Source organism: Acidovorax soli, from assembly GCF_014207955.1.
Classification (GTDB): domain Bacteria; phylum Pseudomonadota; class Gammaproteobacteria; order Burkholderiales; family Burkholderiaceae_C; genus Acidovorax; species Acidovorax soli_A.
Map to the genome: position 1 here is coordinate 225587 of NZ_JACHLK010000003.1, position 230686 is coordinate 456272.

The 230686-nt window shown below is 66.2% G+C and carries 194 protein-coding genes and 5 pseudogenes (2 of these 199 cut by a window edge); 108 read left to right on the top strand and 91 right to left on the bottom strand.

The window, feature by feature from the left end; all coding sequences use genetic code 11:
• From HNP48_RS09785 to HNP48_RS09810, 6 genes and pseudogenes are all read left to right on the top strand, one after another.
• Positions 1 to 556, top strand: partial view of an aspartate aminotransferase family protein gene (locus HNP48_RS09785; protein WP_184856729.1) — the 3' portion only. Its footprint begins 845 nt before the window's first position; only the last 556 of its 1401 coding nucleotides appear in the window; the start codon falls outside the window, past its left edge; it ends in the stop codon at positions 554 to 556.
• An 85-nt stretch (positions 557 to 641) separates the two neighbouring features.
• Positions 642 to 1137 (top strand): annotated as a pseudogene (locus tag HNP48_RS09790) (Lrp/AsnC family transcriptional regulator).
• Between the two features lie 338 nt (positions 1138 to 1475).
• Complete coding sequence (locus tag HNP48_RS09795; protein WP_184857089.1) at positions 1476 to 2801, top strand: FAD-binding oxidoreductase; 1326 nt, start codon at positions 1476 to 1478, stop codon at positions 2799 to 2801.
• Between the two features lie 213 nt (positions 2802 to 3014).
• Complete coding sequence (locus tag HNP48_RS09800; protein WP_260420178.1) at positions 3015 to 5090, top strand: TonB-dependent siderophore receptor; 2076 nt, start codon at positions 3015 to 3017, stop codon at positions 5088 to 5090.
• A gap of 931 nt (positions 5091 to 6021) precedes the next feature.
• Positions 6022 to 7257: an amidohydrolase gene (locus tag HNP48_RS09805; RefSeq protein ID WP_184856730.1), complete on the top strand. Its 1236-nt coding sequence runs from the start codon at positions 6022 to 6024 to the stop codon at positions 7255 to 7257.
• A gap of 56 nt (positions 7258 to 7313) precedes the next feature.
• Positions 7314 to 7581 (top strand): annotated as a pseudogene (locus HNP48_RS09810) (transposase); the annotation flags it as partial.
• Positions 7582 to 7768: 187 nt separating this feature from the next.
• On the opposite strand, the gene HNP48_RS09815 reads toward HNP48_RS09810, so the two are convergent.
• The 10 genes from HNP48_RS09815 to HNP48_RS09860 form a co-directional block, all read right to left on the bottom strand.
• Complete coding sequence (locus HNP48_RS09815; RefSeq protein ID WP_184856731.1) at positions 7769 to 8818, bottom strand: branched-chain amino acid ABC transporter permease; 1050 nt, start codon at positions 8816 to 8818, stop codon at positions 7769 to 7771.
• Positions 8819 to 8826: 8 nt separating this feature from the next.
• The gene (locus HNP48_RS09820) at positions 8827 to 9726 is read right to left on the bottom strand and encodes a branched-chain amino acid ABC transporter permease (protein WP_184856732.1); all 900 of its coding nucleotides are present in this window, start codon (positions 9724 to 9726) and stop codon (positions 8827 to 8829) included.
• The gene (locus HNP48_RS09825) at positions 9723 to 10472 is read right to left on the bottom strand and encodes an ABC transporter ATP-binding protein (RefSeq protein ID WP_260420179.1); all 750 of its coding nucleotides are present in this window, start codon (positions 10470 to 10472) and stop codon (positions 9723 to 9725) included. The genes HNP48_RS09820 and HNP48_RS09825 overlap by 4 nt, the downstream gene beginning before the upstream one ends.
• 23 nt (positions 10473 to 10495) lie before the next feature.
• Positions 10496 to 11248, bottom strand: a complete 753-nt coding sequence (locus HNP48_RS09830) for an ABC transporter ATP-binding protein (RefSeq protein WP_184856734.1) — start codon at positions 11246 to 11248, stop codon at positions 10496 to 10498.
• Between the two features lie 6 nt (positions 11249 to 11254).
• Positions 11255 to 12598 (bottom strand): ABC transporter substrate-binding protein, encoded by a 1344-nt coding sequence (locus tag HNP48_RS09835; RefSeq protein WP_221480160.1) that lies wholly within the window; start codon positions 12596 to 12598, stop codon positions 11255 to 11257.
• 31 nt (positions 12599 to 12629) lie between these two features.
• Positions 12630 to 13538: a transporter gene (locus HNP48_RS09840; RefSeq protein WP_184856735.1), complete on the bottom strand. Its 909-nt coding sequence runs from the start codon at positions 13536 to 13538 to the stop codon at positions 12630 to 12632.
• Positions 13539 to 13627: 89 nt separating this feature from the next.
• Positions 13628 to 14875 carry an ABC transporter substrate-binding protein gene (locus HNP48_RS09845; RefSeq protein WP_184856736.1) on the bottom strand — a complete coding sequence of 416 codons (1248 nt, stop codon included), beginning with the start codon at positions 14873 to 14875 and terminating at the stop codon, positions 13628 to 13630.
• Between the two features lie 36 nt (positions 14876 to 14911).
• A complete protein-coding gene (locus HNP48_RS09850; protein ID WP_260420180.1) occupies positions 14912 to 15715 on the bottom strand; it encodes an alpha/beta hydrolase in 804 nt (267 codons plus the stop codon).
• A gap of 126 nt (positions 15716 to 15841) precedes the next feature.
• Positions 15842 to 16609, bottom strand: coding sequence for a coniferyl-alcohol dehydrogenase (locus tag HNP48_RS09855; protein WP_184856738.1), 768 nt, complete (start codon positions 16607 to 16609; stop codon positions 15842 to 15844).
• A 69-nt stretch (positions 16610 to 16678) separates the two neighbouring features.
• Entirely contained in the window at positions 16679 to 18154 is a 1476-nt protein-coding gene (locus tag HNP48_RS09860) for a benzaldehyde dehydrogenase (RefSeq protein WP_184856739.1), read from the bottom strand.
• Between the two features lie 278 nt (positions 18155 to 18432).
• On the opposite strand from HNP48_RS09860, the gene HNP48_RS09865 reads away from it, so the two are divergent.
• Positions 18433 to 20325 carry a sigma-54-dependent Fis family transcriptional regulator gene (locus HNP48_RS09865; RefSeq protein ID WP_184856740.1) on the top strand — a complete coding sequence of 631 codons (1893 nt, stop codon included), beginning with the start codon at positions 18433 to 18435 and terminating at the stop codon, positions 20323 to 20325.
• 338 nt (positions 20326 to 20663) lie between these two features.
• On the opposite strand, the gene HNP48_RS09870 is transcribed toward HNP48_RS09865, so the two are convergent.
• From HNP48_RS09870 to HNP48_RS09900, 7 genes are all read right to left on the bottom strand, one after another.
• Entirely contained in the window at positions 20664 to 21485 is an 822-nt protein-coding gene (locus HNP48_RS09870) for an SDR family oxidoreductase (RefSeq protein WP_184856741.1), read from the bottom strand.
• A gap of 29 nt (positions 21486 to 21514) precedes the next feature.
• A complete protein-coding gene (locus HNP48_RS09875; RefSeq protein ID WP_184856742.1) occupies positions 21515 to 22471 on the bottom strand; it encodes an ABC transporter permease in 957 nt (318 codons plus the stop codon).
• An 8-nt stretch (positions 22472 to 22479) separates the two neighbouring features.
• On the bottom strand, positions 22480 to 23406 hold the full coding sequence (locus tag HNP48_RS09880) for an ABC transporter permease (RefSeq protein ID WP_184856743.1): 927 nt from the start codon (positions 23404 to 23406) through the stop codon (positions 22480 to 22482).
• Positions 23403 to 24917 carry a sugar ABC transporter ATP-binding protein gene (locus HNP48_RS09885; protein ID WP_184856744.1) on the bottom strand — a complete coding sequence of 505 codons (1515 nt, stop codon included), beginning with the start codon at positions 24915 to 24917 and terminating at the stop codon, positions 23403 to 23405. Before HNP48_RS09885 ends, HNP48_RS09880 begins: the two co-directional genes overlap by 4 nt.
• A gap of 3 nt (positions 24918 to 24920) precedes the next feature.
• Positions 24921 to 26003, bottom strand: coding sequence for an ABC transporter substrate-binding protein (locus tag HNP48_RS09890; protein ID WP_184856745.1), 1083 nt, complete (start codon positions 26001 to 26003; stop codon positions 24921 to 24923).
• Between the two features lie 134 nt (positions 26004 to 26137).
• Entirely contained in the window at positions 26138 to 27016 is an 879-nt protein-coding gene (locus HNP48_RS09895) for an alpha/beta fold hydrolase (RefSeq protein WP_184856746.1), read from the bottom strand.
• A 207-nt stretch (positions 27017 to 27223) separates the two neighbouring features.
• Positions 27224 to 28366 carry an ABC transporter substrate-binding protein gene (locus HNP48_RS09900; RefSeq protein WP_184856747.1) on the bottom strand — a complete coding sequence of 381 codons (1143 nt, stop codon included), beginning with the start codon at positions 28364 to 28366 and terminating at the stop codon, positions 27224 to 27226.
• A gap of 207 nt (positions 28367 to 28573) precedes the next feature.
• Between HNP48_RS09900 and HNP48_RS09905 the strand changes: the two genes are divergently transcribed.
• The 6 genes and pseudogenes from HNP48_RS09905 to HNP48_RS35345 all read left to right on the top strand — a co-directional run.
• Positions 28574 to 30232 (top strand): long-chain-fatty-acid--CoA ligase, encoded by a 1659-nt coding sequence (locus HNP48_RS09905; RefSeq protein WP_311773820.1) that lies wholly within the window; start codon positions 28574 to 28576, stop codon positions 30230 to 30232.
• A gap of 133 nt (positions 30233 to 30365) precedes the next feature.
• Complete coding sequence (locus tag HNP48_RS09910) at positions 30366 to 31322, top strand: porin (protein ID WP_184856748.1); 957 nt, start codon at positions 30366 to 30368, stop codon at positions 31320 to 31322.
• Positions 31323 to 31371: 49 nt separating this feature from the next.
• Positions 31372 to 32871: a methyl-accepting chemotaxis protein gene (locus tag HNP48_RS09915; RefSeq protein WP_221480161.1), complete on the top strand. Its 1500-nt coding sequence runs from the start codon at positions 31372 to 31374 to the stop codon at positions 32869 to 32871.
• 54 nt (positions 32872 to 32925) lie between these two features.
• A complete protein-coding gene (locus tag HNP48_RS09920; protein WP_184856750.1) occupies positions 32926 to 33981 on the top strand; it encodes a PAS domain-containing sensor histidine kinase in 1056 nt (351 codons plus the stop codon).
• A complete protein-coding gene (locus HNP48_RS09925; RefSeq protein ID WP_184856751.1) occupies positions 33978 to 34616 on the top strand; it encodes a response regulator transcription factor in 639 nt (212 codons plus the stop codon). Before HNP48_RS09920 ends, HNP48_RS09925 begins: the two co-directional genes overlap by 4 nt.
• 60 nt (positions 34617 to 34676) lie before the next feature.
• Positions 34677 to 34890 (top strand): annotated as a pseudogene (locus HNP48_RS35345) (NAD-dependent dehydratase); the annotation flags it as partial.
• Here the strand turns inward: HNP48_RS35345 and HNP48_RS09930 are convergent.
• A complete protein-coding gene (locus HNP48_RS09930) occupies positions 34815 to 35105 on the bottom strand; it encodes a hypothetical protein (protein WP_184856752.1) in 291 nt (96 codons plus the stop codon). The pseudogene HNP48_RS35345 and the gene HNP48_RS09930 overlap by 76 nt on opposite strands.
• Positions 35106 to 35374: 269 nt before the next feature.
• Between HNP48_RS09930 and HNP48_RS09935 the strand changes: the two genes are divergently transcribed.
• On the top strand, positions 35375 to 38116 hold the full coding sequence (locus tag HNP48_RS09935; RefSeq protein ID WP_184856753.1) for an EAL domain-containing protein: 2742 nt from the start codon (positions 35375 to 35377) through the stop codon (positions 38114 to 38116).
• Between the two features lie 47 nt (positions 38117 to 38163).
• Here HNP48_RS09935 and HNP48_RS09940 read toward each other — a convergent pair whose 3' ends face one another.
• The 3 genes from HNP48_RS09940 to HNP48_RS09950 form a co-directional block, all read right to left on the bottom strand.
• Positions 38164 to 38523 carry a hypothetical protein gene (locus HNP48_RS09940; RefSeq protein ID WP_184856754.1) on the bottom strand — a complete coding sequence of 120 codons (360 nt, stop codon included), beginning with the start codon at positions 38521 to 38523 and terminating at the stop codon, positions 38164 to 38166.
• A gap of 882 nt (positions 38524 to 39405) precedes the next feature.
• Positions 39406 to 39663, bottom strand: coding sequence for a hypothetical protein (locus HNP48_RS09945; RefSeq protein WP_184856755.1), 258 nt, complete (start codon positions 39661 to 39663; stop codon positions 39406 to 39408).
• Between the two features lie 280 nt (positions 39664 to 39943).
• Positions 39944 to 40204, bottom strand: a complete 261-nt coding sequence (locus tag HNP48_RS09950) for a hypothetical protein (protein ID WP_184856756.1) — start codon at positions 40202 to 40204, stop codon at positions 39944 to 39946.
• Between the two features lie 161 nt (positions 40205 to 40365).
• On the opposite strand from HNP48_RS09950, the gene HNP48_RS09955 reads away from it, so the two are divergent.
• The 3 genes from HNP48_RS09955 to HNP48_RS09965 all read left to right on the top strand — a co-directional run bounded on the left by HNP48_RS09955 (position 40366) and on the right by HNP48_RS09965 (position 41376).
• Positions 40366 to 40647 (top strand): hypothetical protein, encoded by a 282-nt coding sequence (locus HNP48_RS09955; RefSeq protein ID WP_184856757.1) that lies wholly within the window; start codon positions 40366 to 40368, stop codon positions 40645 to 40647.
• A complete protein-coding gene (locus HNP48_RS09960) occupies positions 40644 to 40853 on the top strand; it encodes a hypothetical protein (protein ID WP_184856758.1) in 210 nt (69 codons plus the stop codon). The genes HNP48_RS09955 and HNP48_RS09960 overlap by 4 nt, the downstream gene beginning before the upstream one ends.
• Before the next feature lie 316 nt (positions 40854 to 41169).
• Positions 41170 to 41376, top strand: a complete 207-nt coding sequence (locus tag HNP48_RS09965) for a hypothetical protein (protein WP_184856759.1) — start codon at positions 41170 to 41172, stop codon at positions 41374 to 41376.
• A 172-nt stretch (positions 41377 to 41548) separates the two neighbouring features.
• Here the strand turns inward: HNP48_RS09965 and HNP48_RS09970 are convergent, their stop codons facing one another.
• A complete protein-coding gene (locus HNP48_RS09970; RefSeq protein ID WP_184857093.1) occupies positions 41549 to 42319 on the bottom strand; it encodes a YoaK family protein in 771 nt (256 codons plus the stop codon).
• A gap of 201 nt (positions 42320 to 42520) precedes the next feature.
• Here HNP48_RS09970 and HNP48_RS09975 point away from each other — a divergent pair, with 201 nt between their 5' ends.
• Both HNP48_RS09975 and HNP48_RS09980 read left to right on the top strand, forming a co-directional pair.
• Complete coding sequence (locus HNP48_RS09975) at positions 42521 to 43153, top strand: response regulator transcription factor (RefSeq protein ID WP_184856760.1); 633 nt, start codon at positions 42521 to 42523, stop codon at positions 43151 to 43153.
• Positions 43154 to 43293: 140 nt separating this feature from the next.
• Positions 43294 to 43743 (top strand): helix-turn-helix transcriptional regulator, encoded by a 450-nt coding sequence (locus HNP48_RS09980; RefSeq protein WP_184856761.1) that lies wholly within the window; start codon positions 43294 to 43296, stop codon positions 43741 to 43743.
• Between the two features lie 26 nt (positions 43744 to 43769).
• Here the strand turns inward: HNP48_RS09980 and HNP48_RS09985 are convergent, their stop codons facing one another.
• From HNP48_RS09985 to HNP48_RS09995, 3 genes are read right to left on the bottom strand one after another with little or no spacing between them, the layout of a single operon-like run.
• Positions 43770 to 47261 (bottom strand): YhaN family protein, encoded by a 3492-nt coding sequence (locus HNP48_RS09985; protein ID WP_184856762.1) that lies wholly within the window; start codon positions 47259 to 47261, stop codon positions 43770 to 43772.
• 23 nt (positions 47262 to 47284) lie between these two features.
• Complete coding sequence (locus HNP48_RS09990; RefSeq protein WP_184856763.1) at positions 47285 to 48565, bottom strand: DNA repair exonuclease; 1281 nt, start codon at positions 48563 to 48565, stop codon at positions 47285 to 47287.
• 46 nt (positions 48566 to 48611) lie between these two features.
• Entirely contained in the window at positions 48612 to 48884 is a 273-nt protein-coding gene (locus HNP48_RS09995; RefSeq protein ID WP_057268018.1) for a hypothetical protein, read from the bottom strand.
• A gap of 233 nt (positions 48885 to 49117) precedes the next feature.
• On the opposite strand from HNP48_RS09995, the gene HNP48_RS10000 reads away from it, so the two are divergent.
• From HNP48_RS10000 to tnpC, 4 genes and pseudogenes are all read left to right on the top strand, one after another.
• Complete coding sequence (locus HNP48_RS10000) at positions 49118 to 53044, top strand: AAA family ATPase (protein WP_184856764.1); 3927 nt, start codon at positions 49118 to 49120, stop codon at positions 53042 to 53044.
• A 270-nt stretch (positions 53045 to 53314) separates the two neighbouring features.
• Positions 53315 to 53686: a transposase gene (locus HNP48_RS10005; protein ID WP_184856765.1), complete on the top strand. Its 372-nt coding sequence runs from the start codon at positions 53315 to 53317 to the stop codon at positions 53684 to 53686.
• Positions 53683 to 54015 carry an IS66 family insertion sequence element accessory protein TnpB gene (tnpB, locus tag HNP48_RS10010; protein ID WP_184856766.1) on the top strand — a complete coding sequence of 111 codons (333 nt, stop codon included), beginning with the start codon at positions 53683 to 53685 and terminating at the stop codon, positions 54013 to 54015. The genes HNP48_RS10005 and tnpB overlap by 4 nt, the downstream gene beginning before the upstream one ends.
• 63 nt (positions 54016 to 54078) lie before the next feature.
• Positions 54079 to 55677, top strand: a pseudogene (tnpC, locus tag HNP48_RS10015) (IS66 family transposase).
• A gap of 88 nt (positions 55678 to 55765) precedes the next feature.
• Here the strand turns inward: tnpC and HNP48_RS10020 are convergent.
• Entirely contained in the window at positions 55766 to 56389 is a 624-nt protein-coding gene (locus tag HNP48_RS10020; RefSeq protein ID WP_184856767.1) for a LysE/ArgO family amino acid transporter, read from the bottom strand.
• A 312-nt stretch (positions 56390 to 56701) separates the two neighbouring features.
• Between HNP48_RS10020 and HNP48_RS10025 the strand changes: the two genes are divergently transcribed.
• Complete coding sequence (locus HNP48_RS10025) at positions 56702 to 57553, top strand: hypothetical protein (RefSeq protein WP_184856768.1); 852 nt, start codon at positions 56702 to 56704, stop codon at positions 57551 to 57553.
• A gap of 48 nt (positions 57554 to 57601) precedes the next feature.
• Here the strand turns inward: HNP48_RS10025 and HNP48_RS35175 are convergent, their stop codons facing one another.
• From HNP48_RS35175 to HNP48_RS10040, 4 genes are all read right to left on the bottom strand, one after another.
• Positions 57602 to 57961 (bottom strand): hypothetical protein, encoded by a 360-nt coding sequence (locus HNP48_RS35175; RefSeq protein WP_260420183.1) that lies wholly within the window; start codon positions 57959 to 57961, stop codon positions 57602 to 57604.
• A 413-nt stretch (positions 57962 to 58374) separates the two neighbouring features.
• Entirely contained in the window at positions 58375 to 63747 is a 5373-nt protein-coding gene (locus HNP48_RS10030) for an AAA family ATPase (protein WP_184856769.1), read from the bottom strand.
• A 117-nt stretch (positions 63748 to 63864) separates the two neighbouring features.
• Entirely contained in the window at positions 63865 to 64938 is a 1074-nt protein-coding gene (locus tag HNP48_RS10035) for a hypothetical protein (RefSeq protein WP_184856770.1), read from the bottom strand.
• Between the two features lie 1209 nt (positions 64939 to 66147).
• Positions 66148 to 66789 (bottom strand): NAD(P)-dependent oxidoreductase, encoded by a 642-nt coding sequence (locus HNP48_RS10040; protein WP_184856771.1) that lies wholly within the window; start codon positions 66787 to 66789, stop codon positions 66148 to 66150.
• 109 nt (positions 66790 to 66898) lie between these two features.
• On the opposite strand from HNP48_RS10040, the gene HNP48_RS10045 reads away from it, so the two are divergent.
• From HNP48_RS10045 to HNP48_RS10085, 9 genes are all read left to right on the top strand, one after another.
• The gene (locus HNP48_RS10045) at positions 66899 to 67801 is read left to right on the top strand and encodes a LysR family transcriptional regulator (RefSeq protein ID WP_184856772.1); all 903 of its coding nucleotides are present in this window, start codon (positions 66899 to 66901) and stop codon (positions 67799 to 67801) included.
• A gap of 121 nt (positions 67802 to 67922) precedes the next feature.
• Positions 67923 to 68324, top strand: a complete 402-nt coding sequence (locus HNP48_RS10050; RefSeq protein ID WP_184856773.1) for a hypothetical protein — start codon at positions 67923 to 67925, stop codon at positions 68322 to 68324.
• Between the two features lie 183 nt (positions 68325 to 68507).
• On the top strand, positions 68508 to 69368 hold the full coding sequence (locus HNP48_RS10055; RefSeq protein ID WP_184856774.1) for a LysR family transcriptional regulator: 861 nt from the start codon (positions 68508 to 68510) through the stop codon (positions 69366 to 69368).
• Positions 69369 to 69694: 326 nt separating this feature from the next.
• Positions 69695 to 69991 (top strand): antibiotic biosynthesis monooxygenase, encoded by a 297-nt coding sequence (locus HNP48_RS10060; protein ID WP_184856775.1) that lies wholly within the window; start codon positions 69695 to 69697, stop codon positions 69989 to 69991.
• Between the two features lie 196 nt (positions 69992 to 70187).
• Positions 70188 to 71147 (top strand): chemotaxis protein, encoded by a 960-nt coding sequence (locus HNP48_RS10065; protein ID WP_184856776.1) that lies wholly within the window; start codon positions 70188 to 70190, stop codon positions 71145 to 71147.
• A gap of 260 nt (positions 71148 to 71407) precedes the next feature.
• Positions 71408 to 71920 (top strand): hypothetical protein, encoded by a 513-nt coding sequence (locus HNP48_RS10070; protein WP_184856777.1) that lies wholly within the window; start codon positions 71408 to 71410, stop codon positions 71918 to 71920.
• A complete protein-coding gene (locus tag HNP48_RS10075) occupies positions 71907 to 72812 on the top strand; it encodes a DUF4124 domain-containing protein (RefSeq protein WP_184856778.1) in 906 nt (301 codons plus the stop codon). The genes HNP48_RS10070 and HNP48_RS10075 overlap by 14 nt, the downstream gene beginning before the upstream one ends.
• A 21-nt stretch (positions 72813 to 72833) precedes the next feature.
• Positions 72834 to 73580, top strand: a complete 747-nt coding sequence (locus HNP48_RS10080) for a DUF4124 domain-containing protein (protein ID WP_184856779.1) — start codon at positions 72834 to 72836, stop codon at positions 73578 to 73580.
• Positions 73581 to 73770: 190 nt separating this feature from the next.
• On the top strand, positions 73771 to 74787 hold the full coding sequence (locus tag HNP48_RS10085) for a hypothetical protein (RefSeq protein ID WP_184856780.1): 1017 nt from the start codon (positions 73771 to 73773) through the stop codon (positions 74785 to 74787).
• A gap of 9 nt (positions 74788 to 74796) precedes the next feature.
• On the opposite strand, the gene HNP48_RS10090 is transcribed toward HNP48_RS10085, so the two are convergent.
• Positions 74797 to 75738, bottom strand: a complete 942-nt coding sequence (locus HNP48_RS10090) for an SDR family oxidoreductase (protein ID WP_184856781.1) — start codon at positions 75736 to 75738, stop codon at positions 74797 to 74799.
• 49 nt (positions 75739 to 75787) lie between these two features.
• Here HNP48_RS10090 and HNP48_RS10095 point away from each other — a divergent pair, with 49 nt between their 5' ends.
• Positions 75788 to 76849, top strand: a complete 1062-nt coding sequence (locus HNP48_RS10095) for a CDP-6-deoxy-delta-3,4-glucoseen reductase (protein WP_184856782.1) — start codon at positions 75788 to 75790, stop codon at positions 76847 to 76849.
• A 91-nt stretch (positions 76850 to 76940) separates the two neighbouring features.
• Complete coding sequence (locus tag HNP48_RS10100; protein ID WP_184856783.1) at positions 76941 to 77924, top strand: tripartite tricarboxylate transporter substrate binding protein; 984 nt, start codon at positions 76941 to 76943, stop codon at positions 77922 to 77924.
• A 43-nt stretch (positions 77925 to 77967) separates the two neighbouring features.
• Here HNP48_RS10100 and HNP48_RS10105 read toward each other — a convergent pair whose 3' ends face one another.
• The gene (locus HNP48_RS10105; protein ID WP_184856784.1) at positions 77968 to 79281 is read right to left on the bottom strand and encodes an aspartate aminotransferase family protein; all 1314 of its coding nucleotides are present in this window, start codon (positions 79279 to 79281) and stop codon (positions 77968 to 77970) included.
• A 117-nt stretch (positions 79282 to 79398) separates the two neighbouring features.
• Here HNP48_RS10105 and HNP48_RS10110 point away from each other — a divergent pair, with 117 nt between their 5' ends.
• Positions 79399 to 80133, top strand: a complete 735-nt coding sequence (locus HNP48_RS10110; protein WP_184856785.1) for a TetR/AcrR family transcriptional regulator — start codon at positions 79399 to 79401, stop codon at positions 80131 to 80133.
• On the opposite strand, the gene folK is transcribed toward HNP48_RS10110, so the two are convergent.
• The 4 genes from folK to hda are packed head-to-tail and all read right to left on the bottom strand — an operon-like array spanning position 80134 to position 83732.
• The gene (gene folK, locus HNP48_RS10115; RefSeq protein WP_184857094.1) at positions 80134 to 80628 is read right to left on the bottom strand and encodes a 2-amino-4-hydroxy-6-hydroxymethyldihydropteridine diphosphokinase; all 495 of its coding nucleotides are present in this window, start codon (positions 80626 to 80628) and stop codon (positions 80134 to 80136) included.
• 14 nt (positions 80629 to 80642) lie between these two features.
• Positions 80643 to 82286, bottom strand: coding sequence for a polynucleotide adenylyltransferase PcnB (gene pcnB, locus HNP48_RS10120; protein ID WP_184856786.1), 1644 nt, complete (start codon positions 82284 to 82286; stop codon positions 80643 to 80645).
• A complete protein-coding gene (locus tag HNP48_RS10125) occupies positions 82283 to 82987 on the bottom strand; it encodes an HAD family phosphatase (protein ID WP_184856787.1) in 705 nt (234 codons plus the stop codon). Before HNP48_RS10125 ends, pcnB begins: the two co-directional genes overlap by 4 nt.
• Positions 82988 to 83033: 46 nt before the next feature.
• A complete protein-coding gene (gene hda / locus HNP48_RS10130; RefSeq protein ID WP_184856788.1) occupies positions 83034 to 83732 on the bottom strand; it encodes a DnaA regulatory inactivator Hda in 699 nt (232 codons plus the stop codon).
• A gap of 274 nt (positions 83733 to 84006) precedes the next feature.
• Between hda and HNP48_RS10135 the strand changes: the two genes are divergently transcribed.
• The 3 genes from HNP48_RS10135 to HNP48_RS10145 all read left to right on the top strand — a co-directional run bounded on the left by HNP48_RS10135 (position 84007) and on the right by HNP48_RS10145 (position 87503).
• Entirely contained in the window at positions 84007 to 85224 is a 1218-nt protein-coding gene (locus tag HNP48_RS10135) for an MFS transporter (protein WP_184856789.1), read from the top strand.
• 75 nt (positions 85225 to 85299) lie between these two features.
• Positions 85300 to 86343: a phosphoribosylformylglycinamidine cyclo-ligase gene (purM, locus tag HNP48_RS10140; RefSeq protein ID WP_184856790.1), complete on the top strand. Its 1044-nt coding sequence runs from the start codon at positions 85300 to 85302 to the stop codon at positions 86341 to 86343.
• Between the two features lie 14 nt (positions 86344 to 86357).
• A complete protein-coding gene (locus HNP48_RS10145) occupies positions 86358 to 87503 on the top strand; it encodes an AI-2E family transporter (RefSeq protein WP_260420184.1) in 1146 nt (381 codons plus the stop codon).
• A gap of 251 nt (positions 87504 to 87754) precedes the next feature.
• Here the strand turns inward: HNP48_RS10145 and HNP48_RS10150 are convergent, their stop codons facing one another.
• Entirely contained in the window at positions 87755 to 88858 is a 1104-nt protein-coding gene (locus HNP48_RS10150) for a PHB depolymerase family esterase (protein ID WP_184856791.1), read from the bottom strand.
• 282 nt (positions 88859 to 89140) lie between these two features.
• Here HNP48_RS10150 and HNP48_RS10155 point away from each other — a divergent pair, with 282 nt between their 5' ends.
• From HNP48_RS10155 to HNP48_RS10180, 6 genes are all read left to right on the top strand, one after another.
• Positions 89141 to 89707, top strand: coding sequence for an isochorismatase family protein (locus HNP48_RS10155; RefSeq protein WP_184856792.1), 567 nt, complete (start codon positions 89141 to 89143; stop codon positions 89705 to 89707).
• Positions 89708 to 89720: 13 nt separating this feature from the next.
• Positions 89721 to 90503 carry a carbon-nitrogen hydrolase family protein gene (locus HNP48_RS10160; protein ID WP_184856793.1) on the top strand — a complete coding sequence of 261 codons (783 nt, stop codon included), beginning with the start codon at positions 89721 to 89723 and terminating at the stop codon, positions 90501 to 90503.
• A 36-nt stretch (positions 90504 to 90539) separates the two neighbouring features.
• Positions 90540 to 91169, top strand: coding sequence for a DJ-1/PfpI family protein (locus HNP48_RS10165; protein ID WP_184856794.1), 630 nt, complete (start codon positions 90540 to 90542; stop codon positions 91167 to 91169).
• Entirely contained in the window at positions 91151 to 92158 is a 1008-nt protein-coding gene (locus HNP48_RS10170) for a GlxA family transcriptional regulator (RefSeq protein WP_184856795.1), read from the top strand. Before HNP48_RS10165 ends, HNP48_RS10170 begins: the two co-directional genes overlap by 19 nt.
• An 86-nt stretch (positions 92159 to 92244) precedes the next feature.
• Positions 92245 to 92775 (top strand): GAF domain-containing protein, encoded by a 531-nt coding sequence (locus tag HNP48_RS10175; protein WP_184856796.1) that lies wholly within the window; start codon positions 92245 to 92247, stop codon positions 92773 to 92775.
• Positions 92772 to 93149 (top strand): histidine kinase, encoded by a 378-nt coding sequence (locus HNP48_RS10180; protein ID WP_184856797.1) that lies wholly within the window; start codon positions 92772 to 92774, stop codon positions 93147 to 93149. The genes HNP48_RS10175 and HNP48_RS10180 overlap by 4 nt, the downstream gene beginning before the upstream one ends.
• Positions 93150 to 93392: 243 nt before the next feature.
• On the opposite strand, the gene ppk2 is transcribed toward HNP48_RS10180, so the two are convergent.
• Positions 93393 to 94307: a polyphosphate kinase 2 gene (gene ppk2, locus HNP48_RS10185; protein WP_184856798.1), complete on the bottom strand. Its 915-nt coding sequence runs from the start codon at positions 94305 to 94307 to the stop codon at positions 93393 to 93395.
• 168 nt (positions 94308 to 94475) lie between these two features.
• Between ppk2 and HNP48_RS10190 the strand changes: the two genes are divergently transcribed.
• Both HNP48_RS10190 and HNP48_RS10195 read left to right on the top strand, forming a co-directional pair.
• Positions 94476 to 95552: a transporter gene (locus HNP48_RS10190; RefSeq protein WP_184856799.1), complete on the top strand. Its 1077-nt coding sequence runs from the start codon at positions 94476 to 94478 to the stop codon at positions 95550 to 95552.
• 68 nt (positions 95553 to 95620) lie between these two features.
• Entirely contained in the window at positions 95621 to 96469 is an 849-nt protein-coding gene (locus tag HNP48_RS10195; RefSeq protein ID WP_184856800.1) for a plasmid replication/partition related protein, read from the top strand.
• Positions 96470 to 96510: 41 nt separating this feature from the next.
• On the opposite strand, the gene HNP48_RS10200 is transcribed toward HNP48_RS10195, so the two are convergent.
• Together HNP48_RS10200 and murJ are read right to left on the bottom strand one after the other, a co-directional pair.
• Positions 96511 to 97362 carry a SirB1 family protein gene (locus HNP48_RS10200; protein ID WP_184856801.1) on the bottom strand — a complete coding sequence of 284 codons (852 nt, stop codon included), beginning with the start codon at positions 97360 to 97362 and terminating at the stop codon, positions 96511 to 96513.
• A gap of 86 nt (positions 97363 to 97448) precedes the next feature.
• On the bottom strand, positions 97449 to 99014 hold the full coding sequence (gene murJ, locus HNP48_RS10205) for a murein biosynthesis integral membrane protein MurJ (RefSeq protein ID WP_184856802.1): 1566 nt from the start codon (positions 99012 to 99014) through the stop codon (positions 97449 to 97451).
• Positions 99015 to 99259: 245 nt separating this feature from the next.
• On the opposite strand from murJ, the gene rpsT reads away from it, so the two are divergent.
• Positions 99260 to 99559, top strand: a complete 300-nt coding sequence (rpsT, locus tag HNP48_RS10210; RefSeq protein ID WP_184856803.1) for a 30S ribosomal protein S20 — start codon at positions 99260 to 99262, stop codon at positions 99557 to 99559.
• Positions 99560 to 99742: 183 nt separating this feature from the next.
• Here the strand turns inward: rpsT and HNP48_RS10215 are convergent, their stop codons facing one another.
• Positions 99743 to 100078, bottom strand: a complete 336-nt coding sequence (locus tag HNP48_RS10215; protein WP_184856804.1) for a DUF3579 domain-containing protein — start codon at positions 100076 to 100078, stop codon at positions 99743 to 99745.
• A 244-nt stretch (positions 100079 to 100322) separates the two neighbouring features.
• Between HNP48_RS10215 and HNP48_RS10220 the strand changes: the two genes are divergently transcribed.
• The 8 genes from HNP48_RS10220 to HNP48_RS10255 all read left to right on the top strand — a co-directional run bounded on the left by HNP48_RS10220 (position 100323) and on the right by HNP48_RS10255 (position 107956).
• Entirely contained in the window at positions 100323 to 101519 is a 1197-nt protein-coding gene (locus tag HNP48_RS10220; protein WP_184856805.1) for an aspartate aminotransferase family protein, read from the top strand.
• A gap of 37 nt (positions 101520 to 101556) precedes the next feature.
• Positions 101557 to 102465 (top strand): ornithine carbamoyltransferase, encoded by a 909-nt coding sequence (argF, locus tag HNP48_RS10225; RefSeq protein WP_184856806.1) that lies wholly within the window; start codon positions 101557 to 101559, stop codon positions 102463 to 102465.
• Between the two features lie 13 nt (positions 102466 to 102478).
• A complete protein-coding gene (locus HNP48_RS10230; protein WP_184856807.1) occupies positions 102479 to 103159 on the top strand; it encodes a hypothetical protein in 681 nt (226 codons plus the stop codon).
• A 78-nt stretch (positions 103160 to 103237) separates the two neighbouring features.
• Positions 103238 to 103570, top strand: a complete 333-nt coding sequence (locus HNP48_RS10235) for a YkgJ family cysteine cluster protein (RefSeq protein ID WP_184856808.1) — start codon at positions 103238 to 103240, stop codon at positions 103568 to 103570.
• An 86-nt stretch (positions 103571 to 103656) separates the two neighbouring features.
• Entirely contained in the window at positions 103657 to 104313 is a 657-nt protein-coding gene (gene kynB, locus HNP48_RS10240) for an arylformamidase (RefSeq protein WP_184856809.1), read from the top strand.
• Between the two features lie 84 nt (positions 104314 to 104397).
• Positions 104398 to 105705: a kynureninase gene (kynU, locus tag HNP48_RS10245; protein WP_184856810.1), complete on the top strand. Its 1308-nt coding sequence runs from the start codon at positions 104398 to 104400 to the stop codon at positions 105703 to 105705.
• Between the two features lie 3 nt (positions 105706 to 105708).
• Positions 105709 to 106602: a tryptophan 2,3-dioxygenase gene (gene kynA / locus HNP48_RS10250; RefSeq protein ID WP_184856811.1), complete on the top strand. Its 894-nt coding sequence runs from the start codon at positions 105709 to 105711 to the stop codon at positions 106600 to 106602.
• A 97-nt stretch (positions 106603 to 106699) separates the two neighbouring features.
• Complete coding sequence (locus tag HNP48_RS10255; RefSeq protein WP_184856812.1) at positions 106700 to 107956, top strand: nitrate/nitrite transporter; 1257 nt, start codon at positions 106700 to 106702, stop codon at positions 107954 to 107956.
• On the opposite strand, the gene HNP48_RS10260 is transcribed toward HNP48_RS10255, so the two are convergent.
• Positions 107925 to 108389: a hypothetical protein gene (locus tag HNP48_RS10260; protein ID WP_184856813.1), complete on the bottom strand. Its 465-nt coding sequence runs from the start codon at positions 108387 to 108389 to the stop codon at positions 107925 to 107927. The two genes, HNP48_RS10255 and HNP48_RS10260, sit on opposite strands and share 32 nt — an antisense overlap.
• Positions 108390 to 108495: 106 nt before the next feature.
• On the opposite strand from HNP48_RS10260, the gene HNP48_RS10265 reads away from it, so the two are divergent.
• Together HNP48_RS10265 and HNP48_RS10270 are read left to right on the top strand one after the other, a co-directional pair.
• Positions 108496 to 109335 carry an ornithine carbamoyltransferase gene (locus tag HNP48_RS10265; RefSeq protein ID WP_184856814.1) on the top strand — a complete coding sequence of 280 codons (840 nt, stop codon included), beginning with the start codon at positions 108496 to 108498 and terminating at the stop codon, positions 109333 to 109335.
• Complete coding sequence (locus HNP48_RS10270; RefSeq protein ID WP_184856815.1) at positions 109322 to 109675, top strand: MerR family DNA-binding protein; 354 nt, start codon at positions 109322 to 109324, stop codon at positions 109673 to 109675. The genes HNP48_RS10265 and HNP48_RS10270 overlap by 14 nt, the downstream gene beginning before the upstream one ends.
• A gap of 272 nt (positions 109676 to 109947) precedes the next feature.
• Here the strand turns inward: HNP48_RS10270 and HNP48_RS10275 are convergent, their stop codons facing one another.
• The 5 genes from HNP48_RS10275 to HNP48_RS10295 form a co-directional block, all read right to left on the bottom strand.
• A complete protein-coding gene (locus tag HNP48_RS10275) occupies positions 109948 to 111186 on the bottom strand; it encodes an FAD-dependent monooxygenase (protein ID WP_184856816.1) in 1239 nt (412 codons plus the stop codon).
• 37 nt (positions 111187 to 111223) lie between these two features.
• Complete coding sequence (locus tag HNP48_RS10280; RefSeq protein ID WP_184856817.1) at positions 111224 to 113785, bottom strand: bifunctional diguanylate cyclase/phosphodiesterase; 2562 nt, start codon at positions 113783 to 113785, stop codon at positions 111224 to 111226.
• Positions 113782 to 117093, bottom strand: a complete 3312-nt coding sequence (locus tag HNP48_RS10285; protein WP_260420186.1) for an EAL domain-containing protein — start codon at positions 117091 to 117093, stop codon at positions 113782 to 113784. The genes HNP48_RS10280 and HNP48_RS10285 overlap by 4 nt, the downstream gene beginning before the upstream one ends.
• Before the next feature lie 160 nt (positions 117094 to 117253).
• On the bottom strand, positions 117254 to 120154 hold the full coding sequence (locus tag HNP48_RS10290; RefSeq protein WP_184856818.1) for an aconitate hydratase: 2901 nt from the start codon (positions 120152 to 120154) through the stop codon (positions 117254 to 117256).
• Between the two features lie 175 nt (positions 120155 to 120329).
• Positions 120330 to 120734: a hypothetical protein gene (locus HNP48_RS10295; RefSeq protein WP_184856819.1), complete on the bottom strand. Its 405-nt coding sequence runs from the start codon at positions 120732 to 120734 to the stop codon at positions 120330 to 120332.
• Positions 120735 to 120851: 117 nt separating this feature from the next.
• Between HNP48_RS10295 and HNP48_RS10300 the strand changes: the two genes are divergently transcribed.
• A complete protein-coding gene (locus HNP48_RS10300) occupies positions 120852 to 121724 on the top strand; it encodes a helix-turn-helix domain-containing protein (RefSeq protein WP_184856820.1) in 873 nt (290 codons plus the stop codon).
• Positions 121725 to 121919: 195 nt separating this feature from the next.
• On the opposite strand, the gene HNP48_RS10305 is transcribed toward HNP48_RS10300, so the two are convergent.
• Positions 121920 to 122210 (bottom strand): H-NS family nucleoid-associated regulatory protein, encoded by a 291-nt coding sequence (locus HNP48_RS10305; protein WP_184856821.1) that lies wholly within the window; start codon positions 122208 to 122210, stop codon positions 121920 to 121922.
• Positions 122211 to 122348: 138 nt separating this feature from the next.
• Positions 122349 to 123653: a hemolysin family protein gene (locus HNP48_RS10310; RefSeq protein ID WP_184856822.1), complete on the bottom strand. Its 1305-nt coding sequence runs from the start codon at positions 123651 to 123653 to the stop codon at positions 122349 to 122351.
• Positions 123654 to 123674: 21 nt separating this feature from the next.
• On the opposite strand from HNP48_RS10310, the gene HNP48_RS10315 reads away from it, so the two are divergent.
• The gene (locus tag HNP48_RS10315; RefSeq protein WP_184856823.1) at positions 123675 to 124517 is read left to right on the top strand and encodes a symmetrical bis(5'-nucleosyl)-tetraphosphatase; all 843 of its coding nucleotides are present in this window, start codon (positions 123675 to 123677) and stop codon (positions 124515 to 124517) included.
• Between the two features lie 46 nt (positions 124518 to 124563).
• On the opposite strand, the gene HNP48_RS10320 is transcribed toward HNP48_RS10315, so the two are convergent.
• The 3 genes from HNP48_RS10320 to HNP48_RS10330 all read right to left on the bottom strand — a co-directional run bounded on the left by HNP48_RS10320 (position 124564) and on the right by HNP48_RS10330 (position 129290).
• Positions 124564 to 126051, bottom strand: coding sequence for a DEAD/DEAH box helicase (locus HNP48_RS10320; protein WP_184856824.1), 1488 nt, complete (start codon positions 126049 to 126051; stop codon positions 124564 to 124566).
• A gap of 180 nt (positions 126052 to 126231) precedes the next feature.
• Entirely contained in the window at positions 126232 to 128403 is a 2172-nt protein-coding gene (locus HNP48_RS10325; RefSeq protein WP_184856825.1) for a SulP family inorganic anion transporter, read from the bottom strand.
• The gene (locus tag HNP48_RS10330; protein ID WP_184856826.1) at positions 128403 to 129290 is read right to left on the bottom strand and encodes a neutral zinc metallopeptidase; all 888 of its coding nucleotides are present in this window, start codon (positions 129288 to 129290) and stop codon (positions 128403 to 128405) included. Before HNP48_RS10330 ends, HNP48_RS10325 begins: the two co-directional genes overlap by 1 nt.
• A 148-nt stretch (positions 129291 to 129438) precedes the next feature.
• Between HNP48_RS10330 and pcp the strand changes: the two genes are divergently transcribed.
• Together pcp and HNP48_RS10340 are read left to right on the top strand one after the other, a co-directional pair.
• Positions 129439 to 130113, top strand: a complete 675-nt coding sequence (gene pcp / locus HNP48_RS10335; protein ID WP_260420187.1) for a pyroglutamyl-peptidase I — start codon at positions 129439 to 129441, stop codon at positions 130111 to 130113.
• Between the two features lie 103 nt (positions 130114 to 130216).
• Positions 130217 to 131935, top strand: a complete 1719-nt coding sequence (locus HNP48_RS10340; RefSeq protein ID WP_184856828.1) for a sensor domain-containing diguanylate cyclase — start codon at positions 130217 to 130219, stop codon at positions 131933 to 131935.
• On the opposite strand, the gene HNP48_RS10345 is transcribed toward HNP48_RS10340, so the two are convergent.
• From HNP48_RS10345 to HNP48_RS10430, 18 genes are all read right to left on the bottom strand, one after another.
• Positions 131866 to 132201: a hypothetical protein gene (locus HNP48_RS10345; protein WP_184856829.1), complete on the bottom strand. Its 336-nt coding sequence runs from the start codon at positions 132199 to 132201 to the stop codon at positions 131866 to 131868. The genes HNP48_RS10340 and HNP48_RS10345 overlap by 70 nt on opposite strands.
• Before the next feature lie 374 nt (positions 132202 to 132575).
• A complete protein-coding gene (gene dcd, locus HNP48_RS10350; protein WP_184856830.1) occupies positions 132576 to 133148 on the bottom strand; it encodes a dCTP deaminase in 573 nt (190 codons plus the stop codon).
• Between the two features lie 61 nt (positions 133149 to 133209).
• Positions 133210 to 133515, bottom strand: a complete 306-nt coding sequence (locus HNP48_RS10355; protein WP_184856831.1) for a hypothetical protein — start codon at positions 133513 to 133515, stop codon at positions 133210 to 133212.
• 16 nt (positions 133516 to 133531) lie between these two features.
• Positions 133532 to 134839, bottom strand: coding sequence for a guanine deaminase (gene guaD / locus HNP48_RS10360; RefSeq protein WP_184856832.1), 1308 nt, complete (start codon positions 134837 to 134839; stop codon positions 133532 to 133534).
• 250 nt (positions 134840 to 135089) lie between these two features.
• Positions 135090 to 136199, bottom strand: coding sequence for a BMP family ABC transporter substrate-binding protein (locus HNP48_RS10365; RefSeq protein ID WP_184856833.1), 1110 nt, complete (start codon positions 136197 to 136199; stop codon positions 135090 to 135092).
• A 116-nt stretch (positions 136200 to 136315) separates the two neighbouring features.
• On the bottom strand, positions 136316 to 138754 hold the full coding sequence (locus HNP48_RS10370) for a penicillin acylase family protein (RefSeq protein ID WP_184856834.1): 2439 nt from the start codon (positions 138752 to 138754) through the stop codon (positions 136316 to 136318).
• 481 nt (positions 138755 to 139235) lie between these two features.
• Positions 139236 to 140045: a helix-turn-helix transcriptional regulator gene (locus HNP48_RS10375; RefSeq protein WP_184856835.1), complete on the bottom strand. Its 810-nt coding sequence runs from the start codon at positions 140043 to 140045 to the stop codon at positions 139236 to 139238.
• Between the two features lie 111 nt (positions 140046 to 140156).
• Complete coding sequence (locus tag HNP48_RS10380) at positions 140157 to 141734, bottom strand: methyl-accepting chemotaxis protein (RefSeq protein ID WP_184856836.1); 1578 nt, start codon at positions 141732 to 141734, stop codon at positions 140157 to 140159.
• Between the two features lie 173 nt (positions 141735 to 141907).
• Positions 141908 to 142960 carry an adenosine deaminase gene (locus HNP48_RS10385; protein ID WP_184856837.1) on the bottom strand — a complete coding sequence of 351 codons (1053 nt, stop codon included), beginning with the start codon at positions 142958 to 142960 and terminating at the stop codon, positions 141908 to 141910.
• Complete coding sequence (locus tag HNP48_RS10390) at positions 142960 to 143937, bottom strand: aromatic ring-hydroxylating dioxygenase subunit alpha (RefSeq protein ID WP_184856838.1); 978 nt, start codon at positions 143935 to 143937, stop codon at positions 142960 to 142962. Before HNP48_RS10390 ends, HNP48_RS10385 begins: the two co-directional genes overlap by 1 nt.
• Before the next feature lie 143 nt (positions 143938 to 144080).
• Positions 144081 to 145253, bottom strand: a complete 1173-nt coding sequence (locus tag HNP48_RS10395; protein WP_184856839.1) for a BMP family ABC transporter substrate-binding protein — start codon at positions 145251 to 145253, stop codon at positions 144081 to 144083.
• A 180-nt stretch (positions 145254 to 145433) separates the two neighbouring features.
• Positions 145434 to 146354: an ABC transporter permease gene (locus tag HNP48_RS10400; protein ID WP_184856840.1), complete on the bottom strand. Its 921-nt coding sequence runs from the start codon at positions 146352 to 146354 to the stop codon at positions 145434 to 145436.
• A 50-nt stretch (positions 146355 to 146404) separates the two neighbouring features.
• Positions 146405 to 147478 (bottom strand): ABC transporter permease, encoded by a 1074-nt coding sequence (locus HNP48_RS10405; RefSeq protein WP_184856841.1) that lies wholly within the window; start codon positions 147476 to 147478, stop codon positions 146405 to 146407.
• A complete protein-coding gene (locus HNP48_RS10410; RefSeq protein WP_184856842.1) occupies positions 147471 to 149063 on the bottom strand; it encodes an ABC transporter ATP-binding protein in 1593 nt (530 codons plus the stop codon). Before HNP48_RS10410 ends, HNP48_RS10405 begins: the two co-directional genes overlap by 8 nt.
• A gap of 80 nt (positions 149064 to 149143) precedes the next feature.
• Entirely contained in the window at positions 149144 to 150076 is a 933-nt protein-coding gene (locus HNP48_RS10415) for a LysR family transcriptional regulator (RefSeq protein ID WP_184856843.1), read from the bottom strand.
• Positions 150077 to 150260: 184 nt separating this feature from the next.
• Positions 150261 to 150731, bottom strand: coding sequence for a nucleoside deaminase (locus tag HNP48_RS10420; protein WP_184856844.1), 471 nt, complete (start codon positions 150729 to 150731; stop codon positions 150261 to 150263).
• Positions 150732 to 150736: 5 nt separating this feature from the next.
• Positions 150737 to 151372 (bottom strand): flavin reductase family protein, encoded by a 636-nt coding sequence (locus HNP48_RS10425; protein ID WP_184856845.1) that lies wholly within the window; start codon positions 151370 to 151372, stop codon positions 150737 to 150739.
• Positions 151373 to 151454: 82 nt separating this feature from the next.
• The gene (locus HNP48_RS10430; protein WP_184856846.1) at positions 151455 to 152153 is read right to left on the bottom strand and encodes a GntR family transcriptional regulator; all 699 of its coding nucleotides are present in this window, start codon (positions 152151 to 152153) and stop codon (positions 151455 to 151457) included.
• Positions 152154 to 152342: 189 nt separating this feature from the next.
• Between HNP48_RS10430 and xdhA the strand changes: the two genes are divergently transcribed.
• Together xdhA and xdhB are read left to right on the top strand one after the other, a co-directional pair.
• Positions 152343 to 153839: a xanthine dehydrogenase small subunit gene (xdhA, locus tag HNP48_RS10435; protein WP_409362550.1), complete on the top strand. Its 1497-nt coding sequence runs from the start codon at positions 152343 to 152345 to the stop codon at positions 153837 to 153839.
• Entirely contained in the window at positions 153836 to 156256 is a 2421-nt protein-coding gene (xdhB, locus tag HNP48_RS10440) for a xanthine dehydrogenase molybdopterin binding subunit (protein ID WP_184856848.1), read from the top strand. The genes xdhA and xdhB overlap by 4 nt, the downstream gene beginning before the upstream one ends.
• Before the next feature lie 5 nt (positions 156257 to 156261).
• Here xdhB and HNP48_RS10445 read toward each other — a convergent pair whose 3' ends face one another.
• Positions 156262 to 158367, bottom strand: a complete 2106-nt coding sequence (locus HNP48_RS10445; RefSeq protein WP_184856849.1) for a diguanylate cyclase domain-containing protein — start codon at positions 158365 to 158367, stop codon at positions 156262 to 156264.
• Between the two features lie 304 nt (positions 158368 to 158671).
• Positions 158672 to 159295, bottom strand: a complete 624-nt coding sequence (locus tag HNP48_RS10450) for a Crp/Fnr family transcriptional regulator (protein WP_184856850.1) — start codon at positions 159293 to 159295, stop codon at positions 158672 to 158674.
• Positions 159296 to 159528: 233 nt separating this feature from the next.
• Between HNP48_RS10450 and HNP48_RS10455 the strand changes: the two genes are divergently transcribed.
• A complete protein-coding gene (locus HNP48_RS10455) occupies positions 159529 to 160566 on the top strand; it encodes a porin (protein ID WP_184856851.1) in 1038 nt (345 codons plus the stop codon).
• Positions 160567 to 160718: 152 nt separating this feature from the next.
• On the opposite strand, the gene HNP48_RS10460 is transcribed toward HNP48_RS10455, so the two are convergent.
• The gene (locus HNP48_RS10460; RefSeq protein WP_409362541.1) at positions 160719 to 162062 is read right to left on the bottom strand and encodes a glycerate kinase; all 1344 of its coding nucleotides are present in this window, start codon (positions 162060 to 162062) and stop codon (positions 160719 to 160721) included.
• Positions 162063 to 162174: 112 nt separating this feature from the next.
• Here HNP48_RS10460 and HNP48_RS10465 point away from each other — a divergent pair, with 112 nt between their 5' ends.
• A complete protein-coding gene (locus HNP48_RS10465) occupies positions 162175 to 164037 on the top strand; it encodes a phosphodiesterase (protein WP_260420188.1) in 1863 nt (620 codons plus the stop codon).
• A gap of 34 nt (positions 164038 to 164071) precedes the next feature.
• Here HNP48_RS10465 and HNP48_RS10470 read toward each other — a convergent pair whose 3' ends face one another.
• The gene (locus HNP48_RS10470) at positions 164072 to 165382 is read right to left on the bottom strand and encodes a urate hydroxylase PuuD (RefSeq protein WP_184856853.1); all 1311 of its coding nucleotides are present in this window, start codon (positions 165380 to 165382) and stop codon (positions 164072 to 164074) included.
• Between the two features lie 218 nt (positions 165383 to 165600).
• Entirely contained in the window at positions 165601 to 166488 is an 888-nt protein-coding gene (xdhC, locus tag HNP48_RS10475) for a xanthine dehydrogenase accessory protein XdhC (RefSeq protein WP_184856854.1), read from the bottom strand.
• On the opposite strand from xdhC, the gene HNP48_RS10480 reads away from it, so the two are divergent.
• Positions 166487 to 167029, top strand: a complete 543-nt coding sequence (locus HNP48_RS10480) for a hypothetical protein (RefSeq protein WP_184856855.1) — start codon at positions 166487 to 166489, stop codon at positions 167027 to 167029. The genes xdhC and HNP48_RS10480 overlap by 2 nt on opposite strands.
• A 154-nt stretch (positions 167030 to 167183) precedes the next feature.
• Here the strand turns inward: HNP48_RS10480 and uraH are convergent, their stop codons facing one another.
• Entirely contained in the window at positions 167184 to 167534 is a 351-nt protein-coding gene (gene uraH, locus HNP48_RS10485) for a hydroxyisourate hydrolase (RefSeq protein ID WP_184856856.1), read from the bottom strand.
• A gap of 90 nt (positions 167535 to 167624) precedes the next feature.
• Between uraH and HNP48_RS10490 the strand changes: the two genes are divergently transcribed.
• The 5 genes from HNP48_RS10490 to ggt all read left to right on the top strand — a co-directional run bounded on the left by HNP48_RS10490 (position 167625) and on the right by ggt (position 174592).
• Positions 167625 to 168308 (top strand): GntR family transcriptional regulator, encoded by a 684-nt coding sequence (locus HNP48_RS10490; protein WP_184856857.1) that lies wholly within the window; start codon positions 167625 to 167627, stop codon positions 168306 to 168308.
• Between the two features lie 11 nt (positions 168309 to 168319).
• Positions 168320 to 169291, top strand: coding sequence for an allantoinase PuuE (gene puuE, locus HNP48_RS10495; RefSeq protein WP_184857098.1), 972 nt, complete (start codon positions 168320 to 168322; stop codon positions 169289 to 169291).
• Positions 169292 to 169296: 5 nt separating this feature from the next.
• Positions 169297 to 171081, top strand: coding sequence for a 2-oxo-4-hydroxy-4-carboxy-5-ureidoimidazoline decarboxylase (uraD, locus tag HNP48_RS10500; RefSeq protein ID WP_184856858.1), 1785 nt, complete (start codon positions 169297 to 169299; stop codon positions 171079 to 171081).
• The gene (locus tag HNP48_RS10505) at positions 171078 to 172328 is read left to right on the top strand and encodes an ArgE/DapE family deacylase (protein WP_184856859.1); all 1251 of its coding nucleotides are present in this window, start codon (positions 171078 to 171080) and stop codon (positions 172326 to 172328) included. The genes uraD and HNP48_RS10505 overlap by 4 nt, the downstream gene beginning before the upstream one ends.
• A gap of 455 nt (positions 172329 to 172783) precedes the next feature.
• A complete protein-coding gene (ggt, locus tag HNP48_RS10510) occupies positions 172784 to 174592 on the top strand; it encodes a gamma-glutamyltransferase (RefSeq protein WP_184856860.1) in 1809 nt (602 codons plus the stop codon).
• Between the two features lie 126 nt (positions 174593 to 174718).
• Here ggt and HNP48_RS10515 read toward each other — a convergent pair whose 3' ends face one another.
• Positions 174719 to 174937, bottom strand: a complete 219-nt coding sequence (locus HNP48_RS10515) for a hypothetical protein (RefSeq protein WP_184856861.1) — start codon at positions 174935 to 174937, stop codon at positions 174719 to 174721.
• Positions 174938 to 175124: 187 nt separating this feature from the next.
• Between HNP48_RS10515 and HNP48_RS10520 the strand changes: the two genes are divergently transcribed.
• Positions 175125 to 176750, top strand: a complete 1626-nt coding sequence (locus HNP48_RS10520) for a sensor domain-containing diguanylate cyclase (protein WP_184856862.1) — start codon at positions 175125 to 175127, stop codon at positions 176748 to 176750.
• A 98-nt stretch (positions 176751 to 176848) separates the two neighbouring features.
• Positions 176849 to 177067 (top strand): annotated as a pseudogene (locus HNP48_RS10525) (gamma-glutamyltransferase); the annotation flags it as partial.
• 103 nt (positions 177068 to 177170) lie between these two features.
• On the opposite strand, the gene HNP48_RS10530 reads toward HNP48_RS10525, so the two are convergent.
• Entirely contained in the window at positions 177171 to 177734 is a 564-nt protein-coding gene (locus HNP48_RS10530) for a hypothetical protein (protein WP_184856863.1), read from the bottom strand.
• Between the two features lie 325 nt (positions 177735 to 178059).
• Complete coding sequence (locus HNP48_RS10535; RefSeq protein ID WP_184856864.1) at positions 178060 to 178890, bottom strand: hypothetical protein; 831 nt, start codon at positions 178888 to 178890, stop codon at positions 178060 to 178062.
• 300 nt (positions 178891 to 179190) lie between these two features.
• Between HNP48_RS10535 and HNP48_RS10540 the strand changes: the two genes are divergently transcribed.
• The 16 genes from HNP48_RS10540 to HNP48_RS10615 all read left to right on the top strand — a co-directional run bounded on the left by HNP48_RS10540 (position 179191) and on the right by HNP48_RS10615 (position 197787).
• Entirely contained in the window at positions 179191 to 180516 is a 1326-nt protein-coding gene (locus tag HNP48_RS10540) for a C4-dicarboxylate transporter DctA (protein WP_184856865.1), read from the top strand.
• Positions 180513 to 181226 (top strand): GntR family transcriptional regulator, encoded by a 714-nt coding sequence (locus HNP48_RS10545; protein ID WP_184856866.1) that lies wholly within the window; start codon positions 180513 to 180515, stop codon positions 181224 to 181226. Before HNP48_RS10540 ends, HNP48_RS10545 begins: the two co-directional genes overlap by 4 nt.
• A gap of 183 nt (positions 181227 to 181409) precedes the next feature.
• Positions 181410 to 182942 carry an NCS1 family nucleobase:cation symporter-1 gene (locus HNP48_RS10550; RefSeq protein WP_221480162.1) on the top strand — a complete coding sequence of 511 codons (1533 nt, stop codon included), beginning with the start codon at positions 181410 to 181412 and terminating at the stop codon, positions 182940 to 182942.
• 28 nt (positions 182943 to 182970) lie between these two features.
• Positions 182971 to 183747, top strand: a complete 777-nt coding sequence (locus HNP48_RS10555) for an aspartate/glutamate racemase family protein (protein WP_184856867.1) — start codon at positions 182971 to 182973, stop codon at positions 183745 to 183747.
• Between the two features lie 45 nt (positions 183748 to 183792).
• Positions 183793 to 184557, top strand: coding sequence for a GntR family transcriptional regulator (locus HNP48_RS10560; protein WP_184856868.1), 765 nt, complete (start codon positions 183793 to 183795; stop codon positions 184555 to 184557).
• A gap of 173 nt (positions 184558 to 184730) precedes the next feature.
• Entirely contained in the window at positions 184731 to 186218 is a 1488-nt protein-coding gene (locus tag HNP48_RS10565; protein ID WP_184856869.1) for a nucleobase:cation symporter-2 family protein, read from the top strand.
• 242 nt (positions 186219 to 186460) lie between these two features.
• Entirely contained in the window at positions 186461 to 187162 is a 702-nt protein-coding gene (locus tag HNP48_RS10570) for a hypothetical protein (protein ID WP_184856870.1), read from the top strand.
• A 17-nt stretch (positions 187163 to 187179) separates the two neighbouring features.
• A complete protein-coding gene (locus HNP48_RS10575; RefSeq protein ID WP_184856871.1) occupies positions 187180 to 188889 on the top strand; it encodes a phosphate ABC transporter substrate-binding/OmpA family protein in 1710 nt (569 codons plus the stop codon).
• 13 nt (positions 188890 to 188902) lie between these two features.
• Positions 188903 to 189706, top strand: a complete 804-nt coding sequence (locus tag HNP48_RS10580; RefSeq protein WP_184856872.1) for an ABC transporter permease — start codon at positions 188903 to 188905, stop codon at positions 189704 to 189706.
• A gap of 31 nt (positions 189707 to 189737) precedes the next feature.
• A complete protein-coding gene (locus tag HNP48_RS10585; RefSeq protein WP_184856873.1) occupies positions 189738 to 190574 on the top strand; it encodes an ABC transporter ATP-binding protein in 837 nt (278 codons plus the stop codon).
• The gene (locus HNP48_RS10590; RefSeq protein ID WP_184856874.1) at positions 190571 to 191464 is read left to right on the top strand and encodes a hypothetical protein; all 894 of its coding nucleotides are present in this window, start codon (positions 190571 to 190573) and stop codon (positions 191462 to 191464) included. Before HNP48_RS10585 ends, HNP48_RS10590 begins: the two co-directional genes overlap by 4 nt.
• 7 nt (positions 191465 to 191471) lie before the next feature.
• On the top strand, positions 191472 to 192323 hold the full coding sequence (locus HNP48_RS10595; RefSeq protein ID WP_184856875.1) for a hypothetical protein: 852 nt from the start codon (positions 191472 to 191474) through the stop codon (positions 192321 to 192323).
• Between the two features lie 22 nt (positions 192324 to 192345).
• Positions 192346 to 193050 carry a PspA/IM30 family protein gene (locus HNP48_RS10600; RefSeq protein ID WP_184856876.1) on the top strand — a complete coding sequence of 235 codons (705 nt, stop codon included), beginning with the start codon at positions 192346 to 192348 and terminating at the stop codon, positions 193048 to 193050.
• Between the two features lie 39 nt (positions 193051 to 193089).
• Positions 193090 to 194919, top strand: a complete 1830-nt coding sequence (locus HNP48_RS35650; RefSeq protein ID WP_184856877.1) for an AAA family ATPase — start codon at positions 193090 to 193092, stop codon at positions 194917 to 194919.
• 4 nt (positions 194920 to 194923) lie between these two features.
• The gene (locus tag HNP48_RS10610) at positions 194924 to 195244 is read left to right on the top strand and encodes a DUF6471 domain-containing protein (RefSeq protein ID WP_184856878.1); all 321 of its coding nucleotides are present in this window, start codon (positions 194924 to 194926) and stop codon (positions 195242 to 195244) included.
• 236 nt (positions 195245 to 195480) lie between these two features.
• Complete coding sequence (locus tag HNP48_RS10615; protein ID WP_184856879.1) at positions 195481 to 197787, top strand: NADP-dependent malic enzyme; 2307 nt, start codon at positions 195481 to 195483, stop codon at positions 197785 to 197787.
• Positions 197788 to 198002: 215 nt separating this feature from the next.
• Here the strand turns inward: HNP48_RS10615 and HNP48_RS10620 are convergent, their stop codons facing one another.
• Complete coding sequence (locus tag HNP48_RS10620; RefSeq protein WP_184856880.1) at positions 198003 to 198821, bottom strand: HDOD domain-containing protein; 819 nt, start codon at positions 198819 to 198821, stop codon at positions 198003 to 198005.
• 314 nt (positions 198822 to 199135) lie between these two features.
• Here HNP48_RS10620 and HNP48_RS10625 point away from each other — a divergent pair, with 314 nt between their 5' ends.
• The 5 genes from HNP48_RS10625 to HNP48_RS10645 all read left to right on the top strand — a co-directional run bounded on the left by HNP48_RS10625 (position 199136) and on the right by HNP48_RS10645 (position 203531).
• Positions 199136 to 200170 carry an ABC transporter substrate-binding protein gene (locus tag HNP48_RS10625; RefSeq protein ID WP_184856881.1) on the top strand — a complete coding sequence of 345 codons (1035 nt, stop codon included), beginning with the start codon at positions 199136 to 199138 and terminating at the stop codon, positions 200168 to 200170.
• A gap of 134 nt (positions 200171 to 200304) precedes the next feature.
• Entirely contained in the window at positions 200305 to 201129 is an 825-nt protein-coding gene (locus HNP48_RS10630; RefSeq protein ID WP_184856882.1) for an ABC transporter ATP-binding protein, read from the top strand.
• 19 nt (positions 201130 to 201148) lie between these two features.
• A complete protein-coding gene (locus HNP48_RS10635) occupies positions 201149 to 201916 on the top strand; it encodes an ABC transporter permease (protein ID WP_184856883.1) in 768 nt (255 codons plus the stop codon).
• 10 nt (positions 201917 to 201926) lie between these two features.
• Positions 201927 to 202397: a nucleoside deaminase gene (locus HNP48_RS10640; RefSeq protein WP_221480163.1), complete on the top strand. Its 471-nt coding sequence runs from the start codon at positions 201927 to 201929 to the stop codon at positions 202395 to 202397.
• 87 nt (positions 202398 to 202484) lie between these two features.
• Complete coding sequence (locus HNP48_RS10645; protein ID WP_184856885.1) at positions 202485 to 203531, top strand: patatin-like phospholipase family protein; 1047 nt, start codon at positions 202485 to 202487, stop codon at positions 203529 to 203531.
• 291 nt (positions 203532 to 203822) lie between these two features.
• On the opposite strand, the gene HNP48_RS10650 is transcribed toward HNP48_RS10645, so the two are convergent.
• From HNP48_RS10650 to HNP48_RS10695, 10 genes are all read right to left on the bottom strand, one after another.
• On the bottom strand, positions 203823 to 205352 hold the full coding sequence (locus HNP48_RS10650; protein ID WP_184856886.1) for a hypothetical protein: 1530 nt from the start codon (positions 205350 to 205352) through the stop codon (positions 203823 to 203825).
• Entirely contained in the window at positions 205349 to 210193 is a 4845-nt protein-coding gene (locus tag HNP48_RS10655; RefSeq protein ID WP_184856887.1) for an ATP-binding protein, read from the bottom strand. The genes HNP48_RS10650 and HNP48_RS10655 overlap by 4 nt, the downstream gene beginning before the upstream one ends.
• 768 nt (positions 210194 to 210961) lie before the next feature.
• Complete coding sequence (locus HNP48_RS10660) at positions 210962 to 211915, bottom strand: sugar kinase (RefSeq protein ID WP_184856888.1); 954 nt, start codon at positions 211913 to 211915, stop codon at positions 210962 to 210964.
• 5 nt (positions 211916 to 211920) lie between these two features.
• Positions 211921 to 213462, bottom strand: a complete 1542-nt coding sequence (locus tag HNP48_RS10665) for a UxaA family hydrolase (protein ID WP_184856889.1) — start codon at positions 213460 to 213462, stop codon at positions 211921 to 211923.
• 44 nt (positions 213463 to 213506) lie between these two features.
• Positions 213507 to 214649, bottom strand: coding sequence for a mannitol dehydrogenase family protein (locus tag HNP48_RS10670; RefSeq protein WP_184856890.1), 1143 nt, complete (start codon positions 214647 to 214649; stop codon positions 213507 to 213509).
• 7 nt (positions 214650 to 214656) lie between these two features.
• Positions 214657 to 215667 (bottom strand): zinc-binding alcohol dehydrogenase family protein, encoded by a 1011-nt coding sequence (locus HNP48_RS10675; protein WP_184856891.1) that lies wholly within the window; start codon positions 215665 to 215667, stop codon positions 214657 to 214659.
• Between the two features lie 169 nt (positions 215668 to 215836).
• Positions 215837 to 216607, bottom strand: coding sequence for a transporter substrate-binding domain-containing protein (locus tag HNP48_RS10680; protein WP_184856892.1), 771 nt, complete (start codon positions 216605 to 216607; stop codon positions 215837 to 215839).
• A gap of 40 nt (positions 216608 to 216647) precedes the next feature.
• Positions 216648 to 217376, bottom strand: coding sequence for an amino acid ABC transporter ATP-binding protein (locus HNP48_RS10685; protein WP_184856893.1), 729 nt, complete (start codon positions 217374 to 217376; stop codon positions 216648 to 216650).
• On the bottom strand, positions 217360 to 218010 hold the full coding sequence (locus HNP48_RS10690; RefSeq protein ID WP_184856894.1) for an amino acid ABC transporter permease: 651 nt from the start codon (positions 218008 to 218010) through the stop codon (positions 217360 to 217362). Before HNP48_RS10690 ends, HNP48_RS10685 begins: the two co-directional genes overlap by 17 nt.
• Positions 218011 to 218023: 13 nt before the next feature.
• A complete protein-coding gene (locus HNP48_RS10695; RefSeq protein WP_184856895.1) occupies positions 218024 to 218707 on the bottom strand; it encodes an amino acid ABC transporter permease in 684 nt (227 codons plus the stop codon).
• A gap of 266 nt (positions 218708 to 218973) precedes the next feature.
• Here HNP48_RS10695 and HNP48_RS10700 point away from each other — a divergent pair, with 266 nt between their 5' ends.
• The 5 genes from HNP48_RS10700 (at position 218974) to HNP48_RS10720 (ending at position 223067) form a co-directional block, all read left to right on the top strand.
• The gene (locus tag HNP48_RS10700) at positions 218974 to 219669 is read left to right on the top strand and encodes a FadR/GntR family transcriptional regulator (RefSeq protein ID WP_184856896.1); all 696 of its coding nucleotides are present in this window, start codon (positions 218974 to 218976) and stop codon (positions 219667 to 219669) included.
• 410 nt (positions 219670 to 220079) lie between these two features.
• Positions 220080 to 221114 (top strand): ABC transporter substrate-binding protein, encoded by a 1035-nt coding sequence (locus HNP48_RS10705; protein WP_260420190.1) that lies wholly within the window; start codon positions 220080 to 220082, stop codon positions 221112 to 221114.
• Between the two features lie 13 nt (positions 221115 to 221127).
• Complete coding sequence (locus HNP48_RS10710) at positions 221128 to 222105, top strand: isopenicillin N synthase family oxygenase (RefSeq protein ID WP_184856897.1); 978 nt, start codon at positions 221128 to 221130, stop codon at positions 222103 to 222105.
• Positions 222102 to 222500, top strand: coding sequence for a VOC family protein (locus tag HNP48_RS10715; protein WP_184856898.1), 399 nt, complete (start codon positions 222102 to 222104; stop codon positions 222498 to 222500). The genes HNP48_RS10710 and HNP48_RS10715 overlap by 4 nt, the downstream gene beginning before the upstream one ends.
• 99 nt (positions 222501 to 222599) lie before the next feature.
• A complete protein-coding gene (locus HNP48_RS10720) occupies positions 222600 to 223067 on the top strand; it encodes a ribosomal protein L7/L12 (RefSeq protein ID WP_184856899.1) in 468 nt (155 codons plus the stop codon).
• 22 nt (positions 223068 to 223089) lie between these two features.
• Here HNP48_RS10720 and HNP48_RS10725 read toward each other — a convergent pair whose 3' ends face one another.
• Positions 223090 to 224124: an isopenicillin N synthase family dioxygenase gene (locus tag HNP48_RS10725; RefSeq protein ID WP_409362542.1), complete on the bottom strand. Its 1035-nt coding sequence runs from the start codon at positions 224122 to 224124 to the stop codon at positions 223090 to 223092.
• A gap of 931 nt (positions 224125 to 225055) precedes the next feature.
• Here HNP48_RS10725 and HNP48_RS10730 point away from each other — a divergent pair.
• The 8 genes from HNP48_RS10730 to HNP48_RS10765 form a co-directional block, all read left to right on the top strand.
• Entirely contained in the window at positions 225056 to 226084 is a 1029-nt protein-coding gene (locus HNP48_RS10730) for an ABC transporter substrate-binding protein (RefSeq protein WP_184857102.1), read from the top strand.
• Positions 226081 to 226602 (top strand): nucleoside deaminase, encoded by a 522-nt coding sequence (locus tag HNP48_RS10735; RefSeq protein ID WP_184856900.1) that lies wholly within the window; start codon positions 226081 to 226083, stop codon positions 226600 to 226602. Before HNP48_RS10730 ends, HNP48_RS10735 begins: the two co-directional genes overlap by 4 nt.
• A 102-nt stretch (positions 226603 to 226704) precedes the next feature.
• The gene (locus HNP48_RS10740; RefSeq protein WP_184856901.1) at positions 226705 to 227235 is read left to right on the top strand and encodes a nucleoside deaminase; all 531 of its coding nucleotides are present in this window, start codon (positions 226705 to 226707) and stop codon (positions 227233 to 227235) included.
• A 29-nt stretch (positions 227236 to 227264) separates the two neighbouring features.
• Positions 227265 to 227960 carry a TetR/AcrR family transcriptional regulator gene (locus tag HNP48_RS10745; protein WP_260420191.1) on the top strand — a complete coding sequence of 232 codons (696 nt, stop codon included), beginning with the start codon at positions 227265 to 227267 and terminating at the stop codon, positions 227958 to 227960.
• A gap of 138 nt (positions 227961 to 228098) precedes the next feature.
• Complete coding sequence (locus HNP48_RS10750) at positions 228099 to 228401, top strand: 2Fe-2S iron-sulfur cluster binding domain-containing protein (RefSeq protein ID WP_184856902.1); 303 nt, start codon at positions 228099 to 228101, stop codon at positions 228399 to 228401.
• A gap of 25 nt (positions 228402 to 228426) precedes the next feature.
• Positions 228427 to 229014, top strand: coding sequence for an NAD(P)H-dependent oxidoreductase (locus HNP48_RS10755; protein ID WP_184856903.1), 588 nt, complete (start codon positions 228427 to 228429; stop codon positions 229012 to 229014).
• Between the two features lie 12 nt (positions 229015 to 229026).
• Complete coding sequence (locus HNP48_RS10760) at positions 229027 to 230358, top strand: amidohydrolase family protein (RefSeq protein WP_184856904.1); 1332 nt, start codon at positions 229027 to 229029, stop codon at positions 230356 to 230358.
• Positions 230355 to 230686: the 5' portion of a RidA family protein gene (locus HNP48_RS10765; RefSeq protein ID WP_184856905.1), read on the top strand. The gene runs 142 nt beyond the window's last position; 332 of the gene's 474 nt are visible here — the first part of the coding sequence; the start codon lies at positions 230355 to 230357; its stop codon lies beyond the right edge, outside the window. Before HNP48_RS10760 ends, HNP48_RS10765 begins: the two co-directional genes overlap by 4 nt.

A 230686-nucleotide genomic window follows, 5' to 3' on the forward strand; every position in this document is an offset into this window, starting at 1 on the left:
GGATCCCGACCTGATGACCGTGGCCAAGGGCTTGACTTCTGGGTACGTTCCCATGGGTGCCACGCTGATGAGCGACAAGGTCTATGCTGCCATAGCTGATGGTGCACCCAAAGGCGCCCCAATTGGCCACGGCGCTACTTACTCAGCTCACCCAGTGAGCGCTGCCGTGGCGCTGGAGGTACTTCGTCTGTACGAAGAAGGCGTGCTGGTAAATGGGCAGAGCGTGGCTCCGGTGTTTGCGCAGGGCTTGGACGACCTCATGGCTCACCCATTGGTGGGCGACTCGCGCCACCGTGGCCTGTTGGGCGCGCTGGAACTGGTCAGCAACAAGGCCAGCAAAGCAGGCTTCGATGCTGCGCTGGACCTGCCCGGCCGCATGGCGGCCACCAGCTACCGCAACGGCATCGTTTTCCGCGCTTTTGGAGACAACATCCTTGGTTTTGCCCCAGCGTTGACGTTCACTGAGTCCGATTTCGGCTTGATGTTTGAGCGCTTGAAGAGAACTTTGGATGACGTGCTCGCAGCCCCTGAGGTGCGAGCCGCCCTGAAAGACTGAAGCGGTGTAACCCCCACTCCAGCATACGCTGATACCGAAGCAGAATGTCTGTCACCTCTTCTTCTCTGTGCCTCTGGAGACCATGATGACTGAAGCCTTCAAAATTGACCGTCTAGACCTGCGCATACTCGCCCAGCTACAGAAGAATGGGCGCATGACGAATGTCGATTTGGCTGACGCAGTGGGCCTGTCGCCCAGTCCATGCCTCATCCGCGTCAAGCGTCTGGAGCATGCAGGATACATCGCCGGTTATGGCGCCCAACTGCGACTGGAGAAGCTGGGCGACACGCTGACCGTATTCACTGAGGTGACCCTCTCCGATCATCGCCGAGAAGACTTTTCCCGCTTTGAGGCAGCGATACGTGAAGTGGACGAAGTTCTCGAGTGTCACTTGGTTAGCGGAGGCTATGACTACCCTGTTGCGCTTTCTGACCCGCGGGGTAAACCACTACCAGGAGGTGATTGAGGGCCTGCTCGAGCGCAATTTGGGTATCTCCAAATACTTCAGCTACATCGTCATCAAGTCGCCATTCATCAAAACACATTGTCCGATCGAGCGCCTGTTTCCGCACCAACATTAGAAATTTGGGTTGGTGGAGACGTGCGATTGTTTGTCGGATGCGCATAGCGATGAAAGAGCAAATAGATAGCGCCATACCAGTCATGCTTCCCGACTCGTTGGACACCGATCTAAAGGTGAGCAGGAGGTTGCGCACGCCGCCTGTAATTAGCCTCACGCCCGCCGACCGGTTGGGAGACATTCGAAAGACCGCTTTCGGCGCTCCAACAAAGGTATGAGTCATCGCCAACCTCATGCCATTGGGCACCCCATCCAATTGCCATATCTACCACCCATTACATGAGCTGGCCTATGACAACTCTCTACCAAACTAACACTGAAGCTGTGGACCGAACCGCCATTCACCAACCCTTGCGGCTCATCGAGAGTTTGCGGCAAATGCCGACACACGCAGATGCTGTCGTCATCGGCGGCGGGATCATAGGGGTATTCGCTGCCTACTACATGGCCCGACGAGGCCTCTCTGTCGTGGTGCTCGAAAAGGGCCGCATCGGTGCCGAACAATCCAGTCGCAATTGGGGCTGGTGCCGCCAGCAGAATCGCGACGCGCGAGAACTACCCATGGCTACCAAGAGTCTGGAACTCTGGGAGCGATTCGCCGCAGACACTGGTGAAGACACTGGATTCAACCGCTGTGGCCTGTTTTACCTCAGCAACGACGAGGAAGAGATTGCGCGCTGGGCTCGGTGGCGTGACTTTGCAAAAACTGCGGGCGTAACGACCCACATGCTCAGCGGCCGCGAGGCCAGCGAGCGCGGCCGTGTCACAGGCCGTATTTGGAAAGGGGGCGTGTTCTCGCCCAGTGACGGTACTGCTGACCCTGGCAAAGCAGCGCCGGCTGTAGCTGCGGCCTTTCTGAAGCTTGGTGGCACGGTCCTTCAGAACTGCGCGGCGCGCGGAATTGAGCGAGAGGCAGGGCATGTCAGTGGGGTAGTTACTGAAGTCGGTACGATCAAAACCAACACTGTTGTCTATGCTGGTGGCGCTTGGGCCTCGTCGTTCTGCCGGCAGCTAGGCATACGCTTCCCGCAAGCAACGGTCCGCCAGACCATCGTGCGCGTCTCACGCGCTGCCGAACGCCTGCCGGACGCGCTGCACACGGCGCGCGTATCCGTCACGCGCCGCGGTGATGGCAGCTATAACCTAGCCATCAGTGGGCGGGGACGGGTAGACCCCACGCCGCAACTGCTGCGCTTTGCACCACAGTTTCTGCCCATGTTTGCCAAACGTTGGCGCAACGTTTTCCCTGGCGGCCTGGAGGGGCTGCTTAGTGGGCATGAAACGCTCGCGAAGTGGCAACTGGACGCCCCTACTCCGATGGAACGGATGCGGATACTAAACCCTCGGCCAGATGCCTCTGCAGTGCGCCAGACATACGATCGTGCCATCGATCTGTTGCCAGCTCTCAGCAAGACTGGTGTTGCCAGTGCCTGGGCAGGCTTTGTCGACAATACCCCCGATGGCGTACCCGGTATCGGCGAAGTGGCGGAGCTGCCTGGTTTCATTCTCGCTGCCGGCTTCTCTGGCCACGGCTTCGGGATTGGCCCCGGTGCCGGACACCTTATCGCCGATCTGGTCACAGGTGCGGAGCCAATCTTCGATCCCCGCCCCTACGATCCAGCGCGTTTTCGGCATTCAGCATGGGGGAAGGTTGCGGATTTCTAGTGTGCTGTCCTGCAGAGCGCATTAGTGAACGCGGATACGGCATTTCTGCGCACATCCTCCGCTACGCCTTCAGACGTCATCCTCAATCCCTACTTTTGACGATCCGAGTTTAGTCCCACGCCTGTCATGTCCCTCTCGATTCCCCAGTCTACCCGGCACACCGTTCTGACACGTGCAACCTTTGCGCTTTGCGTCTTCATTCCAACCGCCGCCATGGCCCAGGGCACCCCGCCGGGGACGTCGATTCCAGCGACCGGCGGCACCGCCTCGAGCCCCGTGCTGTCAGAAGTCCAAGTGCGGGAACGCAGTGCTACCACGGGCTACCAAGGTGCGCAGCGCAACACTGGCGCCACGCGCACCGACACCCCGCTGATCGAAACCCCGCAGTCCGTGCGCGTGGTGCCCCGGCAGCTGATGGAAGACCTGGGCGCCACCCGCCTGGCCGACACGGTGGACTTCGTGAGCGGCATCACCCGCCTGAACGACTTCGGCGGCACGTGGGACAACTTTGCCATCCGCGGCTTCAGCAACACCGACGGCGGCCAGCTGCTCAACGGCTTTGCGTCCAACCGAGGCTACGGCCCGCAGCGCGACGTGAGTTCCGTCGAACGCATCGAGTTCCTGAAGGGCCCGGCGGCCGCGCTGTACGGCAGCAGCGAGCCCGGCGGCACGCTCAACGTAGTCACCAAGAAACCGCAGTTCACCGCCGCCCACAAGGCCGGCGTGCAGGTGGGCGGGCTGGGCTATCGCCGTGCCACGCTCGACACCACCGGGCCGCTCGGCACGGACGTCGCGTACCGCCTGAACGTGGCAGCCGAAGACGGCGCCAGCCGCACTGCGCTGGTGGACAACCGCAAGCTGGTGGTGGCCCCGTCCATCACCTGGAACCTGGGCGCCAACACGGTGCTGAACTACGAGGCCGAATTCATCCGCATCCGCACCCCGCTGGACCGGGGCATCGTGCAGGTGCGCGGCAACGTGGGCGCGCTGCCATCCGACCGCTACCTGGGCGACCCCAGCCGCCCCAACCTGCATGTGAACGGCGACACCCACCAGGTGACGCTGGACCACGACCTGGGCCAGGGCTGGCGCACCCGCGTGGGCGCGTCGTACCGCGAGACGGACCTGTCTGGTGCCGCCGTGGACCTGACCGGCACCGTGGCCGCAGACGGCCGCACCCTCACGCGCCGCGACAGCTGGCGCAGCCTGCCGGCACGCGATGCATCGCTGCAGGCCGAGGTCGAAGGCAAGCTGCGCACCGGCAGCCTGGCCCACACGGTGCTGGCGGGCGTGGAGACCTGGCGCCTCACGGCGGCGCAAGACATCCGCTACTCCAGCCTGGCTAGCCAGCCGTTCGCCATCGACATCTACAACCCTGAGTACAACCAGCCCGTGGGCAACCTCACGCCAGGCTTCGACTTGGTGGACCGCACCCGCGCCACCGGCCTGTTCGTGCAGGACCAGATCGACCTGACCGACCAATGGAAGCTGCTGGCGGGCGTGCGCTTCGACCGATTCCACCAAGACAGCGAAAACCGCCTGGCCGCCACGCGCCAGGTGCAGTACCACTCGGCCGCCACGCCGCGCATCGGCGTCACCTACCTGATTGATCCAAACACCTCGGTCTATGCCTCGGCAGGGCGCTCGTTCCGGCCCAACGCAGGCACCGACGAGAGCAGCCGCGCGTTTGACCCCCAAAAGGGCCAGGCCTTGGAGTTGGGCGCGAAGTGGCAGTCGACCGACCGGCGCCTGAACGCGAGCGTGGCGCTGTTTGACATCCGCAAGACCAACGTGCTCACCCGCAGCCCCTCCAACGCCAACTTCAGTATCGCCGCCGGCGAGGTGCAAAGCCGCGGCCTGGAGTTGGACGTGGCCGGCCAGATCGACGCCCACTGGCGCATGACTGCCAACCTAGCCTTTACCCACACCGAGGTGACCCGCGACAACAACCCGGCCCTGCTGGGCAAGCGCCTGCTGAACGTCCCCTGCCTGAGCGCCGGCCTATTCGCCATCCGCGAAGACCTGGCCCCCTGGGGCGGCCGTTACGGCGTGGGCGGCGGCCTGGTGCACGTGGGTGAACGCACGGGCACCGCTACCGACACCTACCGCCTGCCCGCCTACACCACGGCACGCCTTACGGGCTACTGGCAGATAGACAAGCGAACGCGCCTGACGCTGGACGTGCACAACCTTTTCAACAAAGCCTACTACACCGCCTCTTGGGGGGCGCTCACGGTGATCCCGGGCCAGCAGCGGCAGCTGGTAGCGGGGGTGCAAGTAGCTTTCTGAGCCAAAACGTGCAGCTGAAAGTGACCAACACGACTTCTCCAAGGATCGCGAGCGGATGATGGCTGTGGCCAATTTCAGTGGCGCCTGGAGGTTGTTCAGTCGCCGCGCAAAGCGAATGCCCAGCTTTCCAGAGCCTGAAAACCATGCATGGGTTGAAAACGCGCTTCGGCACAAGGCCGCCTACCTATTAATGGTGAAGGATCCTGGCGAGTACTTGCATGGGTAAACCGGAGCTGCCCGCAGCGCCACGACCGCAACGACTTGCAATGTGACGAGAAGGTTGCCTTTGAGGATAAGTACCTGCAGACCGTGGTGGGCACTTTCGTGCGCGTCAACATCCGCACCGCCACCACAGACCCGGGCGACATTACCCATTGGCGTGTCGGTTTTGCCTTGCTAGGGCAAGTCCTTGACGTTTGAACACCAATCGTGACTCCCGTCAGGAGGGTGTTGAGGCAACGTTTGATTTGATCAAGACGCCCTGAGCTTTCGCTGTGCAGTCTGGTACTGAAGTGCGGCGGCGCATGTGCACCGTACATCCTTGGGGTGGGTTGACTTCCATGCAAACCTGCCCCGACCAATTCGCAGTTGTTTAGTTCTGCGTGGAAACAATATGCGTCCAAGGACCGCACGAACAAAACTTGCTGCTGTTTAGCGCTCGCAAATTAGCGCCCGCGAGAGCGCCCGCGCTTCTAAGCTTGATCACATTTTTGTAAGGCTGGTCGCGGCTCTCGGGCCAGCTGCAATCTGATGGATTTGAGGTGGTGAGGAGCGGGCTCTGGCTGGATGGTGTTTCAGCGGGCTAAGTCTTGACGAAAAATTGCTCAGCCACCTCGCGGTCCTTCTTCGAGCATTTTTGAGCATCTACTCGACGAGCACTGAGCAACATGTTTCTGCAGTCTCAGCAAACTTTTTCCGTGAATCCAAGAACATGAATTCCTCTTCCGTAAACTGCGATCTTTCAGCTATCGCTGCACCAGTGGACGACCTTTTGCCGGACTTAGTGATGCTGCGCCACGACCTGCACGCTCATCCCGAGTTGGCCTTCGAAGAGCTACGCACGGCGGGCATTGTCGCCAAGGCGCTGAGTCTTTTGGGTCTTGAGGTACACGAAGGCGTCGGTGGAACCGGTGTGGTGGGCACGCTTTGCTGCGGCGAAGCGCAGGAAAGTAGCGCGTTGAGCGTAGGTCTTCGGGCAGACATGGATGCGCTGCCCATGGTAGAGCTGGGCCAACGCTCCTATGCAAGCTGCTCACCGGGCAAGCATCACGGCTGCGGTCACGATGGTCATACCAGCATGCTGCTCGGTGCCGCGCAGCAGTTGGTGCGTACGCACAAGGCGCTTGGACTGAGTGGCACGGTTCATTTCATCTTTCAGCCCGCTGAAGAGGGCAAAGGTGGTGCGGCTCGCATGATCGAAGATGGCTTGTTTGAGCGCTTTCCTTGTGACCGCGTGTTTGCGCTGCACAACTGGCCCGATTTGCCGCTGGGCAAGGTACAGACGCGCCCTGGACCCATCATGGCTGCCGCAGACCGGTTCGATATCAGCGTACGCGGCAAGGGCGGCCATGCAGCACAGCCGCACCACACGCCGGACGCTATTCTGGCAGCCAGCCAACTGGTCGCGCAACTTAACACAATCGTCGCGCGGCGCATTGACCCTGGTGAGTCGGCCGTTTTGTCCGTCACCCGGATTGAGGGCGGCCGCAGCCACAACGTACTGCCCGCCGAAGTGCAAATCACGGGCACGGTGCGCAGCTTTGACACAGCATCGCAGGACCGCATTGAGGCTGCATTGCGCGCCGCAGCGAATGGAGTGTCGCTGGCCAGTGGCGCCGAGATTGAGGTGAAGTACCTGCGCTACTACCCAGCCACTGTGAACACTGCTGCCGAAGCCGCGCTGGCCCTGGACGCTGCGCATGCTGTTGGCCTGCACGCCGAGGTTGCACCGCGCGCCGCCTTCACGTCGGAAGATTTTGCCTTTATGTTGCAGCGCAAGCCAGGCGCCTACTTGTGGCTAGGCCAGGGCCGAGCAGACCCCGGGCAGGACGGCGAACGTGCGTTGCACCACCCCTGCTACGACTTTAACGACGATGCATTGCCACTGGGAGTACGCTGGTTCTGCGAGGTAGCCAAACGGTCGTTGGCAGCTGGCGTCCCAGGCTAAAGTTTCTGTGGCGGGTTTGCTGCGGAAGGTTTAGCAGGTACGCTTGACGGTTTGCGTCCCGACGCCCCGTTCGCAAAGATCCGTGGAAACAGCCCCTCCCCCTGATTCCCGCCTTCAGCCAAGGTCGGCCCACGTAGCCCCAAGGTCAGCGACAAAGCTGCCTTCAACGGCATCCTGCTCGTGCTGGAAACAGGCATTCCCTGGGAAAGCCTTCCTCAATCATTGGGGTGGGGCAGCGGCATGACCTGCTGGTGACGGCTCAGGGATTGGAGTGCTGCAGGCGTATTAGCCAAGTTGCACCAGGCAATGCTTGTGCGTCTGCGCCACCAGATTGAATGTGGCAATGAGAACCTGTGTGCTCGAGCCACCACCTGGGCTATCCGCACGGAGCGGACACGCCCCTGCACAGCACAGCCAGCGCAGTGGAACCCGCGGCGAGACGGTGCTGACCGAAGACGGTCCGTTGCAGATTGACGTTCCCCATGACCGGGATGCCAGAGACTACTCAGGGTTATCTATGACGCTCCCTCTCGCCTTTTGGCTCGTCAATCGCCTCAATGCGATAGCCCACCGACAGAAGCTGCACATCCCAGCGTTGCCGCACTTCTCCCCAAATCCCCTTGGGCAGAAACAGCGCGAACAGCAGGGCGATGGCACCCAGGCCGATGAGGTAGAGCACGCCCTGTCCGCCCCAGAAGGTCTCCACGGCAAAGAAAAGCAGCGCGCCGAGGATGGGGCCTTCCATGGTGCCTATCCCCCCCACCAGCACCATGAAGATCATGTAGGCCGTCCACTGCACGCTGAAATAGGTCTTGGGCTGAAAGCTGATCGACGTGGCCAGCCACAGTCCGCCCGCCAAGGCGCAGCCGAATGCCGACAGCACGAACACCAGCCGCTTGATGGCCATCACGCGCACGCCGATGGAGATGGCTGCCATCTCGTTGTCGCGAATGGCCTGGGCCGCCGTGCCCACCTTGCTGCGCAGGAGCAGGAACACGGCCCAGCACAGCCCGGCCATGGCGGCCAGCGCGGCCCAGTAGGTGTAGGCGCGACGATCGCCGGCTGCGTATTGCTGTAGCGCAATCATCGAAGTGCCGGTCTCCCCCTGCACCAGGCTGTCCAGGTTCACGCACAGGTGGGCGAGCGCGGCCAGCACCCACATACCGATGGCGAACTCGCCGCCCTGCAGGCGCAGCATGAACACCGCCAGCGGCACCGCGGCCAGGGCCACCAGTGCGGCACCCACCAGCAGCGCCGGGTACGGCCCCAGGCCCGCATCGGCCAGCCGGACCATCGCGTAGGCCCCGAGGCCAAAGAACGCCTGGTGGCCAATCGATACCAGCCCGGCGTAACCTGCCAACGCATTCCACATCACCGCCAGGATGACGTAGATGAAGAGCGTAGTGAGCCGGTCCACCGTGCCCGCCTGCAGCCACAGCGGCCCCAGAAACAGAATGGCCAGCAGTGGGATGGTCGCGCCCACAAAGACTCCCGATGCGCGGGTCCAGCGTTGGACAGTCCAGCTGGGGCCGAACGAATTCGAGGAAGATTCAAAACTCATGGGGGTACTCATGGTGTGACCTTGCGGCGGGCAGATAACAGCTTGCGCAGCGCGCCGCTCGCGTAGAGCCGCGCCAGCAGGATGGCGAGGAAGGTGGCGTGCCCGGCGATCAGGAAGCCCTGGGGATGCACCTGTGCCCCCAGGTTCTGCGCCACACCCAGCACCACGCCACCGAGGAGGGTGCCCCACAGCGATCCCGCGCCACCGATGATCACGGCTTCGAACGCGAAGATCAGCTGCTGTGGGCCCGAGAACGGATCGAAGGTAGCGCGCATGGCCAGCGAGGCCCCGGCGAGGGTGACCGTGACCATGGTGATGGCCGAAGCCGCCGCAAACACCGCGCCGGTGCGCACCCCCACCAGGCGCGCGGTGTCGGCGTCTTCGGATGCTGCGCGGATCTGCCGCCCGAGTGCCGTGTGCGCCAGCATCGCGTGCAACCCGCCCAGCAGGACTACAGCCAGCAGGAGCACCATCGCAGGCAACTGCCCCACGTACAAACCGCCGGGCAGCTCCCAGCTGTCGTACGCGAGCGTGCCGATGGACGTGGCCAGCGAACGCGTGTCGGCGCCGAAATGCTGGAACAGCCCGTTGTCGATCACACTGGCCAGGCCAAAGGTGGCCAGCAGGGGCACCAAGGCCCCCAGGCGCGCGCTGCGCTCCAGCACCAGGTAGTGCAGCACCCAACCCAGCAGCGCCATGGCCAGCAACACGGGCAGCAGGGCCAGCAACGGGTGCCAACCCATCGGCTCGGCCAACAGCCACAGCAGGTAGGCGGCCACCACGGCCAAGCTGCCGTGGGCCAGGTTGATGATGCGCATCACGCCATACATGAACGACAGCCCGCAAGCCAGCAAGGCGTAGTAGCCGCCGAGCAGCAGTCCCTGGATGATCTGGTTGAGAAGGTTCATGCGGCCTCCTGTTGGGCATGGCGGGGGGTGTTGGCTGCGGCGCTGTGCGTGCCGGGGGCACTCTCGGGCCGCTGTGCGCCAAAGTAATGCGCGGTGATCTGCGCTCGGGTGAGTTGGTCGGCGGGCGCATCGGTCACCACGCGGCCCTCCAGCATGCAGACGATGCGGCTCGCCACGCTCTGCACGCGCTGCAGGTCCTGCTCCACCAGCACCAGCGTCGTGCCTTGGCCCATCACGCCCCGCAGCGCGTCGTACACGCCCTGCACGGCCAGGGGCGACAGACCCAGCGACACCTCGTCGAGCAGCAGCAGGCGAGGGTTGGTCATGAGCGCGCGGCCGATCGCCACGGCCTGCTGCTGCCCGCCCGAGAGATCGCCGGCGCGCGCATCCAGCTTGGGGCGCAGTTGGGGGAAGGCGTCGAGCACCGTGTCAAGGCCCCACTGCCCGCGCCGCCCTGCCGCGCGTGCCACCAGCAGGTTCTCGCGCACTGTCATGCTGGCGAACAGGCGCCGCCCCTCGGGCACCAGCGCCAGACCCCGGGACACGCGTTGGTGGGCGGGCGCGCCGGTGATGTCTTCGCCGTCCCACCACACGGTGCCGCCGCTGGCGCGGTGAGCGCCGGCCAGCGTGCGCAACAACGTGGTCTTGCCCGCGCCGTTGGCTCCCACCAGGGCCAGGATTTCGCCCTGGTGCACGTGCAGCGACACATTACGCACGGCAGGCAGCTGCCCATGATGGGCATTCAAAGCCCCAATGCTCAACAGCGCACTCATGCAGCAACCCCACCCAGATACGCCTCGACCACGGTGGCGTCGGACAGCACCTCGTGGGGATCACCGCTGGCGATGACCCGGCCGCCGTCCATGCACACTAGGCGCGCGGCCACCTGCAGCAGCACATGCACAAGGTGCTCGATCCAGACGATGGCGATCTGCCGGCTGCGGATGGTGCGCACCATATCCACCAATTCGCTCGCCTCGGCATCGGTCAAGCCACCGCCAATCTCATCGAGCAGCAGCACGGTGGGCCCGGTGGCCAGCGCTCGCACCAGCTCCAGCCGCTTGCGGCCCAGCAGGCCCAGCGTTTCCGCGCGGCGGTTGACCAGCGCCTCCATGCCGCACAGGCGCAGCGCGTGCATGGCGCGGTCGCCCGCGTCGCGGGTATGCATGCCAGCGCCGTGCGTGGCTGCGGTCAGCACGTTCTCGAACACCGTCATGCCCAGAAAGGGGCGCGGCACCTGGTGGGTTCGCGCGATGCCTGAACGGCAGCGGTCCGCTGCGTTCCAGGCGCTAACATCCACACCCCGGAACCACACAGTCCCCTGGCTGGGAGCGTGCGCGCCGGCCAGCACGTTCAGCAGCGTGGTTTTTCCCGCGCCGTTGGGCCCGACGATGCCCACGGCCTCATTGGCGCCGACAGAAAAGTCCAGTTGGTCCAGCACCTTCAGGGCACCAAAGCGCATCTCGATGCCCTGAACCTGCAGCAGCGGCAGGGGCGGGCTTACTGGTTGTGGATGTGCCATGGTCGATCAGCTGTAGGACTTCAGGGCCGCCGCCACCGGGATGTTGCGGTCGTCCGCGTTCTCGGTGATGACGATGTCGAGCTTGAACTTGCTGCCTGGTGCGGGCTTGACCCACTGCGCGCCCACCACAGGCGTCACTGACACGTTGGGCACGGGGCCCTTGGCAAAGTCCACCGGCCCTTGCATGGTGGTGGCCTTGAGCGTGCTGATGGCGCGCGCCAGGGCCGCTTTGTCGCGCGGATTGGCGCTGGCCTTCAGCGCCTCGGTGCCCGCGTCGAACAGCGACATGGTGGAGCCCAGCATCTGCGTCCACTGCTTGCCGGTGCTGGCCTCGTAGGCATCGGCCAGCTGCACGCCCGTGAGCCCTGTGAGCGCCGAGGCGTAGGGGAAGCTTTTGTGCCAGAAGCACCCAGCCCCCAAGTTCAGCGCCAGCGGGCCTAGGGCCTCGACCTGCGAGGGCACAAGGCCGGTCTTGGCGATCTGCGCGATCTTCACCATGCGTGTGTAGCCCTGCTGGGCCGCCTGGCGCCAGAAGGTGGCGAAATCCGGCGGGATGGGGAAGGTGTTGAAGATCTCACAGCGCTCGGCCTTGAACTTGGCGATCTGGGCGGAATAGTCGGTGGTGCCGTTCTCATAGGGCCCCGCATCCACCACGGTGAACCCCGCCTTCGTCAGCTCGGGCGCCAGTGAGGCGCGGATGGCGTTGCCGTCGGCGTCGTTGGGGTAGAGCACGCCGATCTTCTTGTTGGTGGGCAGCAGGGAGAACTGAGACATGTAGGACTTGGCGAACCCGCCGCCACCGAACGAGAAGTGGTAGGTCCACTTAAAGGGCGACGGTGCGCCGGGCTTGGCGCCTCGGCCGAAGTACCAGGCCTCCCACGGCATCACGGTGGACAGGCAGGGCACGCCTGCAGCCTCGCACGCATCCGACACCGGGTTCACCGTTTCAGGCGTGGTGGTGGTGAGCATGAGGTCGATCTTGTCGTTGTTGATCAACGCCTTGGCGAGCTGGCTGGCGCGGGCGGGGTCTGACTGGGTGTCACGGTCCAGGATTTCCACGGCGTATTTCACGCCGCCGATGCTCAGGCCGGCCGCCAGGGCCTTGCGCACCTGGGCCAGGATGAAGGTGTCGGTCTCACCCAACGCGCCCAGCGGGCCGGTGCGGGGGCTGATGAAGCCCACCCTGAGAACGAGCGCGGCGGCCGCAGCCTGGGCCCACAGCGGGCCGGCGCCCAGCGCAAGGCTGCTGGCACCCGCGGCCGCGATCAGGCCACGGCGTGAGATGGGGAGGGCCGCCGACTGTTCGACTTCTGCGGTGGCCACGGTGGATTCAGGGGTGTTGGTTTTCATGATGGATGCTTCTGGTGATCGATCGCGGGGTTCAGAAAGGGATGGTGGTCTTGAGCCAGAACTGCGAACCCTGTGCGCGGTTGCGCACGCCGAACTCCTTCTCGACCTTGGCGGTGATGAGCCAGCCCTTGCCGTTGGCATAGCGCACCGAAGGTCCGATGGACTGGCTGCGCCCACGCGATCCCGCTACCGCCACGCCGCCCACCTGGTCGTCGCTCCACTGGCGGTAGACATAGCCGCCCACGCCCACGACCCAGCCGTTGCCCAGGCCCCAGCCGGCGGCGTAGTCCACGATGAATTCGCGGCCCGAGCGGTAGTTGGTATCGCTGTTGGTGCGGTTGAAGTTGAGTGTGGCCTTCACGTCGCCATTGAAGCCGCTCGGGTCCATCCAGGTCAGTACGCCCAGGGGCTGCAGCGACAGGTAGTTGCGGCCGATGTTGGCCTGGCGCGTGCGGTCGTACGCCCCGGTGGGCAGCACGGCATCGAGGCCCACCACGCTGTGCAGCTGCGGCGAGTGGTGCCATGCAATGGCGCCGCCCACGGTCACGTCGCCCAGGCCGGTGCGCGAATCGCTCGCGCCGCCGGCACGCACCGACAGGTCCACCAGAGGGAGGATGGCGTGCGCGGTCACGTGGCCGCCCAGCGCCTCCTGGGGCGTGACCCAGATCAGGCGCGTGGCCGCGGCCGCCGCACGCACCTTGAAGCCGGGGATGGGCAGTGCGTTGCCCGCGCCATCGTTCACACGGGTGGTGGTGTAGTAGTTCAGGTACTCCAGCACGTACAGCCCGGGTGGCGGCGCTGCGCCAGCCGTGAAGTTCTCGGTGCCCAGCGGGTAGGTGGAGCCTCCGCCTTCGGTGGCAAAAGCCGCCGTGGACAGGGCGCCGGCCAGGGCCAGCACTGCCAGGCGGGAAGCTGTCTTTGTTTTCTGTGGTGTCGTCATGTTGTCTCCTTGTTGAGGTTGGTTTTTTTCGGTTGCAGGTTTCGGGTTTCAGGGAAATCGACCATGGCGTCGGGCCAACGGTCCATGGCTTACGGCGCCATGAGCTCGGGCACCTCGATCCAGGTGGGGGTGGCGATGTACCAGTGGCCTTGCTGCAGCTTGAGTGGCAAGGCCGTGCGGTTGGGGTTGTGGGTGCGGCGCTCGCCGATCTCGAAAGGCATCCCCAGCAGGGGATGGCTGGTGGGCGGCATCTGCTGGAGCGCGCGCGTCACCGTCTCCCGGTTGATGGGGCTCTCGATCTGGCGCATGGCGCGCACCAGCATCTGGGCGGCCACATAGCCACCTTGTGACAGCGAACTCAGGGGCAGCCGGGCCTCCTGCATCAACCGCCGCCAGTCCTGCGAGGGCAGCGAGCGGCTCTTCCACGGCTCGAACTCGGCCATCACGTAAACGCTGCCTCCATCGCGCGTCGCCAGCGCACGCGCCACGCGGTCGGTGTAGGCCGGTGTCAGGTAGATCCAAGTCATGCCATGCACGCCCTGGGCTAGCGCAGCTTCGCTCCATCGCAGCACAGCAGCTTCGTGCCCCGTAAAGATCACTGCGTCGCATCCCTGTGCCTTCACCGACTGCAACAGCGGTGCGGGATCCTGCTCAGGCCCCAGGGTCTGCAGCGGCGGCACCTCTATCGCCTTGATCTTGGCCAGGCGGTCTAGGGCTTGGCGGTAGCCCTCCACCATGCCCGGCAGGTCGAGCACCACGGCGCACAGACGGCTGCTGCGCAGCGTGTGGCGGGCGAACAGCACCGCACTGGCCAGGCCCACATAGGGCCCGTTGTTGAGGGGTACCACGTGCGATGCGGTAAAGCAGGACGGAGAGACCGAGGCGCCTTGCAGCGACATCAGCCTGCCCGCCTCATAACGGGCCGCATTGACCGCACAGTCCATCAGCCCCGAGCTCCCCGCCAGCGCCACCACCTCGGGATCGTTGATGAGCTTGCCTGCGGCAGCAGCAGCAGCGGCAGACGAGCTCCCCTCGTCGAGCGAGAAGTACTCGATGCGCCGCCCCCGGATGCCGCCGGTGGCATTGACCGCGTCCAGGTAGGCCTTGGCAGCCTGCGAGGACTCTGGGAAGGTGTAAGGCCCGCTCAGAGCGCTCACCGCGCCCACTTTGATGGGCTTGTTGGCACCCGGTTGTGCATGGGCCACTGGCAAAGACAGCAGGAGTAGCGGCAAAAGCTGCAGCACACGCCGCAGGGCGTGGAAGCGCCACGGCGGTACCCTGCTCCCTACGGCGCGCAGGCTCGCGCCCCGGCCTGCGCCGGCGGGTTGTGGTGTCATGGGGTCAGTCCTTGGGGATGCTGAGGCGACGCGACCTCAGGCCGTGCTGCTGCGCTGGCGCGCCGCGATGAAACGTGCAGCCTGTTCCAGCGACGCCAGGGCTTCATCGAGCGCAGGAGCAAACAGCTGCCAGCAGTGCACCATTCCCTCCCACACGGTGCATTCGGTCTCCACGCCCGCCGCTTTCAGGCGCGCGGCCATGGACCCCGCGTCGTCGCGCAACCGCTCCCAGCCACCCACCTGCAGTTGCACGGGTGGCAGTCCCTGCAGGTCGGCGCCGTAAAACGGGGTGACCAGAGGCGAACGCACGTCGCCGCCTGGCACGTACATCGCGTTGAAGAACCCCATCAGTTCGCGCGTGATGAACGGATCGTCCACTGTGTGGTGAGACTCACCTTCGGATGCCAGGTCCAGTGCCGGCGACAAGGCCACGATGGCTGCGGGCAGGGGTAGCCCCTGGTCGCGCGCGCGCACGGCTGTGGAAAGGGCCAGGTTGCCACCCGCAGAGTCGCCCATCAACGCTATGGCCGACGCAGCGTAGCCGTTGGCCAGCGCCCACTGGTAGGCGGCCAACGCATCGTCGTGCGCGGCGGGCGCCGGGTGTTCCGGTGCCAGGCGATAGTCGACGTTGAGCACCTGCGCCCCGCTGAACTGCGCCAGGTATGAGCACAGTGCCCGGTGCGAGGCCAGCGAGCCAAACACAAAGCCGCCTGCGTGGTAGTAGATGATGAGCCGATCCGGGTCGGCCTGCGGCGTGCTCAGCAACTCCGCCGCCATGGTGCCGCCCGCCCCGTTGGGGATGTGCAGCGTCTGGATGGGAAGTCCCTGGGCCAGCGGCATCTGTGAATTGCCTGCGTCAAACCACGCGCGCAATTGCGCGGGGCTGCCTCCCGCTGGAGGAGGATTCTGGGCGGCCATTTGCAAGATGGCCTGGAGTTGCTGGGCGGACATGTGCAAGTCCCCCACTCAGATATAGGTCGATGCCAGCCCGCCGTCCACGGGCAGGTTGATGCCGCTCACCCAGCGCGCGGCGTCGCTGCACAGGAAGGCGATCACCGGCGCCACCTCGTCGCTGAAGGCCGGACGCTTCATGCGGTGCGCATCCTTCTCCACGCGCTCCTGGCCCAGCATCTGCACGAAGTCGCCCAGGATGGGGGTGAACACAGGCCCGGGGGCCACGCAGTTCATGCGCACGCCGCGCTCCAGGAAGATCTTTTGCGACTGGGTGGCGGTCCAGACGATCAGTGCCTCCTTGAAGTACTGGTAGCAGGTCTCCTGCGCCACGGGGTGGGCGGCCAGCCACTTCGCGCCCTCATCGAAGCTGGTCGTGGCGCCCAGATCGCGGTGTGGCTCCAGCCGCGCAGGCCATTCGGCCCCGAGGATGGATGCGATGTTGACGATGGAGCCGCCCTCGGGCATGCGCTCCAGCACGCGCTGCGTGAAGTGGCGCAGTCCCAGGTAGTTCACGCGGCCCACCAGCTCGGCGGGTGCGGTGCCAGGCACGCCTGCGATGTTGGCCAGGGCATCCACCTGCGGGGGGAGCTGCGCCACGGCCGCGTCGATGGCGGCGGGGTCACCCAGGTCCACCTGCACAAAGCCGTCCAGGGTGAGCGTGGGGGCGTTACGGTCCACGCCGATCACGCGGGCGCCCTGCAGGCGCGCCAGTTTGGCAAAGTCTGCGCCGATGCCCGAGCAGCAGCCGGTGACGACGATGGTCTTGTTATGCAGTGTCATGAAAGTTGTCTCCTGATTTTTTGTGGGTACAAGCCTCGGTGCGGCCAAGCCGCACGAGGGCTTGCGAGTTCAGAACGGAAATGCGGGCGGCGCGTCTTTGACCGTGATCCATTGCCACTGCGTGTACTCGTCGATGTCCGCAGGACCGCCCACACTGCCCCCGTTGCCGCCTACGCCGGGGCCGCCAAAGGGGTTGGTGCATTCGTCGTTCACCGTCTGGTCATTGATGTGGACCATGCCCGCGCGCAGTCGCTGGCCGATGGCCATCGCGCGGCCCACGCTGGGGCTGATGACGGCCGCAGCCAGGCCCCCCTGGCTGGTGTTGGCCAGTTGCACTGCCTCGTCATCGGTGCGGAAGGTGACGAGGTTGGCCACCGGGCCAAAGGGCTCTTCGTCAAACGAACGAATGCCGGGCTTGACGCCCGAGAGCACCGTGGGCTTGTAGCAAAGGCCGTCGTAGGAGCCACCTGCTTCGAGCTTGGCGCCCTGCGCCACGCTGTCCTGGATCACCTTGTCAAAACGCTGCAGCTGCTTGGCGTCGATCATCGGCCCCATGGCCACCTGGCCGCTGGCGCCATCGCCCACCGGCAGGTGCGTGGCCTTGCCCACCAGGCGCTGCAGGATGGCATCGGCAATCGACTCGTGCACCAGGATGCGGTTGGCGGCCATGCAGATCTGGCCCTGGTGGAACCAGGCGCCAAAGGCGGCGGCGCTGGCTGCCGCATCCGGGTCGGCGTCCTCCAGGATGATGAGGTTGTTGGCTCCGCCCAGCTCCAGCGATACTTTCTTGAGATGCTGTCCTGCGAGCGCGCCAATGCGGCGGCCCACGACGGGCGAGCCGGTGAAGGCGATCATGGGAACACGTTCGTCTACCACCAGTGCTTCGCCCGCCTCGGCATCGCCCGGCAGCACCTGCAGCAGGCCCTTGGGAAGGCCTGCCTCTTCGAACACCCGGGCCATGATGAAGCCGCCGCTGACCGGGGTGCGTGTATCGGGCTTGAGAACCACCGCATTGCCCAGCGCCAGCGCCGGGGCCACCGAGCGCAGGCCCAGGATGAGCGGGAAGTTGAACGGCGAGATCACGCCCACCACGCCGTGCGGCACGCGCCGGGCGATGGACAAGCGGCCGGGCGTGCTGGGCAGCACCTGGCCTTGTGCCTGCATGGGGAGGGCTGCGGCCAGGTGGCACAAGGTGACGGCCTCGCGCACCTCGTGCTGGCCCTTGGGCACGATGCCGCCGGTTTCGCGGGCAATGGCCAAGGCCAGTTCATCGAAGTGTTGCTCGAAGATGCTGGCCGCACGGTGGAAGACCGCCGCACGCTCGCGGGGACCCAGCGCAGCCCAGGCGGCCTGCGCCTGCTGCGCCCGGCCAACGGCGGCCTGCATGTCGGCAGCACTGGCAATGCCCACACGGCTAAACAACTGACCCGTGGCGGGCTCGGCCACATCGCGCGCCGTGCTGAGCGCGGTAGACCACGCGCCATCAAAGGCCTTGCCCGCCCACAGGCGGTTGTCCAGCAGGCCTGGTTTTTCTGAAACACCCATTGCATTGCTCCTTGGTTGAAATCAAACCCACCGCATCGCAGCGGCGGTGTGACCTGAAATTGCAACGGGCGTACCAGCCCCACCGTCCAGCACGCCGGAAAACGCCGTAATCGGGGGCTTTTTGAGAGAGAGCGCTACGGACTTTCCCTAGGCCAAAACATGGCTGGCATGGGCGACTTTTAGCAGGCAAATAGTTACCATTAATAAGCAATTTGCACGCGGCAAATTGCTCAAATGATCACTTTTTGATGAATATCAGATCAAACGCGAGGATCACCATGCCCAGACAGCGCGTCTCCCTGGCCGACCTGAACCGCACCGCCACCCGCCAGGCTGGCATGCCGGGCCTTGCCGCTGAACCTGAGGCGCTAGGAGGGTTCGACACTGTGGGCGTGAGCCAGCACGCCCACCCCACGGTGGCCGATATCAGCGAATGCCTATTCTTCTCGCCCGGCGACGGTCGCATCTGGATGCAGGACCAGCGCATGATCTTGCTGCACTCCGAGGCCCTGGGATCGCTGCGGCGCGAGCTGATCGACAGCATCGGCCTGGACAAGGCACGAGGTCTGCTCACGCGCGCGGGCTACGTGAGCGGTGCGCGCGACGCACGCTTGGTTCGCCAGCAGTGGCCAAACGCCGAACCGACGGCCGCCGCCATCGCCGGCACTCGGTTGCACGCCCTGGAGGGCGTGGTGCAAGTGGAGGTAGTGCATGCCCGCTACAACGCTGACACCGGCGCGTACGAGGGCGAATTCCTGTGGCACAACTCCAGCGAGGACGACGAGCACATCGCGGCCTACGGCGTAGGCGGATCGCCAGCGTGCTGGATGCAGGTGGGCTATGCCACCGGCTACGTGAGCACCTTGTTCGGCCGCATGATCGTGTTCCGCGAGGTGGAATGCCGCTCGTCCGGCGCCGCTCACTGCCGCGTGGTGGGCAAGTCGGCAGAACTGTGGGAAGACCCCGAGCAGGACCTGTTCTTTCTGAACGCACAGGACTTTGTGGGCGCGCCCCCCGCGTCGCTCGTCGATGGGGTCCAAGGCAAGGCACGCACCAGTTACTTGGGTGTACCCCCAGGTAAAAAGGCTCTGCACACCACTGCCCAGGTCGCCGAGCCTACGGCGCACGCCACCATGGTCGGCGCTTCATCGGCCTTCAACGCCGCCTGTCACATGCTGCAGCGCGTGGCCCCCACCGCGGCCACCGTGCTGTTCACCGGCGAGTCCGGCGTGGGCAAGGAGATGTTCGCCAGCATGCTCCACCGCATCAGCCCACGCAAAGAGCAGCCCTTTGTGGCCATCAACTGCGCGGCCATCCCGGAGACGCTGGTCGAGTCCGAGCTGTTCGGCGTGGAGCGTGGCGCCTATACCGGCGCAGGTACATCGCGCCCTGGTCGGTTCGAGCGCGCGCACGGCGGCACGCTCTTCCTTGATGAAATCGGCACGCTGAGCCTGGTGGCACAGGGGAAGCTGCTGCGCGCGCTGCAAGAGGGTGAGGTGGAGCGCGTGGGCGGCACACGTACCGTGCGCGTGGACGTGCGCCTGGTGGCCGCCACCAACGTGGATCTGCGCCAGGCCGTGCGCGAAGGTACTTTCCGCGAAGACCTGTTCTACCGCCTGAACGTTTTTCCGATCCATCTGCCCCCGCTGCGCGACCGGCGCGACGACATCCCGCTCTTGATGAGCCACTTCCTGGCCCACTACCAGCGCAAACATCAGCGGCAGGTGCCAGGATTCAGTCAGGCGGCGGTGAAGGCGATGTTCCACTACCCATTCCCGGGCAACATCCGCGAGTTGCAGAACCTGATCGAGCGCAGCGTGATTCTGGCGACCGATGGCGAGCCAATTGAGCCACACCACTTGTTTGCGGGGGGCGAGCAGCCCAACTCGGGCGTGATGTCACTTCACCTGAATCCGAACAGCACGGCGACGCTGCATGGGGTGGGGCAAGCGCAGTACAGCCCAGAAGTGAGTGCGCCATTGACGGTAGGATCTTCCCAGGCTCCTGTCACTGCGTTGGCGGTTACACCGCTGCACCAGGCCGAGGAGCAACTGTTGCGGCAAGCGCTGCACAGCGCCGGGGGCAACGTAGCCTCGGCGGCGCGGCTCCTCGGGATCAGCAGGGCGACCATAGCCTATCGACTGCGAAAGCACGGCATCAAGTCTCGATGACGGAATCTCCACTCAAACATCACGACTGAGCATCACCTAAGTTGCACGACAGTTCAGGTTTCACCTCGGTAGGAAATGCACATTCCCAAGCTGCCCATCAAGATGAGCTGATCGCCATCGACACGCGCCCATGTGAATCCTACAAGGTACCCGTTCAGTTGTCTCCCGGATCTAGCTCTGAGCGAGGCCGGAACTGGGGCAGCCTTGTAGCGCCCCAATCTCTAACAGCTCTGAGCTGAATTCAGAGCGGCTAACGCGACCTTTCAACAAACCGCGAGCAGATGATGGCTGCGGCCAGTTTCAGAAACGCGTGGTGTTTTACCCAAAAGGCGTAGTCGTCAGCGATCGCGCAGCGATTCCAGCAGCGCCGCGCCGAATGGCAGCGAGCCCAGGTTGGTCTGCCCGCCGTCGATGGCAATGACGGTGCCATGGATGTAGGGCGCCGCGCCGCTGCACAGGAACAGCGCTAGGTCGGCGATCTCGTCGGCATCGGCCGCGCGCGCCATCGGGATGCCCGCCAGCACGTGCGCCCAGCTCGTGTCGCCTTCGGGCGCCAGGCGCCGCATGCCCTCGGTGTTGGCCACCGGGCCGGGCGCGATGGCGTTGCAGCGCACGCCCCGCGCCGCCCACTCGATGGACAGCGTGCGTACCAGCATGTCGATGCCCGCCTTGGCCGCGCACACGTGCGCCTGCGCGGCCATGGGCATCACAGACTGCACGGCGGAAATCGCCAGCAGGTTGGCGCGTCCCGCGCGCAGCAGTGTCAGCGCCGCGCGGAAGGTGTTCCAGGTGCCCACCAGGTCGATATCCACCACCGTCTTGAAGCCGTTGGAGGAGATGTTCTCGGCCTCGGCCACGAAGTTGCCCGCTGCCCCGGCAACGCAGATGTCCACCGGCCCGAAATTAGCGTGCGCCTGGCCGAACGAGGTGGCCAGCACATCGAAGTCGCGCACGTCCGCCGAAAAGCCGCGCGCCTGCCCGCCCGCGGCGCGGATGGCCTCTGCGGCGCCCTCGGCGCGTTCCAGGCTGCGCCCCACGATGGATACCGCCGCCCCCTGCGCCGCGAAGCGCTCGGCGATGCGCCGGTTGATGCCGCTGCCGCCGCCCGTGATGAGCGCGTGCTGGCCGCGCAGCAAGCCGTCCTTGAATACGTCCGCCATGGTGAAAAAGTCTCCTTGGTTCTGTGAAATCAATGCGCCGCATCCTTGTGGCGCAGGCAATAGGCCAGCGCAGCCGCACCGATGAGGGTGCCCTGCAGCATCAGCTTGCCCGGCTCGCCCAGGCCCAGGCTGGTGAGGAAGTTGAAGAGAAAGACCAGCATGAAAGCCGCCACCGCCGGGCCCAGCATGCCGCCCCGGCCGCTGCCGAAATTGATGCCGCCCAGGATGGACGCAGCCAACGCGTTGAGCGCCAGGTCCGCCCCCAGCTTGACGTTGCCCACGCCCACGAAGCCCAGCAGCATCAGGCCGCTCGCCGCCGACATCACGCCCGACACGACATGCGCGATGAACACCACGCGCAGGTGCGGCAGCCCCGACAGCCCGGCGGCGCGCGGATTGGCGCCCACGGCGTCGAGCACGCGGCCGAACGCGCTGCGGCGCAGCAGCAGGACCACGGGCACCAAGGCGGCGATCCAGAGGATGAGGACCAGTGGTACGCCGGCCACGCGGGCGCGGCCCATCTCGCGCAGGATCTCGGGCGCATCGCCCACCGCATGGAACTGGCTCAAGGCGATCACTGTGCCGGAGAGAATCATCGACACCGCCAGCGTCACAATCACCGCCGAGGCCCGCACGCGCACGATGAGGAAGCCGTTGAACGCGCCCACCAGCGCCCCAAACAGCACGCACAGCAGCAGCGCGAGGGGCCAGGGCAGCGGCATCACGCCGCTGGTCAGCAAGTAGGACACCACGGCGATGACACCGCCCGACGAGAGGTCGAGCGAGCGGCAGCGCATGACCAACGATTGCCCGATGGCCGCGAAGCCCAGCGGCGCCGCCTGGCGCAGGATGAGCAGCAGCAAGAAGGGCGACAGCAGGTTGGGCCGCAGCGCGGCGGCGCTGGCCAGCAGCACGGCAGTGCCCAAGTAGGCGGGCGGTAGCGCCAGCATGAAGGACGCGGCACGGTAAAGAACGGTACGAGACATGGCTTTACTCACATTCCCACGATGCGCCTGCGCTGCAGGCTCACGGCCGCAAGCAGCAGCGCACCGGTCAGCACGCCACGCATGAACGGAGACACGCCAAACAGGTTCAGGCCGTTGGTCATCAGCCCCAGGCTCAGCACCCCGGCCACCACGCCCGCCACGCTGCCGACGCCGCCTGTCAACTGCACGCCGCCCAGCGCCACGGCGGCCACGGACTCCAGCGCGTAGGACGCGCCCAACGCCGGGTCGCCCGCCGACACGCGCGCGGCCAGAAACAGCCCCGCCCACGCCGCTGCCACCGAGCACCACACATAGGCGCCCACCACCACGGCCTGCACGCGCACGCCGTTCAGGTAGGCGCTGCGCGGGTGGCCGCCCACGGCGAACAGGTGCGCGCCAAAGCGCGTGCGGCGCAACACCAGGCTGGCCACCAAAGCCGCCGCCGCGCACCACAGCAGCGGCGCAGGAATGCCCGCCACTTGGCTCGTGGCCGCGGCCCCCAGATGGAGTGCGATGGTGCCGCCCGGAATCGGCAGCACCACGTAGGCCAGTCCCTGCAGGAAGGTGGCCGTGCTCAGCGTCATCACCAGCGGGTGCACGCCCGCCAGCGCCACGCCCAGGCCGTTGACCAAACCCACGGTAACGCCCAGCGACGTGGCCAAGGCCACCGCCGCCAGCGGGTTGGCCTGCGTGGCGGCAATGGCGGAGGCCAGGCTCATCACCGAGCCCACCGACAGGTCGATGCCCGCCACCAGCGTGACGAACAACTGGCCCAGGGCGACGATGAGCAGCGCGCCGATCTGGCCGCTGAAGTTCAGCAGGTTCTGGGGTGAGCGGAAGTCGGCCTGCGTGGCCGCCAGCAGCAGCACCAGCACGATGGGAAGGCCCACGGTGTAGCGCGAGAGGCCCGTGCGGGCCGGTGTATTTGTCTTCATGCGGTGGCCTTGGAAATGGATTCGCTGCGCAGCGCGTGGCCCAGCAATTGTTCTTCGGTCGCGCCATGGGCAGGCAGATCGGCCACGATGGCGCCACCGCGCACGACCAGGATGCGGTCGCACATACCGATGAGTTCAGGCAAGTCGCCCGAGACGGCCAGGATGGCGCCGCCCTCCGCCGTGAAGCGGCGCAGCAGTTCGTAGATCTCGGCTTTGGCGCCCACGTCCACGCCGCGCGTGGGCTGCTCGACCAGCAGCACCTGCACGTCCGCCGCCAGCCAACGGCCCAGCATGGCCTTTTGCTGGTTGCCGCCCGAGAGCGAGCCCACGGGCTGGGCAGGCGGCGTGCGCAGGCCCATGCGCTCAGCCAGGCGGCGCACCAGTGCGGGGTCGCGCGGCGCGCGGCGCCACAGTGCGGTCTGGCGCAGCGGGCCGAGCCAGATGTTGTCCTCGATGGAGAGGTCGAGGTACAGCCCCTCGCCCTTGCGGTCCTCGGGCAGTAGCGCAATGCCATGGCGCACGGCGGCCTCCACGCTACCGGGCGGGATGGCGGCGGTGGCCGCATGCACCTCGCCGCCATCGCGCGGCAGCTCTCCGGCCAGCATGCGTAGGATCTCGCGCTGGCCTTGGCCTTCCAGCCCGGCGATGCCCAGGATTTCGCCCCGGTGCAGCGTGAACGACACGGCGGGGCCGTGCGGCGTGGCCGCAAGGCACTCCACCCGCAGCGCGGGCAGATCGAGGATGCTGGCGGGGCGTTCGGGGAACAGTGCCTCCAGCTCGCGCCCCACCATCAGCGCCACCAGGCCCTCCTGCGTGAGCGCCTCGATAGGCTGCGTGGCCACATGCGCGCCGTCCTTGAGCACGGTGACGGTGTCGCAGAAGCGGAAGATTTCCTCCAGCCGGTGGCTGATGTAGAAGACCAGCTTGCCCTGTCCCTTCAGCGCCCGCAACAGGCCCTCCAATTTATCTACCTCCGTGCGGTTGAGCGGCGCGGTGGGCTCGTCGAAGATGAATACGTCGGCCTCGGAGTGCAGGCCCTTGGCGATCTCCAGCAGCTGCTGCTCGCCCACAGTGAGCGTGCCGCACAGCCGGTCGGGGTCGAGCGCGATGCCGGTGTGCTCCAGCACCTGCACGGCCTCGCGCCGCAGGGCTCGCAGGTCGAGCAGGCCGCCGCGCGTCAGCTCGCGCCCCAGACACAGGTTCTCGGCCACCGTGAGGTTGGGCAGGATGGTGAGTTCCTGGAACACGGTGGAGATGCCCGCGCGGCGCGCCCTGGCGGGCGTACCCAGGGCGGCAGAGCGGCCCTTGAGCAGGATCTCGCCGCCGTCGGGCACGTGCACGCCGGCCAGCAGCTTCATCAGCGTCGATTTACCCGCGCCGTTCTCGCCCGTGACGGCATGGATCGAACCAGGCCAGCCCGCCAGGCTGACCCCCTTGAGCGCGGCGTTCTGGCCGAACGACTTGCTCACGCCCCGCAGTTCCACCAGGGGCTGGCGCTCCTTGCTCGCCATGGCTTACTTGGTACGGTAGGTTTCCACGATCTTCGCCTCCGGCAGCGCGGTCGGCATCCAGTAGGAGTCGTTCAGCTCGGGGCGGTAGAACTTGTCGAGCTGGTCGCGCGCAATCGGCGTGGGCATCGAGAAGTAAGAACGGTACAGCGGCTCGCCCTTGAGCAGCGCGCTGGACGCGCGCACCACCGCCGTGCCCAGGCCCGGCGTGACAATGGGCGCCACGGTCTTGACGCCTGCGTTCTTCCACACGCGCAGGAAGCCGTTGTTGGCCTCACCGGTCATGGGCACCAGGGGCTTGCCGGTCTCCTTGAACACGTCGATGCAGGCGCGCGTCATCTCAGCGCCCGAGAACCAGATGCCATCCCCCTGCTGACCCGAGAGCACGAGGTTCTCGCAAATCTGCTTGGACTTGGCGTAGTTCCAGTCGCCAAACACTTCGTTGGTGATCTTGAGGTTGCTGCCTTCGATGGCTTTCTTCAGCCCGTCGTAGCGCTGCTGCTCTTCATCCACGCCCGCAATGCCGCGAAACACCCACAGGTTGCCCTTGCCGCCCAGTTCCTTGCGCAAGAACTCGCCGCCCTGCTGGCCGAAGATGCGCCCGCCCGCCCAGATCTCGGTGGTGGACGGTACGGTGCGGCCATACGAGCCCAGCGTGACCACGGGGATGCCCGCCTTGGCGGCCTTCTCGATTAGCGGCGCGCCGACTGCCTGCGAGATGGGGCCAATGATGAGCAGGTCCACCTTCTTGGTCATCAGGTCTTCCACGTCGGCCACCTGCTTGGCGGGCTGCCAGTTGGCCTCGGTGAAGAGAAACTCACCGATGTTCTTGTCCTGCGCGGCGGCGTGGCGCATCTCGGCGATGAGCTGCACGATCCAGCTGTTGCCCATGCCCGCCCACGAGACGCCGATGCGCCAGGGGCCCGCCTTCCTGTACTGGCCGGGCTTGGTCTGTTCGGCCGTGGTGGCCGTGAGCAGACCGGCGGGCAGCAGCTCGACGTCGGCGGCGTGCGCGACCTGGGCGCCGGCAAGGCCTGCCAGCGCCAGCATGGCAAAGGTTTTCTTCCAGTGGAATCGGAATGCGGTCATGTTGGTGTCTCCTGTGTTGAGTAAAGAAAAAAAAGGCGAACAGGGGCCGACGCGCGGCCCTTGGGGCAGCTCGGCAGGCAGGGATGGAAAGAGAAAGGGAGCGCCCCGTTCAGGGCGCGGGCAATAGCGCGGCGTCAGCCAACAGCGCGCCGTATCCACACGGCGAGGTTGGCGATCACCTCTTCGCGGTTGGTCTCGTTGAACACCTCGTGGCGCGCGCCGCCATAGACGTGCGTGGACAGGTCGCTGAAACCAGCAGCCCGCAGCCGCTGCACGAGCGGGTCGAACCACGCCAGGTTCGCGTTGACAGGATCATGATCGCCGGTGAAGAGAAATAGAGGCAGGTTCTTGCGCACGGCGGCATACACCGCCGTATCGGCCGTGCAGTTGCCCACTTCGAAGAGGGAGAACAGCGACGGCAGCGTGAGCGGCGTGCCGCACAGAGGGTCGGCGAGGAAGGCCGCGGGCACGGCCGGGTCGCGGCTCAGCCAGTCGGCGGGCGTGGCGGGGTTGGGGCCGGTGCTGGCGTTGGCCGTCTCAGGCGTCCAGCCCGAAGTGCGCACGTCTAGCATCTCCAGCGCCGCAGTTCCCGACAGCGCCAGCGCGTCCAGCAGGGCCGAATGCTCGATCAGATAGACCTGCGCCGCCATGGAGCCCATGCTGTGCGCCACCATGGTCACTGGCAGGCCGGGGTGGCGCTCGCGCAAGGCGCGCGTGACGGTTGCCATGTCGTCAACCAGCGCCGCAAAGCCACGCGTTCCGAAATCGCCCGCCGTGCCCGCATCAAACGCCGACTGACCGTGGCCCCGGTGTTCGCTGCCATACACAGCGTAGCCTTGCACGGCCAACGCCTGGGCTACATGGCGGTAGCGGCGGATGTGCTCGGACATGCCGTGCACCAGTTGCACCACGCCACGCGGCACGGCCGGGGTGGCCCAGGCGTAGCACTCTATGGCGCGACCATCGGCAGCGGAAACGCTGAAGCGCGTTTCGTTGGTGTTCGTTGAGGTCATATGTCTCCTTCGGTTTTTTTCGTTGACCAGCGGATGGATGGTAGATCGCGCCGTTACGCACGGTCAGCCGGAAAATTCTCTCCAGAGCGAGGGAATTTTCTGCATGCCATCAGTTCCTCCCAGCGTACTGAACGCGTGAAAAATGGGCTCCAGTGCTTGATGGCAAAGCGCGATTAGCTATCTTTTTGATGCGATGCTTGGAGCAGCTCAGCGCAATAGCTGTCCTTCGCTGCCGAGCACTGTGAAGTCCACATAGCGAGAGCCCTGGCGCTCGGTTCTGGAGTAGCGCACCACGAAGCCACCCAGGTCCAGCGTTCCCAGCTGCTCCAGTGCAGCAGCTACGCGGCCCGGCGCGCTGCTGTCCGAGCGCCGCAAGGCCTCTATCAGCACCTTGGCACCGATGAAGGCCTCGAACCCCGGATAGCTGGGCGCCGCATCCATCGGGCCGTAGGTGGCCAGCAGGGCGCGGTACTCGCGTACCAGCGGCCTGGAGCCCACGTGCGGAGAAGGAACGACCTGCGCAAAGCCCATGCCGCGCACCACCGCGCTGCCCGCCAGGGCCAGCACCTGCTGGTGGTCGACCCGCGAGAAGGCCAGCAGGTGGGCCGACTCACCGCTGGCGCGCCAGGCCTTGGCGAACCTGGCCACCGCCGACGCGGGCGCCATGAGCACGATGGCCTGCGGCCGGAGGGACCGCAGCAGCTGCATGGCCGGGTCCACCGCCCCGTCCTGCCCGGTCACGGTTTCGGCCGCGCCCGCCAGGGAGAACCGCTTGCGCGCCAGCGCCGCGCGCAGGACCGCGAGCGCATCCCGCCCCTCCGCGCTGGCCGCGTGCAACATGGCGACACGGACCGCGCCCAGTGTGGCCAGGTGCTCCACGAGCTGATCGGCCTCCTCCTCCAGGCCCGCGCGTACATGGAACAGCTGCGGATGCCCGAGACTGCGCAAGGCCCTGTCCCCGGTCACCGCCCCCAGCAGCGGCACGCCCGACGGCGCCAGCAACCTGTGCTCCAGGACTGCCTGCACCCCCTGGGCCTGCGGGTAGCCCATGAGTGCGGACGCCCGCTCGTCCTGCACCAGCTGCCGGGTGTTGCGCACGGTGGCCTGCGGCCCGGGGGCGTCGTCGAGCACCACGTGGCGAATGCGTGCCCCCTGGATGCCGCCCGTGGCGTTCACATGTGCGAATAGCACGTCCGCCCCCAGCCTCAGTTGCCGACCCAACAGCGCGTTCTCGCCTGTGAGCGGTAGTGACTGGCCAACGACGAGCTCCGCCGCGGGGGCCGCGCCTGCGGCCTGGGCCCAGCACAGGCCCAGGGTGAGCGCCCATCGGCGCCAAGGAAATTGCTCCACGGAAGTCTCCTGCATTTTGTCAGGCGCGATCCTGGCCTCGCCTGCCGCCACCGTCTGCGGGATGTTTCCGTCTCGCCTGCCAGATCTTTCCGCCTGACGGGCCAGGCCACGGTGTGGACTTTTCCGGCATGCCGTGCAGAAATTTCCGGCAGGCAAGCCGCCCTCGCGTGCCTACGCTCCAGTCATTCTCAAAAAAAGGAGACAAGCGTGAAGAACACCGATGGCCGCGTGATAGAGCGCACCCCGTCCGCCTACAACTACCCGCTGCTGATCAAGCAGTTGCTGCACACACCGCTGGCCAATGCCCCCGACCAGGAGATCGTCTACCGCGACCTCTCGCGCTACACCTACCGCGGCTTCGCGCAGCGGGTGGCACAGCAGGCCCACATGCTCGCAGCCCTGGGGGTCGAGGCGGGCGATGTAGTGGCGGTCATGGACTGGGACAGCCACCGCTACCTGGAGAGCTATTTCGCCGTGCCCATGATGGGTGCGGCGCTGATGACGGTGAACATCCGCCTGTCCAACGACCAGATCGCCTACGCACTGGACCATAGCGGCGCCAGCACGCTGCTGGTGCATGCGGATTTCCTTCCCGTGCTGGAAGCCATCCATCCACGCCTGACACAGCTCAAGCACATCGTGCTGCTGCAGGATGCGCTGCCCGCGCAGACCCCGCTTGAGGTCGCGGGAGAGTACGAGGCGCTGATGGCGGCGCAGCCCACGGCCTTCGCGTTCCGCGACTTCGACGAGGACACGCTGGCCACCACCTTCTACACCACCGGCACCACGGGCCTGCCCAAGGCGGTGTACTTCAGCCACCGGCAGATCGTGTTGCACACCCTGGCCGCGGCAGCGGGCCTGGGCGCCAGCGCGCAGGACCAGCGCTTTCACCGGGGCGATGTGTACATGCCGCTCACACCGATGTTCCACGTGCACGCCTGGGGCCTGCCCTTCGTGGCCACACTACTCGGCGTCAAGCAGGTCTATCCGGGCCGCTACCGGCCGGAACACATCGTCGATCTGGTGCAGCGCGAAGGCGTGAGCTTCTCTCATGGCGTGCCCACCGTGCTGCAGATGGTGCTGGCCGCTGCCAGGGGGCGCCGGTTCGAGGGCTGGAAGATCGTCTCGGGCGGCTCGGTCATGCCGCCGCACCTGTGCCAGGAAGCGCTTGCGCAGGGCATCGACATCTTCACGGGCTATGGCATGTCGGAAACCTGCCCGCTGCTCACGCTGGCGCAGCGCCCGGCGCACGAAGGGCAGGCGGTTGGCGAGGACTTCCGCCTGGCGGCGGGCTGGAGCATTCCCCTGGTCGATCTGCGCGTGGTGGACGAGTCCCTGCGCGAGCTGCCGCGCGACGGCGCCGCTGTGGGCGAGGTGGTAGCGCGCGCACCCTGGCTCACCCAGGGCTACCGCGGCAACGCCGAGGCCTCCGAAGCCCTGTGGCGCGGCGGCTACCTGCACACCCAGGACATGGGCCGTAGGGACGCCACAGGCTTCCTGCGGCTCGTGGACCGCATCAAGGACGTGATCAAAACCGGCGGAGAGTGGGTTTCCTCGCTGGATCTCGAGCAACTCCTGGCGGCCCACCCCGGAGTGGCCGAAGCGGCCGTCGTGGCCGCGCCCTGCGAGCGCTGGGGCGAACGGCCGATTGCCGTGGTCGTGCGCCGGCCCGGCAACGACAGCGCGACCGAGCAGGTGCTGCGCGGCATGGTGCTGGAGCAGGCCGCCAAGGGCCTGCTGCCCCGGTACGCGGTGCCCGATCGCATCCACTTCGTCGATGCGATCGACAAGACCAGCGTGGGCAAGTTCGACAAGAAGCTGCTGCGCCAGAAATTCGGGGCCGAGCCCGCCAGCGCACTGGCCTGAACACCATTCCTCCGCTGGATCTCCTGCGCCAGCGGAACCACCCAGGGCCTGCGACAGGCAGGCCCTGCAGGCTTCACCACCGTTCTGTTCAAACACAAAAACACATCCCGCCAGGGGAAGGAGACAACACGCCATGATTTCTCGCATCGCACTGCCCGCAGCACTCCTGCTTGCCAGCACCACTGCCTTCGCACAGTCCGGCCTCACGCTCTCGGGCCGTGTCGACCTCAACGTAGGCAAGGATATCGGGGCCGGGCAGAAACGCATGGGCACAGGCTCCATGAGCTACCTGGCATTCGCCGGCACCGAAGACCTGGGCGGTGGCCTGCTGGCCAGCTTCAAGCTCTCCACCCGCATCAACGCCGACAACGGCACCACAAACGCGCCCGGGGCCTTCCTCAACTCGCCCGCCGGCACCTACTGGTCGCAGGAGTCGTCCGTGGGCCTGCGCGGCGGCTGGGGCGCCCTCACACTGGGCCGCCAGATGACGGCGGCGCTGCTGCCGCAGATCCTCGTGGACCCCTGGTTCTGGGACAACACCACCAATGGCTTCACCGCCAGCACGGGGAACATCGGCAACCTCTGGTACAACGACGCGGCGACCTATGCCTATGACGCGGGAGCGTTTTCGCTGGTGGCGCAGATCGCCGCCAAGGACGCCAACCCCGGCTGGTCGGGCACGCCCAGGAAGACGCCGTATTCGTTCGCCCTGGGGTATGCGCCCGGACCATGGCAGCTGCGGTTCGGCTACGAAAAGCCGGCCGACGGGCGCTCCAGACTGGCCACACTGTTCGGTGGCTACAACTTTGGGGCGCTCACGCTCCATGCCATGGTGGCGGGGGGCACGGACCATGCCGACGCCAGCGTGCGCACCTGGGCCGTGTCATCGGTGATCCCCGCAGGGAGCGGTCAGTTCCGCGCCAGTTTCGGGCACTACAAGCGCGCGGACGTGGTGGGCTCGCAAAAGCTGGCGCTGGGCTACCACCATTACCTGTCCAAGCGCACCAGCGTCTACACCACGTTTGCGCACGACAGCAAGGCAGCCGCGCAAAGGAATGGTTACGAGGTCGGCCTGCAGCACACATTCTGACCACAGACATGTGCCAAGCAATGGCTCCCTGCCAGGATCGGAACACCCCATGAAGACGTTCACACACTGGGCCGATCGTGCTGGCTCTGCGCTGCATGCCCTCTCGGCTTTCTCCGTGGTGGGGGGAGTCGCCGCGCTGGCGTGGTTGCCGCAGCCCGAGGCGCAGCAGGGCGCCATGGCCTGCCTTGCCATCGCGGGGGGATGCACTGCGGCCCTGGCCAGCGGGGCCGCGCGCCGCGCGCGCCTGGCGGCGCAGGCCCGCACGCTGGTTCAGCGGCTGGCGGCCGGTGAGCTGGACGCCCCCCGCGATGGCCCCTCCGATGCACCCGCTTCGGACCCGCTGGTCCGGGACCTGATACAGCTGCAGGCGCGCATCGCCGCCATCGTGCACAGCGTGCATGCGGGCACGCTCGCCATCGCCACCTCCTCCGGCCAGGTCGGCAGCGACCACACACGTTTCGCCGCCATGATGGGTACGCTGTCCACGTCCATCGACGACGTGAACAGCTCCATGGGGCAGCTCACGCTGGCGCTGCAGGCCCATGCCGAGGACGCCGCGCGCGGGCACCAGATCGCCCGGGGCGTGCTGGCGCGCGCCGCCGCCGGTGGGCAGGTGATAGAGCGGCTCGTGCAGACCATGGGCAGCATCACCGGCAGCTCGCGCCGGATCGGCGAGATCATCGGTGTGATCGACAACATCGCATTCCAGACCAACATCCTTGCGCTCAACGCCGCCGTCGAGGCAGCCCGCGCGGGCGAGGCCGGCCGGGGCTTTGCCGTGGTGGCCGCCGAGGTGCGCAACCTGGCCACGCGTTCCGCCCAGGCGTCGCGCGAGGTGCGCGCCCTCATCGAGGGGGCAGCCCGCAATGTCGAGGCAGGTGCAGACATGGCCGGGCAGACGGGCCGGACCATGGCCGATCTGCTGGGTGGCGTCCAGCAGGTGGGCCAGATCATCGAAGCCATGGCCACCGCCGTTGGCCAGCAAAGCGTGGGCATCCACGCCATCGGCGCCTCCATTGCGGAAATCGACACGGTGACGCGGCAGAACGCCTCGCTCAGCCGCAACGCGGCCGAACCCGTAGCGGCGCTGCACCAGCAGGCGCTGCAGCTGGTGGGTTCGGTGGCCTCCTTCGACCTGGGCAGCCAGGCCCACGCGAGCGCCGAGGACGCCCAGGCGCTGGTGCAGCGCGCAGTGGCCCTGTTGCGCAACAAAGGCCCCGCGGCGCTGGTTGCGCAGGTCAATGTCCCCAACAACGCGGAGCTGATCGACCGGGACCTGTACTTGGTGCTCTATTCCACCGACGTGCATTGCGTAGCGCACGGAACCAACACCCGGCTGGTGGGGGTGGATGGCCGCAACTTCCAAGACCTTGATGGCAAGCACTTCGTTGCAGAGATCGTCTCCGCCGCGCAGCGCAAGAGCAGTGGCCACATCACCTACCGCTGGCTGCACCCGCTCACGCAGCAGGCCATGGCCAAGTCGGCCTACTTCGAGCGCCACGGCGAACTGGTCATCACCTGCGGCTCCTACGTGGACGCAGCAGCTTGACGCTCGGGCGTCCCTCACTTACCGTCCTGCTTGCCCTGACTCGCCACCTTCTTCATGCAAGCCACGCGCCACGCGCCGGATGACTACACGAGCCTTTCGTTCGAGGCCATCGTCGAGCAGTCCATCACCGGGATCTACGTGATCCAGGACCAGATCTTCGTCTACTCCAACGAGACCTGGGCAAACTTCTTCGGACGCCACCGCAGCGAGGTGGTGGGAATGTCGCTGCGCGATCTCGTCCCGGCATCCTTCATCGACCAGTCGCTGAGCATCTACCGCAAACGCATCGCAGGCGAGATCGACAGCGTTCGCTACATCACCCCCGCCATCCACAAGGACGGGCACATCGTGCAACTGGAGGTGCATGGCTCGCGGATGATGTACCGCGGCCGACCGGCCGTGGTGGGCGTGGGCATCGACGTGACCGAGCGCACCCAGCGCGACGCAGAACTGCGGCAGGCGCGCAGCGACCTCCAGGAGCTTGCGGCCTACATCAACCAGGAGCGCGAGCGCCAGCGCGCCCTGTATGCACGGGAGCTCCACGACGTCCTGGGTGGCCTGCTGGCCTCCATCAAGATGAACACGCAGCGCATCCTGCGCCGCATCGACGACCCCGAGCTCAAGGAGATTTCCGAGGACCTAATGCAGATCACGCGCCAGGCGATCCGGTCGGTGCGTGAGATGTCGGAGGAACTCCGCCCCAGCGGCCTGGACCACCTGGGACTGTCCTCCACCATGCACCGAGAGTTGCGCCAGTTCGGCGCGCGCCATGGCCTGCAATGCCACTGGCAGGTGGTTGGCGAACCGGGAGAACTGGGCATCGACCGTGCGACCAGTGTGTTCCGGATCTTTCAGGAGGCGCTCATCAACATTGCCAAGCATGCCGGCGCGGGCGAAGTGTGGGTGGAACTGCGGCAGGACGAGTCCCATCTGCTGACGTTGGAGATTCGCGATGATGGCGTTGGCTTGTCGCCCGGTCCGTACCGCAATGACGCTCGCGGGGTGCTGGGAATGAAGGAGCGGGCCCGCGATCTCGGCGGCACCCTGGACCTGCAGCCCGAACCGGCTGGCGGCACCCGGCTTTTCCTTACTGTTCCCGTCAGGCCATGATCAAGATACTCGTAGTGGACGACCACACCATCTTCCGCTCGGGACTGCGCAAGCTGCTCTCGGACGAGCCCGACATGCGTGTGGACGACGAGGCGCGCGACGTCGGCGAAATGCTGGCCAAACTGCGCCGCGCGTCTTTCGATGTGGTGCTGCTGGATGTGAGCATGGCCGGGCGCAGCGGGCTGGAGGCCATGCCCTCGGTGCGTGCCGAGTTTCCGAAGCTGCCCGTGCTGTTCTTGTCCATGTACCCGGCGGAGCAGTATGCCGTGGTGGCGCTGCGCGCCGGTGCCAGCGGCTACCTCACGAAGGATGCCGAGTCGGAGGAGCTGATCCTGGCCATCCGCGAGGTGGCTGCGGGCAGGCGCTACCTCAGCAGCACGGCGGCCCAGCGCCTCCTGCTGCAGACCGTGGGGGGCGATGACGACCAGCCCCCCCACCACCGCCTGTCGGCGCGCGAGCACCAGATCATGCTGATGATCGTTCAGGGCATCTCACTGACCGAGATCGGCAAGCAGATGTTCATCAGCGTTAAGACCGTCAGCTCCACCCGTACACGCATCCTTCAGAAGATCGGGGTGGATAACAATGCCGAACTGGTGCTGTACGCGGTGAGACACAGAATCGTGCACGGCTAGCCGCGCCATCGGAATCCCCGGTTGAATTCATATGCGCGCGATTTTGGCTCCCGCCACTGACTGAAGCGTCAATACACAGGCGAGCTGCGGCTGGGCAGCCGCACACCGCGAAAGGTCAACGACACCAACACCTTGGTGCCTGCCAATCTTCTCGATGCTCAGAAGACGCTGGAGGTGGTTCGGAGCAGCAAAAATTGTCTACTTCACTGCGGGCCTCCCGCCCGACACGCAGTTGTGGGAGACGCAATTCGCCACCATGCTCAAGCACGGCCTCCAGTGCCACGATCTCGAGCTGCTGGCCCAGCAGGTCTTGAGGAACTTGAGCGCATGCACGCCGCTGGTGGCGCCCGAGTTCTCGTCCATGGGCTTGTTGGCCATCTGACCGCCATCGACCTTGCTGAAAAAGCCATTGTCAAAGTGCGCCGCCAGCATTGCTGCCTGGCCCTCGGGCTTCACGCGCACGCCATCGGCCCGGGGCTCCCGCGCCACGTCGATCTTATGGCAGCGCCGGTCGCAGGCCTGCACCCTCTTAAGCTTGTCGGCCGGGTACGTTTCGAGCTAGTCTTTGTGACCACCGAACTGCACTAGGTAGCCGCCCCTTACGGCGATGGCCGACCAGTCCTCTACCGGCCGCCATGTCGCACTTACCGTAGCAATGTAGCGCGGCACCCCGGTCTACAACCAGCATCGGCAGCGCCGAAGAGCTATGTGGGCCCGCCCAGCATAGTCATCAGGGAGATCAGCAAGCAACTGAATGTGTGCCCGAAGCTGAACTTTCCTGCGGGAAATCCTTGCGAGAACGTAGCATAGAGCTTCGCAAGCAAATTCTTGCTGAAAAGCCATATGGAGAGAACGGCCCTGACGAATCCACTCGAGTACGCGCCGTGATCGCCTATGACCTGCTGCGTGAGCGAGGCCCTGCTTTGGCGCCGCCATTCTTTTCCGCCTACATGGATTTCGTGGAGAACGGCCTGATGGTCTACGCGAACGGAATCGACTGGGGCGCGGGAGCCACGGCCGATGCCAGCAATGCCGAGTATCCGACCATGCGGGGCGCGGACCCACGCGTCAATCCTGATCGGCGAATCTTCTGGACGCCCGTGTACTTTGATAGCCAAGCCAAGGCATGGATGGTGTCGGTTATTCAGCCTCTGGATTGGCAAGGCCGTTGGGTGGGAACGATTGGCCACGACCTGTCGGTCGAGACCTTGCTCAACGCTGTCGCAGCCACCCGAGACCATGAGGGATTGCAGTTGATCCTCAGTGCAGATGGCAACTTGATATCGCATCCCCAACTGCGCGACCGGATCGCTGCAGCGCAAGGGCAGTTGCAGGTGGCCAATTTGAAGGACCCCGTGCTGGAACAGGTCTACCGCATGGTCTCCACATCAAGGACTGACAGTGGTGCTGGCCGGATTCCGGACGGCAGCCAGTGGGTCGCCTGGTCACGCATCCAGGGACCGGGCTGGTTTCAGATTTACGTCATGCCGCAGTCCCTGGTGAATGGCGTCGTAGCAAAGGGACTTGCGGTGTTGTGCGGCATTGGGCTGCTCAGCTTGGTCCCCGTGATCTGGGCGATGCGCAGGATGGTTCATCGGCATGTGACCCGCCCCTTGTATCGGCTTACTGAGGCAGTAGACCAGGTGGGCCAGGGGCATACGCCTGCGCCTATCGCGATCCAGACGGAAGATGAACTGGGCCGATTGGCAAAAGCATTCGATGGCATGGTGATGGAGCTTGCGCAAAAGCGAGCATCAGAGACCGCGCATGCACAGAGACTGGAGTTCGAGATCGAAGAGCGGCGGCAGTACATGACGAGTATGGAGGAGGAGCGTGCACGCCTGCTGGCGCTTCTGGGGGCGATGAACATGGGCATCCTCTTCGTCACCGCCGAGAACGAAGTTAAGTACTGCAATTCCATGTTCCTGAAGATCTGGCACATGCCGCAGGAGGGAGCATTCTTCGTTGGTCGCTCGGTTCGCGATGTTTTCAATGAAGTCGGCCGGGGCAAAGAGCATTTGGCAGCGCTGGAACGCCACGTGAGAGAGGTTGCTGCTACGCCCCATCAATCCAGTCGATATGAGTTCGACGTGAGTGAAGGCCACACCTTGCTACTGACCTCTCACCCCGTTCATGACAGTGATAAGCGCTACATCGGCAGGCTTTGGATTCATGAGGACGTAACGCGCGAGCGGGAGATTGCGGCTCAGTTGATCTATCTTGCCGAGCGGGACGCACTCACGGGCTTGTACAACCGGCGCAGATTCGAGGATGAGCTCGTTCGATTCTTCAAAGACCACGAACGAAGTGCTCGCCAGGGCGCGCTGATCTTCTTCGATCTGGATGAGTTCAAGGTGATCAATGACACCTTTGGCCATAGCGTCGGCGATACGGTGCTCCTGCGGGTAAGTGGAGAACTGCGTGCCCTTGTGCGCCAAACCGACATTCTCAGCCGGTTGGGGGGCGACGAGTTTGCAGTGCTGATGCCCAACGCAACCGTCGAGGAGGCGCAACTTCTGGCCGAACGTATCGTGCGCGGCGTTTCCAGAACACCTCTCTCTATTCTTGGACAGAGCTTGCGACTGACAACAAGCCTGGGAATCGCCCAAGTCCCCCTGCATGCCAACAATGCTGAAGATCTTGTGGCTCACGCGGATGCAGCCATGTACCAAGCCAAGCAGATGGGCAAGAACTGTTGGTCGGTCTATCGTCCTGACAGAAATGCGTCGCAAGAGATGATCAACCGGCTCGCCTGGAACGATCGGATCTCACGCGCGATTGAACTAGGACTCTTGAGGTTGCATTACCAGGGGGTGTACGAAACAGCGTCTGGAGAACTTGCCCACCTGGAGGCGCTTGTGCGCATGGTCGACGAGGGAAATCCTGAGCGACTGATCCCACCAGGCCAGTTCATTGGGTACGCGGAGAAGAGCGGAAAAATCCTGGAAGTCGATCGCTGGGTTGTGCGCGAGAGCATCTCAGTGCTCTCCAAGACTCCACATCTTCCTGCACTGGCAATCAACATCTCTGCCCGCTCTTTCGATGATCCGAATCTCCCCGCATTCATTGCCGCCCAACTGCAGGAGGCTGGGGTCGATCCGCGCAGGCTGCTGGTGGAGCTGACAGAAACCTCCGCAGTGTCCGATCTGCGCGATGCGGAGCGGTTCATCAACGCACTGCAGCGCACAGGATGCCATGTGTGCCTGGATGACTTTGGGACGGGTTTCGCGTCGTTTGCTTACCTCAAGCATCTGAAGGTTGACATACTGAAGATCGATGGCCTGTTCATACGTAACCTCACCCGAGAGCAAGACAATCAAGTGTTTGTGCGCTCCATCATTGATGTTGCGAGAGGTCTCGGCAAGAAGACTGTCGCCGAGTTCGTCGAGAGCCAGGAAATCCTCTTCATGCTGCAGGCATTCGGCGTTGACATGGTGCAAGGCTACCATCTGGACCAGCCACAAGCTCTGCATCCGGCGCTCGTAGCGCCTCGGCAATGAGATGGTTGACGCGCCACTTTCACGTTGTGCAGAGCCATGCCTATAAGCTACTCCCGGGTGAGGGCTTTCTCAAACTTTTTTAAGTGATAGTCGATTTCGTATTGCAGATCAGCTACCGAATTGGTCCATCGTGCATTGGCAGGGCGAGTATGGGTGGGGCTACGCATAGCGCTGTAGGCCTTGCTCATGGCTGCTTGGAATAGTGCTTCGAACCAGGTTTCCGCTTCATGGCCTTTCAGTCTTTTCTGTATCTTTTTACGCGCTAGAAGGTCTTTCTTCAAAGCACTGTAGGCAGTGGTTGCTTGCTGCTCAAACAGGCCGCTCGATTGAGCCTTCTTTCCAAGCACAGACAGTGCATCAGCCCTAAATTTGAAGTGGCGTAGTTCTGCAGCTCTTTCCGCTAGCATGCTTTCTCCCAACGGGTAATGACACAGATTATGTTGGGGTGGCAGCAAATGCGGAAGTACGAAAGTGCCAACGGTTGTGGGCGCCAATGACAAGTCGATTGACCAGTACGTCGCATGCCCGAGGCGACGGCCGTTTGATCTTGAGCTGCGTCCTCACGATTCAAACTGGCCTTTTTGTGTTTGGGAACTACCCATGTTGTTGCCTCTGACCTGAAGGCGTAAGATGTGCGTGCCGGGGCTCCCTCCGGCACCCTCCCTTATTGCCCGCTTCGTGCGGGCTTTTTTCCTTGCTGCTTCTTTGCCGAGTTGTTTGTCACGAGGCCCTGGCAACTGCTTGAGGGAATCGTGGCGGCTCAACGTCACTACGGCAATGCTCTTGTGGCCAAACATAACTCTCCATCGCATGGATGGACTGCTTCGGGTTCATAGCTTATGTTTGTGAAGAGGCCTGCGTTATAGAGGCTACGCATGTTCAACGCCGCAGATTTCGAAGAAAGGCAAATTGGTGAGTCAGCACGGCGGATGCCGCTATGCATGCGCGAAGAAATTTGCCTCTCAGTAGTGCTGGCCTCCTCTGCTACCACCCAACGCACGTCAGAATCTGAACGCTGCTGTTGAGCAAGGAGATCTATGCTGGCTCGGCCGGATGCCGCCCTATTTACGGCGACGAGTCTGGAGTTTTCGGGTCAGGTGCCTCATTCGGATGAACAGGCTGCTCGGTGCTAGGAGGCAGGTCTCCTGGCGGGCGTGGCAGGTTGTCGGGTACGCGGTGCAGTGGGTGGTCTTTTGGATCGGTGGCCATAGTGCGCTTCTTTTGCAGAACACACATTGGGCTCCGCATCTTGCAGTCGCCTGGTAGGACAGAATGCCGAGCCGGCCGCTCTAACCCAGCTCTTGCGAAGGCGAGTTTAGGATCATGGTCAACTCCAGCATCAGCCGGTGCATCTCCTCAACTTGCGTCTCCGGCAATGGCAGTGCAAGCGCGTCAGCATGCACTCGCTCGGTAGCCTCCTGCATCTTCGCCGCAGCCACCTTCTTGGCGCCTGGGGGCAGCGAAGCCGCGATCATCCATAGCCCCACCTGCAATGCACCAAGGCGGCCGAGCATCAGGTCCAAGCTCTGTTTAAGGTCTTCGTGCACTGCATGTCCCAAGCGTGAAATGGAAAGCCAGGTCCGATATTTGCCGCGCACGAGCAGTGGGCGTGTAGGAGGTTGAGCTCCCTGCAGGTGAAATTTTTTCGACGTGGCTCAAGAATTGGCATTTTGGACGGCAACTACAAATGATCCTAACGGCAAAGTGCCACCTGGTCGGGGTGATTCAGACAGTACAGAACTCAGAGGTGAGGGCAGGAAAAAGCCCGCGCGCGGCGGGCCTGAACGAAGGTAACCTGCAATGGCTGGCACCTCAAAGGTAGTGGGCTCAATCCTTGGTGCCAGGCCTGCCGGTGTAGGGGTTCACATTGCCCTTCTGGGACCAGTTGTCCTTCTTCGTATCGTTGGGATTGGTGGCATGGTGTGGCGGGACATAGGTGCCATTCTTCGTGGTATGACCTTTTACCGAATGGCTGCCGCCGGAGCCGTGCGAGTACGAGCTATGGCTGGAACTGTGCCCTCCCCCGCCTTTCGCCGCGGCGACGCCGCACACAAATAATGTCGCGATCACGATCAGCGTTTTCTTCATGTAGGAATTCCTCTCCACGCCAAAATCGGCGCATCTGCGATGCTGCGCACGGTTGGAGAGCGTAGCAAGAGAATTTTTACCGGGAAATGGGTGTATTTGAGGCAGGTCAAACCAGTTGAGCGCCACCAGAGTGCGATGCTACATTCCGCACAGGAGGCGATATGAAAACCCTGAAGTGCGCTTTCTCCTGGCTGCCTGACGTTGTTCAGTCTAGTGCGCTGAGGACTTCTTTGCCAACCAGGGTGGCTCTTATCCTCCACGAGTGGGGTAAAGGCGGCAGAACTCGTTTCAGCAATTTCGTTGGCGATGGCACTATCCCTGTGAAGGCCACTGTGAAATTTAGGGTTGGCCTCGACACTTCTGCTTGGCAGGACCTGATTGAGATCGCGAAGAAAGAAAGCATCTGCTGTGAACAGATGAAAGAGCCGCCTGCTGCCGCTTGAAGATCTCGCTAGAACTGAGCGCAGGCACGACGCTGGCGCAATTTCTGAAGGACATGGCTGCGGCCGGCGCCATCCGCGTGGATGCCATCCGCGAGGTCACGGTGACTGGCGATGCGGGCAACAACACCATCAGCCCGACCTTGGGCCTGGAGCGCTATGTGGATGGCGGGGCGGGCACCGATACGTCGCAATCCCGGCCACCCTGACTCAGACCATGCACAGCAGAACGCCAATGGATCCTTTTACGCATGCAGCGCATGACCGATGAGGCATGCTGGATGTGACGGGGGTGGAGCGCGCGAGCTTCAGCGATACCAAGCTGGCCTTGGATATCTCGGGCAATGCGGGCCAGACGGCCAAGCTGCTCGGGGCCCTGGCCGGGCCCGGGATTCTGGCCAACAAGGGCATCGTGGGCGAGGTGATCCGGCTGCTCGATGCCGGGGCCACCAGCCAGACCATTGCGGGCCTGGGCTGCCGCTCCTGGAGGGGAGCACCCCCACCCAGACACTGTGGACCAACGTCATGGGCCGGGCGGGGACGAATGGCGAGCTCAAGCTGCTCACCGGCATCATGGCCGGGGACACCAGTGCGGCCGAGCTGGTGGTAATGGCGGCCAATCTGGACCTCAATCCAATCCGCATCAATCTGGTGGGGCTGGCGACGAAGGGCTGGAGTTTGTTTAACCTAGTTGTGTGCGGTCGTCGTGACACCCGAGCACAGGCCGCTTAGCCTTACCAATGACCGATTTGGCGGACGCGCTTTGGAGAAACGGCCGGTCTAATTCTTTGTACTCAAGAAGCGGTCGATGCGATGTGTAGATCCAGTTGTTTGACGCCGTCGAACGAGTCCCACTGGATGGCTTTCCCGAGATCAGCGAGATGAGCGCTCGACCTGTGCGAGCTCAACTTTCTCTTCGGCTAAATGTGTAGGGCAGAGCCGAAAGCCTTTTTTCCCTCACAAGCGGCGGCATGGACAAACCAAGTAGGAGTGCAGCCAATGGCACAACGCAAATGAAGCCGATGCGATTGAAGCCGAAGGCACCTACAAATCCTCCAAAGACAAACATCAAGATCAGCCCTGCAACGCGCTTCATTCGGACTACGTCGCAATGCATCTGTGATGGTTGTGGGCCATGTCGAAAGCCCTTGTAAGCCCACTTGCCCAGCTCCATGCCTAGATCGGTGATGTTGCCGGTCATGTGCGTAGTACGGATGGTGCCGCGTGAGGTCTTGGAGCCGACTGCGTTTTGCAGTCCCATGATGAAGGACAACAGCAGCACGGTCATAGGCACGGCAAATGGGGTGGACCAAGTGAGCATCACCGCGCCTGCAATGCCAAAAACCAGCAAGAGCACCGCTTCAAGAAGCAAGGGCGGGGCATAAATGGCACGCAGCCGGTGTGCGCGCGCCCAACTGACTAGCACCGCGCACGCAGCGGCTCCCGCGACAAAAGCGCATATCGCCCCCAGGGCAGCTAGAAGAAGCGGTCTGTTGCCAGTCACTCCACTGTCGGCAAGCTGCGAGGCAAAGCCTGTCATGTGCGACGTATAGGCATGCAGAACTAGAAATCCGCCTGCATTGACGGCCCCGGCGTTGAATGCCAAAAGCAGTCCAAAGGCGCTGTTCGTCGAACGAGACCGGTGGCGGTAGGTGAGGAATCTGATCCTGCGCATTGCGACAGTATGCGCTTCGCCCCGGGGAAGGCGACCTGACGCACCAGTGGTTGTATTCGCAATCTCGGGAAAAAGGATGACAAACCCGCGCTGCTGTCCTACCGACAATAACGTTGCGCCAGCCATGAGAAATTGCGCAGGCAACCTCTGGCGGACGAATTGCGCCTGTTTCCAAATACCTTTCTCCCGAAAGACAGTTTCATGATTCGCGTAGGAATTGTTGACGACCATCAAATAATCCGATCTGGCCTGCGCCAGTTTTTATCAGAGCACGTCGATATCCGGGTAGTTGGCGAGGCTGCCAACGGCCGTGAGGCGATCGACTTGGTTCGCGCGCACGAGATTGATGTACTGCTCCTTGACCTGTCGATGCCAGGACAAGGCGGCCTAGATGCCATAGACATGCTGCGTGCAAAGGCCCCGGACATGGGTATCCTCATTCTGTCTGGTTACCCAGAAGAGCAATATGCGCTCAACCTCATCCGCAAAGGCGCCAGCGGCTATCTGAACAAGGACTGCGACCCGAACCAGATCCTGGAGGCCATCCGTGTCATCGCGCTGGGAAAACGATTCCTAACTCCAGCAGTTGCCGACCTACTCGCCCAGCAACTCAACCGCCCAGCCGACGTCCCTTTGCACGAGCAGCTTTCGGATCGCGAGATGCAGGTTTTCCTTAAGCTCGCCCGGGGCGATACGGTCAGTGAGATCGGCGAAGCGCTTTCACTTAGTGTCAAGACTGTGAGTACCTACCGAACCCGCTTGATGGAGAAGCTCAATCTTTTCTCAAACAGCGACCTGACGTACTACGCGCTCAAGCAGAACCTGATCGATTGAGCCCTTGACAGTTGATTGCGCTACTTGCCATGGGCAATGCGTACAGAGGGCTTGCAGGTCGAAGGTAGCCGAGCTGTACTGGTTTCCAGGCAATCGTGGCCACCGCTGCATACTGGTGTCTGCTGGTACACAATCCGCCCATGACAACCTTCTCCAATGCATTCCGCTCTGAAGTCGTTCGCATGGCTCGCAAGGAGCTCAAGCCTGAGCTCCAGGGCATGCGCAAATCACTGACCGCCCATCGCTCGGAGATTGCTGCGCTCAAGCGCGAGGTCAAATCCCTCACATCGCAGCTCAAAACCGCCCAGCGCCAAGCCAAGGCACCCGTGAAAGCGGCGGTAGAGGAAGAAGCACCCGCGCGCATAGGCGGTCGCAAATGGGTGTTCAAGCCCGAGGCCTTGGCAGCCAAACGCAAAGAGTTTGGTCTTTCAGCCAAAGAGATGGGCAAGCTGCTTCAGGCAGGTCACCTATCGGTCTACCGTTGGGAGTCCGGCAAGGCATACCCGCGCGCAGCGCAGCTGGAACGGATCCACGAGGTTCTCGGCCTGGGTAAGCGCAAAGCCCTCGCTCTACTCGCCGAGGCCCAGTAGCAGTCTTTGCAACTTTGTCCGGTTGCTCAAAGCGTCATCACATTGAGTTCACCCCCAAGCACCTCCCTGGCCAGCGGCACCAGGTGATCATGGTGGGTCAGGAAGATCACCTGCATCTTCCTCGACAGCGCACCGAGCACCTGCAGCCCGGCCGCTGTGCGCCGGTCATCGAAGTTGATGAACAGGTCATCCGCGATCAGCGGCATGTTCAGGCCCTGCTCGATCTGCAACTCCAGGGCCGACAGGCGCAGTGCCAGGTACAGCTGGTCCCGTGACCCCTCGCTCATCCCTGCAACCTCCACCTGGGCACCGTTGGGACGAATCCCGAAGAGCTTGGGTTTTTCGTCAGCGCCGTCCACGAGCAGGCGCTCGAACGAGCCCATGGTCAGCGTGTTGAACGTCGCCGATGCCTTGGCCAGCATCGGGCCTTGCCGGGTCTCACGGAATTTCTCCATGGACCACCGCAGGAGGCGCGCTGCCGTGTGTAGCTTGAGGTAGCGTTCTGCCGCGTCGGCCATGGACGCGACCGCTTCCTGGCGGCGTGCGTCGGCCCTGGCAGCAGCGTCCGTTCCGTCCAGGGCCTCAAAGGCCTTGCGCTGGGTTCCATGCTGGCCGCTCAACTGGGCGATCTCTTCTACCAGGTGCGCGGACTGCCCGCTCAGACGTTCTATCTCGGCCATCAGCTCGTCGGGAGCAACGCCTTGGGCTTCTTGGCGGAGTTCTTCCAGGCCCAGGCCATCTCCACCGTGTGCCAGGTCCGACTGCACTTCGCTGATCTTGGCATCCAACGCCCGGCGTTGTTCGGACTGCTCTGCTGCGGCAGCCAGCGATTGGATGTCATCGGCGTCAGCGATACCGGCCGTGGCCATCAATGGCGCCAGGCGTGCGCGCTGTGCATCTTGGCGCTGCTGGACTTCGCCGAGATCTGCCTCAACCCGGGCTTGCCTGGTTTTCAGTTCACGCTGGGTTTTCTCGGATTGCTTGGCGGTCGCGAGGCGCGTGCTGAGTTCCTGGGCGATTGCACCAGCATCCTGCCCCACAAGGTCGGGGGCGGCACGTTGTGCCAAAGCTTCAGCAAATGCCTTCAAGTCTTCGAGGTCCATCTGCTTAGGCTCGATGCGCTCGCTGCGAGTACTCCGGATCAGAGTCAGCAGGCGCTCGACCTCCTGGATGGACTCGGACTCCGCTTCAACCTGCCCGGGATCCGTGCCGCTTTCGTAACCTGCGGCTGCCACGGCCGCCTGCCAAGCGGTTTCCCATTCGATCCAGGCGACTCGTGCTTGCTGCACGGCACTTTGCAGTCTGGGAACCATGGTCTGGCCATCGGCCACCTGCTGCTCCAGCGCACTGCGCTGGCCTTGCGCCTGGTCCACCGCGACCAGCAGCTTGCGCGCCCGCTGCAGGCCTTCATGGAGGGCGGGCGTCTCCGTGCTTTCTGCCTCGCCGCCGAGCATCGACCAGATGGCGGCTGCGAGCTCGGCGCCGGCGGCCACCAGGCGCTCGTGCTGTTGGTCGAACTGGACCAGATCGGCGCTGATGTCTAGTACCGCTCTGCGTTGGCGCAGCCATGCTGGCGCCATCTCCAGCGGGAGTTGGGGCAGTCCGCTGGCTTCCGCCATCGTCTGCCATTGGCGCACGCGGGCTGCATTCCGGTCAGTTGCTGCTTGCAGCCTTGCGTGCAGTCCTTGCAGTTCCAGGCGCACATGCTCGATGCGCTCGGCCTTGGAGCGGTAGTTGGCTTCATGCTGGACGCGGTCGAGCCGGGTGTCGGCGAGCACGTCGGCCTTGGTCACCCATTGCTCATAGGCGTTTGCCTTTGCGGACAACTCACCTGGTGTTGCCTTGATCGCCTTCCACTGTTGGTCTCGCGACTGGCGTGCCTCGTCGACCTGTTCCCGGGTCACCGGCTGGAAGTCCTGCACGAATTGCTGCAGCTCCAGTTCCAGTCGCTGGAGTTCTTCGGTCTTCGCAGCTACCGCATCTTGCAGCGCCTGGGCTTCGGCGGAGCCGGTGCGGGTTTCTTCAAGCAGGCTTTGCACGACCGCTTCGTCAGGGACCAGCATGCCGGCGAGGGCCTCGGGGTCCGCCCTCCATTTGCCGAGGCCTGCCAGGGCTGTGGCCAGGGCCGAATTTTGCGCGTCCACTCTCTGGGCCAATTGAGAGACGGCTCCGGCATGGTCGCCAAGCTTCAAGGCTTTCTCGACAGCGCTTGCCAGACCTGGATGCACTTCGCGGGCCACCAGGCGATCCAGGGATTGCTGGGCCTGTTCCATCTGCTGCTCGCGGTCGGCCAATGCGGACTGGGCGCTGCGCAGTTGCTGGTTCAACGTACCCCGCTCTTTGAGCAGGGTCGCCAGGCGGTTGCGCGTGGTCGCGGCCGGCAGGCGCTTGCGCACGGTGTCTTCGGTGTCGTTTGCCCAGCCCAGGCCGCTGGCGAGTTCTTGCACGCGCATCCAATGGGTCTGGATCTCTTCGGTGCGCTTGACGATGTCTGCCCTGTGGCTGCGGTACTGCAATCTGCGTTCGTCGAGGTCGGTGATGTCCGCGGCTACGGTCAGCAGGGTCTGGTCGACCTGGATATCGCTCAGCTGGGATCGCAGCGTCGAGGATTCCTGTTCGAGGCGCTGGCTGTCTGCCTGCGCCAGGGCCATGGCCTGGGAGGCTTCTCGGATGGTGGTGGATGCGTTCTCGGGCAGCAGTGGAATCGCATCGGTGAGGCCGAGTGCTTCTTTCTGGACTTGGGCGGCATCCAGTGCCTGCAGCATGGGGCGGACACGTCGGATGCGCTCCAGCTGGTTCAACTGCAGGCGGGTTTCCCGGTCGCGTTGGCGGGCGTCGGTGAGGGCCTGCTCGGTTGCGATCAGGGCGTCGTGCTGGGTTTTCCACTCCTTGGTTTTGAGCACAGCCTGCTTCAGTTCGGCGGTCGCAGTCTCATGGCTCTGGAGTGCTTGATAGTAGACCCGGGAGCCTGCCTTCTTCGGTCCCCACAAAGCGTCTGCTTCTGCCTCCAGCTTTTGCAAAACACTGGCAAGGCCTTCAATGCCTGCGGCCGACTGGAACAGCAACCGGCCAACGTCGTCCGATGCCTGCAGGATGCCGGCGCCGCCTTCGACGAGCGTGGAGTGGTCCAGGGCATACATGCGCGTGAAGGCCTGCAGTTGCATGCCGCCCAGCCAGGGCTGCAGCACAGCATCCTGCAGCACCGCGTCGTCGGGCGAGCGCACCGTGTTCTTGTTGCCCTTCGTGCGGTCGTAGGCCAGTTGCTGTGGCTCGCCGGTTCCCGAACCCATGCGTTCCAGCACGCCGCCGATCCGCAGTTCTGGCATTGGGTGGAGGAAGGCCAGAGGAGTTTTGACCGGAATGCCGAACAGCCAGTCTCCGATGGCGGAGCGGACGGTGGACTTGCCGGCTTCGTTGGGGCCCACGATGAGGTGAATGTCCCTGGCCTGCTGGGGCAGCGACAGGTGGCGGTCGGTGAATTTGCCGTACCGGATCAGCTTGAGTTCGCGGATGCGCATGGGGGTCGAGCTGGGTAAGTGGGTCAGGCCGCGGTGCTGGCGCCGGCGACGCGGGCCATGAGCACCGGAGTGGCCTGGCGGACCCGGTCGGCGATGAGCGTTGGATCCGCCTGGCGAAGCTCTGCGAGTTCTTGGGAGGCCTGCAGCACGTCGTGAGGAAGCTTTTCCAGCATGGACTGCCAGTCGTCCTGGAGCGACTGAAGAAACTCTGGGTCGGCATGGGCAGAGGCGGCCAGTTCCTGCAGTGCATTGAGCGCGTCCTGGGCTTCGCCCTCCAGGCCACTGGCTTGTGTTGCTGGCGCCGTGGTGGCGACACGCACCTTCTCGATCCAGATGCGGTCGGGGTCCAGCGCCACGGCCTGGGCGATCATCTCCTGGCGCAGTTGCCCCTCGTCGCTGGCCAGGGCCGCGTGGGCGGCAGACTGGCCTGTGAAGTTCACGCGCACCGCCATGGGCAGGCCGCCAGGCGAGCTGGTGAGCAGGTCCTCCATGGCCTGGCCCGCCAACCGAACGGCGCTGCGCAGGTCTACGCAGGTGCTGACATCGACGGCCAAGGCGTGCCAGCGCAGCACGTCGACTTCGATCCGCTCGATCTCGGTGATCTCGCCTTCTTCGGCGCTGACCAGCAGCGCTCCGCGTGGGCCGGTCTCGCGGATGTGGCGGCCCTGCAGGTTGCCCGGGTAGGCGATGGTGGTGTCACCGCGCTCGATTCGTTGCTCATGCACGTGGCCTAAGGCCCAGTACTGGTAGCCCCTGGCCTGGAGCTCGGGCACGGTGCATGGGGCGTACTTGGCATGCTCGGTGAGTCCTTCGAGCGCGGTGTGCAGCACGCCGATGTTGAGCCAGCCGGCCACGGGCATGGGGTAGCCGGGGAGCAGGTTCTCCGTGGTGGCCGCCACCTTGAAGCTGCGGCCGTGCAGGGCGACCTTGAGCGGCTCGATGCGGAAGGTCTCTGCCTTGCGCGAGGCAAAGGCGTGGACGTTGTCGGGGAGCTCCAGGCCCTTGGTCATTTCGCTGTCGGCATCGTGGTTGCCGTAGAGCAGGTACACCGGGATGCCGGCCTGGCGCAGGCGGCCCATCTGGCGCACGAAGAAGAGCCCGGTGTTGAAGTCCTTCCAGTCGCCGTCATAGACGTCGCCGGCGATGACCATGAAGTCCACCTTCTCCTCGATGGCCACGGTGACCAGGCGCTCGAAGGCATCGCGCGTGGCGGTGCGCAGGCGCTCAGCGGGGGCATCGGGATAGGAGGACAGGCCGCGCAAGGGGCTGTCCAGGTGCAGGTCTGCGGTGTGGATGAATTTCACGCGAGAGGCTCCTGTTGATTGCCCACAGCCGGATCGAGCGAAGGCCTCACTTGCGGGGGACGATCTGGATAGTGCCCACCCCAGATGCAGGTGGTGGGGCAATCCAATGGACCCAGACGCCGCGCATCCAGGCGCCCAAGTAGATCACGCTCACGAGGAAGATGCCCCACTGGTCGGCCTTCCATGCGGCGTAGAACCAGGCGGGCTGGCCCAGCATCCCGAAGATGCAGGCCCAGCGCCGCAGTTTCTCGCTGCGGGCCTGAGACAGCCAGGCTGCGAGGGCGCCGAACAGGGCGATGGCGATCTGGTCGAGTTCCATGCGGTGATTGTGCATGACTGGATGGAATTACAGCACTCAAATTCTGGGTGAACCATGCCAATCCACCGCCTGTCCAAAGGGATCCACATTGCAATGTACTCATTGCGCAATTTGGCTGGCACAGCACAATCTCAGACGGTATGAAAGCATCACGTTTAGCGTTGCAAACCCTGAATGCTGCTGCATTTTTATAGGCCAACAGAAATGAAGGCTAGCCATCGGGAGGAGTCATTTTGGACAAGAATTCGAGTGCAAAGTCATTGCATCTTCATTCCGTCGAGTCATTGCTCGCCGAGTTGATAGGTGGCGGTTCCGTTAGCGTGGGTTCGGACGGCGAGGCTTTCTCGCTACCTGATGCCTCCAGCCGCGCGATCTTGAATTGGTATGCGAAGAACCGGCTGAAGTGGGCAAGCAACGTTCAGCAGATCGACATCGACGCAATCGTGGCAAGCCCAAGCCTGGCTCTACCAAAGCCCGTTGCGGTGACTGTGCCCGCATCAGGTCCAAAATCCTCTTACACACTCACCCGTCTGCAAGCACACCGCTTTGCAGGGATTCATGTTTATGGGACAGAAAAGGAAGCGCCAAAAGACTTTGACTTCGAGATTTCGCCAAGCATCACAATCCTTGAGGGGTTTAATGGAGCAGGCAAGACGTCTCTTCTGAATGCAGTTGTGTGGTGCCTTACTGGCATGCTACTCCGCCCGCAGCGTGCCCCAGAAAGAAGTGACCAAGATTTCAGCTTCGAGTTGCTCCATGAAGGGGACAACGAGGTCTCGAACTACAAGTCGTCTCCAGTGACGCCGCTTCCGCCGGCTTCGATGGAAAAACTAGAGCAATCATCAATCCCAATTGACACTTGGGTGGAGCTCACGCTTCGAGAGACTAGCACTGGTAAGTTGCACCAAGTACGGCGCACACAGACCAGGACACCAAGGGGAAAAATTGAGGAGACTCCTCCCAACTTCGCCGCCTTGGGGCTTGATAGCCACGCATTGAGAATCGGCACGGTAATCCCCGCCTTGCTCCCGTTTTCACAACTTGGCTCTCAATCTGAACTTGGCAAAGCGGTAGCGCAATTGACTGGACTCGCACCCTTCACCGACTTGGCCAAACACGTGAAGAAAGTGCGAGAGCGCATTGGCGGTGAGGAGACCAGGGCTCGCAGGAAGGATATTGAAAAAGTCGACGAGCAATTTTCTCGTAGCCTTGAAGACTTGAACGAAATCGCTGCAAAGCATCCCGATTTGGAGATTGCCGCTGACCTACCCTCTCCGACCTTAGGGTCTGCGACAGAAGCAGCCTTGAAGGAAGTTGAGGAGAGGCTCCAACTCAAGAAATCCTCTGCGCTTTTGGCGGCGCAAAGCGTACTTGGCGCTGATTTCGATCCCGAAGCGCAAGGCCAAGCCTTGGAGCATGATGTCATTGAGGCTCGTGTTGCCATTGAGGCGCTCAAGACTTCAGAGTCTGCGCGTCGCCTCTCCTCCCTACGAAAGCTCACAACAGAAGATACATCGAATGCGCGAAGCCTCATCGCCGAAGCCCTGTCCCAAGCACAAGTACTTCTGGAGCTTTCTCAATCATCGGATAAAGCTGCTCGCCATCGAATCTATGCAGCAATTGCGCAATGGTATTCCGATCACGGGATGACAGCTCCGGACCTCGCGACCTGTGTGGTGTGCGGAGGAGACCTAGTTGACGCTATCGACCCTGTAACTGGCCTGTCGGTCCAATCTCACCTCAGCGACGCGCTGGAGAAGGACTTCAATTTTGTCTCTCAAACGCTAGAAAGATGGTCTAACTCAACGGTTGCCCATTTCTCATCGGCACTGGACGAAACATTGGCCGCGGAACTCAAGCGCGACTTGAGCGACATGCCGTTTCAGTTGATTCGCCAGGCACTCGTCGACGAAACATTGAGCAGTTCGGCCTTCCAAGGTCCTTTATTTCCTTTGGTGCAAATTGCCACAGCTGCGTGCGATGCCATGCGAGACATTGCGCCCGGTCTGGAACTCACTACGCTAGAAAACCTGTCTCAAAAACTTCCTGGGATGCCCTCGCTGCAGCGCTCCATCCTTCGACTGGACACAGCCCTTCGCACGTCTGATTGGGCACAAACCAATGGGACGTTGATCCACAACTTTACTAGGGAGGTCGTTGGATTAGTGGCCCAAGGATCTCCTTTAGTCCCGACTTCACTCCGGGGTCGCCTGATGGACTTGGAGAAGCTCATCGAGAGCGTCGAGCCACTGAATGCGGCTCTCCGCGTCTGTGGAAGATTGAAGGCAGACCTAGAAGAACGCCGTGCCCTGGAAGCGCGGTTGGAGGCATACAGCCGTGCAGATGCATCGCTCGCAGAGTGTTTCAAGCTGGGAGCACTTGCGGAGAAGCAGGTTGATAGCCTTCAAAACGAGCTCCACTCCGTGACCGAAAGTTGGCGAAAAACCATCTACCAAGCTGGCTATCCCAATGCCAACCATGATCTGAAAGCAACCAGCATGAAGCCTGATGGTCAGCTGGAGTTTCGTATCGGTAGCGATGGGGCGTCTGCGCCTGCCCAGCATGTGGCCAATGCCTCTGCACTTCGTGCGACCCTAATCGCTTTCTACTTCGCCTACTGGGACTACATGCGCAAAGAGCGAGGCGGTCTGAACCTCGTCGTGCTCGATGACCCACAGGAGTTGCTCGACGGTGAAAACAAGGAAAGACTCGCTGGGGGGTTGGTGAAGCTGGTAGCCCATGGAGCTCAACCTTTCCTCACAACTCACGACAAGAAGTTCGCGGGCCATGTCGTCCGGGAATGTCAGGCCGCACAAGTACTGTTCGAGCACCGTGACGTCCATCCTGCAACTTGGCAGCGACCAACTCTTGCAACGGCACCGAGTGTGCTGGAGGTCGCCCAAGCCAAGAAAAACGCGGTCGACTCCCATTGGACAGTCCCGACGTTGGCGCAGGACTATGCAGCAAAATGCCGAGAGTTCATCGAAGCACGATTGGGTGATTTTTTTGACGACATCGGAAAGCCAGCCTCAGCCTCACACAATCTCAAGCCTACCCTCGGTGATTTTGCCAACGACCTGAAGAGCGCCGTCAAAGCCGGTTCGATCGACCTCTTCAAAACAAAGCATGTGGTGGCACTTTCAAAGGATCCAGCGCTGGACCCGAAGTCCACCACCTGGTCGCTACTGAACAATTCTCACCATCACCTCAAAACATCCATAACGCCCACTCAAGTCTCGACGGAGCTGCAAAACCTGGACCGGCTTTGCGATCTGGTCGAATTGGCACATCAAGACTTTAGGACTTTCTGCAGACGCGAGCCTCTTAAGCATCCGACTCCGAATCTTGAGCCACTCTCTTTGGAGCAGATCCCAAAGTTCAATCTTCCTATTCAACCAAGTTTGAAGGCGTTTGTGCTTGGGAGTGCTTACGGCGGCTCGCAGGAGACCGAACTGGAGACGCTGTCATCAGATTGGTTTGAAGACAAAGCGGCTTTTTTCCTCCGGACAACGAACTTTGGGTTTGCATCCACTGTGCAGAGCGTGGCCATAGTTGAGGCCTCTGCAAGCGAAGTCTCGGATCGAAGCCTTGTAATCGCTAGGCGCGAGAATGTGATTTTTGCAAGGCGTCTTCATCGGTCTAAGCACAGCAGCTATGTCGGGCTTGCAACCGAAACACCGGATCCTCGATCTGGGCGCAACACAGTCACCGTCAATGCCTCTGAGGTAGCTCTTCATCAGGTGAAGGGCATGCTTTTCCACGTGGATGTCAAACCTACACAGCAAGGGAACGGAGAAGCCGAGCAAGTCGACCTGGGCACACTCCTCAAGCGAGTCAAAAGTGCTTATCAAGTGAAGAAGGAAAGTGCGGTGCCACTCGCCTTGGAGGGACAGACTGCGCTCGGTGGTGAGACCCTGGATCTGTCAACCTTCGACCAATGGCTGGATCACTATGTGGCGTTGAAGGTTTCAGATGAGACGATGCTTTTCAAGCGCGTCGGGAAATCACTTCCAGGCGATCTTGGGCATCTCAGGCAATTCGAAACTATCGGTGGGCTGGGCGTCTCCGATGTTTTTTCAGTCGGCAAATCCCATCCGGGATTTGCACAAGTCGAGTCGGCCGTTCTCATCCTTGGAGTCCTATACACCAACGGCTCGTAGCCATCTCGAACAATCAATTCGAGGGAGGTATCCCCATCGCATTCAGCGTCGCAGTGCTCATGGTTCCAGTCTTGGGCAAGCCCTTCAGATCCTAAAAACCTTAATGCCTTCTGGACGCTGGAACTCACCGCCCAGCTCGCCCTCACATGCCGCTACCCTGAGAAAAGCTACTTCACGCTGCCAGAAATCAGTAAGCGTCCGGCCAAGTCATCTTGAAATCGCGATAGGAGCAAAGGATGCTCGTGTCCACCAGAAACTCTTGGCGGACACGTGGACACTATCGAACAGCAGCCCTCGCCAGGCCGTCGGCGCCGACGGCTGCACAGCGACGAATTCAAAGCCGACGCGGTGGCCGCAGCATCGCAGGCCGGCATGTCGATGGCCTCGGTGGCCTTGGCGCGCGGCATCAATGCCAACTTACTGCGCCGCTGGGTACGCGAGGCGGAGTTGCCGCAAGCCGTGGCAACGGTCCAGCCTGCAGCGGCTGCATCGACGTTCGTCCCGGTCCGGATGCCAGAGCCTGCCGCACAGCCGACGGAGATACGCATCGACGTGCGGCGCGGCGCGACGACGATCACGGTGTCCTGGCCGATGGCGGCCGCCGCCGAGTGCGCAGGCTGGATGCGCGAGCTGCTGCGGTGATCCGGATCGAAGCGGTGTGGCTGGCCGTGCAGCCGCTGGACATGCGTGCGGGGACAGAGGCCGCCCTGGCCCGTGTCGTCAACGTGTTCGGCCAGGCGCGCCCGCACCACGCGTACCTGTTCGCCAACCGACGCGCCAACCGCATGAAGGTGCTGGTGCATGACGGCATCGGCGTGTGGCTGGCCGCGCGGCGCCTGAACAGCGGCAAGTTCGTCTGGCCGAAGGAAGGCGCGGCCACGACTGCCCTCAGCCAGGCGCAGTTCGATGCCCTCGTGCTGGGCCTGCCGTGGCAACGCGTTGGCGAGGCCGGTGTCATCCGCGTGCTGTAACGCTGCGCAATTGCCGAATCTGCCGATGGACCGATCCGCCATGGGCCGGCACGATCACGACCTGTGATCGCCCCGCAGCAACTCGACGCCCTGGACCCGCAGCAGATGCGTCAGGCGCTGCTGACGCTGATGGCCGAGGTAGCGGCCAAGGACGAGCTTCTCGCGCGCCATGCGCGCGAAGCCACCTTCAAGCAGGCGCTGATCGACAAGCTCACGCACGAGGTGGCCAACCTGCGGCGGCTGAAGTACGCCGTCACCAGCGAGAAGTTCTGCGCTGGCATGAGCGCCGAGCAAAAGAGCCTGATCGAAGAGACGCTGGACAGCGACATCGCGCAGCTGACGACCGAGCTCGAACAGGCCGATGACGAAGCGCGGGGCGCCAAGGGCAAGAAAGCCAAGCAACACCCCAGGCGCGAGCCGCTGCCGGCGCACCTGCCGCGCCGCGACGTGCACCACGAGCCGCAGAACACAGCTTGCGCCTGCGGTTGCACGATGAAACGCATCGGCCAGGACATCGCAGAGCGGCTGGACTACGAACCCGGCGTGTTCACAGTGGAGCGCCACGTGCGCGGCAAATGGGCCTGCGCGCATTGCCAGAAGCTGGTGCAGGCGCCTGTGCCTGCGCACGTCATCGACAAGGGCATCCCCACCGCCGGGCTGCTGGCCCAGGTGCTGGTGGCCAAGTTCCTCGACCACCTGCCGCTGTACCGACAGGAGCGCATCTTCGAGCGTGCCGGCATGCTGATCGCGCGCTCCACCTTGGCGTAGTGGGTCGGTGAATGCGGCGCGCAACTACAGCCGCTGGTGGACGCGCTGACGAACGAGCTGCTGCGCCACGGTGTGTTGCATGCCGACGAGACACCGGTGGGCATGCTCAAGCCAGGCAACAAGAAGACCCACAAGGCCTACATCTGGACCTACTGCACCACCAGCTTCAACGCCACCCGGGCCGTGGTGTTCAACTTCGCCGAGACCCGTGGCGGGGAGAACGTGCGCGGCTTCCTGCGCCAGGACGGCACCGGCGAGCAGGCTTGGCGCGGCACGCTGGTGACCGACGGATTCTCCGGCTACAAAGCCAGCTTCGAGCGCGGCGTCACCGAGGCTGGATGCGTCGCGCATGCCAGGCGCAAGTTCCACGAGCTGTGGGCCATTCACGCCAGCAAGGTCGGCCAGCAGGCGCTGAGGCACTTCCAGGTGCTCTTTAGGATCGAGGAGGACATCGCCGCAGCCACTGCCGAAGAGCGACGACGGGTTCGACAGCGCAAGTCGCGAAGGGTGGCCGCGGCGCTGCACAAGTGGCTGCTGGCACAGCGTCAACTCGTGCCCGACGGCTCGGCTACCGCCAAGGCCATCGACTACAGCTTGAAGCGGTGGAAGGCGCTGACGCGCTACATCGACGATGGCGATGTGCCCATCTCCAACAACTGGGTCGAAAACCAGATCAGGCCGATTGCACTTGGCAGGTCGAACTGGCTGTTCGCCGGCAGCCTACGCGCGGGCCAGCGGGCCGCTGCGGTCATGAGCCTGGTGCACTCGGCCAAGATCAATGGCCACGATCCGTACGCCTACCTCAAGGACGTACTGGAGCGGCTGCCCACCCTGCCTGCCAGTCGGATCGAGGAACTGCTGCCGCATCGCTGGACGCCCTTGGCTGCTCACTGAGCCTGCTCGGCGGAGTCAAGATGACTTCGCAGGACACTTAGCACCTCGTGCGGTCGGTAGTTGCGCGGTCCAGCGCGCTGAAGGGCAATCAGAGCCGGGCAACTAGATCCGTGGCGAGCCACAGCGCCATGCCTAACATGGCTATCGTCGTCCCCGCATCCACAATCCGCCAGCTCATTGTCGAGGTCAGCCAGTGGCTGGCACCTCTGGCAAGGGAGACCCACGCAGTGAACCACACGATGGAAGCGCATACAGCACCGACGGAGAACGTCACACTGGCCGAGGCGGGGAGCGCAGCGCCCACTGATCCAAGAATGACCACCGTGTCGAGCCACGAGGCAGGATTGCCAAGAGACATCACCAAGACGCGGCGCACCCAACTCCCATCGCCGGCGTTGATCGCAGAGGCAGTGTGTGCGGCAGACCCTCTTGATGCAGAACGCGCCGCGTGCATAGCGTGACCGACGAGCAGGGCAATACCAGCGGCCTGCAAGAGAACTTGAAGCGGGGGGAAGGTCTCGAGCGCCGCGGAGACACCCAGAACGCCCACGGCAATTAGAACAAGGTCGCTGCCGCTACTGATGGCGACAAGCACCGCCCGCGAGCGCCCCAGAAGTGCCTCGCGGAATACCAGGACGTCCTTGGGGCCGGGACAGATGAAAAGCCCAAGGGCAAGCAAGAAGCCTTGCACGGCAGCGGAGAGGTCGAGCATGTCGGAGAAACCGACAACCTCTCAAGCTGAACCGGGTGAGTCAATAGATGCCACATATTTTACCTGCAGCGCCGTTCATGAGAAAGCAACGTCCTCGTCAGTCTTAGAACGGAACAAGGGAGCCAGCGGCGCAAACGTCTCTCCACGTGCCACCTAAATCTCCGACAGCGCGACGGTGGCCAACAAGACGATAAAACCCACAGCGGCTGGAGCTGCCGACTCAGAGCGCAGAACGGGTTTGCAACGTCAAGATGACTTTGCCGAACGCTTACAGAAATCATTGATCGCTGGAGGATTCATGGGTGTACAGATATGGCCACACTGGGTGAGTACGCACGCAGCGGCCAACTGGTCTTCAGCGTGTACATCCGAGACATCGGAAGCCACAAGATCGAAACCGAGCTTCCAGATGGCAAGATCACTCGCACTGTGTCGCAGGTTCGATTTTTATCACCTGAGGCTGCTAAACAGTCCCCTTTACGATTCCTGCGTGCAAGTGATTCCGCTCGAATCTTTGACTCGCTGCCCCATGAAGCGATTCGGGTACCAGGCACCTATACAACGGCCGACCTGCTGCCAAAGAACGGTACGCAACACATGTCGGGCCTGTATTTCAAATTGGAGGACCTTGTACTTTCAAGAGAAGAGCGGGACCGCTTTGAGTTAGAGCATCGATTGACCCCTCCTGGCTCTGCGCCAACCACAAAAGCTGCATTGCGTCAGCTGTTGAAGCTTTGTGACCGCTTCCCCCTGGTGGTTCATGCACATCAGTATCGCCACGCTAGCCGCCAGAAGCAGTTCGACATGAGGGACGAGTACGACATGCAGGACCTCATGAATGGACTTCTTGTCGCTCAATTCGAGGATGTGCGAGACGAGGATGTCGTTCCATACAAAGCAGGGCAGACGTCCAGGATTGACTTTCTCCTCTCCAGTGATGAAATCGGCGTCGAATTGAAGTATGTGCGCGAAAGTATGAGCGACAGAACCTTGGGAACTCAGCTCCTCGAAGATATCAATCGATATCGAGCGCATCCTAGCGTGAAGGCGCTTGTCTTCTTGGTATACGACCCAGATCGCAGAATCAAAAAACCTGAAGCGATGATGAAGGATCTGTCAGGGTCTCACAATGAATGCGAAGTCCACGTCCTCATCAAGAACTGATTGTCCCAAAGCAGACCTGCCTGATGAGGTACGTGGCGCCGACTTGACTCAAGTACTGTGCGCAGGCCACCCCAATCTCAGCCTGATGTTGCGGACGATCCAGGCGGACTGAGGCTCTGAGCACCAGCCTTTCCCAAGCAATGATTGATGAACCGCTTCAAGTGTGGCATCACGATCACCGTGAAACTTGGACAGTTTGCGCTGGCAGTAAGAAGTCAGTTGCTCCACAAGGTCTTCACAGACACTCAGCGCCGCTCGCACTTCTGACGGCGACGTGCCGATGGAATAGTACCGGCCGCCTTCCTCCACCAAGCTAAGCTTGGGCGCGGCGCCAGCGAGCGCCGAGACTGTAGGCGTGATAGGGAAATCGTCAGGCACGCCGGGATAGTCTGACCAATCGAGTGACATACGAAGCTCCTTCCGTCCGCCAGAACGATACGCCTCCAGAGTTACGAGATCAATACTAGCGGAGCAGCACGATCACCTGGGTTTTTGGGGTGGACGCTGATCGCAAAAAGGCTCTCAGGGATGAATCACACCAAGGTGTCGACGCCGACTGACAAGCTGTGGATCGTTGAGGACCTGCGACCAGTTGCCTGCAGTCGAACTACTTGAAGGCCGCCTCGATCTATCAGGCCCGTACAGCTTGGTCGGCGTGCAGGTAAACCGCCGTGGTTTGAACCGAAACGTGTCTCAAGCGTGCTCCCACCACAGTCAGGTAGCCCCTAGGAGCAGATCTCCTGCGGCCATTTTTTTGGGTCTAGGGACTCCGTTTGAGCCGGGAGGCAAGAGTGGGTAGGAAGATCCAGGATCTCAGCCCGTCAACGCGAGACATCCAACCGCACCCCACGAAAAGACTCGCTCTGCTGCAGAGCAGCACTACGACGATCGCCAAGATCAACCAATGCATCAAGCACCCGCAACAGCTTGGTTGCGAGGTCAGCGGGAAGTGGATGCAAACGATCCGCATGCGATTGCACAAGCGCTGCAATGGTGGCGGGCACCTTGGTGACCTTCCATATTTCGGGCAGCTTCCCATCAACAATTTGCACCAGTATCTGATCAGCAAAAATTCCCACCGGGTAAGCAGCTCCAGCGCGTTCGCACAGCGTGACAAACTGCGTTGCGACATAAGGATGCCACCCTGCCGAACGAACAATGGGCTCGATCACAGGCATCATTTTCTCAAGCTCATCCCAACGACCATTTGCGAATCGAACAGAGCCAAAGGCGTTTTCCACGCTCACAAGAAGCAACGTCTTTACCAACTCTTGCAACTCGGAGCCGCCCATCCGACCATCGCTTAAGGGAGAGCGCTGCAATGCCTCAAAGGCTAAAACCCGTTGCACTATTGCCTTCAATAAATGAAGGGTTTCCTCTGTAGTTTCTGCTCCATCGAGTACTTCCTGTGCAACCAGACGAGAAGTGAAGGGCGCAAGAAGTCGCTCGGCAGTTTCGTCCGTTTGCGAAAGAATCGGCTGCAGCAACCGAAGGGAAATGTCTCGGGAAAGATAGGGCACTATGCGTGCCAATGTCCTGCTCAGGTGTCGTATCCAATCATAGATTTGTCCCTCATCGCGCACACGCCCAAAGTGTTGCCCAGATCTCCAATCGGGATCGATTGTGTCCAAGGTCCAGTGAACATACGCCTCAATGGCGTCAACAAATGCAGCACGTCCCTCGCTAACCATGATGACTTCTACTGGAACCCGCTGTAAAGCCGCTGCAGCATGTGAGCTGTCCCAAAGTTCATCTGAGCGTCTCCAGCTCCCATCCTCTCGATACACCTCTTCTTCTGCATCCTCCAAGTTCATCTCGATAGGTTGCCAAGTGGGGCCAGGTCGGACGAGTGCCACGAAAGCCCCAGATGCGGAGTACTCAGCCCACGCGGAAGCAACAGCGGCGGTGCGACGGCTTGAATCAGCTTGCCGCAGCGTAGCTGGATCTAGACGGTAAGAGTCCCTCCTGTGTCCAAGTACGGCCAATCGCAGCCCGAGATTGATCCCGCACCAGGCAAATTTTGGATCCTGATCCCAGCACGAAATCACCCCCTCTAAGGCGACCAGAGAAACGACGTCAAGCGGATGTGCGATGAGGCGATAGAGCGTTTCTCGGTCACGAGCATGCCCGCCTCGGATTCTGATCCGCGCAGCGACTGCACGGGCTACAAATATGCTTGGATGCCATGGAATGATTGCCCCACTGAATTCTCCACCCGGAATTTCTCCTTGGTTGTCGATGTTCCTTTCAATGGTTTCCGTCGCCCATGCCTCATGGGCGTCCGCATCACCGAAGCACAGCAAGACCGCCGCGGTGCCGGCAATCGCGCCTTCAATAAGCCCTACATCGGCCCCAGGCAAAGTTTGGCCTGAAGAGATCGCTTCATCCAATTGCACCGCGATGCCAACGGCGTCATCGACAGAAATATCCTGCGGCAGTTGATCTTGTTCGAAGCTTTTCTGTACCCAGCCCCAAAGCTGCATCCCGCAGATCGACTGGGCGTATCTCTCCCTCTGCTCCACGAGTTCCTGCGTTTCATGCCGCGGGCTACTCATTGCAATTTGGACCATTCCATCACTATCAGGGACGGCCTCAGTGGTGTAGTTGTGGGAGCGCCCAAACTCGGCCCAGAGTTGTGCAGTAGTTCGAAGCTCGCGTAGATAGTCTATGTCTTGCGCGTCCTCAGCATAAGAAAGCTCCAACTTATCAGGAAATTGTTCAAGCGCCGATCGAAACGCATCCCTGAGCTCCACATCGCCATTGAGTGCAAAAAACGGTGATAGGTCTCTAACGTTCCAACGACGTGCCTCCGACCGGTTGCTTTCCGTGATGACTTGTCGATGTGGCGCGTCATCCGTGCTGGAATCGAAACCCATAAGTGCAGCTTGCTGAAGCTGCACTTCTTGCACTGACCGCGCGAGATCCAAGCGCCAAATCCTGATGCTTCCGATCAGCGCAAGTGTCACCCGGGAGATTTTTCTCGCACGCAGAAAGAGCTGAACAGCAATGCCTACAACGCTCAAGCTCGTTTGTCCTTCGAACAACTGTTGCAGCACTTCATCCAAGTCACGCCCTACATCAAGCTGCGCAATACCCCAGCGTTCGAGCGCCATGTGAGCACATTCAACAACCTGCGGTCCGCCTTGGCCTCTGAACCACACATAGCGCCGGTCATCCCCCCAGAACTCCTGTATCCCCCATGGAAACACCAACCGAAGGGGCAATGGTGTTTTACTCCCATGCCAGTGTCCGTGCATCTGACACCAAGCGGTTGTTGCATGATTTGTGATATCTCGGATCAATGCCAACCCTGTTGCTGGATCTGATCTGAGCAATGAGTGGAACGGCTCTCGAAGCGGTGAAGCGGGAAAGAATCCCTGATGATCAGCGCCGATCGACAGCCGCTCCCAGTCATGTCTGGAGAATGAAGGAGGGAAATTTGGTGAGTCAAGAGCGAACGCGTCCATTCTTGATCGACTCTCAGGCGGCATTGCTTGTATAGCTGCACGCCTTTCCGCTTGTTCCCGCATTTCTCGCTCCCAACGAGCCGAACGCTCATCAGGCAACTCTTTCATGAACCAGCGTCGCGCGCACTGTGCAAGCAGGACAGAGTGGGTCTGTGCAAGCAACGCGGAATGTGCCATCAGTTCGCGAAATGAGCCATCAGACCAGCGCTCGATTGACTCAATCTTATTCAGATAGGCTGTGACCACGTCAGGAAAGGCATGGGCAGAACGCAAGATCAAACTGCGCAGCCTTGATTCCAGTGCCATCGGAGGACGAGGTTGATCTGGCGTTGCAGAAAATCCAGGCCGCCTTCCACGCCTATCTACGTGCTCATCTTCGATAGCGTGCAACCAGCTTGCACTCTGCTCCACGATCTTCCGCGACATGGAATCGCGTACATGCATAAATGGTGTCTGCCAGGTCTCAAATAGCGTGAGAACATCGTGCAAAAGAGTGCTGGGAAGCAACTCCACTTGCGGAAGTATCCAAATAAGCAGCCGGCGCCACGCTGCAAAATCCGATGGCCAGCCAAGCGCATCCGCCAGGCGCACGCGCGCGCTCCCATCCATTTCTTCGCCTAACGCGCCAGACAACACCATGGGATTCGGAGTCGTCTTCTCTGCTTGCATCCACAGTAGGAGCTTGCCAAGTAAAAGGTGACTATTTGCGCCCAATGCGGCCTCAAACCGATCAGAATGTTCGGCAAACCGTGGACTAAAAACGGGGGCCATAAGCCACGCTCGAAGCCATTGAGGACGCACCTGTGCCTGCTCAATGACATGAAGTTCGCGCTGCCATTGATCAAAGTCGACATAGGTTGCTTGCGACAGCAACTCCACGACACGGGCAAGGGCAGGAGGCTCACCAGCCTCCGTTAGAGCTTCAATCCAACGCTCATCTCGGTCCAACATCAGATGCAGGAAAGACCATTCGAAAAAAATGTCGTGGCTGAACTGCACAGTGTGACCGGGACGCACCTGCTGCACCAGGCCGTCCTCCTCAAGAGCGGAAAGCTCGCCCAGTGTTGGAGCCGAAAGATCACGGATGCGAATGTGTCTACCCAGATCGGAAGCACTGCGCTGAGCTAGCTCTATCAGAGCACGCTGTCGTGTGAGGGCCTGGGGAAGTTGAGCGTCATATCCTCCACGCGACCACCATGCATCCACCAGATCCACCTCTGATTGAGGTGCAAAGTCTGACGGGTAAGATGAATGCGAGAAGCCTCGGGCAAGCACAGCTGCGAAGAATGGGCGCCGTGCCAGCAATCGCACTCGTTCGTTTCCCCCGGTGAGCAGAGGACGCAAAGCAGGCAGGGACGCCGAAAGCGAATCGGCATCCTCGTCGTCCAAGTTCAAGACATCGACATATCCCACACCAGCATTGGCCAGGAGAGCAGAAGGTACCCAGTTGCGCAGTGGTTCCACACCCGCATCCCGGGCCGTGGCAACAATCCGCCAGTCAGCAAGCGTCGGGTTTGAATGCAACTGGCCCAACAGGTCCGTTACCACTGCGCGTTGTTCCGGTGCGATTCGATCAATGCCATCGATCGCCAACACCGCATGGCCGGTTGCTGATACCTCCACGAGCAAGTCCTCAATGGACGTCGCTCTCAGACCATTGGTCCGGGCATGCTCCAACCAACTTCGCCCGGAAAGCCGGTTAGCGGTAAGCAACAAAGTGGTGCCGTCTGCAGCGAGCCCTTGCAACAGCTCTCGCAAAAGCACAGTCTTGCCCGTGCCAGGCAGACCTTTGATCAACGTCAGGCGGTGAGCAGACATCTGCTGGGTTAGCTTCTCCCTCAAGCCTCGTCGAGCGAGATGGGTACCGCCAATGCTGTTGGCCTGTTGATCAAGCCAGTGACGCGTGTTCTCACGCAGCATTTGGATGTCACGCTCAAAGGCTGGAACTCCTCCAAAACGCCAGCCAGGGAGCGCGCGCAAGATAGAGGCGCGCGTGTGGACCGCGTTGCGACCAGCACCGTCTCGCGCTAGTTGACGCAACAAGTCCCATAGTTCTGCCGCTCGGTCCACGGACTCTGTCGCCAACCCGCGCTGAAGGCTAACAATCGCATCAGCGTCATGTGTCGCGCCTTCGTGGAGAAAGTCAAATCTAATCAAGACCGAATGGGCCAGAAGTCGGTGCAACTGCACATCGGATAGAGCAGGAACCAACTCTTCTACGAGGTCCCTGACTGCCTTGACTATGGCGATATGGGCCCCCGAGGCGCTTCCACCCTCAGCAAAGCGTGCAATGAACGTGTCGGCACTATCAGAGGCTCGTGCCCATTCACACACAGCGTTAAACGCCCGGATAGCCTCTTCCGCGACCGACTGGGAAGCTGCCCCGAAGCGGTCTAGGTTCTCACGAAAATCGGGCTTCTGAAGCGTCGTCCAGCTGCGATGGATGACTTCGCGAAAATCCGTGTTGCTGGCGGCGCTGGAGATGGTGAGAGAACGCTTCACCTGCAGTGAAAGACGCATAGAGGCGCCATCTATCAAGGAAGCTGCATCTACTATGACATCGTCAAGCGGCTCACCGAAATCGCCTTGTTGCTGTGACACGCGCTGCACGATCTTTCCATCGAGCGAAGCAGCTGTAGTGCCCATCAGCATTGCTACACAGTAGTGTGCGGCAACCGCATCTTCGTAGGTAAATCCGGCGCCGCCGGTCAGTTCAGGAGAGGGCATGTGAGGTTGCGAGGCTTTGTCATAGTCGCTATCAACAGCGGTGAACGCATTCTCAAAAAGCAGCCCGTGTTAGTGACGTGAGAGTAATCAAGTCACAAACACTTGGGCTACAGGGCTTCACTTAGAGAGCGAAGCAGACGCGTCCGCCGCTGCCCACTTTTCCATCAGCCGCTTAAAGACAGACGCCATGTCACAACCGTCATACATGTGACGAGCGAACTCCTTGAGGTATCGCGTCCTGCAGTCTTCGTAACCGATCAAATCCAACGGCAGGTGCTGGCAATCAAGGATGTCGTCAATCACCTTCCGGCGCGTGCCACCAGCGCTTCTTCGAAGCAGGCTGCGGTTTTCAAGAAGCCAGCATTTGAACGAACGTTCCCACTGCTTTGACACGATCGAGTGAGGTGTAATGGGCCGATAGAGCACCAAATGTGTTGCTCCGGGGACGTACCAGGACCATTCATCGAGAAACGTCATCGTCCAACCGAGCTGTCCTGCCATAGGCGCAGCCTTCGCCAGCCCCTCTTTCACCGACATTCCATCTTTGTACGGCAGCGAGACCATTGCGCTTTGATAGGTCACGTACTTGCCAGTGGAAAGTGGTAGCTTCTGGCAAAAATTCCATGTGTGGTCGCTTCCAGGGAAGTCGATGAAGCCCCCTCGTTTCGAATTGGCCATCCCTCCCCAGCCTGGAAGACAAACGCTGTGATCCACACCAATCGACCAGCGGCGGATCACGCTCTTGTCTTCGCGATTCTCGATAGCGCCGACTCCGAACGTTTGTGCAAAGTCTTCGGCACAACGCCTGCGAAGTCGCCGAATCGCATCGTAATCTGGTTTCCTTACCCCGACTTCAAGAGCGCGCAGTTGTTCAAGCCATTGCTGGTAATACAAAGGGGGCGCGGGTGGGGCAGGGAGGGGCCCAAGTTGGAGGTCTGGTCCCATTGCATAGCCGAGATTGACCAGACGCTCCCGAAACCTAGCGGCGTCGATGTTTAGGTAGTCAAGGCGCCAATGAGAGCTATCAATCAGTTCTGCACGCATCGAAGCGTTGGTCTTGAATCCAAGCCCAGAAGCAATTGCTTCAGTGAGATGCGATGACTTAATTTGAAAGAAACGCGCCTGCAGGCGGTTCTTGATAGGGCGAAGAGCGAATTCAAGCTCTTGCGAGGCAATAGTCGCGTTGGCCATAACGGCACTCCAGTCTTTGATAGGACCAGCGTTCCTCGACTACGCGCCGGCCCCCGACGGAATGCGGGTGGTGGCAAAAAAAGTCTGTAAAGCCTATTTCAACCGAGGACAGATGCGGCAGGCGGCCTTGGCTAGAGCCTAGCACATCCAAAGCAGAGGTGGAAAGTACTTTTTCCAGATGCAAGTGAACGAACCCAAACAAAGCCAGCCTCGCCAAATTCAGCGGAGCAAACCCTTGCTACACAGCCAGTGCTTTGAAGAATGTCCACTAAGACAGTGGATGAAGCTGTGGATATCTCCGTGGTATGTCTTGCAGAGACTGCATCGGCGCGGGTCCTGACGGAGTGCTCAATTCCTAGGCGGGACTGAACGTGGACGGCAAGACCTGTTTGTTGAAGAGCAGCCAGTGATGCCCATTCGAGGATATCTAGGACCACCTCGGGCGCACGCAGTGCTTTGCGATCCTTCTTGTCCCAGGAAGCACAACGAGCTTCACTTTGTCAACGAGCGTCCGGCGCCAGACGTCCTGTCGTAGCCCGAGGTCCAACTGCATCACTGACGCATCCTGCAGCAGGGCATTGGAACCCTGCACATTGCCGCCCAACTTGATTCGGGGTCGTTGCGTGCCACGCCCTCTCTGCAAGCCATAGACCTGTTCGAAGCAGTAGTCAAAGCGGAGTCGGGAAGGAGCTACCACCGATGGAAGACCAACTGCTTATGTCACTCATGGTGCTGAACGCTGCCTGAGACCTGGTTCTGGTCTCGGGGGATGGAAGTGATGCCATCTGGTCGGCCATCACGACCAGAGATTGGCCCGATGAGAGCGCCGGCTTGCTGCCTTCAGTGCAATAGCACACAGCTCAAGCTGCATGAGCCCGCCGACTCAGGCCCGCAAGACGACAGGAGCATGGCTAAATTCCACAATGCAGGAAACGCCCGACGGACCTTGTTTTCATCCGACGGACTTTATTTGCTGTAGTCACAACGCTGCCCAGTTCACACCAAGAATCAGCACCGTAACGGTATTGGTCAGATTACAGAGTTTGTCGACAATCACTCCCTCATCTCACTTGTGTACCGTGACGCCGCGAGGTTTACGACTTTGCCTATGTCCTTCGCCGCGCGCAAACCCTCATCGGTGCTGGACGCGGGTTTACGACTTTATTTGCGGGTTTACGACTTTAATTACCTGGAATACCTGCGAGCGATTTAGCTCGCCACGGTGAAGCGCTGCTGCACGTGGCGCGGGTTTTCCAGCTCGTCGGCGATGGCCACGGCCAGGTCGGCCACGCTGATGCCGCCGGGGGCTTCACCGTTCATCAGCGGCGCATCGGTGCCCAGGCGGTACTGGCCGGTGCGCTCGCCCGGGGCCAGCAGGATGGGGGGCGACAGGAAGGTCCAGTCCAGCGTGCTCTCATTGCGGACCAGGTTCAGCGCCTCACGCGCCGCCAGGGCGCCGGCCTTGTATTCCGCGGGGAAGCCGGGGGTGTCCACGAGCTGCACGCCGGGGGCCACGTACAGGCTGCCCGCGCCGCCCACCACCAGCAGGCGCTTGACGCCGCCCTGCTTCACGCCCGCGTAGATGGCGCGCGTGCCGATGAGGAACTGGTCGTGGATGTCGGGCACGGTCCAGCCGGGGTTGTAGGCGTTGACCACGGCATCCTGGCCGGCCACGGCCTGGGCGACCTGAGCGGCGTCCTGCGCATCGGCCTGCACCACGGTGAGGCCTTCGCTGGCGGCGATCTTGCCGGGGTTGCGGGCCAGGGCGGTCACCTGGTGCTGGCGGCGCAGCAGTTCTTCGAGCACGGCCGAGCCGACAAATCCGGTGGCACCGATCAGGGCGATTTTCATGTCATTTCCTTGGGGTTGAAGTCGATGCAGTGAGAATATGGGCTTGTCAAACAACCCGGTAGAGGCCAAAAATCGCCTTCACCTTGAAGTACAGCTTCACAAACACCCAATGGATGACCTGAAACGCATGGCCGTGTTCGCCGCCGTGGTGCAGCACGGCTCGATGAGCGGGGCGGCGCGCGCCCTGGGCATGAGCACCTCGGCCGTAAGCCAGCAAGTGCGCAAGCTCGAAAGCGATGGCGGCGTGACCCTGCTGCACCGCTCCACGCGCCAGTTGGCCCTGACCGAGGCCGGCCAGCGCTACCACGCGCGCTGCGCCGCGATGTGGGCGGCGGCCGAGCAGGCGCGGGCCGAGCTGGCGGCCTCGCGCGATGCACCCAGCGGCGAGCTGCGCCTGTCGGCCACGGTGGGCTTTGCGCGCCACATCGCACCGGCCCTGGGCGAGATGCTGGCGGCCCACCCCGCGCTGCGCCTGCGCCTGCTGGTGGACGACGCCCCCATCGACCTGATCAACGCGCGCATCGACCTGGCCGTGCGCTTTGGCCGGCTGCAGGACTCGAGCTGGGCGGCACGCCGCCTGTGCGCGATGAACGTGTACCTGTGCGCCTCGGCCGACTGGGTGGCACGCCATGGCCTGCCGCAGCACCCCGATGCCCTGCTCTCGCACGGCTGGCTGGGCCTGGTGCGCGATGGCGAGGGCATGTTCGCCGAGTTGCGCAACCGCCAGGGCGAGGCCCGCGCGCTGCGGGTGGAGCCGCGCATCGCCAGCAACAACCAGCTGTCGCTGCAGCAGATGTGCGAGGCCGGCCTGGGCGTGGCCATGCTGGGCAGCAGCGACGTGCACGAGGCCCTGCAGTCGGGCCGCCTGGTGCGCCTGCTGCCGCAGTGGGACCTGGGCACGCTCGACGTCTGGGCCGTAACGCCGCAGCGCGACGCCCAGCCGGCCAAGGTGCGCCAGGCGATTGCGGCACTGCATGGCTACCTGCGCCAGGTACCCGGCATGCTCGATTGAGCCCCACCGGGGCCCTTGGACATCCCTCGGTTTTTTATTGCCGCGGGCCATAAATTCCATCGTTGTGCAGGCGCGAGGGCCTGCCTACAGTCGCGGCTTCTTTCACCCAAGGAGCCTTGCCATGACAACGAACCCCGCCACGCCCACCTACCCCATCGACCACGTGATCGCCGCCTTCGCGCGCGGCGACGTGGCCACGCTGCTGGCCCATGTGGCCGATGGCGTGGACCTGCGCATCGACCACTACCAGGACGGCGCGGACACCAGCTGGCAGGTCGCCCGCGACAAGCAGGGCCTGGTCGCCATGCTGCAGCGCCTGGCGGTGGAGGTGTTCCCGCGCGGCACGCAGATCCTGCACACCCACAGCCAGCCGCTGGGCAACGACTGGGTGCTCACGCAGTTCCACCAGCGCTTCTTTTATGCGGTACAACAGCGGGAAGTGGAAAGCCTGACCTGGATCGTGAGCCATTCGCAGAACGGACAGGTGGACTATTTCCGCGAAAACGTCACCACCATCGCATGAGACAACAACCCCCTGAGTCGCTTCGCGCCTTCCCCCTTCTCTCGAATGGCTGCGCCATTCGGGAAGGGGGACACCGCCAGCGCGGCGGGGCGGCCCTTGCGCGGCGGTCGCTGGCCCAGGCCGCGCTCGTTCGACGCATGGCGACCAAGTTCAACGCCGTGGGAAGCAGAGCCTTCCGTCAGCATGCTGTTTGACCTGCGCGCGCTCGGCTACTTCGTGGCGGCCTATGAGGAACGCTCGGTGACAGCGGCCGCGCGGCGCTGCTTCGTTGCACAGCCGTCGATCAGCATGGCCATCAAGGGGCTGGAGGATGCGCTCGGCGCCGTGCTGTTCGAGCGCAGCCGCAATGGCCTGGCACCCACACCCGAGGGCCACCGCCTGTACCCGCGCGCCTGCAGCCTGCTGGCCGAGGCGGGCGCCATGGTGCGCGATTTCCGCGAAGCGCCGCGCGAGACTGTGCGCATCTTCCTGCAGGACGCCCTGCTCGTGGGCCCGGCCGCGCCGCTGCTGGCGCAGCTCGAGCAGCACCTGCCCCAGGCCCTGGTCCGCCTGACCGCCAGCGCAGGCGATGCCCGGCTGCGCCTGGTGGCCGAGCACTGCAAGGCGCCGGGCGACACCTTTTTCCCGCTATGGCGCGAGCCCTATGTGATGCTGGTGCCCGGCGGGCACCCGCTGCGCTTCAAGAAGCGCTTTGGCGTGGCGGACCTTGCGGGCCTGCCGCTGATCGAATGGCCGCATTGCCCGCTGCACCAGTCCTTCATCCGCCTGCTGGCGGAGCAGGGCATTGCACTCACGGTGCGCGCCAGCGCCGAGCGCGAGGAACTGCTGCTGCACATGGTGGACGCCGGCATCGGCCTGGCCGTGGTGCCGCAGTCGCACGCCGCCCATGCGCGCCAAGCGCTGGCGCGGCCGCTGGACGGCGCACTGGCCTTCGACCGGCACATGGGCCTGGCCTGCGATGCCTCCGACGCCCCCATGCTGGCGCTGCTGGGCCTGCTTGCCGCAGGGGCAGCCGCACCGGCCCCACTGCCGAGCGCTGCATAGGGCGTGTCATCGTTCATTTCACCCCCGCGCTGGCCCCGGCATGCGGATGGATGCGCGAAGCGCGGCGCTGCCCATAGTGGACTATGGGCAAGCCGTGCGACAAAGCAGACGCCGCATGCCGGGGCCAGCCCGAAGGGAAAGCCTGCAGCGCGGCACATTGCGGCGTTGCCCTTCGCTTGCGTAGCGGTGCTACGCGGCACTCAGGGCGCCTTGCACTGCACCGCGCTGCAATGAACGATGACACGCCCTAGGAAACCCGCCTGCGCCGAAATCCCGCGGGGAGTCTGGGGTACAACCGGGGCTGCACCCACCCCACAGACCGCCCCATGATCCTGGAAATTGCCCAACTGACCATCCGAGCCGGCCAGGCCAGCGCCTTCGAGCAGGCCTTTGCCAAGGCACAGCGCATCATTGCCTCGATGCCCGGCTACCAGTCGCACGAACTGCAGCACTGCATCGAGCGCCCGGACGACTATGTGCTGCTGGTGCGCTGGGCCACCCTGGAGGACCACGAGGTGGGCTTTCGCCAATCTCCGCAGTACCAGGAATGGAAGGCCTTGCTGCACCATTTCTATGACCCTTTTCCCACCGTGCTGCACTACGGTCCGGTGGCAGGCCTGTAGCACAATGGCCGGGCACGAGGAGCCCGCGCGCGCCGCCCTTCCCGATTTGTAACAGTGGCGCCGGCAGTGTCTCGGCGCCGCGACGTTGGGGGGCGGGCAGACCCCATTCGGGTACGCCCTGACAATTTATCGTGCTGCGCGCACCGTTCTGATCCTAGAATTTGTAAACGCGCGTATCTGCGCAAAGGACACTTCCATGAAAGCAGTGCAGCAGGACATCGACGAGCGGACCAACCTCACCAGCACCAACAAGTTCGAGTTGCTGCTGTTCCGCCTGGGCACCGACACCGCCTTGAACAAGTCCGAGCTTTTCGGCATCAATGTGTTCAAGATCCGCGAGATCGTGGCCATGCCCAGCATCACGCCCATCGCGGGCACCACGCCGCATTCGCTGGGGGTGGTCAACCTGCGCGGCCAGGTGATCCCGGTGCTGGACCTGCCCTCCATCGTGGGCTGCAAGCCCCAGACCGGCCTGAACATCATGCTGGTGACGGAGTACGCGCGCACCACGCAGGCGTTCGCCGTGGAGTCGGTGGAAGACATCGTGCGCCTGGACTGGAAGCAGGTGCTCTCGGCCGAAACCAGCGGCGCCAAGGGCAAGCTCGTCACCAGCATCGCCCGCCTGGATGGCAACACCGACGAATCGCGCCTGGCCCAGGTGCTGGACGTGGAAGCCATCCTGCAGATGGTCTCGCCCTCGGACGGCCATGAAGTCACCGAGGAAAAGGTGGGCGCCAAGCTCAAGCTGCGCCCCGGCTCCATCATCCTCGCGGCCGACGACTCCTTCGTGGCGCGCTCGCTGATCGAGCAGGAGCTCAAGGCCCTCAATGCGCCATTCGAGATGGTCAAGTCGGGCAAGGAAGCCTGGGACCGCCTGAACGCCATTGCCAAGAGCGCCGAGGGCGAAGGCAAGACCGTGCTGGACCGCGTGTCCATGGTGCTGACCGACCTGGAAATGCCCGAGATGGACGGCTTCACGCTGACCCGCAACATCAAGCAGGATGCGCGCTTCCACGGCCTGCCGGTGGTCATCCACTCCTCGCTGTCGGGCTCGGCCAACGAAGACCATGTGCGCAGCGTGGGCGCCGACGGCTACGTGGCCAAGTTCGTGGCCGAAGACCTGGCGGAAACCATCCGCCGCGTGCTGCCCAAGTAATCAGGCAAGCCCCCCGGCGCGAGCGCGCCGGGCGTTGGCGTGAACGATGTCACGCACCTACCCGGCCAAGGGCCTTCGGCCTACCCGCCAGGGCTATCTCTGCGCGCCGGTCTGGGGCAAACTGGTGCCCGGTCAACCAAATGCAGGGCTCAAACGTCAAGTTGCAAGTGGCCCGGAGGATGCAACAACCCCACGGTGTTGTTTTCCTGGCCTTTACCTGCAACGCGGAACGCGCCCATGCGCCGGGAGTCTGAACACCTATGACAAATACCTTCGCCCGCGTTCTCTCCGCCACGGTCCTGGGCGCCGTGCTGACGGGCTGTGCCACGGTACCGGGTGACCCGTACTACGCACCCGCCCCCACCTACTACCCGCCGAGCGGCTCGACGATCATCTACGACGCGCCGCCGGTCTACCGTTCGCCACCGCCCCCGGTGTACGTGGCGCCCCCTCCACCGGTGTATTACGGCAACCGCCGTGACGAGCGTGACTGGGCGCGTGAGCGGGAGCGCGAACGCGCGCAACAGCAATGGCGCGAGCAGGCCGAGCGCGAGCGCCGCGACCGGGAGCGCGACCGCGACCGCGAGAACGCCCGCCGCGACCAGGAGCGCCGCAACCAGGCCGAGCGCGAGCAGGCACGCCGCGACCAGATCGAGCGCGACCGCCGCGCGGCTGCAGAACGGGCCCGTGGCGACAACCGCCAGTACGGCCCCGGCCCGCACCCCAACGACTGGCGCGCCCGCCAGCAGTCGAACAGCCTTGAAAAGCCCTGAGCGGGCTGGTGGCGCCGACCGGCCCGACGCCATGGTGCGCATCCATCTACCCGCCCTCTGCGGCCTGGTTCTGGCCAGTTGGTGCCTGGGCGCGCAGGCCCAGGTGACGCGCTGTACCGATGCACGCACCGGCAAGGTCGCCTACACCGACGGCTTGTGCAACAGTGGCGAGGCCGCACGCGAGGTCACGATACGCCCTGCGCCTGAAGAGGTACTGCGCCACCAGCGGCTCTACGAAGAAGCGCTGGAACGCAGCCGGCAGCAGTTGCGGGCAGGCCATGGCGCCACACAAGCCGATGCGCAGCCCGCATTCACCGACCATGCCCCGCGGCAGTACGACTATGCCCGTTCGCCTGGGTGCGCAGACTCACGGAGTGCCTACAACCTGCTGCGCATCCAGCAGAATCACCGTTCCACACGCGAATATGCCCCCCTCAAGGAAGATGCCGAGCGGCGCATGGACATGGACTGCATGGGCCCGGAGGCCTATGCCGAACGCGAGCGCCAGCGCGAGCAGGACCGGCGCGAGAAGGAGTACCGGGAGGCCGCCCTGCGCCGGGAGAACGACTTGCGCGAACAGTTGGAACGCGACCACCGCTACCACCAGGAACGCGAGCGCGAGCGGGACAAGGAAAGACAGCGCGAGCGGGAGCAGGCCCAGCGCGAGCAGGCCGATCGCGAACGCCGTGAGCGCGAGCGCGAATACGCACGGCGCGAGCAGGAGCAACGCGTGCAGCAGGCACAGCGGGAACGCGAACAGGTACGGCGCGAACAGATGGAGCGCGACCGCCGTGCGGCCGCGGACCGGGCGCGCAACGAGAGCCGGCCGGTCCAGTCCGGCCTTGGCCTGCCACAAAGCGGCTGGCGCGGCAGCTTGCGATCCAGCCCCTGAGTGCTGAGAATGCGAAGTACCATGGCCAGCCTCCTGCGCCCCACTCTCTACGGCCTGTTCCTGGCGGGCCTGTGCCTGGGTGCCCAGGCACAGGTCACCCGCTGTACCGACGCGCGTACCGGCAAGGTGACCTACACCGACGGCGCCTGCAGCAGCGGTGAGGCGGCCCGTGAAGTCGAAGCCCGCCGCACGCCCGAAGAGATCCTGCTGGACCGGCAGCTGTCGGCCGAAGCGCTGGAGCGCAAGCAGCAGCGCCTGCAGGCCGAGAACGAGGCGGCAGAGGCCGAGGCCCGGCGCGCCGAGGACCGCAACCGCGCGCGCGCCGCCAATGCCCCGCTGCCGCAGGACTATGCGCGCTCGCCCGAGTGCGCACGCTCGCGCCGCAGCTACGACATGGTGGCCGGCGATGGCCCCCGCTCCACCCTGGAGCATGGGCAGCGCCTGGAGGCCGCCCAGCGCCAGATGGACCTTGATTGCCTGGGTCCGCAAGCCTATGCCGAGCTGGAGCGCGCACGCGCGGGCCAGCCCAAGGTCGTGGTGGTGCCGCCACGCCATGGCCCCGGCTACCCCGCGCCCTACCCGCCGGCCGTGTTCCCGCAACCCTTTCCCACCACGCCCCAGCAGCCGCCGCCACGCCTCACGCAGTGCTCGGACTACCGCTGCACCGACAACCTGGGCAACACCTATCCACGCAATGGCCCCGGGCGCTTCCCCGGGCAGGGCGGGGTGTGCCGTTCCAACGGCACGGGCGGACAGGCACCCTGCTGAACGGCTGAAAACACCCTCAGCTCCGCCCACGCACAGCCCCCTGCCTGCGCGGCCGGCAGGGGGATGGGATGCCTGCCTTCCTGTGGGCATCGCCTCCCCCAAATGCCGCAGCCGCGGCGTCAACCGCCACCGCCTGCCGCGCGTCAATAGCGGGCACCGCCACGGTTTCGGCGGTTGCCCAAGGAGCTCCATGACCCCTTTGCCCGTGCGCCTGGCCTTGCTGTCACTGTTCGGCGTGGCGTTGACCGCCTGCGGTCCCAGCAGAACCTATCCGACCCGCCCACTCGGCCTGCAGCACGTCAACCTGGCCACCTATCCCTCGCCAGCAGCGCCCTCGCCGGCTCCAGCGGCCCCGGTGGCACCGGCGACGCCTCCCAGCGCCACGGCGGTGCCTGGGCAGGATGCGGCGGTGGCCGCCCCCTTGCCTCTCCCCGCACCGCCCGCCAGCGCGCTGCGGCCATCGGGCCTGCCCGGCCTGCAGCATGTGGACCTGGCCAGCTACCCTTCGCCCATTCCCCCCGGATCCGCCGCGGCAGGCCATACCCACAAGGCCGCGCAGTCCAGGGCGGCAGCCCCGGCGCCCGCGACCGTGCGACCCCATTCGGGCAGCACGCCGCCGGCGATCATGCGCCCCACCTATGCGGAGGCCATGGACCGCATGCGCCGCATCGAGGAAGACGCGCGGCGCGACAGCGAATGGCGCATGGAGGCCATGGCGCGCGAGATGGAGCGCGACCGCCAGGAACGCGAGCGCCAGCGCGAGCAGGACCGGCGGGACCAGGAGTACCGCGAGGCCGCCCTGCGCGACCAGATGGAGCGCGACCGGCGCTACCACCAGGAGCGCGAGTGGGAGCGGGAAAGGGAAAGAGAACGGGAGCGCGACCGGGCACGCGAAGAAGCCCGCCGCGACCAGGAGCGGCGCGACCATGCACGCAACCGCGAGCAGTCGCAGCGAGAGCAGGCCCAGCGCGACCAGGCCGAGCGCGAGCGCCGCGAGCAAGAGCGTGACAACGCCCGGCGCGAGCAAGAACGCCGCGACCAGCAGGTGGAGCGGGAACGCGAGCAGGCACGGCGCGACCAGATCGAGCGCGACCGCAGGGCCGCAGCCGACCGTGCCCGCAACGAGCGCCCCATGCAGTATGGCCCCGGCCCGGCCCCCACCGACTGGCGCGCGCGCCAGCAGTCCAACAGCCTGGAAAGGCCTTAGGAGCAGGCCTTAGGCGCGCAACCCCTCGGCCACGCTGGGGTAACGCAGCCGCAGGCCCAGCTCGTGCAGCATGCGCCCGTTGTCGAGCAGGCGCGACTCGCTCATGAAGCTCAGCAGCACCAGCGGCAACTCGGTCTGCGCCGTGCTGCGCGGCAGCCGCGGCGGGCGCGGCAGGCCGTAGAGGTCGGCCGCCAGGTCGAAGTAGTCGCCCATCTTCAGGTGGCTGTGGTCGCTCACGTTGTAGATGCGCTGGGCGCGGCCCTGCCACAGCGCGCGCAGGCAGGCGCGGGCCAGATCGTCGGCATGGATGTGGTTGGTGTACACGTCGTCCTCGGCCACCAGCACCGGCGTGCCCTTGCGCAGCCGTGCCTCGGGCGTGCCGCCCTCGCGGTCGGGTGCGTAGATGCCAGGGATGCGCAGGATGCTGGCGCGCACGCCCGAGCGCCCCAGGTGGCGCACCGCGCGCTCGGCGTTCACGCGGCGCTGGGCGCGGGGCGTGGCGGGGGCCGGGGCCCGGGTCTCGGGCACCAAGGCGCCCTGGCAGTCGCCGTACACGCCGCTGGTCGAGGCGTACACCAGCGAGGCCGGCGGGCTGCGCAGGCGCAGCGCGCGCGCCAGGGCCACGGTGCGTGGGTCGCGCCACCAGGCCTCTCCGCCATCGCCCGGGGGTGGTGCCAGGTGCACCACCCGGGTGGCCAGGCCCGACAGGCGCCGCAGGCTGGCGGCATGGTCCAGGTTGCCTGCCAGGGGCGTGATGCCCCGCGCCCGCAGGTCTGCCACCCGGCCCGGGCTGGAAGTGAGCGCCATCACCCGCAGGCGCGGGGCCGCGCGGCCGGGCGCCTGCAGCTGGCGCACCACGCGCTGGCCGACATCGCCGCAGCCCACGATCAGCAGGCGTTCACGGCGAAAGCGCGCCGGCAGGGCGCCGAGGGGGTTTTGGTTTGAAGGCAAAATCGGGTCCGCGAAGAAGATAGTAGATCGTCCCAAGGATACCCACAACATGACCAGCGCCGAGGCGGCCCCCACGTCCACGTTCCAGATTTCCGTGCAGCCCAGCGGCCGCGCCTTTGCCGCCCAGGGCGATGAGTCCATCCTGGCTGCGGCCATCCGCAGCGGCGTAGGCCTGCCCTATGGCTGCAAGGACGGCGCCTGCGGCTCCTGCAAGTGCAAGAAGGTGAGCGGCGCGGTGTTCCACGCCAACCACCAGTCCAAGGCCCTGAGCGCCGACGAGGAGGCCGCGGGCTATGTGCTGACCTGCTGTGCCAAGCCCCTGTCGGACGTGGTGCTCGAATCGCGCCAGGTGACGGACGAGAGCGCCTACCCGGTCAAGAAGATGCCGGTGCGCGTCTCCACCCTCACCAAGAAGTCGCACGACGTGATGCAGGTGCGCCTGCAGTTGCCCGCGGCCGACACCTTCCGCTACCACGCGGGGCAGTACATCGAGTTCATCCTGCGCGACGGCGCCCGTCGCGCCTATTCCATGGCCAATGCACCGCACACCCAGGGTGAGGCCCCGGGGGTGGAGCTGCACATCCGCCACATGGCGGGCGGGCGCTTCACCGACCATGTGTTCGGCGCCATGAAGGAAAAGGAGATCCTGCGTGTGGAGGGCCCGTTCGGCAGCTTCTTCCTGCGCGAGGACTCGGACAAGCCCATCGTGCTGCTGGCCTCGGGCACGGGCTTTGCCCCTACCAAGGCGCTGATCGAGCACCTGCAGTTCAAGGGCAGCACCCGGCCCACCGTGCTCTACTGGGGCGGCCGGCGCCCGCAGGACCTGTACATGGCCGACTGGGTACAGGCGCGCGTGGCCGAGATGCCCAACCTGACTTATGTGCCCGTGGTCTCCGACGCCTTGCCGGAAGACGGCTGGACGGGCCGCACCGGTTTTGTGCACCAGGCGGTGCTGGACGATTTTGCCGACCTCTCGGGCCACCAGGTGTATGCCTGTGGCGCGCCCATCGTGGTCGAGTCGGCACGCGACGCCTACAGCGCCCAGCGCGGCCTGCCCCCCGAGGAATTCTTCGCCGATGCCTTCACGTCCGAGGCGGACAAGCACGGCTGAGGCGAAGGCCCCAGCCTTGGCGATGGGGGTATTTCCCGATGCCGGCCCCTCTTTTTTGTAGTGTCCGCTCCATTTTTTGCACAATGGCACCATGAACCGCAGAAATCTCACCACCCTCCTCGCCGGCGCCGCCCTCGTGGCCGCAGCCCTTCCCCACGCAGCGATGGCCCAGGATTCGGGGCAACCGATCCGCCTGATCGTGCCCTACGCACCGGGCGGCCCCATCGACGTGACGGCGCGTGCACTGGCCGAGCGCGTGCGCGACTCGCTGGGCACGGTGATCATCGACAACAAGGGCGGCGCAGGCGGCAACATCGGTGCCGACGCCATCGCCAAGGCCGCGCCGGACGGCCTGACCATCGGTATCTCGGCCACCGCCACGCACGCCGTGAACCCCTGGTTGTACAGCCGCATGCCCTATGACGCCGGCAAGGACTTCGCCGGCATCACGCAGATGGTGCGCGTGCCCAATGTGCTGGTGATCAACGCCGCCAAGGCCGAGCAGCTCAAGATCAACACCCTGGCGGACCTGATCGCCTATGCCAAGGCCAACCCGGCCAAGCTCAACTACGGCAGCGGCGGCAACGGCAGCGCCGGCCACCTGGCGGGCGAGATGTTCAAGCAGCGCGCCGGCATCTTCGCGCTGCACATCCCCTACCGCGGCGCCAACCCGGCGCAGCTGGCCCTGCTGGCTGGCGAGGTGGACTTCAACATCGACAACCTGGCCGCCGCCGCGCCCAACATCCGCGCCGGCAAGCTCAAGGCCCTGGCCGTGACCTCGCTGGCCGCCAGCCCCAACCTGCCGGGCGTGCCCCCGCTGTCGGCCACGTTCAAGGACTTCTCCATCGACACCTGGTGGGGCCTGGTAGCGCCTGCGGCCACGCCCAAGCCGGTGATCGACAAGCTCAACAAGGCGTTTGTCGCGGCCCTCAATGCACCCGAGACCAAGACCCGCTTCGGGCTGCTGCTGGCCGAACCCGTGGCGACCACGCCCGCGCAGTTCGACAGCTTCATGGCCAGCGAACGCGCCAAGTACCAGCAGGTCGTGAAGGCCTCTGGCGCAAAGGTCGACTGAGCCCCAGCCTCGCTATTGCAAGGGCCCCTTCCGGGGCCCTTTTTCATGCCCGCTGCGGCAGCACGGCGCGATGGCGCGCCACCACGGCATCGAGCGCGGCGACCAAGGCATCGCACTCGGCATCACCCACGGGCAGCGAAAGCGCGATCAGCCCGCGACGGGCCATGAACACGCCTTCTTCGAGCAGGCCGAAGAACAGCAGGTCCTTGGCCCGGCCGTCCGTGCCCTGCAGGTCGGCGGGCGAGCGCACCGGGCCTGCGGTGGCGTGCAGGGTCATGAGCGAACCGATGCCGGTGAAGCCCATGTCCACGCCATGCTGCGCAAACACGGCATTGAAGCGCTCGCGCAACTGCTCGCCGCGCGCGTTGAGGGCCTGCACCACCTCGGCCGTGAGCACCTGGCTCAGACCCGCATGGCCCGCGGCCATGGAGAGCACATTGTTGTTGAAGGTGCCGGCATGGGCCAGCGCGTCGGGGCGGCGCGGGTCGAAGCGTTCCATCACGTCGCGCCGGCCACCGAACACGCCGAAGGACATGCCGCCGCCCAGGTACTTGCCGGCCGTGGTGAGGTCCGGGCGGATGGACAGCAGCGCCTGGCGCCCGCCGAAGGACAGGCGCGAGGTCATCACCTCGTCGAACACCAGCATCGCGCCGCATTCGTCGGCCAGGGTGCGCAGCGCCTGCAGGAAGCCCGGCTCGCCGGGGATGCAGCCCCCGGCGCCCAGCATGGGCTCCACCAGGATGGCTGCGATGTCCGGCCCATGTTCCGCCACCAGCGTGCGCACGCTGTCCACATCGTTGTAGCGCGCCAGCACAAAGGCGTGCGGCACGTTCATGGGCGAGCCGCCGCCTGCGAAGGTGAGCACGCCGCCGTGGTAGGCCCCGTCGAACACGATCACCTTGCTGCGCCCGGTGTGGGCCTTGGCGGCGGCCAGGGCCAGCAGGTTGGCCTCGGTGCCCGAATTGGCAAAGCGCAGCAGTTCCATGGACGGGAAACGCCGCCGGATCTCCTGTGCCAGCCTTGCCTCGCGCGCCGTGTGCGACGAGAGGTTGATGCCGCCGGCGAGCGCCTCCTGGATGGCCGCGAGGATCACCGGATGCGAGTGGCCATAGAGCCCCGCCGTGAACTCGCCCAGGGCATCGATGTAGGCGTGCCCGTCGGCATCCCAGACGCGGCAGCCTTCACCACGCGCCATGCTCAAGGGGAAGGGGCCATGGAACAGCACGCTGCGGGTGTTGCCGCCGGGCAGCGATTGCTCGGCCTCGGCCAGCAGGGCGGCGCTGCGTGGGTTGCGCGCGCGGTAGTTTTCCACGGCCCGGAACAGGGCCTGGTCCAGGGGGGTCGGGGTGGCGTTCATGGCATCTCCTGTACAGTGTACAAGAAATTATGAACCGGTCTGGCTGGGCTGGCAAGGGAGGCCTGCTCCGCGATGCCCGACAATCCGCGCTAAGCACCGACCCGCCGCCTTCCTTCCATGCCCCGCGCCGCCAAGCCCTCCCCTGTCCCCGCCACCTCCCAAGACACTCCGGCGCCCCCGCTGTCGCGCGAGCGCGTGCTGGCGGCTGCGCTGGCGCTGATCGACCAGCGCGGGGTGGAGGCTTTCAGCGTGCGCGACCTGGCGCGCACCCTGGGCGTCTACCCCACGGCGCTGTACTGGCATGTGCCCGGGGGCCGCAACGCGCTGATCGCCGGCGCGGTGACCGCGGCGGTGGGCGAGCTGGCGCCGCCCGACCCGGCCGGCAACTGGCAGGCCGAACTGTGCGCGCTCTTTGCGCGCTACCGGCAGGCGGTGCAGCTGCACCCGCGCATCGCACCGGTGCTGGGGGCGCAGCTGGTGTCCAACACCAGCCTGAACCCGCTGCTGCTGGACCGCATCCTGGCACTGCTGGAGTCGGCCGGCTTCACAGGGCAAGGCCTGTTCGATGCCTACAACGTGGTGATTGCCGCCATGGTCAGCTTCGTGACGATGGAGTTGGCGCCCCAGCCCGAAGACGACCCCGCCGGCTGGGCCACCGGCCACCAGGAGCGGCTGGCGCAGATCGACGGCGCGGCCTGCCCCACGCTGGCACGCCACCTGCCGCAGATGGCCAACCGGGCCTTTGTGGTGCGCTGGAGCAGCGGCAGCACACATCCGCTGGATGCTGGGTTCCAGGCCTGGAGCGAGGTCGTGGTGCAGGGTCTGGCGGCCCGCCTCCCGCCCAAGGGCTGATCAACGGCCCGTGACCAGGGGCCAGAGCGTCGGGTCGGCCATGCGCTCGATGCGCTGCCCGGCCACGGCTTCGAGCTGGGCGGGTGCGACACGCCCGGGCGCGATCTCCGACAGGGGCAGCAGCACGAAGGCGCGCTCGCCCATGCGCGGGTGCGGCACGGTCAAGCCGGGCGTGGCGATGCTTGCATCGCCATAGAGCAGGATATCGAGGTCCAGCGTGCGCGGCGCGTTGCGGTACGAGCGCTCCCGGCCCGCCGCCGCCTCGATGGCCTGCAGGGACTGCAGCAGTTCTTCGGGCGGCAGCCCGGTGGCCAGTTCGGCCACGGCGTTCAGGTAGTCGGGGCCGTCGGCATCCACCGGTGCGCTGCGGTAGAGCGAGGACACGCGGCGCACCTGGGTGTGCGGCAGCGCCGCCAGGGAGGCCAGGGCCTGCTGCAGCGCAGCCCCCCGGTCACCGAGGTTGGCCCCCAGGCCGATGAAGGCCGCGACAGCCATGCCGGCGACCGTGCTCACTGGGCTGCAGGCGCGGCCGAACCCTCACCGCCGCCGCCCGTGGGCTTGCGGCGACGGCGGCGGCGCTTCTTGGGGGCGCTGCCATCGGGTGGAACGGCATCGCCGCCGTGCTCGGGCGCGAAGTCGTCACCCTCGTCCTGGGCGCCGTCGGCCGCGGCAGAACGCGGGGCACGCGGCTTTGGCGCTTGCGGGGCCTGGCCCTCGCCGGCAGGCGCCGCCTTGGGCACGCGGCGTGCCGTGGGCTGGCTCACGCGCTGGCGCGCCTTCTGCTCCTCGCGCGCCTGGTCCATCAGGTCCTCGCGGCGGTCGTCGTCGGCGGCCTGGAAGTCTTGCCACCACTCGGCCAGGGCCTCGCCGACCTCGCCCACGTCGGCGCGCAGGCGCAGAAAGTCGAAGCCGGCACGGAAGCGCGGCTGCATGACCATGCCGAAGGGCGTGCTGCCCACGCGCTTTTCAAAGCGCGGCTGCATGACCCAGATCTCGCGCATGTCGGCGGCCAGCTTGCCGCGGCCCGAGACATCGCCGATGCGCTTGTCGAAGACCTCGTCGATGGCCTCCTGCAGGGCGGGCAGCGGGTGCTGGCGCGGGTTCTTCAGGCGCTCTTCCCAGCCGGTGCGCACGTCTTCCCAGAGCACGCAGGCCAAGAGGAAACTCGGTGCCACAGGCTTGCCCTCGCCCACGCGGCGGTCGGTGTCGGCCAGGGCGGCGCTCACGAAGGGCGAGTCGGCGCGCTCCACCGCCACATCGAGCAGCGGGTAGATGCCCTTGGCCATGCCCAGCTTCTTGAGCTGGGCGACGGTGGCGATGGCGTGGCCGGTCTGCAAGAGCTTGAGCATCTCGTCGAACATGCGGCTTTGCGGCACGTCGGCCAGCAGGGCCTGCGACTGCACCAGCGGCTCGGCCGTCTTGGCCTCGATGGTGAAGCCCAGGGCGCTGAGCTTGGCGGCAAAGCGCACGGCGCGGATGATGCGCACCGGGTCTTCGCGGTAGCGCGTGGCCGGGTCGCCGATCATGCGCAGTGTTTTCTTCTTGGCGTCCTGGATGCCCTTGTGGTAGTCCACCACGACCTGGCTCACCGGGTCGTAGTACATGGCGTTGACGGTGAAGTCGCGGCGCGTGGCGTCTTCGTCCTGCGGGCCCCAGACGTTGTCGCGCAGCACACGGCCGCTGGCGTCCACGGCATGCTGCATGTTGGACAGCTGCTGTTTGCTGGTCTTCTCATTGCCACTGACCTGGCCCGCGGCGGCATTGTCCAGGTAGGCGCGGAAGGTGGAGACCTCGATCACCTCGTGCTCGCGGCCCCGGCCATGCACCACGTGCACGATGCGAAAGCGCTTGCCGATGATGAAGGCGCGGCGGAACAGGCCCTTGACCTGCTCGGGCGTGGCATTGGTGGCCACGTCGAAGTCCTTGGGGCGCAGGCCCAGCAGCAGGTCGCGCACGGCGCCGCCGACGATGTAGGCCTCGTAGCCGGCCTGCTTGAGCGTGGCCACGACCTCGGCGGCCCGGCGGTCCACCAGCTCGGGGTTGATGCCGTGCACGGTAGCGGGCACTTCCTCGCGCTTGCCGAAGCGCGGCTTGCCGCGCGTGCTGCCGGGGACGGCCTTGGCCAGCAGTTTGTCGATGAACTTCTTGATCATGGCTGTGCAGTAAACAGGTCCAGTATGCGCCAACCGCGCTCCTGGGCCAGCGCCCGCAGGCGCGGGTCGGGGTTGGTGGCGACGGGGTGGTCGACCTTCTCGAGCAGGGGCACGTCGTTCATCGAGTCGCTGTAGAAGGTGCTCTCGACGTCGGCCCAGGTGAGCTGGCGCTCGGCCAGCCACTGCTCCATGCGCGTGACCTTGCCCTCGCGCATGGTGGGCACGCCCTCGATCTCGCCGGTGTACCAGCCGCCGGCATCGCGCGCCAACTGCACGGAGAGCAGTTGCGGCACGCCCAGGGCCCGGGCGATGGGGGTGGTGACGAACTCGTTGGTGGCCGTGACGATCAGCACCTCGTCGCCCGCATCCTGGTGCTGGCGCAGCAGGGCCAGGGCCTGGGGCTGGATGGCCGGACCGATGACCTCGCGCATGAACTGCTCGTGCGCGGCGGCCGCCGCCTCGGGGCCGCGCAGGCGCACCGCCTCGGTGGCGAAGCGCACGTAGTCGTGCACATTGAGCGTGCCGGCCTGGTAGTGGGCGTAGAACTCGCCGTTGCGGCGCGCGAACTCGACCGGGTCGTTCCAGCCGATGCGGATGGTGAACTCCCCCCACTCGTAATCGGAGTCGAGCGGCAGCAGCGTGTGGTCCAGATCGAACAGCGCGAGCCGGGGGCGGTTCGCCGGGGTAGCAGGAGTGGTCATTCGGTCAGTCGGGCGCCGGCGCGTGCCGGCAGAGGAAGGCGCGGGCTCATTCGGACTCGAGCATCGCCTTGAGCAGCGGAATGGTGATGGCGCGCTGGGCGCGCAGCGCATAGGCGTCGAGCTGGTCAAGCAGCTGCATCAGGCTGCCCAGGTCGCGCGAGAAGCGGTTGAGCATGTAGTCCATGACGTCGTCGCTCAGGAACACGCCGCGCGCATCGGCCTCCTGGCGCAGCACGGCGCGGCGCTCGGGCTCGCCCAGGAGCTGCAGCTGGAACACATGGCCCCAGCCCAGGCGGCTGCGCAGATCGTCGCGCAGCGGCAGGTCGGCGGGCGGCAGCTCGCCCGCGGCCAGCACCCAGCGCTGGCTGCCGCTGGCCGGGCTGATGGCGTTCACGAACCAGTTGAAGGCCATGGCCTGCTGGGCCGTGCTGTACAGGTGCACATCGTCCATCAGCACGGCGGACCAGGCTTCGTCGAACTCGGGGGGCTCGGCCATGGACGGGTCGAGCCAGCCCACATGGCCGCCTTCGTCGCGCAGCGCCTGGCGCACGGCATGGAGCAGGTGCGACTTGCCGCTGCCCGACTCGCCCCAGAGGTAGGTCGGCACGGGCGAGCGGGTGGCCGGATTGCTGCCGACACCGGCGGCAAGGCGCACATGCTGCAGGGCCGCCTCGTTCGGGCCGGCAAAGAAGCGGGAAAGCGTAGGCCCTGTGGCCAGGCCGATGTCGAGTGCCAGTTGCTTCATGCGCGGCACCCGGGCAGCAGGGGCCGGCCCGTGGCGGTGGGTGCAGGAGCGGCGGGCAGGGAAAGGATCAGCAGCGGCATCACAGGTGGCATTGAAAGGGTCCGGCCGTAGGTGACTGCGGCGGGACACGGCGAAAAGGGATGGCAAAGGGCCTGTCGCGCAGTGCCACAGGGCAGGTTGCGAAAAGTCCCGGCAGCGACAATACGGCCGATTTTAGTCTCCTGTCGGCACCATGCCGGCACATCCACCGCACCACAGAGTCCAGGGTCCCGCCATGCCGCCTTCGCCACCCCACCCGCCACGCCTGCCCGCCAGCATCTGGGCCCTGGGATTCGTGAGCCTGCTCATGGACATTTCCTCGGAAATGATCCACAGCCTGCTGCCCGTGTTCATGGTCGCGGCGCTGGGGGTGAGCATGCTCACGGTGGGCATCATCGAGGGGATTGCCGAGGCCACGGCCCAGATCCTCAAGGTGTTTTCGGGGGCGCTGAGCGACTGGTGGGGCAAGCGCAAGCCCCTGGCCGTCTTCGGCTACGGGCTGGGGGCAGTCTCCAAGCCGCTGTTTGCCATCGCCACCACGGTGGAACTGGTGGTGTCGGCCCGGCTCCTGGACCGCATCGGCAAGGGCATCCGCGGTGCGCCACGCGACGCCCTGGTGGCGGACCTGGCACCACCCGGCATGCGCGGCGCCGCTTTCGGGCTGCGCCAGTCGCTCGATACCGTGGGGGCCTTCCTCGGGCCCTTGCTGGCCATCGGCCTGATGTTGCTCTGGGCCAACGATTTCCGGGCCGTGTTCTGGGTGGCCGTGCTGCCTGCCGTGCTCTGCATGGTGCTGCTGGTAGCAGGCGTGCGCGAGCCCGAACGGGCGCCCGGGGCCCCGCGCACCAACCCCATCCGCCGCGAGAACCTGCGCCGCCTGGGCCCGGCCTACTGGGCCGTGGTGGCCCTGGGCGCAGTGTTCACGCTGGCGCGCTTCAGCGAGGCCTTCTTGCTGCTGCGCCTGCAGCAGGACGGGCTGCCGCTGGCCTTCACGCCCTTGGTGCTGGTGCTCATGAACCTGGTGTTCGCGCTGGGCGCCTACCCCCTGGGCAAGCTGTCCGACCGGGTGAGCCACCGCGCGCTGCTGGCCGGGGGGCTGGTGGTGCTGATCGCGGCGGACGCTTTGCTGGCCCATAGCGGCCGGGGCGCCGTGGCATGGCTGGGTGTGGCCCTGTGGGGCCTGCACATGGCCATGACCCAGGGGCTGCTGGCCACCATGGTGGCCGATACGGCCCCCGAAGACCTGCGCGGCACGGCCTTCGGCATGTTCAACCTGGTCAGCGGCGTGGCCCTGCTGCTGGCCAGCGCGCTGGCCGGCCTGCTGTGGGACCAGTGGGGGGCAGGCGCCACCTTCGTGGCCGGCATGCTGTTTGCCGGCCTGGCGCTTGTGGGCGTACTGCTGCAGCCCCGCCGCGGCACGCCCGCCACAAAGCCCCCGTCGCAGCAAGGCTGAGGGTCGCACGCGGGGATGCCCCTTAAAATCCGGGGATTCCAGCCTGCCCTGCGGGCCTACCTGCACACACCCTCCATGAGCTCTTCCGCGACCCCCACCCCCCTTTCCTACAAAGACGCCGGCGTTGACATCGACGCAGGCGACGCGCTGGTCGAACGCATCAAGCCCCTGGCCAAGAAGACCATGCGCGAAGGCGTGCTGGCGGGCATCGGCGGCTTCGGCGCCCTGTTCGAGGTGCCCAAGCGCTACCAGGAACCCGTGCTGGTCTCGGGCACCGATGGCGTGGGCACCAAGCTCAAGCTGGCCTTTGAATGGAACATGCACGACACCGTGGGCATCGACCTGGTGGCCATGAGCGTCAACGACGTGCTGGTGCAGGGCGCCGAGCCGCTGTTCTTCCTCGACTACTTCGCCTGCGGCAAGCTCGATGTGGACACGGCCGCGGCCGTGGTGGGCGGCATTGCCAAGGGCTGCGAGCTGAGCGGCTGCGCGCTGATCGGTGGCGAGACGGCCGAAATGCCCGGAATGTACCCTGCGGGCGAGTACGACCTGGCCGGCTTTGCCGTGGGCGCGGTCGAAAAATCGAAGATCCTCACGGGCCAGAACGTGCAGCCCGGCGACGTGGTGCTGGGCCTGGCCAGCCACGGCGTGCATTCCAACGGTTTCAGCCTGGTGCGCAAGTGCATCGAGCGCGCGGGCGCCGAGACCCCCGCCACGCTGGACGGCAAGCCCTTCAAGCAGGCCATCATGGAGCCCACGCGCCTGTACGTGAAGAACGTGCTGGCCGCCCTGGCCGCCCACCCCATCAAGGCCCTGGCCCACATCACTGGCGGCGGCCTGCTGGAGAACATTCCCCGCGTGCTGCCCGAGGGCACGGCGGCCCACCTGCAAAAGGGCAGCTGGCCCCAGACCGAGCTGTTCGCCTGGCTGCAGAAGACGGCGGGCATCGACGACATCGAGATGAACCGCACCTTCAACAACGGCATCGGCATGGTGGTGGTGGTGGATGCCGCCAACGCCGCCGCCACGGCCGCCACGCTGGCCGCCGCCGGCGAGCAGGTCTATACCATCGGCGCGATCGCACCACGCGGTGACGGTGCGGCCGTGGTCGTGGCCTGAGGCCGCCACGCGCCATGGCGCAGCCACCGCTGGAACCGCCACAAGCGGGATCGAACATCGTCCCGGCCTCCCTGACCGAGACCCCCATCGTTGCGGCTCCCTTGTCCGGGGCCGATGGTCCGTTGCCCTTGGGCCCGCTGCCCCGCGGCGTGGCGCTGGCCAGCTACCTGCTGATGGCCGGCGCGCTGCTGCTGGTGATGTGGCGCAACCTGCTGCCCGGCCTGCTCTGCGTGTGCCTGGGCTTTCTGGCCACGCGCGCGCTGGCACGCTGGCTGGCGCGGCTGGTGCAGCGCCGGGGAGCGCTGCAGCCCACGGTGCTGCCGCGCGTGGCCGAGCTGGCGGCTGCGGCCGTGGTGATGCTCTCGCCCCTGGTGTTGCTGGCCATCGGCGTCACGCATTCGCGCGGCTACCTGGTCGAAGCCCCCCAGCAGTACCGCGAGCTGCTGGACTACATGGCGCGCACGGTGCTCGAGCTGCGCCTGAAGCTGCCGGCCGACATGGCCAGCCACCTGCCCGAAGGTGCGGCCGAGATCCAGCGCATCATCGCCAACTACCTCGGGGCCAAGGCCGGTGCCCTGGCCATGGCCGGCCGTGCCTGGCTGGCCGGCCTGCTGTTCGCCTATGTGGGCCTGCTGATCGGTGCGCTCGCGGCCGTGCGGCCACCGGCACCGCCGCGTGGCCCCCTGGCCGTGGCGCTGCAGCAGCGCATCACGCTGATGGGTGAGGCCTTTCGCCAGATCGTGGCTGCGCAGTTCTGGATCGCCAGCTTCAACACCTTGCTCACGGCACTGTTCCTGCTGTTCGTGCTGCCCATCTGGAAGCTGGAACTGCCCTACACCCCTGTGCTGATCACCTTGACCTTCGTGGCCGGCCTGGTGCCCATCGTGGGCAACCTGCTGTGCAATGCGGTGATCACCATCGTGGGCCTGTCGGTGTCGCCGCTGGCGGCTGCGGCCTGCCTGGGCTTCCTGATCCTGATCCACAAGGCCGAGTACGTGATCAACGCCAAGGTCGTGGGCCGGCGCACGCACATGGGTGTGTGGGAGCTGCTCAGCGTGATGTTCGTGGCCGAGGCGGTGTTCGGCCCCGCCGGCCTGGTGGCCGCGCCGCTGTTCTACGCCTACCTCAAGAAGGAACTGGCCGCAGCCCGACTGGTGTGAAGTGAAACACCCCCTGAGTCGCTTCGCGCCTCGGCACCACCGCCAGAGGCGGTGGCTCTTCGGGCATGTCCAAGCCTGCGCAGGCAGGCTTGGAGCCGCAGCCCTCAGCCCCTCTCTCATATTGCTGCGCAACCTGGGAGGGGGACGCTCCCGGTGCACGCAAGCGAAGCGCCGCCTGGGCGGCTTGGCGGCCCTTGCACGGGAGCACTGGCCTTGGCAGCGCCAATTCCATGCACCGCATGAGTGGCCGCTTACTTTTCTCCAAACTGACGAGCAATGAAGGTCCAGGCCAGGGCCGAGGCATCCGGGCCCGCCGGATCGCTGTAGGCCAGGCCGGCCGTGCCCCCGCTCCAGGCATGGCCCAGGCCGAGGATCTCGCGCACCACCACCACGCTGCGTGAGCGCGCCCGGTATTCCGTCACCCGCATCGCATGGCGCTTGCCGCGCTGCAGGGTGCGCGCCATGCCCTCGCGCGCGCCCAGCGACCCGGCCCACAGCGCGGCCGTGGCCGTGGCATTGCGCAACGAGACCACCTGGTCGGCATCGCCATGCAGGATCATCAGCGGTGGCAGGGGTGGCAGTGGCGTGCCATCGATGCGCACGCCTGGAAACAGCGCACTGGCACCCGGCGGATCGGGCAGGTGGGCCTCGCGCTTGCCATGCATGGCGGCCATGGCCGTGGCGGCCGATTCGGCCGTGCCGGGCGCCACGCCGGAATGCATGACCACGGCGCAAAAACGCTCGGGGTAGGTGGCGCCCAGCAGGGCCGCCATGCTGGCGCCGGCCGACAGGCCGGCCACCGCCACGCGGGCCAGGTCCACCGGGTGGCGGCGCGCCACCTGGTCCACCGCGGCGAGCAGGGTGGCGGCCTCGGCCTGGGCCTTGCCGCTGCGCCGGTCGAACCAGTTCCAGCAGCCATGTGCGTTGGCCACGCGCTCCTGCTCGGGGTAGAGCACCAGAAAGCGCCGGCGCGCGGCCAGCCGGTTCATGCGCGAGCTGGCCGCCAGGTCGCGCCCGGTCTGGCCACAGCCATGCAGCATGACCAGCAGGGGCAGGGTCTCGCCCTTGCGGAGTGCCAGGCCGGGCGGCACATACAGGTGAAAGCGCCGTGCCCCCGCCGGCCCGGGCGCAATGCCGGCCAGCCACTCGCCGGCCACGGGCCTGGGCTTGCGCGGACGGGGTGTCGCCGCCGCCAGGCGCGGCAACTGGGCGGCCTTGGCCATCCGGGGCATGGCCTTGAGCGCCGTGGCGGCCTGCGCGCGCATGGGCTTGGCCGCCTTTTCGAGGGCCTTGAGGTTGCGCTGGTAGGCACGGGTCAGCGCCGAGAGCGAGAACAGGCGGGAGCGGCGGGCCATGGGCAGGGGTCGGGGAGTGCGATCCATCTAGGGAAAACCCTAGCCACCATACCAGCTTCTGGCGTCACCCGCCCTACGCTACAGCATCCGTAGCAACCCAGCCTTCGCCAACAGGCGGTTCAGCAAAAGTCCAGGACAAAAAGCGTGTGTGCAGTGGCCGAGCACCCGCGAAACACCCGATTCATGGCTGAAACTGATCGATAGATGTCCCGGCTCGGCAGGACTTCCCGGCTCTAATTCATGAAGATTGGGTCATTGCAACCCGAATCCCGGTAAAAGCCCATGAAAACCTGTCTGATTGTGATCGATGTCCAGGAATCCTTTCGCCAGCGCCCCTATTTCACGGAGCACGATCTGCCCGCCTACCTGGCGGCACAGAACGCGCTGATCGAAGGCTGCGTGGCGCAGGGTGTGCCGGTGGTGCGCATCTTCCACAGCGAGGGCCCGGCCGAAGTCGGCAATGCCTTCGCGGTCGAATCCGGCCATGTGCGGCCGCTCGAAGGCCTGGCCGCTTTCGAGGCCGCGGCCAGCTTCACCAAGTCGCGCCACAGCGCGCTGGTAGGCACGGGCCTGGAGGTCTGGCTGACCCGCCAGGGCATACAGCGCCTGATCGTGAGCGGCATCCGCACCGAGCAATGCTGCGAGACCACCACGCGCCATGCTTCCGACCTGGGCTGGGAGGTGGACTATGTGGTGGACGCCACGCTGACCTGGGACATGGTGCAGCCCGATGGCCGCCCCTTGCCTGCCGCCGACATCAAGGCCCGCACCTCCACCGTGCTGGCGGGCCGCTTTGCCACCCTGCGCACCGTGGACGAGGCCCTGTCGGCCGCGGCGGCCGCGGGCTGAACGGGGAAACGCCATGCGCGCCACCGTCTGCGAACTGCCCTACCAACCCGCCTTGCTCGAACCGGCCTGGGCGGCCCTGTGCGCCCATGCGCGCAGCGAACGCTCCGAGCTGGTGCTGCTGCCCGAATTCGCCTTCGTGGAGCCGGTCTGGGAATCCACACCGTTCGAGCCGGCGCGCTGGGCCGCCGCCGTCGCCCGGAGCGATGACTGGACGGCGCGGCTGCACGAACTGGGCGCCGCGCGCGTGGTGGGCGCCCGCCCGGTCACCGTGGGCGGGCGGCACTTCAACGAAGGCTTTGCCTGGACCGCACAGGGTGGCTACCAGCCGCTGCGGCGCAAGTTCCATCTGCCCGAAGAGCCCGGTGGCTGGGAGGCCCACTGGTTCGAGCGCGGCGACGCCGAATTCGCGCGCTTTGCCGCCGGCGCCCTGGGCTTTGGCCTGAGCATCTGCACCGAGCTCTGGGCGCTGGAGACCTATGCCGGGTACGCGGCCCTGGGCGTGGAGGCCATCCTCACGCCGCGCGCCACCGCCGCAGCGACCACCGCCAAGTGGCTGGCCGTGGGCACCGTGGCCGCCGTGCGCACCGGCGCCTACAGCCTCTCGTCGAACCGGGTCGACCGCGCTGCCGGCACCTACGGCGGCGCGGGCTGGGCGATCAGCCCCGACGGCGCCCTGCTCGCGCGCACCACCACTGACCAGCCTTTCTGCACGGTGGACGTGGACCCGGCGCTGGCCGCAGCCGCCCGGAGCACCTACCCCCGTTATGTCTTCGCTTCGGCAGCGCCACGGCGCTGAGCCCCCTTCTTTCCCTTGACCGCCACAGCCCCAACCATGAGCACCGCCTCCCCCGACCCACGCCCCCTGCAAGTTGCCATCCTGGTCTTCGACGATGTCGAAGCCCTGGACCTGGGCGGCCCCTACGAGGTCTTCACCACCGCCTGCCGCATGCAGCAGCGCCTGCAGCCCGGAGCCCCCACGCCTTTTGCCGTGCAATGCGTGGCGCGCGACATGGCGCCCGTGCGCGCCCGGGCCGGCCTGCGCGTGCTGCCCGACGCCGACTTCGCCACGGCCGCCGCGCCGGACCTGCTGGTCGTGCCCGGCGGCGTGGTCGATGCGGCCGCCGCCTGCGCCGAAACACGCGCCTGGGTGGCGCGAGCCGCCGCGGGCGCGCAGATCACGGCCTCGGTCTGCACAGGGGCCTTCATCCTCGCAGCGGCCGGGGTGCTGACCGAAGGGCCGGCCACCACGCACTGGGAGGACATCGCTGACCTGCGCGCGCAGTTCCCCGCGCTCGATGTGCGGGAGAATGTGCGCTGGGTGGACCGCGGTGCGCTGGTCACCTCGGCCGGCATCAGCGCCGGCATCGACATGTCGCTGCACCTGGTCACGCGCCTGGCAGGCCGGGCGCTGTCGGAGCGCACTGCCCGCCAGATGGACACGCCATGGAACCCCGAGCCCTGAACGCACCCGCCTCTCCCATCCACGTCTACTTCGCCCTGCTGCCCGGCAGCCTGGTGCTGGACTGGGCCGGCCCGGCCGAGGCGCTGCGCATCGCCAACCAGCTGCTGCGCGCCCAGGGCCTGCCCGAGCGCTTCGTACAGCACTTCACGGCCCCCACGCCGCAGGCGGTGACATCGGTGGGGGCCATGCTGACGGACCTGGAACCCCTGCCCACCCCCCTGCCCCAACCGGCCTGGGTGGTGCTGGTGGGCCTGCCGGGCAAGACCATCGCGGTGGACAACAGCGAGGCGCGCGACCTGCTGCACTGGCTGCGCGGCATGCGCCTGGCCGCAGGCCGGCTGGAGCTGGTCACGATCTGCGCGGGCGCCGTGCTGGCGGCCCATGCCGGCCTGCTGGCCGGCCGGCGCGCCACCACCCACCACCAGCACCTGAACGAGCTGGCCCAGGCCGACCCGCACTGCGATGTGGTGGCCAACCGCGTCTTCGTGCACGACGGGGCCCTGCACAGCAGCGCAGGCGTGACCACCGGCATCGACCTGATGCTCTACCGCATTGCCGATGCCTGCGGCCCGGCCATCGCCGCCCAGGTGGCGCAGACCATGGTGGTGGCGCTGCGCCGCGGCCCGCAGGACCCGGAGCTGTCGCCCTTTCTGCACCACCGCAACCACCTGCACGGGGCCCTGCACCGCGTACAGGACGCCGTGGGCCAGCAGCCCCAGGCCGCCTGGAACGTGGGCGCCATGGCCGAGGTGGCGCACACCTCGCCGCGCCACCTGAACCGGCTGTTTCTGGAGCATGCGGGCATTGCGCCGCTGGAGTACCTGCGCCGCATCCGCCTGGCCGCCGCCGAGGCGGCCCTGCAGTCGGGCCACAACGTGACGCAGGCAGCGGCGCTGGCGGGTTTCAGCTCGGACACCCAGTTGCGCCGCGCCTGGCACCAGTTCGGCCGCCCCGGAACACCAGCACGTGAGGCATCCGTTCGCCATTGAGCGCGGGCCCGGCAATTTCCTTGCCACGCCAGGCCGCAGTCAGTCCCATAATGCCTTTTCGTGCGTTTTGGAATGCCCCGATCGACATGCAAGAACCCGCCCTCCCCGCCAATGAAGACGAGCGCCTGCAGGCCCTGCGCCAGCTGCTGATCCTGGACACGCCGCCCGAGGAGCGCTTTGACCGCATCGTGGCCTTTGCCGCCCAGGAGTTCGACATGCCCATCGCGCTGATCTCGCTGGTCGATGCGCAGCGCCAGTGGTTCAAGGCGCGCGTGGGCCTGGACGCCGAGGAGACGGGGCGCGATGTGTCGTTCTGCGCACACGCCATCCTCACGGACGAGACCATGGTCGTGCCCGACACCGCGCACGACCAGCGCTTTGCCGACAACCCGCTGGTGACCGGCGGCCCGGGCATCCAGTTCTATGCGGGCGCCCCGCTCAAGCTGCCCGACGGCCAGAACATCGGCACCCTGTGCATCATCGACCAGCAGCCGCGCACCCTGGACCGGGTGGACCTGGCCATCCTGGCCTCGCTGCGCGACCTGGCCGTGGAAGAGCTGGTGCGGCGCGAAGCTCACGACACGCCCCCCGAGGACAAGAAAGGAGACACCGCATGAGCGCACGCGACATCCTGCTGGTGGAGCCCAGCATGCTCACGGGCAGCATCATCGTCTCGACCGCACGCCAGCTGTCCCTGCCCGAGGTGCGCCAGGTGGCCAGCGTGCGCACGGCGGAGCAGCATCTGGCCCAGCGCGACTATGCGGGCGTGATCGTCTCGCTCGAAGAGCAGAAGGAGGCCATGGAGCTGCTCGAACAGGTGCGCAGCTCGCGCCTGGCGGTCGCCGCCTCGGTGCCCGTGGCGGTCACCACCGCGCAGGTCGACGCCCAGACCGCCGACCAGATGAAAGCCCTGCGCGTGCGCCGCGTGCTGCTCAAGCCCTTCAAGGTCAAGGACGTGATCACCACCATCGAGCTCCTGAAAAACACCTGAGCCCGTACCCAGGCCGAAGCGCCTGAAGGTGCGCGCTACCGTTCAACTGCGCACGGCCCAGACCAGTGCTCCCGTGCAAGGGCCGCCCCGCCGCACCGGGAGCGTCCCCCTCCCGACTCGCACAGCGAGTCGAGAGAGGGGCTGAGGGCCGCGGCTCCAAGCCTGCCTGCGCAGGCTTGGACGTGCCCGAAGAGCCACCGCCTCTGGCGGTGGTGCCGAGACGCGCAGCGTCTCAGGGGGTGCTTAATAATTATCAGGGACGTACATGCTCGCCGGCACCGGCTGGCGCAGGTACTCGGGGTTGCGCACACGGTCCGGCAGCACCACCGGGGGGTGGGGCACGTCCTGGTAGGGAAACTGCGACAGCAGGTGCGCAATGCAGTTCAGCCGGGCTTTTTTCTTGTCCACGGCCTGCACCACCCACCAGGGGGCTTCGGGAATGTGGGTGCGCTCGAGCATGGTTTCCTTGGCCTTGGTGTAGGCCTCCCAGCGGATGCGGCTTTGCAGGTCCATGGGGCTGAGCTTCCACTGCTTGAGCGGATCGTGGATGCGGCCCAGAAAACGCAGGTGCTGCTCTTCGTCGGTGATGGAAAACCAGTACTTGACCAGCGTGATGCCCGAGCGCACGAGCATCTTCTCGAACTCGGGCACGGTGCGGAAGAACTCCTCGTACTCATCGTCGGAGCAAAAGCCCATGACGCGCTCGACGCCGGCGCGGTTGTACCAGCTGCGGTCGAACAGCACGATCTCGCCCGCGGCCGGCAGGTGCGCCACATAGCGCTGGAAGTACCACTGCGTGCGTTCGCGGTCGTTGGGCGCAGGCAGTGCGGCCACCCGGGCCACGCGCGGGTTCAGGCGCTGGGTGATGCGCTTGATCACGCCGCCCTTGCCGGCCGCGTCGCGGCCCTCGAACAGGATCACCACCTTCTGGCGGCTGTGCTGCACCCAGTCCTGCAGCTTGACGAGCTCGCCCTGCAGGCGGAACAGCTCCTTGAAATACTGCTGGCGCGCGTGCCGGTCGGTGGGCATGGGGTCGCCGATCTCGTCGACGTTGCGGTCCTCGATCTCCAGCTCCAGTTCTTCGTCGTAGCTGTCGATCAGGTCGTTGGCGATGCGCTGCATCAGGTCCTGGGCATCGATGGGGGCGTTCTGGAGCATGGCTTGTGCACGGCAAATGGGATCGATCCATGATGCGCGCGCCCGGTGACAACTGCATGACATGCACATGAAGCGTCACACCACTGTCATCTGGCGGCCGCACCATGGGCTCCATTCCTCGCTGCGGCCGCTTTCTTTCCGCCTCCCCGTGCCACGCTGCCTTTTCCCATGAACACACCCCTTGCCGGCGCGGCCGCCGGCCAGAACTACGGCGGCGATGCCGCGGGCCTGATCTGCGCCTACCGCATGGACGGCACCGGCCCCGCGCAGCCCATCGACTCGGTGCAGGCCGCCGAATGGCTGCTGGCGCATGGACAGGAGGAGGCGGAGGCGCCCGCCACCGCACCGGCGGAGAACGCCGCGCCCCCGCCCTTCCTCTGGCTGCACTTCAACCTGAGCCAGGCGCAGGCCATGCGCTGGATGGAACGCCATGCCGGCTTGCCCGACGCGTTCTTTGAGGCGCTCCGGGAAGGTTCGCACTCCACCCGCATCGAGCGCGATGACGACACCCTCATCGCCGTGCTCAACGACGCGCATTTCGACTTTGCCTTCGAGCCCTTCGACATCGCCACCCTGTGGATCAGCGTGGCGCCGCACCTGGTGGTGACGGCCCGGGCCCACCCGCTGCGCTCGGTAGACGCGCTGCGCACGGCGGTACGCAACGGGCATTCGCCCCGCTCCAGCGTGGCCCTGCTGGAGCAGCTGATGCGCACCCAGGCTGCGGGGCTGGTGGACATCGTGCGCGGCGTCACCCAGCGCATCGACGGCATCGAGGACGAACTGCTGGCCGGCCGGCTGGACCACAAGCGCGCCCGCCTGGGCGTGCTGCGCCGGCTGCTGGTGCGCCTGCAGCGCCTGCTGGCACCCGAGCCGGCCGCCCTGTTCCGCCTGCTGCAGAACCCGCCGGCCTGGATGGGGGCCGAGGACGCGCAGGAGCTGCGCGACTCGACCGAGGAGTTCTCGGTGGTGCTGCGCGACATGCAGGGCCTGCAGGAGCGCATCAAGCTGCTGCAGGAAGAAGTGGCCGCCAACGTGCAGGAGGCCAACAGCCGCAGCCTGTTCGTGCTGACGGTGGTGACGGTGCTGGCCCTGCCCATCAACATCCTGACCGGCCTGCTGGGCATGAACGTGGGCGGCGTGCCGCTGGCGGACAGCCCGCACGGCTTCTGGATCATCGTGGGTCTGCTCGTGGTGTTCATGCCGGTGGCGGCCTGGATCGCCCTGCGCGGGCCCAGGGACCGCTAACCTGCCAAAGGAGGCGGCCCATTACAATGCCGCCCCTTGCCCTGCCGCTCCCGTTTTCCCGCGCCACCATGAACATCGTCGTCAACGAAGAACTCAAAGCCTATATCGATCCCCTGACCCGCGACGAGCACGACGCCCTGGAGCGCAGCCTGCTGGCCGAGGGTTGCCGCGATGCCCTGGTGCTGTGGGGCGATGTGCTGGTGGACGGCCACAACCGCTACGGCATCTGCCAGAAGCATGGCCTGCCCTTCCAGACGGTGCAGAACACGCATTTCCAGAGCATGGAAGACGTGCACCTGTGGATGATCGACCAGCACCTGGGCCGGCGCAGCGTGTCGGACTTCCAGCGCGGCGTGCTGGCGCTGCGCAAGCGCGAGATCGTGGCCGCGCGCAAGGCCCGCGCCGCGGCCACGCCGCCGGAACCTGTGGACGAGGCCGACCTGCCCTGGTCCTCGGACGGCCCGGTGGCTGCGCCGCCGCCGCCCGCCCCGGCGCCGGATGTGCCCTCCGAATCCCTGAGCAGCCGCGAGGCGATTGCCCGCGCGGCACGCCTGAGCAGCAGCCAGGTGGTGGCCATCGAGAAGATCCAGAAACAGGCGGCCCCCGAGCTGGTGGCGGCCGTCAAGTCGGGCACCATCTCGCTGGCCACGGCGGCCACCGTGGCCACCCTGCCTGCCGAGGAGCAGGTGGCCGCGGCCAAGGGGGGCAAGGACGAACTCAAGCAGGCCGCCAAGCGCGTGCGCGACGCCAAGCAGCGCAAGCCGCGGGAGGACAAGGAAGCGGCGGAAGATGCGCCAGGCCAGGAGGCACCGGCAGGCGGCAGCGACGACGAAGTGCGGACCTTGCGGCTGCGCGTGGCCGAACTGACGGCCGAAAACGAGGCGCTGCGCGCCGAACTGGCTCGGCTGCAGGGCTGATACGTCACACCATCCCCCCGGCAGGCCGCCGGAGGGTGCGGCTATTCGTTGGCGCTGCGCAGGGCGCCCAGGCGTTCAGTGATGTGGTCGATGTCCAGGCCGTCCTCCACATGCTGGAGGTAGGTCTCCAGATCGAAGATGGCCTCGGTCAGGTTGCCGCGCTCGGCGTGCGCGAGGCCACGGTCGCGCCATTCGCCCCAGGCCTCGGGCTGCAGCACGATCAGGCGGTCGAGCACGGCGATCAGGCGCTGCCAGTCCTGCTGGGTGCGGTGCACCTCCTTGAGGTTGCGCAGCATGCGCGCGATGATGTCGCGCGGCGTGGCGGCCTGCAGGTACAGGCCCAGCGGCACGTCGTAGTCGTCGATGAGGCCGTTGCGGCGCTTGTAAGGTTCGAGCCGCTCGCCCAGCTCCTCCCGGCTCAGCGACTGGCCGGTGATCGGATCCAGCACCACCTGCCCCTTGGGCAGCAACACCTTGACCATGAAATGCCCCGGGAAAGCGATGCCACGCGCATGCAGGCCCAGGCCCTGGGCCAGCTCCATCCAGAGCACGGCCAGGCTGATGGGAATGCCCCGGCGCGTGCGCAGCACGGCATTGAGGTAGCTGTTCTCGGGGTCGTAGTAGTTGTTGACGTTGCCGCCAAAGCCCATGTCGGCAAAGAAGAACTGGTTGAGCGTGCGCAGGCGCTGCAGCGCGGGGGCATCGGCCGGCAGGCGGCGCTTGATGCGCGCCTGCAGTTGGTCCATGTCGCCCAGCAGCAATTGCACGTCGAATTCGGGGTACTCGTCCTGCGCCAGGCTGGCAGCCGCCTCCAGCAGGGGAAAGTGGTCATCGCTCTGGACCAGCGATGCAAAGTACTCCAGCGAGGTGGGTACGGTCAGACTCAGTGGCATGCCATGGTTGTACGGTGCTGCCCCCGCCGCGTCAAGCGGCAAAAGTCACGATGTACGGGCTTGTTCGGCAAGCGACAAAACCTGCCTCACCGCCTGAGCATCTTGCGCAGCTTGAGCCCCGCCGCCCACAGGGCGCCGAAGTACAGCAGTGCCGAGGCCGCCATGAGCCCTGCCAGCAGGCCGATGCGCTGCCATTTGGCACTGCGCATGGCCACCCAGTCGAAATGGTGCGACGACCAGACCAGCAGCAATGCCAGCAAGGCCGTGGCCGCCACCACCTGCAGGATGAAGCGGCCCCAGCCCGGTTGCGGCTGGTAGCTGCCGCGGCGCAGCAGGCCGATGAGCAGCCACAAGGCGTTGATGAGCGCGCCCAGGCCGATGGACAGGGCCAGGCCGGCATGCGCGATATAAGGCACCAATGCGATGTTGAGCAGTTGCGTGATGACCAGCACCGCAATGGCGATCTTCACGGGGGTGCGCACGTCCTGGCTGGCGTAGTAGCCCGGCGCCAGCACCTTGATGGCCACCAGGCCCAGGAGGCCCGCGCCGTAGCCCGACAGGGCCAGCGCGATCTGGCGCACATCGCCGTCGGCCAGCTTGCCGTAGTGGAACAGCGTGGCCACCAGGGGCTGGGAGAAAGTCAGCAGGGCCACGGCGCAGGGAACGGCCAGCAGCACCACGATGCGCAGGCCCCAATCGAGCATGGCCGAGTACTTTTCGGCGTCGCCCGCGGCCTTGGCGGCCGTGAGCTGCGGCGTGAGCACCACGCCCAGGGCCACGCCCAGCAGCGCGGTGGGGAACTCCATCAGCCGGTCGGCATAGAACAGCCAGGTCACGCTGCCGGGCGCGAGGTAGGAAGCGATCTGGGTGTTGATCATCAGCGAGATCTGCGCCACGCCCACGCCCAGCAAAATGGGCCCCATGAGCGACAGCACCTTGCGCACGCCCGGGTCGGCCCAGGCCGTGCGGATGGCGCGCCAGCCCAGGCCAATGCGCGGCAAGAGGCCCATGCGCGCCAGCACCGGGATCTGCACCGCCAGCTGCAGCACACCGCCCAGCAGCACGCCACCGGCCATGGAGTAGATGGGCTCGATGCCGCGCGCCTCCAGCTGCGGCGCACCCAGCAGGGCTGCACCGATCATGGACAGGTTGAGCAGCACCGGCGAAGCCGCGGGCACGGTGAAGTGCTTCCAGGTGTTGAGGATGCCGGCCGACAGCGCCACCAGCGACATGAAGCCGATGTAGGGGAACATCCAGCGCGTCATGAGCACGGCCGCGTCGTAGGCCTCGGGGCTCTGGCGCATGCCGCTGGCCAGGGCCCAGACCAGCACCGGGGCGCCGACCACGCCGAGCACGCAGGTGAGCAGCAGCACCCAGGCCAGCGCCGTGGCCACATGGGCGATGAGCACGCGCGTGGCGTCTTCGCCCTGCTGCGCCTTGCTGGTGGCCAGCACCGGGATGAAGGCCTGGCTGAAGGCCCCCTCGGCAAAGAAGCGGCGGAACAGGTTGGGAATGCGGAAAGCGACGTTGAAGGCGTCCGTCAGGGCGTTGGCCCCGAAGAACGAGGCCATCAGAAGATCGCGCGCCAGGCCCGTCACGCGGGAGGCCAGGGTCAGCAGGGAGACGGTGGAAGCGGCTTTGAGCAATGACACCGCCGGGAGTGTATGCGCTGGCGGGCGCGGGCCGCGGGCGGCCGCAGCGAGCCGACTGAACCAGGGGGACATCAGGACCATCCTTCGTGCGAAACAGGGTGCCGGGCAGTCTGGGCCGGGCCGGTGAGGCGGGGATGAAGTGCGTGAAGCGGGCGTGAAGCCAGGTCCGGCTAGGCATGGCCAGCCAACTGGGCTATAATCGCGGGCTTTGCTGGCATCATCCACAGACTCCAAGGAATACACACATGGCATCCGCTAAACCTAAGAAGAAGAACCCGCGCCTGGCGTCGGGCCGCAAGCGCGTCCGTCAGGACACCAAGCTCAACGCTGCGAACACCTCGCTGCGCTCCAAATACCGTACCGCCGTGAAGAATGTCGAAAAGGCCGTCGTGGCCGGCGACAAGACCAAGGCGACCGAACTGTTCGCCAAGATGCAAGCCGTGGTTGACTCCGTGGCCGACAAGGGCATCTTCCACAAGAACAAGGCTGCTCGCGACAAGAGCCGTCTGTCTGCCAAGGTGAAAGCCCTGGCCCTGGCCGCCTGACCCTCTTCAGGCAAACAGCCCGGACGGCCCGCGCCGTTCGCCGTTTGTAACGGGTGCGCTGCCAGCAAAAAACGAAAAACCGCCTTCGGGCGGTTTTTTCGTTTCCGAGCATGGAATGCATGTGTTTCGTCCAGGCACAAAAAAAGCCCCGAGGGGCCTTCATGCATAGGGGACAAGGCCCGTTCAGGGCTTGGCAGGCGGCGGCAGCACCGGCGCATCCGGCACCAGGCAGGCTTCGGCCACCTGCAGGTTGTTGTCGCGCGCGAAGTTGACGACGAAATCCCAGGCCATGGGTTCGTGGTCGCGCAGGTCACGGTGCACCACCACGCATTTGATGCCATTGAGGGTGGTGGGAATGCACCAGGGCGAGTAGCTCAAATGGCTGCCCGGGCGTGCTCCGCCAGGGCGGAAACTGCTCATCACCCCCGCCAGACGCTCGGCCCAGTCGCTGGGACGGAAGGTTTTCCCGTCCTGGGTGACGCCTTGGATGAAGATCTCTTTGGAGGTGGGGGAAACCATCGGGTCGAAGTGTAATGGACAGTCTGCAACCGCAGGATCACTGCATGCTGCACTGCAACCATGGATTCTAACTCTTATATAAGAGCTGCCCCTCTAAACCTGACTGGAGGACATGGCATCCAGCCGGCATTGCAGTGATGCGCAATCGTCAATAGCGGGTCATCGCATGGCCCCTAGAATCGTGCTTCGTTTTTCGGGTGGGCCATTCCACCCACTTTTCACCGCACCGCCAGGAGATTTCTGCATGACCGCTTTCATTGAGGCCGCCTCGCCCCACGTGATGAACACCTATGGCCGCGTGCCCATCGCGCTGGCCCGTGGTCAGGGCTGCCGCGTGTGGGACGTGAACGGCAAGGAATACCTCGATGGCCTGGGCGGCATTGCCGTGAACACGCTGGGCCACAACCACCCCGAACTGGTGCCCGCGCTGCAGCACCAGATCAGCCAGATCATGCACTCGTCCAACTACTACCACGTGCCCGGCCAGGAAGCCCTGGCGGCCAAGCTGGTGGAGCTGTCGGGCATGACCAACGTGTTCTTCTGCAACTCGGGCCTGGAAGCCAACGAGGCAGCGCTGAAGATCGCGCGCAAGTTCGGCGTGGACAAGGGCATCGCCAAGCCCGAGATCGTGGTCTACGAAAAGGCCTTCCACGGCCGCTCCATCGCCACCATGTCGGCCACGGGCAACCCCAAGATCCACAACGGCTTCGGCCCGCTGGTGGAGGGCTTCATCCGCGTGCCGCTCAACGACATCGAGGCCATCAAGCAGGCCACCGAGGGCAACCCCAACGTGGTGGCAGTGTTCTTCGAGACCATCCAGGGCGAAGGCGGCATCAACCCGATGCGCATCGAGTACCTGCAGCAGCTGCGCAAGCTGTGCGACGAGCGCGGCTGGCTCATGATGATCGACGAGGTGCAGTGCGGTATGGGCCGCACCGGCAAGTGGTTCGCCCACCAGTGGGCCGGCATCGTGCCGGACGTGATGCCCCTGGCCAAGGGCCTGGGCTCGGGTGTGCCGATCGGCGCCGTGGTGGCCGGCCCCAAGGCCGCCAATGTGCTGCAACCGGGCAACCATGGCACGACGTTTGGTGGCAACCCGCTGGCCATGCGCGCCGGGGTGGAAACCATCCGCATCATGGAGAAGGACGGTCTGCTGCACAATGCGGCTACCGTGGGGGACCACCTGAAGGCGGCACTCGTGCGCGAACTGGGCAGCCTGCCCGGCGTGAAGGAAGTGCGCGGCCAGGGCCTGATGCTGGGCGTGGAACTGGACAAGCCCTGCGGTGTGCTGGTGGCCCGGGCGGCCGAGGCCGGCCTGCTGCTGAGCGTGACGGCCGACAAGGTGATCCGCCTGGTGCCCGCGCTGATCCTGTCCACCGCCGAAGCCGACGAAATCGTCGCCAAGCTGGTCCCGCTGGTCAAAGCCCTGCTGGCCGAATGAAACCCAAGGCGCGCTCAGAGCGCGCCGCCGCAATGCCATGAAACACTACCTGCAGTTCAACGATCTCAGTGCCGACGAGTACAGCTACCTGTTCGAGCGTGCCGCGCTCATCAAGAAGAAGTTCAAGGCCTATGAAAAGCACCACCCCCTGGTGGACCGCACGCTGGCCATGATCTTCGAGAAGGCGAGCACCCGAACGCGCGTGAGCTTCGAAGCCGGCATGTACCAGTTGGGCGGCAGCGTGGTGCACCTGACCACGGGTGATAGCCAGCTCGGCCGCGCCGAGCCCATCGAAGACAGCGCCAAGGTCATCAGCCGCATGGTGGACCTGGTGATGATCCGCACCTACGAGCAGAGCAAGATCGAGGGCTTTGCCGCCAACTCGCGCGTGCCCGTGATCAACGGACTGACCAACGAGTACCACCCCTGCCAGATCCTGGCCGACATCTTCACCTTCATCGAGCACCGCGGCTCGATTGCCGGCAAGACGGTGACCTGGGTGGGCGATGGCAACAACATGGCCAACACCTGGCTGCAGGCAGCAGCGCTGCTGGGCTTCAAGGTGCATGTGAGCACGCCGCGCGGCTACGAGGTGGACCAGAAGCTGGCCGGCGCCACCACCGGCAGCTGCCAGTTCTTCAGCGACCCGCTCGAAGCCTGTAAGGGCGCCGACCTGGTGACCACCGATGTGTGGACCAGCATGGGCTACGAGGCCGAGAACGAGGCGCGCAAGAAGGCCTTTGCTGACTGGTGCGTGGACGCCGAGATGATGGCCGCCGCCAAGCCCGATGCGCTGTTCATGCACTGCCTACCGGCGCACCGGGGTGAGGAAGTCGAGGCGGATGTCATCGATGGCCCTCAGTCTGTGGTCTGGGATGAAGCAGAAAACCGCATGCACGTGCAAAAGGCACTGATGGAATATCTGCTTTTGGGCAAGGTGGCCTGACAGGGCCATCTCTATGCCCTGGCGCCGCCAGCCCGCCCATTGCGCCGAGTTGCTGGCGCACTGGCAGGCCTTGGGCCAGGCCCTGGGCCGCGATACGCCTGCCTGGCGCAGCGAAGGCCGGCGCCTGGTGCTGGCCTGGGCGCGCTGGCCGCGCGCCTACCACGACACCACGCACCTGTGGGCCTGCCTGCGCCACCTGCAGGCAGTGCAAGCCGCCGAGCCCGGCGCGCTGCAGCAGCCGCACGCCGTGGCGCTGGCGCTGTGGTTCCACGACGCGGTCTACCGGCCCTGGGGCCGCCTGAACGAGGAAAAGAGCGCCGACTGGGCCCACCGATTCCTGTCTGCGCAGGGCCTGCCCGCTGATTTCGTGCAGGCCGTGCACCAGTTCATCCTGGACACGCGCCACAACCCCGGCCCCCTCGCTGGCGATGCGCAGTGGGTCGTCGACATCGACCTGGCCGTGCTGGGGCAAAGCGATGCGGTGTACCGCCTGTTCGAGCGCAATGTGCGGCGCGAGTATTTCTTCGTGCGCTGGCCGCGCTATGCGGCGGGCCGCAGTGCGGTGCTGCGGGGCTTTCTGGAACGGCCGCGCATCTACGGCACGGACTGGTTCCATGGCCGGTTCGAGGCGCAGGCCCGCAGCAATCTGACCCATGCGCTGCAAGCGCTGGCACAAGGCAGGATCTACGGCTGAATGGCCTGGCGGGCCGGGTGTGCCTTACCATTCGAGCCCCCCGATCCGTCTCCCAAGCCGAAAAAGGCGCGCCTCCGTATGTCCGACTCCGCCCACCCCTGCCTGACCTGTGGCGCCTGCTGTGCCAGTTTTCGCGTGGACTTTGCCGTCTACGAGATGCAGGAGATGGGCGGCACCGTGCCCAACGGCCTGGCCATGGAGGTCAACGGCAGCACCTGCCGCATGCGCGGCACCGACCACGTGCCCATCCGCTGCGCGGCGCTGACCGGCAAGGTGGGCGAGAAGGTGGCCTGTGGCATCTACGAGTGGCGGCCCTCGCCCTGCCGCGAGTTCGAGGCCGGCGACTACGCCTGCAACAAGGCACGCACGCGCCACGGATTGCCGCCGCTGCCGGAAGGCCTGGTGTTCTGAAATTAGTTTAGGCTTCAACAAAAAATCCGCAAACTGTTGGAAATAACCGACACCACGGGTTTTTCGGGACATGCAAACTTTGTCCCATGCAAGCCAACCCCACCCCTGCCGCGCGCCCGCTCTGGGACATTTCACCGCCCGTGCATGCGGGCAGCCCCGTGTTCCCCGGCGACACGGCCTACAGCCAGCAGTGGTGCGCCACCATCGGGCCCGGCTGCCCGGTGAACGTGAGCGCCATCACCCTCTCGCCCCACGTGGGCGCGCATGCGGATGCGCCGCTGCACTACGACGCCGAGGGTGCCACCATCGGCGACGTCTCGCTGGAGGCCTTCCTGGGGCCCTGCCGCGTGATCCACGCCATCGGGCGCGGCCCGCTGATCGCGTGGGAGCACATTGCCCACGCGGTCGATGCCAGCCTGCCCCAACGCGTGCTGGTGCGCACCTACGAAACCATGCCCGTGGACCGCTGGGACGGGGCGCTGGCCGCCTACGCGCCGGCCACCATCGAGCGCCTGGCCGACCTGGGGGTGCTGCTGGTGGGCATCGACACCGCCAGCATCGACCCCGCCGACAGCAAGACGCTGGACAGCCACCAGGTGATCCGCCGGCGCGGCCTGCGCGTGCTGGAGAACCTGGTGCTCGACGGCGTGCCCGAGGGCGACTACGAGCTGATCGCCCTGCCGCTCAAGCTGACCACGGCCGATGCCTCCCCGGTCCGTGCGGTATTGCGCGCCCTGCCCTGAGAGGCTGAGAGTCTTTCGTCCATGCCCGCTTTGCACGCAAAAAAACTCCCAGCCTCTGATTCCAAGACCTACCCCGCGACTCCCATGACGACACTGCAAGACTGCCGCGCGCTCGACGCGCAAGACCCCCTGGCCCCGCTGCGCGGGCACTTCAGCCTGCCAGACGGCGTGATCTACCTCGATGGCAACTCCCTGGGCGTGCTGCCCAAGGCCGCCGCCGCCCGCGTGGCCGATGTGGTCACGCGCGAATGGGGCACCGACCTCATCCGCTCGTGGAACACGGCCAGCTGGTTCGACCTGCCCCAGCGCCTGGGCAACCAGCTCGCGCCCTTCATCGGCGCCGGCAAGGACGAGGTGGTCTGCACCGACAGCACCTCGGTCAACCTCTACAAGGTGCTGAGCGCCGCCCTGAACATCGCGCGCGAGGACAGCCCCGCGCGCAATCGCGTGGTGAGCGAGCGCAGCAATTTCCCGACCGACCTGTACATCGCCGAAGGCCTGTGCAAGGAGCGCGGCCTGGAGCTGGTGCTGGTGGAGCCCGAGGAGATTGCCGCCGCGCTGACGGCCGACGTGGCGGTGCTGATGCTCACGCATGTGAACTACCGCACCGGCGCCATGCACGACATGGCGGGCATCACGGCGGCCGCGCACGCGGCGGGCATCCTCACCGTGTGGGACCTGGCGCACAGCGCAGGCGCCGTGCCGGTGGACCTGAACGGTGCGGGCGCCGATTTCTCCATCGGCTGCGGCTACAAGTACCTGAACGGCGGCCCCGGCGCACCGGCCTTCGCGTGGGTGCACCCGCGCCACGCCAACCGCTTCTGGCAGCCGCTGTCGGGCTGGTGGGGCCATGCCGCGCCCTTCCAGTTCACGCCAGACTACCGGCCCGCTCCGGGCATCACGCGCTACCTGTGCGGCACGCAGCCCATCATCAGCCTGTCGGCCCTGCAGTGCGGTCTCGATGTGTTCGACGCGGCAACGCCGCTGGGCGGCATGGCCGCGCTGCGCGCCAAGTCGCTGGCGCTGACCGATCTGTTCATCGCACTGGTGGAAGAGCGCTGCGCAGGCCACGGCCTGGGCCTGGCTACACCGCGCGCACATGCCCAGCGCGGCTCGCAGGTCTGCCTGACGCGCGACGAGGGCCAGGGCCTGAACGGCCAGGGCAGTGGCGCCTATGCCATCGTGCAGGCGCTGATCGCGCGCGGTGTGATCGGCGACTTCCGCAAGGGCGATGGCGGCCAGGGCCCGCACAAGGACATCCTGCGCTTTGGCTTCACGCCGCTGTACCTCGGCTACGAGGACGTATGGAATGCCGTGGAGCACCTGCGCCAGGTGCTCGACACCGGCGAGTGGCGACGCCCCGAGTTCAACCAGATCCACGCGGTGACCTGAGCCATGTGCCCCTTCTCCCACACCCCCGCCGAACCCGGTGCGGCCGCCCCGGCCAGCAGCGGCAAGCCTGAATCCATCGTGCACGAAGAACGTGCCCAGCTCGACTTCAGCAAGTCCATGAGCTATGGCGACTACCTGCAGCTCGACGCCATCCTCACGGCGCAAAAGCCCCTGTCGCCCGCGCACGACGAGATGCTGTTCATCGTGCAGCACCAGACCAGCGAGCTGTGGATGAAGCTCATGCTGCACGAGCTGCGCGCGGCCATCGGCCACATCGCGCAGGACGAGCTGCAGATGGCCTTCAAGATGCTCGCGCGGGTCTCCAAGATCATGGAGCAGCTGGTGCACGCCTGGGATGTGCTGGCCACCATGACGCCGCCCGAGTACAGCGCCATGCGGCCCTACCTGGGCCAGTCGAGCGGCTTCCAGAGCTACCAGTACCGCAGCATCGAGTTCGCGCTGGGCAACAAGAACCGCGCCATGCTCAAGCCCCACGAGCACCGCGCCGACCTGCTGGCCCAGGTGCAGGCCGCCTACGAGGCGCCCTCGCTCTACGACGAGGCCCTGCGCCTGCTGGCGCGCCGCGGCATCCCGGTGCCGGCCAGCCATACCGAACGCGACTGGCGAGAGCCCTACGTGGAAAGCGAGGGCGTGGAGCAGGCCTGGCTCACCGTGTACCGCGCACCCGACAAGCACTGGGACCTGTACCAGTTGGGCGAGGAGCTGACCGACCTGGAAGATGCCTTCCGCCTGTGGCGCTTTCGCCATGTGACCACGGTCGAGCGCGTGATCGGCTTCAAGCGCGGCACCGGCGGCACGGGCGGCGTGAGCTACCTGCGCAAGATGCTGGACGTGGTGCTGTTCCCAGAGATCTGGAAGCTACGCACGGACCTGTGACGGCACGCATCCTCCGCATGGGGGACAGCGCATTGCCTGCGCAGCGTGTACCCTCGGCCAGGGCAATGCACTGTGCACGCCCTCCCGGAGATCCCCCTTGCCGTCCCAGCCCGCAGAGTCCGCCCCTCTCGCCCCCACCCCCTTGCTCGCCCCGCGCGTCGCCTGGGCCATGCTGCTGGCCCTGATCTCGGGCTTTGCGCTGAGCCAGGCGTTTCGCACTATCACCGCCATCATCGCCACCGGGCTGCGCGCGGAGTTCGGGCTGTCCGCGCAGGCGCTGGGCGCGTTTGCCGGGGCGTTTGCCTTTGCCTTCGGCGGCATGCAGCTGTTCATGGGCGTGGGCATCGACCTCTACGGCGTGCGGCGCACGCTGCTGGTGGCGTTTCCACTCACCATCGTGGGCTCGCTGCTGTCGGCGCTGGCGCCGGGCTATGGCACGGTGCTGCTCGGGCAGGTACTGATCGGCGTGGGCTGCGCGCCGGCCTTCCTGGTCTGCACGGTGTTCATCGCGCGCTACTTTCCGCCCGGGCGTTTTGCCATGGTGTCGGGCGTGGCCATGGGCATCGGCGGGCTGGGCATGCTGTTCACGGGCACGCCGCTGGCCTGGCTGGTGCAGCATTCGTCCTGGCGTGCCGGCTTCGGCCTGCTCGCAGGGCTGGCCACGGCCGCCTGGCTGCTGATCTGGTGGAAGGTGCACGAGCCGGCCCAGCCCCTGCATGCAGCCCCGGTGCAACGCGAATCCTGGGGTACCGCCGTGCGCGGCTTCGGCGCGCTGTTCCTGCTGCCGCACACGGCCGGCATCATGCTGCTGGCGCTGACGACCTACGCCGCCTTCCTCACGCTGCGCGGGCTGTGGCTCGGGCCGCTCCTGATCGAGCGGCACGGCTATTCGCTGGTGGCCAGCGGCAATGTGGCCTTTCTGACCTCGCTGGTGTCGCTGTTCACGCCCGCATGGTTCGGCCGCCTGGACCCCGGGCCCGCGCACCGCAGGCGCTGGATCACCGGCTTTACGGTGCTGCTGTGCGGCCTGTTCCTGGCCATCGGCGCACTGCACCAGGAATGGCTGGACGTGGGCGGCGCCATCGCCGTGGGCCTGCTCTCGGGCTACATGGTGCTGCAGTACGCGGACGTGCGCTCGTCCTACCCTGCGGCGATGACCGGGCGCGCCATGGCGGTGTTCACCATGGCGCTGTTCCTGGGCGTGGCGCTGATGCAGTGGATCACGGGGCTGGCCGCCTCGCTGGCCACGGCGCGCGGCGCCGACCCCTACACCGCCGTCATGCTGACCATCGCCGGGCTGCTGGCCGTCGGCGTGGCCTCGTTCAGGCTGTTGCCGGCGCCCCCCGCTCAGTGACTTTGGCCGGGCAGGCTGTGGAGCCCTCGCCCGCCACGCGCCACCACTGCAGCACGCCAAAGAACAGCTCGAAGGCGGTGAACCCGAGCACGATGGCGCTGGCCCCCTGGGCCACCGCATAAACCTGCCAGGTGGCGAACAGCACGCGCGCCACCCCGTCGAGGCGGCCCAGCAGCACGCTGGGCGCTGCGATGCGCGCGATGGACCAGACCACCACCACCGAGCCGAGCAGGTTGGCCAGCAGCATGTGGGTGCCGTCCAGCGGGTGCAGGGTGCCGGGCAGGCCCAGCGTGGCCGAGAGCCAGGCCAGTGCGCCATAGAGCCAGGCAAAGGTCCAGGGCAGGGCAAAGGGCCAGGTCACGAGGAGGTCGTACCAGCCGCTGGCGCGCACGATGGCAAGGTAGCGGGGTGCGGAAAAGGAGGAGAGGGCCATGGTGTGAAAAAGACCGGAGTGAAGAAGTCCCCGAGCATCCACCTTGAAGTACGCTTCAGGGTCAAGCACTTTTTTGTGCGCCTTGCCACCAAGGAGCCCTTCGCGCATGCACCTGATCCAACTGGGCGACCTGCTGCCCGCCGACCTACGCCACATCTGGTCCCTGATCGACACCCCGGTACCGCGCCTGGCGGGCACGGTGGCCTGGTCGTTCGAGGGCAACGGCATCCGCACGCGCACCACCTTCATCGAAGCCTTCCGGCGCCTGGGGCTGGCGTTCACCGAACTGCCCCACCTGCTCAAGACCAGCGAGCGCGTGGAGGACCTGGCCGGCTACCTGGACCCGTTCTACCAGCTGTACGTGGTGCGCGAGTCCGACCATGCGCGCCTGTCCGCCTTCGCGGCCGCGACGACACGCCCCGTGGTCAATGCGATGTCGGCCCAGGGCCACCCGTGCGAGGTGCTGACCGATGCCTGGCACATCGAGACGCGCATCCAGCCCCTGGGCAAGGCGCGCGTCTGCCTGTGGGGCCCCAGCACCAATGTGTTCCGCTCCTGGCACGAACTGGCCCAGGTGCTGGGCTTCGAGCTGGTGCAGGTGTGCCACCGGCGCTTCCACGAGGTGCTGCCCCACGTGGTCTTCGTGGAGCCCTCGGCCCTGCCCGGCCCGGTGGATGTGGTGGTGACCGACAGCTGGCCTGCCAGCGCCCAGGCCGACGCCACCACGCAGGCCGACCTGGTGCCGCTGACCGAGGAGCACCTGGCAGCCTTGGGGCAGCCGGCCCTGCTGCCCACCCCGCCCTTCAGCCTGGGGCGGGAGTTGGCCGTGGACCCGGTGGCCTACCCGGGCTTCGTGGGCCATGCGCAGAAGGCACTGCTGCTGCCCGTGCAGATGGCGATCATCCGCTGGGCCCTGGGTGAAGGGGAACGCCATGTTGATCGGTGAACTCGCCGCCGCCGCCGGCCTCTCGCGCGAAGCCCTGCGCTTCTACGAGCAGCAGGGTCTGATCCGCGCGCGCCGGCTGCCCAATGGCTACCGCGACTACCCCGAGGAGGTCTTGACGCTGGTGCAGTACATCCGCACCGCGCAGCAACTGGGCTTCACGCTGGCCGAAATCGGCGACCGGCTGCCCGCCATCTGGGACGCACCCGACCCGGCGCCCGCCGTGACCGAGGTGCTGTCGGCCAAGCTGCTCGAAATCGACGCCCGCATCGCCGCGCTGCAGGCGCTGCGCCAGACCCTGGCCGCGCGCGTGCTGGCGGACTGCCCGCTGGCGGCGTCCTGACCGTATCAGTTATTCATTGCGCTGCGCGCCCTCACGGCGCATGAAACTGGCGCGGCCAAGGCCAGTGCTCCCGTGCAAGGGCCGCCCCGCCGCGAAGGCGGCGTATCCAGCGCATGCGCTGGGGGCGTCCCCCTCCCGACTCGCGCAGCGAGGAGAGAGAGGGGCTGAGGGCCGCGGCTCCAATCCTGCCTGCGCAGGATTGGACGTGCCCGAAGAGCCAGCGCCTCTGGCGGTGGCACCGAGGCGCGAAGCGCCTCAGGGGGTGCTTCACTTCATAGCGAACTGGCCACCGAGCCATCCCCCCGGTACAGCCAGGGCAGGTCCAGCACGCGCTGGCCCAGCAGGCGCAGTGAGGCATCGCGGCCCCAGCGCACCGGGCCCACGGCGTGGAAGATGCGGCCATTGCGCGTGGCACGGGCCTGCACGCGGGCATTGCGCTGCCAGCGGTTGAGCGCGTAGCGGGTCAGGCGCAGCGGCACCTCCAGGTCGTGCATGGAGAGGGCCCGCTGCAGTTCGGCCGCGTCCTCGATCGCCATGCCGGCGCCCTGGGCCAGGTAGGGCACCATGGGGTGGGCGGCATCGCCCAGCAGCGCCACCAGGCCCTGGGCCATGTCGTTCGGGCCGCGCACGGGCGGCCGGTCGGACAGCGGCCACAGGCGCCAGCCGCCCCCGGCCGCGGCCACGCCATCGATCGCGTGCCGCAGCGCGGGGCAGGCGCCTTGCAGTGCATCTTCCAGGTCGGCGGCATTGGCCGCATGGTCCCAGGTCTGCAGATCGGCAGGGGCCGGGCCTTCGATGATGACGACCAGGTTCTGCAGCTCGCCCCGGCGCACGGGATACTGCACCACGTGCAGGCGCGGCCCCAGCCAGGCGGTGATCTGCTGGGTGCGCAAGGCCTTGGGCAGGGCATCCTGCGCGACCAGGGCGCGGTAGGCCAAGTGGCCCGTGGTGCGTGGCAGCGTGCCACCCAGCAGTTGCAGGCGCGTGGCGCTCCACAGGCCGTCGGCCCCGACCAGGGCATCGCCCTCCACCTCCTTGCCCCGGCTGGTGCGCACGGTGACGGCGGTCTCGGCCCCGGGGATGGGGCTGGTGGCCCGGCTGCCGTCGGTGAAGCCTTCGATAGCCTGCGACAGGTTGAGCTGGGTGTCGGTGTACTTTTCCACGGCCGCGAGCAGCAGGCCGTGCAGGTCGGCGCGGTGGATGGTGGCATAGGCGGCGCCATAGCGCTCGATGGCCGTGGCCCCCAGCGGCAGCTCGGCCAGCTCGCGCCCCGACAGTGCGCTGCGCACCTGCAGGCGGGACGGGAAGGCGGCCACCGCCTGAAGCGGCTTGTGCAGGTCCCAGGCCTGCAGGCGGCGCACCACGTTGGGCCCGAGCTGCACGCCCGCCCCGACCTCGCTGAAGGCAGCGGCACGCTCGAACAGCCGCACGTCCCAGCCAGCGCGCGATGCGCCCAGGGCCGCAGCCAGCCCTCCAATGCCCCCACCCGCCACCAGCACCTGTTTCTTCATGCGCCGATTGTCGCGCGCCGCGCAGGCACCCCGTTTGTCATGGCGCAGGAAGCAGGGCGCGCTCCAGCATCCCGGCCGGCATGGGGCGGGCGAACAGGTAGCCCTGGAAGGCCTGGCAGCCGTGGCGTTGCAGGAACTCGAACTGGCCCGGCGTCTCCACCCCCTCGGCCACGACCGACAGGTCCAGGCTGCGCGCCAGGGCCAGGATGGTGCGCACGATGGCGGCATCGTTGGGATCGGTCTGCAGATCGCGCACAAAGCCCTGGTCGATCTTGAGCTGGTCCAGCGGCAGGCGCTTGAGGTAGCTGAGCGAGGAGTACCCGGTACCGAAGTCGTCCATCGAAAAGCCCACCCCATGGCGGCGCAATTGCTCCATGCGGGCGATGCTGTCCTCCACGTCGGTGAGCAGCAGGCTTTCGGTGAGTTCGAAGCGCAGGCGCTCGGGGTTGGCGCCGCTGGCCTGCAAGGCGCCGAGCACCTGGGTCACGAAATCGGGCTGGCGGAACTGGCGCACGCTCACGTTGACCGACAGGAAGAAGGGGCGCGTGAGCGCGCTGCGCGACCACTGCACCAGCTGGGCGCAGGCGGCCTCCAGCACCCACTGGCCCAGCGGCAGGATGAGCCCGGTCTGCTCGGCCAGCGGAATGAACTCGCCGGGCAGCACCAGCCCCCGGCGCGGGTGGTTCCAGCGCACCAGGGCTTCGGCGCCCAGCAGCTTGCCGCTGCTGTCCACCACGGGCTGGCAGTACAGCAGCAGCTCCCGCTGGTTCAGGCCCCGGCGCAGGTCCACCTCCAGCGCCGCGCGCATGCTCACGGCGGCCTGCATGTCGGGGTCGAAGAAGCGCTGGGTATTGCGCCCGGCCGCCTTGGCCTGGTACATGGCCAGGTCGGCATGCTTGAGCAGTTCGTCCGGCGTGGACGGACGCTGCCCGAACAGCGCGATGCCGATGCTGGGCGTGCTGTGGTGGCTGGTGCCCTCCATGTCGTAGGGCTTGCCCAGCGCCACCAGGATGTTCTGTGCAATGGTGGCGGCCTCGCTGCTGGCATGCGCCACGTCGCTGTGCAGGCCATCGAGCAGCACCACGAACTCGTCGCCACCGAAGCGGGCCACGGTGTCGCTCTCACGCACGCAGGCCGACAGGCGCCGGGCCACGCGCACCAGCAGCTGGTCGCCGGTGTCGTGGCCCAGCGTGTCGTTGAGGTCCTTGAAGTTGTCCAGGTCGATGAACAGCAGCGCACCATGCGCATGGCTGCGCCCCACCGCGACGGTGGCACGCTGCAGCCGGTCCATCAGCAGGCGCCGGTTGGGCAGGCCGGTGAGCGCATCGAAGAAGGCCAGCCGCTCGATCTGCAGCTCCGCCTGCTTGCGCTCGCTGATGTCGCGGCCCACGCCGCGGTAGCCGCGCAGCACGCCCTCTGCGTCGAACACGGGCACGCCGCTCACCGAGATCCAGTGCATGCTGCCATCGGGGCGCTGGCGCTGCAGCTCCAGGTCGCGGAACGGCTGCTGGGCAGCAAGCACCGCGCGGTGGGCGTCCCATTCGGCCTCACCCATGTTGAGCGCACCGATCTCCCAGCGCGTGCGGCCCATCACGCTCGACAGGGGGATGCCGTTGACGCTCAGGTCGCCCGCCAGTTGCACGAAGCGGCCGTCGGCATCGTGCTCCCAGTACCAGTCGGACGACAGGTCGCTCAGGCTGCGAAAGCGCGCCTCGCTCTCGCGCAGCTCGTTCTGCACGCGCACATAGTCGCTCACATCGGTGAAGGTGCGCACCAGCCCGCCATCGGGCAGGCGCGTGGTGCGCACCTCGAAGGTGCGGCCGTCACGCGTGGTGCGCCAGTAGACCTCGGGCGAGGGGTCCACCGCAGAGCGCGCGATGTAGTCGCGCCCCCGGTGGTCCACCAGGTTGTAGCTGGCGCCGAAGTCGCCGCGGTCGGCCTGCAGCTGGGTCAGCTCGGCCAGCGTCGGGCGCGCGGCCATCAGCGATTCGGGCAGGTCCAAGAGCTCCAGCACGCGCTGGTTGTAGATGCTGATGCGCCCGTCCGGCCCGGTGCGGAAAATGCCCTGGCTCATGCTGGCCAGGGTGACCTGCAGGCCCTGGCGCTGTTCCTGCAGCAGGCTCAAGGCCTCGTGCCAGATGCGGGCATCCACCGTGCGCATGGGCTGCACTGCCCCGGGGCCGGGCACCGCAGCCTGGCGGCCGACCAGGGCAGACAGGCGGTGCACCAGCTCGGGCAGGTGGCTGCCATCCGCTGCGCGCAGCGCATAGTCCCCCAGGCCGCAACGAAAGCCGCGCGCCGCCAGGGCTTCCTGCGCCACATCCAGGCACAGCAGCACGGGACGCCCGGCGCACAGCTCCAGCAGGCTGGGCAGTTCCTGGATCTGCGGGTCCAGGCACAGGACCAGTCCATCCCAGGTCTGTGCGGCCAGCAGCAGGGAGGCCGCGTCGGCCGATGGGCTGTGCACCACCTGCCAGCCGGGGCAGCGCCGGGCCAGCACGGCAATGGCCGCCTGGGCATGCTGTGCGTCGCCATCCACCCACAACACGGTGGCGGCGCTGGCGGAGGGGAGTCGGGAGGTTTCCGTCACGGCGCTCATGGGGTTCCAGCGGCTGGGGCCGCCAGCGGCGCCTCGGGCAGGTGTTCGCGCTCGAACAGGTCCACCGGCACAGGCCTGCCAAACAGATAGCCCTGGAAGCCCTCGCAGCCATGCAGCCGCAAAAACCCCAGTTGCCCCGTCGTCTCCACCCCCTCGGCCACCACCTGCAAATCCAGGCTCTTGGCCAGCGCCAGGATCGTGCGCACGATCGCCGCGTCGTTGGGGTCGCTCAGCACGTCCCGCACGAAGCTCTGGTCGATCTTGATCTGGTCCAGCGGCAGCCGCTTCAGGTAGCTCAGGGAGGAGTAGCCGGTGCCAAAGTCGTCCAGCGCGAATCCCACCCCCTGGGCCTTGAGCTGTTCCATGCGCACGATGGTGTCTTCGATCTCCCCCAGCAGCAGGCTTTCTGTCAGCTCCAGCTTGAGCCGCTGGGGTTCTGCCCGGTGGGCTTTGAGGGTGTCCAGCACTTCGGCCACGAAGCCGGGCTGCCTGAACTGGCGCGCGCTGACGTTCACCGAGATGGACAGGTGGGCGGTGGCCGCGTCCTGGCCCCAGCGCTGCAGTTGCCTGCAGGCGGTCTCCAGCACGGTCTGGCCCAGCGGCAGGATGAGGCCGGTCTGCTCGGCCAGCGGGATGAAGTCGCCCGGGCTGATCATGCCGCGCTGGGGGTGGCGCCAGCGCACCAGCGCTTCTGCCCCCACCAGGCGCGCCTGGTGGTCCACGACGGGCTGGTAGTGCACGAGCAACTCGTTCCTCGCCAGGCCCTGGCGCAGGTCGGCTTCCAGGTTGGAGCGGGCGTTGACGGCAGCCTGCATGTCCGGGTCGAAGAAGCGCTGGGTGTTGCGCCCTGCGGCCTTGGCCTGGTACATGGCCAGGTCGGCGCGCTTCAAGAGTTCGTCCACCGACAGGCGTTCGTCGCCGAACAGGGTGATGCCGATGCTGGGGGTGCTGTAGTGCTGTTGGCCGCCGAGGGCGAAGGGCTGGTTCAGGCTGGACAGGAGTTTTTCGGCGACGGTTTCGGCCTGGGCGGCGGCGTCCTGCAGTTCGGGGTTCAGGTTGTCCAGCATGACGACGAATTCGTCGCCGCCAAAGCGTGCCACGGTGTCGGCTTCGCGCACGCTGCCCACCAGGCGGGTGGCAACCTGGGAGAGCAGTTGGTCGCCCATGTCGTGGCCCAGGGTGTCGTTGAGGTCCTTGAAGTTATCCAGGTCGATGAACAGCAGCGCCCCCAGGTTCTTGCTGCGCTGGCAGGCGGCGATGGAGCGCTGCAGCCGGTCGAGCAGCAGGCGCCGGTTGGGCAGGCCCGTGAGCGCGTCGTAGAACGCCAGGCGTTCGATCTCTTGTTCTGCGCGCTTGCGGTCGGTGATGTCGCGGCACACCCCAAGAACCCCCGTGACCCGGCCATGCAGGTCGCGGATGGGGGTCTTGATGGTCTCGAAATACCCCTGGTAGCCGTCCTCGGCAAAAGTCAGCTGTTCTTCATAGACCAGTGGCTGCCAGGCCTGCATGGCGCGCCGGTCGTAGGCGCGGAACTGCTCGGCGTCCGCTGCGGGCGAAATGTCGTAGTCGGTGCAGCCGATGATCTCGCGCTCGGGCTTGCCGGCAAAGCGTTCGAACACCGGGTTGCAGGAGATGTAGACACCGTCCGCATCCTTGAGGAACACCATGTCCGGGATGGCATTCACCACACGCGCCAGGTGGGCCTTCTGCTGGGCCAGTTCCATCTCGATGCGCTTGAGCTCGGTCAGGTCGTAGGCGAACACCACCACGGCCAGCACGCCCTGGTCCGTGATGGACTCGGGCACGAGGGTGGTGTGGCGGTACTGCGCGCCATCGAGGCCATCGATGCGGTTCTCGAACACCGCCGTCTCTCCGGCAAAGGCCTTTTGCAGTTGGGGCCGCATGCGCGCCATGACCGCGGTGGGAATCACGTCCTGCAGCAGTTGTCCCTGCAACTGATCCGGGGTGCGGTGCAGCCACCGGGCCTGCTGCTCGTTCACATAGAGCACGCGGTAGTCGCGGTCCAGCCGCGCCACGCCGCCAGGCACCTGGCGCAGCATGTTGGCCATCTGCACCTCGTGCGCGTGGGCGGCCTGCTCTGCCTCGCGCTCGGCGGTGATGTCGCTTTGCACGCCGTCCCAGATCACGCGCCCGCCGTCGAGCAGGCGGGGGGAGGAGCTCAGGTGGATCCAGCGCACCGCTCCCGAGGACACGCGCATGCGGAAATTGGCCTCCATGGGCCCCATGGTGCGCAGCGAACGGTCGCGGGCCTCCTCCAGCACGGGCATGTCTTCGGGGAGGATCTGCGCGTACAGCACGCCCGGATCGCGCAGGATGTCTTCGGTGCGCAGGCCGTTCAGGCGCTCGATGGCATCGCCCATGTGCACGAAGTGCATGCGGCCGTCGGTCTCGCGCACCACCTGGTAGAGCACGCTCAGCGGCAGGTTGCGGCCCAGCAGCTGCAGGCGCGTTTCGCTCTCGCGCAGCTGGGCTTCGGCCTGGTACAGCCGCTCGAAGGGCTGGCGCATGCCGGCCACGAACACCGCCTGGTACAGCAGCGCGTAGCCCACGACGCGCACCCCGTCGGCCAGCATGTCGGCCCAGCCGAACTGCGCAAACCCCGAGAGACCGACCAGGAATTCGGCCACCGCGAACGTGGCCGCCGCCCAGGCCAGCAGGCGGGCACGGGTGCGGTTGTCGCCGCTGGCCGTGCGGTACAGCAGCACGGCGGCCGCCACCAGGCCCAGGCACAGCACGGCGGCCATCAGCACCGGCAGCATGCCCCCCGATGCCTGGGCAAAGCCATGGGCCAGCGGCCCCACGGCGGCCCAGACCAGCAGCAGGGAAAATGCGCCCGCCGCCACCGCCCACAGCCGGGCGGGCCCGGGCAGGGAGGCATGCAGTGCCGTGAGCAGCAGCGCGGCGCACTCGGCCGCGCGCACCCAGGCGCCCAGCCACAGTGCCATGTCCGTGACCAGAGGGGAGGCCGGCTGCGGCGTGGCGTGGGCCAGCACGCCGTGCAGGAAATTGCAGACCGCTGCGACGCCGAAGCCGGCGACCAGCACATTCGCCCTTCCCTGGTCCTGGGCTTCGAGCACATGCAGGGACACGGACACCACCAGCAGTGCCAGCAGGATGGCCACAAGCTCCATGAAGGGCTCCAGCCTGTGCTGGCTGTCCGTTCCCTCCCCCAGGATGCCGCCCAGCGACACCATCACCAGCGCCAGCACCCCCACGGTCAGCACCACCGTGACGGCAGGCGCCTCCGAGACGAGCATGCGCTCTGGACGGTGGACTGGGGAGGTCATAGGAGCTGGGGAGGATGGGGCGTCAGCTGCACCTCACCAGTGTATCGGGCTGTAAGCGCAAACGGCCATCGGGCGAAACACGCGCAGCGTGTGCGCCACAGGTCCCCTCCCAGGGCAGTCCCCGGGGCGGCCGCAGAGCCGCCCCCGCCCTGCCAGCGCCTCAAGCCTCGAGCAGCTGGCGCAGCACGAAGGGCAAAATGCCGCCCGCCTGGTAGTAATCCACCTCGATGGGGGTGTCGATGCGCAGCGTGACCACCACCTCCTGGCTGGAGCCGTCGGTCCGGCGAATCACCAGGGTGGCATCGCTCTGGGGCGTGAGGGCCGGGTCGGGCAGCACATTGATGGTCTCGTCGCCGGTGAGGCCCAGCGACTCCCACGAATCCGTGCCCTTGAACTGCAGCGGCAGCACGCCCATGCCCACCAGGTTGGAGCGGTGGATGCGCTCAAAGCTGCGCGCCACCACGGCCTTGATGCCCAGCAGTTGCGTGCCCTTGGCGGCCCAGTCGCGGCTCGACCCGGTACCGTACTCCTCGCCGGCAAAGATCACCGTGGGGGTCTTCTGCGCCATGTACTGCATGGCGGCGTCGAAGATGAACATCTTCTCGCCCTGCAGCGGCCCTTCGTTCTGGAACAGCGTGACGCCGCCCTCCTCGCGCGAACCATCGGCAGTGGGCGGGATCATCAGGTTCTTGATGCGCACGTTGGCGAAGGTGCCGCGCATCATCACGTCGTGGTTGCCGCGGCGCGCGCCATAGCTGTTGAAGTCGGCCTTCTGCACGCCGTTGAGCTGCAGCCACTGGCCGGCGGGCGAGGTGGCCTTGATGGAGCCCGCGGGCGAGATGTGGTCGGTGGTGATGGAGTCGCCGAACAGCGCCATGATGCGCGCGCCATGCACCTCGGAGGCCGTTGCGGCGCCCTGCTCCAGCGCGAAGCTGGCAAAGAACGGCGGCTCGGCGATGTAGGTGCTGGCAGGCCAGGTGTAGGCGTTGCCGCTCACGCCCTTGATCTTTTCCCAGAGCTTGCCGGGGTCGGTGCTCACCTTGGCGTAGTTCTCGCGGAAGGCCTTGCCGTTCATCGCGAACTTCATGAGCTGGTGCACCTCTTCACTGCTTGGCCAGATGTCGCCCAGGTAGATGTCGCGCCCGCCCTTGCCCTTGCCCACGGGCTCGGTCATGAGGTCCTTGAGCACCGTGCCGGCAATGGCATAGGCCACCACCAGCGGCGGGCTGGCCAGGAAGTTGGCCTTGAGGTTGGGGTGGATGCGCGCCTCGAAGTTGCGGTTGCCCGAGAGCACGGCGGCGCAGATGAGGTCGTTGCCCGTGATGGCCTCGTTGAGCTCGGGCGTGAGGTCGCCAGCATTGCCGATGCAGGTGGTGCAGCCGTAGCCGGCGAGCGCGAAGCCCAGCTTTTCGAGGTAGGGCAGGAGGCCGGTCTCGGTCAGGTAGTCGGTGACGATGCGCGAGCCCGGGGCCAGCGAGGTCTTGATGTGCGGCTGGACCTTGAGCCCGGCTTCCACGGCCTTCTTGGCCAGCAGGCCGGCGGCCAGCAGCACGCTGGGGTTGGAGGTGTTGGTGCAGCTGGTGATGGCGGCAATCAGCACGTCGCCATTGCCCACGGTGGGGTCGGCGCCCTTGGTGGGCATGGTCGCAGCGGCGTCCGCGTGGGCGGTGGCCAGGGCGGGCTTGTTGCCTTCCATCTCGGCCACCGAGCGGGGCGCGCCTGCGGGCGCGGGCTTGTCCTGGGGCGCGGCCTCCTGCACCAGGTCCTGACCGCGGTGGATGTGGTGGCGCGTGTGCAGCAGCTCGGCCGGGCGGTTGAAGCCGTTTTCGGCATTGGGCTTGCTGAACAGGTCGATGAACTGGCTGCTGACCTTGCCCAGCTCGATGCGGTCCTGCGGGCGCTTGGGGCCGGCCAGGCTGGGCGTGACGGTGCCCAGGTCGAGCGTGACGACCTTGGTGTAGTCGACCTCGCCGGCCAGCGGCACGCCGAAAAGGCCCTGGGCCTTGAAGTAGGCCTCGAAGGCCTCGATCTCGGCCTTGGTGCGGCCCGTGCCCTGGAAGTAGTCGATGGTCTTCTCGTCCACCGGGAAGAAGCCCATGGTGGCGCCGTACTCGGGCGCCATGTTGCCGATGGTGGCACGGTCGGGCAGGGCCAGGGTGCGCGTGCCCTCGCCGAAGAACTCGACGAACTTGCCCACCACCTTGTGCTGGCGCAGGATCTCGGTCACGGTGAGCACCAGGTCGGTGGCGGTCACGCCCTCGCGCAGCTGGCCCGTGAGCTCGAAGCCCACCACATCGGGCGTGAGGAAGTAGACGGGCTGGCCCAGCATGGCGGCCTCGGCCTCGATGCCGCCCACGCCCCAGCCGACCACACCGATGCCGTTGATCATGGTGGTGTGGCTGTCGGTGCCGACCAGGGTGTCGGGGTAGTGCACGCCAGCCTTGGTCTTGTGCACGCCGCGCGCCAGGTACTCCAGGTTCACCTGGTGCACGATGCCGAAGCCCGGGGGCACCACACCGAAGGTGCTGAAGGCCTGCATGCCCCACTTCATGAACTCGTAGCGCTCGCGGTTGCGCTGGAACTCGAGCTTCATGTTGAGGTCGAGCGAATTCTTCTTGCCGTAGTAGTCGACCATGATGGAGTGGTCCACCACCAGGTCCACGGGCACCAGGGGTTCGATCTTCTTGGGGTTCTTGCCCAGCTTGGCGGCCACGCTGCGCATGGCGGCCAGGTCGGCGAGCAGCGGCACGCCGGTGAAGTCCTGCAGCACGACGCGCGAGACGACGAAGGGGATCTCGTCCTTGCGTTCGGCCGTGGGGCCCCAGTGCGCAAGCTGGCGCACATGTTCGGCCGTGACCTTGCGGCCGTCGCAGTTGCGCAGCACCGACTCGAGCACGATGCGGATCGATACCGGCAGGCGCTTCACGCTGGGGTATTGCTGGGCCAGTGCGGGGAGGGAATAGAACTGTCCTGTCTTGCCGGACGCGGTCTTGAAGCTCTTGAGCGTGTTGGCAAAGGCGTGGCGGGCGGGCTGGGGCGACGACTTGGTCGATGTGGCCATGGCTGACTCCTGTGATGCGACAAGGCCTATTCTGTCAGTCCCGCGTGGCGGATGAAACGGTGGGGGTATGCCGGCACCGGGATGCCGTGGCATCGGCACGCCAAAAGGGGGCGACAGCCCCCTCTCCCATGGCACAGCGCGGCACCGGCCATGCGGCCGATGCGGGTGCAGGCCTTCAGGCCGCGGCCAGCGTCGGCAGGCGGCGCATGCCGAACCACTGCACTTCCGCCAGCAGGCCCACCGAGACCACATGCACGACCAGGTAGGTCTGGCCCCAGACGGTGGGCGCCACGGCGGAGCCCAGCAGCAGCGCCAGGCTGCCCAGGGCCCATGCCGCATTGCCCGCGGCCAGGCAGCCCAGCAGGCCGCGCGGCAGCCTGCGCTGGCTGGCGATGCCACCGGCCAGCAGCGCGTAGGCCAGCAGCGCCACGCCGCTGCCCTGGACCAGGCCCGCAGACAGGCCGAACCACTGCGACAGTGTGTCGGTCAGGGCCAGGTGCAGGGTACCGAGGAGCACGCCGGTGGCAGCATCGAACCACACCACGGCACGCAGGAACGAGGGAGAGGACAGGAAGGACATGAGGGACTCCTTGGGTTGAATCGATTGGAAGAGCCTCCATGGTTGCCGTGGGCGCTCACGGCGTCGATGACATCCGAGGTAATGGCCCGCATGCGATATGCCTCTAGGATGCGGGGCATGAGCAGCACACACCACGCCCCACGCCCCTCCCTGCCCCACCGGCCCGCGGCCGCGGGCCACCGCGGCAGCACGCCGGGCCCCGCCTCGTTCGGCGACCACCTGCGCACCTGGCGCCAGCAGCGCCACCTGAGCCAGCTGGAGCTGGCTGACGAGGCGGACATCTCCACCCGCCATGTGAGCTTCATGGAGACCGGCCGCACCAACCCCAGCCGCGAGATGGTGCTGCGCCTGTGCGAGCGCCTGGCCATCCCGCTGCGCGAGCGCAATGCCCTGCTGGTGGCGGCCGGCTATGCGCCCATGTACCGCGAGCGCGCCTTGGACGACCCGGCCCTGGCCGCCGCGCGCCGGGCTGTGGAACTGGTGCTCAAGGGGCACGAGCCCTGCCCTGCGCTGGCGCTGGACCGCTGCTGGAACGTGGTGGCCACCAACCGCGCCGCCCAGGCGCTGCTGGCCAACCATGTGAGCCCCGAGCTGCTGGAAGGGCCCGTGAACGTGTTCCGCCTGAGCCTGCACCCCAAGGGCCTGGCACCGCACATTGCCAACCTGGCCCAGTGGCGGGCGCACCTGTTCGAGCGCCTGCGCCAGCAGATCCAGGCCACGGCCGACCCGGTGCTGATCGCCTTGCAGGCCGAGCTGCTGGAATACCCGGCGCCCGAGGAGCCGAGCCCCCTGGTGCTCGATGGTGAAATGCTGGGCGTGGTAATGCCCTTCTGCTTTCAAAGTGCGCGCGGCACCCTTTCATTTATCAGTACCACCACCATATTCGGCACCCCGGTGGATGTGACCCTGCAGGAGCTGGCCGTGGAGTCATTCTTTCCGGCCGATGAATTCACCGCCCAGGTATTGCGCGAAATGGCCGCCAGCGCCTGACACCCGCAGAGCCGGCGGGCGCGCCGCGCAAGGAAGCATGTTGTGTTACAAGCCCGTTATCTGCCGCAATGCCCGCGGGCAACGAACCGGGCCCAATGCGCGTTTATTGTGCACGCCATGCAAAAAGCCCGCAGTTGCGGGCTTTTTTCTCTCAAGCGGGCCGGCAAACAACCGGCATGCCATGGATGGCTCGGATCAAATGGCGAACTTTTCGCGGTTTTCGTTTTGAATCCACTTGGGGGCCTTGCCCCGGCCCGTCCAGGTCTGGCCGGTGGCCGGATCACGGTACTTGGGCGCCACCTTGGTGCCAGCGCTGGCGCTGCGGGCGCGGCCGGTGGGGAACACGTCCTGCGCGGTCAGGCCAAACTCCGCCACCAAAGCACGCACCTGCGACACGGCATCCGACAGCTCGCGCTTGCGCGCCTCACCGATTTGCTGTTCCAGGGCATCGCGTTGCTTGAGGAGTTCTTTGTAGCTGGTTGTCATGGTATGTTGAACTGCTGGGTGGACAAAGGAGGCCCCATTATAGGAATAATGGACAAACTTTGCCGGATTTGGCAAAAAAATCGTGACAAGCCGTTGAAACAACACCCGGGGCGAAAATCAATCCAGATGTCCAGGTAATCAGCCCGACGGGTCGGGCTGGTCGATTTGCGCCAATACCCGGTCGATTCTCTTGCCCTCCAGGCCCAGCACCTCGAATATCCACCCGGCACAGACAATGCGCTCGCCCACCGCCGGCAAATGGCCGGATTCGGCCATGAGCAATCCCGCCAGGGTGTTGTAACGGCCCCGCGCCTCGGCGGGTAACTCGCGAATATCCAGGCGCGCCTTGAGCTCGGTGACCGGCATCAGGCCGTCGAGCAGCCATGCGCCGTCTTCGCGCTGCGTGGCCCAGGCGTCGGTGGCCGCACCGGGCTGGAGCTCTCCGGTGATCGCCTCCAGCAGGTCGCGCGGCGTCATGATGCCCTGCACCACGCCATATTCATCGACCACGAAGACCATGCGGCCGGAGCGTGCGCGGAATTGCCCGAGCAGCTCCATGCCGCTCAGGGTTTCGGGCAGGAAGGCCGCCGGCAGCGCATGCTGCTCGATGGGGCCTGGGGTCTGCGCGCCCAGTTCCAGCAGGCGCGCCACGCTGACCAGGCCCACCACCTCGTCGAGCGAACCGCGGCACACCGGGTACCAGGAATGGGCGCCATGGCCGCCACCGGCGCCCGCCCTCTGCAGGGCCTCGGCCACGGAGAGCCGTGCCTCGAGCCACTGCACGTCTGCCCGGGGCACCATCAGCGAGGTCAGCGGCCGGTCATCGAGGCGGAACACGTTGCGCACCATCTGGTGCTCATGGTGTTCGATCACGCCGGCATCGCGGCCCTCCTCCAGGCTCGCCACGATCTCCTCCTGCGTCACGGCACGGCCGGCGTTGTTGTCGATGCGCAGCAGGCCCAGCACGCCCTGGGTGGACAGCGCCAGCAGGCGCACGAAGGGCTTGGCCACCCGGGCCACGCCGGCCATGGGCCGCGCGACGAAGCGGGCCACGGTTTCGGGGTAGAGCTGGCCGATGCGCTTGGGCACCAGCTCGCCAAAAACGATGGTGATGAAGGTGATGGCCGTGACCACGAGTGCTGTGGCACTGATGGCGGCGGCCCGCTCGGGCGCCCCGAGCAGCTGCAGCCAGCGCGCCAGGTCGTCGCTGAAGGCGGCCTCGCCGATGATGCCGTTGAGCATGCCGATGGAGGTGATGCCCACCTGCACCGACGACAGGAACTGGGTCGGGTTGTCGAGCAGGTCGAGCGAGGCTTGCGCGCCCTTGTCGCCCTCGGCCGCCAATGCCACCAGGCGCGACCTGCGGCTCGACGCCAGCGCCAGCTCGGACATGGCAAACACGCCGTTGAGCAGCGTGAGCAGCGCAATCAGCAGAAAATCCATGGTTCGACAAATGGGAACACGATGGCACTTTACTGCATCGGCGACATCCAGGGCTGCGACAGCGCCCTCGGACGCCTTCTGGACACGGTCGGTTTTTCCGCCAGCCGCGACACGGTCTACCTGCTCGGCGACCTGGTGAACCGGGGCCCCGAATCGGCGGCCGTGCTGCGCCGCTGCATGGCGGCAGGCGATGCGCTGCGGCCGCTGCTGGGCAACCACGATCTGCACCTGCTGGCGGCAGCGCACGGCGCGCGCAAGCCCTCCCGCAAGGACACACTGGCACCGGTGCTCGAGGCGCAGGACCGCGAGGCCCTGCTCGGCTGGCTGCGCCAGCAGCCGCTGATGCGCACGCATGTCCACGCGGGGGAGCGCCTGGCCATGGTCCATGCCGGCCTGCTGCCGGCCTGGACGGTGGACGAGGCGCTGGTGCTGGCAGGCGAAGTGCAGGCAGTGCTGCGCGGCCCGGGGCTGCAGGACTTTCTGCACCAGATGTATGGCAACGGGCCGGACCGCTGGGACCCGGCCCTCACGGGCATGGACCGCCTGCGCACCATCGTCAATGCGATGACCCGGCTGCGCTTTTGCTCACCCGGCGGGGTGATGGATTTCGAAAGCACCGAGAGCGCGGACACGCCCCCCACCGGCCTGATGCCCTGGTTCGACGTGCCGGGGCGGCAAGCGGCAGGCAGCCTGGTGGCCTTTGGCCACTGGTCGACCCTGGGATTGCTGGACCGCAGCGACACCCTGGCGCTGGACACGGGCTGTGTCTGGGGCGGCTGCCTCTCTGCGGTGCGCTTTGGCACCACGCTGGCCGACCGCGAGCTGCTGCAGGTGCACTGCGAGCAAGCCCAAAAACCGGGCTGAGCAGAGCACCCTGCCTGCGGGGCACCGGGCCCCGCGCTGCGCGACCTCAGGAGGTGACGGCGGCCTTGAACAGCGCCGCAACCTTGCGCTTGGGCTTGATGTTGGCCGACACGCTGCTGCGTGGGCCGGCCGAGCGCGAGGCCTCCCATGCCGGGGCGTTGTCACCGGCGGGGCTGGCTTCGTAGGGCTTCTCGAAGAACGGATCGCGCGAGGCCACGGCAGGGCGGAAGCCCCGGTGCTGTTCACGCCCCTCGCGGGATTCACGGCCGCCACGGTACTCGCGGTCGCGCTCGCGGCGTGGGCCGGAAGGGATGCCGTCGCGGCCATCGCCGGTTTCGCCGGCTTCGCGCCAGGCACGGCGACCGTCGTTGATGCGGCCGCGGGGCTGGTCTTCGTCGTACTCGATGGCTTCGAGTTCGATCTTCTTCTTGATGAGCTTCTCGATGTCGGCCACCAGGCGGGCATCGCTGCCCGAGACCAGGGTCACGGCCAGGCCCGAGGCGCCGGCACGGCCGGTGCGGCCGATGCGGTGCACGTAGTCTTCGGCGTTGAAGGGCACGTCGAAGTTGAACACCGCGGGCACGTCCTTGATGTCGAGGCCGCGCGCGGCCACGTCGGTACAGACCAGCAGGTCGACTTCGCCCTTCTTGAAGGCTTCCAGGGCTTTCAGGCGCTCGTCCTGGCTCTTGTCGCCATGCAGGGCCGCGGTCTTGAGGCCCTCGCGCTCCAGGCTGCGCGCCAGGCGAGCACAGCCGAGCTTGCTGTTCACGAAGATGAAGGCCTGCTTGATGCTGCGGCTCTTGAGCACCTGGTGGATGGCGCGGCGCTTGTCGTCGTCATTGGCACTGTAGAAGCGCTGCTCCACCGTGGAGGCCGTCTCGTTGGGGCGGGCCACCTCGATGGTGATGGGGTTCTGCAGGTAGCTGCTGGCCAGGCGCTTGATCTCGGGCGAGAAGGTGGCCGAGAACAGCAGCGTGGTGCGCTGCTTGGGCAGGTAGGACAGGATGCGCTGCAGGTCGGGCAGGAAGCCGATGTCCAGCATGCGGTCGGCTTCGTCGAGCACCACGTACTCGACCTGGTTGAGCACCGCGTTCTTGGCTTCGATGTGGTCGAGCAGGCGGCCCGGCGTGGCCACGAGCACTTCGACGCCCTTCTTGAGTTCCAGCGTCTGCGGCTTCATGTCCATGCCGCCGAACACCACGGTGCTGCGCAGCTTGGTGTGCTTGGCGTACAGGGCGATCTGCTGGGCCACCTGGTCGGCCAGCTCGCGCGTGGGCAGCAGCACCAGGGCACGCACGGGGTGGCGGGCCGGCGAGGTGGAGGTGTTCTCGTGCTTGAGCAGGCGCTGCAGCAGGGGCAGCGAAAACGCCGCCGTCTTGCCGGTCCCGGTCTGGGCGGCACCCATCACGTCCTGGCCGGTCAGCACCACGGGAATGGCCTGGGCCTGGATGGGCGTCATGGACTCGTAGCCCATTTCGGCCACGGCACGCGCCAGCGGCTCGGCCAGCGAAAGATTGGAAAAAGAACTTGTCATTTAGCCCTCTATTGTCGCACTGGCGGCCCAAACACACCATGGGGGTGGCAGGCAAGGGTGAATCCACCGAGCCATGCCGCCAGCAGGCTGGATTCATTGCTTTTACTTTGATAGCAAGAAACCAATAACCATCAAGCTGCAGATGGCAATTTTCGGGGCCCAGGGGCCCGTTGACGGGCCCTACTCCAGCACGGCACGCAGCTGGCGCGTGGTCACGGCCAGGCGGCGCGCACCGATCTGGGCGATGTTGTTCATCACCGTGAGCGCGGCCTCGGGGTAGCGCCGGGCCCAGGCATCGAACTGCGCCCGCGACAGCCGCACCAGCTGCACCGGCCCCAGCTCGGCCCCGGCGCTGGCGGTGCGCGCGGCCCCGTTGAGGAAGGCCATCTCACCGAACGCCATGCCCGGCCCCACGGTGGCCAGGCGCAGGCCGCGCTCGGGGGGCCACTGGGTCACCAGGGTGATGTGGCCCGACTGCACGACGAGCAGGTCGCGGTCGGTATCCCCGGCGTTGAACACCACGCCATGGGCCGCCATGGGCAGTGCCTCGACCACCGCCTCCAGTGCCAGCCGGGCCTCGCTGGCCAGGCCTTCGCCGATTTCACCGAGCCTGTCCTGCTCGGGGTAGACCGGCCGTTCGTTCTCGGGCCGCTCGGCCAGGATGGCGGCCTCGGCCCATTCCAGGGCCCGGTCGCCGTCGGCAAAGCTGCGCACGCCAGGCCCCACATGCTCGGCCGCCACGCGGTCGAGCGCGGCCACGGCGCAGGCCACGCCCTGCTGGGCCAGGTCACGCACCAGGGCGCGCAGCTGCGCCAGGGCCGTGCTGTCCCAGGCCGGAACGCGGCTCGCGTCCAGAATGACCCAGCGGTGGCGCGGCTGCAGCATCAGCCGCACCTGCTCGGCCAGGTGCGCTGCCACGCCGAAGGACATCACGCCCTGCAGCTCAAACACCGCGACCTGGTTCATGCGCGGGGCCAGCCAGGTGTCCGAACCCGCCCGGCGCAGGCGGCGCGAGCGCAGTTGCCCGTCCAGCCGCACATGGCGCAGCACCTTGGAGGCCGAATCGCGCAGCAACACGAAGGTGGCCACCACCAGCCCGGCCACCAGGGCCCCCACACCGCCCATGACGGCAAACACCAGCGCCACCAGCCAGCTTTGCGCCCAGGTCACGCTGGAGCGGCGCGCATAGCCCGGCGACCACAGCAGGCCGGGCACCTGCATCAGCCCGGCCAGCACCAGCCCGCCCGCCAGACAGGCCATGGGCACCCAGTGCAGCCACCAGGCCCCCGTGAGGGCCACCGCCAGCATGATGCCGGCATGCCAGCGCGGCGCGCTGGCCGAGGCGCCGGCCTGCGCCAGCACGATGCGCGAACGCGAGGCACTGGTGGACGCCGGGATCATGCCCGCCAGGCCGCAGACCACGCCCAGCACACTTTCGCGCCGCAGCGCCAGGTTGGGGTTGCCGCGCAGGCCGTGGTCGAGCTCCAGTTCCTGGTTGAAGACCAGGATCTCCAGGCTGTTGACCAGGGCCATCAGCAGGGCCAGCACCACCAGGGCCGAGCCGTGCCGGTGCGCCAGTTCCAGCCAGGGAATGTCCGTCCAGTCGGGCCACAGCGGTCCGGCAAAGGCGCTCTGCACGACGGCCGGTGCGAACACATCACCCATGCCCACGCCCCACAGCCCCGCCACGGCCACGGCCAGCGCCACCAGCACCACGGCGCTGAGCAGGCCCGGCATGCGCGGCCAACGGCGGCGCAGCAGCACCGCCAGGCCCACCACGGCCAGGGCAGCCACGGCATGCCAGGCGGTGCGCGCATCCCATTGCCACCCGGCACCGGCGCCCAGGCCATTGCGCAGCTGGCCCACGACCATCGACAGGCCCACGCCCGCCGCAAAGCCATGGGTGACCGAGATCGGCAGAAAGCGCGCCACCGAGGCCAGCCGCAGCACGCCCAGCAGCCACTGGAAGCCGAAGGCCAGCGCCACGGTGGCGCCGCTCACGGCCAGCACCTGGCGTGGCGAAAGGCCCAGCGAGCCCGCCGCGCCGTGGGCCGTGGCCACCACGGCGGCAAAGAGCAGGGCCACCACGGTGGTCGGCGCATAGACGACGCCCGGGCGCGGCGCCAACACGGTCAGCAGCAGGCCGGGCAAGGCGGCCGACCACAGGGCCAGGGCTGCCAGCGAATAGCCACCGGCCAGGGGCGCAAAGGCCAGCAGCCCCAGGCCCACCGCATGCGGGACCGTGACCGCCGCGGCGGACCAGGCGGCCGCCGCCCCCGAAGGCGGTGACGCCGCGGGCCCGGCGCCGGCCGTCTCCAGGCGAGCCGTGGGGGAGGACGGCTCAGGGCCCATCACAGGCTGCGTGCGGAAAAGGTGTCGCAGCCCTTGACGCTGCCGTTCTGCAGGCCGTTGTTGAACCAGCGCTGGCGCTGGGCGCTGCTGCCGTGGGTGAAGCTCTCGGGCACCACCCGGCCGCCGCCAGCGCGCTGCAGGGCGTCGTCGCCGATCTTGGCGGCGGCGTTCATGGCCTCCTCGACATCGCCCTGCTCCAGGATCTGGCGCGCGTTCTGGGCATGGTGGGCCCACACGCCGGCAAAGCAGTCGGCCTGCAGCTCCAGGCGCACGGACAGGGCGTTGTACTCGGTCTGGCTCACGCGCCCGCGCATCTGGTCCACCTTGCCGCTGATGCCCAGCAGGTTCTGCACATGGTGGCCAACCTCGTGCGCGATCACGTAGGCCTGCGCGAAATCACCGGGTGCGCCCAGGCGGTTCTTGAGCGTTTCGTAGAAGCCCAGGTCGATGTAGACCTTGCGGTCGGCCGGGCAGTAGAACGGACCCATGGCCGCCTGGCCCGCACCGCAGGCCGTGGGCGTGGAGCCGCGGAACAGCACCAGGCGCGGCTCCTGGTAGGTGCCGCCGCCCTGGCGGAACACGGCCTGCCACACGTCCTCGGTGTCGGCGAGCACGGTGGAAACAAAACGCGCCATGGTGTCGTCGGCCGGCGGCCGGTGGGCGGGCCCGGGGTGTTGCTGCTGCACCTGCGCAGGCGGACCACCGCCGCTGAGCAGGCCCAGGATGGTCAGCGGGTTGATGCCCAGCACCCAGCCGCCCACCAGGGCGATGACGATGGTGCCGATGCCGATGCTGCGCCCCCCGAAAATGGGCGATCCGCCCCCTCCGCCCCCCTCGTCACGGCGGTCCTCGACGTTGTCGGACTCCCGGTTGCCTTCCCATTTCATCGCAATCTCTCCAGCGCCCCCTGAACGAATGGGGGCAATGGTCAACATGTTACGCGCGCCCGGCCCTCCCGGGAGCCGGATGCAGGTAGGAAAGCAGCGCGCTACCATGCAGGGTTTCCGCCCCCTGCCGCCACCGCCCTGCGCCCCCATGCTGCCCCATCCCCACCACCTGCCCTCGGGCGCCAGCAACCCCGTCATCCTGCTCACGGGCTTCGACCCCTTTGGCGGCGACGCCGTCAACCCCAGCTGGCTGCTGGCGCAGGCGCTGCAGGGCCAGGCCATCGGCGGGCACACCGTGGTCTCGGCGCAGCTGCCCACCGTGTTCGGCCAGGCCCTGGAGCGCCTGGCCGCCCTGCACCGGCAATTGCGCCCGGCCCTCACCGTGTGCCTGGGCCAGGCCGGCGGCCGGGCCGCGCTGTCGATCGAGCGCATCGGCATCAATGTGGACGATGCCCGCATCCCCGACAACCGCGGCGCCCAGCCCATCGACCAGGCCATCGTGCCGGACGGCCCGGCGGCCTACTTTGCCAGCCTGCCCATCAAAGCCATGCTGCGCGCCGTGCTGCGCGCAGGCGTGCCCTGCGAGGTATCGCAGACCGCCGGCACCTTCGTCTGCAACCACGTGCTCTACGGCCTCATGCACCTGCTGGCCACCGAGGGCGCGGCCGGCATGCGCGGCGGTTTCGTGCATGTGCCCTGGCTGCCGGGCCAGGGCACGCCCAGCCTTCCCCTGCGCGATGCGGTGCGCGGCCTGCACCAGGCGCTGTGGGCAGCGGTACTGGCCCGCCAGGACATCGCGCTGGGCGCAGGCGCAACCCATTGAGGGCGGGCACCCGGCCTCTGCCAGCGCACGCGGGGCGCAAACACGGGCTTGACGGCTCCACCAGCGCGGGCGAACATTTCCCGGCAGGACACTGCCCACCACCATGACCCACCCCACCCGGTTCCGCGGCCAGAGCCTGCGCACCCAGATCTCCGTGGTGTTCGCGGTGCTGGTGATCGCCCTGGCGGCGGCGATGTCGCTCGGCTTTGGCGAGCTCCTCAAGCTGCGCGTGCAGCGCGACGCCAGCCAGGCCCTGCACACCGTGGCCGACAACGCCAGCCGGCAACTGGCCCAGGGCCTGTTCGAGCGCAGCCGCGTGACCCAGGTGCTGGCCGATGCGCCAGGCATCTGGGAGCGCGGCCTGGACTCGGCCGAGGTGCGCCAGCTGCTGGCGCGCAGCCAGGCCATCGACCCGCACAGCCTGTGGATCGGCGTGGCCGACGCCCAGGGCGTGGTGCGGGCTGCGACCAAGGGGCTGCTGGAAGGCGAGAGCGTGCGCGAGCGCCCCTGGTTCGTTGCCGGGCTGGCCCAGTTGCACGTGGGCGACGTGCACCCGGCCAAGCTGCTGGAGAAGCTGCTGCCGCCCAACGCCTCGGGCGAGCCCTACCGCTTCGTGGACTTTGCCGCCCCCATCCGCAGCGGGCAGACGACCGTGGGCGTGCTGGGCATGCACGGCAGCTGGGAATGGACGCGCGAGGTGCTGGAGAGCCTGGCCCCCATCGGCATCCAGGGCGCCTCTGTGGACCTGTTCGTCTTCGACCGCACGGGCAAGCTGATCTTCTCGCCACCCGAGTACCGCAGCCAGCTCGAGGCCGGCAACCAGCGCCTGCCCGTGCCGCTGACCGTCGCCACACGGGAATCGGGCACCCCGCCCGCCACCGTGGTGGCCTGGGCCGATGGCAAGGACTACCTCACCGCCAGCGTGCGCATGGAGGCCCGCAACGCCCCCAGCGACCTGGGCTGGCACATCGTGGCGCGCGAGCGGGTGGAGGTCGCGTTCGCGGACGCCGACCGCGCGGTGCGCCTGGCCCTGGCGATCGGCCTGCTGGCCGCCGTGCTGGCGGCCGCCCTGGCCTGGATCGCGGCCCGCCGCCTGAGCGAGGACCTCTACGTCCTGGCCGATGCCGCGAGCCGCGTGGAATCAGGGAAGCCGGGGGCCACGATTCCGCTCGTCACCCACAACCGCGACGTGCACCAGCTGTCTTCGGCGCTGAGCAGCATGACCGAGCGCCTCATCGCAGCCCACGAGGCCATGGAGGACAAGGTGCGCCTGCGCACCCTGGAGCTGGAGGCCGCCAACCGCGCCCTGGACCTGCAGGCCCGCACGGACGCCCTCACCGGCCTGCTCAACCGCCGGGGCTTCGACAGCCGCATGGAGTTTGCGCTGGCCCTGGCACGCCGCAGCGGCCGGCCGCTGAGCCTGATCTCCGTGGACGTGGACCATTTCAAGCGCGTGAACGACAGCTTCGGGCACGAGGCGGGCGACGAAGTGCTGCGCCGCATGGCGCAGACGCTGCAGCAGCGCCTGCGCGCGTCCGACGTGATCGCCCGGCTGGGCGGCGAAGAGTTTGCGGTGGTGCTGCCCGACACCGACCTCGCAGGCGCACGCGCCATCGCCCAATCCATCGTGGAAAGCATGGCGGCGCAGGAGGACCCGCTGGTGGGGCGGATCACGGTGAGCGCCGGGATCTCCAGCCTGCGTGCGCAGCAGGACAGCGTGCACGAGATGCTGCGCCGCAGCGATGCGGCGCTCTACGAGGCCAAGGGCCAGGGGCGCAACAGGGTGTGTGTGGAGCCCGAGACCGGGCCTGCGCTGAAGTAGTCGCCCAGCCGGTCCGCCAGCCCGGCGAGCTCGCTGTCCTGGTGCCGGCGCGCGACTGCCAGTTGCTCCCGTGCATAGGCGGGGTCGCCGAGCATCATGGCCGTGTTCACGCAGTGGCCGCGCTTGGCCATGTGCAGGATGAAGGCATCGAGCACCTCGCAGGGCCAGTAATGGATCTCGGCCTCGCCAGCATGGGCGTCGGCCACAGGGGACAGGTCGGCACCCGCCGTGGCGCGGGGTGCGGACGGTTCAACAACGGGGACCATGTTGGACTCCTTCACACGGGGCCCGCGGGGCATCCGCAGGCATGCATCCATGCTAGAAAACTTACCAACACTTGCACTTCAGCCGAAGTGCATTGCCTGTGTAGGACAGCGTCAACAGGCCTTTGGTTCCCCGTGCGCACAGGGTTTGCATTGGATCGTAGAGCAAGGCGAACCAACGACGCTAGGCGGTCAAAGGCAAATTCGTGTCAGTTATTCATGCGCTGTGCGCCACCGGCAACGCATGAAACTGGCGCGGCCCAAGCCAGTGCCCCCGTGCAAGGGCCGCCCCGCCGCACCGGGGGCGTCCCCCTCCCAGATTGCGAAGCAATATGAGAGAGGGGGAAGGCGCGAAGCGACTCAGGGGGTGTATCGTTTCAAGCCTTGGGCAGGGTCACTCCCACCTGGCCCTGGTACTTGCCGCCGCGGTCCTTGTAGGAGACTTCGCAGACGTCGTCGGGATCGCTTTCGAAGAACAGCACCTGCGCACAGCCCTCGCCTGCGTAGATGCGCGCGGGCAGCGGCGTGGTGTTGGAGAACTCCAGCGTCACATAGCCCTCCCACTCGGGCTCGAAGGGCGTGACGTTGACGATGATGCCGCAGCGCGCATAGGTGCTCTTGCCCAGGCAGATGGTGAGCACGTTGCGCGGAATGCGGAAATACTCGACCGTGCGCGCCAGCGCAAAGCTGTTGGGCGGGATGATGCAGCTGTCGCCGTGGAAATCGACGAAACTTTTCTCGTCGAAGTGCTTGGGGTCCACCACCGTGCTGTGGATGTTGGTGAAGACCTTGAATTCCGGCGCACAGCGGATGTCGTAGCCATAGCTGCTGGTGCCGTAGCTGATGATCTTGCGGCCTTCGGCCTCGCGCACCTGGCCGGGCTCGAAGGGTTCGATCATGCCGTGGTCGGCCGCCATGCGGCGGATCCATTTGTCGCTTTTGATGCTCATTGGTTAACTCCTGCCATATTTTAGGCAGGACACCGCCTCCTGGCCCGGCGCGCTGGCCAGCTCACCTCAGCTTTTTCTCGCGGATGTGGCGCGCCAGACCGCAGTAGCCTTCCTTGAACAGGATCTCGCTCTCCAGCCTGGCGGGCAGCAGCTTCTCCTTCAGGTCCGCGGCCGCCTGGTTGCCCTGCGAGCGGCGGATGAAGCCGATGGCCTCCTCGAACTTGGACACCTCGGTGCGGCAGGCTTCCTGTGCCCGCTGTGCAGCGGTGCTGTTGTCGACCGCCAGCTGGGCCCGGACAGATCCGCCGGCCAGCAGGCCCACTGCGAGCACCAGCAGGGGAGCGGTGCCGGCCAAGGTGTGCAGCATCGTGCCAGGCTGCCGATCAGGTACCTGCAGCCTGCGAGTCCGGCAAGGACTGGCTGATCACCGTGCGCTCGACCAGGCGCTCGTCGCCCAGCACGATCAGCGCGAACAGCAGTTCGTCCAGGTTGCGCGCCTGGGCCGTCTTGCGCGCCAGCAGCGGCGTGGCGGCGGGGTGGATGACGACGAAGTCGCCCTCGCAGCCGGGCTGCAGGTTGCCGACCACGCCGGCCAGGCCCAGGGCCTTGGCGGCGCCCGCCGTGTGCTGCCACCACAGCTGCTGGGGCGAGAGGCTCAGGCCCTGCTTGGTCTGGCCTTCGCGCCCCACGTAGTAGGCGGCCAGCATGGTGCGGAACGGGCTGAAGCTGGTGCCGCCGCCCACGTCGCTGGCCAGGCCATAGCCGAAGCCCACGCGGTCGGCACCCGCATAGTCGAAGAAGCCGCTGCCCAGGAACAGGTTGCTCGTGGGGCTGACCGCGGCCACGGTGCCGGTGTCGCGCATCAGCGCACGGTCGTCGTCATCGAAATGGATGCAGTGGGCGTACACCGCGCGCTCGCGCATCAGGCCATAGTCGCCATACACGCCCAGGTAGCTGCGCGAGGCGGGGAACAGCTCGCGCGCCCAGCGCACCTCATCCAGGTTCTCGGCCACATGCGACTGGATCCACACGTCGGGGTGGCGTGCGGCCAGCTCGCCCGCACCGCTCAGTTGTTCGTGCGTGCTGGTGGGCGCAAAGCGCGGCGTGATGGCGTAGCCCAGGCGGTCCACGCCATGCCAGCGGCGGATCAGCGCCTCGGTGTCGATCAGGCTCTGCTCGGTCTGGTCGCGCACGCCATCGGGCGAATGGCGGTCCTGCAGCACCTTGCCGGTGATCAGGCGCAGCTGGCGGCGCTGCGCCTCGGTGAACAGCGCGTCCACACTCGCCGGGTGCGAGGTGGCGAAGGTCAGCGCCGTGGTCACGCCGTTGCGCAGCAGTTCGTCCACGAAGAAGTCGGCCACCTGGGCGCCGTAGGCCGGGTCGACAAAGCGCGATTCGTGGGGGAAGGTGTAGTTCTCCAGCCAGGGCAGGAGGCCCGCGGCGGGCGCGCCAATCACATCGGTCTGCGGGAAGTGGATGTGCATGTCCACAAAGCCCGGCGCGATGAGGCGGCCCGGCAGGTGCTCGACCGCACCCTGCCCGTATTCCGCAGCCAGGGCGTTCCAGGCACCCGCGGCCACCACGCGCTGGCGGCCCGCGCCATCGGGGGCGATGGCCAGCAGGCCATCCTCGTCGTACAGGGCCGAGCCATCGTCGGCGAAACGCAATAGGGCAGAACGGTAGACACGCATGGGGGCTAGCTTAGCGGCACAGGCAAGCCGCTGCATATTCTTGTGCCTATAGTGGGTATGCGAGACTCGTCAGTGCGCTGGTTTCACCAAAGCGCCACAACGCCAACAACCGTAGCAAGCGCGCGGCCGAGGCGAGGGCCTCCGTGCAAGGGCCGCCCCGCCGCACCGGAGGCGTCCCCCTTCCCGAATTGCGCAGCAATTCGAGAGAAGGGGGAAGGCGCGAAGCGACTCAGGGGGTTGTTCTCTATCTCTAGTGGCTGAGTTTGCCCTGCACGCCTTCGGCGAGCCAGTTCATTTTCAGGATCTGCTCGTCGCTGAGCACCTTCCCTGCCGCGATGACCTCACGGCCTTCGTTGTCGCGCACGGCGGTCTTGCCCGCACGGAAGGGGTGGAGCGTGCCCGCGCCCACGGCCTTCTGCGCGGCCAGCACTTCCTGCTGCACGGCCTGCGGTACCTTGGGGCCGAAGTCGCCCACGCGGATCATGCCCTCGCGCACGCCGCCCCAGACGGTGGCGCTCTTCCAGGTGCCGGCCTGCACGGCGCGCACGCGCTCGGTGTAGTACTTGCCCCACTGGTGGGTGACGGCGACGATCTGCGCGTCGGGGCCCACACCGCGCATGTCGGAGTGGTAGGCCACGGCCATCTTGCCGCGCTCCTGCGCGGCAGCCATCACGGCGGTGGAGCCGGTATGGAAGGCGATCACGTCCACGTCCTGGTTGAACAGCACCATGGCGGCGTCGCGCTCCTTGGGCGGGTCGAACCAGACGTTGAGCCAGACCACCTTGACGCTGGCCTTGGGGTTGACCGAGCGCATGCCCAGGGTGAAGGCATTGAGGCCCTGCAGCACCTCAGGGATGGGAAAGCCCGCGACATAGCCGGCCACGCCGGTCTTGCTCATGCGGCCGGCGGCGATGCCGGCAAGGTAGCGGCCCTCGTAGTAGCGCGCATTCGCTGCGGCCACGTTGGCGGCCGTCTTGTAGCCGGTGATGGACTCGAACTTCACGTTCGGATAGTCCTGCGCGACCTTGAGCGTGGGCTCCATGTAGCCGAAGCTGGGCGTGAAGATGATCTGGTGCCCCGTGGCCGCCAGGTCGCGGATGACGCGCTCGGCGTCAGCGCCCTCTGCCACGTTCTCGACGAAGCTGGTCTTGACGTCCTTGCCCAGTGCCGCCTCGACGGCCTTGCGGCCTTCGTCGTGCTGCTTCGTCCAGCCCGCCTCGGTGATGGGCGAGACATAGACGAAACCGGCCTTCACGGGCGCGGCAGGGGTGGTCTGGGAAAAGGCGGGGGAGACGGAAATGGCGCCGACGAGCGCACTCACACAGGCCGCACGCAGTGCGGTGGCGAGGTTTTTGTACATGGTGTTCCTCTACATGGTCCCGATGACAGAAAAAGCAAAAGGCTGCCGGGACAGCAGCCTTTGCAGGGGCGGTATTGTAGCAAGGCGCTGCGCAGGCGGCAGCGCCCGGGGGAGCGCTACTCGCGCACGCTGGTAGTGCGGTAGCCCGTGCTGGAGGTGATCTCGCTTTCGCTGAAGGGCACGCGCAGCCACTGCTTGGCACCGTAGGCCCGGGTGTAGTCGGCGAAGTGCGGCGAGGCCGGGTCGTCCGAGAGCGAGAACGTCAGGAAGGTATGGGCCTGCACGCCACCGGGCGGGAAGCTCACCACCTGCATGTAGCTGTTGCCGTAGGACTGGCCCTCCATGGTGTAGCCCCCCTGCCCGATGGGGTTGTCCGAGCAGGTGATGGTGAAGTAGCCCACGCCGCCGCAGCCGCCGTACAGCGGAATCTTGCTGCCATTGCGCTGGGAGAACAGCACCTCGCCGCGCTGCGCGTCCATGGCATAGCCGCTGGCCTGCACCCTGGCCACGGCGGCACCGAAGGCCTGGCGCAGCGCATCTGCCGCACCGGGCTTGAGGTCGCGCGGGGTGTTCAGCGGGTCGGCCGGGTCGAAGGGCACGGCATAGAGCTGCGAGGCCGGCACCTGCTTGGCGTTCCAGAACTCGTCCCAGACATGCGAGCCGCGTGCCGTGGCGTTGCCGGTGTTGTCCCAGGCGCGCAGCGCGGCACAGGCCGCACTGACGTCCACCGTGCCCTGCGCGGCGACCGCGATCTGCGGCGTGCTGCAGACCATGTCCAGCGCCTGGGCCTTGAAGCGCTCGGCGCTGTAGACCCGGCTGTTGAGCACCATCTGCCGCACGATGGCGCTGCTGGCCTGGGTGCCCGGGTAGCCGTCGGTGCCCGCAAAGCGGTCCTGCACCATCTGGTGGCCCAGGCGGGTGCGCAGGCTCAGCGCCTCGGTGCCGGCGGCGCCGAAGATGGCCGGGTAGCCCGTGAGCAGCGCCTTGGCATTGGTGGACCAGTAGCTGTCGTTCATGTTGCCCACGTAGTCGTCGCGCAGCAGGCTGGGCATGCGCGCTGGGCCGATGGCGCCCTTTTGCACCGAGTCGGCATCGCTCTTCCAGTCGCAGGCGCTGCGCGAGCCGTCGAAGAAAGGCGCATTGGGAATCGCCGCCGCCATGGCCTTGCCAAAGGCCGTGGTGCAACTGGCCACCTGCTCGGGCGTGACATTGGGCACCGCGCCGATGTCGGCGTACCAGGCCTTGGCATGGCCCCGGCCCACGGCCACGGTGTTGACCCAGGGGATGGCGGCCTCCTCGCGCTGGATGGCCATGAACTCGTCGAGCGAGCCGGCCTGGTTCCAGCGCATCCAGTTGCGGAAGGTGCGGTAGTTCTCGCCGTTGACATCGCGCATGGCGAAGGCCTTGGTGCTGCTCCAGCCCAGGGCGGGGTTGAGCAGGGCCATGTTCAGCATCGGTCCGTACTCGGACTTGTAGAGCGTGCGCGTGACGGCCGTGGTGGCGCCCGAGGCGTTGCGCACCTGCACGGTGATGGGCCGCGCGCTCATCTTCACGCTCTTGCCGTCGCGCTCGTAGCTGGTCGGATCACCCGGCGTGAGCGCGAGCTCGTAGAAGCCGAAGCGGCGTGCCGTGGAGACGGTATGGCTCCAGGCCACGCTGTCGTTGAAGCCAATGAGCACGACAGGGATGCCCAGGAAGGACACACCGCTCACGTTGAGCTCGCCCGGGATGGTGAGCTGCGCCTGGTAGAAACGGTCCGGCCCGCTCCAGTACCAGTGCGGGTTGCCGAACAGCACGCTGCTGCCCTCGCCCGTGACGGCCGAGCCGAAGCCGTACATGTTGCTGCCCACGCCTTCGACACCCCCTACCGCCAGTTGGGGCGCCCGGGTGTCCGCGGGATCGAAGGCGGCGACCTGGCGTGCCGCGGACCGGGCCGTACCGGCCAGGCTGGCAGCCCCGGGCGGCTGGGCGTTGGCGATGTTGGGGAGGAAGTTGCTGTAGCCGCCCGCCAGGTTGGCGGCGACCATGCGGCGCCAGATGTCCTGCGCGGTGATGGGCAGCACCCAGGCTTCGGCGCGGCAGGCCGCGTGGGAACGGGTACCGGCCTTGGCCTCCTTGACATAGCGGTTGTAGCCTGCGGCAAAGCCCTCGACCAGCTTGCGCATGTTCTCGGGCTGGGCCGCGGCCATGGCGTCCACCACGTCGGACGAGAGCACATGGCGGTGGAAGAAGTCCGAATCGAGGTTGCTCGGCTGGCCGATGGTGCTGTCGTAGCGCAGCGTGGCTTCACCCCCCAGGTACTGCGAACGCTCGCCCCGGTAGGTCAGGAAGGAATCGGCCATGGTGCACAGGTTGTCTTCGGCCTGTGCATAGCCGTAGCCGAAGCCCGCGCCGGACCAGTTCGATGCCTTGATGTGCGGCACGCCCATCTCGGTGCGCCGGATCTCGGCGCTGTAGCCGCTGCCACCGTCGTTGCCGCCGCAGGCGGCGAGCACGGCCGCCACGGCCAGCAGGGAAAGCGGCCGGATGCCGCTGCGTTTCAAATGCCTCTTCATTGCGCTTGTCTCCTTGTGCCCTCTTTGGCGGGGCACAGGCAGCTTAGGCAGGCAGGCGGCCGCTGGCTTGAACGCAGCGGCTGGATTGGAGGGGCCTCAGAGCGGCTGACAAAACTCAGCGAAGCGGTTCTGGCTAGGCGCTGCGTCGCAGGCAGTACGGTGAGTACGACAAGACGCAGCAACGACGCCAGAAGAGTTTTGTTAGCCGCTCTTAGAACCTGTTTGCGATCTCCCAGGGGTCGCGCAGCGGCCTTGGCGGGTGGTATGCAAGGCGCGGTGCGCAGTTGATAGCTCGGCTATCAACAAGCGCCGCAACGCCGCAGACCGCCCGCCAAGGCTACTGCCCTTCGGGTTGGAGCGAAATCGGGCGATTAGACGCCCCGGCTGCTTGCATGGGCACGAGCCCATGCGGCGCACCCGAAGCATCCACTCATCCCGATTGCGCTTCAACGCGATCCCCTGCGAGATCGTAAACAGGTTCTTACTGGGCCTGCCAGGTGCGCAGGGCGTGCTCGTCCACCACCACGGCCACACTGCCGGCGTTGGCCAGAAAGGACGGTGGCAGGCCGAAATAGCGCTGGAAGGTGCGGCTCATGTGCGCAGCGTCGGTGAAGCCGCCGGACAGGGCGATCTGTGTGAGCGAGCCGCCCGTGGCCATGAGCTGCACCGTGCGCCGGATCTTGGCCCACAGCAGATAGCGTTTGATGGACATGCCGGTCTGCTCGCGGAACAGATGAGTCATGCGGTCTGGCGACAGGCAGGCCAGGGCCGCCAGATCCCTGAGGGGGATGGTGCTGCCCTGCCCCGAGGCCACATGCAGGCGCTGCAGCACGCGGTCCACGCGCGGGTCGAGCGGCGCCCGCTGCTCGGACGTGCCGCACACGCACCGCACCATGCCTTCGCTGAGCGCTCGCAACCGGCCCGCGCCCAGTTGGCCGTGCAGGGCGCCCTCGAACTGCTCGCGCAGTGGGCCGAAGCAGGCCGCGTCGATCGGCAGGATGGAGCGCTCGCCCAGGGCGATCGACAGCGCGCGGAACGCCGCCGAGGCCGGATCGATGTTCAGCGACAGCAGGCCGCAGCCATCGGCGTCGAGCTGGCGCGGCACATGGGGCGCCACGAGCGCGGCGGTGCAGCGCAGCACGCTGCCGTCCAGCGTGACGAGCGTGAACGGGTGCCCGCTGACCGAGGCCAGCAAGGTGGCCGAAGAGCGTGCCGTGAGGCCGGACTGGATGGCCGGCGTGATGTAGAAGAAGCGGTCGTCCCAGAGGTGCAGGTGGTTGGGTGTCGGCATGCGTGGTGCCCGATCGGTGGTTTTTTGTCTCCTGCACCATTGTGGGGCAGAAGCCCGATCGGGGCCAGCGCGCCTTGCCCTCCCGCCTCCAGCGCCGGGGAGCGCCGTGTCTCAGCGCAGGCGCAATGCGCCGGAGGGCGCCGCCGTGAGGCGGAAGGCGCCCACCACGTCGGCCAGGCGCGCGGCCTGGTCCTTGAGGCTCTCTGCGGCGGCGGTGGACTCCTCCACCAGGGCCGCGTTCTGCTGCGTCATCTGGTCGAGCTGGTTCACGGCCACGTTGACCTGGCCGATGCCCTGGCTCTGCTCCGACGCGGCGGCGCTGATCTCGCCGATGATGTCGGTCACGCGGCGCACGGAGTTCACGATCTCGTCCATGGTGCTGCCCGCGTTCTGCACCAGCGCGGCGCCCGATTCGACCTTCTCGACCGACTGGCCGATCAGGGTCTTGATTTCCTTGGCCGCCTCGGCGCTGCGCTGCGCCAGGCTGCGCACTTCGCTGGCCACCACGGCAAAGCCCCGGCCCTGCTCGCCGGCACGGGCCGCTTCCACGGCGGCATTCAACGCCAGGATGTTGGTCTGGAAGGCGATGCCGTCGATGGTGCCGATGATGTCGCGGATCTTCTTGCTGCTGGCGTTGATCTCGTCCATGGTGCTGACCACCTGGGCCACCACCTCGCCGCCGCGCTGCGCCACCTGGGCGGCCGATGCCGCCATCTGGTTGGCCTGCACGGCCGAATCGGCACTCTGGCGCACGGTGCTGGTGAGCTCTTCCATGGAGGCGGCGGTCTCTTCCAGGTTGCTGGCGGTCTGCTCGGTGCGCGCGCTCAGGTCCTGGTTGCCGACGGCGATCTGCGCGCTGGCCGTGGAGATGCTGTCCACCACGCCGCGCACCTGCTGCAGCGAGCCGTGCAGCGCGCCGCGCATGACGTCCAGCGAGCGCAGCAGATGGCCGGTCTCGTCATTGGCGTAGCTCGCCTGGGGGGTACCGGTCAGGTCCATGTTGGCGATGGACTCGGCAATCGCTTCGGCCTTGCGCAGCGGGCGCGTGATGCTGGTGGCGAGCAGCCAGGCCAGCAGGGCCCCGAGCACCAGGGAGACGGCCGTGCACACATAGAGCAACAGCGTGGTCTGGGAGCGCAGCTCCTCGGCACGCTTGCCTGCGGCGTCCAGATCGGAGCGCTGGGCGTCGACCAGCTGCTGCACGCCGGCCAGGTAGTCGCGCGAGGTGGGCTCGAAACGCTCCGCGAACACCTTGCCGGCATTCTCGGCATCGCCGGCCTGCTTGAACTTGCTCACCTCTTCGCGGGCAGCCAGGTAGGCCTTGCGCAATTCGCCCACCTTGGTGAACAGCGCTTTTTCGGCGGGCGTGTCCATCTTCGACTCGATGAACTTCTGCAGCTCGTTGGTCTGGCTGATCGACGCGGCCGTGGCAGGCGCGAAGTAGGCGATCAGCGAGGCATCGCTGCTCTTGGCAATGGCCGCGGCGCGCTGCACACCCGAAGTGGTGTGGCGCAGCCAGTCGGCACCGGCCCGCTCGACCTGGATGTTGTCGTTGACCATGGTGTCGATCTCGGTGCCGAGCTGGCCCAGGCGGACCACAGCGACGATGGAACTGAGCAGGAACAGGGCAAGGATCACACCGAGCACCAGGGTCAGGCGCTTGCCGATGGACAGCTGATTGAGAAACATGGAGGGGCTCCGGCCAGGAAAGGGCGTATGGAATGTGCAAAAAAATACGGCCCCGGGGGGCCGCATTCAGCAATGCCAGCGCCTCACAGCAGGAGCCAACAAATGCTTACATAAACTTGAATTATAGGGTTTACCCTGAATTCTTGCACTGCCCTGGTGCCTGAGCCTCCGGCTCAGTAGTCGTGCTCCATGAAGCGCTCGAAGCGCTCCTTGAGCTTGTGCTCCCACACCCGCTTGTCGGCATTGCCCGCAAAACTGGCTTCGAAGCTGTTGAAGGCCAGTTGGTAGGCATGGCGCACCGTCATGCCGGTGGCGGCGAACACCTGGGTGAAGTTGTCGTTGATGTAGCCGCCGAAATAGGCCGGGTCGTCGGAGTTGACCGTGGCGGCCAGGCCCGCATCGAGCAGCCGGGCCAGGTTGTGGTCGGTCAGGTTGGGGAACACGCACAGCTTCTGGTTGGACAGCGGGCAGACGGTGAGCGCGATGCGGTCCTGGGCCAGGCGCTGCATCAGCGCAGCGTCGTGCACGGCCTGCACGCCGTGGTCGATGCGCTCGACCTTGAGCACGTCGAGCGCACTCCAGATGTAGGCGGGCGGCCCCTCCTCGCCCGCATGGGCCACGAGGTGCAGGCCCAGTTCGCGGCAGCGCGCGAACACGCGCGCGAACTTTTCGGGCGGGTTGCCGACCTCGCTGCTGTCCAGGCCCACGCCGACGATCTTGTCCAGGTAGGGCTGGGCCTGCTCCAAGGTCTCGAAGGCCGACTCCTCGCTCAGGTGGCGCAGAAAGCACAGGATCAGCGTGGCGCTGATGCCCAGGTCGGTCTTCGCATCCACGCAGGCACGGTGCAGGCCGTTGATCACCGTCTCCATGGCCACACCGCGCTCGGTATGGGTCTGCGGGTCGAAGAACAGCTCGGTGTGCAGCACGTTGTCGGCCGCGGCGCGCACCAGGTAGGCGCGCGCCATGTCGTAGAAGTCCTGCTCGTGCAGCAGCACGCTGGCACCCGCGTAGTAGATGTCGAGAAAACTCTGCAGGTTGGTGAAGGCATAGGCGCTGCGCAGCGCCTCCACGCTCGGGTACGGCAGGCTGAGGCCGTTGCGCTGGGCCAGCGCGAAGATCAGCTCGGGTTCGAGCGAGCCCTCGATGTGGATGTGCAGCTCGGCCTTGGGCATGGCACGCAGCAGCTCGGGGATGCGCTCGGTGGGGATGGGGGGGACTTTGAACATCAGCAAACTCCAAAGGTGATGCCGCCCGTGCGCAGAAAGCGGCGGTAGGCAGATGATGCCTTGTCGGCAGCGGTATGCAACTCGGCGCGCAGGTCCAGCGGCAGGCGCCGGGGCACCTGGGACTCCAGCACCGGCTGGTCCTGCGTGAAGATGGTGTGCTGGAAGGCCTGCAGCTTCTCGTCGGGCGACTCGAAGTCGGCCACGGCCAGGCGGAACCAGACGCGGCTGCTCTCGGGCGTGACGGGACAGACGAACAGCGCGATGGACTCGCGCCAGCCGGCAAGGGCCGTGGTGCCGGCCTCGGGCACCTTGGTCAGTACCGCCGTGTAGGGGCCGGTGACCTCGTAGGTGTACTCGACCTGGGCCGGCGCCGTGGAATGCAGGTTGGACTGGGGCTGCCAGGCCTTGCACCCCGTGGCGCGCAGGCCCGTGGGGGTGGGCTCGACGCGGTAGTCGTCGATGGCCGTGGCCGCACGCGTGCCCAGCCAGCCGTCGTGCACGAAGCCGAAGTGCGCCATGTCCAGGAAGTTCTCGATGATGCGCGGGGCGCTGGTGGCCACGTCGTAGGGGCCGCAGTGGACCTTGCGCAGGCGCTCGTCGCCCTCGGCCTCGAAGGCCGGCAGCGCGGCGTTGCCCGCATCGATCTGCACCCACACCAGGCCGTAGGCCTCCACCACGCCATGGCGCGTGGCGCAGTGCGTGGCGGGCGGGGTGAACTGCGGCAGCGCCGGCACATGCACGCAGCGCCCGCCGGGCTCGAACTGCCAGCCGTGGTAGGGGCACTCGATGCGGCCACCGTGCACGCGGCCCAGGGACAGGCGCGCACCGCGGTGCGGGCAGCGGTCCGTGAAGGCCTGCACCCGGCCTTCGCCATCGCGCCAGAGCACCAGGGCGTGCTGCAGCAGTTGCACGGCCAGGGGCGCCTGTTCCACGGCGTGCGACAGGGCCACCGGGTGCCAGAGGGTGGTTTCGATCATGGGAATGGTTCTTGGGGACCGGGGCCCGGCACGCAGCCCTTCCAGACATTCTGTACGGCCCCAACGAAAAAGGGAACGTGCCGCGCACGTTCCCTTTGCGGGACCGGTCCGCTGGGGCCCGGTCAATGGGGCTGCTGACTTGCTTACTTCTTGTCGCCGCCAGGGATCTTGCCTTCCACGCCCTTGACGTAGAAGTTCACGCCGCTCAGGAACTTGTCGTCGGCCACGGTGTCCTTGGCCACCACTTCCTTGCCGTCCTGGCCCACGATCGGGCCCTTCCAGATCTGGAAGCTGCCGTCGGCCAGGCCCTTCTTGACGGCTTCGACCTTGGCCTTGGTGTCGGCAGGCACGTCTTCGGCGATGGAGACGATGTCGATCGCGCCTTCCTTCACACCCCACCAGCTCTGGCCCGCGGACCACGAACCGTCCAGTGCGTCCTTGGTGGCCTTGATGTAGTACGGACCCCAGTTGATGATGGCCGATGCCAGGTGGGCCTTCGGGCCGTAGGCGGTCATGTCGCTGTCCCAGCCGAAGGCGCGCTTGCCCTTTTCCTGGGCGGTCTTGAGCACGGCGGGCGAATCGGTGTTCTGGAACAGCACGTCAGCGCCGCCGTTGATCAGCGAGGTGGCGGCTTCGGTTTCCTTGGGTGGGCTGAACCATTCGTTGACCCAGACCACCTTGGTCTTGATCTTGGGATTGACCGACTGTGCGCCCAGCGTGAAGCTGTTGATGTTGCGGATCACTTCAGGGATCGGCACCGAGCCCACCACACCCAGGGTGTTGCTCTTGGTCATGGCACCGGCGATCACGCCCGCCATGTAGGCACCTTCGTAGGTGCGGCTGTCGTAGGTGCGCACGTTGTCGCCGGACTTGTAGCCCGTGGCGTGCTCGAACTTCACGTCCTTGAAGTCGGGGGCGATCTTCTGGATGGACTCCATGTAGCCGAAGGTGGTGCCGAAGATCAGCTTGTTGCCCTGGCCGGCCAGGTCGCGCAGCACGCGCTCGGCGTCGGCCGACTCGGGCACGCTCTCGACGAAGCTGGTCACGACCTTGTCGCCGAATTCCTTCTCGATGGCCTTGCGGCCGTTGTCGTGGGCAAACGACCAGCCGCCGTCGCCCACGGGGCCGACATAGGCAAATGCGATCTTCAGCGGCTCGGGCTTGGGCGCGGGGGCCGATGCCACGGGCGCAGGGGCTGGCGCGGCAGCAGGTGCCGGTGCCGGCTCTTCCTTCTTGCCACAGCCCGCCAGCGCGGCGGCCGCAACGGCGGACAGCGCGGCCATCTTGAGCATGGAGCGTTTCTGCAGATCAGTCATGTCGGTTCCTTATAAGAAGAAGGAGGTTTGCAAGGTTGGGGACGAAAGCGCTGATTATGGGGCGATCTACCCGGCGGTAACCAAAGGTTTTTGGGGGAGACGCCACCGTTTCGCCAGGAAGCCCGGCTGGATGCAAGATCCAAGCCGGGCTGGCGGCCCGGGGCGCGCGCCCTGCCCGCCTCAGGAGCCCGGATAGAACGGCTTGCCCAGGGAGGCGGGCATGTTGATGCGGATCCAGGTCGGGTTGCGCGAGATCAGGGCCAGCACCACGATGGTGGCCACATAGGGCAGCATGCTCAAGAGCTGGCTGGCGACCTGCACGCCCGTGGCCTGCAGGTGGAACTGCAGCATGGTCACGCCGCCGAACAGGTAGGCCCCGAGCAGCACCCGCGCCGGGCGCCAGGTGGCGAAGGTGGTGAGCGCCAGCGCGATCCAGCCGCGGCCGGCGACCATGCCCTCGACCCACAGCGGCGTGTAGACCGTGGAGATGTAGGCACCCGACAGGCCGCACAGCGCGCCACCGACGACCACGGCCGCCAGGCGGATGCGCCGCACCGGGTAGCCCAGGGCATGGGCGGACTCGGGCGACTCGCCCACCGAGCGCAGCACCAGACCCACGCGCGAGCGGTACAGGAACCAGATCAGCGCAGCCACGAGCACCATGGTCAGGTAGACCACCGGGTGTTGCTGGAACAACGCGGGCCCGAGCAGGGGGATCTCAGAGAGGCCTGGGACGGCGTACTTGGTGGTCTCGGGCAGCTTGGCCTGCACGTAGCTGATGCCGGCAAAGGCCGAGAAACCCACGCCGAACAGGCTCAGCGCCAGGCCCGTGGCGTACTGGTTGGTGTTGAGCCAGATCACCAGCACGCCGAAGATGGCGGCCAGCAGCGCGCCGGCGGCCATGCCGGCGGCAAAGCCCAGCCAGGTGTTGCCGGTGTGCACCACGGTGGCGAAGCCCGCGATGGCGGCGCACAGCATCATGCCTTCGGCGCCGAGGTTGACGATGCCGGACTTCTCGTTGATCAAGAGGCCCAGGGCCGCGATGGCCAGGACGGTGCCCGCGCTCAGCGTGGAGCCCAGGAGCAGTGCATAGGATTCCATGTCTCAAGCCTCCTTCCGGGCCGGGAAATTGATGGTCGTCGGAACGTGGCTCATGCCGCCACCCCCTTCGCACCCACCCAGCGCACGCGGTAGGCGATCAGCGTGTCGCAGGCCAGCAGCGTGAACAGCAGCAGGCCCTGGAACACGCCGGTGAGCGACTTGGGCAGGCCCAGGCGCGACTGCGCGAGCTCGCCGCCGATGTAGAACATGCTCATGAGGATGGCCGAGAGGATCATGCCCACCGGGTGCAGCCGGCCGACGAAGGCGACGATGATGGCCGCGAAGCCATAGCCTGCCGGCACGTAGGGCGTGAGCTGGCCGATGGGGCCCGCCACTTCGAGTGCCCCGGCCAGACCGGCGGCGCCACCGGAGATGAGCAAGGCCACCCACAGCGCGCGGCGCGAGGAGAAGCCGGCATAGCGCGCCGCCGCCGGTGCCAGGCCGCCCACCTGCTGGGCAAAGCCGGCCCGCGTGCGGAACAGGAAGACCCACAGCGCGGCCGCGCCGGCCAGGGCCAGCAGCAGGCCGATGGACACGCGCGAGCCCTGCATCAGGCGCGGGATCTGGGTCACGCGCTCGAAGGTCTTGGTCTGCGGGAAGTTGTAGCCCATGGGGTCCTTCCAGGGGCCGTAGACCAGGTAGCCCAGCACCAGTGTGGCCACGTAGACCAGCATCAGGCTGACCAGGATCTCGTTGGCGTTGAACTTGTCGCGCAAGAGCGCGGTGAGCCCGGCCCAGGCCATGCCGCCGAGCACGCCGGCCACGAGAATGGCCGGCACGATCCAGGGGCCGGTGGTCTTGTCGGCCAGGAGGGCCACGCCGCCGGCAACCACGGCGCCAATGACGAACTGCCCCTCGGCACCGATGTTCCAGACGTTGGAGCGAAAGCACACGGCCAGGCCGAGCGCGATCAGCAGCAGCGGCGTGGCCTTGACCATGAGCTCGCCGATGGCGTACGGCGTCTTGATCGGTTCCCAGAAGAAGATCTGCAGCGCCCGCACAGGGTCCTTGCCCAGCGCCGCGAACAGGATGATGCCGATGAGCACGGTGAAGGCCAGCGCCAGCAGGGGCGAGCCGAAGGTCCACAGCCGCGAGGCCTGGGGGCGCGGTTCGAGCTTAAGCATGCTGCAGCCCTCCGACGGCCGAAGCCCGGTGCGCCTGGGCCAGATGGGCCTGCACATCGGCATGCCACAGGCCGCTCATCCATTCGCCGATGCGTTCCACGGTGGCCTCGGCGCGCGGCACCGAAGGCGACAGGTGGCCCTTGGCCACCACGTGCAGCCGGTCACAGATCTCAAACAATTCGTCCAGCTCCTCACTGACCACGAGCACGGCACAGCCCGCATCGCGCAGTGCCAGGATGGAGCCCCGGATCTGCGCGGCCGCGCCCACGTCCACACCCCAGGTGGGTTGCGAGACGATGAGCAGGCTGGGCTTGGCATCGATCTCGCGGCCCACGATGAATTTCTGCAGGTTGCCGCCCGACAGCGACTTGGCCGCCGAGTGCGGACCGCCCGCTTTGACATTGAAGCGCTCGATGATGGCGCGCGCATGCGCCTCGAGCGCACCGACCTTGATCCAGCCGCCGCCAGACACCGAATTGGTGCGCGTGAGCAGCAGGTTGTGCGCCAGGCCCATGGTGGGCACGGCGCCGCGGCCCAGGCGCTCTTCGGGCACGAAGTGCAGGCCCAGGGCACGGCGGCGGTTCGGGCCCATGCGGCCCGCGTTCTGCCCCGCCACCTGGATGCTCGCAGCCTCGGCGCGCTGGTCCTCGCCCGACAGGGCGTAGAGCAGCTCCTTTTGCCCATTGCCCGAGACACCGGCAATGCCGACCACCTCGCCGGCCTTGACCTCGAAGGACAGGTCCACCAGGTCCACGCCGAACTGGTCGGCGCGCGGCAGCGACAGGCCCTGCACGCGCAGGACGGTGGCACCGGTCTGCACCTCGCGGTGTTCCAGGGCCGGCGGCTCGGCACCGATCATCAGGCGCGAGAGCGAGGCATTGGTTTCCTCGGCCGGGTTGCACACGCCCGTGACCTTGCCGCCGCGCAGCACGGTGCAGGCGGTGCACAGCGCACGGATCTCGTGCAGCTTGTGGCTGATGTAGAGGATGCTGCAGCCTTCGGAGGCGAGCTGGCGCAGCACCACGAAGAGCTTCTCCACCGCCTGGGGCGTGAGCACCGAGGTGGGCTCATCGAGGATCAGCACCTTGGGGTTGGTGAGCAGCGCGCGGATGATTTCCACACGCTGCATCTCGCCCACGCTCAGCGTGTGCACGGGGCGCAGCGGGTCGATGTCCAGGCCGTACTCGGCGGCCTTGGCGGTGATGCGCTGCGTGACCTCGGCCAGGTCCTGGCTCTTGTCCAGGCCCAGCCAGACGTTCTCGGCCACGGTGAGGGTGTCGAACAGGCTGAAGTGCTGGAACACCATGGCAATGCCCAGGGCCCGCGCCTCCTGCGGGTTGCGCACCTGCACGGCCTGGCCGTTGAAGTGCACGCTGCCCTCGTCGGGCTTGACCGAGCCGTAGATGATCTTCATCAGCGTGGACTTGCCGGCGCCGTTTTCGCCCAGCACGGCATGGATCTCACCCGGCTGCACCGTGAGCGAGACACCGCTGTTGGCCACCACGGCAGGATAGCGCTTGGTGATGCCCGTGAGCTGCAGCCGGGGCGCCAGGCCCGGGGCATGGGGAAGAGGTGGTGAACGCATGCGGTGGATTGTCTCTCAGTTTGGTGGGTCGTTATGGTGTTGAAACTGCCTGCCATCGCTTGATCTACATACCCGTCAAGCTATTCTTTTCGTAGCGATGCAGCCACGCCCTTCACGCATTCGCGCAGCCACACGGCTGCGGCGGAATGGTGGGTGCGGGCATGCCACAGCTGGTAGTACATGAGGCGCGGAAATTCGATGGGGCTTGGCAGGATGGCCAGCGGCAGGTGGCCGAGGTAGCGCTCGCAGAACTGGCGCCCCGTGGTCATGACAAGCAAGCTCGATGCCACGATGGGCGGGATGGCGCTGAAATGCGCACAGCGCGCCGTGATGTTGCGTGCCAGGCCCAGACCATCGAGGTGCACGTCGATCACGCCACGCGCGCCGGGGTGGGTGGGCGTGGGCGCGATGTGCTCGGCGGCCAGCCAGCTGTCGGCGTCCCAGCCACGGCGCACGGCCGGGTGGTCGCGGCTGACCAGGCACACCACCTCGTCGCCGAACAGGCGGCCCATGTGCAGGTCGTCCGGGGGCTGGGGCCAGTTGCCGATGACCACGTCCACATCGCCCTGCGCCAGGTGGGCGTGGTAGTGCGTGTCGCCCGACAGCGGCAGGATCTCGATGGGGCACAGCGGTGCCTCGACCTTGATGCGCGCCACGAGCTGGGGCAGGAACAGCGGGTCCAGGTAGTCGCTGGCGGCCACGCGGAAGGTGCGGGTGGCGGTGCGCGGATCGAAGCCGCGCGCATCGGAGAACAGGGCCTCGGCCGAACGCAGGATGGCGCCCGCGGGCTCCACCATGCGCAGCGCCGCGTCGGTGGGCATCATGCTGGCACCCGAGCGCACCAGCAGCGGATCGCCCGCCAGGTCGCGCAACCGCTTGAGCGCGGCCGACACCGCCGGCTGGTGCATTCCCAGACGGACGGCTGCCCTCGATACGCTGCGTTCAGTCAACACGGTGTGCAAGACCCTTATGAGATGGAGGTCTATCTTGTCGAAAAGGGCGTGGTCTCGCATACAGGGGCCTGCATTCTTGTCATACGCCATCACGTATGCCGCGGTGCGCAAGGGATGCGCTGCGCTGCCTGGTGGGGGCCGTGGGGCGTTGTGGGGTGGGGAAAAAAGTGTCGGCGCACTGTACACCGCGCACCTGCTGCGCCGTGCCCCTGGAAATCCCTGTGCGGCCGCGCGCGACCCCGGCTCAGGCGCCGCGCAATGCGGCCGCAGCTTCGTCGCGCAGCAGGCCGCCCTGCACGGCCACCGGGGGGCGCGCCTGCGCCAGCAACTCGGCGCACGGCGTGGCCAGTTGCGGGCCGCCCAGGGCCTGCGCGATATCGTCCTGGCTGGCCGCATAGACCACACGCGCAATGCCGGCCCAGAACATGGCACCGGCGCACATGGCGCAGGGCTCGCCGCTGGCGAACACGGTGGCACCACGCAGGGCTTCGGGACCGAGCGCGGCCGAGGCCTCGCGCACCAGCACCAGCTCGGCGTGGGCCGTGCAATCACGCGTGGTGTTCTGCTGGTTGCGTGCGGTGAACAGCAGCCCACCGGAGGGCGCGGTCAGCGTAGCACCAAACGGGTTGTCGCCCGCGGCCAGCGCCTCGCGCGAGGCCGCGATGGCCTGCCGCATTGCGGCCTGGTCCTGTGCGCTGAAGGCGGGGCTGACCATGGCGTTCAGATCTCGTCGATGGCCGTGCTGCGCGCCTGGGCGGGTGTGTCCGCGCCGATGGCAAAGCGCTCGCCCGTCTTCACGTAGAAGCTCGCGCCAAAGCGCCCCACGGGGTGGAAGTCCTGCAGGCGCACGCGCCAGCGCTCGGTGTCCACCAGGCCGTCGCGCACGGCGAGCCACTGCACGCGGCCGATGAAAACGTAACGGCTGGCGGTCTCCAGCGTTTCGTGCAGCACGCATTCGAAGGCCACGGGCGCCTCGGCAATGCGCGGCGGTGCCACGCTGCGCGAGGGCACGGGCGTGAGGCCGGCGTGCGCGAGCTCGCTCTCATCGGGCGGCAGGCTGTCGCCGCAGGCGTGCATCTGCGCGGCCATGGCCTCGTCGGTGATGTGCACCACGAACTCGCCCGTGCGCAGGATGTTGGCCGCCGTGTCCTTGAGCAGGCCGTCCTTCAGGCGGTTGATGCTGACCATGACCACGGGCGGGTCTTCGCCCAGCATGTTGAACATGCTGAAGGGTGCGGCATTCACCGTGCCGTCCTCGCCCAGCGTGGTGATCAGCGCAATGGGACGCGGCACGATCAGGCTGGCCATGAGCTTGTAGCGCTGGTAGGCGTCCAGCTGCGCGAAATCGATGTCCATGGCCCGTCAGTCAAAAAATCGTATACGAAATTTTATCAGATTGTCCATTCAATTATGAGAATCCAATAGAACGTATACGATTTCAAGAAGCCACTGGAACCTCTTCGGCCGGCAGGCGCAACCGCGCCTCCAGCGCCAGCAGGTGGCGCTCCATGGCGCCCGCAGCCGCTTCGCCATCGCGCAGGGCCAGCCACTCGACCAGTTGTTCGTGTTCCGCATGCTCGCAGCTGGCCTCGCCAGGCGCCTCGTACAGCGCGACGATCAGCGAGCAGCGCGTCATCAGGTCGCTCAGGATGCGCTGCAGTTCGGCATTGCCCGACAGCTCCGCCAACGCGAGGTGAAAGCCCCCGGCCAGTGCCACCCAGCGCGCATGGTCCTGCTGGTGCAAGGCCTCGTGCTCGGCACGCAGGCGCTGGGTGAGGCGCTGCACCTCGCCATGCGTGATGCGCGCGGCCACCATGCGCACGATGCCGGCCTCGACCACGCGGCGGGCGGCGAAGATCTCGCGCGTCTCCTTCGGGCCAGGGCGGGCCACGGTGGCCCCCTTGTTGGGCACGATGTCGAGGATGCGCAACTCGGCCAGCCGGTGCAGGGCCTGGCGCACCACCGTGCGGCTCACACCGAAGCGCTCGCACAGCGCGGGCTCGCCCAGGCGCTCGCCGGGACGCAGCTGGCCGTGCATGACGGCGTCGAGCACGGCCTCGTAGACCGGCTGGTCCAGGGTGGCGGCAGGCACGGCCTTTGCAGTGGCGGTTTTGCGGGGGATCGTGGCGGCAGGCATGGACGGTTGCAGGCGGGACAAAACGGTGAACAATGGTGCAGCGGCAGTGTATCCAGCAGAGGCCGAGCCGAGCCGCCCCATAGCGCGGCAGGCATCCCCGTTATACGCTCCGGCATATGCGTTCCCTCGCAGGCGCGCATACGCTCTGGTTTCGAATATTTGCCCGTTTTGAGCACCCCACGCATGACGATGACCGACCAACCTCTCCGCTTCATCCGCCGCGGCCAGCCCGTGGCGCTGCACGACATACCGCCCGACCGCACGCTGCTCGAAGTGCTGCGCGAGGACCTGGGCTGCACGGGCACCAAGGAGGGTTGCGGCGAGGGCGACTGCGGCGCCTGCACCGTGGTGCTGGGCGAAGAGCGCGGCGGCAAACTGCACTACAGCGCCGTGAACAGCTGCATCCGGCTGGCCCATTCGGTCGATGGCATGGCGCTGTGGACCGTGGAAGACCTGGCCGAAGACCCGCTGATCCGCCCCGCCAGCCCGGCCCCGGCCGCTGAAAAAACCATCACCCTGCACCCCGCGCAGGAGGCCATGGTGCAGTGCCACGGCTCGCAGTGCGGTTTTTGCACACCGGGCTTCGTGATGAGCCTGTTCGGCATGTACCAGAACCATGTATGCCAGGGCCAGCCCATCACGCGCGAACTGGCGCAGGAGGAACTCTCGGGCAACCTGTGCCGCTGCACAGGCTACCGCCCCATCCTGGACGCGGCCCAGCAGATGGCGGCCCTGCCCGCCATGGCGGTGGACGAGGCGCAATTGCTCAGCCAGTTGGCCCAGCTGCAGCCCCCCGCGGTTGCCGGCACGGCCTACCTGGCCCCCACCACCCTGCCCGCCCTGCTCGCTGCGCGCGCCGCACACCCTGGCGCCCAGGTGGTGGCCGGTTGCACCGATGTGGGGCTGTGGGTCACCAAGATGCACAAGCAGTACGCGCAGGTGCTGGACGTGACGCGCGCGGCCGAGCTGCTGCAGCTCGATGAAGACGCGCACCAGATCAGCATCGGCGCCGCCGTGTCGCTGACCGATGCCTTTGCCGCGCTCGTGCGCCAGTGGCCGCAGCTGCACAGTTTCTCGGCCCGCTTTGCCGGGCTGCCCGTGCGCAACTCGGGCACGCTGGGCGGCAATGTGGCCAACGGCTCGCCGATCGGCGATTCCATGCCGCTGCTGATCGCACTGCGCGCGCAGATCGTGCTGGCCAGCGTGCGCGGCGAGCGCACGCTGCCACTCGAAGACCTGTACACGGGCTACCGCCAGAACGTGATGGCACCGGACGAGCTGCTGGTGCGCATCATCGTGCCGCGCCCCTCGGTCACCGAGGCCCTGCGGGCCTACAAGATATCGAAACGTTTCGACGATGACATATCGGCCGTGTGCCTGGTGGTGAACCTCGACATCGAAGGCGGCGTGGTGCGCCGCGCCAGCATTGGTGCGGGCGGCGTGGCCGCCACACCGGCGCGCGCCCGGCACACAGAAGCCGCCCTCACCGGCCAGCCCTGGTCGGCCGAGACGGTGCGCAAGGCGGCCGACGCCCTGCAGGCCGAGTTCAGCCCCATTTCCGACATGCGCGCCAGCGGAGCCTACCGCCGCACCGTGCTGGCCAGCCTGCTGCAGCGCTTCTGGCTCGAAAGCCAGGGCCAGGAGGCAGTGAGCGTGGAGAATTTTCGACTGGAGGCTGCGGTATGAACCAGCGTGACCCCCTTTCCCTGAGCCGCGACGCCGTGGACGACCCGGTGGTGGCGGAGGCCAATGCCCAGGCCGCTGAGGCGCAGGCAGCGCCCTCGGCACCGCCCGCCGAGCTGCGTGCCATGGGGCGCTCCCACATCCATGAAAGCGCACGCGCCCAGGTGGCCGGCGCAGCAAGCTACATCGACGACCTGCCCGAGATCAAGGGCACGTTGTACGCGGCGCCCATTCTCTCCACCGTGGCGCACGGGCGCCTGAACGGCGTGGACGCAAGCGCGGCCCTGGCCCTGCCCGGCGTGCGCGGCGTGGTGCTGGCGGCCGATGTGCCAGGCGACAAGATGCTGGCGGCCTTTGCGCACGACGAGCCGGTGTTCGCCCTGGACACGGTGCAGCACATCGGCCAGGTCATCGGCCTGGTGGTGGCCGACACGGTGATGCAGGCGCGCCGCGCGGTGCGCGCCGTGAAGCTCGATATCACCCCCCTGCCCGCCATCCTCTCGGTGCAGGCCGCACTGGAGGCACAGAGCTATGTGCTGCCCCCGGTGTTCGTGCGCCGTGGCGATGCGGCCGCCGGCCTGGCGGCATCGCAGCACCGGCTGGAAGGCAGCTTCGAAGTCGGCGGGCAAGAGCATTTCTACCTCGAAGGCCAGATCGCCTACGCCATGCCGCTGGAGCAGAAGCAATGGTGGGTGTACTCCAGCACCCAGCACCCCGGCGAGGTGCAGCACTGGGTGGCGCATGCCCTGGGCATCGACAACCACGCGGTGCGCGTGGAGTGCCGGCGCATGGGTGGGGGCTTCGGCGGCAAGGAGACCCAGGCCGGCCACCTGGCCGTGTGGGCCGCCGTGGCGGCGCACAAGCTGGGCCGGCCCATCAAGCTGCGCCTGGACCGCGACGAGGACTTCATGGTCACCGGCAAGCGCCACCCGTTCGCCTACCGCTACGACGTGGGCTTCGATGGTACCGGCCGCATCACCGGGCTGAACCTGCACATGGCGGCCAACTGCGGCTTCTCGGCCGACCTGTCGGGCCCCGTGGCCGACCGGGCCGTGTTCCACAGCGACAACGCCTACTACCTGAGCGACGTGGAGATCGCCTCCTACCGCTGCAAGACCAACACCCAGAGCCACACCGCCTTCCGCGGCTTCGGCGGGCCGCAGGGGGTGGTGGTGATCGAGGCCATCCTGGGCGACATCGCGCGCGCCCTGGGCCTGGACGCGCAGGACGTGCGCCTGCGCAACCTCTACGGCCGCGATGCAAGCGAGGGCCGCAACGTCACCCACTACCAGATGACCGTGGAGGACAACATCCTGCACGAACTCATGCCCCAGCTGGAGCGCGATGCCAACTACCGCGAGCGCCAGGCCGCCATCGCGGCGTGGAACGCCACCAGCCCCGTGCTCAAGCGCGGCCTGGCGATCACGCCGGTGAAGTTCGGCATCAGCTTCACGGCCACGCTGTTCAACCAGGCCGGCGCGCTGGTGCATGTGTACACCGACGGCAGCGTGCAGGTGAACCATGGCGGCACCGAAATGGGCCAGGGCCTGCACACCAAGGTGGCGCAGATCGTGGCCGACGAACTGGGCGTGCCGCTGCACCGCGTGCTGGTCACGGCCAGCGATACCAGCAAGGTGCCCAATGCCAGCGCCACCGCCGCATCGAGCGGCACCGACCTGAACGGCCGCGCCGCCCAATTCGCGGCACGCCATGTGCGCGACAACCTGGCGGCGTATGTCTGCGGGCTGGATGGCTGCGGCGCGGGCGCGATCCGGTTCGCGGGTGGCCAGGTGATCTCGCCCAAGCAGGTGCGCGCCTTCGACGACGTGGTCAAGGAGGCGTATGCCAACCGCATCCAGCTGTGGAGCGACGGCTTCTACCGCACGCCCAAGATCCACTACGACAAGGCCACGCTCACGGGCCGGCCGTTCTACTACTTCTCGTACGGTGCGGCCTGCACCGAGGTGGTGATCGACACGCTGACCGGCGAGAACCGCGTGGTCGCCGTGGACATCCTGCACGACGTGGGCCACAGCATCAACCCGGCCATCGACATCGGCCAGATCGAGGGCGGCTTCGTGCAGGGCATGGGCTGGCTCACCACCGAGCAACTGGTGTGGAACGACAAGGGCTACCTGGCCACGCACGCACCCAGCACCTACAAGATCCCGGCCACGGGCGACATCCCCGCGCATTTCCGCGTGGACCTCTGGCCCGAGGCCAACCGCGAGGACAACGTGGGCGGCAGCAAGGCCGTGGGCGAACCGCCGTTCATGCTGGCCATCAGCGTCTACGAGGCCCTGCGCAATGCCGTGGCCGCAGGGCGTGGTGCGGGCGAAGACAGCCTGGCCCCCGTTCGCCTGACAGCCCCCGCCACGGCGGAGAACGTGCTGCGCGCGCTGGGAAAAATCAGCGACTGAGGAATTCAGTACGGACCAAGGGCCATGCGGCCTGAAGAAGTCATGTCGCGCGCATGCCGGGTCTCCACCCGGTTGCGCCCGGCGCGCTTGGCGTCGTAGCAGGCCATGTCGGCCGCATACAGCACCGAGGCCACGTCGTGCAGGTGGGCATCGAGCACCACCAGGCCGATGCTCACGCCCAAGGTGAAGCTGCGCCCCTGGTAGGACGGCTCCCAGGCCTGCACCGTGGCGCGCAGTTGCTCGGCCACGGCCTGGCCACGGGCCAGCGTGCAGCCGGGCAGCACCACGGCGAACTCATCGCCCCCCAGGCGCGCAGACCAGCCGACCTGGCGCACCTGGGTCTCGATGAGCCGGGCCACATGGCGCAGCACGTCGTCGCCCGCATCGTGGCCGGCCACGTCGTTGACCAGCGTGAAATGGTCGAGGTCAAGGAACAGCACCACGCCATCCTCGCCCGCGTCCGCCCCGTCCGAGTCGCCTGCGCTGGCCGGACCGCGCGCACGCGTGGAGCGCTCGGCCAGCAGCAGCGCCAGGCGGTGCTCGAAGGCCGAGCGGTTGTGCAGCTGGGTGAGCGCATCGTGCGTGAGCTCCCAGGCCTGCTGGTACTGGGCGGCCCGGGCGGCGGTGATGTCCTCCAGCATCCAGACGGTGCTGGCGCCCAGCGCCTGCGACCGCACCGTGCGCCCCTGCACGCGCGCCCAGACGGGGCTGCCGTCCTTGCGCACAAAGCACACGTCCCCGTCGAAGGCGCCATGCGCGGCGAAGGCCGCCTGCACGCGCTCGCCCAGGCGGGCGTAGTCCGCGTCCGATCCGTAGAGCGCGCGCGCGGGCCGGCCCTGCAGCTCGCCGTCGGCATAGCCGAGCATGAGGCTGGCCTGCCGCCCCACCACCTCCAGGACGCCGTGGCGCGTGATGACGATGCCCACCGAGGAATGCTCCAGAATGGCCTCGAACTGTCCGCCCACCAGGGTGTGCAGGTGGTCCCGCTGCTGCTTTTGCTGCGCCAGGCCATCGAACACGCGCACCAGGGTGTCCACCTCGCCCCGGCTGACGGGCCACTCCACCACGGCCCGGGCATCGCGGCGCAGCAGTTGCAGTGCGCTGCGGCACAGCTGGGCCAGGGGCTGGGCCATCCATACCATCACGGAGGCCAGCAGCAAAACGCCCAGCGCGATCACCGCCGCAGCCAGCCACCAGGCCTCGCGCTGGGCACCCTGCAACGGCGCCAGCAGGGCCTGTGAATTGCTCACGCGCGCCACGAACCACTGCGGCAGCGGCATGCCTGCCACGCTCACGATGTGGTCGGGCAGCACCTCGGTCGATCCGCGCCCGACCACGGGCTGCGCCCGGCGCAACCAGTCCGCAAAGACGGGGGCCAGGCCGGGCTCGTCACGCACCTGGCCCATGATGCGCGCCGGATCGGTGTGCGAGAGGATGGTGCCATCGCGCGTGAAGACCACCAGGCGCGAGTCCTCGCGCGCGGGCAGCGCCATGGATTGGGGCAGCAGGCCCTGCGACTGCAGCTTGAGCGCGCCGGCCACCACGCCCAGCACGGTGCCTTCTTCGCTGTGTAAGGGCAGCGTGAACATGATGCGGGCATCGCTGGTGCGCCCGGCGATCAGCTCGGAGACGACCGGCTTGCCATCGATCAGGGTACGGCGCAGTGCATCGCGCTCCGCCGGGTCCAGGTCGGAGGCCTTGGCCAGTTGGCCCGCGCGGATGTTGAGCTTGAGCTCGCCATCCTTGCGCACCACCTGCAAGGCATCGAAGAAGCCGGCCGCGGGCAGGCCCTGGCGCAGCATCCAGTCCAGCGAGGCCGGTGCATCCAGCATGCCCGGCGTGATGCCTTGGGCTACCGTGCGCAGCACCTTCTGGCTCTGCTCGATCTTGCTGGCCAGGAGGCGTGCCACGACCTCGACTTCATCGGTCTGCTGGCCGACCACGCGGCGCATGGCCTCCTGCCCTGCTGCGCGCGACACCAGCCACACCGATGCCGCACTCGCCAGCACCACCACCAGTGCAGCCACCGCCATCAGCCGCAGCACCAGCGAACCTGGCATGTTCCAGGCAGGCGGCTCGGCAGCGGCGACGGGGTTGGCGGGTGGCGTCATGCGCTGTCCCGTGGTGGAGGGCTGCAGGTGTGAACGGCGAACGGGGCAGGCATGGAGCTGTGGGAAACAACAGGGTTTCCCAACGAATATACGCAGCCCCCGCGCGCCCGGGCTTGGGTGGAACCCTCAGGTTCTGCCGAGGAAAACCCTAACGGAGGTCCCCCCTGAGTCGCTTCGCGCCATCCCCCCAAAGGGGGGACGCTCCCGGTGCGGCGGGGCGGCCCTTGCACGGGAGCACTGGCATGGGGGCGCGCCAGTTTCTTGGCGCCGCATCAATGGCCAGGCAGGAGGCTGGCCGTACGGCTCAGCCGCCAGCGACCGACTGCAAGGCCATGGGCTGGGGCAGCCTGAGCACATTGCCGGTGCCGGCGACCAGGCCGTGCTCGCGCAGGTGGCGCATCACGCGCGAGAAGGTCTCGGGGGCGATGCCCAGCTGGGCCGCGATGAGCCGCTTGCGCTGGTGCAGGGTGACGCTCATGGCGCCGCCGCTGTCGGGCTCGGCGTTCTGCAGCAGCCACTGGGCGCAGCGTGCCTGGGCGTCCTGCGCCAGGCGGCTCACGGCCAGGCCCGATTGCTGCTGGTAGCCCGTGGCCATGTTGCGCAGCAGGGCCTGCGCGGCAAAGGGCAGTGCCGCGCAGCTGCTGCGGAACACCTCCACTGGCAGGTGGCGCAGGTGCACCTGGGTCTGCGCCACCATGTCCACCGCGCAGGGCTCGCCAAGCAGGGCCGACGCGGCGTCCAGCCAGAACGGGGCCTCCACCACGCCCAGCTGGTGGCGCATCTGCCCCTGCTCGCACACGCCCAGCAGCACGCGCCCCTTCTCCAGGTGCGCCACGGTGGCCAGGGTCTGGTGGCGGTGGCGCAGCACGTCACCGGCCGCAGCGATCTGGACCTGGGCGGGCAAAGGGAAGAGCGTGGAGGGCAGCATGGCCCGAACTGTGCCGCGGCGCGGCCCGGCGTGCATTGAGCAAGATCAAACCCGGCCCAGCCCGGGACCCGGCGCAAAGGGCCGTCCGGCTCGTGTAAGCAGCTGTTGCCGGGGGGCATGGAACTTGCGAACCCTGTCGGCTGGTCCCGCCCACGCACCAAGGTGCGGCATGTGGCGGGTGCCAGATCCCCAAGCCGGACCTCCGGCCCTTTCTCTCACCCCAGGAGTACACAATGAAAACAAACCTGCTTGCCCTCTCGCTCGGCAGCGCCCTGCTGTGCGCCGGCGCCGCCGCCCAGGCCCAGAGCTCGGTCCAGCTGATGGGCCTGACCGACGTGTTCGTCGGCTCCATGCGCAATGCCGGCGACGCCGGCCGCGCCACCGTGCTCAACAGCGGCGGCATGACCACCTCGTGGTTCGGCGTCAAGGGCACGGAAGACCTCGGCGGCGGCCTCAAGGCCAACTTCGCGCTGACCTCGTTCATCAAGGTGGACACGGGTGTGCAGGGCCGCTTCGTGAACGACACCTTCTTCTCGCGCGACGCCAATGTGGGCCTGTCGGGCGGCTTCGGCACGCTGACCGTGGGCCGCGGCCTGGCACCCAACTTCCTGCCCTCCATCCTGTCCAACCCCATGGGTGATTCGTTCACCTTCGCGCCGCTGATCCTGCACATGAACGTGCCCCTGTTCAACGGCACGGGCTGGACGGCCACCACGCCCTCGGACACCGGCTGGTCCAACGAGATCATCTACAGCACGCCCAGCATGGGCGGCCTGACGGTGAATGCGCACTACCAGATCGGCGAGATCGCGGGCGACAACGGCAAGAAGAACCTGGGCCTGAATGCGCTGTACTTCAACGGCCCGCTGACCCTCACGGGCTTCTACGAGCGCGACCAGATCAGCAACCCCGCCGTGCCCAACACCTACCTGGGCACCACCAAGAGCGACTGGATGCTGGGCGGCGCCTACGACTTCACCGTGGTCAAGGCCTTTGCGAGCTACGGCCAGGCCAAGGCCGACAACACAACCAACAAGGCCAAGACCGCGCAACTGGGCGTGTCCGTGCCGGTGTTCGGCACCGGCAAGGTGCTGGCATCCTGGGCCCAGACCGAGATGTCGGCCACCGACGTGTCGCGCAAGACCTTCACGCTGGGGTATGACCACTTCCTGTCCAAGCGCACCGATGTCTACGCCATGCTGATGAACGACCGCATCACGGCGCGCACCACCGGCAACAGCTTTGGCCTGGGCGTTCGCCACAGGTTTTAACCTCCCCTGAGCCGCTTCGCGTCATCCCCCCAGGGGGACGCTCCCAGCGCGGCGGGGCGGCCCTTGCGCGGGAGCACTGGGCTGGGGCGCGCCAGTATTGGCGAGCGCGGCAGCTGGCCTGGGATGGGCCAACGTATCCACGCCCTCTCGGGCTACAACACCAGGATCGCGCGGAAGTCGTTGACGTTGGTGTGCGTGGGCCCGGTGACCAACAGGTCGCCCAGGGCCGCGAAGTAGTTCCAGGCGTCGTTGCGCTGCAGGGCGTCTTCGATGTCCGCCCCCACGGTGTGGCCGCGCTGCAGCGTGTCGGGCACCACGAAGGCGCCCGCATTGCTTTCCACCCCGTCGATGCCGTCGGTGTCGGCTGCCAGCGCCCAGACCGATGGCTCGCCCTGCAAGGCCTTGGCCAGCCCCAGGCAGAACTCGCCCGCGCGGCCGCCCCGGCCGCGGGGTGCATCGGGTGCGCGCGGGCGCACGGTGACCGTGGTCTCGCCCCCCGAAAGGATGACGCAGGGCGTGCTGAACGGCTGCCCCCGGTGCACCGACGAACGCGCCAGCGCCGCGTGCACCTTGCCCACCTCGCGCGACTCGCCCTCGATCTCGTCCGAGAGGATGACGGCGTTGAGCCCGGCGCCCCGCGCCGCCGCAGCAGCAGCCTCCAGCGCCTGCCAGGGCGTGGCCACCAGGTGCACGGCATGGCCCTCGAACACGGCGTCACCGGGCTTGGGTGTTTCCAGCGCACCCTCGCGCAGCGCCCGCAGGGTGGGCTCGGGCACCTCGATGCCATAGCGCACCAGGATGGCCAGCGCATCGGCGCAGGTGCTCGCATCGGGCACCGTGGGCCCGCTCGCGATGACCGAGGGATCGTCGCCCGGCACGTCGCTGATGGTCAGCGTGACCACGCGCGCCGGCGCGCAGGCCGCCGCCAGCCGCCCGCCCTTGATGCGCGAGAGGTGCTTGCGCACGCAGTTCATCTCGCCGATGTCGGCGCCGCTTTCCAGCAGCGCGCGGTTGATGCGCTGCTTGTCCTCCAGCGTGAGGCCCTCGCCTGGCAGGGTGAGCAGCGAGGAGCCGCCGCCCGAGATCAGGCACAGCACCAGGTCGTCGGCCGTGAGGCCGGCAGTCAGCTCCAGCAGGCGCTGCGCGGCCACTTCGCCGGCGGCATCGGGCACGGGGTGGGCGGCCTCGACCACTTCGATGCGCTGCGCCAGGCCTGCCGGCCGCGGCGGGATGTGGCCATAGCGCGTCACCACCAGGCCCGACAGGGGCGCATCCTCGGGCCACAGGGCTTCGAGCGCCTGGGCCATGGCACCACCGGCCTTGCCGCCGCCCAGCACCAGGGTGCGCCCGCGCGGTGGCGCGGGCAGCCAGGCGCGCATGCCGTGCAGGGGCTGGGCGCTGCGCACGGCCACGTCAAAAAGGCCGCGCAGAAAGCCGCGGGGATCGGTGCGGAAGTCAGGCAAGGAGCCGGGTGGGGAAGCAGAGGTTTCGGACATGGGGTGCATTGTGCGCGGCCTCGGGCAAACAGGTGTAAACCCGAACCCGCTGTAACCCAACTGTCACAAGCGGCCGGTATGGTGGACCCCCTAGAAGTGACAAATTGCAACCATGAAGCACGAACGTCTCCAGCGCATGCTGGCGCTGCTGTCGCCAGCCGCGCAGCTCGGCGCGGGGCCGCTGGCGCGGCTGATGCGGGATGGCGGCCTGCACTGCGTGTTCCAGCCCCTCGGAGACCTGCGCGAGGGCAGCATCTTTGCCCATGAGGCGCTGATCCGCGGCCCCGAAGGCTCGGCGCTGCACACCCCCGACGTGCTGCTGCAGCGGGCGCGCGACGAGCAGCTGCTGCAGGATTTCGAGCTGATGTGCGTCTTCACCGCGCTGCAGGACTGGGGCGACCACGGGGCCCCCGGCCGCCTGTTCGTGAACATCAGCGCCGATGCGCTGGTGCACGCCGTGGCCCTGTGCGGCGAAGGCCGCCTGGGCGAGACGGTGCGCAGCTTCGGCGTGAGCGCGCGCATGCTGGTGCTGGAGATCACCGAGCACGAGCGCGTGACCGACATGCCCGCGCTGCGCGAGGCCATCCGCGAGGTGCATGCCTGCGGCGCACGCCTGGCGCTCGACGACTTTGGCGATGGCCGCTCCAGCCTGCGGCTGTGGTCCGAGGTCAAACCCGACTTCGTGAAGATCGACCGCTATTTCATCCACGACATCAGCGAGCACCCCGAGAACCTGCAGATGCTGCAGGCCATCAAGGGCATTGCCGACGTGTTCGGCACCACACTGATCGCCGAGGGCATCGAGACGCGCGACGACCTGCGCGCGCTGCGCGACCTGGCCATTCCCTACGGCCAGGGCTGGGTGCTGGGCCGGCCCGCGCGCGCGCCGCGTGAGGCCATCGACGGGCCCGCGCTCGACGTGCTGCAGGACCGCCGCGTGGCCGTGCTGCCACACCTGGGCCAGACCGCGCGCCCGGGTATTCTGCGCAGCCTGATGGTGCTGCAGGCCCCCACGGTGACACCGGCCACCAGCAACGACGAGGTGGCCGCCCTGCTGCAGGAGCGCACCGACCTGCACGCACTGGCCGTGGTGAACGGCACGCGCCCGGTGGCGCTGATCAACCGCCAGCAGTTCATGAACCACTACGCCACGCTGTACTTCCGCGAAGTGCATGGGCGCAAGCCCTGCGTCGGCTTTGCCAACAACACGCCGCGCGTGGTGGAGCTCGACTGCGACGTGGACCAACTCGTGGGCATCCTCACCTCGCAGGACCAGCGCTACCTGAGCGACGGCTACATCGTCACCGACAACGGCCGCTACGTGGGCCTGGGCACAGGCGACCAGTTGGTGCGCGCCGTGACCGAGACACGCATCGAGGCCGCGCGCCATGCCAACCCGCTGACCTTCCTGCCCGGCAACATCCCCATCAGCATGCACATGCAGCGCCTGCTGGAGAGCGGTACCGAGTTCGTGGCCTGCTATGCCGACCTGAACAACTTCAAGCCCTTCAACGACCACTACGGCTACTGGCGCGGAGACCAGATGATCCGCCTGGTGGCGCGCCTGGCGACCACACACTGCGACGCACGGCGTGACTTCGTGGGCCATGTGGGGGGCGACGATTTCATGCTCATCTTCCAGAGCAGCAACTGGCTGCAGCGCTGCAAGCACATCGTGGACGAGTTCGCGCGCGAGGCGCTCACCCTGTTCGACGATGGCGCCCGCGCCCTGGGCGGCATCCATTCGGAAGACCGCCACGGCGTGCGCCGCTTCTTTCCCTGCACCACGCTGGCCATCGGCGCGGTGCGCATCCAGCCCGGTGTGTACCGCCATGCCGAAGAGGTGGCCAACCTGGCCGCCATGGCCAAGCACGAAGCCAAGCTGGCGGCCAGCGGCGTGGTGCTGCATGGCAGCGAACCGGCCGGACCTCCACACAACGCCCTGCGGGCACTGCAGAGCGTGCTGGCTGCCTGATCTCCTGCGCTGCCGAAGGCGGCAGCGCCGCCCATCAAGGCGTCTTCGCGCCGTCCTGGAACCAGCGGCCGATGAGGGCGCGCTCGGCATCGGTCATCTGCGTGGCGTTGTTCATGGGCATGAGCTTTTGCACCACCGCCTGCTGGTAGACCGCCTGGGCATGCTGCTTGACCAGGGCCGGCGAATCCAAGCGCAGGTTCTTCATCTGCACCTGGGCGCCATGGCACAGGTAGCAGCGCTGTTCGAGCACCGTCTGCACGGCGGCGAAATCGCTGCCAGTACCTGCGGCTGCAGCGGGCGCGGCAACGGGGGCTGCTGCTGCCGCTGCCGCAGGTGCCGCCTGGGACGCGGCGGATGCCGCGGGGGCCGGTGCCGCCACCGCTGCCGGCTTGGCGGCGGCCACGGGCTCGGGTGCCGGGGCGGGCTTCATCCAGACGATGGCACCCAGCAGGGCCACCACACCCACCAGCGCATAAGGCAGCGGATTGGGATTGCGGCCGAGCTTGTAGCCATGGCGCATCACGAAGAACTGGCGGATGGCGGCGCCCGCGAACATCATGATGATGAGCACCAGCCAGTTCTGCGGGTGGCTCCAGGTGAAGCTGTAGTGGTTGCTCAGCATCGCGAAGATCACCGGCAGCGTGAAGTAGGTGTTGTGCACGCTGCGCTGCTTGCCGCGTTTGCCGTGGATCGGGTCCACGTTCTGGCCCGTGCGGATCTGGCGCACCACGGTGCGCTGGCCGGGGATGATCCAGAAGAACACGTTGGCGCTCATCGACGTGGCGATCATCGCGCCCACCAGCAGGAAGGCCGCACGCCCGGCGAACAGGTGGCAGGCCAGCCAGGAGGCGATGCACACCAGCACCAGCACCAGGCCGCCGACGATGGCGTCGCCGTTCTTCTTCTGACCGAAGATGCGGCAGATGCCGTCGTACAGCAGCCAGAACACGACCAGAAAGGCCAGCGCCGCGCCGATGGCCGCGGGCGGCGCCCAGTCCATGCGCGACTTGTCGATCAGGTAGGTGCCCGCGCTCCACAGGTAGGACAGGGTGAACAGCGCAAAGCCGCTGAGCCAGGTGCTGTAGCTCTCCCAATAGAACCAGTGCAGGTGCTTGGGCAGCTCGGGCGGGGAGACGGCAAACTTGACCGGGTGGTAGAAACCGCCGCCGTGCACGGCCCAGAGCTCGCCGCTCACGCCCTGCTTCTTGAGGTCCTCGTCCTCGGGCGGCGTGAGGCTGCTGTCCAGGAAGACGAAGTAAAAGGAGGAGCCAACCCAGGCGATGGCGGTGATGACGTGGACCCAGCGCAAGAGCAGGTTGGCCCAGTCGAGAAGGTAGTGTTCCATTTTTTTCTCAACCTCGGCGGGGTGGGGGGACACACCGCCTGAACAACCTGCTCACCACTGCGGGCGCTCTGAGCAGAAGATGGGGTCGCGCACCATGGCAAGCCAGGCTTGCCGGGGCACCGCTGCGACCCATGGGACCGGTGCCGCAACGGCCTGCCGGGTCCCGGGTGAAAGTGTATGCAAAAACTGTTTTCAATTCCAGCCCTGCAGTGATCGAATCAGGCCTGGGAATACCCTTGGAGCGGATTTGCCACCGCCTGGACTGCCGCCACTGATTGCAAGAGTTGTGCCGCCACGGCCACGGCAATCACCTCGGGCTCCTTGCCCGGGATGCCGGGCACGCCGATGGGGCAGGTCACATGCGCCAGCTCGCGAGGGCTGAAGTCGCGCGCGGTGAGCCGGCTGGTGAAGGTGGCCCACTTGGTCTTGCTGCCGATGAGGCCGATGAAGGGTAGGTCGCCGCGCTCGCGCTGGCGCTTGAGGCAGGCGGCCACCACATCCAGGTCCTCGGCGTGGCTGAAGCTCATGATGAGCACGCGCGAGCCCGGCGCCAGGGTGGGCACGGCCATCTGCACGGGCTCGGAATGCTCGCAGTGCACGTTGGGCGGCGGGGCTTCCGGAAAAATGCCGTCGCGGCTGTCGATCCAGGTCAGCGCAAAGGGCAGCGGCGCCAGCACGCGCGCCAGGGCGTGGCCCACATGGCCGCCACCGAACAGCGCCACCGGGTGCAGGTCGGCCGTGAGGCGCCGGGCCAGGGCCGGTGCGTCCTGCGCGGCCACGCGCTCGAATTCGAGGAACACCACGCCCCCGCAGCACTGGCCCAGGGCCGGGCCCAGGGCAAAGCGCATGGGCGCCGGGTCGTTCGCGGCGCCGGGGTGGGCCAGGCGGCGGCGCGCCTCGGCAATGGCCTGGTGCTCCAGGTGGCCGCCACCGATGGTGCCGACCAACCTGTCTGCGAACACGGCCATCCACGCGCCCGATTCACGCGGCACGGAGCCTTGGGTAGACTCCACGGTCACCAGACATGCCGGTTCGGCCGCAAGGCCTGCCAGCAACAAACGCACGTTTTCCACTGCAGCCGTCCTTTCGTTACACCCGCCCGCCATGCCCGACACCCCGCCCAACCACCGCCCCGGCAAAAGCCGCCACTGGCTGCTGGCAGGCATCATGGCTGCTGGTGCCGCCCTGATCGCAGCCTGCAAGTCTGCGCCCGAACCCGCGCCCACGCCAGAGAGCCGCCCTCCTACCAGTACCGATATCCAGGGCATCAAGGGCCCCGTGCCGGCCGCTGCCGGCTCGGCCCGCCCTTCGGCAGCGGCCACGCCCCGCGCCTACCGGCAGGACGGTGCCAGCCACCTCTATGGGCTGAACGCCGAGCGCATCTTCAAGGGCAAGCTGCCCCCGCAGCTGTACGCCATCGGCGTGATCGAGGTGGACATCGACCGCACCGGCAAGGTCACACGCGTGCACTGGCTGCGCGCCCCGCGCCATGCGCCCGAGGTGGTCAAGGAGATCGAGCGCACCGTGCGCGCTGCGGCGCCCTACCCGGTGCCCACGCGCCTGGGCAAGGTGACCTACACCGAGACCTGGCTGTGGGACAAGAGCGGCAAGTTCCAACTCGATACCCTCACTGAAGGGCAGTTGTAAAAGCCGGCGTTTTGTACCCGCACTGGATGTACGGGGACGACCAACACATGAAACTGGCGCGGCGCAGGCCAGTGCCGCCGCGCAAGGGCCGCCCCGCCGCGCTGGCGGCGTCCCCCTGAGGGGGAAGGCGCGAAGCGACTCAGGGGGCTTCACATCAGGAGCCCCGGTACGTCGAGTAACTCCACGGGCTCACCAGCAGGGGCACGTGGTAGTGCTGGTCTTCGTGTGCAATGCCGAAGTCCAGGCTCACCTGGTTCAAGAAGTTCGGCTCGGGCAGTTCCACGCCCCGGGCCTTGAAATACCCCGCCACATCGAAGCGCAGCCGGTAGGTGCCGGCGCGCAGGCTGGCGTTGTCGAACAGCGGCGCATCGGTGCGCCCATCGTGGTTCAGCACCAGGCGCTTGATCAGCGTGGCGGCGTCGCCATGGGTGGAAAACAGCGCCACTTCCATGCCGGCCGCGGGGCAGCCATTCATGGTGTCCAGAACGTGAGTGCTCAAGCCCATAGGGATTCTCCTGAAGGATGGGAAAGTAAAAAACGCAATCTGTAGACTAAAAGTGTATACACTTTTCGCCAATCCTCCTATCATGTCGCCATGGAATCTTCATCCACCAGTGCCATCGTCGAGGCGTTGACCCGCGCCATCGTCGAACACCGCCTGCAGCCAGGCACCAAGCTGGCCGAGCAGAAGCTGGCCGACCATTTCGGCGTGTCGCGCACGCTGGTGCGCCAGGCGCTGTTCCAGATGGCCCAGAACAAGCTGGTCACGCTGGAGCCCGCGCGCGGTGCCTTTGTCTCCACCCCCTCGGTCGAAGAGGCGCGCCAGGTGTTCGCCGTGCGCCGCATGCTCGAGACCGAGATGACCCGCGCCTTCGTGCGCAGCGTCACGCCCGCCAAGATCAAGGCCCTGCGCGCCCATGTGGCGAGCGAAAAGGCTGCCATGGGCACGGCCGACGCGAGCAGCCGCACCGAACTCTTGGGCGACTTCCACGTGCGCATGGCCGAGCTCATGGGCAACGAGGTGCTGGCCCACCTGCTGGGCGATTTGATCTCGCGCTGCGCGCTGATCACGCTGATGTACCAGTCGGCCAGCGCCGCAGAGCATTCGCATGAGGAACACGGCGAGATCGTCACCGCGCTGGCCGCGCGCGACGAGGACCAGGCCGTGGCGCTCATGCAATCGCACCTCGAACACGTCGAGGCCAGCCTGGTCTTCGACCGCAAGCGCCCTGCCAGTGACCTGGCCATGGCGCTTGCCCCCGTGACTTCCGTTTCGTGAGCAGACACACCATGATCTACGACGCCACCCACGCCTACCCCCGCGACCTCGTCGGCTACGGCCGCCACACGCCCCACGCCCAGTGGCCGGGCCAGGCGCGCATTGCCGTGCAGTTCGTGCTCAACTACGAAGAGGGCGGCGAGAACGCCACCCTGCACGGCGACGCGGGCTCGGAGCAGTTCCTCTCGGAAATGTTCAACCCCGCCAGCTACCCCGAGCGCCACATGAGCATGGAGGGCATCTACGAATACGGCTCGCGGGCCGGCGTGTGGCGCATTCTGCGCGAGTTCGACAAGCGCAAGCTGCCGCTCACCGTGTTCGGCGTATCGACGGCGCTGCAGCGCCACCCCGAGCTGACCCAGGCCTTCGTGCAGGCCGGCCACGAGATCGCCTGCCACGGCCTCAAGTGGATCCACTACCAGAACGTGCCCGAAGAGGTGGAACGCGCCCACATGGCCGAGGCCATGGCCATCATCGAGCGCATGACCGGCCAGCGCGCCACCGGCTGGTACACCGGGCGCGACAGCCCCAACACCCACCGCCTGGTGGCCGACTTCGGCGGCTTCGAGTACGACAGCGACTACTACGGCGACGACCTGCCCTTCTGGATGAAGGTGCAGCGCACCGACGGCAGCGTGGCGCCCCAGCTCATCGTGCCCTACACGCTGGACTGCAACGACATGCGCTTCGCCCTGCCCCAGGGCTACTCGCATGCCGACCCGTTCTTCCAATACCTCAAGGACACCTTCGACGCGCTGTACGCCGAAGGCGACCCCGATGGCGACAACGCGCCCAAGATGATGAGCATCGGCATGCACTGCCGCCTGCTGGGCCGCCCCGGCCGCATCACGGCGCTGCAGCGCTTCCTGGACCACATCGCCCAGCACGACAAGGTGTGGGTGGCGCGCCGCGTGGACATTGCGCGCCACTGGGCCCAGGTGCACCCCTTCAACGACACGACCACCGCCACCAGCAAGGCCTGACCACCATGGCACTCACCATCACCCAACTCAACGCGGCCAGCCCGGCCGAGGCCCTGCAGTGGCTGGACGGCGTGTACGAGCACTCGCCCTGGATCGCCGAGCAGGCCCTGGCCGAGCGGCCCTTCCGCTCGCTGGCGCACCTGCGCCACGCCCTGGCCCAGGCCGTGCGCAATGCCCCGCAGGATGCGCAGCTGGCGCTGATCCGCGCCCACCCCGAGCTGGCCGGCAAGGCCATGGTGGCCAACAGCCTCACGGCCGAATCGACCAACGAGCAGAGCAAGGCGGGCCTGGCCCAGTGCACGCCCGAGGAGTTCGCACGCATCCAGCAGCTCAATGCGGACTACAACGCGCGCTTTGGCTTCCCCTTCATCCTGGCGGTGCGCGGGCCGCGCGGCGCGGGCCTGCCACGCCAGGAGATCATTGCCACCTTTGCGCGCCGGCTGGACAACCACCCCGACTTCGAGCGCGCCGAGGCGCTGCGCAATATCCACCGCATCGCCGAGATCCGCCTGAACGACAAGTTCGACGCCGAGCCCGTGCTGGGCAATGACGTGTGGGACTGGCAGGAGAACCTGGCCCAGCACTCCGACCCCGGCTTTGCCGAGAAGGGCCAGCTCACCGTCACCTACCTGACCGACGCGCACCGCGCCTGTGCCCAGCGCATCAGCCACTGGATGCGCGACTGCGGCTTTGACGAGGTGGAGATCGACGCCGTGGGCAATGTGGTGGGCCGCTACCACCCTGCCCCGGGCGCCGCACAGGCCAAATACCTGATGACCGGCTCGCACTACGACACGGTGCGCAACGGCGGCAAGTACGACGGGCGCCTGGGCATCTTCGTGCCCATGGCCTGTGTGCGCGAGCTGCACCGCGCGGGCAAGCGCCTGCCCTTCGGCATCGAGGTGATCGGCTTTGCCGAGGAAGAAGGCCAGCGCTACAAGGCCACCTTCCTCGGGTCGGGCGCGCTCATCGGCCACTTCAACCCCGCCTGGCTGGACCAGAAGGACGCCGACGGCGTGACCATGCGCGAGGCCATGCAGCATGCCGGCCTGTGCATTGACGACATCCCCAAGCTGCAGCGCGACGCCGCACAGTACCTGGGCTTCATTGAAGTGCACATCGAGCAGGGCCCGGTGCTCAACGAGCTGGACCTGCCCCTGGGCGTGGTCACCTCCATCAACGGCGGCGTGCGCTATGTGGGCGAGATGATCGGCATGGCCAGTCATGCCGGCACCACCCCCATGGACCGCCGCCGAGACGCGGCCGTGGCCGTGGCCGAGCTGGCCCTGTACATCGAGCAGCGCGCCGCGAAAGACGGCGACTCGGTGGGCACCATCGGCCTGCTGAACGTGCCCGGCGGCTCCATCAACGTGGTGCCGGGCCGCTGCCAGTTCAGCCTGGACCTGCGCGCCCCCAACGACCCGCAGCGCGACGCGCTGGCCAAGGACGTGCTGGCCGAGCTCGCCCGCATCGCCGAGCGGCGCGGCATGCGCTACACGCTGGAGGAATCCATGCGCGCGGCCGCTGCCCCCAGCGCCCCGGCCTGGCAGCAGCGCTGGGAACGCGCGGTGGACGCCCAGGGCGTGCCGCTGTTCCGCATGCCCAGCGGCGCCGGGCACGATGCGATGAAGCTGCACGAGATCATGCCCCAGGCCATGCTCTTCGTGCGCGGCCTGAACTCCGGCATCAGCCACAACCCGCTCGAATCCACCACCAACAACGACATGCAGCTGGCCGTGGACGCCTTCACGCACGTGCTGCAACAGCTCTCCGAGGAAACCCCCGCATGACCACGACCGCCCCACAGACCGACTACGCCGCCCTGGATGCGTGGATCGACCAGCACTTCGACGAGGAAGTGCAGTTCCTGCAGGCCCTGGTGCGCGTGCCCACCGACACGCCCCCGGGCAACAACGCGCCCCACGCCGAGCGCACGGCCGAATTGCTCCGTGACTTTGGCTACGAGGCCGAGAAGCACGCCGTGCCCGCGGCCGACGTGCAGGCCTACGGCATGGAGTCCATCACCAACCTGATCGTGCGCCGCCAGTACGGTGCCGACAAGAAGGGCCCCACCATCGCCCTGAACGCCCACGGCGACGTGGTGCCGCCCGGCGAAGGCTGGACGCACGACCCCTACAGCGCCGAGATCGTGGACGGCAAGATGTACGGCCGCGCCACCGCCGTGAGCAAGAGCGATTTCGCGAGCTTCACCTACGCCGTGCGCGCGCTGGAGGCCGTGGCCAAGCCTGCAAAGGGCGCGGTGGAACTGCACTTCACCTACGACGAAGAGTTTGGCGGTGAACTGGGCCCCGGCTGGCTGCTGCAAAAGGGCCTGACCCAACCGGACCTGATGATCGCGGCCGGCTTCTCGTACGAGGTGGTCACCGCCCACAACGGCTGCCTGCAGATGGAAGTGACGGTGCACGGCAAGATGGCGCACGCCGCCGTGCCCCACACCGGCGTGGACGCGCTGCAGGGCGCAGTGCACATCCTGAACGCGCTGTACGCGCAGAACCAGGAGTATTTGAAGGTCACCTCCAACGTGGCCGGCATCAAGCACCCCTACCTCAACGTGGGCCGCATCGAGGGTGGCACCAACACCAACGTGGTGCCCGGCAAGGTCACGTTCAAGCTCGACCGCCGCATGATCCCCGAGGAGAACCCGGTGGAGGTGGAAGCCAACATCCGCCGCGTGATCGAAACCGCTGCGGGCGAGCGCGCCGGCATCTCGGTGGAGATCCGCCGCCTGCTGCTGGCCAACGCCATGACGCCGCTGGCCGGCAACAAGCCCCTGGTCGATGCGATCCAGAAGCATGCACAGGAGCTGCTGGGCGAGACCGTTCCCGCCGTGGGCACCCCCCTGTACACCGACGTGCGCCTGTACGTGGAGCGCGGCATTCCCGGCGTGATCTACGGCGCCGGCCCGCGCACCGTGCTCGAATCGCACGCCAAGCGCGCCGACGAGCGCCTGGACCTGGAAGACCTGCGCCGCGCGACCAAGGTCATCGCGCGCACGCTGAAGGACCTGCTGGCGTAAGCCCGCCATTGGGGGCTGGGCAAGCCATACACGCCCGGCCCCACAACCGCCCCTATTGCCCCTATCCGCCCACCGCAGGCGGAGGACGGGCGAACAGCAAGGGGGCTTGCGTGGCACCATCAGATTGCGCCCCCGTGGACCTTTTTCGGGCTCCGCAACACCTCTAGAGTCATGGGCTTGCACCACTCTTCCTGGCCTTTCAGGACTGCGCAGCCATGACCTCCCCATCCCCGACCGATTCACCCGGCCCGCAACTTGCGTGGGTGCCCGCCTGCCGGCAGGGGATGACGCCCATGCACTGCGCGCATACCCAATCGGCATGACCCGCTGGCCTGCAGCGGCCCGGCCCCCTCTAAACTCACTCTGGGCTATTTCGCGCACCGGTTTCGCGCCGGTTCGCGGGCCTGACTTCCAAACCCAAATCCTACAGAGCAATAACCAAGGAGCACCTACCAATGAGCAGCAGCATCATCCGCCGCACCCTGCTGGCCAGCAGTGTCGCGCTGGCCCTGGCCAGCCTGACCGCTTGCGGCAGCACCACCCCGGCCGTCACGGCCAAGCCGGCCACCGCGCCGGTCGCCACGGTACAGCAGACGGCAGCCGCCCAGGCCGCCAGCGCCGCTTATGACTTCGACATGGATGTGTTCCACCCCGTGGTGGCGCGCAACGGCATGGTGGCCACCGAGCAGGAACTGGCCTCGCAAGTGGGCCTCGACATCCTGAAAGCCGGCGGCAACGCGGTGGATGCGGCCGTAGGCATCGGCTTTGCGCTGGCCGTGGCCCTGCCCAACGCGGGCAACCTGGGCGGCGGCGGCTTCATGATGGTGCACGACGCCAAGACCGGCAAGAGCGTGGCCCTGGACTTCCGCGAAGTGGCGCCCATCAAGGCCACGCGCGACATGTACCTGGACGACAAGGGCAATGTGGTGGACGGCAAGTCGCTGTTCACCCACTACGCCGTGGGCGTGCCTGGCACCGTGGCCGGCATGGAGCATGCGCTCAAGAGCTGGGGCACCCTGCCCCTGTCGCGCGTGATCGCACCGGCCATCGAGCTGGCGGACAAGGGCTTCCCCGTGAGCGAAACGCTCGCCAAGATTTTGCAGCAGGAAAAGAAGAACATGGGCAAGTGGCCCGCCACCCAGGCCATCTTCTGGAAGAACGGCGAGCCCCTGAAGGTGGGCGATGCGCTGGTGCAGAAAGACCTGGCCCAGTCCATGCGCCTGATCGGCCAGCAAGGCGCCAAGGCGTTCTACGAAGGCGAGATCGCCCAGAAGATCGCCGCCGAGATGGCACCGCACGCCGGCGCCATCAGCCTGCAGGACCTGCGCGAGTACAAGGTGGCCGAGCGCGTGCCCACGCGCGGCACCTACCGCGGCTATGAGATCGTGACCATGCCGCCACCCTCTTCCGGCGGCCCGCACCTGGTGCAGATTCTCAACATGCTGGAGCCCCTGCCCCTGGCCCAATGGGGCCCCAACAGCGCGCAGACCATCCACTACATGGCCGAGAGCATGAAGCTCGCATATGCCGACCGCTCCGAGTACCTGGGCGACCCGGACTTCGTGAAGATCCCGCTCAAGGGCCTGACCTCCAAGCGCTATGCCGAGTCGCTGGCCAAGGGCATCGACGCCAACACCGCGCGCAGCGGCAAGAGCATCAAGCCCGGCCAGCCCCAGCCGTATGAAAGCGACCAGACCACCCACTACTCGGTGGTGGACAAGGCCGGCAACGCCGTGGCCGTGACCTACACGCTGAACACCAACTTCGGCAGCGGCATCGTCGCCAAGGGCACGGGCATCTTGCTCAACAACGAGATGGACGACTTCTCGGCCAAGCCCGGAGTGGCCAATGCCTATGGCCTGGTCGGCGGCGACGCCAATGCGGTCGCCGCCAAGAAGCGCCCCCTGTCGTCCATGACGCCCACCCTGGTGCTCAAAGACGGCAAGCCCACCCTGGTGACCGGCAGCCCCGGCGGCGCCCGCATCATCACCACGGTGCTGCAGACGGTGGTGAACACCATCGACTTCGGCATGAACCCCGCCGAAGCCGCTGCCGCACCGCGCGTGCACCACCAATGGACGCCCGACGAGCTGCGCGTGGAAAAGGGCCTGTCGCCCGACACCCTGGCCCTGCTCAAGCAGCGCGGCCACAACATCGCGGTGAAGCCATCGATGGGGCGCACGCAGACGATCCAGCTGCGCGGTGGCGCGATGTACGGGTACTCGGATCCGCGCAATCCGGACGGGAAGACCTTGGGGTATTGATGCATGGCCTGACGGGCCCGCGCCGCAGGCCCGTCATGGTGATCCCTAGGGCAACAAGGCACCAACGAACAAAGGCCGCGCCCTGTGAGGGACGCGGCCTTTGTCTTTGTAGCGCCTGCGCCGGCTTTATCGCCTCATCAGGCCAGCCCAAAAATCATCACCGTAGCGGACGGCGCAGAACGCAAACACCAGGCAAAAGCCCATGGTGATCGCCAGCATCGGCAAAAAGCCGGAGAGCTTCCATCGAAAGCCCATATAGAAGCCCACGAGTCCACCAGCCAATGCGCCACAGACGAAGCGCACCACGGTTTCCAGCGGGTCATGTTCTTGCTTGGTACTGGACATTCGGATCACCCTCGCACTTCTCATTGCATGGCCGCATTTTGAGCGAATGCCTGATTCTGTCGCCTGTGCGCCCCCATCCAGTCATCCTGTAAGCTGCAGGACGCCGGGTACCTGCCATACTTGATCTGGTGTGGTTGATTTTCCTCTCCGTTGGCTTCACCTGACTCCCCTTTTGCGACAGCCCTGCATGCCTCCCACTCTCACGCCGTCCGCAAAACTGCTGCAACTGCTACCCGAAGCGGTGGTGCAGACCGATGCGCTGTGGGAGATCACGTACCTGAATCCGGCGTGGACAACGCTCACCGGCCATGCGGTGGAGGCAGCGCTCGGCAGGTCTCTGCTTGAATTTGTGCATCCCGGCGACATTGGCACCATGCGCTCGGGCATGCCGGTGTTCCGCTTGCGCTTTGCCGACGCGGACTATCGCTGGGTGCGTCTGCAACTCCACCCCGAGACGGATGCAGCGGAGCGGGTGATCAGCCGCCAGGGTGTGCTGATCGAAATCACCGAGGTCACCGAGCAGGTGCTGGTGGAGATTCGCCAGCGCTTTCTGCGCTTGCTGGAAACCATTGACGGCGTGGTGTGGGAGGCTGAAATCGGGGTGGGCAATACCTTTCTGAGCCCACAGGTCGAACGCTTGTTCGGCTACTCCGTCGAGGAGTGGCGGGCCGACCCGGGCTTCTGGCGAGCGCATGTGCATCCCGACGACCTGGAGGCGGCCTTGGTGATCGACGATGCCGCCTACAACGCCACGCACAGCCATGCCTACGAGATGAGCTACCGGCTGATTGCCAAGTCGGGCAAGGTGGTGTGGGTGCGCGACCTGTGCCGCGCAGTGGTCGAGCCAGGGCGGCCGAACCGCATGATCGGCCTGATGATCGACGTCACCCAGCAGAAGAACACCGAACTGGAGTTGTTGCGCTCCGAAAACCGCTATTCGCTGGCGACCCTCGGATCCAATGACGGCATCTGGTACTGGGACTTGCGAACGGACGCCCTGCATGTGTCCGGGCGCTTTCACCAGATCGTCGGGCTGGGTAGCGGCGATCATGTGCACGACGGCGGCTGGAGCTTTCTGGAGCAACTCATCGATCCCGAAGATCGCGTGCGCGTGCAGGCGGCCTACCGCAGGCATCTGTCGGGGAACAGCCCGAACTTTTCGGTGGATTTCCGCGCGTTCCACGCGGCTGGACGGCTGGTGTGGGTCAATTGGCGCGGGCTCGCCGAGTTTGAAGACGGCGTTGCGGTGCGCATGGCGGGCTCGTTGAGCGATCTGGCTGACCGTGGCAGCTCCTACGATGCGCTGACCAGCTTGCCCGGTCGGCCCTTGTTCCGCGATCGCCTCGCGAATCTCATGGCGCTGCAGCAGAACGAGGCTGCGAATGGTGATGGCGTGCCAACAACACGCGACAAAGCCACCATGTTCGCCGTGCTGCTGCTGGACCTCAACGGGTTCAAGGCCGTCAATGACAACTACGGGCACCATGTGGGCGACCGGCTGTTGCAGCAGGTGGCGCGGCGGCTCGAATCCTGCGTGCGGGCGGTTGACCTGGTCGCCCGCATGGGTGGCGACGAATTCAATGTGCTGTTGGAGTCCATTGATCCCGCTGAAGCCCGCAACCGCGCTCAACAGATCGCCGCCGCCCTCGCAGCGCCTTATGTGGTCGGCGAACACACCGTGATCAGTGGCGCGAGCATTGGACTTGTCAGCAGTGCATCCAGGCTGGCGACGGTGGACGACTACCTGCGTGCCGCGGACACCGCGATGTACCAGGCCAAAAGCCAGTCATTGGGCGTGTGCGTGTTTCAATAAAAGGTGTCAGAGACGACTTCCTGCGCGGCTGACGCATGGCTGCTCGTTTGACTCGTCCCCTTGTGGTCCGGACAGGGCATGGACCTGCCCCCGCCTAAGCCGCCGCTGCACCGCGTTTGCACCACCAGTGGACGCCCGATGAGCTGCGCGAGGAAAAGGGTTTGTCGCCCGACACCCCGGCATTGCTCAAGCAGCGCGGCCACAACATCGCGGTGAAGCCGTCGATGGGGCGCACGCAGACGATCCAGCTGCGTGGTGATGCGATGTATGGGTACTCGGATCCGCGCAATCCGGATGGGAATACGTTGGGGTATTGATGGAATAACTGATGAATGCGCCCTCTGGCGGGCGCCTATTCATCGGTTGGCAGTCAGGAGTCGAAGGCCGCGATACCTTACGGTGCGCGGTCTTTTTTTGCCTTCAACCCTCAAGCTTAGTCGTTGAAGGTAGGCTATTGGAGTGATTGACTATACCAAGTTTGTCGCGAAGTGCGTTGTCGCCCCAAGTTGCAGCCCACCTCTGAAATGTCCTTGGATTAGCTCGATTTCGAATATCTGGATGCACCACGCACAAGCCAGAATTCACGGCATCAACCCATTTTACTTTACAAGCCTCACCGCAGTAAACGACCGTCCTGGCACGCTGGATGAACGCTTTATTAATTTTATGCGCCTCCAATAGATACTTCAAATGCTTTGACTTTATAATCTTGGCACCGATCAAGTCGTAAGACGCATTCAAGAAGACTATACCATCCAAGCCAAGGATTTCAAAAAGACCGGATGGCGTCGAATAAGTCTTCTGAGCTGCAACCAAGTCAACGCCCAGCGAACGAAGCACATATTTACCCGAGCAATTCGAGGCAAGCTGCTGCTCCCATGTGGGTTTGCAGAACGGAATATTCGTAGCATCTGCTGGGAAAGGATCTTTACCGACAATGACGACTTGCAACCGCTTGGCATCGATGTTTTCAAGATATCTCATAAAAAAATAATTCAAGAGGAATCAATTTTTGTTACTTTAGCAAGTCACATAAATATTTTCAACCATAAACAAATTTCATTCACTTCACAGATAAAAAAGCACGCGACATTAAACGGTAATGTTTAATTTCCCACTCGAGATAACACCAATTTCAAATCAACCTATCTCAAGACGGGGAAATATAATTACAAATATACCAACGCAAGAATATAGATAACTGCCACGATTTAAAATTTTTTGACCTCCGGCAAATTCAATTAAGAAAGGAGCGGTTTTAACTTATCCCCACCCCATCCTACAGGAGTCACCATTCAAAAACAAATCCTTATCTAACAAGGAACTCCCGCTCCAGGTCCTTCATTTGATACACACGAACCACGGTCTTAAAAGAATACTCACTTGATATAGCCCGAATTCTCTCAGCAGTTTGCTCAATTCGCGCCAACCGTGCTTCGCTTTCCACATCCGTCACAACCGCAAGTATGAACTCAATATTTCCTCTGAGTTCGTCAGGCAAAGAATCCGAGAAGCGCTTCAGCCTCTCAAAATACTCATTCTGCATTTCATCCGGAAACATTCCTTGCCTAGTAAATCGCACTTCGGCAACAACAGCTCGATTAGAAACAGTCGCAACTGCATCGAAAACCGTGCGCTTCTGCCCCTTGATCGTTACATTTCTTTCAAAGCTAAGTCCAAGCTCCCTGGCGAGTTTCGCAACCACTAACTCTTCGGCGAGAATAGCATTACCTTGAAACGTACGACGAAGAGTCTCCGCTGCTGATATTTCAGGGACACTTCTTTCGGCAACAGAATTACTTCCATCGATGGACTCAGTTGGTGCCTCTGCACCCAAGCCATCTTGCTCAACCTTTATTTTCGCAAGTCTTTCATCACTTGATGCATTCTCAAAAAGCTCTTTAAATGTTTTATCATCCTTAAAATCGGTTGGCGCATAAAGAACATGATGTTTATTATACAAAACCCAAAAGAATATGCCAACAAGCACAATCGGAAATAGCATCAGGAACCAAATATAGGTTTCCTGCACTTCGCTCGCTAGGTGCGGAAGGATAAGCGTTCCACTAACTTCAGCAAGCGCAGCGAAGATAGCTACGACAGTAAGCGGATTTTTAACGTGCCCCACGTTTTCAAGCATCAAACTAACTCCTTGCCTTTGCGATTTATGCTCGAGCCATATGAAACCCTCAACTGGCTGTCGCCGTGTCCATAAAGTTCCCTGGATGCAGCCGAAGTTCAGCCATACGACCTAAAGTCACGCATTTCTTACTATGCAGACGGTCATAGAGTAGCAGCAACGCCTTAAAAAGCATTGCGGAAATTAGCTGATTCAAAGCAGTAGTACGGGCATACCCTCATACGCCCACGCCCCAACTTGCCTACAGTTCTTGTATGCAAGATTTGATTGCAAGACAGCTGAACTGAAGGAGACATAGGCATGCCCCGGTTTTTCAAATCCCTGTTCGGCCAGGTCGTCCTGGCCGTCATTCTTGGCGTGGTGGTGGGCCTGGTGTGGCCCGACACCGCAGTGGCCCTCAAGCCCCTGGGCGATGGCTTCATCAAGCTGATCAAGATGCTGATCCCGCTGATCGTGTTCTGCGTGGTGGTGCATGGCATCGCGGGCACGGGGGACCTGAAGCGGGTGGGCCGGGTGGGGGTGAAGTCGCTGATCTACTTCGAGGTGGTGACCACCGTGGCGCTGGTGCTGGGCCTGGTGCTGGCCTTTGTGTTCCAGCCCGGCGTGGGCATGAATGTGGACCCCAAGGCGCTGGACCCCAAGGCCATGGGCGCCTATGTGGAGAACGCGGGCAAACTGACGGGGGGTGGGTTCACAGAGTTCTTGCTCAAGCTGATTCCCAACACGGCAGTCAGTGCGTTTGCCAATGGCGATGTGCTGCAGGTGCTGCTGTTCTCCATTGTGTTCGGCTGTGCCCTGGCCATGCTGGGTGAGCGCGGGGCGCGGGTGACGGTGCTGATCGAGGACCTGTCGCACGTGCTGTTCAAGACCATGGGCATCATCATCAAGCTGGCGCCGCTGGGCGTGCTGGGCGCGATTGCCTTCACGGTGGGCAAGTACGGTATCGGCTCGCTCAAGCAGCTGGGCATGCTGGTAGTGCTGTTCTATGCGGCGGTGGTGATCTTTGTGGTGGTGGTGCTGGGCACGATCATGCGGGTATCGGGCTTCAGCCTGTTCAAGCTGCTGCGCTACCTGCGCGAAGAACTGGCGGTGGTGTTTGCCACCACCTCGTCGGACAGCGTGCTGCCGCAGATCATGGCCAAGCTCAAGCACATGGGCATTCGCGATTCGACGGTGGGGCTGGTGATCCCCACGGGCTACTCGTTCAACCTGGACGCGTTTTCGATCTACATCACGCTGGCGGCGGTGTTCATTGCGCAGGCGACCAACACGCCGATCTCGATGGCGGACCTGTTGACCATTCTGGCGATCTCGCTGGTCACGTCCAAAGGCGCGCATGGGGTGCCGGGCTCGGCCATCGTGGTGCTGGCAGCCACGCTGCAGGCGATTCCGGCCATTCCGGCGATTGGCCTGGTGCTGGTGCTGTCGGTGGACTGGTTCATGGGCATTGCCCGCGCCCTGGGCAACCTGATCGGCAACTGCGTGGCCACGGTGGCGATTGCCGCGTGGGAGGGCGATATCGACCGCAGCCGGGCCCATGCGGTGCTGGACGGACAGGATGTGGAGCCCATCGAGCCCGCCCCTGACATGGCCGCCCCCCAAGTGGCGCCACAATCGGCCGCATGAGCACCCCCACCCCTTCGCCCAGCAGCCAGACCCAGATCGCCCAGCAGGTGGTCGAATCCATCCTGGCCCAGAAGCTTGCCCCCGGCGAGCGCCTGGGTGAGCAGGAGCTGGCCGATCTGTTCGGCGTGAGCCGCACCCTGGTGCGCGAGTCGCTGATGCAGTTGCAGGCGCGCGGCTTTGTGGAGGTGCGCCCGCGCCGGGGCTGGTATGTGGTGGAACCTTCGGTGGAAGACGCGCGCGACGCCTTCTCGGCCCGGCGCATCATCGAGTCGGGCATATTGGCCGACGCGGGGCGGCCGCTGCAGGCGGTGACACCCCGGCTGCGCGCCCACATTGCCGAGGAGCAGCAGGCCATCGAGGGGGCAGACGCGGCCACGCGCGCCTTTTTGCTGGCGGACTTCCACGTGTGCCTGGCCGAGACCATGGGGCACCGCACGCTGAGCGACATCCTGCGCGACCTGACGGCGCGCACCACGCTGGCGGCATCGCTCTACCAGTCGCGGCACGAGGCCAGCCAGTCGTGCGCGGAGCACGAGGCGATTGTCGAGGCGCTGGAAGCCGGCGACACGGCCCTGGCGCGCGAGCGGCTGGTGGCGCACATCGGGCATGTGGAGTCGGCCCTGAACCCGGACCAGCCGCTGGTGCGCGACCGGCTGCGCGATTCGCTGAGCCCGCTGGCGCAAAGCACACGCTCAGGGACGGACGGCTAAGCGCCCTCCCCCCAACCTTCTTACCCCCTCACTGCCGCCCCGGCCCCCAAGGCCCGGGCGGCTTTGTTTTGCGCGCGCGGCGAGCACTCCGGGTAAACCCCAGGCATTTCCCGGTCAGGCGGTGTTTTATTGCATCCATTTTTTGTATACAAATATAGGGTGCAAACTTCAACCAGGCCGCAGATGCCTGGAACCCGTCCTTTTCCACACGAGGAGACACCCGTGAACACAGCCGTCAGCAGTAGCAGCACACCGATAGCAGCCGGGGGCACCCAGCCCGCCGGGCCGCACCATGGCAATGCCTTGATCAAGCCGGGCTACGACCCGCGCCTGACCAATGAGGATCTGGCGCCGCTCAAGCGCCAGACCTGGGGGCAGTACAACATCTTTGCTTTCTGGATGTCCGACGTGCACAGCGTGGGCGGCTACATCACGGCGGGCAGCTTGTTTGCCTTGGGCCTGTCGAGCTGGCAGGTGCTGGTGGCGCTGCTGGTGGGCATCGTGATCGTGCAGTTCTTCTGCAACCTGGTGGCCAAGCCCAGCCAGGTGACGGGCACGCCCTACCCGGTGATCTGCCGCGCGTCGTTCGGGGTGCTGGGGGCCAACATACCGGCCATCATCCGCGGGCTGATCGCGGTGGCGTGGTACGGCATCCAGACCTACCTGGCGTCGGGCGCCTTCCTGCTGCTGGCGCTGCACTTCTTTCCCCACCTGGCGCCGTATGCCGACGTGGCGCAGCACGGCTTTGCCGGGCTGTCCAGCCTGGGCTGGGTGGCGTTCATGGTGATGTGGGTGCTGCAGGCGCTGGTGTTCTGGCACGGCATGGAGGCGATCCGCAAGTTCATCGACTGGGCGGGCCCTGCCGTGTACGTGGTGATGGCCGTGCTGTGCGGCTGGCTGGTGTGGAAGGCGGGCTGGAAGAACATCGACCTGAACCTGGGCGGCGTCAAGTTCCAGGGCTGGGATGCACTGCCGGTGATGCTGTCGGCCATTGCGCTGGTGGTGAGCTATTTCAGCGGGCCCATGCTGAACTTTGGCGACTTCTCGCGCTACGGCAAGAGTTTTGACGCGGTGAAGAAGGGCAACTTCTGGGGCCTGCCGGTGAACTTCGTGTTCTTCTCGCTGCTGACGGTGGTGACCACCGCGGCCACGCTGCCCGTGTTCGGCGAGCTGATCACCGACCCGGTGCACACCGTGAGCAAGATCGACAGCACCACGGCCGTGGTGCTGGGCGCGCTGACCTTCATGATCGCCACGGTGGGCATCAACATCGTGGCCAACTTCGTGTCGCCGGCGTTCGACTTTTCCAACGTGGCGCCGCAGCACATCAGTTGGCGCACGGGCGGCATGATCGCCGCCGTGGGCTCGATCTTCATCACGCCCTGGAACCTGTATGCCAACCCCGAGGTGATCCACTACACGCTGGACGTGCTGGGCTCGTTCATCGGGCCGCTGTTCGGCATCCTCATCGCCGACTACTACATCGTGCGCCGCCAGCAGGTGGACGTGGATGCCCTCTACACCATGAGCAAGCAGGGCGCCTACTGGTACAGCAAGGGCTACAACCCGCGCGCCGTGTGGACCATGGTGCCCTCGGCGCTGATCCCCATTCTGTGCGTGATCGTGCCCACGCTGCGGCCCGCGGCCAACTATGCCTGGTTCATCGGCATGGGGCTGGGCTTCGTGATCTACGTGGCATTGAACCGAAAAAACTGAACGCAACCGAGAAAGAGAGAACCGAGCCGTGCGCATCAAGATCATCAACCCCAACACCACCTGGAGCATGACCGAGAAGATCGGGGCCTGCGCGCGCGCCGTGGCGCGGCCGGGCACCGAGGTGGTGGCGGTGAGCCCCGCCATGGGGCCGGCCTCCATCGAGAGCCACTACGACGAGGCGCTGGCCGTGCCCGGCCTGCTGCAGGAGATTGCGGCCGGCGAGCGCGACGGGGTGGACGGCTACGTGATCGCCTGCTTTGGCGACCCGGGCCTGAAGCCCGCCCGCGAGCTGGCACGCGGCCCCGTGGTGGGCATTGCCGAGGCGGCCATGCACCTGGCCAGCATGGTGGGTGCGCGCTTTTCGGTGGTGACCACGCTGGGCCGCACCATGGGACAGGCCTGGCACCTGGCCGAGATCTACGGCATGCAGCGCTTTTGCGCCAATGTGCGCGCCTGCGAGCTGCCGGTGCTGGAGCTGGAGGTGCCCGGATCGAACGCGCGCGAACGCATCACCGACGAATGCCGCCGCGCCCTGGCCGAAGACGGCTGCGACACCCTGGTGCTGGGCTGCGCCGGCATGGCGGACCTGTGCGAGCACATTTCGCAGACCCTGGGCGTGCCGGTGATCGACGGCGTGGCGGCCGCCACGTCGATGGTGGAATCGCTGGTGCTGTTGGGGCTTCGCACCAGCAAGCACGGCGAGCTGGCGCGCCCACTGCCCAAGGCCATGGCCGGGGCGTTGGCGGGCTTTGCACTGCCGCCCGTGGCGGTGGTGCCGACAGCACGCATATCCCGCGCGGCCTGAGGCTTGCTTCGCGGCGGCCGGCGAATCACGCCACAATTGGACCCCATGCCCCGCGCCCGCACGAGCCCCAAAGCCCTTCCCGCCGACTTGGCACCAGACACCGAGCCCACGCCCGACACAGCGGCGGACGGGCGCCTGGCCTCCACCGAGAGCATTGCCCAGGACCTGGCCACCGCCATCGTTGAAAAGCGCCTGCCGCCCGGCACCTGGCTGCGCGAGGAGGCACTGGGCCGCGTCTACACCGTGAGCCGCACCAAGATCCGCGCGGCGCTGGTGATGCTGTCCAAGGACAAGCTGATCGAGATCATCCCCGACAAGGGCGCCTTCGTGAGCCGGCCCAGCGTGCAGGAGGCGCGCGAGGTGTTCAGCGTGCGCCGCGTGCTGGAGGCCGAGGTCGTGCGCCTGTTCATCGCCAGCGCCACGCCGGCCGATTACCAGATGCTGGAGCAGCACATCCGCTTCGAGCGGGCGGCGCTGCGCGAGAGCACGACCACGGGCCGCGTGCGCGAAAAGCTCTTGGGCGACTTCCACGTGGTGCTGGCCGAGGCCGCCGGCAACCAGACCCTGGCCCAGCTGGTGCGCGACCTGGTGGCGCGCAGCTCGCTGATCGCCATGCTGTACGACTCGTCGAACGACCCGCACTGCTCGTCGGAGGAGCATGCGGACTTTCTGGCGCTGTGCAAGACCGGTGACGTGGCCGCCGCCGTGGCCAGCATGACGGAGCACCTGGAGCGCATCGAGGCCAATCTGGCGCTGGACAACGGGCGGCCGGACCGGCAACTGGACCTCGTCAAGGCCCTGCTGGCTTGACCCCCACGCGCGGTTGACTGCTGCGCGCCCCTCCCCCATCCGAAACGCTCCCTAGGGTTTACCGGGATAAGGTTGTCGCCATGTTGTGTATACACTTTTTGTATGGATGGTTGTACACGGAAGATGGATACCGTCCGCTATCCCCAACAATGAACCCCTGAAGGAGCCCTCCCATGTCCACCTCCGTGCACCCCGTGGATGAACAACTGCCCATAGGGCGCCTTGGGGCGCTGGGCCTGCAGCATGTGCTGGTGATGTATGCGGGGGCCGTGGCGGTGCCGCTGATCGTGGGGCGGGCGCTGAACCTCACGCCCGACCAGGTGGCCAAGCTGATCTCGGCCGATCTGTTCGTCTGCGGCCTGGTGACGCTGATCCAGGCGCTGGGGGCCACGCGCTGGTTCGGCATCCAGCTGCCGGTGATGATGGGGGTGACGTTTGCCTCGGTGGCGCCCATGGTGTCCATGGCGCAGAGCACGGGTGGCACGGCGGGGGCGGGGCTGATCTTCGGCTCGGTGATCGGGGCGGGGGTAATCTCGATCGCCATCGCGCCGCTGGTCAGCCGCATGCTGCGCTTTTTTCCGCCAGTGGTCACGGGCACCATCATCGCGGTGATCGGCATCAGCCTGATGCGCGTGGGCATCAACTGGATCTTCGGCAACCCGGTGGGCCCCACGGCGCCCAATGTGGTGAACCCCGAGCACATCAAGTGGCTGACCGAGGCGCAGTCGGCCGCCGGCGCCCCGGGCTCCTCGCTGCCGCCGGTGCCCAAGGGCTTTGCCGTGGTGCCCACGGTACCCAACCCGCGCTATGCGGATCTGACGGGCGTGGGCATCTCGGCCCTGGTGCTGGTGTCCATTTTGCTGATTGCCAAGTTCGCCAAGGGCTTCATCGCCAACATCTCGGTGCTGCTGGGCATTGTGATCGGCGGCGTGGTGGCGGCGGCCATGGGGCTGATGACCTTCGACAAGGTGGGCAAGGCCGACTGGTTCGACCTGGTGCTGCCCTTCGAGATCGCGCTGCCGGTGTTCGACCCCATCCTGATCCTGACCATGACGCTGGTGATGATCGTGGTGATGATCGAGTCGACCGGCATGTTTCTGGCGCTGGGGGACATGACGGACCGCAAGATCGAGCAGGACGACCTGACCCGCGGCCTGCGCACCGACGGCCTGGGGACGCTGCTGGGCGGTGTGTTCAACACCTTCCCGTACACCAGCTTCTCGCAGAACGTGGGCCTGGTGGCGGTGACGGGCGTGAAGAGCCGCTTTGTCTGCGTGGCCGGCGGCGTGATCCTGATCGTGCTGGGCGTGCTGCCCAAGATGGCGGCGCTGGTGGAGTCGCTGCCCACCATGGTGCTGGGCGGTGCCGGGCTGGTGATGTTCGGCATGGTGGCGGCCACGGGCATCCGCATCCTGGGCGGGGTGGATTTCCGCAACAACCGCTTCAACGCCATGATCGTCGCCGTCTCCATCGGCGTGGGCATGATCCCGCTGATCGCGCCCAACTTCCGCCAGTGGATGCCGCACGCCATCCATCCGCTGATCGAGTCGGGCATTCTGCTGGCCTCGATCACGGCGGTGGCGCTCAATGTGTTCTTCAACGGTGCACGCGGCGATACCTCGGCCGTCATCAACGCTGCCCGCCAGGCCGACGCGCACTGACCCGTTGGCACCCCCAAAAAAGAGGGCCCCCGGCTGACCGCCGGGGGCCTTTTTTGCTTGGGGGCGCCGCCCGTGCAAAAAAAGTCCATGCAACACCGATGGAAAAGCGGGTACCTCCCTGGCGGGTCCTTCCCCCTCTGAAGCGTGGCATCGGACACACTTTGCAGGCGCGCAACTTGCACGGGTGCAAGCTCGCGTACCGTGCAGTACGTTACATTGATTGCTCCTTTGCGAGGAATCCCATGCGCACGAAATTCAGCAAGATGTTGGCGGCCACCGGGCTTGTGACGCTCGACCCGGAGGACCACGCCCAGGACGACACGCCTGCCGAAGCCTATTCCGAGCCCGAGCCCCAACCGGAGCCGGAACCCGCGCCCGCGCCTGTGGCGGCGCCACAGCCCGTGCTGGCACCCGAGCAAAGCGTGGTGGCAGAGCAAAAGGACTTTGCCGACCTGTACCGCGAGGCCAATGTGCCCATGGTGGCCTATACCGCCGAGAAGCTGCTCAAGCTGATGGCAGGGCTGGAGAGCATGCCCATGGAGGTGCGCAAGCAGGCCGTGCGCGCCATGGACGAGGCCGACGACAGCTGGACGGTGGACGATTCCGTGCTGGACGCGCAACGCAAGGTGAAGGCGCTGGCCATCGCCAAGCAGAAAATCGCCCAGCAAGTGGCTTCCGCACTGCAAAATGCGGACCGGGAGATCGCGGCCATCCAGGCCGAAGAGCAGGACAAGAGCGCGCAGGTGCGCAAGCAGATCGCCGAGCTGACGGCGCTGCTGGACCGCGGCGTGGCGCGTGCCGCGCAGCAGATGGCCGATGTGCGCGCGGCCGCCAAGACGAACCAGGAGGCGGGGGACAGGGAGTCGGCCCGGCTCGATGCGGAGATGAACCGCCTCGGCCAGATCGTCATCACGTTCTCCGGTGGTTCACCGATTCAAAAATAAATAACAGGAGTAGAGCAATGCAACTGACTGGTCTGGGCAAGGCGCTGATCGCGGTCATCGTCGTGGGGGCTGCCGGTTCCGTTCTGTGGAACATGGGCGGCAAGATGTGGGTGCAGGACAAGCTCGGCAAGACCGAGGCCTCGCACGAGGTGGCCAACCAAAGCAGCGGCTCGGCGCCTGCCGTGGTGGCCGGCAACAACAGCGCGCCCTCGGCTCCGGCAGCCGCCGCACCCAAGGGCGGGGCCCTGGGTTCGCCCGGCAACCCGCTCAAGGTCAGCATCGTGAGCTTTCACGGCTATGCGCCGGCCCTGGTGGCCAACGGCAACAGCCTGAAAACGCAGCCGGGCTCGATCTTCCAGAAGGCCGGGGTGAACGTGGAGTTCATCATCCAGGACGACATTCCCACGCTGACCACCATCTTCGAGAGCAACACCGCGCAGTGCGCGTGGCGCACCTCGGACTTCTGGGCGCAGGAGCAGCCCAACCTGATCAACACCAAGCTCGATGGCCGCGCCATCATGATCGTGGACAACACCCAGGGCGCCGATGCGGTGATCGCGCGCGACCCGGAGATCAAGCGCATCGAGGACCTGGTGGGCAAGAAGGTGGCGCTGCTCAAGTACACGCCCTCGCACGGCCTGTTCATCAACGCCATCAATAACTCCAGCCTGAGCGCCAAGCAAAAGGCCAATGTGCTGGACCGCGTGGTCTACATCAACGCCGACGAGGGCACGCCCGGCGTGCGCGCGGCCTTTGCCGCCGGCAGCGTGGACGCGGCCGTGCTGTGGGACCCGGACCTGTCGCTGGCCGTCAAGTCCACCCCCGGCGCGCGCGTGGTGTACTCCACCAAGGTGGCCACCAACCTGATCTACGACGTGATGGTGTGCAACCAGAAGCTGCTGCAGGACCCGGCCAACCAGCAGGCCTTCCAGGGCTTCGTCAAGGGCTGGATGGACGGCGTGACCGCCGCCCGCGCCAACCCAGCGGGTGCAGCCGAGGCGCTGGTGCGCACCGAGCCTTTCTTTGACCAGCTGGCCAAGAAGGAAGGCATGCCCTTCATCAGCAGCCTGTTCTCCAACCTGGTGTGGACGGGGCTGGACGACAACGCCCGCATTCTGGGCCTGGCGGGCGACACCAACCACTATGAGCGCGTGTACCGCGAGTTCGACGCGATCTACCGCGCCGCCGGCTCGCTGGCCAACCCGAACTCGCCCGTGGTCTCGCCGCAGAACTCGTTCGACTACCGCTTCATCAACGCCCTGCTCAAGGACAACCAGGCCGCACGCGCTGCCGCTGCCAAGCCCGAGTTCACCTTCGACACGGCCGGCATGCAAAAGGCCGAAGCCCGCCCCGCCGCGCTGACCAAGCCGGTGAGCGTGAACTTCCCCGTGGGCCAGGCCGAGCTGACCAAGAAGGCGCAGGAGGTGATCGACACCCAGGTGGTGCCCTTCATCAACAGCAATGGCTCGGCGTACTTCGAGATCTCGGGCAACACCGATTCGACCGGCAGTGCGCAGGCCAACCAGCGCCTGTCCAAGGCGCGTGCCGATGCAGTGACCAAGTACGTGGTGACGCAGTGGGAGATCCCCGCCGCGCGCTTCAAGGTGGTGGGCAATGGCTCGAACAACCCGATCTGCAACGAAGCCAACCCCGGCGCGCTGGAGGTGGACCTGGACACCTGCCGCCAGATGAACCGCGCCACGCGCATCGCCGTGCTGGCCCGCTGAGGGAGCGGCAGCGATGGCGCATTTCTGGAACCCCAGCCACCCGATCGCGCCCCAGACCCAGCGCATGCTGGGCGTGGGCGCCGTGGTGGCGGTGCTGGTGGCCTGGGCGCTGGTGAGCGCCTCGGGTCTGGTCAGCTCCAACCGCCTGCCCGCCCCCTGGGAGGTGGCCACGGCCTTCTACCGCCTGGCCTGGGACCCGGTGCGCCAGGAAAGCCTGCTCCTGACCTCGGTGCTGTGGTCGGGCGGGCGCCTGGTGGTGGCCGGCATCCTGGTGATCCTGATCGGTCTGCCCATCGGCATCCTGATGGGGGCATCGCCGCGCATCAATGCCACGCTGTCGCCGCTGATCGACCCGTTCCGCTCGGCGCCCATCGTGGCGCTGCTGCCCATCATGGTGATGTGGTTCGGCATTGGCGAAGAGATGAAGATCTTCTTCCTGTTCTCGGGCGCCGTGGTCTACCTGATTCCGCTGGTGCGCGATGCGATCCGCTCGGTGCCGCAGTCGTACTGGGTGAGCGCGCGCGACCTGGGCGCCACGCCGTGGGAGTGCATACGCCGCGCAGTGATCCCCATGGCCATGCCGCGCATCGTGGACGGCATCATCATTGCGGTGTCGGTGATGTGGACCTACATCACCGTGGCCGAGTACGTGAACGCCAAGGAGGGCCTGGGCCAGTTGATCCAGAACGCGCGCCGCTTCTCGGCCATGGACCAGGTGTTCGCGGGCATCATCACCATCATCGCGCTGGCGCTGATCACGCACCGGCTGATGACCTGGGCCAAACGCAAGATGTTCCCGTGGGAAAGCACGGTGTGATCGCCCTGAGACCCCATACAACAAGCCAAGCATGACATCGAGCCCTGTGAGCATTTCCATCCAGATGACCGGCATCGTGCAGGAGTACCCTGCCGCCAACGGCCGGGGCGTGCTGCGCGTGATCGACGGCATCGACCTGCACCTGGAAAACCCCAGCATCAACATGCTGCTGGGCCCCTCGGGCTGCGGCAAATCGACGCTGATGCGCATGATGGGCGGGGTGCGCCCGTTCAATGTGAAGACGCCCACCCAGGGCCGGGTGGAGATCGACGGCAAGGAGTGCCTGGACCAGCACGACGATGCGGTGACGGTGTTCCAGCAGTATGCCAACCGGCCCGACCTGACGGTGTGGGACAACGTGGCGTTCCCGTTCACGCTCAAGCTCTGGAAAGGGCGCATCAGCCCGGCCGAGGTGAAAGAGCGTGTGGACACCATCCTCGCCGCCGTGGGCCTGGCCGACAAGAAGGCCATGCGCCCGGCACAGCTCTCGGGCGGGCAGAACCAGCGCGTGGCGCTGGCGCGTGCGCTGGTGCTGCGCCCGCGCATTCTGCTGATGGACGAGCCCTTTGGCGCACTGGACCCGCAGACGCGCGAGGAGATGCAGCGCCTGCTGCTGGCACTGTGCAAGGCCAACCCCTGCCTGGTGGTCTTCGTCACGCACGACGTGAGCGAGGCCCTGGCGCTGGGCGACCGGGTGATCGTGCTGTCGCCCCAGCCCGCCAAGATTGCCGATGACTTCATGATCCACGCCGAGCACCCGCGCTCGGAGGCCTGGGCGCGCTCGACCGAGACCCTGCGCATGCAGGACCGCATCCTCACGTCGCTGCGCGACGCCAAGGGCCATGGCCAGATCACGCTGAGCGTATGAAATTCGCCCCGGGCGAACGGGAAGAGCCCCCCTACATCCAGGAGTTTTTGACCAGCAAGTGGAACGTCACGGCCTCGCTGGGCGCGGCGGCGCTGGCGGTGCTGGCCTCGTTTCCCTACGGGCTGCCAGGCTTCATCTTCGTAGGCACGGCCTATGCGGCCGTGGAGGGCCTGGCCTTGCTCTACGTGCCGGGCATGTCCACCTTCCGCTACAGCGTGCGGCGCAAGTACGCGGCCATGCGCTACCAGGCGCAGATCGACAGCCTGCTCAAGGAGCTGGAGAGCCGCGGCCAGTGTGACCCCACCTCCAAGCGCATGCGCGTGTACCTGCAGACGCTGGAGCGCATCGATGCGCTGGAGCGCATGGTCAAGGCCCGCACCTGCGCGCTGAGCGTGGAAGACATCGACCGCCTGAAAGACGTGACGCGCGACTACCTGGCGCGCTGGCTGGCCATTGTGAGCGCCAACGAGCGCCAGAGCCAGCTGAGCCGCAAGGAGATCGCCGACCGCCTGCGCAGCGTGGAAGACCAGTTGGCCGCCACCACCGACGAGCGCGAGCGCCGCCAGCTGCTGCAGGCAAAGAAGGACTACCAGCGCCTGCTGGAGAGCAGCAGCCGCCTGAGCAGCCGCATGTTCGCCATCGAAGCGGCCATGGTCTCCATGCCGGACATCATCGAAGAAGTGTTCCAGCAGGCCGTCTCCATGCCCATGGCCAGCGATGCCTCGGCCCGGCTGCGCGAGAGCGTGGACCGCCTGGCCATCGAAGAGAACCTGGAAGCCGATATCAGCGAGGAGCTGGACACCATCGGCGTGCATGTGCCCAGCCCTGCTGCGGCCAAGGCCAGCGCCGCACCCGCGGCACCCCGCCCCGTTGCCCAATCCGTGAAATGAGGCCCCGATGACCACCACCGTACAGAAGTCCCATTTGCAGACGCTCGTCGATTTCGACGAGTACACGCGCCTGATGGAGGCATCGCTCAAGGCCGCCATCGTGTCCGACGAGCCGGGCAAGCTGGTGCGCTTTTTTGCGCGCTACATCGCCTGGAACGGCTATTTCGGCTGCAGCGTGGCCTCGCTGGCCGGCAAGATCGGGTGCGCGCGCCATCTGTTCACCGACCCGGCCGAGCCCTTTCTGCCCGCGGCCGACCGCAACGTGCTGGTGGCCAGCTACATCTTCGATGCGGCGCGCGACGAGTTCGACGACCACTCCACGCGCGCCCGCGACCCGCACCGCAGCCTGGCGCAGGCCTTTCTCAAGGGCATCGTGCAGACCACCATGCCCGGGGCCGACCTGGCCACGGTGAATGCGCTGGCGGCCGAGCCCGCCTGGCTCAAGGTGCTGAACCAGGGCGTGCTGCGCGGCTACGGCGGCGGCCAGCCGGACACGCTGGATGCCATCTTCCACGCCATGGGCTACCACCTGGGCAGCGAGCTGCTGGCCGACCGCGAGTTCACCGTGATCGGCGCCACGCTGCGCGAGGCCGGCGGCAACCTGGCCGAGCGCCTGTTCCACGCCGAGGTGGACATCGGCGGCACCCGGCACAAGGCCCTGTCCTGGGTGGGCATCCACTCGGGCGAAGGCGGTGCCGTCGAGGCCGACCACTTCGAATGGGCCACCCAGGGCGTGAACGCCGCCTTTGCCTACATCCCCCCCGCCCAGCATGCCGCCATGCTGGCCCAGGTGGAGCAGGGCTTCGTCGCCTTCGCCCAGGACCACCGCACCTTCTTCGACAACGTCAACAACAGCTAAGCTTCAGCAAGGAAACCGCACCATGGCTTCTTCCAACTTCTTCGGCCGCATCGGCAACCTGTTCTCGGGCTTTTTGTCGCTGTTCGTCTCGGGCATCGAGAAGAACAACCCCGAAATCGCCTACGAGAACTCCATCAACAGCATGAAGGCCAACTACGACCGCCTGAAGACGGCGGCGGGCGCCATCATCCGCCAGCGTGACGACGTGACCACGCGCCTGCACAACGCCAAGCAGAAGCAGGCCCAGCTCGAAGCCAACCTGCAGCAGGCCATGGACACCAACCAGGACGACCTGGCCGTGAGCATTCTGCAGATGAAGAACGACAACGACCAGGCGGTGACCGAGCTCACGGCCGAAGCCGAGACGGCCATGGCCGAGGCCGAGAAGATCAAGGACGCGCTCTTGGAGATGAAGAGCGAGATCAAGCGCGTGGAAGAAGAGCGCGACCGCAACCTGGCCAAGCTGGCCGGCGCCAAGGCCAAGATCCAGATTCACAACCAGCTCGAAGGCCTGTCCATCGACGCCGAGATCCGCGCGCTGGACAACGTGCGCGGCCACATCGCCAACGTGATCTCCGAAGCCAACCTGGGCGACGAGCTGCGCGGCGCCGACCTCGATGTGCGCATGAAGAGCCTGCAAAAGGGCGCCTCGCGCGCCACGGCCGAGGCGCAGCTGGCGCAGCTCAAGGCTGCACGCGCCCAGGGCGGCGCGGCCAAGCAGATGTAACAAGCCCGCAGAGCAGCTCCACCGTCGCCAAGGAACCCCGTGAGCACACCCTCTCCCTCCGCAGCGCCTGTCGCCACGCCCGCCTGGGTCGACACCGTGCGCCGGCGCTACCTGAGCGGCGATGCATCGGTCTTCGTGCTGTACCGCAACATCTACGACCGCATCCTGATGGATGGCAAGTTCGTGGAGCTGGAGCAGTACCTGTTCCGCTCGCTGCTCGAGGGCAAGAAAAAGCGCGTGCTCTCGCACAGCATTGCCTCGGGCACGAGCGCGCTGGCGGGCCGGGCCTTCGACGCCGAGGCCGAGCCCCTGGAGGGCATCGAGCAGGCACTGATGCACGAGAGCGGCACGGCCGTGGTGATCCACTACGCGGGCTCCCTCTTCCCTGCGGGCGACCCGGGCATGATGACCATGCACGACCGCCAGGCGATCGCCAAGCTGCACCGCTGGTCGCTGAGCCCGCAGATCGGCGACAGCGACAACGTGGTCTTCCTGCTGGTCGAATCGCTGACCGAGCTGAATGCACAGATCCTCTCGAACCCGCGCATCGCCACGGTCGAGATCCCCATGCCCGGCCAGGCCGAGCGCGAGACCACCATCCGCATGGCCGACAGTTCGCTGCACGCCGACCAGGTCACGCGGCTGGCGCAGCAGGCCTCGGGCCTGCGCCTGGTGCAGCTGTTCGGCCTGCTGGGCAACGACGCCAATGCGCAGGCGCCCAACGATGCCGAGCGCGAGGCGCTGATCCAGGAGCTGATCGCCGGCACCGAGGACGCCGAGGCGCGCGCCAAGCAGTTGACCAAGCTCACCAGCGGCCAGACCAATGAGCAGATACGCCACCTGCTGCAGCCGGGCAGCAAGGCGCCGGCCAAGGGCAACAATGCCTTCGAGGAGATCGCCGCGCTGCTGCGCACGCGCAAGCGCGAGCTGGTGACACAGGAATGCTTTGGCCTGATCGAGTTCGTCGAGCCCAAGATGGGCCTGGAAGGCGTGGGCGGCATGACCATGGTCAAGGCCGAGCTGGCCGCCATTGCCGCCGCCGTGCGCTCGGGTACCGTGGCGCGCATCCCCATGGGCATTCTGGTCGTGGGGCCCATGGGCTCGGGCAAGACCTTCGTCACCAAGGCCTTCGTGCGCGAGGCCGGCATACCGGCGGTGATGCTCAAGAACATCCGCTCCAAGTGGGTGGGTGCCACCGAAAGCAACCTGGAGAAGGTGCTGGCCATGGTCAAGGCCATGGGGCCCATTGCGCTCATCATCGACGAAGGCGACCGCAGCCTGGGCGGTGAGGGCGACGAGGACGGCGGCACCTCGTCGCGCGTGACGGCGCGGCTCAAGGAGTTCATGTCGGACACCGACAACCGCGGCCAGGTGCTGTTCATCATGATGACCAACCGGCCCGACAAGCTCGACGCCGACATGAAGCGGCCCGGCCGCTTCGACACCAAGATCCCGCTGTTCTTCCCTGAAAACGGTGCCGAGCGCGCGAACATCGTGCGCGTGATCTTGAAGCGCTTTGGCAAGGCGGTGGAGCCGCTGTCGCAGCAGGAGCAGGACGATGGCGCCGATGAAGCCTGGATGGAGGCCGCGCTCGAAGACACCGAGTTCTCCAACGCCGAGCTGGAGGCACTGACCCTGCTGTCCATCGACCTGGCCGAGCGCGGCGATGGCCGGCTCACGCGCGAGGTGTTTTTGCAGGCCGCGGTGGACTACATGCCCACGCGTGACACGCTGATGATCGAGTACATGGAGCTGTTGGCCATCTCCGAGGCCTCGCGCCGCAGCCTGCTGCCCGAGAAGTTCAAGCACCGCACCACCGACGAACTGCACGCCGAGATGAAGCGCGTGCGCGCCCAGCTGCGCCTGTGACGCCATGCGCAGCGACGGCGCCCCCGATGTCCACGCCCTGGCCAAGGACCAGGTGCGCCGGGCCCTGACCGCCGCCAAGAACGGCAAGCACTGGGGCTGGCAGGAGGTCTCGGAGCTGCTCACCGAACTGGGCATCGACCAGACCGCCAACAACCTGACCACCAAGCAAAGCCGGGGCGCCTTCAAGGCCGCCGACTTTCTGCTGTTGCTGCGCAGCATGGGCGTGACCCAGCTGGACCTGTCGCAGCTGGAGATCCCCGGCCTGGCGCCGGCCACCCGCAAGGTGGAAGCCAACAAAAAGGCACGACTGACCAAACCTGGATAAGCCTATTGGCTTTCCGAAAAGGAAGACAATCCGGCTTTTGCCATGCACCGGGGCCCACCGCCCCCCGCCTCACCTGCCCCACCGGGCAAGGCCAGGCCTCCACCCCCAAACCATGGCACCCATGGCATCCGGGTTGGATCCCATGCAATCAACGCATTAACCCTCACTCCGACAGCTCTCTCCTTGGAGTAAGCTCATTTTCGGCATTTGCTGAGAATCTCCTGCAGGATTTCCGTATGACACAGAACCTTTCCGCCGCCGAAGAGGCATTGCGCGACGCGGCCCGTGAATACCACCGCAACCCCAGCCGGGGCAAGATTGCGGTCACCCCCACCAAGCCCCTGTCCAACCAGCGCGACCTGTCGCTGGCCTACTCGCCCGGCGTGGCCTACCCCTGCCTGGACATCCAGGCCGACCCCTCCAAGGCGTTCGACTTCACCTCGCGCGGCAACCTGGTCGGCGTGGTCACCAACGGCACGGCCGTGCTGGGCCTGGGCGACATCGGCCCGCTGGCGAGCAAGCCGGTGATGGAAGGCAAGGGCTGCCTGTTCAAGAAGTTCGCGGGCGTGGACGTGTTCGACATCGAACTGGCCGAGCGCGACCCCGACAAGCTGGTGGACATCATCGCCTCGCTGGAGCCCACGCTGGGCGGCATCAACCTCGAAGACATCAAGGCGCCCGAGTGCTTCTACATCGAGAAGAAGCTGTCGGACCGGCTGAACATCCCCGTCTTCCACGACGACCAGCACGGCACGGCCATCATCTCCAGCGCCGCGCTGCTCAACGGCCTGGAGCTGGTGCGCAAGGACATCGGCGCGGTAAAGATCGCCGTCTCGGGCGCGGGCGCCGCGGCCATTGCCTGCGTGGACGTGATGGTGGGCCTGGGCGTGAAGCGCGAAAACGTCTACATGGTCGACTCCAAGGGCGTGATCTATGACGGCCGCCCCGGCGGGCTCGACGCCTCCAAGCAGCGCTATGCGCAAAAGACCGAGGCACGCACCCTGGCCGACGTGGTCAACGGTGCCGACGTGTTCCTGGGCTGCTCGGCCGCCGGCGTGCTCACGGCCGAGATGGTCAAGACCATGGGCACCAAGCCCATCATCCTGGCACTGGCCAACCCCGAACCCGAGATCCGCCCCGAGCTGGCCAAGGCCGTGCGGCCGGACTGCATCATCGCCACGGGCCGCTCGGACTACCCGAACCAGGTCAACAACGTCCTGTGCTTCCCCTACATCTTCCGTGGCGCACTGGACTGCGGCGCGACCAAGATCACCGAGGCCATGAAGCTGGCCTGCGTGCGCCAGATCGCCGACCTGGCCAAGGCCGACATCAGCGAAGAAGTGGCCAGCGCCTATGCGGGCAAGGAACTCACCTTCGGCCCCGACTACCTGATCCCCACGCCCTTCGACTCGCGCCTGATCCTGAAGATCGCGCCCGCCGTGGCCAAGGCGGCGGCCGAATCGGGCGTGGCCACGCGCCCCATCACCGACATGGAGGCCTACAAGGAGGCCCTGTCGCGCTTCGTCTACCAGACCGGCATGCTGATGCGCCCCGTGATCAACGCGGCCAAGACCCTGCCCGAAGGCAGCAAGCGCGTGGCCTACGCCGATGGCGAAGACGAGCGCGCGCTGCGTGCCGCGCAGATGGCCATTGACGACAAGATCGCCCAGCCCATCCTCATCGGCCGCCCCGCCGTGATCGCCGCCCGCATCGAAAAAGCCGGTCTGCGCATGCAGCTGGGCAAGGACGTGGAGGTCTGCAACCCCGAGGACGATCCGCGCTTCCGCCAGTACTGGGAGCACTACCACGGCCTCATGAAGCGCAATGGTGCCACGCCCGAAGTGGCCAAGGCCGCGGTGCGCCGCTCCAACACCATCATCGCCTCGCTGATGGTGGCACTGGGCGATGCCGACGCCATGATCTGCGGCCTGGTGGGCACCTACGAAACGCACCTGGAGCGCATCCACAGCATCCTGGGCCGCCAGGAGGGCGTGAACGACTACGCCGCGCTCAACGCGCTGATGACCAACCGCGGCACGCTGTTCATCGCCGACACCTATGTGAACGAAGACCCCACGGCGCAGCAGCTGGCTGACATCGCCTGGATGTCGGTGCAGGAAGTGCAGCGCTTCGGCCTGCCGGCCAAGGTGGCCTTCCTGTCGCATTCGAGCTATGGCTCGTCCAAGCGCGCCTCGGCCCGCAAGATGCGCGAAGCACGCGACCTGTTCGTGGCCGCCCACCCCGAGATCGAGTGCGACGGCGAGCTGCACGGCGACGCCGCGCTGGAGCCCAACATCCGCAATGCCTACATGGCGGATTCCACGCTCACCGACTCGGCCAACCTGCTGATCTGCCCCAACCTGGATGCCGCCAACATCCTGTACAACGTGCTCAAGACCACCACCAGCGGTGGCGTGACCGTGGGCCCCATCCTCATGGGTGGCGCCGCCACGGCCTACATCCTGACCCCCGCGGCCACGGTGCGCCGGGTGTTCAACATGACCGCCCTGGCCGTCGCCAGCGCGGCCACGCGCGCACGCTGATCTGCGACAGCGCCCACAAAAAAGAGGCCCTCGGGCCTCTTTTTCGTTTCAGTCATTCACAGGGCTGCGCGCCACCCACACCGCACGAAACTGGCGCTGCCCAGGCCAGTGCCCCCGTGCAAGGGCCGCCCCGCCGCACTGGGGGCGTCCCCCTCCCGACTCGCGCAGCGAGTCGAGAGAGGGGTGAAGGCGCGAAGCGACTCAGGGGGTGTTTTTCAACGTACCGAAACGTCTACATAGTTGGCCACAGGCGGCAGGTGCTCGATGAGCCAGTCGGCATCGAGCTGCAGGGCCTTGGTCACATCGGCCGGCAGGCTGGCGATGGTGTCGGCGGGCGATTTGGGCTCTTCGAGCCCGATCTCGGCCAGCAAGGTGGCCACGTGCAGGATGCCGCCCAGCCGGCAGAACGGGGTGGAGGCGACAGGGTCCTCGGCCGTCTCCAGCGCGCGCACGATGGTGTCGGGGAAACGCCAGCGCCGCGCCAGCTCGCCGGTGACCTGCGCCTCGGTAAAGCCCAGCAGCGAGCGCTCGCGCTCCCAGCGGCCGCCCGCGTGGTGCGGCAGCTGTTCGATGGCGGGGATCTGCTCGGGCATCTTCTGCGCAATGATGAGTTCGCCCAGGCGCACCAGAAAGCCCGCGAGCCACGACTCCTGCACGTCCGACCCCAGCGTGCGCGCCAGCCACTGCGAGTAGCCGGCAATGGCCATGCTCTCCTTCCAGAAGGCGTCGGCATCCACGCCCGCCGCGTCCTTGAACACGCCGGACATGCACGACGCCAAGGCCAACGTGCGCACCTGGTTCAGGCCCACCATGGTGATGGCGTCGTCGAGCGAGGCCACCTGGCGCGGCAGGCCGAAGCGCGCGCTGTTGGCCAGGCGGATCAGCTTGGCCGTGAGGGCCGGGTCTTTGGAGATGGCCCCGCGCACCTTCTCGAAGGGGATGTCGTCCTCCTTCATGGTGGCGATCAGCTCGCGCGCCACGTCGGGGATGGTGGGCAGCTGCACGTTTTCGAAGAATTCCTGGATATTCGCCATGAGATCCTCCCTTGACCATGGGGTATGAATGGACTTTCGTTGTACCACCGGCACGCTTTTGCGGGGGCAGGTTTTTTCCCAATCCCGCACCCCTGTGGTGAATACGTGGTGTGCCACGGTGGCATACACGCCTGGTGCACCATTTCGGGAAAACCTGCAGTCCGGCATGCACCAATGTGGCGAACAATAGTCCACAAAACGGCCCCGTGAGTCTGAAACCGGGCATCGTTTTTGCTGATTCCCCTGCATGGCACAGCGGCGGTGCTTGCGCACCGCCCCGCCGTCCTCTGCCACCCACTGACAGGAACCCAAGCATGAACAAACGTACCCTCCTGCAAGCCGCTGTGCTGCTGGCCGCCGCTGGCGGTTTCTCCCTGGCTGCCCAGGCTCAGGCCACCACGCCCATCAAGTTCCAGCTCGACTGGCGCTTCGAAGGCCCCGCCGCCCTGTTCCTGCAGCCCGTGGCCAAGGGCTACTTCAAGGCCGCCGGCCTGGACGTGACGGTGGACGCCGGCAACGGCTCGGGCGGCGCCGTGCAGCGCGTGGCCTCGGGCACCTACGACATGGGCTTTGCCGACCTGGCCGCGGTGATGGAATTCCACGCCAACAACCCCGACGCGCAGAACAAGCCTGTGGCGGTGATGATGGTATACAACAACACGCCCGCCTCGGTCATGGCGCTCAAGAAGAGCGGCATCACCAAGCCGGCCGACCTGGCAGGCAAGAAGCTGGGCGCCCCGGTGTTCGACGCCGGCCGCCGCGCCTTCCCCATCTTCCAGAAGGCCAACAGCGTGGGCAACGTGCAGTGGACCGCCATGGACCCGCCACTGCGCGAAACCATGCTGGTGCGCGGCGATGTGGACGCCATCACCGGCTTCACTTTCACCTCGCTGCTGAACCTGGAGGCACGCGGCGCCAAGGCCACCGACGTGGTGGTGCTGCCCTACGCCGACTTCGGCGTGAAGCTGTACGGCAACGTGATCATCGCCTCGCCCAAGCTCATCAAGGAGAACCCCGAGGCGATCAAGTCCTTCCTCAAGGCCTTCACCAAGGGCGCCAAGGAAGTCATGGCCAACCCCGCTGCCTCCATCGAGCATGTGAAGGCGCGCGATGGCATCGTCAACGTGCCGCTGGAAACGCGCCGCCTGCAACTGGCCATCGACACCGTGATCAACAGCCCCGACGCGCGCGCCGAAGGCTTTGGCAAGGCCGTGCCTGGCCGCCTGTCGCTGATGGCATCGCAGGTGTCCGACGCCTTCAACACCAAGACCCGTGTGAAGGCCGACGACGTGTGGACCGACAGCTTTTTGCCCCCCGCAGCCGAGCTGAACATCCTGCCGAAAAAGTGATTGGTTGATGGACCTCCACGGCCAGCGGCGGCAAGCCGCTGCTGCTGGCCGAAGCCTTGCATTCCCCTAGAACCGCCTGCCCTGCCCGCCTTGACTGATGGGCAGGCAGGCCCAGCCCACAAGAACACCACCCAATGACGGCTGCCGATTCCTATTTCGTGGACTTCCGCGATGTCTGGCTCGCGTACAACGAAGAGCTGCTCGCCAAGAACCACTTTGCCGTCGAGGCCATCGACCTGCAGATCCGCCAGGGCGAGTTCATCGCCATCGTGGGCCCGTCGGGCTGCGGCAAATCGACCTTCATGAAGCTGGCCACGGGCCTGAAGATGCCCTCGATGGGCAAGATTCTGATCGACAGCAAGCCCGTGACCGGGCCGCTCAAGATCTCGGGCATGGCCTTCCAGGCGCCCTCGCTGCTGCCCTGGCGCACCACGGTGGACAACGTGCTGCTGCCGCTGGAGATCGTGGAGCCCCACCGCAGCCAGTTCAAGCAAAAGCGCAAGGAATACGAGGCCCGCGCCCGCGCCCTGCTGCAGAAGGTGGGCCTGGGCGGGTACGAAGACAAGTTCCCCTGGCAGCTGTCGGGCGGCATGCAGCAGCGCGCCAGCATCTGCCGCGCGCTGATCCACGAGCCCAAGATGCTGCTGCTGGACGAGCCCTTTGGTGCGCTCGATGCCTTCACGCGCGAAGAACTCTGGTGCATTCTGCGCGACCTGCAGGCCGAGCAGAAATTCAACGTGATTCTGGTGACGCACGACCTGCGCGAATCGGTCTTTCTGGCCGACACGGTGTACGTGATGAGCAAGAGCCCCGGCCGCTTCGTGGTGCGCCGCGACATCGAGCTGCCCCGCCCGCGCGACCTGGAGATCACCTACACCAAGGAGTTCACCGACATCGTGCACGAGCTGCGCGGACACATTGGCGCCATGCGCAAGAGCGGCGCGCCCATCCAGCAATAGACAAGCATCCAGAAACACCATGCACAAGAAAACTGCGGAACGCTGGTCCCCCTGGATCCTGCTCGTCGCCATTGTCTTGCTGTGGCAGATCATCTGCTCGGCGTTCAATGTGTCGGAATTCATCTTCCCCAGCCCCTGGGCCATCGGCTCGCAGCTGGTGGAGTTTGGCGGCGTCATCGCCGGCCATGCCTGGCGCACCTTCTGGGTCACCATGGCGGGCTTTGGCCTGGCCATCGTGGTGGGTGTGCTGCTGGGCTTTTTGATCGGATCATCGCGCCTGGCGTATGCCGCCGTGTACCCGCTGATGACGGCCTTCAACGCCCTGCCCAAGGCCGCCTTCGTGCCCATTCTGGTGGTGTGGTTCGGCATTGGCGTGGGGCCGGCCATTCTCACGGCTTTTCTCATCAGCTTCTTCCCGATCATGGTGAACATCGCCACCGGCCTGGCCACGCTGGAGCCCGAGCTGGAAGACGTGCTGCGCGTGCTGGGCGCCAAGCGCTGGGACGTGCTCACCAAGGTGGGCCTGCCGCGCTCCATGCCGTATTTCTACGGCTCGCTCAAGGTGGCCATTACCCTGGCCTTTGTGGGCACCACCGTGTCGGAGATGACCGCCGCGAACGAGGGCATCGGCTACCTGCTGATCAGCGCGGGCTCGTCCATGCAGATGGGCCTGGCCTTTGCCGGCCTGATGGTGGTGGGCGCCATGGCCATGGTGATGTACGAGCTGTTCAGCTGGGTCGAGAAACGCACCACCGGCTGGGCCCACCGTGGATCCCAGGGTGAATAACCCCGCGCCGTTGGGCGAAGCCCAAACCGCCACCCTGCTGCGCCGCGCCAACGCCGTGGCGCAGCGCGCCATGGGCATGGGCCGCCACCCTTTCGGCGCCCTGCTGGTGGCGCCCGATGGCGAAACCGTGCTGGCCGAGCAGGGCAACATCGACACCGTGAACCATGCCGAGAGCACGCTGGCGCGCACGGCAGCGGCCAACTACCCCGGGGCCTACCTGGCGCAGTGCACGCTGGTGACCACCTTCGAGCCCTGCGCCATGTGCGCCGGCACCATCTACTGGGCCGGCATCGGCCGCGTGCTGTACGGCGCCGAGGAATCGGCCCTGAAGGCACTGACCGGCGACCACCCCGAGAACCCCACGCTGGACCTGCCCTGCCGCACGGTATTTGCCGCCGGCCAGCGCGCCACCGAGGTGCTGGGCCCCGTGCCGGCGCTGGAAGACGAGATCACGGCACTGCATAAAGACTTCTGGCGCTGAGCCAAGCCGCGCCGGCCAACCCTGGCGGCAACGCCGGAAAGCACCCGCCGATATACTCGCCGCCCTGTAACCACAGGATCTTTCGGCATGCGCCAGCACACCTTTCTGCGCCCCCTGGCGCTTGCACTCGCCGTGGCAGGCCTGTCCGCATGCGGGGGCGGCACGGCCCCCAACCAACCCGCAGCAGCGCCTGCAACCCCCACCACCCCAGCCGCAGCGCCCGCCCCCATCAAGGTCGGCATTGCCCTGGGCGGCGGCGCAGCCAAGGGCTTTGCGCACATCGGTGTGATCAAGATGCTGGAGGCCAATGGCTATGCCCCCGCCGTCGTCTCGGGCACCAGCGCGGGCGCCGTGGTGGGTGCGCTGTACGCCAGCGGCATGAACGCCTTTGACATGCAGGAAAAGGCCGTGGCGCTGGACGAAGCCAAGATCCGCGACCTGCAACTCTCGTCCGGCGGGCTGGTGGTGGGCAAGAAGCTCGAGGACTACGTCAACGAACAGGTGGGCCGCAAGACCCTGGAGCAGATGGCCAAGCCCTTCGTGGCCGTGGCCACGCGCCTGGAGGATGGTGAGCGCACCGTGTTCGCCCGCGGCAACACCGGCCAGGCCGTGCGCGCATCGAGCAGCGTGCCGGGTGTGTTCCAGCCCGTCACCATTGGCAAGTACCACTTTGTGGACGGCGGCATCGTGAGCCCCGTGCCCGTGGACGCCGCGCGCCAGCTGGGCGCCGACGTGGTGGTGGCCGTGGACATCTCGAACAAGGCCCGTGGCAAAACCCCCGGCGACATGCTGGGCACCCTGGGCCAGTCCATCGCCATCATGGGCCAGAAGCTGGGCGAGGCCGAACTGGCCCGCGCCGACGTGGTGATCCGCCCCCAGGTGCTGGACATCGGCCCCGCCGATTTCGCCCAGCGCGCCAGCGCCATTCTGGAAGGCGAAAAGGCCGCCTTGGCCGCCATGCCGCAGATCCGCGAACGGATAGCTCAGCTGCAGGCCGAGCGTGCGCGTGCTGCGCAACTGGCGCAGGAGAAGGTGCGGGAGGCGGAGTACAAGGCGTGTTTGGAGAAGCGGTCGAGTTTGCAGAAGTTGGCTGGGATGGCGGGGATGGGGGAAGGGTGTGTGGGGGCTAGGTAGCTTGGGGCGTGCGGAATACCACGGCTGGAGCGATGTGGCGCTAATCTCCAACAACACGCTTGCGGTAAGAGGACTAATTTCTACGCAACGTTCTGAATACCTGCTTTGCAGCGTCTTCCTACCCTCGGTACTTCGCGGTGTACGTCGCTAGACGGAAGCAAGCAGTCATTCAGCTCGACGACTCCGACCTGCATTAATGTCAAAGGTAGAGGGTGTACCAACAGCAGGATGCGCGCTAGCCGCAGGCTGGTGGAGTCCCCGGCGGACGTGGGACGATGACGATCGATAACCCTACAACGCGGCCGGCCCCAGCACTGCAACCGTGCTCAGCTGAATCGCCGGACAAGGGAGGGGCGACCGATCGCTTCCCCAACACACTTGCTCGAACACACAAGCCCGACAGCACAGATGAGTCTCGATGCCATCCAGTTGACAGCGATGATCACGCACTGCCCGATGATCTCCATGGGCGCAGTGCCGGACCTGAGCGTCTTGCGTGAAGGACTCGGATGTATATGACATTGGAACCTGGTCGGAGGTCACGCCACCATCCTTTGCCGTGCGCCAAAGGTGATATGTGCATTCAGGGCCTAGCGGTTCATTGAGCTTGTAGAACCACGCCTCGCCCGTGACGATCACAAACTCACTCTCTACTCCCACCTCGCCGGTAGTATCAACGAAGCGCTTCACTTGGGGATCGGCACCAGAACGCGCCGCACTAGAGCCCGCTTCGACCGTCACTCGCTCGCGCATCAATGTGTCAGTTGGAGAAGTAGCCAGGCCAGCAAAGGCGACCAGCGACTTTGACGTCGCAGCGGCCCCTATCACGCTGCGCATTCGCGACTCCAAGGCACTGCCTTTCACCTGTATAGCCTGAAGAAGATAGCTGATGTCATCGACATCCATCTTCTCCTCGACTGCGGGTGTGTCGTAGTCAACGACCACAAACACTCGCCCTCCGGTTTCAATCGCTAGCGCGGGATAAATGGATCGGGTGGGGTATGACCGCTTTCTGGCACCACTCTTGGTGGTGGCCACAAGCACCGCTCGGAGGTATCCATCTACATGGTCGCTCTGCATCCAGCGAAGCGCATCCGCCACCGAGGTTGTGAGCGGAATGTCGTCTACCAGGCATCGCCGATGAAGCAATAAGTAGATTTGCTCGACTTCCGTCTGCATGCTCTCCATGCTGGAAAAGAAGTGAATGCTGTTTGCATCCGGCAAACCGTCGGCGACAAAAGTTGCCATGGGATCATCGAAGACCACCAGCCACTTTCCGGTTGTAATGACGACACGGCGAAGGGTGGACCTTCCGGCAGCGTCAAGAGACTGGACATAGGTTCGAAGGTCCTCGAGGTAGCCTCGCCATTCCGCCGTGACGCCGGACGAGCCGGTTGCCCCCTTCTTGATCGCAATTTCCTTCGCGAGGAGCCTCGCCGTCTCCAACGAACTTAGGACCGCGCCCTTCCTCGGTTTAGGGGCGTCTATATCGGCGCCCTTTGCTTCCACGATTAGGACCGGTGCGCGAACACTACCAGCAAATCCAAGATAGTCGAAGTACAGCGGATCGCCTGTGCTCGACGATGATCGAGCCTCTTCTCGAATCGCCGTCGGATCATCAGCATCCCAGCCTAAAGCGCGCAGAAATCCATCGACAAGAAAGCGCCGTGTCCTTCTCTCCAGAAGGCCGTTCGCCTGGGCTGATGCGCCTTGTTGAGCAAGAGCAAGTTCTTCGCGAAGAACTTGCTCTTGCCGGTTGAATGCGCCAAAGCAATCAGCAAGTGCCCTTCCTACTCGCTGTATTTCGGCAAGGGCGCTCATCGCAACAGATCCGGCAGTTCATACAGCAGACGCAGCGCTTCCGGTGCACCGGCCCGGGAGAACAATTCAAGCACCTTCACCAACTGTTCTCGCCGCGCGTTGTCGGCAAACACTGATCGGTAGTCGGCCAAGTACATCTGCACCAGGCGGACCAGCGCGGTCTCGGCAAGACTTTCGAACTGATATCCGTCGCCAGCGGCTGGCCCAATCAGTAACGCCGCGACTCGATCGAAGACTGCTTCCGGCGCAGCTTCCGCCAGGAACTCATACAACTCGACCAAGTGATAGACGATCAAGGAGATTCCTGTGTCCCCGATCTTTTGAAGTATGTCGCCATACTCAGCGATAAACTCGGCCTTACGATGCCGATCACTCAAGCTGTTAGAGGAATTCGAGTTGCCGCGAGTCGCAGAAGAAGCACCGGAACCGAAATAAAGCTGATTTGCCGCCTGCTCAAGTTGCCGACCGCTGCGACGGTAGAGTGGCACACCAAGTTCCTTTTGGCCTTCACGAAGCAAAGCATCTGCCTCGTTCAGACTGGCGATCTCGGCATCTACGATCGCAGCGAGAAGTTCTCGCGATCTGTTCTGAATCGCCGCGGCGCGGTCTACCTCGATCCTTTCGTCCCATTTCAGGAACAGCGGCGCTCTAAGTTCAGAGATCAGCCGTCCCACGAATCTGTGGCCGACCGTAAGATTGGCGATCCAGCCATCTATCCATTGCTTCGCAGTGGCATGACCTCCGCCTAACCACAAGTGAGCGGCTATACCCGCAACCGCTTCCGCGAGTTCGCTCCGCCCTTCTTCCCTTGCTATCGCATTTTCCTCGGCCGCTCTGAGAACCTTGGAGACGATGGAAGCACATCGCTCCTGTTCCGCACCGATCATCCGCCTCATCGGCCCACCGACAAAGAACGCAAGAACTTCGGGATGGTCTTCGTGCTCGGCTACGTAATCCATTAGCTCCCACATCGTGGGCCTTGCCACGTCCCATAGCGTGTTCAGCGCGCAGCTAATCTGGTGGCGAACGGTCGGGACAGGATCCCTAAGCATCTTGCGGAACCTTGGCTCGAAGGCGGCGTCCAGCCCCTTACGTGCCAGCGCCATGTAGCCTTGAGCGGCGTACACGCGAACATCCCAGTTCCCCCAGCCCATGGTTCCTGTATGTTCGCCTGAAGCTTCCGGGTACGGATTCTCCGACAAGCGATCCAGCAACGCCAGCAGCTCATCCCTTGACGGATTTCCTTCTGCTCCTGGCTTGTAAGCGTCGCTCTCGGCAATCTGCACAGCGCCGTTGCTCACATAGCCCCAAGCCGCATGAAGAGTCTCAGCCTTTGCCGTGACACCGGCTTGCTGGTCGATCAGTGTGACAACGTTCTGTATGTGCGCCCACATCGTTGTGACACCTGCCTGATCGGTACTTTCGCCGTTGGCCTTAAGACGCTGCTTCAGCAATCGTACCGCTTCCATAACTGTCCCATCTGGGCCAGCGTGTGTGTCAACTCCTTGACTGCGCAACAGAGAGTCAACGATGTCTTCATCGCTGCCTGACCATCCAGTCGATATCGATATGTATGCAGGGTTACCGGTGAGATCTCCCTGCTCTGCCAGCTCAGCCTGATACGCGGCAAGATCCGGCACAAGCAGGTTGCTAGGCTCGACTAATGACAGGAGTCGCCGCGCGCGGTACTCCCATTGCTTCTTTGTATCTTCATCCGAACTTCGGACTCGCTCAAGAAGCCGCCTCTCAAACAAAACTCGCTGATCCGCAGACCTCGTGGGCAGAGCAGCTGCGATGTAGGCGATGGCGTCACGCGACAGATGCCAGCTAAGCAAGACTTCATCGTCTGTCGCGATAGGCCACAGCCTTTCGTCAGCAACGCCCAGGCGCTCAGCGGCAATCCCGAACAAGCGCGCAACGACCGAAGAAGATACCGGCGCGCCAATAGCAGCATCAGTGCAACGGCGGAAGTCGTCGTCAGGGCAGGCCCGAAGGTAGTCTGTGAGCACCCTCAGCGCACTCCTCTCGGTGCTCTCATGCCTCTCTGGTTCTCGCCACTCTTCCATCGAGAAACTGTCCTCGATGATGGTGATCGCGTCTGTGGCCCCTTGCACTGTCACACGCGTCAATCCATCTTTTTCGCCCCCCTGTTCTTCCGCTGTCAGTCCAATGGCGCAGCTACTCACCGCCCGAGTAGCGTGCTCCGGGGAGGCCTCCAGGAATTCCGGCAAAACTTGCTCTAGGTGCCAGCGAGCATGTTCATAGTCCTGCTTGTGATTTGATACAAGCGGCAGGATTTTGCTCGGGCTGCCGCCGAGAAAGGTGTCGCCCTCCTGCGGGGACTCTTTGCCAAATAGTCTGGCATAGATTCGTTCCACAAATGCCGGTGCGGTACACAGCATGTAGCGCGCGCCTTCGGCAAGCCAGGGTGCCTCCTGTGATGCGTGGGTGGAGAAGTGAGGCTCGGAGATTACGCGTTCCAAGAGCCTTTCCGAAGCTGCGGGATCGGATTCAAATGCGCGAGCTACGAATCGGATTGCGTTGCTCGAGTATCCCGACTGACTCTCGTCAGACCAGATCGTTGCGAGCATCGCGCGCGCAGCAGCACCGAAGGCAGCAGCGAAGCCTGCGTCATCGAAGTTGCCTTTCTCCATCAGAGTCAACAGAAGGATTCGTACCCCGTCGAGGTGCTCCTTAGCGCCAGTCAATGCCGCGCCGCGCGCGGCCTCTGCCCAGGCGAGCATTGCGACGTCCGCATTGGTGTGCGCGAGAAGACCTACTCTCACAAACCTCGACGCTCTTGAAAGCACATGCCCCGCCTGAGCCCGACGACTGCGGTCGCCCATGATGGCCAAGAGTGGCTGCACGTCTTCGAGCGTCTGCACACTGTCGACTACTGTCCGAAGGGCAATGCTGCCTAGCACGGGGTCCATGTCATCGCGAGAAGCCAGGTCTGCGGCTAGCTGCCATGCGGCCCCCTTGCCTGCTATCCCTGTTTCCCACTTGTCCATCATGGCGAACCGAAAGCCTGGACCGAGTAGTAAACCGATAGCCGGCTGCCCAGCAACCTGCGCCGTGAGCGCGGCTGCGTCATCCAAGTCAAGGTAGAAGCGACCGACAGCATGGTCAAACAGGACATGGTGCGCAAAAGAGACTCGGTCATGCGGCGCCTGCACGAGAACTCCGGTAGCGATGGCTTCATCCAGTGCATCGTTCTGGATTCGGTCCTGCCGAACCACCAGGCGTTCTTGCCGCGCCATCTCGCCCACTACCTCCTTTGCCGCGCGTCGCAATCGATGATTGCTGAGCCGCTCATCCTCGTATCGCGAAATCAGCTGGCTCTGACTGATGACTCCTTGAATTGCCTCAGGTGCCAAGCCTCCCGTGACCAGCTCGGCGGCCAGTGATAGATTGAAAACGTTTCTCAGCAATTCCCGAATGGATGCGGGCGCCGCGGATAGCAGTCGGCCAAGTGTGGGGTTCGCCTCGCCAATGAAGGTCAGTTCGGAATCGACGAGCCGCGGAATCGAGAAATGGCGGACGGACTCAAGGCCGGGCTCGGCATATTCGTCATCCGGGGGCGTTCCCTGCATAAGCGCACGCAAGCGCTTCCCGTGCAGCAGATCAAATGTGCGGATAGAGGCAACAACGGACCATCGCTCACCGAGCTTGTTAACTACGCCTTCGATCAGTCTTGCAAAGACTGCCTCAGATGCACCGCCTCTTGATGCATCCAGCGCGTCGATCACCAAGACAGCCGGTGAGGTTCCGGGCCATGCGCCCAGCACATCAAGAAGGTCGTTCTCGATGTCTAGCGCTCGTCGAAGCGCGAGGGCGTCCGTGGTTGCGGCTAGGTCATCTACCGAAAGGAACACCGTTGGCGCTCCGCTGGCAAACAACTCCCTCGCGTAGCGCACCAAGACACCGGTCTTTCCTGCACCTGGCTCACCGACAACCAACAGGCTTCCGTTGGCGATGGCGTCGTCTAAAGCCTCCAGACACTTACGTGGAATCTCGGCATCGCCCGCCAGCATGGCATGCCGCTTCAGCCGTGCCAGCTCTGCCGCGGTCCATTGCCGAAGCCGTCCGATGTCAGCATCGTACCCGGGCGACTGTCGGTCTTCGACTCCCGCCTTCCGAACGGAACGAAGCCAGCCCTCTCTGTCGGAGGGCGCCCCTTTTCGGATCAGGTCGTGGGCGATGCGCTCGAGTTCCACCATCGCGGTCTCGCTGGTTACTGCGTCCCCGTAGAGCCCACCTTGCAACCTCGCCGCCGCCTCGCGCCAATCCGCCCCACCTGGTTCGATTTCAAAACGCACCAAGCGGAACATGCGGGCCATGCCTGCCAGTACCGCGTCCGACAGCGGATCGACCGACGCATTTGCCCATGAACGCGTGGCATGCTGACGGAAGATATCGAGCGCGCCGCGTTCACTTTTATTGACCTGTTCGTAGACCTCTGCCCAGGTGCCGCCAACATCAAACATTCGGCAGGCCCGATGTAGATCATCAAGCGACGCTGGCGCACTCTTCGATACGGCCAGCACGCCCGTTGCGACCTCCCGCATAGCCGACACGGTCCGATACAGACCCGTCAGCTGCTTGATTACGGATGCCAGTGCCGACTCGTCGGCACTTGATAGCGCTACGTTGGTTTTGCACTGGACACTGACCAGACTTCCATCTGAGAGTTGAACTTCGATGTCATCGAGATTCCGGCCCGTCTCAAACTGAAGACGTTCTACTACGGCGTCTCTTCTCTGCCCGAACCGAGTACCGATGGGTGTTCGGCTGAGCAGATGAGCAGCGAACCATACGCTGACACCAGCCTGAAAGCTCATTCCAGCCTGAGTAGCGCGCCCACCAGCGACTGGCGATAAAGACGACATCTCTTAGTTCCCTCTAGAGGCGGTCATCAGGCCACTACCTCGATGCCGCGCTTCCTCACCAAGTGCAGGAGCTTGAGCGCAGTACCCGTGGGCTTCTTCTGACCAATATCCTACTTATGCCCTGTTAGGCGATGTCCTACAGTCTGTTGAACGCGTGAGCTGAAGGTGGACGTTCCTCCTGCCTGGATGAGCGCATCCAAGGCCTTTTGCAACCAAAGAAGGGAACCACCGAGATGAAGTCTCGCACGAAGCCCGCGCTGCGGGCGCTGCCAACTGCTCAAGTGTATATCTCGTTGCCTGGTTGCCTGTGCAGGACGTTCTGCGCAACGTACACCACTCCTTTCTGGGCCAGCGCACCGATGCGGGTCAGAAGGTGCTGGGCGCCTTGATGCAGGCTGACCGTGTTGCGCTGTGCGGCCTCAAGGGCTTGCCGGATGCCACGCGGCGTGCGATGCCCGGCGGTAGCATCGCCAGCCAGATCGTGCTGGACGGCCGGCACATCGCTGTGCGCCGACTGCGGGGGCGCTCAAGGGGGATGGTGAATTGGCTTTGCCCAGCGTCGAGTGGGCAGCCAGCTGCAACTCGCTGGATGCCGCCACGCTTGAACCAGCACGCCTTCTAACCCGGCGAACGACAACTTGGACGCCAAGCAGCCGTTTGGAGAAGCGAACTCGAATGTCCGCCGTCTCTAGCCGTCACTCACCCTGGCCAGCTCCCACCTCACCCCAACTCCGCCCTCGTAGGCAATCCATCCGCATCCCCCGGAAACTGCACCACGCGCGCGCCAATCGCGTTGCCACGGGCCGCCGCCTGGGCCAGGGTGAAGCCTTCGAGCAGGCCACTGACGACACCCACCGCAAACCCATCACCAGCGCCCACGGTATCCACCACGCGCTCTACACGCAGGCCGGGGGCGATGCCCGATGCGCCGTCGCGCTGGGCGTAGTACGCCCCTTCAGGGCCGAGCTTGACGACGACCTGTTTGGCGCCGCGCTCCAAGTAAAAAGCGGCAATGTCTTCGGCCGTGTGGCGGCCGGTGAGCTGGCGGCCTTCGGCCAGGCCGGGGAGCACGGTGTCGCTGAGCGCGGCCACGGCGTTGATGCATTCGGCCATGGCCTCGGGCGAGGGCCACAGGCGGGGGCGCAGGTTGGGGTCGAACGAGATGGAGGCGCCGGCCGCGCGGGCCTGCTTTGCCAGGTGAAAGGCCAGCTCGCGCGTGGTGGGTGACAGCGCGGGGGTGATGCCGGTGAGGTGCAGGTGGCGTGCGGGGAAGGCCCCTACGGGTGCATCGGCCACGCTGAGGTGGCTGGCGGCCGAGCCCTTGCGGAAGTATTCGATCTGCGGGTCGCTGCCGTCGTCTGCACGGGTCTTGAGCATGAAGCCCGTGGGGTGGGCTGCGTCGGCCACCACGTAGCGGGCGTCGATGCCTTCGTGCGCGAGCACGCCGCGCAGGAAGTTGCCGAACGAATCATTGCCCAGGCGTGTGATGTAGCCGGTGCGCAGGCCCAGGCGGGCCAGGCCGGTGGCGACGTTCAGCTCAGCCCCGGCGGCGACGCGGCGGAAGTCGGGCACGGCGTGCAGCTCGCCGGGCTGCAGGGCCATGAACAGGGCCATGGGCTCGCCGACGGTGAGCGCGTCGAGGGGCGGCAGGTCTTGCTGGGTAGTCGTCGTCATCATCGTCACATCACCGCGCCCAGTTGCCAGGGCAAAAATTCGTTGTCGCCCAGGCCGTTGTCTTCGCTCTTGCTGCGCTGGCCCGAGGCGGTGGCGATCATCAGCTCGAACAGGGCCTGGCCGGCTTCGGCAATGCTTTCGCGGCCGTCCACGATGCCGCCGCAGTCAAAGTCCATGTCGAGCGACATGCGCGTGAACATGGGCGTGTTGGTGGCCAGCTTGAGCGAGGGCGTGGGCTTGCAGCCGTATGTGGAGCCGCGCCCGGTGGTAAAGCAGATGAGGTTGGCGCCGCCGGCCACCTGGCCGGTGGCGGACACGGGGTCGTAGCCCGGCGTGTCCATGAACACCAGGCCGTGGCTGCGCACGGGCTCGGCGTATTCGAGCACGTCCATGAGGCCGGTGGAGCCGGCCTTGGCCACGGCACCCAGCGATTTTTCGAGGATGGTGGTGATGCCGCCGGCCTTGTTGCCGGGAGATGGGTTGTTGTTCAAATCGCCGCCGTGCAGGGCGGCATAGCCCTCCCACCAGGCCAGGCGCTTGAGCAGCTTGTCGGCCACGGCGGGCGATGCCGCGCGGTGGGTAAGCAAATGCTCGGCACCATAGATCTCGGGCGTTTCGGACAGGATGGCGGTGCCGCCGTGCTGCACCAGCAAATCCACCGCCGCGCCCAGCGCAGGGTTGGCGCTGATGCCGGAGTAGCCGTCGGACCCGCCGCACTGCAGGCCCACGGCCAGGTGCGACAGGGGCACGGCCTGGCGCCGCGCCTGGTTGGCCTGCTGCAGCATGCCAGCCAAAATATCCTTGCCGGCGGCAATGGTCTCGCGCGTGCCGCCTTCGTCCTGGATGGTGAGGGTGGCGAACATGCCGGGCGAGCGCGCAGTCAGCGTTTCGACCAGCGGGGCGATCTGGTTCACCTCGCAACCCAGGCCGATGACGAGCACGCCCGCGAAGTTGGGGTGGTTGGCGTAGCCGCGCAGGGTGCGCTGCAGCAGTTCCAGCCCTTCGCCGTTGCCGCCCATGCCGCAGCCGCTGCCGTGGGTGATGGCGACCACGCCGTCCACATTGGGGAAGGCCGCCAGGGCCTCGCCCTTGAAGGCGTCGGCAATGTGGCGGCACACGGTGGCCGAGCAGTTGACGCTGGCGATGACGCCCAGGTAGTTGCGCGTGGCCACGCGGCCATCGCTGCGCACATAGCCGTCGAAGGTGCGGGCCTGCGCGGCTTGGGGCGTGGCGCGGTAGCCTGCGCCGGCCGCATGCTCGTGCACGGACTCGGCCATGCCCACGTTGTGCACGTGCACGTGCTGGCCGGGGGCGATGGCCGCCGTGGCAATGCCGATGCCCTGGCCGTACTTGAGCACCTGGGCGCCGGCCGCAATGGGCAGCAGCGCGAACTTGTGGCCCGAGGCAATGGGCTCGGCCAGCGTGACGCTGTGGCCGCCAACCTGCAGCGTGGTGCCGGCGGCCAGCGCCTGGCGGGCCACGGCCACGTTGTCGGCCGTGCTCAGCTGCAGGGCCAGGGGGGGAGTGGGGGTGGTTGCGGTGTTCATCGTCGGGGCCGCACGGCGCGGGGGCCGTTGCGGTTCGTCGTTGTTCAGGAGGAGGCCAGGGCCGCTTTCAGGCGCGGCTGGGCCAGGTGGGGTGCCTTCTTTTCGGCCAGCGCGACGATGGGGCCCAGGCGGCGTTCTTTCTTCTGCGCGTGGTTCTGGGCGATGTCGGCGATGCGGTGGTCGAGAAAGGGGTTCTCGAAGCGCTCGCGCACGTCCACCAAATAAGCGTCGGCCTGCGCACGCGCGGCCACGCCCAGGGTGCTGAAGACGGGCAGGATCTCTTCGCTCCACAGCGCCTCGACCTCGGCGCGCAGGGCGGGGTCGGCCATGGCTTCGCGCACCGTGAGGGTGGCGGGGTGGCCGTCACGCTGCCAGCGCTCGGCCAGGAAGGTGTGGGCGGCGTTGAGCAAGAAGAGTTTGAGGCGTTCGTAGAACGCCAGGTCGTCGGTGAGCACGATGCTGGGGTGCGTGCAGGGCAATTGCAGGCGCGCCTGGCGCTCCAGCACCCACACGGCATAGGGCTCGGCCACGGCGCCCACGGGCTCGATGGCTTCGGAGACGATGCGGTCCACCAGCGAGCTGGCCCACACGCAGTGGGCCTGCAGCCAGTTCGTGAACTCCACGGGCAGCTGCCATTGGCGCGCCAGGCCCAGCACCACGTCGCGCAGCACTTCGCCGTTGCGCTCGATCAGCTCGCAGGGCAGCAGGGTCAGTTCGGCCGCAGGGGCGGCCTGCCAGCGGCCGTGCAGCAGCACCAGCAGCTTGGCGGGAAAGCTGTGCGGCACGGCAGCGCCTGGCACCAGCGCGCCGGGGCCGTCGCGCTCGTCGAGCAGGTAGCCCTTGTCGGCGGTGTTGGAGACGATGACGCGCACCTTGCCGGCCACGGCGGCCTGGAGCTCGGCCCAGTGGGTGGATGCCTGCCAGGCCTCTTTGACGGCCAGGCACTGCACGGTGCGGTCGACGCGCTCGCCACCCGACAGGCCGCGGATGCGCACGGGGTAGCCGCCGCCGGCGGCCAGCGCCGCGATGCGGGCGGCGCCGTCGGCACGGTCGGTGGTCTGCACCACGGTGATGCCGCCCAGCGCGTCGCCCGTGCCCGCCACCCCGGCCAGCGCCTCGGAGACGAACAGGTCCACGTGGGCCTGCAGGAAGCGGCTGGTGCCGAACTGGAGGATGGGCTGGGTCATATGCGGATCAGACTTCGACGATGGCCTTGACGACGCCGCGGGCGGGGTCGAGCAACTGCTGGAAGTCGGCCGGCACATCGGCCAGCGCCATGCGGTGGGTGTTGAGCGCGGCGGTGGGCACCTTGCCCTCGCGCATGGCGGCGATCACGGTTTCGAAGTCTTCGGTGGTGGCGTTGCGGCTGCCCAGCAGCGTGGTCTCGCGCTTGTGGAATTCGGGGTCGGAGAAGGTGATGGTGTCGCGCACCACCGAGATCAGCACATAGGTGCCGCCGTGCGCCACGAAGCCGAAGCCGCGTTCGATGGCCTTGGCGTTGCCGGTGGCGTCGAACACCTGGTCGAAGAACTCGCCATTGGTGACCTTGGAGAGCTGGTCCACATCGCCTTCGCCCAGCGTCACGGCGTGGGTCACGCCCAGTTCGCGGCGGCAGAAGTCCACGCGGTCCTGGCGGCCGTCGATGGCGGTGACCTCGGCGCCGCGCAGGCGGGCGAAGATCATGGCGGCCATGCCGATGGGGCCGGCGCCCACCACCAGCACGCGCTGGCCGGGCTGCACGTTGCCGCGGCGCACGGCGTGCGCGCCGATGGCGAGGAACTCCACCATGGCGGCCTGGTCGAGGGTGACGCCCTCGGCCTTGTGCACGAAGGCTTCGGGCAGCGAGAGGTATTCGGTGAAGGCGCCGTCGCGGTGCACACCCAGCACCTGGATGTTGACGCAGCAGTTGGTCTTGCCCTGGCGGCAGGCCACACAGGTGCCGCAGGACAGGTAGGGCATGACGTAGGCCACGTCGCCCTTGGCCAGGCGGCCGCCGGGCACGGGCTCTTCGATCACGCCCGAGAGTTCATGCCCCATCACGCGCGGGTACTGCAGGAACGGCTGGTTGCCGGTGAAGATGTGCAGGTCGGTGCCGCACACCCCCACGCGCTTGACGCGCAGCAGCACTTCGCCTTCGCCGCGCACGGGGCGCTCGCGTTGCTCGGCGCGCAGGGTGCCAGGGGTTTCACAGATCACGGTCAGCATGGTGGTTCCAGGGGTAGTAGCGGGTGAAGGGGGCAGCGAAGTCCGCGGCGTGGCTTGGAGCGGATAACAAAACTCAGCGAAGCGGTTCTGGCTAGGCGCTGCGTCGCAGGCAGTACGGTTAGTACGACAAGACGCAGCAACGACGCCAGAAGAGTTTTGTTAGCCGCTCTCAGTTGCCGTGGTACTTTTTGTAGATGGCCGGCAGCTTGCCGTTGGCAGTGTTCTTGGTGATCCAGTCGTTGAGCCAGGCCTTGAGTTCGGGCTCGTTCTTGCGCAGGCCGATGCCCAGGGGCACGGTGGACATGGTGAACTTGGTGACCATGTCCTTTTGCGGGGCCTTGGCGAGCACGGTGCTCACGATGGCAGGCGAGGTGGCGATGATGTCGGCCTGGCCGCTGACGGCTGCGGTGACCAGGGTGGCATCGTCGTCGTAGCGCACGATCTGTGCGTCCTTGGCGCCGGTGGTCACGACCTTGTCGTTGTTGGAGCCGCGGGTGGTGGCCACGCGCTTGCCCTTGAGGTCGTCAAAGCCGTTGATCTGCACGCCCTTGGGGCCGGCGACCACGGCCAGGATCTGGGCGTAGGGCACGGAGAAGTCGACGACCTTCTCGCGCTCGGGCGTCACGGACAGCGAGGCGACCACGATGTCGGCCTTGCCGGTCTGCAGGAAGGGGATGCGGTTGGGGCTGGTGGTCTGCACCACTTCGATGGCCACGCCCAGGTCCTGCGCCAGCAGGTGGGCGGTTTCCACGTCGGAGCCCACGGCCTTCATGTTGGCGTCGACGAAGCCATAAGGTGGCGATCCCGTGTCCAGCGCGATGCGGATCTTCTTGGCATCGCGGATGTCCTTGAGCAGGTCGGCATGGGCCGTGCCGGCGCCAAAGGCCAGCAGCGCGGCGGATGCGATGGCGCTGCGGATCAGAAGGGAACGCTTGTTCATGGATTTGTCTCCGTTGTGGTGTTGAGAGAAAGGGAAAGGATCAAAGGCCATTGCCGACGAAGTCGCGCAACTCCGTTGTGGCGGGCGTATCGAGGATGGAGGGTGGCCCCTGCTCCCACACGCGGCCCTTGTGCATGAAGATGACCTCGTCGGCCACCTTGCGGGCGAAGGCCATTTCGTGCGTGACGAGGATCATGGTCATGCCGTCGGCTGCCAGCTTTTCCATCACGCGCAGCACTTCGCCGGTGAGTTGCGGGTCGAGCGCCGAGGTGACTTCGTCGAACAGCATGAGCTGGGGCTGCATGGCCAGCGAGCGGGCGATGGCCACGCGCTGCTGCTGCCCGCCCGAGAGCTGCGAGGGGTACATGTCGGCCTTTTCGGACAGGCCCACCTGGGCCAGCACGGCAAGCGCACGCTCGCGCGCCGTGGCCTTGTTGACCTTTTGCACCAGGCGCGGGGCCAGCATGATGTTCTCTTGCACCGTGAGGTGGGGGAACAGGTTGTAGCTCTGGAACACGATGCCCACGTCGCGGCGCAGCTGGTGCAGGTCCAGGCTGGCGCCGGTCACCTCGTGGCCGCACACGCGGATGTGGCCGGAGTCCACGGTTTCCAGGCGGTCGATGCAGCGCAGCGCCGTGCTCTTGCCCGAGCCGCTTTGGCCGATGATGGCCACGACCGAGCCCTTCTTGACGGTGAAGGAGACGTCTTCGAGCACCCGGTTGCTGCCGAAGCACTTGGAGATGTTCTGGATTTCAACGATGGGCGACATGGAAGCTCCTTTCCAGGCGGCGGCTGAGCACCGACAGCGGATAACACAGGGCGAAGTACAGGGCCGCCACGATCACGAAGATGACGAAGGGCTCGAAGGTGGAGTTGTTGATGATCTGGCCCGCGCGGGCCAGCTCCACGAAACCGATGGCCGAGGCCAGCGAGGTGTTCTTGACGATCTGCACCATGAAGCCCACGGTGGGCGGGGTGGCGATCTTCACGGCCTGCGGCAGGATGACGTGCCACACGCGCTGGCGCCAGCGCAGGGCCAGGCATTCGGCGGCCTCGGCCTGGGTGCGGGGCACTGATTCGATGCAGCCGCGCCAGATTTCGCCCAGGTAGGCCGACACGTAGATCGACAGCGCCAGGCCCGCCGCGGTGAGCGGCGCGATGTTCAGGCCCATGGCCGGCAGACCGAAGTAGGCCAGCGGCAGCAGCACCAAGAGCGGCGTGCCCTGGATCAGCTTGATGTACAGCCCCACCCCGAAGCGCGACCAGCGCGGACCGTAGGACGAGCCCAGCGCGACCAGGAAGCCCAGCAGGCCGCCGCCCGCGAAGGCGATGAGGGAGAGCCCCACGGTCCACAGCAGGCCGTCGAGCAGGAATTGCAGGTGCGCAGCAGTCAGAAAGCCCATGGCACGCGGTCCTTTACAGAGGGGTGCCCAGGCGGCGGCGGCGCGGGAAGGCGATCAGGCCCACCAGCCAGAACACGGCGCGCATGACGAGCGACATGGCGAGGTAGGCGACGGCGACGATGAGGTAGGTCTCGACCGAGCGGAAGGTGTCGGACTGCACGCGGTTGGCCACGGCGGTCAGCTCCTCGGCCGAGATCTGCGAGCAGATGGACGAGGCCAGCATCAGCAGCACGTACTGGCTGGTGAGGGCGGGGAACACGCGCTCGATGGCCGGCGGCAGCACCACGTGGCGCAGCATCTGCCAGCGGGTAAGGCCCAGGCAGTCGGCGGCTTCGAGCTGGCTCTTGGGGATGGATTCGATGCCGGCGCGCACGATCTCGCTGGTGTAGGCGCCCACGTTGACGACCAGGGCCACGGTGGCGGCGGTGAAAGCCCCCACCTGGAAGCCCATGGACGACAGGCCGAAGTACACGATGAACACCTGCACCAGCAAGGGCGTGTTGCGGATGATCTCGATATAGGCGCCTGCCACGCGGGCCAGCCATTGGCTGCGCCCGGTGTTGGCCAGCGCGCAGAACACGCCGAGCAGGAAGCCGAAGAAGGTGGACGCCAGGGACAGCGTCAACGTGGTCCACGCACCTGCCAGCAGGTCTGGCCAGTAGGCCAGCGGCGCGGAGAAATCGAAGGAGTAATTCAAGGTGGGAATCCGGCTGCGGACTGGGGCGTTGTCTTCGCCTGGTCAGTCCAGTCAATCTCTGGTAAGGCCAATTGAACAACACGTTTCAAATTGGCCTTACCGGGTTAACCCCTAGTTGGAGGGTTTGCGGGCCCGCCGACAATCGCCCCACAGAGGGAAATGGCGGTTTAAGCCACTTCAAAAAATCCAAAACCCAGCAGAATTCTCAACTTTGGTCAGACCACCTGATCTGACCAATTCCAGCATTACTGCCTTATCCGCTTTCGATGAACGACGTTGCCAAATCCGTGGACTCCTCCCGCCGCCTGTACCAGCTGATCGCAGACAAGGTGCGCGCCCTGATCCAGCAGGGCAACTACAAGGAGGGCAGCCGCCTGCCGCCCGAGCGCGACCTGGCGCAGCAACTGGGCGTGTCGCGCCCCTCGCTGCGCGAGGCGCTGATTGCGCTGGAGATCGAGGGCAGTGTGGAGATCCGCATGGGATCGGGCGTGTACGTGTGCAGCCGCGCGCTGCGCCGCACGCCGCTGCCACCCTCGATGGGCGAGAGCCCGGCCGAGCTGATGCAGGCGCGCGGCGCGCTGGAGGGCGCGGTCATCGTGATGGCCTGCGTGAACGCCACGCCCCAGGGCCTGGCGCGCGTGCAGGAGAGCATCGACGCCATGCGCGCCGACATCGCCGCCGGCCGCGACGTGATGGCGCACGACCGCCAGTTCCACGTGCGCATTGCCGAGATGGCGGGCAACTCGGTGCTCACCAGCCTGGTGGGCACGCTGTTCGACGAGCGCGGCGGCCCGCTGGCCAGCCACATGCGCAACCGCCTGGAAGGCCAGCCCACCTGGGACGAGGCCGTGGCCGAGCACGACGAGATCCTGCGCTGCCTGCAGGCGCGCGACCCGCTGGCGGCCGAGGCGGCGATGCGCTCGCACATCCGCGCGGCGGCCGACCGGTGGGTGATGCCATGAAACGAAACACCCCCTGAGTCGCTCCGCGCCTTCACCCCTCTCTCGACTTGCTGCGCGAGTCGGGAGGGGGACGCCCCCAGCGCGGCGGGGCGGCCCTTGCGCGGGGGCACTGGCCTCGGCCACGCCAGTTTCATGCACCGCGGGCACAGAAGTTGCATCTGTTCTTTCCGCAAGAGTAGAAGCGTTCACCGTGGTGGACCGCGCCTGCACCGCCCCGGTGCCGCGCGGGACGCTGCGTCCGGAAATTGCTCTTGAAGACCGCTGCCCGTGCACCTGCATGGGCGCCGGCTGTGTCTTCAAGTGCGCGGGTGCACCGGTTCAGTTCGTTCGTTCATTCATCGCTCATCACCCCGCCCTGCTGGCACGCCGGTTTGTTCCGACCAACCACCTGTGACTGACGGAGTGCCATCATGATGAAGCGTCGTTCCCTTCTGCGCGCGGCCGGTGCCGCTGCCTTTGTCGGTGCTGCTGCACCCCTGGCCTTCGGCCAGGGCAGCCTGCACAAGTTCAAGTTCAACCTGGGCTGGAAGATCGAGGCCTCGGGCGCGGGCTTTCTGCTCGCGCAGCAGCGCGGCTATTACAAGGATGCGGGGCTGGACGTGGCCATCGACACGGGCAACGGCTCGGCGTCGGCCATCAGCCTGGTGGCCAGCGGTGCCTACGACGTGGCTTCGGCCGACCTGGCGACCATGATCGAGTTCAACACCGCCAACCCGTCGGCCAGGCTGGCGGCCGTGGCCATCCAGTACGACCTGAACCCCAACGCGGTGATGGTGCGCAAGGATGGCGCCATCAAGAAGCCCGGCGACCTGGCGGGCAAGACCATTCTGGGCCAGCCCTTCAATGCCTCGCGCAAGCTGTTCCCGGTGTTTGCCAAGGCCCAGGGCTTTGACGCGAGCGGCGTGAAGTGGGAGAACGTGGCGCCGGACATCGGCGACACGCGCTTCGTGAAAGGCGACTTCGATGCGGCGGCGTATTTCTTCTTCACCGGCCTGCTCAACCTGAAGGCGCGCGGCATGGGGCCCGAGCAGCTCACGGTGTTCCGCTTCTCGGACTTCGGCATGAAGTCGTACGGCAACGGCCTGATCGCCAACCCCAAGGCCATGCAGGACGCGCCGGACGCGATGAAGGCCTTTGTGAAGGCCACCACGCGCGGCTGGACCGAGGCCATGGCCGACCCCAAGGCGGGCGCCGCCGCCATCAAGGCGCGCGAGCCGCTGGCCAACGAGGCCATCGAGCTCGAACGCCTGCAGCTCATCGTGGACGGCACCATGAAGACGGCCGAGACCCAGGCCAACGGCTGGGGCGCGGCCACGCCGGCGCGCCTGCAGGCCACCATCGACGAGACGGTGGCGGCCTTTGGCCTCAAGACCAGCCTGGCGGTGGCGGACATCTGGAGCGACCGCTTCCTGCCCGCACCGGCAGACCGCAAGCTCAAGGCCTGAGCGGGGAATCTCCATGGGCATCCCCCTCATCGACCTGACCGGGGCGCTGCAGTTCGGCGCCGCCCGCAGCGCCGCGGTCGCCGCCGAGTTGCGCCGGGCCTGCATGGGCCCGGGCTTCTTCTATGTGCGCAACCACGGTGTGCCGCAGGAATTGATTGCGCGCCAGTTCGCGCTGGTGCAGCAGTTCTTCGACCTGCCGCTGGCGGGCAAGGAGGCGATTTCGCTGCACAAGTCCCCCTCGATGCGCGGCTACGAAAGCCTGGGCGGCCAGACGCTGGACGCGGGCGCGCGGCCGGACCTCAAGGAAAGCTTTTACTGCGGGCTGGACTATGCGGCCGACCACCCCTATGTGCAGCGCGGCTACCACTCGTACGGCCGCAACCAGTGGCCCGCCGAGCTGCCCGAACTGGGCGACCAGTGCCGCACCTACATCGCGGCCATGCAGCAACTGGCACTGCGGCTGATGCAGTTGCTGGCCCTGTCGCTGCACCTGCCCGAGGACTACTTCGACCACACGCACGCGAGCCCCATGCTCACGCTGCGGCTGCTGCGCTACCCGCCGCACCCCGAGGGAGCCGATGCGCTGACCTTCGGCGCCGGCGAGCACACGGACTGGGGCGCCATCACCCTGCTGGCGCAGGACCGCCATGGCGGGTTGGAGGTGAAGCTGCCCAGTGGCGAATGGGCCGCGGCCACGCCGGTGGAAGGGGCGCTGGTGGTGAACCTGGGCGACATGATTCCGCGCTGGACCAACGGGCTGTACCGATCCAACCCGCACCGCGTGCGCAATGTGCACAGCGGCGGGGCGCCGCGCCATTCCATTCCCTTCTTCTACACGCCGGACTACGAGGCCCAGGTGGTGCCCGTGCCCACCTGCGTGCCCGCGGGCGAGGTGCCGCGCTACGAACCCTGCACCGTGGGCGAGCACCTGCAGGCCATGTACCGCAAGACCTATGGCCTGAGCGACAGCAAGCAGGCGGCAATGGCATGACCAAGTTGTGGTTCAACCTGCTGTGCCGCGACATCGAGGCGCAGTTGCGCTTTTACCAGGCGCTGCTGCAGCTGCCCGAAGCCGAGGGCACGCGCTCGCCCATCTACCGTGCGGTGGAGACGGAGCACTTTCAGCTGGGCTTCAACGCGCCCGAGGCCTATGCCCTGCTGGGCCTGGCCGACCGCCGGCCCGACGAGGCGCTGCCGCCACCGCGCAGCGTGACGGGCTACGCCACCTTCATGCTGGACACGCGCGCGGCGGTGGACAGCGCGAGTACCCACGCCGTGGCCCTGGGCGGCCAGCTCATCAAGCCGCCCTATGCCACCTACTACGGCCAGTGGCAGGCGGTGCTGGCCGACCCGGAGGACAACGTGTTCCGCGTCAGCGCGAAGTAACGGCAAGCTGCAACGGAATGCAAGGGCGGGCCGCGCCTGCGTGCGGTGGCATCCTTGCGTGGTAGAACACCCGGGACTCCACTTCCAGGATGTGTTGCCATGCGCCCTGCCGGCCCTTTCCTGCCACCCGACGTGCTGGCCTCGCTCGAAGCGGGCCGCACCATCGATGCCATCAAGCAATTGCGCGCCGCCACGGGCCTGGGCCTCAAGGAAGCCAAGGACCTGATCGACGCGTACCAGGCCGGGGAGAACGTGTCGATGGCCACGCAGGCCGAAGCGCCCTTGCACGTGCCCGATGCGGTGCGCCAGGCCTTGGCCGAGGGCAACAAGATCGAGGCCATCCGCCTGCTGCGCGACCACGAGGGCCTGGGCCTGAAGGACGCCAAGGACCGTGCCGAGGCGATCGAGCAGTCCATGGCCGGGCCCGCCTCCATCGGCATGGGGGCCGTGGCACCCGGACTCTCGCCGGGCCAGCAGCCCAGTGGCGGCATGGGCAACTGGATCGTGGTGGCCGTGGTGGTGGCGATTGCGGTGGGCGCGTACTTCTGGATGCGGGGCGGGGGCTGAGAAAGCCCCGCACGCCCGTCACTCAGTACTTATTCGAAAAGTTTGCGCTGATGCGCTGGCGCAGGTATTCCGCGCCGGTGATGGGCGGGTATTTCTTGGCAGGGCCTTCGATGACCGCGTCTTCATTGGCCTGGCAAAAGAAGGCCAGGCTGTAGCGCGCGCCCTGGTATTCGTGCGGCTGGGGGTTGCGCACACGGTGAAAATTGCTGGGCAACTGGTCGTCACTCCAGCGCATGAGCATGTCGCCGATGTTGCAGGTGATCACACCTTCGGCCGGCTCCACGCTGGTCCACTGGCGGCCTTCGGCCTCCTTGCCGGGCAGCACCTGCAGGCCGCCCTGGCCGGGGCGCTGGAACAGCAGGGTGAGGCAGTCGAAGTCGGTATGGGCGCCAGCGCGCCACAGGCCCAGCTCGTCCTTGAGCGCGGGGTCCACCGCAAAGTAGTGCAGCATGCGCAGCGTGCTCTGGTAGGTGGGCAGGTCGGGCTGGTGGGCGCGGGTGAAGAAGTCGGCATCGAAGCCCAGCTTGTAGGCAAAGCACGAGAGCAGGCGCATGCCCACTTCCCAGCACTGGCGCTCGAAGGCCAGCGTGGCGGCCTGGAAGCCGGGCAGCTCGGCCTCGGTGGGCCACAGGCCCTCCATGCGCGGGCGGGTGACCTGGTAGGACTCCTTCTGGTCGGGCGTGCGCGTGGAGGGGCGGATCTGCGCCTTGTGCTCCCAGCCGGAGTTGCGCGACAGCGGCCACTGGGCCTTGGTGTCCTTGGGCTGGTCGAAGAAGGCTTCGGCACGCGCGAAGGCGGCGCGGATGTCTTCGATGGGGATGCCGTGGTTCGTGACCTGGAAGAAGCCGATGTCGACCGATGCGGCCCACAGTTGCTCGGCGATTTCTTGCTTGCGCGCGTCGAAGTTGGAGATGTCGATGCGGCGCACTTCGCGCGTGGAGGTCTCGCCGTCCATCGCGCCGCCCATGCGCGATTCTTTTTCGAGCTCGCCCAGCACGTCGGGGGCGACGGTGGGCTCATAGACGGGGGTGGCGGGGTTTGCGGCTGTGGTCTGCATGGTGTCTGTTTCCTCGTTGGATCAAAAACAAGGCACACGGCAGGCCGCTCGCTGGCAGTGAAGCGGCACGGCGCCATGTGGCTCTTGAAGGGAACAATGGCAACGGCCCACAGGCTGCGCAGGCCCTCAACAGGCACACGCACCGCACGCAAGCCGCCACCGGCTTCAAGAGCAATGACCCGCCAGCCGGTCCACGCAATGCGGATTGGCTGGACTGAACGCTTCTACTCTCAGGCCTGATGCTAGCAAACGGCAGGCCAAGCACGCCGCCAAGCCCTTCACAGGGAAACCGCATCGCACCGGCCGGCCCAGGGGCCCACGCACTCACCAAACCAGGGCAGCAACGCACCAAGCCTGCGCACCGCAGGTGCGTACCCCGCACATGCCAGCGCACGCCAGCGCGTCGCACAACAGGTTCTGCAGCGGCTTGCGCCGAGGCAAGGCCGCGCAAAAAAGGGCCTGCTGCACAGCACAGCGCGGCGCTTTTGCAACACCGGGCACGCTTTCTGCATCAGCCCCTATCGAGTAGAAGCGTTCAGCGCTGCCACCCCTTTAGAACCTGTTCAAAGTCTTTTAGCAGCCGCGTTGGAGTGCAATCGGGATGAGTGGATGCTTCGGATGCACCGCATGGGCTCATGCCCATGCAAGCAGCCGGGGCGTCCAATCGCCCGATTTCACTCCAACCCGAAGGGCAAGTGCCTTTTCGGGCGGTCTGCGGCGTTGCGGCGCTTGTTGATAGCCGAGCTATCAACTGCGCACCGCGCCTTGCATCCCATCCCGAAAAGGGACTTGCGCGGCTACTAAAAGACTTTGAACAGGTTCTTGGATGGTGGCGCCCGGAAATTGCTCAGTTCGACCCGGCACCCCGGGGGCCCTGCGGGCCCCATGGTCCGGGACATTCCACCGAAACTGGGCCACCACCGCCATGATGCTGCACCGCCGCCGCTTTCTCTCGACCACCCTCGCCTCTTCCATCGCTGCCACGCTGGGCGCCCCTGCCGTGGTGCATGCCCAGGGCACGCTAACCCCACTCAAGTTCACGCTGGACTTTCGCGTGACCAGCCAGACCTCGCCCTTCTTCCTGGCCCAGGCCAAGGGCTACTTCAAGGACGAGGGTCTGGACGTGAGCATTGACGTGGGCGCGGGCTCGGTCGCCTCGATCACGCGCGTGGCCAGCGGGGCCTACGACATCGGCCTCGGGGACATCAGCTCGCTGGCCGAGTTCCACGCGCAGAACGCCGACACGCCGGTGCAGGCCATCTACCAGTACTACAACCGTGCGCCCTTCGTCATCATCGGCCGCAAGGACCGGGGCGTCACCACCGACTTCCAGTCGCTCAAGGGCAAGAAGGTGGCAGCCGCCGCCGTGGAGGCCACACGCCGCAGCTGGCCCATGGTGGCACGCGCGCTCAAGACCCAGCCCGAACTGTTCAGCTGGGTGACCACCGACTTCAGCGCACGCGACAACGTGGTGGTGCGCGGCGATGTCGACGCCGCCACCTATTTCCATGACTCGGCCGTGTCGCTGTTCGCGCGTGTGCCGGCCAAGGAGCTGTCGGTGCTCGAATACAACAAGGCAGGCCTCGCCCTGTATGGCAACGCCGTGCTGGCCGGCAAGCTGCTGCAGGAGAAGCCCGAGGTGGCCAAGGCGTTTTTGCGCGCCAGCAACCGCGCGCTGCGCGAGACGCTGGCCAACCCCGAGGCGGCGTTTGCCGCCATCAAGGCACGCGAAGCCATCCTGAACATGGAGGTGGAGCGCGAGCGCTGGGCCATCACGCGCCTGTACCTGCAGACGGCCGAGTCGCAGGCCGTGGGCCTGGGCGGCGTGCAGGGTGCCGTGCTGGCGCACCAGATCGAGGAGGTGACGGCCGTGTTCAACCTGGCGCGCAAGCCTGCGCCCGAGCGCGTGTTCAACCCCGCCTTCCTGCCCGCGCTGGCCGAGCGCAAGGTGGTGGCATGAGCAGCGCCGCACCCGCCGACCTGCTGCCGCAGGAGGCCACGCTGGACGAGCGCGATGGCAAGTACCTGCGCCAGGCCATCGCACTGGCCGACAAGGCCCGTGCGCGCGGCAACCGGCCGTTTGGCGCCCTGATCGTGGGGGCCGACGGCCAGGTGCTGGCCGAGGCCTGGAACGCCACCGGCGAGAACGGCGACTGCACTGCGCACGCCGAGACCTCGGCCGTGCGCCTGGCCAGCCCGGTGCACAGCCGCGAGGCCCTGGCGGGCGCCACGCTGTACTCGTCGGCCGAGCCCTGCGTGATGTGCGCGGGCGCCATCTACTGGGCCAATATCGGGCGCGTGGTCTATGGCATCGACGCGGTGCGCCTGCGCGTGTTCCGCGGCGAGCGGCTGGACCAGCGCGACGCCGAGCTGTTCTGCCGCGACGTGTTCAACAGCTCGCCCCACCCCATCGATTGCGTGGGGCCAGCGCTGATCGAGGAATCAGCCACCTCGCACCAGGGCGCGTGGAAAACCTGAGGCCGCGCCCAGAAAGGCATGCATACATGTCACACATTGTTCGTGGCATGCCAAATGCATAGCGGTGGCAACAGCAACCGTTCACCTTGACGGAGACACCCCATGCATGCCCTGATGGCCGCCGTGCCGCACCACCAGTTCGACGACCCTGCCGACATCGACGACACCGATGGCACCTACCTGCGCAAGGCCATCGCCTGGTCGTGCACGGCGCGGGCGCGCGGCAACCGACCCTTCGGGGCGATCGTGGTGGGAGCGGATGGGGAACTGCTGGCCGAGGCCTACTGCAACGCCACCGAGACGGGCGATTGCACGGGCCACGCCGAGACCAATGCCGTGCGCCAGCTGAGCCCGCGCGTGGGCCGCGATGCGCTGGCCCAGGCCACGCTGTATTCGTCGGCCGAGCCTTGCGTGATGTGCGCGGGTGCGATCTTCTGGTCGGGCATCGGCCGGGTGGTGTTCGGCATCGACGCGGTGCGGCTGCGCGAGTTCCGCGGCGAGCGCGCCGAGCAGCGCGATGCCGAGCTGTCGTGCCGCGACGTGTTCGCGGCATCGCCACACGCCATCGAATGCATAGGCCCGGCCCTTATCGAAGAGGCCAGCGCCCCGCATGTGGGCTTCTGGAAGCAGTGAACAGCCCACTGCAGCGACAATCGCCCACCATGCCGCCCAAAGCCCCGCCCCTGACCGAACCCGAAGCCGAGGGCAGCAATGTTTCCGGCACCTTGCTCAGCCGCTCCAAACAGGGGCGCGAGCGCATCCTGGGCGCGATCCGCGAGGCGGCGATTGCCGAGTTCAGCCGCCATGGCTTCAAGGGTGCATCGACCAAGGCAATTGCCGAGCGCGCGGGCCTGACCAAGCCGCAGCTGCACTACTACATCGCCAGCAAGGAAGAGCTGTACGAGGAGCTGCTGTATTCGGTGCTCAACGGCTGGTCGGGCGCCTTCCAGTTCGACAGCCAGAGCGACGACCCCAAGAAGGTGCTGAGCACCTATGTGCGCAAGAAGCTCGACTACGCGCTGGACAACCCGGGTCTGTCGCGCATCTTCACCACCGAGGTGCTGGGCGGCGGGCGCAACCTGGGCCGGTACTGGCCCGTGGCCGTGAAGTCCACCCAGCAGAAGGTGGACCTGATCGACCGCTGGATCGCCGAGGGCCGCATGCGCCCGCTGGACGCGCGCCTGCTGCTGATGCAGATCTGGGGCATGACGCAGCACTACGCCGACTACGGCGTGCAGGTGCACATCATGCTGGGCCTGGCGCCCGAAGAGGCCATCGACCGCGAGCCCATCGTGCGCGAGCTCACCAACTTTGTGCTGCTGGGCTGCGGCCTGGTACCCGACGCCGCACCAGAGTGAACAGGGCTGCACGCTTGCGGGCGTAGCAGAACCCCTGCAGGGCGCCTTGACCCGGGGCAAAGCAGGCAACGGCCCGAAAGGCCTGCTGGCACAGCATTTGCAATAGTTTGACCAATCGATCAAATCAAGTGGTCAAACATGCACACCCCAGCCCCGGCAGCCGCGCTGCCCGCCACGGAACAGGCCTTTGAACTGGTGCTGGCGCGCAGCCAGATACGGCTGCCCGTGGAGCCCGGCGAAAGCATGGCCGATGTGCTGCAACTCGCCGGCATCGCCATCGACACGCTGTGCGAGCAAGGCGTGTGCGGCACCTGCGCCACCCGCTGGCTGGCCGGCGCGCCCGACCACCGCGACAGCTGCCTGAGCGCGGAGGAACAGGCCACCCATGTGGCCGTGTGCTGCGCGCGCAGCCACGGGCCCACGCTCACGCTCGATCTCTGAACCCCAACTGGAAGGAAGCCCCGCCATGCGCATCCTCGTGATCTATTGCCACCCGGTGGAGACCAGCTACAACGCGGCCCTGCATGCCGAGGTGGTGCAGCAGTTGCGCGGCGCGGGCCACGAGGTGGACGACTGCGACCTGTATGCCGAGGGCTTCAACCCCGTGCTCAGCCGCGAGGAACGCTTGGGCTACCACGAGGTGCCGAGCAACCGCCTGCCGGTGCAGGGCTATGTGGACCGGCTGCTGTGGGCCGAGGCGGTGGTGTTCTGCTTTCCCACCTGGTGCTTTGGCATGCCGGCCATGCTCAAAGGCTTTTTCGACCGGGTGCTGATGCCCGGTGTGGCCTTCGACATCAGCGACCCGCAGAACGTCAAACCCTCGCTCACGCACATCAAGCGCATCTCGGCCGTGGTGACCTATGGCCGCCCGCGCTGGACGGCGTTGCTCATGGGCGACCCGCCGCGCAAGTCCGTCACGCGCTACATGCGCCTGTTGACCGGCGGCAAGGCGCGCGTGGACTACCACGCCTACTACCACATGAACGTGGCCACGCCGCCGCGGCTGGCGGCCTTCAAGGCGCGCGTGGGCCAGGCCATGGCGCGCTTCGCATAAAGGCAGCACCGCATGCATGCATCCAACACCCCCGACCACCTGCTGCGCGCGCGGCTGCCGCGCTGGCTGCTGCCGCGCCAGTGGCCCACCCAGGGCAGCCAGCCCGCACTGGCCGATGTGCACCTGGTGCAGGGCCGCATCGAATCCATCGCGCCGCACAGCACCGCGCCGTCCACCCCGGCCGGCGCCACCTGGGACCTGGCCGGCGCCCTGGTGCTGCCCGGGCTGGTGGATGCGCACACCCACCTGGACAAGGCCTTCACCCTGCCGCGCATGGGCACGGTGAAACCCGGCCTGCTGGGCGCCATCGAGGCCATGATGGTGGACCGCCAGGGCTGGACCGAGGCCGACATCCGCGCCCGGGCCAGCCGCGCCCTGCAATGGGCCTGCGAGGCCGGCACAGTGCACCTGCGCACGCACTGCGACTGGTGGGAGCCCGATGCCCAGCCCCTTGCCTGGAATGTGCTGCGCGCCCTGGCCCACGAATGGACCGGCCGCCTGCTGCTGGAGCGCGTGGCCCTGATCCCCTTGCACCTGTACACCGAGCGCGCCACCGCCATGCGACTGGCCGCCACCGTGGCCGACAGCGGCCCGGGCGCGCTGCTGGGCGGCTTCGTGCATTCCACCAACTGGGATGCGCAGGCCTTGCGCCATTTGTTCGAGGCCGCGCAGCACCATGGCCTGAATGTGGACCTGCATGTGGACGAGGAACTGCACCCCGGCGCCCAGGGTCTGGCCACCACGGCGGCGCTGCTCAAGGAGCTGCGCTTCGACGGCCATGTGGTCTGCGGCCACACCTGCGCGCTGGCCGCACAGGACGAAGCCACCGCCCTGGCCACGCTGGACGCCGTGGCGCAAAGCCCCATCACCCTGGTCACGCTGCCCATCACCAACCTGCTGCTGCAGGACGCCGTGACCGGCCGCACCCCGCGCCGGCGCGGCATCACCCTCATCAAGGAGGCGCATGCGCGCGGCATTCCGGTGCTGGTGGCCAGCGACAACATCCAGGACCCGTTCTGCCCCGTGGGCAGCCTGGACCCGCTGGAGGCCCTGGCCACCGGCGTGCTGGCCGCGCAGCTCGATGCGCCCTTCGACCGCTGGTCCGAAGCGCTGTGCCGCAGCGACTGGCTGCGCTGCGGGCCCGATGCCCTGCCCCTGCAGCCGGGCATGGCGGCCGACCTGATCGTCTTCCAGCAGGCCGATGGCTGGGGCTTCCCGTCGCGCACGCAGCAACGCGTGGTGCTGCGCAACGGCCGCGTCACCAGCGGCCATGCCAGCGCGGCGTGGCACATGGCCAACGCCACGCCAGCCCCCTCCCCCCTTCCTGCACGGAGCCTTGCATGACGACCGCTTCCCCCGCCACCACCCCGGGCATCGCCCAGCCCCTGGCCCGCTACGCCGCCTGGCGCCGCGCGGGCGACATGGTGTTCCTGTCCGGCATCATCGCCGTGGACCCTGCCGCCAGCCGCATCGTGCGCGGCTATGCAGACATCCCGGACGAAGCGGCCACGCTGATCGGCCGCACGGGCGAGTTCAGCAGCGACATCAAGGAGGGGCCCATCCTGGCGCAGAGCTGGTATGTGCTGGACCGCATCCGCCAGACCATTGAGGCCGCGGGCGGCCAGATGTCCGACGTGATCAAGCTGGTGCAGTACTTCAAGCACCTGGACCA

What these genes read in the sequence shown, in the direction of transcription:
- HNP48_RS09800 (WP_260420178.1), top strand. Translation starts at nt 3,015, where the DNA reads ATGGCCCAGGGCACCCCGCCGGGGACGTCGATTCCAGCGACCGGCGGC.
- HNP48_RS09805 (WP_184856730.1), top strand. Translation starts at nt 6,022, where the DNA reads ATGAATTCCTCTTCCGTAAACTGCGATCTTTCAGCTATCGCTGCACCA.
- HNP48_RS09815 (WP_184856731.1), bottom strand. Translation starts at nt 8,818, where the DNA reads ATGAGTTTTGAATCTTCCTCGAATTCGTTCGGCCCCAGCTGGACTGTC.
- HNP48_RS09820 (WP_184856732.1), bottom strand. Translation starts at nt 9,726, where the DNA reads ATGAACCTTCTCAACCAGATCATCCAGGGACTGCTGCTCGGCGGCTAC.
- HNP48_RS09830 (WP_184856734.1), bottom strand. Translation starts at nt 11,248, where the DNA reads ATGGCACATCCACAACCAGTAAGCCCGCCCCTGCCGCTGCTGCAGGTT.
- HNP48_RS09835 (WP_221480160.1), bottom strand. Translation starts at nt 12,598, where the DNA reads ATGAAAACCAACACCCCTGAATCCACCGTGGCCACCGCAGAAGTCGAA.
- HNP48_RS09840 (WP_184856735.1), bottom strand. Translation starts at nt 13,538, where the DNA reads ATGACGACACCACAGAAAACAAAGACAGCTTCCCGCCTGGCAGTGCTG.
- HNP48_RS09845 (WP_184856736.1), bottom strand. Translation starts at nt 14,875, where the DNA reads ATGACACCACAACCCGCCGGCGCAGGCCGGGGCGCGAGCCTGCGCGCC.
- HNP48_RS09850 (WP_260420180.1), bottom strand. Translation starts at nt 15,715, where the DNA reads ATGCCGCTGGCCCAGGGACTTCCCATCCAGACGCTGCACATCCCCAAC.
- HNP48_RS09855 (WP_184856738.1), bottom strand. Translation starts at nt 16,609, where the DNA reads ATGACACTGCATAACAAGACCATCGTCGTCACCGGCTGCTGCTCGGGC.
- HNP48_RS09860 (WP_184856739.1), bottom strand. Translation starts at nt 18,154, where the DNA reads ATGGGTGTTTCAGAAAAACCAGGCCTGCTGGACAACCGCCTGTGGGCG.
- HNP48_RS09865 (WP_184856740.1), top strand. Translation starts at nt 18,433, where the DNA reads ATGCCCAGACAGCGCGTCTCCCTGGCCGACCTGAACCGCACCGCCACC.
- HNP48_RS09870 (WP_184856741.1), bottom strand. Translation starts at nt 21,485, where the DNA reads ATGGCGGACGTATTCAAGGACGGCTTGCTGCGCGGCCAGCACGCGCTC.
- HNP48_RS09875 (WP_184856742.1), bottom strand. Translation starts at nt 22,471, where the DNA reads ATGTCTCGTACCGTTCTTTACCGTGCCGCGTCCTTCATGCTGGCGCTA.
- HNP48_RS09880 (WP_184856743.1), bottom strand. Translation starts at nt 23,406, where the DNA reads ATGAAGACAAATACACCGGCCCGCACGGGCCTCTCGCGCTACACCGTG.
- HNP48_RS09885 (WP_184856744.1), bottom strand. Translation starts at nt 24,917, where the DNA reads ATGGCGAGCAAGGAGCGCCAGCCCCTGGTGGAACTGCGGGGCGTGAGC.
- HNP48_RS09890 (WP_184856745.1), bottom strand. Translation starts at nt 26,003, where the DNA reads ATGACCGCATTCCGATTCCACTGGAAGAAAACCTTTGCCATGCTGGCG.
- HNP48_RS09895 (WP_184856746.1), bottom strand. Translation starts at nt 27,016, where the DNA reads ATGACCTCAACGAACACCAACGAAACGCGCTTCAGCGTTTCCGCTGCC.
- HNP48_RS09910 (WP_184856748.1), top strand. Translation starts at nt 30,366, where the DNA reads ATGATTTCTCGCATCGCACTGCCCGCAGCACTCCTGCTTGCCAGCACC.
- HNP48_RS09915 (WP_221480161.1), top strand. Translation starts at nt 31,372, where the DNA reads ATGAAGACGTTCACACACTGGGCCGATCGTGCTGGCTCTGCGCTGCAT.
- HNP48_RS09920 (WP_184856750.1), top strand. Translation starts at nt 32,926, where the DNA reads ATGCAAGCCACGCGCCACGCGCCGGATGACTACACGAGCCTTTCGTTC.
- HNP48_RS09925 (WP_184856751.1), top strand. Translation starts at nt 33,978, where the DNA reads ATGATCAAGATACTCGTAGTGGACGACCACACCATCTTCCGCTCGGGA.
- HNP48_RS09940 (WP_184856754.1), bottom strand. Translation starts at nt 38,523, where the DNA reads ATGCTAGCGGAAAGAGCTGCAGAACTACGCCACTTCAAATTTAGGGCT.
- HNP48_RS09950 (WP_184856756.1), bottom strand. Translation starts at nt 40,204, where the DNA reads ATGAAGAAAACGCTGATCGTGATCGCGACATTATTTGTGTGCGGCGTC.
- HNP48_RS09955 (WP_184856757.1), top strand. Translation starts at nt 40,366, where the DNA reads ATGAAAACCCTGAAGTGCGCTTTCTCCTGGCTGCCTGACGTTGTTCAG.
- HNP48_RS09965 (WP_184856759.1), top strand. Translation starts at nt 41,170, where the DNA reads ATGGGCCGGGCGGGGACGAATGGCGAGCTCAAGCTGCTCACCGGCATC.
- HNP48_RS09970 (WP_184857093.1), bottom strand. Translation starts at nt 42,319, where the DNA reads ATGCGCAGGATCAGATTCCTCACCTACCGCCACCGGTCTCGTTCGACG.
- HNP48_RS09975 (WP_184856760.1), top strand. Translation starts at nt 42,521, where the DNA reads ATGATTCGCGTAGGAATTGTTGACGACCATCAAATAATCCGATCTGGC.
- HNP48_RS09980 (WP_184856761.1), top strand. Translation starts at nt 43,294, where the DNA reads ATGACAACCTTCTCCAATGCATTCCGCTCTGAAGTCGTTCGCATGGCT.
- HNP48_RS09985 (WP_184856762.1), bottom strand. Translation starts at nt 47,261, where the DNA reads ATGCGCATCCGCGAACTCAAGCTGATCCGGTACGGCAAATTCACCGAC.
- HNP48_RS09995 (WP_057268018.1), bottom strand. Translation starts at nt 48,884, where the DNA reads ATGGAACTCGACCAGATCGCCATCGCCCTGTTCGGCGCCCTCGCAGCC.
- HNP48_RS10020 (WP_184856767.1), bottom strand. Translation starts at nt 56,389, where the DNA reads ATGCTCGACCTCTCCGCTGCCGTGCAAGGCTTCTTGCTTGCCCTTGGG.
- HNP48_RS10025 (WP_184856768.1), top strand. Translation starts at nt 56,702, where the DNA reads ATGGCCACACTGGGTGAGTACGCACGCAGCGGCCAACTGGTCTTCAGC.
- HNP48_RS35175 (WP_260420183.1), bottom strand. Translation starts at nt 57,961, where the DNA reads ATGTCACTCGATTGGTCAGACTATCCCGGCGTGCCTGACGATTTCCCT.
- HNP48_RS10030 (WP_184856769.1), bottom strand. Translation starts at nt 63,747, where the DNA reads ATGCCCTCTCCTGAACTGACCGGCGGCGCCGGATTTACCTACGAAGAT.
- HNP48_RS10035 (WP_184856770.1), bottom strand. Translation starts at nt 64,938, where the DNA reads ATGGCCAACGCGACTATTGCCTCGCAAGAGCTTGAATTCGCTCTTCGC.
- HNP48_RS10040 (WP_184856771.1), bottom strand. Translation starts at nt 66,789, where the DNA reads ATGAAAATCGCCCTGATCGGTGCCACCGGATTTGTCGGCTCGGCCGTG.
- HNP48_RS10045 (WP_184856772.1), top strand. Translation starts at nt 66,899, where the DNA reads ATGGATGACCTGAAACGCATGGCCGTGTTCGCCGCCGTGGTGCAGCAC.
- HNP48_RS10050 (WP_184856773.1), top strand. Translation starts at nt 67,923, where the DNA reads ATGACAACGAACCCCGCCACGCCCACCTACCCCATCGACCACGTGATC.
- HNP48_RS10055 (WP_184856774.1), top strand. Translation starts at nt 68,508, where the DNA reads ATGCTGTTTGACCTGCGCGCGCTCGGCTACTTCGTGGCGGCCTATGAG.
- HNP48_RS10060 (WP_184856775.1), top strand. Translation starts at nt 69,695, where the DNA reads ATGATCCTGGAAATTGCCCAACTGACCATCCGAGCCGGCCAGGCCAGC.
- HNP48_RS10065 (WP_184856776.1), top strand. Translation starts at nt 70,188, where the DNA reads ATGAAAGCAGTGCAGCAGGACATCGACGAGCGGACCAACCTCACCAGC.
- HNP48_RS10070 (WP_184856777.1), top strand. Translation starts at nt 71,408, where the DNA reads ATGACAAATACCTTCGCCCGCGTTCTCTCCGCCACGGTCCTGGGCGCC.
- HNP48_RS10080 (WP_184856779.1), top strand. Translation starts at nt 72,834, where the DNA reads ATGGCCAGCCTCCTGCGCCCCACTCTCTACGGCCTGTTCCTGGCGGGC.
- HNP48_RS10085 (WP_184856780.1), top strand. Translation starts at nt 73,771, where the DNA reads ATGACCCCTTTGCCCGTGCGCCTGGCCTTGCTGTCACTGTTCGGCGTG.
- HNP48_RS10095 (WP_184856782.1), top strand. Translation starts at nt 75,788, where the DNA reads ATGACCAGCGCCGAGGCGGCCCCCACGTCCACGTTCCAGATTTCCGTG.
- HNP48_RS10100 (WP_184856783.1), top strand. Translation starts at nt 76,941, where the DNA reads ATGAACCGCAGAAATCTCACCACCCTCCTCGCCGGCGCCGCCCTCGTG.
- HNP48_RS10105 (WP_184856784.1), bottom strand. Translation starts at nt 79,281, where the DNA reads ATGAACGCCACCCCGACCCCCCTGGACCAGGCCCTGTTCCGGGCCGTG.
- HNP48_RS10110 (WP_184856785.1), top strand. Translation starts at nt 79,399, where the DNA reads ATGCCCCGCGCCGCCAAGCCCTCCCCTGTCCCCGCCACCTCCCAAGAC.
- folK (WP_184857094.1), bottom strand. Translation starts at nt 80,628, where the DNA reads ATGGCTGTCGCGGCCTTCATCGGCCTGGGGGCCAACCTCGGTGACCGG.
- pcnB (WP_184856786.1), bottom strand. Translation starts at nt 82,286, where the DNA reads ATGATCAAGAAGTTCATCGACAAACTGCTGGCCAAGGCCGTCCCCGGC.
- HNP48_RS10125 (WP_184856787.1), bottom strand. Translation starts at nt 82,987, where the DNA reads ATGACCACTCCTGCTACCCCGGCGAACCGCCCCCGGCTCGCGCTGTTC.
- hda (WP_184856788.1), bottom strand. Translation starts at nt 83,732, where the DNA reads ATGAAGCAACTGGCACTCGACATCGGCCTGGCCACAGGGCCTACGCTT.
- HNP48_RS10135 (WP_184856789.1), top strand. Translation starts at nt 84,007, where the DNA reads ATGCCGCCTTCGCCACCCCACCCGCCACGCCTGCCCGCCAGCATCTGG.
- purM (WP_184856790.1), top strand. Translation starts at nt 85,300, where the DNA reads ATGAGCTCTTCCGCGACCCCCACCCCCCTTTCCTACAAAGACGCCGGC.
- HNP48_RS10145 (WP_260420184.1), top strand. Translation starts at nt 86,358, where the DNA reads ATGGCGCAGCCACCGCTGGAACCGCCACAAGCGGGATCGAACATCGTC.
- HNP48_RS10150 (WP_184856791.1), bottom strand. Translation starts at nt 88,858, where the DNA reads ATGGCCCGCCGCTCCCGCCTGTTCTCGCTCTCGGCGCTGACCCGTGCC.
- HNP48_RS10155 (WP_184856792.1), top strand. Translation starts at nt 89,141, where the DNA reads ATGAAAACCTGTCTGATTGTGATCGATGTCCAGGAATCCTTTCGCCAG.
- HNP48_RS10160 (WP_184856793.1), top strand. Translation starts at nt 89,721, where the DNA reads ATGCGCGCCACCGTCTGCGAACTGCCCTACCAACCCGCCTTGCTCGAA.
- HNP48_RS10165 (WP_184856794.1), top strand. Translation starts at nt 90,540, where the DNA reads ATGAGCACCGCCTCCCCCGACCCACGCCCCCTGCAAGTTGCCATCCTG.
- HNP48_RS10170 (WP_184856795.1), top strand. Translation starts at nt 91,151, where the DNA reads ATGGAACCCCGAGCCCTGAACGCACCCGCCTCTCCCATCCACGTCTAC.
- HNP48_RS10175 (WP_184856796.1), top strand. Translation starts at nt 92,245, where the DNA reads ATGCAAGAACCCGCCCTCCCCGCCAATGAAGACGAGCGCCTGCAGGCC.
- HNP48_RS10180 (WP_184856797.1), top strand. Translation starts at nt 92,772, where the DNA reads ATGAGCGCACGCGACATCCTGCTGGTGGAGCCCAGCATGCTCACGGGC.
- ppk2 (WP_184856798.1), bottom strand. Translation starts at nt 94,307, where the DNA reads ATGCTCCAGAACGCCCCCATCGATGCCCAGGACCTGATGCAGCGCATC.
- HNP48_RS10190 (WP_184856799.1), top strand. Translation starts at nt 94,476, where the DNA reads ATGAACACACCCCTTGCCGGCGCGGCCGCCGGCCAGAACTACGGCGGC.
- HNP48_RS10195 (WP_184856800.1), top strand. Translation starts at nt 95,621, where the DNA reads ATGAACATCGTCGTCAACGAAGAACTCAAAGCCTATATCGATCCCCTG.
- HNP48_RS10200 (WP_184856801.1), bottom strand. Translation starts at nt 97,362, where the DNA reads ATGCCACTGAGTCTGACCGTACCCACCTCGCTGGAGTACTTTGCATCG.
- rpsT (WP_184856803.1), top strand. Translation starts at nt 99,260, where the DNA reads ATGGCATCCGCTAAACCTAAGAAGAAGAACCCGCGCCTGGCGTCGGGC.
- HNP48_RS10215 (WP_184856804.1), bottom strand. Translation starts at nt 100,078, where the DNA reads ATGGTTTCCCCCACCTCCAAAGAGATCTTCATCCAAGGCGTCACCCAG.
- HNP48_RS10220 (WP_184856805.1), top strand. Translation starts at nt 100,323, where the DNA reads ATGACCGCTTTCATTGAGGCCGCCTCGCCCCACGTGATGAACACCTAT.
- argF (WP_184856806.1), top strand. Translation starts at nt 101,557, where the DNA reads ATGAAACACTACCTGCAGTTCAACGATCTCAGTGCCGACGAGTACAGC.
- HNP48_RS10230 (WP_184856807.1), top strand. Translation starts at nt 102,479, where the DNA reads ATGCCCTGGCGCCGCCAGCCCGCCCATTGCGCCGAGTTGCTGGCGCAC.
- HNP48_RS10235 (WP_184856808.1), top strand. Translation starts at nt 103,238, where the DNA reads ATGTCCGACTCCGCCCACCCCTGCCTGACCTGTGGCGCCTGCTGTGCC.
- kynB (WP_184856809.1), top strand. Translation starts at nt 103,657, where the DNA reads ATGCAAGCCAACCCCACCCCTGCCGCGCGCCCGCTCTGGGACATTTCA.
- kynU (WP_184856810.1), top strand. Translation starts at nt 104,398, where the DNA reads ATGACGACACTGCAAGACTGCCGCGCGCTCGACGCGCAAGACCCCCTG.
- kynA (WP_184856811.1), top strand. Translation starts at nt 105,709, where the DNA reads ATGTGCCCCTTCTCCCACACCCCCGCCGAACCCGGTGCGGCCGCCCCG.
- HNP48_RS10260 (WP_184856813.1), bottom strand. Translation starts at nt 108,389, where the DNA reads ATGGCCCTCTCCTCCTTTTCCGCACCCCGCTACCTTGCCATCGTGCGC.
- HNP48_RS10265 (WP_184856814.1), top strand. Translation starts at nt 108,496, where the DNA reads ATGCACCTGATCCAACTGGGCGACCTGCTGCCCGCCGACCTACGCCAC.
- HNP48_RS10270 (WP_184856815.1), top strand. Translation starts at nt 109,322, where the DNA reads ATGTTGATCGGTGAACTCGCCGCCGCCGCCGGCCTCTCGCGCGAAGCC.
- HNP48_RS10275 (WP_184856816.1), bottom strand. Translation starts at nt 111,186, where the DNA reads ATGAAGAAACAGGTGCTGGTGGCGGGTGGGGGCATTGGAGGGCTGGCT.
- HNP48_RS10280 (WP_184856817.1), bottom strand. Translation starts at nt 113,785, where the DNA reads ATGAGCGCCGTGACGGAAACCTCCCGACTCCCCTCCGCCAGCGCCGCC.
- HNP48_RS10285 (WP_260420186.1), bottom strand. Translation starts at nt 117,093, where the DNA reads ATGACCTCCCCAGTCCACCGTCCAGAGCGCATGCTCGTCTCGGAGGCG.
- HNP48_RS10290 (WP_184856818.1), bottom strand. Translation starts at nt 120,154, where the DNA reads ATGGCCACATCGACCAAGTCGTCGCCCCAGCCCGCCCGCCACGCCTTT.
- HNP48_RS10295 (WP_184856819.1), bottom strand. Translation starts at nt 120,734, where the DNA reads ATGTCCTTCCTGTCCTCTCCCTCGTTCCTGCGTGCCGTGGTGTGGTTC.
- HNP48_RS10300 (WP_184856820.1), top strand. Translation starts at nt 120,852, where the DNA reads ATGAGCAGCACACACCACGCCCCACGCCCCTCCCTGCCCCACCGGCCC.
- HNP48_RS10305 (WP_184856821.1), bottom strand. Translation starts at nt 122,210, where the DNA reads ATGACAACCAGCTACAAAGAACTCCTCAAGCAACGCGATGCCCTGGAA.
- HNP48_RS10310 (WP_184856822.1), bottom strand. Translation starts at nt 123,653, where the DNA reads ATGGATTTTCTGCTGATTGCGCTGCTCACGCTGCTCAACGGCGTGTTT.
- HNP48_RS10315 (WP_184856823.1), top strand. Translation starts at nt 123,675, where the DNA reads ATGGCACTTTACTGCATCGGCGACATCCAGGGCTGCGACAGCGCCCTC.
- HNP48_RS10320 (WP_184856824.1), bottom strand. Translation starts at nt 126,051, where the DNA reads ATGACAAGTTCTTTTTCCAATCTTTCGCTGGCCGAGCCGCTGGCGCGT.
- HNP48_RS10325 (WP_184856825.1), bottom strand. Translation starts at nt 128,403, where the DNA reads ATGGGCCCTGAGCCGTCCTCCCCCACGGCTCGCCTGGAGACGGCCGGC.
- HNP48_RS10330 (WP_184856826.1), bottom strand. Translation starts at nt 129,290, where the DNA reads ATGAAATGGGAAGGCAACCGGGAGTCCGACAACGTCGAGGACCGCCGT.
- pcp (WP_260420187.1), top strand. Translation starts at nt 129,439, where the DNA reads ATGCTGCCCCATCCCCACCACCTGCCCTCGGGCGCCAGCAACCCCGTC.
- HNP48_RS10340 (WP_184856828.1), top strand. Translation starts at nt 130,217, where the DNA reads ATGACCCACCCCACCCGGTTCCGCGGCCAGAGCCTGCGCACCCAGATC.
- HNP48_RS10345 (WP_184856829.1), bottom strand. Translation starts at nt 132,201, where the DNA reads ATGGTCCCCGTTGTTGAACCGTCCGCACCCCGCGCCACGGCGGGTGCC.
- dcd (WP_184856830.1), bottom strand. Translation starts at nt 133,148, where the DNA reads ATGAGCATCAAAAGCGACAAATGGATCCGCCGCATGGCGGCCGACCAC.
- HNP48_RS10355 (WP_184856831.1), bottom strand. Translation starts at nt 133,515, where the DNA reads ATGCTGCACACCTTGGCCGGCACCGCTCCCCTGCTGGTGCTCGCAGTG.
- guaD (WP_184856832.1), bottom strand. Translation starts at nt 134,839, where the DNA reads ATGCGTGTCTACCGTTCTGCCCTATTGCGTTTCGCCGACGATGGCTCG.
- HNP48_RS10365 (WP_184856833.1), bottom strand. Translation starts at nt 136,199, where the DNA reads ATGTACAAAAACCTCGCCACCGCACTGCGTGCGGCCTGTGTGAGTGCG.
- HNP48_RS10370 (WP_184856834.1), bottom strand. Translation starts at nt 138,754, where the DNA reads ATGAAGAGGCATTTGAAACGCAGCGGCATCCGGCCGCTTTCCCTGCTG.
- HNP48_RS10375 (WP_184856835.1), bottom strand. Translation starts at nt 140,045, where the DNA reads ATGCCGACACCCAACCACCTGCACCTCTGGGACGACCGCTTCTTCTAC.
- HNP48_RS10380 (WP_184856836.1), bottom strand. Translation starts at nt 141,734, where the DNA reads ATGTTTCTCAATCAGCTGTCCATCGGCAAGCGCCTGACCCTGGTGCTC.
- HNP48_RS10385 (WP_184856837.1), bottom strand. Translation starts at nt 142,960, where the DNA reads ATGTTCAAAGTCCCCCCCATCCCCACCGAGCGCATCCCCGAGCTGCTG.
- HNP48_RS10390 (WP_184856838.1), bottom strand. Translation starts at nt 143,937, where the DNA reads ATGATCGAAACCACCCTCTGGCACCCGGTGGCCCTGTCGCACGCCGTG.
- HNP48_RS10395 (WP_184856839.1), bottom strand. Translation starts at nt 145,253, where the DNA reads ATGACTGATCTGCAGAAACGCTCCATGCTCAAGATGGCCGCGCTGTCC.
- HNP48_RS10400 (WP_184856840.1), bottom strand. Translation starts at nt 146,354, where the DNA reads ATGGAATCCTATGCACTGCTCCTGGGCTCCACGCTGAGCGCGGGCACC.
- HNP48_RS10405 (WP_184856841.1), bottom strand. Translation starts at nt 147,478, where the DNA reads ATGCTTAAGCTCGAACCGCGCCCCCAGGCCTCGCGGCTGTGGACCTTC.
- HNP48_RS10410 (WP_184856842.1), bottom strand. Translation starts at nt 149,063, where the DNA reads ATGCGTTCACCACCTCTTCCCCATGCCCCGGGCCTGGCGCCCCGGCTG.
- HNP48_RS10415 (WP_184856843.1), bottom strand. Translation starts at nt 150,076, where the DNA reads ATGCGAGACCACGCCCTTTTCGACAAGATAGACCTCCATCTCATAAGG.
- HNP48_RS10420 (WP_184856844.1), bottom strand. Translation starts at nt 150,731, where the DNA reads ATGGTCAGCCCCGCCTTCAGCGCACAGGACCAGGCCGCAATGCGGCAG.
- HNP48_RS10425 (WP_184856845.1), bottom strand. Translation starts at nt 151,372, where the DNA reads ATGGACATCGATTTCGCGCAGCTGGACGCCTACCAGCGCTACAAGCTC.
- HNP48_RS10430 (WP_184856846.1), bottom strand. Translation starts at nt 152,153, where the DNA reads ATGCCTGCCGCCACGATCCCCCGCAAAACCGCCACTGCAAAGGCCGTG.
- xdhA (WP_409362550.1), top strand. Translation starts at nt 152,343, where the DNA reads ATGACCGACCAACCTCTCCGCTTCATCCGCCGCGGCCAGCCCGTGGCG.
- xdhB (WP_184856848.1), top strand. Translation starts at nt 153,836, where the DNA reads ATGAACCAGCGTGACCCCCTTTCCCTGAGCCGCGACGCCGTGGACGAC.
- HNP48_RS10445 (WP_184856849.1), bottom strand. Translation starts at nt 158,367, where the DNA reads ATGACGCCACCCGCCAACCCCGTCGCCGCTGCCGAGCCGCCTGCCTGG.
- HNP48_RS10450 (WP_184856850.1), bottom strand. Translation starts at nt 159,295, where the DNA reads ATGCTGCCCTCCACGCTCTTCCCTTTGCCCGCCCAGGTCCAGATCGCT.
- HNP48_RS10455 (WP_184856851.1), top strand. Translation starts at nt 159,529, where the DNA reads ATGAAAACAAACCTGCTTGCCCTCTCGCTCGGCAGCGCCCTGCTGTGC.
- HNP48_RS10460 (WP_409362541.1), bottom strand. Translation starts at nt 162,062, where the DNA reads ATGTCCGAAACCTCTGCTTCCCCACCCGGCTCCTTGCCTGACTTCCGC.
- HNP48_RS10465 (WP_260420188.1), top strand. Translation starts at nt 162,175, where the DNA reads ATGAAGCACGAACGTCTCCAGCGCATGCTGGCGCTGCTGTCGCCAGCC.
- HNP48_RS10470 (WP_184856853.1), bottom strand. Translation starts at nt 165,382, where the DNA reads ATGGAACACTACCTTCTCGACTGGGCCAACCTGCTCTTGCGCTGGGTC.
- HNP48_RS10480 (WP_184856855.1), top strand. Translation starts at nt 166,487, where the DNA reads ATGCCCGACACCCCGCCCAACCACCGCCCCGGCAAAAGCCGCCACTGG.
- xdhC (WP_184856854.1), bottom strand. Translation starts at nt 166,488, where the DNA reads ATGGCGGGCGGGTGTAACGAAAGGACGGCTGCAGTGGAAAACGTGCGT.
- uraH (WP_184856856.1), bottom strand. Translation starts at nt 167,534, where the DNA reads ATGGGCTTGAGCACTCACGTTCTGGACACCATGAATGGCTGCCCCGCG.
- HNP48_RS10490 (WP_184856857.1), top strand. Translation starts at nt 167,625, where the DNA reads ATGGAATCTTCATCCACCAGTGCCATCGTCGAGGCGTTGACCCGCGCC.
- puuE (WP_184857098.1), top strand. Translation starts at nt 168,320, where the DNA reads ATGATCTACGACGCCACCCACGCCTACCCCCGCGACCTCGTCGGCTAC.
- uraD (WP_184856858.1), top strand. Translation starts at nt 169,297, where the DNA reads ATGGCACTCACCATCACCCAACTCAACGCGGCCAGCCCGGCCGAGGCC.
- HNP48_RS10505 (WP_184856859.1), top strand. Translation starts at nt 171,078, where the DNA reads ATGACCACGACCGCCCCACAGACCGACTACGCCGCCCTGGATGCGTGG.
- ggt (WP_184856860.1), top strand. Translation starts at nt 172,784, where the DNA reads ATGAGCAGCAGCATCATCCGCCGCACCCTGCTGGCCAGCAGTGTCGCG.
- HNP48_RS10515 (WP_184856861.1), bottom strand. Translation starts at nt 174,937, where the DNA reads ATGTCCAGTACCAAGCAAGAACATGACCCGCTGGAAACCGTGGTGCGC.
- HNP48_RS10520 (WP_184856862.1), top strand. Translation starts at nt 175,125, where the DNA reads ATGCCTCCCACTCTCACGCCGTCCGCAAAACTGCTGCAACTGCTACCC.
- HNP48_RS10530 (WP_184856863.1), bottom strand. Translation starts at nt 177,734, where the DNA reads ATGAGATATCTTGAAAACATCGATGCCAAGCGGTTGCAAGTCGTCATT.
- HNP48_RS10535 (WP_184856864.1), bottom strand. Translation starts at nt 178,890, where the DNA reads ATGCTTGAAAACGTGGGGCACGTTAAAAATCCGCTTACTGTCGTAGCT.
- HNP48_RS10540 (WP_184856865.1), top strand. Translation starts at nt 179,191, where the DNA reads ATGCCCCGGTTTTTCAAATCCCTGTTCGGCCAGGTCGTCCTGGCCGTC.
- HNP48_RS10545 (WP_184856866.1), top strand. Translation starts at nt 180,513, where the DNA reads ATGAGCACCCCCACCCCTTCGCCCAGCAGCCAGACCCAGATCGCCCAG.
- HNP48_RS10550 (WP_221480162.1), top strand. Translation starts at nt 181,410, where the DNA reads ATGCCTGGAACCCGTCCTTTTCCACACGAGGAGACACCCGTGAACACA.
- HNP48_RS10560 (WP_184856868.1), top strand. Translation starts at nt 183,793, where the DNA reads ATGCCCCGCGCCCGCACGAGCCCCAAAGCCCTTCCCGCCGACTTGGCA.
- HNP48_RS10565 (WP_184856869.1), top strand. Translation starts at nt 184,731, where the DNA reads ATGTCCACCTCCGTGCACCCCGTGGATGAACAACTGCCCATAGGGCGC.
- HNP48_RS10570 (WP_184856870.1), top strand. Translation starts at nt 186,461, where the DNA reads ATGCGCACGAAATTCAGCAAGATGTTGGCGGCCACCGGGCTTGTGACG.
- HNP48_RS10575 (WP_184856871.1), top strand. Translation starts at nt 187,180, where the DNA reads ATGCAACTGACTGGTCTGGGCAAGGCGCTGATCGCGGTCATCGTCGTG.
- HNP48_RS10580 (WP_184856872.1), top strand. Translation starts at nt 188,903, where the DNA reads ATGGCGCATTTCTGGAACCCCAGCCACCCGATCGCGCCCCAGACCCAG.
- HNP48_RS10585 (WP_184856873.1), top strand. Translation starts at nt 189,738, where the DNA reads ATGACATCGAGCCCTGTGAGCATTTCCATCCAGATGACCGGCATCGTG.
- HNP48_RS10590 (WP_184856874.1), top strand. Translation starts at nt 190,571, where the DNA reads ATGAAATTCGCCCCGGGCGAACGGGAAGAGCCCCCCTACATCCAGGAG.
- HNP48_RS10595 (WP_184856875.1), top strand. Translation starts at nt 191,472, where the DNA reads ATGACCACCACCGTACAGAAGTCCCATTTGCAGACGCTCGTCGATTTC.
- HNP48_RS10600 (WP_184856876.1), top strand. Translation starts at nt 192,346, where the DNA reads ATGGCTTCTTCCAACTTCTTCGGCCGCATCGGCAACCTGTTCTCGGGC.
- HNP48_RS10610 (WP_184856878.1), top strand. Translation starts at nt 194,924, where the DNA reads ATGCGCAGCGACGGCGCCCCCGATGTCCACGCCCTGGCCAAGGACCAG.
- HNP48_RS10615 (WP_184856879.1), top strand. Translation starts at nt 195,481, where the DNA reads ATGACACAGAACCTTTCCGCCGCCGAAGAGGCATTGCGCGACGCGGCC.
- HNP48_RS10620 (WP_184856880.1), bottom strand. Translation starts at nt 198,821, where the DNA reads ATGGCGAATATCCAGGAATTCTTCGAAAACGTGCAGCTGCCCACCATC.
- HNP48_RS10625 (WP_184856881.1), top strand. Translation starts at nt 199,136, where the DNA reads ATGAACAAACGTACCCTCCTGCAAGCCGCTGTGCTGCTGGCCGCCGCT.
- HNP48_RS10630 (WP_184856882.1), top strand. Translation starts at nt 200,305, where the DNA reads ATGACGGCTGCCGATTCCTATTTCGTGGACTTCCGCGATGTCTGGCTC.
- HNP48_RS10635 (WP_184856883.1), top strand. Translation starts at nt 201,149, where the DNA reads ATGCACAAGAAAACTGCGGAACGCTGGTCCCCCTGGATCCTGCTCGTC.
- HNP48_RS10645 (WP_184856885.1), top strand. Translation starts at nt 202,485, where the DNA reads ATGCGCCAGCACACCTTTCTGCGCCCCCTGGCGCTTGCACTCGCCGTG.
- HNP48_RS10650 (WP_184856886.1), bottom strand. Translation starts at nt 205,352, where the DNA reads ATGAGCGCCCTTGCCGAAATACAGCGAGTAGGAAGGGCACTTGCTGAT.
- HNP48_RS10655 (WP_184856887.1), bottom strand. Translation starts at nt 210,193, where the DNA reads ATGAGCTTTCAGGCTGGTGTCAGCGTATGGTTCGCTGCTCATCTGCTC.
- HNP48_RS10660 (WP_184856888.1), bottom strand. Translation starts at nt 211,915, where the DNA reads ATGACGACGACTACCCAGCAAGACCTGCCGCCCCTCGACGCGCTCACC.
- HNP48_RS10665 (WP_184856889.1), bottom strand. Translation starts at nt 213,462, where the DNA reads ATGAACACCGCAACCACCCCCACTCCCCCCCTGGCCCTGCAGCTGAGC.
- HNP48_RS10670 (WP_184856890.1), bottom strand. Translation starts at nt 214,649, where the DNA reads ATGACCCAGCCCATCCTCCAGTTCGGCACCAGCCGCTTCCTGCAGGCC.
- HNP48_RS10675 (WP_184856891.1), bottom strand. Translation starts at nt 215,667, where the DNA reads ATGCTGACCGTGATCTGTGAAACCCCTGGCACCCTGCGCGCCGAGCAA.
- HNP48_RS10680 (WP_184856892.1), bottom strand. Translation starts at nt 216,607, where the DNA reads ATGAACAAGCGTTCCCTTCTGATCCGCAGCGCCATCGCATCCGCCGCG.
- HNP48_RS10685 (WP_184856893.1), bottom strand. Translation starts at nt 217,376, where the DNA reads ATGTCGCCCATCGTTGAAATCCAGAACATCTCCAAGTGCTTCGGCAGC.
- HNP48_RS10690 (WP_184856894.1), bottom strand. Translation starts at nt 218,010, where the DNA reads ATGGGCTTTCTGACTGCTGCGCACCTGCAATTCCTGCTCGACGGCCTG.
- HNP48_RS10700 (WP_184856896.1), top strand. Translation starts at nt 218,974, where the DNA reads ATGAACGACGTTGCCAAATCCGTGGACTCCTCCCGCCGCCTGTACCAG.
- HNP48_RS10705 (WP_260420190.1), top strand. Translation starts at nt 220,080, where the DNA reads ATGATGAAGCGTCGTTCCCTTCTGCGCGCGGCCGGTGCCGCTGCCTTT.
- HNP48_RS10710 (WP_184856897.1), top strand. Translation starts at nt 221,128, where the DNA reads ATGGGCATCCCCCTCATCGACCTGACCGGGGCGCTGCAGTTCGGCGCC.
- HNP48_RS10715 (WP_184856898.1), top strand. Translation starts at nt 222,102, where the DNA reads ATGACCAAGTTGTGGTTCAACCTGCTGTGCCGCGACATCGAGGCGCAG.
- HNP48_RS10720 (WP_184856899.1), top strand. Translation starts at nt 222,600, where the DNA reads ATGCGCCCTGCCGGCCCTTTCCTGCCACCCGACGTGCTGGCCTCGCTC.
- HNP48_RS10725 (WP_409362542.1), bottom strand. Translation starts at nt 224,124, where the DNA reads ATGCAGACCACAGCCGCAAACCCCGCCACCCCCGTCTATGAGCCCACC.
- HNP48_RS10735 (WP_184856900.1), top strand. Translation starts at nt 226,081, where the DNA reads ATGAGCAGCGCCGCACCCGCCGACCTGCTGCCGCAGGAGGCCACGCTG.
- HNP48_RS10740 (WP_184856901.1), top strand. Translation starts at nt 226,705, where the DNA reads ATGCATGCCCTGATGGCCGCCGTGCCGCACCACCAGTTCGACGACCCT.
- HNP48_RS10745 (WP_260420191.1), top strand. Translation starts at nt 227,265, where the DNA reads ATGCCGCCCAAAGCCCCGCCCCTGACCGAACCCGAAGCCGAGGGCAGC.
- HNP48_RS10750 (WP_184856902.1), top strand. Translation starts at nt 228,099, where the DNA reads ATGCACACCCCAGCCCCGGCAGCCGCGCTGCCCGCCACGGAACAGGCC.
- HNP48_RS10755 (WP_184856903.1), top strand. Translation starts at nt 228,427, where the DNA reads ATGCGCATCCTCGTGATCTATTGCCACCCGGTGGAGACCAGCTACAAC.
- HNP48_RS10760 (WP_184856904.1), top strand. Translation starts at nt 229,027, where the DNA reads ATGCATGCATCCAACACCCCCGACCACCTGCTGCGCGCGCGGCTGCCG.